The sequence below is a fragment of the Pseudomonas sp. KT_2_4 genome (assembly GCF_041410225.1).
GTDB lineage: Bacteria > Pseudomonadota > Gammaproteobacteria > Pseudomonadales > Pseudomonadaceae > Aquipseudomonas > Aquipseudomonas paracarnis.
The window spans coordinates 1,092,261-1,322,946 of sequence record NZ_CP166962.1; the positions used below are offsets into that span (position 1 = coordinate 1,092,261).

Genomic DNA, 230,686 nt, shown 5'->3' on the forward strand with positions numbered 1-230,686 from the left:
TAAGGGTGACTTGAGCCATGAACGGAATCCTTATGCTGGGTTTGGTTAAACGAATTCGAGAGGCGGAAGTTAACCACAAAGTGCCGAAGCTACCTACCGCCAGACACAAATTGTCATGTCCTGAGGTTGTGGTTTAATTGCGCGCTTTGCGCTTGCCCTTCAAGGAAACCTTCGTCGATGAATCAGCCCGCCACCAAAGTCCTGGTCATTGGCTACGTCTGGCCCGAGCCCCGCTCCTCGGCAGCGGGCGGGCATATGATGCAAATCCTTGAGAGCTTTCTTACGCAAGGTTGGGACATTACCTTCAGCAGCCCGGCCACCATTGGCGAGCACAAGGCCGACTTGCCGGCACTCGGGATCGCCGAACGCGCCATCGAACTGAATAACAGCAGTTTCGACGACTTTATTCGCGAACTGGCCCCGGATATCGTGCTGTTCGACCGTTTCATGATGGAGGAGCAATTCGGCTGGCGCGTAGAACAATGCTGCCCCGACGCCCTGCGCGTGCTGGAAACCTCCGACCTGCAAAGCCTGCGCGACGCCCGCCACCAGCGTTTCAAAGAACAAGTAAAAGCCAACCCCGACAGCGACGACTTCAGCGCCCTGTTCGCGCCGGCGCTGGAGGACGAATTCCAGCGCATGGCCGATACCGACCTGGCCAAGCGCGAAATCGCCGCGATTTACCGCTGCGACATCAGCCTGATGATCTCCGACGTGGAAATCCGCCTGCTCACCGAACAGTTCAAGGTGCCTGCCGCCCTGCTCCACTGGTGCCCCTTGATGCTGCAACCGCCCACTGCAGCCTTTGCGCCCTTTGAAGACCGTGCGCATTTCCTCAGCATCGGCAACTTCCGCCACGCGCCCAATTGGGACGCAGTGCTGTGGATGAAGCACAGCCTGTGGCCGCTGATCCGCCAACAGTTGCCGGGCGCGCAGTTGCACATCTACGGCGCCTACACCCCGCCCAAAGCCACCGCCCTGCACAACCCGGCACAGGGTTTTCATGTGATGAACTGGGCCGAAGATGCCTTGCAAGTCATGACGGCGGCGCGTATTTGCCTGGCGCCACTGCGCTTTGGCGCCGGCATCAAGGGCAAGTTGGTGGACGCCATGCTGTGCGGCACACCCAATGTCACCACCCCGATCGGCGCCGAAGCCATGGGCGATGACCAGCCCTGGCCCGGCGAGATCGCACAGGACGCCCCGGCCCTGGCCGCCGCTGCCGTTACCCTTTACCAAAACCGCGAGCGCTGGACTCAAGCCCAGGAGCATGGGCGCCAACTCCTGGCCCGACGCTATGACCAGGACGTGCACGGGCCCGCCTTGGTGGAATGCCTGGAACGTTGCCGCAGCAACCTCGCCGCCCATCGCCGGGACAACTTCACCGGCAGCATGCTGCGCCATCACGCGCATAAAAGTACCCAGTACATGTCCCAGTGGATCGAGGCCAAAAACCGCACCCTATAAACACTGCTGCTGGCGAGGTCGCGCGCGACGGGGCATTATCCTACGCAGCGACCACAATAAAGCGACGGCAGCATGACCCGAGCAACGCGCATCACCGACCCTTCCTACGAACTGATGGACGACCACAACGGCCTGTCCATCATCTATCGTCAGCATGGCTTCCCCTGCCCGTTGGTGCGCTGGCACTTCCACAAGGAATACGAACTGCACCTGATCGTCGCCAGCTCCGGCAAGGTGTTTATCGGCGACTACATCGGCAACTTCTACCCGGAAAGCCTGTTCCTCACCGGCCCCAACCTGCCCCATAACTGGATCAGCCAGGTGGAGGAAGATGAAGTGGTGCCCAAGCGTGACATGCTGGTGAACTTCACCGATGAGTTGTTCGAACACGGCAGCCACATCTTCACCGAACTCAAGAGCCTGGCGCCGCTACTTGAACGTGCGCAATACGGCATCGAATTTCGCTGCAAAAAAACCATCGCCCACGCCATGACCCTGATGCAACGCATCGAAGACGCCCAAGGCATGGCACGCCTGGGGCACTTCTTTATCTTGCTGGAGGTGTTGAGCGCCTGTGAGGACTACCAGTTACTGTCCGGCGTCACCACGCCACAGCAAGCCGACGAACACAGCATCGACCGCACCAACCGCGCAGTGGACTACATCTTTGCCCACTACGCCCGAGAGCTGCCGTTGGAAGAAGTGGCGGAGTACCTGGGGATGAAGCCGACGTATTTTTCCCGGGTGTTCAAACAGGCGACCGGGCGGACTTTTATTGAATTCGTCAATCGGCTGCGCATCAGCAAGTCCTGTGAATTGCTGGCCGATGGGGACAAGGCCGTGACTGATGTGTGTTTTGAGTCGGGGTTTAATAATATTTCCAACTTTAATCGGCGGTTTCAACAGCTTAAGGGGATGACGCCGTCTCACTATCGGCGGTTGGCGGTGCAGCGGCTGACTGAGCAGAATTTGGCTTGAGGTTGATCGTTCATCTAGGTGGTGGGAAACAGAAACGTCTTACAAGGCTTTGAGGTTGCCCCTAGGACACTCGATCTCTAGTCTCCGTACACCGCTGCACAGGCAGCGTCGGGCGTCGCGGCCCGGTTTAATCAGATGCAAAGTGCCATTTCCGCTTTTAGTCGGCGTTTTTTTATCGTCTACTGTGCGGCTTCATGGTGGCTGTGCGCGGGATACCTTCGGGTATGCCGGTTTCCTGATTCCGGTCCGCGAACCTGCGTACGGCTACCACCCCATAGCGTCGCGGCGAAAGGGTGGCAGCTCCACTTAAATCAGGAGTTTCACCATGATCAAACCCACCCCAAATCCCCCAATCGATCCAGCACCCAGCGTGCTATTCACCGTTAAAGACGGCATCGATCGTTCCCGCGCTCCGCGTGGGCATGCATTCCGTGACGCTCTGCATCACTCGGGGACGCAGAGCGTCCCAAGCGGCGTTACCACGCGGAGCGTGGGAACGATCAGGTGGTCGATGAGTGCAAAAAAGTATCAGTGAGCGTGCGCCCAAGGATTTGTCACCGCCGCTTTTGAAGGCTGTAATCAACGCACACTCTTCCTGACTTCTCGTAGGAAGACACAACAACAATAACCGTCCTTCTGTAGCCCTCTGGGCGCGGAAATGGAGTGCGCGATGAAGTTCACAGCAAAAGCATTGCTTGCCTGTACCTGCATGACCCTCAGCGCCGTCAGCCTTGGCGCGCAAACCCTGACCATTGCCACCGTCAATAACAGCGACATGATCCGCATGCAGAAGCTCTCGAAAACCTTCGAGGCCGAGCATCCGGAGATCAAGTTGAACTGGGTGGTGCTCGAAGAAAACGTGCTGCGCCAACGCCTGACCACCGACATCGCCACCCAGGGCGGGCAGTTCGATGTGTTGACCATCGGCATGTACGAAGCCGCACTCTGGGGCGCCAAGGGGTGGCTGGAGCCGATGAAGGATTTGCCGGCGTCCTACGACCTTGATGACGTGTTCCCTTCAGTGCGCGACGGTTTGTCGGTCAAGGGCTCGTTGTACGCCCTGCCGTTCTATGCCGAAAGCTCGATCACCTATTACCGCACCGACCTGTTCAAGGACGCCGGGCTGAGCATGCCTGAGCACCCGACCTGGGGCCAGATCGGCGAATTCGCCGTTAAACTCACCGACAAATCCAAAGAGCAATACGGCCTGTGCCTGCGCGGCAAAGCCGGTTGGGGTGAGAACATGGCGCTGATCACCACCCTGGCCAACGGCTTCGGCGCGCGCTGGTTCGATGAGAAGTGGCAGCCAGAGTTCAACGGCCCCGAGTGGAAGAACGCGCTGAACTTCTACGTCGACAACATGAAGAAATCCGGCCCGCCGGGCGCCTCCAGCAACGGTTTCAACGAAAACCTGGCGCTGTTCAACAGCGGCAAATGCGCGATCTGGGTGGATGCCAGCGTGGCCGGCTCGTTTGTTACCGACAAGAGCCAGAGCAAGGTCGCAGACCATGTCGGCTTTACCTTCGCGCCCCATGAGAAAACCGACAAGGGCACGTCGTGGCTGTACTCCTGGAGCCTGGCGATCCCCACCAGTTCCAAGGCCAAGGACGCCGCCAAGGTGTTCACCAGTTGGGCCACCTCCAAGGAATACGGCCAGCTCGTGGCCAAGACCGATGGCATCGCCAACGTGCCGCCGGGTACCCGCCAATCCACCTATAGCGACGAGTACATGAAGGCCGCGCCGTTCGCCAAGGTGACGCTGGAATCGCTGAAAGTGGCCGACCCGACCAAGCCGACCGAGAAGCCGGTGCCGTATATCGGTATCCAGTTGGTGACCATTCCTGAATTCCAGGCGATTGGTACCCAGGTGGGCAAGTTCTTCTCGGGTGCGCTGACCGGTCAGCAAACCGTCGATGCTGCGTTGACCTCCGCGCAGAACACCACCGAGCGGGAAATGAAGCGGGCTGGTTACCCCAAGTAAACCAGCCTCACCACCGCAAATACAGGAGCAGAGCTTTTGTGGGAGCTGGCTTGCCTGCGATGCAAACGACTCGGTCTATCCGTAACACCGAGGCGATACCATCGCAGGCAAGCCAGCTCCCACAGCGACCGCGCTCCGACGCAGATTCTGTAGGCATCTGACTGGTTCTGATCACCATGAATACACCCACCAAAAACCGCCTGGCCAACCCCGGCTGGTTTCTCGTCAGCCCCTCGGTGGCCTTGTTGCTGCTGTGGATGATCGTGCCGCTGGGCATGACCCTGTACTTTTCGCTGATCCGCTACAACCTGCTCTACCCCGGCGAAAACCAATTCGTGGGGCTGGAAAACTTCAGCTACTTCATCACCGATTCGGGGTTCCTGCCCGGCGCCACCAATACCCTGTTGCTGGTGGGCAGCGTCTTGCTGATCAGCGTGGTGTTCGGCGTGTTGATCAGTGCGCTGCTGGAGGCCAGTGAGTTCCTGGGGCGCGGCATCGTCAGGGTGATGCTGATTTCGCCGTTCTTCATCATGCCCACGGTGGGCGCGCTGATCTGGAAGAACCTGATTTTTCACCCGGTGTCGGGGATTCTCGCCGCCGTGTGGAAGTTCTTCGGCGCCGAGCCGGTGGACTGGCTGGCGCATTACCCGCTGCTGTCGATCATCATCATTGTGTCGTGGCAATGGCTGCCCTTCGCGATCCTGCTGCTGATGACCGCCATGCAGTCCCTGGACCAGGAGCAGAAGGAAGCCGCACGCCTGGACGGTGCCGGCGCCATTGCGATCTTCTGGCACCTGACCCTGCCCCACCTGGCCCGCCCGATTGCCGTGGTGGTGATGATCGAAACCATCTTCCTGCTCTCGGTGTTCGCCGAAATCTTTACCACCACCAACGGTGGCCCCGGCTATGCGTCCACCAACCTCGCCTACCTGATCTACAACCAGGCACTGGTGCAGTTCGATGTGGGCATGGCCTCGGCCGGCGGCTTGATTGCCGTGGTCATCGCCAATATCGCGGCGATCATCCTGGTGCGGATGATCGGCAAAAACCTGACTGACAAGCCTTGAGGGCCGCGCCATGACGCTTCAACAATCCCGTCGCCTGCAGAGCCTGTTGCTCGGCACATTGGCCTGGGCCATCGCGATCCTGATTTTCTTTCCGATCTTCTGGATGGTGCTGACCAGCTTCAAGACCGAAATCGACGCGTTCGCCACGCCGCCGCAGTTCATCTTCACGCCGACGCTGGAGAACTACCTGCACATCAACGAGCGCAGCAATTACTTCGCCTACGCCTGGAACTCGGTGGTGATTTCGTTCAGCGCCACCGCCCTGTGCCTGCTCATTTCGGTACCGGCCGCCTATTCCATGGCGTTCTACGAAACCCAGCGCACCAAGGGCACGCTGCTGTGGATGCTGTCGACCAAGATGCTGCCGCCGGTGGGCGTGCTGATGCCGATCTACCTGTTGGCCAAGAGCTTTGGCCTGTTGGACACGCGCATTGCGCTGATCATCATCTACACCCTGATCAACCTGCCGATTGTGGTGTGGATGGTGTACACCTACTTCAAGGACATCCCCAAGGACATCCTCGAAGCCGCCCGCCTGGACGGCGCCACCCTGTGGCAGGAAATGGTGCGCGTGCTGCTGCCCATCGCCAAGGGTGGCCTGGCCTCCACGGTACTGCTGTCGTTGATCCTGTGCTGGAACGAGGCCTTCTGGTCGCTGAACCTGACCTCCTCCAGCGCCGCGCCGTTGACCGCCTTGATCGCCTCTTACTCCAGCCCCGAAGGCTTGTTCTGGGCCAAGCTGTCCGCCGTCTCGACCCTCGCCTGCGCGCCGATCCTGATCTTTGGCTGGATCAGCCAGAAGCAGTTGGTACGCGGTTTGTCCTTTGGCGCCGTCAAATAATAATTCCCAGCGGAGGGCCCATCATGGCCAACCTGAAAATCAAGAATCTGCAAAAAGGCTTTGAAGGTTTTTCCATCATCAAGGGCATCGACCTGGAAGTGAACGACAAGGAATTCGTGGTGTTCGTCGGCCCGTCGGGCTGTGGCAAATCCACCCTGCTGCGCCTGATCGCCGGCCTGGAAGAAGTCAGCGACGGCACCATCGAACTCGATGGCCGCAACATTACCGAAGTCACCCCGGCCAAGCGCGACCTGGCCATGGTGTTCCAGACCTACGCGCTGTACCCGCACATGAGCGTGCGCAAGAACATGTCGTTTGCCCTGGACCTGGCGGGCGTCGACAAGAAGCTGGTCGAGAGCAAAGTCAGCGAAGCGGCGCGCATCCTTGAGCTGGGGCCTTTGCTGGAGCGCAAGCCCAAGCAACTTTCGGGTGGCCAGCGCCAGCGCGTGGCGATTGGCCGAGCGATTGTGCGCAACCCGAAGATCTTCCTGTTCGACGAACCGCTGTCCAACCTCGACGCCGCCCTGCGCGTGCAGATGCGCCTGGAGCTGGCGCGCCTGCATAAAGAACTGCAAGCGACCATGATCTACGTGACCCACGACCAGGTCGAAGCCATGACCCTGGCCGACAAGGTGGTGGTGCTCAACAGCGGGCGCATCGAACAGGTCGGTTCGCCGCTGGAGCTGTACCACCAGCCGGCCAACCTGTTTGTGGCAGGCTTTCTCGGCACACCGAAGATGGGCTTCCTCAAGGGCCAGGTCACCCGCGTCGACAGCCAAGGCTGCGAGGTGCAACTGGACGCCGGCACTCTGATCAGCCTGCCGTTGAGCGGCGCCACCCTGAGCGTGGGCAGCGCGGTGACCCTGGGCATTCGTCCCGAGCACCTGGAAATGGCCACACCCGGGCAAACCACCCTGACCGTCACCGCCGACGTCGGCGAGCGCCTGGGCAGCGACACCTTCTGCCACGTCATCACCCGCAACGGCGAACCGCTGACCATGCGTATCCGTGGCGACATGGCCAGCCAGTACGGCGAGACGCTGCAACTGCACCTGGACCCGACGCACTGCCATTTGTTCGACACCGATGGCGTCGCCGTGGCCCGTCCACTGCGCGCTGCCGCCTGATTTCGTGAGTATTTCCCGATGAAATTGAATAAAGCCAACCTGACCCAACTGGCGCCCCAAGTGCAGTTGCCTGCCTATGCGATTGCCGACACCCGCCAGGGCATCGCGCACATCGGCGTCGGCGGTTTCCACCGTGCGCACCAGGCGTTTTACACCGATGCCCTGATGAACACTGGCGAAGGCCTGGACTGGGGCATCTGCGGCGTGGGCCTGCGCAGTGAAGACCGCAAGGCCCGCGACGACCTGGCCGGCCAGGATTACCTGTTCACCCTGTATGAACTGGGCGACACCGACGACACGCAAGTGCGCGTGATCGGCTCGATCAGCGACATGCTGCTGGCCGAAGACGGCGCCCAGGCGCTGATCGATAAGCTCGCCAGCCCACAGATCCGCATCGTCTCGCTGACCATCACCGAGGGCGGCTACTGCATCGACGACAGCAACGGCGAGTTCATGGCCCACCTACCGCAGATCCAGCATGACCTGGCGCACCCGAGAGCGCCGAAAACCGTGTTCGGCTTTATCTGCGCTGCGCTCACCCAGCGCCGCACCGCTGGCACCCCGGCCTTTACGGTGATGTCCTGCGATAACCTGCCTCACAACGGCGCCGTCACCCGCAAGGCCTTGCTGGCCTTCGCCGCCCTGCACGACGCGGGCCTGCATGACTGGATCAAGGCCAACGTGAGCTTCCCGAACGCCATGGTTGACCGCATCACGCCCATGACCAGCACCGCCCACCGCCTGCAACTGCACGACCAGCACGGGATCGACGATGCCTGGCCGGTGGTGTGCGAGCCGTTTGTGCAGTGGGTGCTGGAAGACAAATTTGTCAACGGCCGCCCGGCCTGGGAAAAGGTCGGCGTGCAGTTCACCGATGACGTCACGCCTTACGAAGAAATGAAGATCGGCCTGCTCAACGGCAGCCACCTGGCCCTCACGTACCTGGGGTTCCTCAAGGGCTACCGGTTCGTTCACGAGACCATGAACGACCCTGTGTTCGTGGCGTATATGCGCGCCTACATGGACCTGGACGTCACGCCGAACCTGGCGCCGGTACCCGGTATCGACCTGACCGAATACAAGCAGACCCTGGTGCAACGCTTTTCCAACCAGGCGATTGCCGACCAGTTGGAGCGCGTATGCTCCGACGGTTCATCGAAGTTTCCCAAGTTCACCGTGCCGACCATCAACCGCCTGATTGCCGACGGCCGCGAGACGGACCGTGCCGCCCTTGTGGTGGCGGCCTGGGCGCTGTACTTGAAAGGTGTGGATGAAAACGGCGCGCGCTACAGCATCCCGGACCCGCGGGCAGCGTTCTGCCAGGACCTAGTGAGCGATGACGCGCTGATCAGCCAGCGGTTGCTGGGGGTGGAAGAGATTTTTGGCACGGCTATTCCCAAGTCGGCGGCGTTTGTGGCAGCGTTCGAGCGGTGTTATGCAAGCCTGCGCGACAAAGGCGTCACCACCACACTACAAAACCTGCTGAACAAACCGGATTAAACAGGTGGGAGCTGGCTTGCCTGCGATAGCGGTGGTCCAGTCAACCCTGCGATGACTGCCGGACCGCTATCGCAGGCAAGCCAGCTCCCACATCGACCGTATTTTCAACCCAATAATAATGCTGAGCACTCCATCATGACCCAGCAAAACCTGTTCCTCGGAATCGACTGCGGCACCCAAGGCACCAAGGCCATCGTCCTCGACGCCTCCAGCGGCAAGGTGCTGGGCCTGGGCGCCGCCGCGCACACCTTGATCAGCGGCGCCAACGGCCGCCGTGAACAACACACCCAGGAATGGCTGGACGCCTTCACCGAAGCCACCCACCGCGCCCTGCAACAAGCCGGGGTGGACGGCCAGGACATCCTTGGCATCGGCGTGTCCGGCCAGCAGCACGGCCTGGTGCTGCTGGACGAACAAGGTGAAGTGCTGCGCCCGGCCAAGTTGTGGTGCGACACCGAAACCGCGCCGGAGAACGACCGGCTGCTGCAGCATCTGGGTGGCGAACGCGGGTCCCTGGAGCGCCTGGGCGTGGCCATCGCTCCGGGCTACACCGTGTCCAAGCTGCTCTGGACCCGCGAACAGCACCCCGACGTCTTCGCACGCATTGCCCATATCCTGCTGCCCCACGACTACCTCAACTACTGGCTCACCGGCCGCGCCTGCGCCGAGTACGGCGATGCGTCGGGCACCGGTTACTTCAACGTGCGCCGCCGCGAATGGGATGTGGCGTTGCTCCAGCACATCGACCCCAGCGGCCGCCTGCAAGCCGCGTTGCCGACACTGATCGAAGCCGACCAAGCGGTGGGCACGATCCTGCCGGCCATTGCCGAGCGCCTGGGCATCAACCCCAACGCGGTGGTGTCCAGTGGTGGCGGCGACAATATGATGGGCGCCATTGGCACCGGCAATATCGCCCCCGGCGTGATCACCATGAGCCTGGGTTCATCGGGCACCGTGTATGCCTTTGCCGACCAGCCCAACGTCAGCCCCCAGGCCTCGGTGGCGACCTTCTGCTCCTCTAGCGGCGGCTGGCTGCCGCTGATCTGCACCATGAACCTGACCAACGCCACCGGGGTGATTCGCGAGCTGTTCGACCTGGACCTCGATGCCTTCAACGCGCTGGTCGAACAGGCATCCATCGGGGCCGATGGGGTGAGCATGCTGCCGTTCCTCAACGGCGAACGCGTGCCCGCCCTGCCCCACGCCACCGGCAGCCTGCAGGGCCTGACCATGACCAACCTGACCCGTGCCAACCTGTGCCGCGCGGTGGTCGAAGGCACCACCTTCGGCCTGCGTTATGGCCTCGACCTGCTGCGCCAGACCGGCCTGCAAAGCCAGAGCATCCGTCTGATCGGCGGCGGCTCGAAAAGCCCGCTGTGGCGGCAGATGGTCGCCGATATCATGCACACCGAAGTGGTGTGTACCGAACAGAGCGAGGCGGCCGCCCTGGGCGCGGCGATCCAGGCGGCGTGGTGCCAGAGCGGCGAACCGCTGGCCAGCCTGTGCGACAAATGCGTGAGCATTGACCCGGCCAGCCGCACCTTACCCGTGGCGGCCAATGTCAGTGCCTATCAACAAGCGTATCAGCGTTATCAACAGCACGTGGCAACCCTTTAAGAGCGAGCAACTATGTATCTGGTGTGTGGTGAAGCGCTGTTTGATTTCTTCAGCGAGGAGGATGCCAGCGGGCAGGCCGCCAAGCTCAATTACAAGGCGATTGCCGGTGGCTCGCCGTTCAACGTCGCGGTGGGTTTGCGCCGCCTGGGGATCGAGTCGGGGCTCTTCGCCGGCCTGTCCACCGATTACCTTGGACGGCGCTTGCAGCAGGTCCTGAATGACGAAGGTATCAGCGAACGCTTTCTGGTGGCGTTCGACGCGCCGACCACCCTGGCGATGGTGGCCGTGGGCGCCAATGGCTCGCCGCAGTACAGCTTTCGCGGCGAAGGCTGCGCCGACCGGCAATTGCAACTGACGCACCTGCCGCCCCTGGGCGATGAAATTCGCGGGCTGCATGTGGGCTCGTTTTCGCTGGTGGTGCAACCGATTGGAGACACCCTGCTCAACCTGGTCAAGCGTGAAAGCGGCAAGCGTCTGATCAGCCTCGACCCCAACGTGCGCCTTAACCCGCAGCCCGATATCCACCTGTGGCGCGCCCGCGTCGCAGAGCTGGTGCAACACGCCGACCTGATCAAGGTCAGCGACGAAGACCTGCACCTGCTCCACCCCGACCAGACACCGGAAAGCGTGCTGCAAGGCTGGCTGCAACACCGCTGCCAACTGGTGTTCCTCACCCGTGGTGGCGACGGTGCGTCGGTGTTCAGCCGCCAGCATGGCAGCTGGTCGCAGCCTGCGGTCAAGGTGGTGATGGCCGATACGGTGGGCGCTGGTGATACCTTCCAGGCGGCGTTGATTGCGTGGCTGACGGAACAGCAGTTGGATTCGGTTGACGGGCTGCAACGACTGAGCCGCGAGCAGATCGACGCCATGCTGGGCTTCGCGATTCGGGCTGCCGCCCTGACCTGCGGCAAGACCGGCCCAGACCTGCCCTATCGTCAACAACTGGCTTGAGCTGAGCGGGCAAAAACCCAAAGTGCCATCACGCAGGCCACGTATTCCGTGGCCTGCGCGCCATGCATAAAAAATTGCGCTACTGGAAAACTGTGCTAAACCCAAAAACAGGAGCAGTTATTACAACAAACCTAGGACACACCCATGCAAAAGCCCAGTGGTTTCTCGACCCGGGCCGTTTTAGCTGTCGGCCTCATCTCATTGCAGTACATGAACCCTCAACCCTCCCACGCCGCCTGCGTTCTCACCCCGGGAACCGGCAACGATACCTATACGTGTAACAACGGCAGCAGTGCCGGCCTGACCGATCTTTCCGGGGATAACAGCCTGACGCTCTCCACAGGCGGCGCCATCAATGGCGATGTGACCTTTGGCCCTGGAATAGATACGGTGGAAATCCGCGACGGCCGGGTCACCGGGATCGTGCAGCAAGGCGACGGTGTTGATCGTGTCGTCATGATGGGTGGGCGAATAGGCGGCCTGTTCCAGGGCGACGGCCGCGACGTGCTTGAAATGTATGACGGCATAATCGACGAGGCTTTTGAAGACGGCGATGTGGCCTACCAGCGCGGTGGCAAAATTGGCCGGGTCAATATGAAGTTGGACAAGAACTTCTATGAAATGACCGGGGGGGAAATCCGGGAGAACCTGGTCACCGGTTTCGACACCGACACCATCATCATTTCCGGCGGCACCATCGGCGGCAATATCAGCACCAGCGGCGGCGATGACAGCATCACCGTCAGCGGCGGCGTGATTAACGGTGAGATCCGTGCCAGCGTCGGCAACGATACGTTCAAATGGCTGGGTGAAGGCCGGATCAACTCCCGGGTATTGATGGGTGATGGCGACGACACGGTTCTGCTGCAAGGCTTGAATGAAAGCAAACTGAACCACACGCCCTTTATCGATGGCGGCCTGGGCAACGATCAACTGATCTTCGACGCGACAACATCCAGCACCGCGGCCCGCTATATCGGCTTGGAGCGCGTCAGCCTCACCAAAAACTCGCGCCTGGACCTGGCCGGGAATTTTTTCCTCGGTGACAGTGGCAGCAATACCGGCATGTTCAACATCGACGGCAGCAGTACCCTGGCCGTGGCGCAAGGCGGCATCCGCCCCTACACCGCCGGGCAACTGGCGACGCTCAATAACGCCGGCACTGTCGACATGACCACCGACAACAGCGCTACCAGCGTGTTGACGGTGCATGGTAACTACGTGGGCAACAACGGCCAGCTGCACCTGCAAACCGTACTCGGCGACGAAAACTCTGCCACCGACAAGCTGGTAGTGTCCGACGGCAACATCAGCGGTCACACCCAACTGAGTGTCAGCAACCTCGGCGGTATCGGCGGGCTGACCCAGAACAACGGCATCGAAGTGGTCCAGGCACTCAACGGCGCCGTCAGCAGCAACGATGCGTTTGCCTTGAAGGGCTCGGTCTCCGCCGGGGCGTATGAATACCTGCTGTTCAAGGGCGGCACCCTTGCCAATACGAAAAACAGCTGGTTCCTTCGCTCCTCAGTGGTGGCCGTGCAACCGCCGGCGGTCCCACCCGTACCGCCGACACCGGCCGTGGTGGTGCCGGTGCCGCCGATCCCCGCCACTCCCCCTGTAGTGGACTCGGATGAACCTTCCGTGGAACCGCCCACTGCGCAACCGCAACCCCCAATCGAGCCTGCCGCGCCACCGCCCAGCCAAGTCGCTGCAGCCACGTCGCCGCAATCGGCGGCGAGTAACCCTGTACTGCCCACCGCCGTGGCGGGTGCCGCGCCGATTCCACTGTATCGCCTGGAAGTTCCGGTCTACTCCGTAGACATCCCCGCTGCGCAACTGATGACGTTGCAGGCGCTGGGCACCTTCCATGAACGCCAGGGCGAGCAAAGCCTGCTGACCGAGACCGGTGCAGTGCCGGCAGGTTGGGGCCGCGCCTATGGCAGTGATTTCAACAAAAGCTGGTCGGGCACCGTGGCGCCGAGTTTTGACGGCACGGTCAAGGGCTATCAGGTTGGCCATGACCTTTACGCCGCCGAAACCAGCGGCGGGCAGACGCAACGCCTTGGCCTCTTTATCGGCCAGAGCCGCCTGCGCGGCGACGTGAAGGGCTTTGCAATGGGCTGGCAGAACCATCGCTCTGGGCGGGTCAAACTCGACGGCGACAACTTCGGCGCCTACTGGACACTCACCGATCCGACCGGCTGGTACGTCGACCTGGTGGCCATGGGTACCCGCCTGGATGGCAACAACAAGTCCGACCGAGGGGTGAAGATGGATACCAAGGGCCACGCCCTGGCGTTATCCGCCGAGGCCGGCTACCCGTTCAGGCTGTCCGAGCATTGGGAGATGGAACCTCAGGCCCAGGTCATCGGCCAGAAGATCGATCTGGATAGTCAGCACGATGGCATTTCCAAGGTCTCATTCGACTCCCAGGAGTATTGGACCGGCCGCATCGGCGCACGGCTCAAGGGTCGCTATCTGGTCAGCAACACACCCGTGGAGCCGTACCTACGGGCGAATGTCTGGCACACCTTCGGCGGTAGCGACACGGTGACGTTCGACGGGGTGGACCGGATCAAGAGCGATCACAAGTCCTCCACGGCTGATATGGGCATCGGTGTTGTGGCTCAATTGTCATCCACGGTCAGTGTTTATATGGAGGGTAACTATGGCACCCAACTGGACGACAACAACTTTGAGGGTGTCAGTGGCAATTTCGGCGTAAGAGCGCGCTGGTAAACAGGAAGGACGTCAACATTGGGCCTGGCAATTACCAGGCCCACGGGGTCAACTTGCACTCAAGCATCAGCTAGTGATAACCGCGAGCGCCGGCTCGTTGCAGTACCGGTGCGTGGCTTTGCTTGAGGTCTTCACGCAACCCGGTGATCAGGTTGCAAATCGCTCGGCTGCTGTCGAGCTTGTCAGGGTGGATACCTTTGACTTCCAAATCCACCCGATCCCGGTCGCGATCGTCGTAGACCCTGATCGTCAACGAGGCATCTTCGGCTTTGGTGCATTCGCACCGTTTAGGCAGGAAACTTCCTTCAATAATGCTGCGAAGCTCTAGTTCTGAAAGCATGGCTAACCTCTCCTTTTTTGAGACTGCCAACAGTTATATGTATCCGACAGGCACTTGCCTGCCACGTCTTGCCAACCCTGGAAGACGCTTTCAATCAGTAAGCCTACTCGGCAAAAACCGGGGTGGTTGTAACCTTTCCTCATAAGCAAACCGCTTGTTCATATTAAAGAAAACGGCTTGTTTGGCATCCTCGTCGAACTACATCGATTAAACGTTTAACCCGCAGCGTGGGGACCGGCGTTTAGGTGGGAATCCTTTTTTCGGCAACCTATCGCAGCCCATCAACCCATCACCGTTCAGCCGAAGGAGGTTTGCGATCGACATACGAACCATATACGATTCGTATATCAATTAAACACAGTGAACCTTATGGGCATCGTCAAGATCACCGATCAGCTGCACGAACAACTGCGCCTGGCCAGCGCCGCCATGGACCGCTCCATCAACGCCCAAGCCGAGTTCTGGATCAAGATCGGCCTGCTCGCCGAACTCAACCCGCACCTGCCCTACAACGAGCTGATCAACAAGCTGTTGCTGGACAAAACCGACCTGATCCGGGGGCGCAGTTGATGATCAAGACTCCCGCACAGTTGGCCGTGATGCGTGAAGCCGGGCGTCTGTTGGCGCAAGTCTTCGACATGCTCGACGGCTTCGTCGCCGCCGGCCGCTCTACCCTGGAGCTGGACAGCGCCGTCGAAGCCTTCATCCGCAATGACCTCAAGGCCCGCCCTGCCAGCCTGGGGCAGTACGACTACCCCTTCTGCATCAACACCTCGATCAACGAAGTGGTGTGCCACGGCATGCCCAGCGCCAAGCAAATACTCAAGGACGGCGACATCATCAACATCGACATCACCCTGGAAAAAGGCGGCTTCATCGCCGACGCCAGCAAGATGTACATGATCGGCAACGTGACGCCCAAGGCCAGGCGCCTGGTGGACATGACCTTCGAGGCGATGTGGGCCGGCATCCGCCAGGTCAAGCCGGGCGCGCGCCTGGGCGATATCGGCCATGCCATCCAGAGCCACGCGCAAGCCAACGGCTACAGCGTGGTGCGCGAATACTGCGGCCACGGCATTGGCCGGCAAATGCACGAAGAACCGCAAATCCTGCACTTCGGCCGCCCCGGCACCGGCCTCGAACTGCGCGAAGGCATGGTGTTTACCATCGAACCGATGCTTAACCATGGCAGCGCTAAAACTCGCAGCCTGAAAGACGGCTGGACGGTGGTCACCAAGGACAACAGCCTCTCGGCGCAATGGGAACACACCGTGGCGGTGACGGCGGACGGGTTTGAGGTGTTGACCTTGCAAGCCACTCAAACCTTTTACACCCCGTAGGAGCGAGCTTGCTCGCGAAGAGCGCCTAGCCTGCGCGCTAAACCAGGCTAGCCACTTTTTCGTTAACGTTTTTCGCGAGCAAGCTCGCTCCTGCATCTGCCTTGGCCTCAAGCTCGCGCACCAGCGGCAATACACGTTTGCCGAAATACTGCACTTCTTCCTGGAAGTGCAGAAAGCCTGCCAGCACCAAGTCCACACCCACGGCCTTGAGTGCCACGATGCGCTCGGCGATCTGCTGCGGCGTGCCGATCAGGTTGGTCTTGAAGCCATCGTTGTATTGCACCAGGTCCTCAAAGCTGGACTTGGCCCAGTTCCCCTCGCCCTCCGGCGACGCCTTGCCCGCTTGCCTGGCTGCGTCACCAAAGGCGTTGACCGCCTCCGGGTCGGCTTGGTCGATGATCTGCGCCAGCACCGCCCGAGCCTCCTCTTCCGTGTCGCGGGCGATCACAAAGGCGTTCACGCCCACCTTCACCGAATGGTGGTTGGCAGCGGCCTTGGCACGAATATCATCGACCTGGGCCTTGACGCCTTCAGGCGTGTTGCCATTGGTGAAATACCAATCCGACACCCGCGCCGCCATGTCCCGAGCCGCCCGCGAACTGCCGCCCTGGAAGATCTCCGGCTGGCCCAGGGGCTTGGGCTTGAGGGTGTATTGGTTGAAACGATAGAAATCGCCCTTGAAGGTGAAATCGTCCTGGGTCCAGATGCCTTTGAGGGCGCGGATAAACTCTTCGGAACGCCGATAGCGCTCATCATGCTCCAACCAATGCTCGCCAATGGCCTGGAACTCGCCCTTGAACCAACCACTGACGATATTCACCGCGATACGGCCATTGGTCAGTTGGTCGATGGTCGCCAATTGCTTGGCCGCCAACGCCGGTTGCCACGGCCCGGGCAGGATCGCCGCGATGACCTTGAGGGTGGTAGTCGCCGCGAGTAACGCATGGCTGAACGCCACGGACTCATGCTGGTTCTCGGCACCGTAACCTGCGGTGAAGCGAATCTGGGTCAAGCCATACTCAAAACCCGCCGCCTCCGCCAGTTGCGCCAGCTTGCGGTTGTACTCGATGCCCCAGTGGGTGCGTTGTTCAATCTTGCTGACGACCAACCCACCGCTGACGTTGGGTACCCAATAGGCAAATTTCACGGCTTGCTGACTCATCGGACGGTACCTCGCACAGGGGATGTACCAGTGCTTAGGCAGCAAGCGTGCCAGGGGCAGGCAAATGCCCGTAGCCTGGGGGTTGCGGAAAAAAAGGGGGATTGAAGCGATGGCTTGCCAGTGTCTGGGATAGCAGCAGTTTGTGGATCTGCTGTTGCTGGAGCAACAGTTGCGACCAGCACCAAGCGTACCCACGATGCGAAGCGAGTAGCTCTTGATCTTGATCTGCTTTTGATCTTGATCTGCTTTTGATCTTGATCTGCTTTTGATCTTGATCTTAGGCGCCCCGTTAAACCACGCTGGCCGGAATCGACAGGGATGGATATGTACTCGGTATAACGGTGTCGACTGTGAGGCCGCCTTCGCAGGCAAGCCAGCTCCCACATTTGGAACGTGGGGTGTCAGGCCACGTGCTCAGAACGCCAACTTGTACCCCACCGCCATCAACATCACCGCCAGGCACGGCCGCAGTACCCCGTCGGGAATCCTGCCGGTCATATGGCTGCCCATGTAGATCCCCGGCAGCGACCCCATCAGCAAAAAGCCCAGCAGATGCCAGTCCATGTTCCCCATGCTGGCATGGCCCAGGCCCGCCACCAATGTCAGGGGCACGGCATGGGCGATCTCGGTGCCAACCAGGCGCCGCGTGGCCAGGAACGGGTACAGGATAAACAGCGCCACCGTGCCCAGAGCGCCGGCACCGATCGAGGTCAAGGCCACCATGGTGCCAAGGATCGCACCTGTCACAACAGTGAGCGCATTCAGATTGCGCGGGCGCAGATGGTAGGAATCGCCAGCATGACGCTGGGCAAAGGCCAACAGGCTTTTCTTGAACAGGATCGCCAAGGCCGTCAGCAGCAATACCACGCCAAGGGCCTGCTTGATCACCGCGTTCATCGCACTGGGGTCGGTGTGCAAGCTGGCCAGGAACCATAACGTCAGCAACACTGCCGGCACGCTGCCCAGGGTGAGCCAGCCAGTGATGGTCCAATCGATGTTCTTGTTCTTGCTGTGCACCAGCACGCCACCGGACTTGGTAATGGCAGCGTACAGCAGGTCGGTGCCCACCGCGGTGGCCGGGTTGATGCCAAACCACAGCAGGATCGGGGTCATCAGCGAACCGCCGCCCACCCCCGTCATGCCCACGATAAACCCCACGATCAAGCCGGCAACCACGAAACCAATATTACCTACATCCATTCCAGCTACCCGCGGCCTTATAAATTTCTGGCCGCAGGATAGCGATTTTTCTTATAACCACTTATACCGATGCGATCTGAGTTTATGCCTTTTTGGAAACTCCAATTTTTTTGCACAAAACTGCATCCAATGGTCGGGCCTGGGCCGTAGTCATCAACGTAACCCTGCTGTTCTACCCAATGGAGAAACACCATGAACGCAAAAACACTGCTGTGCCTGTCCAGCTTGCTCCTCGCCGCACCGTCGGCGTTTGCCCAGGCGGGCCTGCCGGACAGCATCAAGGTGCCCGATGGCCACAAGGTAGCGATGCACACCACCGGGGTCGGCGAAATCACCTATGAATGCCGCGACAAGGCCAACGCTGCCGGCCAGACCGAGTGGACCTTCGTCGGCCCTAAAGCCGTGTTGAACGACCGTAATGGCCAGCAGGTCGGCACCTACTTCGGCCCACCCGCCACGTGGCAGGCCAAGGACGGCTCGACCATCACCGGCACGCAATTGGCCGTGGCGCCGTCGAGCCCCGGCAACCTGCCCTATCAACTGGTCAAGGCCAATCCAGCCGAGGGCAAAGGTGCAATGAGTGGCGTGGTGTATATCCAGCGGGTTGCGCTCAAAGGCGGGGTCGCTCCGGCTGCGCCCTGCACCACGGCGAACAAAGGCGCCAAGGAAATGGTGAAATACCAGGCGGACTACCTCTTCTGGGCCGCCAACTGAGCAAACTCAGCTACGCTGGCCAGGTAGGCGCGAGCAACCTCGCGCCTACCACGCGTAGACGTCTCCTCAGTGGCAGGAATTCTGGTTTGGCTGAACTCATCTTTGATTATCAAGTGTGCCTGTTAGCCTGCGCCCGCGGCGATCATCGCGCCCTGCACCAGCTCTATGAGCAGGACAGCAGCCGCTTGCTCGGTGTGGCGCTGCGCATTACCCGCAACAAGGCACTGGCCGAGGACATCGTGCATGACGCCTTTATCAAGATCTGGCACGGCGCACACAGTTTCGACCCCCTGCGAGGCTCCGCACGGGGTTGGGTGTTCAGCGTGACCCGCCACCTGGCCCTGGACGTGGTACGCAGCGCCGGGCGTGACGTGCCATTGGACGATCAGTACGAGCCGCTGGCAGAGCCGGCCCAGTCCATTGAGTTTGCTGCTCGCTCCGGGCAGATCCACCAGTGCCTGGAACGGCTCGACCCGACGCGTCGCACCTGCATTCTGCACGCGTATGTGGACGGTTACTCCCACAGCGAAATCGCGCAAAAACTCAGTACCCCGCTGGGCACGGTCAAAGCCTGGATCAAACGCAGCCTCGCCGCCTTGCGCGAGTGCATGGCATGAACGACAGCCTGGATGAACTGGCCAGTGAATACGTGCTGGGGACCCTGCCCGCCGAACAGCGCGCTGAGGTACAACAACGCCTGGCCCATGATGTGGCACTGCGCGCAGCGGTGGATGCCTGGGAGCAGCGTCTGTTGCCTCTGGTGGCGCTGGCGCAACCGGTGCCGCCTTCGGCACAGCTGTGGCGGCGCATTGAACGCCGCATCAAAATCGCCGAAACGGGCGTGGCGTGGTGGAACCTGCTGGCGTTCTGGCGCGGGCTTTCTGCCGTCGGCCTGATGGCAAGCGTGGTGCTGGCGGCTTTATTACTGGCGCGCCCGCCCATGACCGCACCCAGCTTCGTGGTGGTGCTGATGGCGCCACAAAGCCAGGCACCGGGCTGGGTGGTGCAGGCCAGTGATAATCGGCAGATCCAGTTGATCCCATTGGGGGGGATGGAGATTCCCGCAGACAAAGCCCTGGAGTTCTGGACCAAGGCCGATGGCTGGCAGGGTCCCATATCCCTGGGCCTGGTCAAGCCTGGGCAGACCTTGTCGGTGCCCCTGGACAAACTGCCGCCGCTGGCGCCGAACCAGTTGTTTGAACTGACGCTGGAAGGGCCCAATGGCTCGCCTACCGGCAAACCCACCGGGCCGATTCACGGGATCGGCCGAGCAGTCAAAGTACTTTGATCACGAAAGGTTAGGCAGCCACACACGAAACCGCGCCCCACCCAGGGGCGACGCCAAGGCCGTCAAGGTGCCGCCCTGGGCCTCCAGGGCGCGCCGGCTGATCGCCAGGCCCAGGCCAAAGCCGCCGGTTGCGCGGTCGCGGCTGCGGTCGAGGCGGTAGAACGGCTCGAAGATGCGCTCGCGCTGGTCAGCCGGTATGCCGATGCCATCGTCGTCCACCCAGATTTCACAGCCTTTGGGGCATACGCGCACGCCCACCTGGATGCGCTTGTCGCAGTAGCGCGTCGCATTGCGCAGCAGGTTCTGCAAGGCTCGGGCAGTCAGACGCGGGTCGAGGCTGAAGCGCTCAACGGCACAATCAAGCGCCACATCGATGACGATCTCGGGGTTTTCCAACTCATCGTCGACGCTGCCCAACACGCTGTCGATAAACTCGTCGAGCGCTACCTCTACCCGCTCGGGCAATTGCGCCGGGTTTTGCAGGCGGCTGTAAGACAGCAATTCCAGCACCAATTCATCCAACTCCCGAATATGCGCCACCAGGCTTTGCAGACGCTCGCGGCTGGCCAGGGGCAAGTCTTCGGAAAGCGCCAGGGCCAGCCCGAAATCCAGGCGGGTAAGCGGCGTGCGCAGTTCATGGGAGACAGCATTGAGCAAGTCGCGCTGCTGGTTCAAGAGATGCTCGATATCGTCGGCCATGGTGTCGAACACCGCCGCCAGGCCGCCGATGCTGGAGCTGGGTGCAAGCCCCGTACGGGCCTCCAAGTGGCCCTTACCCAATAGCGCGGCGGTACTTTTCAGACGTTCCAGGTCACGCCAGTGCGGACGTAGCCACACCAGCAGGCACGCCAACAAGGCGGCGCCGACCAGCACGTTCATCGACCAGTACAGCAGGTTCATGTCCAACGGGTCTGGCGGTACGGTCAGCTTGACCGCGAACTGCTGGTTGATCGGCGAACTGATTTCCTCCATCCAGCCCCACTCGCCCAGGCGGATCACCGGTTTGCCTTGCTCCAGTAACTGTTCTTCCTCAGGGGTGTAGCGGGCGTCCTGGCGCAGCAACAGTTGCACTTTCAACGGTGCAAAATCGCGGCTCAACTGGTCGGTCACCTGGGACCAGCGCTCCACCGGTGCGCGCTGGTACTGCTTGACCATGAGTTTTTGCAGGCCGCGGGACTGTTCGATGTTGTAGTTCATGTAGCGGTGTTCGAACAGCTGGATCACCAGCTTGGGAATCAGGTAAATCGCCGCACTGTAGGTGACGATGGTGATCAGGTAGAGGCGCAGCAGTACGCGAAACATGGTTCAGCATTCCCACTCGGAACGGCTGAACAGATACCCCTTGCCCCACACCGTCTTGATCTTGCGCGCCTCGCCCGCATGGTCGTCGAACTTGCGCCGCAGCTTGGAGATGGCCACGTCCACCGAACGGTCGGTACCGTTGAACTCGATACCGCGCAGGCGTTGCAGGATCTGATCGCGGCTGAGCACTTCGCCGGCATGCCGGGCCAGCACCACCAACAGGTTGTATTCTCCGCTGGACAGCTCCACCGCCTGTTCGCGCCAGGTCACGGTGCGCTCGGACAAGTCGATGCACAGGTTGCCCATGACGATCTGGTCGCTGGCCACCTGGGGTTCGGACAGGCTGCTGCGCCGCAGCAATGTGCGCACCCGGGCCAGCAATACGCGCGGCTCGCAGGGTTTGGTCACGTAGTCGTCGGCGCCCATCTCAAGGCCCAGAACCTGGTCGTGGCTGTCATCGCGGGCGGTCAGCATCAGGATCGGCAGGCCCGCAGAATCGGCGCGCAGCAAGCGGCACACCTGCAGGCCGTCGAGGCCCGGCAACATCAGGTCGAGGATCACCAGGTCCGGCGGGTTCAGGCGTGCACGTTCGCGTACATGATCGCCACGGCTGAGCACGCTGACGTGGTAGCCATTGCGTTCCAGGTAGCTGGCAATCAGCTCGGAGAGTGCGGCGTCGTCTTCCACCAGGAGGATGTTGGGCATGGTGTTTCCAAATAATGCTGTTTGTTGGTGTGTTGCAGGATTGTGCAAGGATATACGCCCCCGACGCCACGTGCGCCGTACCTTACACTTCTTCACAGACCCGCTACACAGCTTCACAGCACCACGGCGCAGGTGCCTCTAGGATGCGCCAGTCAATATTGGGATAAGAGCATGTCGAAGAATCTATTTGCGCCGTTTTGCCTGTTGGCCCTCACACTGGCGCTGAGCGCGTGTGGTCAGTCGGCAGACGAGGCGCCACAAATGCCCCTGGCCAAAGTGCGGATCGAAACCCTGCAGGCCAAGCCCCTCTCTATTACCAGCGAACTGAGCGGGCGCATCGCCGCACCGCGTATCGCCGAAGTACGCGCCCGGGTCGCCGGGGTGGTCATGCAGCGGGTGTTTAACGAAGGCCACGACGTCAAGCAAGGCGACGTATTGTTCCGTATTGACCCGGCGCCGTTCAAGGCCGACCTGGACAGTGCCCTGGCCAACCTGAGCAAGGCCGAGGCCAATGCGTTCCAGGCGCGCCTGCAAGAGCAGCGCTACAGCCAATTGGTCGAAGGCAACGCCATCAGCGGCCAGGAGTACGACAACGCCCGCGCCGCCCTGCGCCAGACCAACGCCGAAGTGGCCGCCAACAAGGCCGCCGTCGAGCGTGCCCGGCTGAACCTGGGCTATGCCACCGTGACCGCACCGATTTCCGGGCGCATTGGTCGCGCCCTGGTGACCGAAGGCGCGCTGGTCGGCCAGAACGAAGCCACGCCGCTGGCGATTATCCAGCAACTGGACCCGATCCACGCCGACCTCACTCAGTCCACCCGTGAGCTGAACGACCTGCGCCGCGCCTTTCGTGCCGGCAGCTTGAAGCAGGTCGGCCAGGACCAGGCCAAGGCCACCTTGATCCAGGACGACGGTAGCCTGTACCCCTTGCCGGGTAAATTGCTCTTCGCCGATATCAGCGTCGATCCGGGCACCGGGCAGATCATCCTGCGCAGCGAGTTCCCCAACCCGGACCTCGACCTGTTGCCCGGCAGCTTTGTGCGGGTGCGCGTGGAACAGGCCGTCGACAAGCAAGGCCTCAGTGTGCCGCAACGCGCCATCACCCGTGACAGCGCCGGTATCCCGATGGTGTTGCTGCTGGACGCCGAGCAGACCGTCAGCCAGCAGCCGGTGGAGTTGGGTGCAGTGGTCGACAATCGCTGGATCGTCACCAGTGGCCTCAAACCCGGCGACCGCATCATCGTCGAGGGCGTGCAACACGCACGCCCCGGTGAAAAAGTTGAAGTGGACGACAGCCCGCTCGTAAAGGAATAACCCGTCATGCCGCAGTTCTTTATTGACCGCCCGATCTTCGCCTGGGTGGTGGCCCTGTTTATCCTGCTGGCGGGCTTCCTGGCGATCCCGCAATTGCCGGTGGCGCAGTACCCCAACGTCGCGCCACCCAAGGTGGAAATCTACGCGGTGTACCCCGGCGCCTCGGCCCAGACCCTGGATGAGAGCGTGGTCAGCCTGATCGAGCAAGAGCTCAACGGCGCCGATCACCTGCTGTATTTCGAATCCCAGAGCAGCCTGGGCTCGGCGACCATTACCGCCACGTTCCAGCCGGGCACCGACCCGGAAATGGCCCAGGTGGATGTGCAGAACCGCCTCAAGGTCGTCGAGCCGCGCCTGCCCCAGGCCGTGACTCAGCAAGGCTTGCAAGTGGAAAAAGTCTCCGCTGGCTTCCTGCTGCTGGTCACATTGACCTCCAATGACGGCAAGCTCGATGACGTCGCGCTCAGTGATTACCTGGCGCGCAACGTGATGAACGAGCTCAAGCGCCTGGACGGGGTCGGCAAGGCCCAGTTGTATGGCGCCGAGCGAGCGATGCGTATCTGGATCGACCCGCAGAAGCTGATCGGTTTCAACCTCACGCCGGCCGACGTCAACGCCGCGATCAGCGCCCAGAACGCCCAGGTCTCAGCGGGCAGCATCGGTGACTTGCCGGGCACCCACACCCAGGAGATCACCGCGGCGGTGCTGGTCAAGGGGCAACTGTCCACCCCGGCCGAATTCGCTGACATCGTGCTCAAGGCCAACCCCGACGGCTCCACCGTGCGCATCGGCGATGTGGCACGGGTGGAAGTCGGCAGCCAGGAATACCAGTTCTCCACGCGTCTGAACGGCAAGCCGTCTACCGCCGTCAGCGTGCAACTGTCGCCCGGCGCTAATGCCTTGAGCACCGCAACGCTGGTGCGGGCGAAAATGGACGAGTTGTCACGCTACTTCCCTGCCAATGTGGAATACAAGATTCCCTACGACACCTCGCCCTTTGTCAAAGTCTCGATCACCAAGGTGGTCTACACCTTGCTGGAGGCGATGGCGCTGGTGTTCGCGGTGATGTTTCTGTTCCTGCAGAACGTGCGCTACACCTTGATTCCCACGCTGGTAGTGCCAATTGCGCTGATGGGCACCTTCGCCACCATGTTGCTGCTGGGCTTCTCGATCAACGTATTGACGATGTTCGGCATGGTGCTGGCCATCGGTATCCTGGTGGACGATGCCATCGTGGTGGTGGAAAACGTCGAGCGCATCATGGCCACCGAGGGCCTGTCGCCCAAGGAAGCGACGAAGAAAGCCATGGGCCAAATCACCGGAGCCATCATCGGTATCACCCTGGTGCTGGTGGCGGTGTTTCTGCCGATGGCCTTCATGCCGGGTTCGGTGGGGGTGATCTACCAGCAGTTCTCGCTGTCGATGGCCACCTCGATTCTGTTCTCGGCGTTCCTGGCCCTGACCTTGACCCCGGCGCTGTGCGCCACGCTGCTCAAGCCGATTGCCAAGGGCGAGCATCATGCCAAGGGTGGTTTCTTCGGCTGGTTCAACCAGCGCTTTGAGCACCTCACCAACCGTTATGAAGGTTGGGTGGCCTATGCCCTCAAGCGCAGCGGCCGCTATTTGCTGATCTACCTGGTCTTGCTGGTGGGCATGGGGCTGTTGTTCAGCCGTTTGCCCTCCTCGTTCCTGCCGGTGGAAGACCAGGGCTACACCATCACCGATATCCAGTTGCCACCGGGCGCCAGCAAGAACCGTACGGTGCAGGTGGCCGAACAGATCGAGGCGCATAACGCCGGCGAGCCTGGGGTGGGTGATACCACCATGATCATGGGCTTCAGCTTCTCGGGTTCCGGGCAGAACGCGGCGCTGGCGTTTACCACGCTCAAGGATTGGTCAGAGCGTGGCAGTGATGACTCCGCTTCCTCGATTGCCGATCGCGCCAACATGGCCTTCAGCGAACTCAAGGACGCGATTGCCTACGCGGTTCTGCCGCCGCCGGTAGACGGCCTGGGCACTTCCAGCGGTTTTGAGTTCCGTTTGCAGGACCGTGGTGGCGTTGGCCATGCGGGGTTGATGGCTGCGCGTACTGAACTGCTGGACGCTGCAGCGAAAAGCCCGATCCTGGCCAACGTGCGTGAAAGCGCCCTGGCCGAAGCACCGCAAGTGCAGCTGGAAGTGGACCGCAAGCAGGCCAACGCCTTGGGCGTTTCGTTTGCCGACGTGGGCAACGTGCTGTCCTCCGCGATTGGTTCGGCGTATATCAACGACTTCCCCAACCAGGGCCGCATGCAGCGCGTGGTGGTACAGGCCGAAGGCGACCAGCGCAGCCAGGTGGCCGACCTGATGAAGATCCACGTGCGCAACAACGCCGGGAAAATGGTGCCGCTGTCAGCCTTTGTCGAAGCCAAGTGGACCCAGGGCCCAACGCAGTTGACCCGTTACAACGGCTACCCGGCCATCGCCATCAGCGGCGAAGCGGCGCCGGGGCACAGCACGGGCGAGGCCATGAACGAAATCCAGCGCCTGGTCAGCCAGTTGCCTGCCGGGCTGGGCCAGGAATGGACGGGCTTGTCGTTGCAGGAGCGCTTGTCCGGCTCCCAGGCACCGTTGCTGTTGGGCCTGTCGCTGCTGATCGTGTTCCTGTGCCTGGCCGCGCTGTATGAAAGCTGGTCGATCCCCACCTCGGTGTTGCTGGTGGTGCCGCTTGGGGTGCTGGGCGCGGTGTTAGCCGTGTCGCTACGCGGGATGCCTAACGATGTGTTCTTCAAGGTCGGCCTGATCACCATCATCGGCCTGTCGGCGAAGAACGCGATCCTGATCATCGAGTTCGCCAAGGACCTGTATGACCAGGGCGAGGATTTGATCGACGCCACCTTGAAGGCGGCGCGGTTGCGCCTGCGACCGATCATCATGACCTCGATGGCGTTTATCCTCGGCGTGGTGCCATTGGCAATTGCCACCGGGGCCAGTTCGGCCAGCCAGCAGGCGATTGGTACCGGTGTGATTGGCGGGATGATCACAGCGACATTGGCGGTGGTGTTTGTGCCGGTGTTCTTCGTGGTGGTGATGAAGCTGGTGCGCAAGCGCCATAAAGCAAACTGATCAACGCCGCAGCCAAATGTGGGAGCTGGCTTGCCAACTCCCACAGGGTTATTGATTGCATTCATGATCAGGTACACCCGAATAAGCTATGGTGCTCACACATAGTTCTTTGTGAGGCACCATGCCCTTCCTCGCCCGCACCCACCCTCGCCTCTCATCCGCCGCCTTACTCGGCCTTGCCGTCGGCCTCCTGGTGCCGGCCGACACCCTCGCCAGTAAAATCCTGATCGGCTGGAACGCCGGGGTCTGGACCTACCTGATACTGATGCTGTGGCTGACCATTCGCGCCAAGGCCGAGGACGTCAAGCGCATCGCCGAAATCGAAGACGAGAACGCCGGCCTGGTGCTGTTCATGGTATGTATCGCCGCCATCGCCAGCTTGGCGACCATTACCTTCGAACTGGTCGGCAGCAAGGACCTGGCCACCTCCGAGCGCCTGCTGCACTACGGTTTCACCGGGCTGACGGTGATCGGCTCCTGGCTATTGATCGGGGTGATTTTCAGCGTGCACTACGCCAGGCTCTATTACACCTGGCCAGGCAAGGAGCCCGCCTTGCGTTTTGCCGAAGGCTTGCTCACGCCCAACTACTGGGATTTCCTGTACTTTTCCTTCACCATCGGCGTAGCGGTACAAACCTCGGATGTGGGCGTCGCCACCCGTAGCCTGCGCAAGGTGGTACTGGGGCAGTCGTTGATCGGTTTTTTGTTCAACACCGCCATTCTGGGCTTTTCGATCAACATCGCCGCCGGGTTGTTTGGCTAGACTGCACAAACCTTCTAGACGCCCACTGAGGCGTCGCCGCTAATAACCCTTCACTTTCCGCCTCGGTGTTGTATGCCTGCGCACAATTGGATCGACTTGTCCCAGGACGCCGACACCGGCATCGAGACCCTGCGCGCGCATTTCGAAGGCCATGCGTATGACCCCCATTGGCACGACAGCTACCTGGTGGGCGTCACCGAACAAGGCGTACAGCAATTCAACTGTCGGCGCATGCGCCATGACAGCGTGCCGGGGCAGGTATTCCTGCTGGAGCCAGGGGAGCTCCACGACGGCAATGCTCCGACGGTCGACGGCTTCACTTACCGCATGCTCTACCTCGACCCGCAGTGGCTGGAACGGGAAATCGCCAGTGTCTTCGAGGAAGCACCCGCCCATCATCAGCTGAGTTTCGCCCGCACCTTGGCCAGCGATCCACGCCTGGCCCTGGCCACCAGCCAGGCGTTTGAGAGTTTGCACCACGGCGAACTGCGGATCGTGCGGCAAAGCGCTCTGGATCAGTTATTGGAACGCCTCACAGGCCAGCTTTACTGGCGCATGCGCTACCGCGATGACCCGCGCTTGCCGCAGGTGGCGCACAAGGCGCGGGAATACCTGCACGCCCATCTGCATCAGGACGTCGGCATGGATGAACTCGCCCTGACCTGCGGCGTCGACCGCTTTCGCCTGAGCCGCGCGTTCAAGAGTGCCTTCGGCCTGCCGCCCCACGCTTATCTGGTGCAACTGCGCCTGGCCCGTGCCCGGTATCTATTGGCCAAGGGCGATCAACCGGCAGACGTGGCGATGGCCCTGGGTTTCGCCGATCAAAGTCATTTGGGCCGCTGGTTCATGCGGGCTTATGGGCTGACACCGGCCGCGTACCGCAAGCGCTGCACAAATCTTCCAGACCGGTAACGCCCGGGCTTGTGAAGATGGTCGCTCTAAATGAGCCCGCCGGAGTCACCCGCCATGCTGTCCACCTTCGTGCCTTTCATGCTGTTCGCCTTTGTCGCCTCCATCACCCCCGGCCCGACCAATATCCTGGTGCTCAGCAACAGCGCCCGTTACGGTTTCAAGGCTGCGCTGCCAATCATCATTGGGGCTTGCGTGGGGGCATCGGGGATTGTGCTGCTGGTGGGTTGCGGTGTGGGTCAGTCATTGGTGCAACTGCCCAACGTGCAAACGGCGATGCAGTGGGCCGGTGTGGCTTGGCTGAGTTACCTGGCCTGGCAGATCTTCAGGGCGCCAGCCCAGGCCATCAATGCCGATGACACGCAAAAACCCTTGGGCCTGTTGGGCGCCGCGGCCCTGCAATTGATCAACCCCAAAACCTGGATGATGGCACTGGCGGTGGTCAGTGTGTTCGCTGGCCAGGGTGGGCAGCGCCAGGTGGTGTACCTGTCCCTGATGTTTTTCCTGATCGCCTTGCCCTGCCTCGGCGCCTGGGCTTTATTGGGTGCCGGGTCTAGCCGCCTGTTGCGCTCCCCCAGGACCGTAGGCGCATTCAACCGAGTCATGGCCTTGCTGCTGTTGGGCTCAGCCTGGCTGAGTGTGCTGATCTGAAGGCGAAAAAAAGGGGAAGCCTAAGCCTCCCCTGTTCGGGTGGATGGATGAATTAAAAGTCGTAACGCACGCCGAAGTTGACACCCCATGGCTGGTCGACGGTTTTACCACGTGTATGCTCGAGGTCCGCATGCAGCTTGACGTTCTGAGTCACCGACATCGCCACACCACCGGCCATTTCAATGCGCGAACCGAATACATCGTTGTTGAAGCGCTCGCCGTTTACCGTGACCTTATTGTTGTGGTTGAACTCATGGGCCAACGCAGTACGCAAGTACGGTTGCAACACACCACCGCTGTCCAACTGGATATTCTTGCCCACCGTGACGCCAGCCTTGCCCACGACCGAGGCCGAACGGTCACCTTTGGCGTGCAGGCCATTGTCCAGGTCATAACTCTGGGCCTGGGTGATCGCAGCGTTGAGTTGCCCGTAGGGTTCTACGAAGTAGCCGTCATCCAGTTTGATATGCCGACCCACTTCCACCGAAGCCCCCACCGCGTTCTGGGTGTAGTTGCCCTTGGCTTTTTTGCCGTCGCTCATGCTCACGTTGACTTCGTTGTGCAAGCGGTTGAGCTTGACCACACCGTCGAAATACAGGCCGCTCTCGTCATCGAGCCACGTGGCATAACCGCCCAGGTAGTAGCTGTCGACTGTACCGCCACCGGAGCGGTTGAGGTCGATATCGGAGGTGCTGTGACCGGCCATCACACCGGCCACCCACTGCCCATCGCCGCCGTACAGCGGTGTGTCGATACCCAAGGTAAAGCCGCGCTGGTTCTGCGTGTAGCCGCCACCATCCTGATTGCCGCTGACCTCGTACTTGTTGCCGTAGCCGCGCATCCAGAAACCTTCGTTGTTGCCCTGGCTGAAGCGCAGCTCACCCATGCGGGTACGCAACAAAGTCATCTCGCCGTACAACACTGTGGGCGAGGTGTTGAACAACGCCATCACCGCTTTGGTGCTGTTGCTGGTGCCGCGCCGGTTAGGGTCCAGGTACCAATCGGTGTCTTCCTGCTTGAGCCCGTAACTGTAGGCACCTGCGTCAACCGTTCCGCCGACCAGGGCGAACTGTGCATCACCGCCCTCGGTGCTCACCACGCGAATCGGCTCGGCCGTGGCCAACTCCGACCCCGTGGCCGCCAGCAACAGGCTGTGGTTACCTTCGGCGATGCCATTAACGGCGAGCAAGTCGGTCTGGCCGCTGCCAAAGTCGGTATGCATCACGAACGTGCCTTCGCCCGACAGGCTGTCGACATCCAACCGGTAGAACTCATCAGGCCCACCAAAATGCACGCTGCCGCCCGCCATTTTCAGGTCACCGACTTCGCTGTCACCCACCAGCGCCCAGTGGGAGGCGTTGTTCACGCTTAACTCAGCTACGTTTTTCAACTGGCCGGTCAACCCCGAGCCGTTGTTGAGCTGCAACTTCGCGGTGCTGCCCTCCTCGACCACGACGTCACCGAACAAGGTACTGCCGTCGACATTCATGTTGGCGAAGGAGCCACCGGTGACTTCGAGGATATTGCCGTTGCCGCCCTTGAGGGTCGCACCGTTGCGCACATCTATAGTTGCATTAGCCGGTGTACCCGCCTTCGAGCTTTCGACCAGAATGGCTGCGCCCGCTTTTCCTTCCACGTATGAGCCATCAAGGATCAATGCAGCTGGCACGTCGGGGCTGCGGTCCATATCCAGCCGCACGCCATTGAGCTCACCGGTGATGGAGCTATCGATCGCAATGGCTTGACCGAACAGATACAGACCCACGCCATTTTCGCCAGTGCCTGCAACGTCGGTTTGGTAGAGGGCCAACGCGCTGTTACCACCCACACTGACGCCACGCGTGGTGCCGGTGATGCTGCTGTTGAATACAGAGGCAATTGCCCCCTCGTCACTGCCGATCGGACGAGAAACGACCAGGCCAACGCCATTGCTGTGGGTAAGTGTGCTGTTCTTGAGCGACAGCGTCCCGCCACTCATGAACACTGCTGCCGGCTGTGTCGCCCGCGCAGTGATCTCGGCGCCATCAATATTCACGTTCGAATTGAATGCCGTGATGTCTTGAGTTTTGCTGCCCGGATTAACGGTCAAGTTGGCAGACTGGGCACGGATTTGTTTGGTAGTGGCCCCTTCCACGGTGAGACCCGAGCCGGGCCTGAGCTCGAAACTGTCAGGTGGAGGGCCTGGCCGAACTGTTTCATTCGGGCCCGTAACCACGCGGGCTTCGGCCACACTTGACATAAGAACTGCTAATGAAACCGCGTTGGCCTTCAAGGCAAAACTCAACGGCTTGAGCTTAAAATTAAACATTGACGACATCGAAAAACCCTCTGGGTTTGGCATTCCTATTGAAGAAATTGGCCGGTACCTAAGAGCGTGGAACCCTGCCAATCAAGCGGTGCCAAAGTTATCCAGAGTTGTTCCCTATTTATGTAGGATTAATCTTAATACCCCCGAATCAATCTCGATGCGCACGGTGAGAACAAATAAGTTGTCCCTCTATGAACCCTGGGAGCAGCGTGGCTGCTCCCAGGCTGTTTTCGCAACCACGTCAAATCGCTGCGGGTACCGGCGTGTCGTCGCAGTAGGTGGGGGAGGAGCCGGTTTTGACCGAGCGTGCCCGATGCAAAGCGTCGCTCGATGTTAAAGGCCCTGTTGGCAGTTGGATGGTGTAGTTGATCCTTGCTGCCCCCTGGAGCCGTAGGCCTACGTGTGTATGAATCGTCTTCATGAGGGTGGAGAAAGGCGCGTCTAGGGTCACCAAAAACCCCTGCGCGATCATGGAGGCGGTCAACGGAGGGGAGTCTTTGAACCCTACGGATGCAAGCACTGGGTTCGTGCCATCATTATCACTGTAGCCTTGCCAGTTCACCCGGACCACCATGGTCGGCTCAAACAAGTCCGACGGAGGAATACGAACAGTGATACGTCCGTCCATATTCAAAGGCCTGAAGGTAGTACAGTTGATCACGCCTGGATCACCGCCAATTAAATCCAGGTCCTGGACCTCGGGCATGACAAGGGCCTGGACATTGGCCTGTACGTCCACCGAGGTCACCTCAGACTGCTGCCGATTCGTACCGAGGCCCGCGTCGATTGTGTAATGCACCTGTTTCATAGGCGGTGCATTACCGTGCTTGGCGATCAGCGCCCACGGAATCTGCAGCGGCGGGGTGACCGGGGCGCCGGCAACCCCGCCCGTTATCTGGCGAGTGGCGGCGAGTTCACCCTCGTACCACAGCCGGATGAAAAAATCCTCGGCGTCAGGGGTTGGGGCCTCATCCCACAACGTGATATGGGCATTGGCGGGCCGATTGGCGTGCTCCGGCAATAGCTCGTTGTCAGCGCCCTCCACGCCAGCGGCATTTACCCCCTTGATCACCACCGGATCCAGATCGGTGTTCGTCAGGTCCGGAGGATCGGTAGGAGTCGGTCCGACCACGTGCAGATTCAAATTGATGATCGTCGACGGCGCAGCAGGATACGTGACGGATCGACGGCGGATGACGTAAGTGACCGTCAACAGCTCGTCACCTGTCAACGCGCCATAGAGAATTTGCAAAATATGAAGTGGAACAACAATGGGCACTGGAAAGCTCGTACCGTTGCCCAATGCCGTACCCTCGATGGTTTCGGTACGGACGCTGGTCGACAGTATGACGTCAATGACATCACCGTCATTGCCCCGCTGCGGATGGTCATAAGCGGGAATTCTTACAATCATTCCCAGGTCAATGGAGGCGTCAATCCGGTCGAAGCGGTTATCTCCCGGAAACGCCCTGCCGATCAAGGGCTGCTTCAGATTAGCCGGTGCAGGTTGCAAGGCCACATCCAACCGCAAGGAGGAGGAAAGCTGGCTGGGATTGCCCGCGGCGTCCAGTAACTGATATCGAAGCGTGTTAAACGCGTCCGGTCCAGCCGAAACAACACCCTTGGGCAACGGGAACCTAAGGTCCGTCACCGGCCAATCCACCTCGGTAGAGGGAGGATCAGGAGCATATGGGGTATCGGAACCGCCGTAGAACGCCCTCAGCCTGTCACCCGGCGCACGCCCGTGGAGAACATAATCTGGAATTGAAAAAAACAACCGATCATTGGGAGCAGCTGGAAAATCGGCCTCGTCAATGGGCAGTGTCAAGCCTGCCGGTAGGGTAGGCGCTGGCGGAAGACTCGGAGATGATGCGTACGGTGCATCAGTATCGACAATCAAACGCATCTCGGTCGATTCGCTCAAGTTATCCGCACGTCTGATATACACCTCGTACTTGATATCCCAGTGACCTGGCGGACGCCTGCCTCGGGCGATATTTGCAGTTGCATAGGCTTGTGGCAGTGTTGCATCGAAATTAAAAGTGAACGTTAGGAACGGTTCTCCATACTCCGCATCATCTACCGGCTTTATAAACACTCTCACGATATCCTGATCGCCACCACTGTCGCTGTAGTCTTGCCATCGTGGCATTCGCAGTTCCAAATATTCGGACAACGCCTGTTCCCGAGAAAGCAATCCTGGAAAACCTGGAACAAAATCAACTTCTGGCGGATCCAACTGTGAGAAAACAACTGTCGACGGGCTAACAGCAGAGTTTAATCTGGCAAAATAATCACGCGTTTTTTTATTCATCATCGTTCTCCATTAGTGACAATATGGGCGACGAACAACTGCGAAAAATATTCGTTTAACCCTATTCGTTTAGTACAGCCATTTGCCGGCTAGAAGCACCTGTGCCCGCCGCTCATTTCAGACGCCCTGCACCGATGTCATCAACTTTTCTTTATCAGGGTGGGCACGCCGTCACTTGAACACTGAATAATGTCGCCTGCCTGGCAGTAACCACCTGCGGGATAAGCCAGGTCAACTCTGAAGCGCCGCAGGATGGATTCGCCGATTTTGCGCCCACCACGCCACACCTCATACCACGCGACAGCAGTACTCTCCTGGCGCAGCGAATACACCACTGGATCGAAAGGCGTCACTGTAAAGTCCAACCCATTGACCAAGTCCGCCGGCGTATCAAATGTCTTGCCTTGAGTAAATCGACTGTCCTCTACCACGGGGTCATCCCAGCCGTTATTGTTATAGCCATGGGTAAAAAATCGAACTTCATCGTTCAAATCAAAATCGCCATGAGCGACAACTTTCCAACTCACGCCGGCGAATATCTCTGGGGATGAGCAACAGGTGAGAAACGTACCCGTGCTACCCACCAGCGTGTGCTGAATAATCGGAGTAGGAAAGCTGAGCAGCGGCCCGGTATGAACATCGACTTCAGTATGTCGGGACTGTTGCTGGTTAATCCCATTATCGGTGGTGTAATGCACAGGCAACGAAGCGTTAATAGTGCCCTCCATCACCGCCCATGGAATAACACTGGAGAATACTAATTGGCCGGCGACTTCCCCGACTTGAACTGTCTTGGTAGCCACAGGCCCTATACCATTCCAAAAGAATCTCAATACCTGGCCTGGCTGTGGGTCGTCATAGAGAAACACCCGGGCACGGGCGCCTACATCCTTGTCGCGAAGGTCAACCAGATTGGCCTCATCTGACACCAGGCCACGTACTTCAGCCAACGGTAGATCGGGGTTTAGCAGTGCGGGCGCACCCGCATGGTCTTGCCCGGCAACCGTGAAATCCTGGCTGATACGACGCCGGTATGACGGGTAGATCGTCAGACCGCGGATGATTTCGTAACGTATCCGGATCTCTTCTGCCACCAGGACTGGGGATGGCCCCCGCATAGTGGCCCAGGGAACCGGTACCTGTGTTACGACGCCGTCGAACACCGGCACATCTGCGAGCGGCCGCTCGTCCCAAAAAGCCCGGGCGTGATCTCCGGCGGCCCAATTGATATAGGGGTCAATCAGCAGCACCACCGCGGCCCGGGCGTCGTCGCGCTTGATGATATTGTCATCGTAGGCCGGCGGCATGATAGTGGGTGCAGGCAGCGGTACATCTGGACCTGCTATCAGATCGAGTGAAAACGGTAAACCGGCACTACGCGTACTGAAATTCCCGGCCTCGTCGAACACTTGATAAAAGATATAGGCTGGGCCGTTATTCAGGCGACGAAACGCAGCCGCTGGCAACTCACAGACCAGAGGGTCTGAAACATCTACCAGTACATAGTCGCCGTCCGGCGCAGCAGCAGCTGGGTTCGGACTATTGGATAGCACCATTTCGATACGATCATTTCGCTCACGCCCCCGATAAGGCGGAATATTGAAGCGCACCGGGTCATTGCTCGCCAAATAGGCTTCATCAACACCTGTGACGGGTGGATTCACGAAGCTGAGTTGGTCATCAGGCCGGAGCAATTCCGGGGATTCCAAATCAATGGTCAACGTGACCTTTGGATCAAGCTCGCTGCGTTGTCCCTCGGAATCGATCACGCGATAAAACAGTTTCACAGTGCCTGAACGCTCTCTGAGCATGGCTAATGGCACGTGCATTGGCACAAACGCAGGCAGAGGTGGAGGTGGGGCATCGATAAGCTTCAGATCAGCCTGCCTTTCAATACCGTCTCGCTCCCAGAGAAGTTGCACCCGGTGGGGTGTATCCAATGGTTCAGGCGCCGGGAGCCACATAGGTATCCTGACCAACAGAGGCGCAAGAGTCAGTGAGACCGGTACGAGACCGTTTGGGTCAAGAGGATCGACACCTGGGATGTCCATCGGGTCTAGCGCAAGTACACCGCCACTGGTCGCTTCAGGAAGGTGACTCACTTTTGAGATGGACATGTTCTTTCCTCTTTTAATTTTAACGGCGGGTTCACAGAACCGTCCTCCCCCGTCAAGTTATGGAAAAGTAAACGCCAAACCGTCCTTTCTGGGTACTGTCAGATCTAACAGGTTGCGAGTGCCATTCGTCAGTTGTCTCGAGCTTGCCGCGTCTGAATGTCGAAGATTAACTTGACGGTTTCTTATACTTGGTGTTTTCTGAAACCGGTTTCAGCGTCTCTCCCAACTCCAATAAGAAAGGCTTTAGCGTGACTCCATTCTCCGCCGCCCAGCGCAGCCGCGTGACCATGCAGGACGTCGCCCAGCGCGCCGGAGTATCCAAAGCCAGCGTGTCGCGCTTTATCGGCGATGACCGCGCCCTGCTCTCCGATGCCATCGCCCTGCGCATCGAACAGGCCATCGACGAACTCGGTTATCGCCCCAACCAGATGGCCCGCGGCCTCAAACGTGGACGCACGCGCCTGATCGGTATGCTGGTGGCTGATATCCGCAACCCTTATTCCATCGCGGTGATGCACGGCGTCGAAACCGCCTGCCGCCAGCACGGCTACAGCCTGGTGGTGTGCAACACCGACCGCGATGACGAGCAGGAGCGCCAACATCTGGCCGCGCTGCGCTCGTACAACATCGAAGGCTTGATCGTGAACACCCTGGGCCATCACCTCGACCAACTGCTCGAACTGCAACGGGAAATGCCCCTGGTGCTGGTGGACCGCAAGGTCGAACCGCTGCACAGCGACCTGGTCGGCCTGGATAACCCGGCGGCGGTGCGCATGGCGGTGGAACACCTGGAGCAACAGGGTTACCGCGACGTGCTGCTGGTAAGCGAGACCACCGATGGCACCAGTTCACGTTTGGAGCGTCTGGAGAGTTTCAACACCGAAATTGCCAAGCGCCCGGCGTTGAAAGGTGCCGTGGTGGAACTGGACGGTGAACTGGAAAACCGTCTGCAAGCCTTTCTCGCCAAACCCGGCCCCAAGGCATTGTTTTGCGCCAACGGCGTGGCAGCACTGGCCTGCACCCGTGCACTCAAGGCCCTGGGTTGCGAGCTGTTCGGCGACGTGGGCTTGATCGCCCTGGATGACCTGGACTGGTACCCGCTGGTAGGTAGCGGCATCACCGCCCTCGCCCAACCGACGCAAGCAATTGGCGCCAGCGCCTTTGACTGTTTGCTCAAGCGCCTGCGCGGCGATACCGCCCCCACGCGCACCCTGGATTTTTTACCGGAGCTGATTATCCGTGGCTCGACACACTCCCCTGTGGGAGCGGGCTTGCTCGCGAACGCGATAGATCAGCCACTCTTGCGCTGACTGACACACCGCCTTCGCGAGCAAGCCCGCTCCCACATTTTGTTTTGCGTATAAAAATGAAACCGGTTTCAGAGGTAAACAACAATGCATAAATACCCCGTCTCCATCAGCCTTTCCAGCTACGGCGCCGACCTGGTTCGCCAGCAGGGCCAATTGAGTTTTGTCGCGCTGCTGAGCGCCGCTGGTGCCCAGCGCATTGAATGGCGCGAAGAATTGCTCACCACCGAGCAACCGGCCGAGCTGGCCCTGGCCGCTGCAGAACAAGGCCTGGAATCAGTATTTTCCTCGCCCTTGGAGCTGTGGGTCGCCGGCCGTGCCCAGCCCAATGCCGAGCTGGCCGCCACGCTGGACCGCGCCCAGGCCTTTGGCTCGGGCTGGCTGAAGGTCTCGCTCGGTTACTTCACCGACACAAACGACCTGGAAAGCCTGCACGCCCTGCTCAACCGCCACCCGGTCAAGCTGCTGGTGGAAAACGACCAGACCCTGCACGGTGGGCGCATTGAACCGATGCAACGGTTTTTCACTGAAGTCGAACGTCTCGGCCTGCCGGTGAAAATGACCTTCGACATCGGCAACTGGCAGTGGCAAGACCAATCCGCGCTCACCGCCGCGCGGTTGCTGGGTCGGCATGTGGATTACCTGCACTGCAAGGCCGTGGCCCGCCGCGCCGATGGCAGGCTCGTCGCCTTGCCGCCGGGCGCCACCGACGTGCATCTGTGGGAACAACTGCTCAAACACATGACTCAAGGTATTACCCGCGCGGTGGAATTTCCGTTGCAGGGCGATGACCTGATCGAGGTCACCGCACAACAGGTTGCGACCCTGGCCCGCCTTGGCCAACCCCATGTGGAGAACGCCCATGTCTGAGATCGATATCCTCTCGTTTGGCGAAACCATGGCGATGTTTGTCGCCGAACAGACCGGCGACCTGGCCCAGGTCGGGCAGTTTCACAAACGCATTGCCGGCGCCGACAGCAACGTCGCCATCGGCCTGTCGCGCCTGGGGTTCAACGTGGCCTGGCTGAGCCGCGTGGGCAACGATTCCCTCGGACGTTTTGTGGTCGATACCCTGACCAAAGAGGGGCTCGATTGCCGCCATGTGGCCGTCGACCCGCTGCACCCTACCGGCTTTCAACTCAAATCCCGGGAAGAGGCCGGCGCAGATCCTCAAGTGGAGTACTTTCGCAGAGGCTCGGCGGCCAGCCACTTGTCCATCGAGGCCATCCACCCAACGCTGCTGCAAGCCCGCCATCTACACGCCACCGGCATTCCACCAGCACTGTCCGATGCCACTCGCGCACTGTCGTTCGAGCTGATGGCGCAAATGCGCAAGGCCGGGCGCAGTGTGTCGTTCGACCCGAACCTGCGCCCGTCCCTGTGGGCCAGCCAGGCGCAGATGATCCGCGAGATCAATGCGCTTGCCGCTTTGGCCGACTGGGTCCTGCCGGGCCTGGGCGAAGGTCGCCTGCTCACTGGTTTCGACGACCCGCAAGACATCGCCGCGTTCTATCTCGACCAGGGCGCCGAAGCCGTGGCGATCAAACTCGGCTCGGAGGGCGCCTATTACCGCACTCATATGGACCAGGGTTTTGTCGCCGCCGTACCGGTAGCCAAGGTGGTGGATACCGTGGGTGCCGGCGATGGCTTTGCCGTGGGCATGATCAGCGCCCTGCTGGAAAACTCAAGCTTCCCCGAGGCGGTCCAGCGCGCTAACTGGATCGGCAGCCGCGCTGTGCAGAGCCGTGGCGACATGGAGGGTTTGCCGACCCGCGCCGAATTACCCACTCGATCCGTTGCGTGACCCATTACCTGTTGCCACAACTACAACAAGCTCAGGAGCAACCCCATGGAAACCGTGAAACTCGCCACCCGTCGCTGGTGGTACATCATGCCTATCGTGTTTATCACCTACAGCCTGGCCTATCTGGACCGCGCCAACTACGGCTTCGCCGCCGCCTCCGGGATGGCCGAGGACCTGATGATCACGCCGGGCATGTCCTCCCTGCTCGGCGCGCTGTTTTTCCTCGGCTACTTTTTCTTCCAGGTGCCGGGGGCGATCTATGCGCAAAAGCGCAGCGTCAAGAAACTGATCTTCGTCAGCCTGATTCTGTGGGGCGGCTTGGCGACGCTGACCGGCGTGGTGTCCAACGCCTACATGCTGATCGTCATCCGCTTCATGCTCGGGGTGGTCGAGGCGGCCGTGATGCCGGCCATGCTGGTGTACCTGTGCCACTGGTTCACCCGTGCCGAACGCTCGCGGGCCAACACTTTCTTGATCCTCGGCAACCCGGTGACCATGCTGTGGATGTCGGTGGTGTCGGGCTACCTGGTGCAGCATTTCAGCTGGCGCTGGATGTTCATCATCGAGGGCCTGCCGGCGGTGTTGTGGGCGTTTATCTGGTGGAAGCTGGCCGATGAGCGTCCCAAGGATGCCAAGTGGCTGAGCGATGCCGAAAAGCACAGCCTGGAAACCGCCCTCGCCGCCGAGCAGGTGGGGATCAAGGCCGTGAAGAACTACGCCGAGGCGTTCCGTTCGCCCAAGGTGATCATTCTCGCCCTGCAGTTTTTTTGCTGGAGCATTGGCGTGTATGGCTTCGTACTGTGGCTGCCATCGATCCTCAAGGCCGGTTTGCAGATGGACATGGTCGAAGCCGGCTGGCTCTCGGCCCTGCCCTATCTGGCGGCGGTGATTGGCATGCTCGTGGTGTCCTGGGGTTCGGACAAGCTGCAGAAACGTAAGCGTTTTGTCTGGCCGCCGCTATTGATTGCGTCGATTGCCTTCTACGCGTCCTACGTGCTGGGCGCCGAACACTTCTGGTGGTCCTACACCCTGCTGGTGATCGCCGGGGCCTGCATGTATGCACCCTACGGCCCGTTTTTCGCCATCGTCCCGGAAATCCTGCCGGCCAACGTCGCCGGTGGCGCCATGGCACTGATCAACAGCATGGGCGCCTTGGGCTCGTTCGGTGGCTCGTATCTGGTGGGTTACCTCAACAGCAGCACCGGCTCGCCCGGCGCTTCGTACCTGCTGATGAGCGGCGCGCTGCTGCTTTCGGTGGTGCTGACGATTTTCCTCAAGCCCGGCGCCAGTGACCGCTCGCCGGCGCCAACCCTGGAGTTGAAGGTAAAGACCTCATGAAAAAGTCCGTTGTGTTGTACAAGAAACTGTCCGCGCCGCTGATGGCCCGCCTGCATGAGCAGGCCGAGGTCACGCTGATTGATGCACTGGATGAGACCGGCCTGGCCAAACTGCGCGATGCACTGCCCACTGCCCATGGCCTGTTGGGTGCAAGCCTGCGCCTGGACGCCCGATTGCTCGACCTGGCACCCAAGCTGGAAGCAGTAGCCAGCGTCTCGGTGGGCGTCGACAACTACGATATCGATTACCTGACCCAACGCGGCATCCTGCTCAGCAACACCCCGGATGTGCTCACCGAAACCACCGCCGACACCGGCTTTGCGCTGATCCTGGCTACCGCCCGGCGCGTGGTGGAACTGGCCGACATGGTACGCGCCGGGCAATGGAACAAAAACATCGGCCCGGCGCATTTTGGCAGTGATGTACATGGCAAGACCCTCGGCATCATCGGCATGGGCCGCATCGGCGAAGCCCTGGCCCAGCGCGGGCATTTTGGCTTCGGCATGCCGGTGATCTACCACAGCCATTCGCCCAAGCCGGCGGTTGAAGCGCGCTTTGGCGCGCAGTACCGAAGCCTCAAGGACTTGCTCAAAGAAGCGGATTTTGTCTGCCTGACGTTGCCGTTGACCGCTGAGACCGAGAAGTTGATTGGCGCCGAGGAGTTTGCGCTGATGGGGCCAGAGACGATCTTTATCAATATCTCCCGAGGCAAGGTGGTGGATGAGGCAGCACTGGTGCAAGCATTGCAGCAACGCACTATCCGCGCGGCGGGGTTGGACGTGTTTGAGAAGGAGCCGCTGGATCACGCATCGCCGTTGTTGCGGTTGAACAATGTGGTGGCTACGCCGCATATCGGCTCGGCCACCCATGAGACGCGGGAGGCGATGGCCAAGTGTGCGGTGGATAATCTGTTGGCGGCACTGGCTGGCGAAAAGCCGGTAAACCTGGTGAATCCAGGGGCATGGCGGCACTGACACAACACAAGAGCAAAGGTGGAAGCTGGCTTGCCTGCGATAGCCATAGGTATCTACACAACTCTGAAGCGATCGACGGTAACCACGATGCTAAGCGAGCCGCTCTTGATCTTGATCTGGCTTTTGATCTGAAGCGCCCCGTCAAACCACGCTGGCCGAACGCAGGCTTGAAGTCGTGGGCAACCCGGCAGGACGCCGGGTTAGCCGCCCCGCGCCATGGATGGCGCGTGGCGGCGGCCCACGACTTCAAGCCTGCGTTCGGGCACACCGAGCCTAGGCGAGGTGCCGAGTGGTGGGGCGAAGGCCTTTTGGTTACTTTTGGGCCTTTCCAAAAGTGACCCGCTGTAAGAGCCAGCCCTTTCAAGGTCTTCTGTAAAATCCCCTGAAATTCATTCAGGGGGTACCTAAACGATGTGGGCGGAAGTTCTAGCGCGTTTCGAAAAAAAAGCACCTGCCAGTGTCATGGCCAAACTGGCGCTGCAGCAGGCTATTGCCCCCGAGTGGATTGATCAGGTTTTCGAAGAACACCGGCAACGGCAGTATTCTCGTGAGCTATTGTTCTCGACCATCATCAAGCTAATGTCCCTTGTTTCATTGGGCTTGAAGCCATCTCTGCACGCCGCCGCGCGACAACTGGAGGACCTTCCGGTCAGCCTGGCGGCTCTCTACGACAAGATCAGTCGTACCGAGCCTGCTCTGTTGCGCGCCCTGATTACGGGCTGTGCACAGCTCCTGGCTCCAACCATCCGGGAGCTGGGCTGCACGGCGATGCTGCCGGGTTGGCAGGTTCGGGTAGTGGACGGTAATCACCTGGCATCCACTGAAAAACGTCTGGGAGCTTTACGCAACGAGCGCGGCGCCGCTCGTCCCGGTTTTTCGGTTGTTGCATACGATCCCGATCTGGATCAGGTCGTCGACCTTCAGGCGTGTGAGGATGCCTACGCAAGCGAGCGCGTTTGTGTGCTGCCTTTATTGGCCAATGCCGAGCCAGGCCAAGTGTGGCTGGCTGACCGGCTTTATTGCACGCTCCCGGTTATGGAGGCTTGTGAGCAAGTCCAAACTTGCTTTGTCATTCGTCAGCAAGCCAAGCATCCACGCTTGATTCAAGAGGGTGAGTGGCAAGAGCCAGTACCTGTGGAAACTGGCACTGTGCGTGAGCAGATCATCCAGGTCAAAGGCGGTTACCAATGTCGGCGTGTCGAACTGACGCTTCATTCGCCAACGGACTCCGGCGACAGCAGCTTGATGTTCTGGAGCAACCTGCCTGAGAGCGTCAGTGCGCAACAGATCGCCGAACTGTATCGCCGCCGCTGGAGCATTGAAGGTATGTTCCAGCGACTGGAAGCGATCCTGGAAAGTGAGATCGAAACCCTTGGCAGCCCAAAGGCTGCCTTACTGGGGTTTGCAACGGCGGTATTGGCTTACAACGTCCTGGCTGTTCTCAAACGCAGTGTTGAACAAGCTCATCGGGATACCCAGCCTGAAGGATGGGAAGCCTCGATTTACCATTTAGCGGTTCAGGTCAGGAGTGGATATGAGGGAATGCAGATTGCGCTGCCCTCGGAACATTTTCCTGTCATTCCGTTGGAAAAACTGGCTCAGCACTTATTGGCGCTTGCCAGAAATATCCAACCTAAACAAGTTGCGAAAAGCCCCCGTGGCCCCAAGGTACCCAAGCCCAAAACATGGGTTAAAGGCACCGCGGTGAATGCGCATGTTTCAACGGACCGGATAATCAAGGCTGCCAAGACGAAAAGACCTTGAAAGGGCTGGCTGTAAGAGCGGAACCATAGGTGGCCGTTACCGCAGGAACGGATATGTACGCGGTCAGATCCAACATCCTGGTCGGCTGTAAGGCCGCCATCGCAGGCAAGCCAGCTCCCACATTTGGATTGCGGCGCGTCAGTTAGATCAGCGTCGGCTGTCAGTCCGTCACGGGAGCAAGCGCCCTCGCCACAGGTCAGCACCGGCCCAAGTTGTGTAGATCCCTATGCTGCGTTAGCGGTAAGCCAACCCATGATGTGCTGACTGTAAGATTGCTATCGCAGGCAAGCCAGCTCCCACAGGGTTTTGTGGCGGCTGTTAGACGACGAACCTGGCCACCATCCCATTCAAATCCACCGCCAACCTCGACAGCTCATGGCTGGCCGCGCTGGTCTGGTTGGCGCCCGCCGCCGACTGGGTGGCCAAGTCACGGATGTTGACCAGGTTGCGGTCCACCTCGCGGGAGACCTGGGCCTGTTCTTCCGACGCGCTGGCAATCACCAGGTTGCGTTCGTTGATCAGGCTGATAGACGCCGTGATCTGCTCCAGTGAGGCGCCGGCTGCGCGTGCCATTTCCAGGGTGGTCTGGCTGCGCTGGTTGCTCTGTTGCATGGACTGCACCGCCTCACCGGTACCGTTCTGGATGCCGGCGACCATTTTCTCGATTTCCTGGGTCGACTGCGCGGTGCGATGGGCCAGGGCGCGCACTTCATCGGCGACCACCGCAAAGCCACGTCCGGCCTCGCCGGCACGGGCGGCTTCAATCGCCGCGTTGAGCGCCAGCAGGTTGGTTTGCTCGGCAATCGCACGGATCACATCCAGCACCTTGCCGATATCCCGGCCCTGAGCGGCCAGGCCTTCAATCATCGCGGAGGTATTCTGTACGTCCTGGGTCATGGTCTGGATCGCGCCGACGGTTTCCATTACCCGATCACGGCCTTCCCGCGCGGCCTGGTTGGACTGCCCGGACGCCTCGGAGGTGGAAACCGCGTTACGCGCCACCTCCTCCACTGCCGCCGTCATCTCATTGACGGCCGTGGCGGCCTGGTCAATTTCATTGTTCTGCTGTTGCAGGCCACGGGAGGCTTCCTCGGTGACCGCGCTCAACTCTTCCGCCGCCGAAGCGAGCTGCGTGGCCGAACCGGCGATGTGCTGGATGGTCTGGCGCAGGCTGGCTTGCATGGTCGACAGCGCACTGAGCAACCGTGCCGGTTCGTCCTTGCCATCGTCCTCGATGGTTTTGCTCAGGTTGCCGGCGGCAATGGTTTCAGCCACTTCCACAGCCTTGCGCAACGGGGTCACGATACTGCGGGTCAGCAACCAGGCCAGCAGCACGGTGAGCAATGCCGCCACCACGGAGACTGCCACCACACCGGTGATCGCGCCTTCGTAGCTTTGCCCGGCATCCTCGTCGGCCTGCTTGGCGTCGGCCGCATTGATGGCAATCAGCTTGTTCAGTTGCTCGCCCATCTGGTCAGTGCCGTCCTTGATACGGCTGTTGATCAGGGCGCGCATCTCATCGACCTTGCCCTGTTTGGACAATGCCACCATCTCGGCCTGGGCCTTGAGGTAATTGTCCAGGGTCACGCCAAAGGTCTTGTACAGCGCTGCCTCCTCCGGGCCGGCAGGCAGCGTGGCGTATTTGGCCTGGGCGGTCTTGACCTTGTCAGCCAACACACCGATGCGGGTCTCGGCTTCCTGCAAGGCGGCAGGCTCGCGGTTGACCAGCACACGAAACGACAGAATGCGCATGCGCAGCACGTTTTCGGTGATGGTGCCCAGGTGGGTCATGCTGGGCAGTTGGTTGGCGCTCATGTCCTGGGAGGATTGGCGCATTTGCGTCATGCGGTTGACCGCAAACACGCCCAGCAGCACCACCAGAACCGCAATGAAGGCAAAACCGATAAACGCGCGAGGGGCAATATTCAGGTGACGGAGGGACATAGGGCTGCTCTCAGAAGTAGTGTTTGCGAGCGTCCTTGCCGCGAAACGATCCGTCAGCGTCAACGCGCTGCCCAGACCTTGGTCACCACTGTTGTCGTTGTAGTGTGGGCCTATGCTTGATATCGGCTGGGCCACGGCTTTAGCGCAGGGTTTTTATAAATATTTTTTTACACTTCAGGCGCCTGGCACTTTCTGGCATCCTGCGCCTCCATTTTCTGACCCGAGCCATCATTTTGTCTGACGCTCAAGCCCCCCGCCCGCGCTATAAATCCGACCTCATGTACGGCCTCGAAGATCGCCCGCACTTCACCGCCGCGATTTTTGCCGCGTTGCAGCATGTGTTGGCGAGTTTTGTCGGAATCATCACGCCCACCCTGATCGTCGGCGGCGTACTCGGGCTGGAAAGCGAAGTGCCGTACCTGGTGAGCATGGCGCTGTTTGTCTCGGGGCTCGGCACCTTTGTGCAGGCGCGCACCTTCGGGCCGGTGGGTTCGGGGCTGTTGTGCCTGCAAGGCACCAGTTTTTCTTTTATCAGTGTGATTTTGAGCGCCGGGTTTATGGTCAAGGCCCGGGGCGGCGGCACCGATGAGATCCTCTCGACGATCTTTGGCATCTGCTTTTTCGCGGCGTTTATCGAAGTGGTGCTCAGCCAATTCATCGGCAAACTGCGCAAACTGATCACCCCGGTGGTCACCGGCACCATCATTACCTTGATGGGCTTGTCACTGATCAAGGTGGCAGTCACCGACATGGCTGGCGGCTATGGCGCCAGCGATCTGGGCGCGGCGGGCAACATGGGCCTGGCGGCGTTGGTGCTGCTGACCATCGTGGTACTCAACCGCTTCAACAACCCGTTCCTGCGCCTGGGTTCGATCGTGATCGGTTTGACCCTGGGCTTTGTAGTAGCGTGGCTGCTGGGCCGCGTCGACATGGCCGCCCTGCCCCAAGTACCGCTGATCAGCGTGCCCGTGCCGTTCAAATATGGTTTCTCGTTCGACTGGGTGGCGTTTATCCCGGTGGCGGTGATCTTCCTGATTTCGCCCCTGGAAGCCGCCGGTGACCTGACCGCCAACTCGATGATTTCCCAGCAACCGGTCAAGGGCCCGCTGTACATCAAGCGCATCAAGTCCGGCCTGCTGGCCGACGGCCTCAACTCGGCGATGGCCGCCACGTTCAACAGCCTGCCGATGGTGACCTTTGCCCAGAACAACGGCGTGATCCAATTGACCGGCGTGGCCAGCCGCTACGTGGCGTACTTCATTGCTGGCCTGCTGGTGCTGCTGGGGCTGTTTCCGATGATCGGCGCGGTACTGCAACTGATGCCCAAGCCCGTATTGGGTGGCGCGACTCTGATCATGTTCGGCACCGTGGCCGTGGCCGGCATCAAGATCCTCGCTGAAGCGGGCCTGCATCGACGTAATGTGCTGATCGTGGCGATTTCCCTAGGCATGGGCCTGGGCGTCGCCGCCGTGCCGGAAGTGCTGCGCGAGCTGCCCAAGGCGCTGCACAACATCTTCGAATCGCCGATCACCGTGGGCGCATTCTGTGCAATCCTGCTGAACATTTTCCTGCCCGAAGAGTTCATAGAGCTGGAAGAAGATGAATTCGAGCCGGAGTCCTCTACCCTCAAGGTCATGCAGGACCCGGACGTTACCCAAAAGTAGGAGCATTTCTTTATGCGCAAGCTCATGGTTGTATCGCTGTTGCTGCTGACCTTGAGCGCCTGCGCACTGTTCCCCAACCGCGACCCGGTGAACATCAATGTGGTGGGCATCGAGCCGCTGCAAAGCCAGGACCTGGAAGTGCGCTTTGCGGTGAAGCTGCGGGTGCAAAACCCCAATGAAGCGGCAATCGACTACAACGGCGTGGCGCTGGATCTGGAGGTCAATGGCCGGCCACTCGCTTCTGGCGTCAGCGATCAGGCTGGGAGCATCCCACGCTTTTCTGAAACCGTACTGATGGTGCCGGTCAGCGTTTCGGCGTTTTCGGTGTTGCGCCAGACCCTGGGCCTTAGCCAGACCCAAAGCCTGAACAACCTGCCCTACGTGCTGCGCGGCAAATTGGCGGGTGGCCTGTTTGGCACCATGCGTTTTGTGGAGCGTGGCACCCTGGACTTACCGAACACTGCCACCTGGTAAGTGGCTGAAAACCACATGTGGGAGCTGACTTGCCTGCTCCCACAGGTTGATTGCGTTCAGTCAGTGATATAGCGAACGCCTGGCTTGGCGCGCTCGTCGACCACCAATTCAAAAATATCCGGCCTGGCGTAATGCCCCACTACGTCGTAGTCGTAGCGGGCCCGCACCAACTGATCAGTATCGATCTGCGCCGTCAACAAACCCGCTTCGCCCACCAACGGCCCCGCCAGAATATCGCCCATGGGTCCAACGATCACGCTGCCGCCGGCAATCAACGGACGGTCCACCGGCCAGTTGGCAACCTCCACACCCAAGGCTTCAGGCGATGCCTGCACCTGGCAGGCGCTGACCACAAAGCAACGCCCTTCATGGGCAATATGGCGCATGCTCACCTGCCACATGTCGCGCTCGTCCACGGTGGGTGCACACCACACCTGGACGCCCTTGGCGTACATCGCGGTGCGCAGCAACGGCATCATGTTTTCCCAGCACACCGCGCCGCCGATACGCCCAACCGCGGTGTCAATCACCGGCAGGGTCGAGCCGTCGCCCTTGCCCCAGATCAGCCGCTCGGTGCCGGTCGGCATCAGCTTGCGGTGCTTGGCCACCAGGCCGTGCGAGGGTTCGAAATACAACACCGTGCAGTACAGCGTGCTGCCACTGCGTTCGATCACGCCCAGCACCAGGCTGGCACCGGTACGCGCCGACATCCCGGCCAGCGCCTCGGTCTCTGGCCCCGGCACGTCGATGGCGTTGGCAAAATACCGCGCAAAGGCTTCCCGGCCCTCGGGCAGGCGATAACCCAATTGCGTGCCAAAGCTTTCGCCCTTGGGATAGCCGCCCAGCAACGCCTCGGGCATGACCACCAAGTGCGCGCCACTGCGCTGGATTTGATCCTCATAGGCCAGGATCTGCGCCAGGGTGTCAGCCTTGCCGCCAGGCAAGGCGCCGATTTGCAGGGCTGCGACAGTCGATACGGGCATCAGGCTTACTCCGATAGATAGGGGTTGCCCATTCTCTGGCCAGACTCGATCATGAATAAAGCCCACCTCAGTGCTAAATGATATGAGCCAAATGAATATCGCCCAGGTTGACCTCAACCTGCTCAAAACCTTCGAAGCCCTGCACGACGAGTCCAGTGCCAGCCGTGCGGCGCTGCGACTGGGTGTGACGCAGTCGGCGATCAGCGCGGGCCTACGGCGCTTGCGTGAGCTGTACGGCGACCCTTTGTTCGTGCGCACCGGACGCGGCCTGGCGCCCACATTGCGAGCCAATCAGTTGAAACCGGTGATCAGTGAGGCATTGGATCGCTGCCGCCAGAGCCTGGCGATGATCAGCCCGCAAAACTCGCACTACGAGGGCCGCTCGGTGGTGCTGGGGCTGTCGGATGACTTCGAGATTGCTTATGGCCGAAGCCTGATGGAGGCCATCACACTGCGCCTGCCCAAACTACGGGTGATCTTTCGCCAGACCTACAGCCAGATCGTCGCCGCCGCCCTGCTCGACCGCACGCTGGACCTGGCCATTACCGCCGGCGGTTTTACCGAGCGCAGGCTGAGCCGACAGGTGCTGGGGGAAGGTGACTATCGTTGCCTGGTAGACCCCCATAGCCTGGCGCCGGGCCAGGAGGCTATCGACCTGCAGGGGTTTGTCACACGGGAACATGTATTGGTGTCGTCAGGCGGGTTTATCGGCATTACCGATGAAGGTTTGGCCGCCCACGGGCTGCGCCGCCACGTGTGCGCGTCCACCAGCCACTTTGCCGCGCTGCCGTATCTGCTCCAAGGCAGCACCGCCGTGGCAACCATTCCCGGGCATGCAGCCCACGCCATTGCGCAAATGACCGGCCTGCGCGTGCTGCCCTGCCCGCTGGCGCTACCGCATTACCCGGTGGAGTTGGGCTGGCGCACCCAGGCTCAGTTGGACCCGCTGTTGCTCAAGGTACGCGAAGCGATTGTGGCGTGCTTTACTTCGCCGCCGCCATCAGCTTGTTGACTTCACTGCGCACCATGTTGGAAAACTCCGGCGGCGACATGCCGTCGAGTTCGGCACGCACCCATTCGGCCCACTTGCCCTTGCGCTTGGCGCGCTCACCGAACAAGCGCGCGGCTTCGCCCTTGGCCTTGCCCAGGTTGGTTTGCCACAGGTCGTAGAGGCGCGACTTTTCATCTTCCAGCTCGGCGCGTTCGGCGAGGGTCTTGTTGGCGAGATTGAAGCTCATGTTGAATTACCTGCTGCACAAATAGGTGACATCTTACACTGTAGGCCCAAAGTTCCCGATCCGGATTTTGCCTCGGATGAGCGCATGGGGAAAAAAACTGCAACTTTTGCCTCCCCCCGATACTCCATTGTTCACTGCCACATCCACCTGCAAGGAGTCACTCAATGGCCCGCAAAACCGCCGCCCAAGCTGTCGAAGATCAAATCAAGGACCAAGCGTTCAGCGAACTGAGCGCGTTGATCGAAGAGTCGGACAAACTGCTCAAAAGCAGCGCATCCCTGGTGGGCGAGGAAGGTGAAACCCTGCGCGAGCAGGTTGCCATCAAACTCAAGCAAGCCCTGGAATCGGTGTCCAATGTGCGTGAACGCAGCAAGCCGGTCGTGGATGCCACCGAGACTTACATCGGCGGGCACCCATGGCAGACCGTGGCCATTTCCGCAGGCTTTGGCCTGGTGGTCGGCCTGTTGCTGGGTCGCCGTAACTGATCCATTCAGGCTGCGCCCCCCGCGCAGCCTATTTCACCCCGCCGCCAACGCCCTCAACTCGCGCAACGCCTGCGCGTCCAGTTCGATCCCGGTTTCCTGCGACTTCGCCCGCGTACGATGGCGTCGGTCCCCCGGCAATCGACGCAACCCCGCCGCATGCATCTGCCGCACCAGCTCCTGGCTGCGTTGGGCGAAGCTTTGCCCAGCAGTTTTACTCGGGTCGATCACGATCAGAAGCTGGCCTGTCCACGGCGTGCGCGCGCCTGGGTGGTCCGTCCAATCGAATTCAAAAGAGAAGTTGCCGCCCGTCAACGCTGCCGCCAGCAACTCCACCATCATCGACAGTGCCGAACCCTTGTGCCCGCCAAATGGCAACAGTGCGCCGCCTTCCAGAATGGCTTTAGGGTCCTGGGTCGGCTGCCCGAGGCTATCGACGCCCATGCCCGGTGGCAACCGCTCGCCTTTGCGCGCGGCGATTTGCACGTCGCCATGGGCGATGGCGCTGGTGGCCAGGTCAAACACAATCGGCGCACCGTCGGCCCGGGGCGCCGCAAACGCGATGGGGTTGGTGCCGAACAACGGACGATCCGCGCCGTGGGGCACCACGCAGGTCATGCTGTTGACCACGCTGAGTGCCACCAGCCCCTCCTCGGCAAACGGCTCGACGTCCGGCCACAGGGCAGCAAAGTGATGGGAGTTATGGATTGCCAGCAACGCGATGCCGGCGCTGCGTGCCTTCTCCACCAGCAACGGGCGCGCCGCCGCCAGGGCCGGCTGGGCAAAACCATTGCCCGCATCGACGCGCACAAAGCCTGAGGCCACATCGGTCACGCTGGGGACGGCGGTGCCGTTGACCCATCCACTGGCCAGCGTCGAAAGGTAACCGGGGATGCGAAAAATACCGTGACTGTGGGCACCGTCACGCTCGGCACTTGCGCAGTTGTGCGCAAGAATCGCAGCAACCTGCGCCGATGTGCCGTGCCGAACGAACACCTGATGAAGTAACTCCTCCAGTTCAGCGAAGCGGATCGAGGCACAAGCGGTGGCAACTGTCGGGGACTGCGCAGACATTTGAAGCTCCGTTTTTATGATTGGAAGGGGCAACGAATGGGACATCCAGACCCTCGATTAAACACCACGCACGCTCTGCGTTGTCAACGTGCGCAGCGCTGAATATTTACCGCCTTGCACCACGGACGCCTGCCTACCCTGTGCTTTTCCTGGCATGCCGGAGACAGGCTGTGGTTCGCTTAACGCCCCCGTATTTCTTCCCTGAGTTTCTCAAACCCCAAGGCAAAGCCTCGCCCACCGCTCGTGAACGTACGCTGGGGCTCACCGCCAAAGACCTTGATTGGCTGTACAACCTATACCTGGCTACCGACGAGTCTCGGCAGGACACAAGCCGGCATGATCACCCCATGCGTGTTGAAAAGGTCCTGATCAACATTTCCGGCAAGCCCCCCATTCCCCTTGCCGGCGCGTTCGCGATCAGCCCGACACCCGACGCCGCCAAGGCATTGCTCTACACCCCGGATAACGGCATACAGGTCTATGACAGCCACGCTGCCCTGCTGAGCGAATTGATCGAGCAATTGGAAGACCCACTGCAGAGCGCCCCTTTGCTGAGCTACCTGTCGATGGACCAACGCAATGCGCTGGGCGCTGACACGCCCATGGTGTTGACCACTCAGCTCATCGAAGGTGAAGTCATGCCGGAGCAAGCACGCATGCTCCAGGCCTGCCAGCTGGATAACGTCAAGGCCATGCTCGACCACCTGCAAAAAACCCCGACCTTGCCTGACATGCTCGACACGCTGCTGAGCGTCATGGCCCGCCCCCATTTCAAACACCTGGATCAACGGGACACACGGGTCAATGTCTTAACCCGCGAAGCTGAGCAAGCAACGCCACGTTGGGTCAACTCGCAGACCTTGAGCGAAGCGCTGCTGCAATTTTATGTGCGTCACAGGTGGCCCAAAGGGCAGATACGCGAATACTCGAACCCAAAACATGACACCACTGGTTTCACTGCCTCCGAACGGGAAGAAGATCACCGGCGTTGGGAGGCCTTGATCGAACAAAGCTCCAGTACTTTCTCGAAGCTGTTGGAAAGCCTGTTGCAGACCTACTGGAATGAAGATATCGACAGCGGCACCTCGCGCGTGGATTTTTTTGCTCAAGGCGTGGCGCAGAAGTTTCGCCTCGATGTGTTGCTCAAGCGCCAGGGCGAGATTATTACCGCCGAGGAAAGCCACGCACTTCAGGCCCTGTTCCTCAGCGACCAAAGCGCCCGCAGCGCCCATGCCGAAAACCTCAGCGTGGAAAAGGTGCGCCTTTATGCCCCTCATCAACATTACGTTGAACCAGCGAGCACCTTGATGATCACCGAGCACCACGCGTACCTCTACACCCAATCGCGCGGGTTACAGGTGCTGGAAAACCTCGACGACCTCAAAGACCGGTTACTGAGCATGCTCAAGGCCGAAGGCTACGAGGACGAATGGCTCAACTTCCTCTCATTGGATGAGCGCGACACGCTGCTCGGCCTGGACCCGATCACCATCGCGGCAAGGCCGATACCCGGCAATGTGTTCGTGACCTTGGTACAAGACATTGCGCGCAAGCAAACGGACAACCTTAACCACGCCCTGGAAATCTACCGGCGCAGCGATGGCCAAGTGGACCTCACAGCCCTGCTCGACAGTGCCCTGGACGTACGTGCCTTGCTGGACAATCAACTGGCCACACTAGAGACCAACGGGCGCTGGACCTTGCATCCGGTCACCCGTGGTAATGGCCGCCCTACGACCGTCAAGGCCGAGCGCGCCCGGCTGCAGCTTCAGAACCTGCGGGCGATTGAGCGTGCGCTGGCGATGGAGCGCGCGCACCACCCGACCTTACGTAGCATCGTCGCTGACACGCTCAACGCTGAACTGCAACTGCAGCAACAGTCAGTCAAAGCCGAAGAGGTGTTTATCAATACCTACGCCACGCGTGCCCAGGAGCGTGAAGAGCGTGCGACAGTGCAGTCATTGAGCATGCTTGAGCACTTCATTGAACGCCTGGCCCAAGAGGCGCCTGCGGTGCCCTTCTCGTCCAGGACGAAGTTCTATACGCGGGGCGAAGGCAATGTCTTCGTGCATTTGCCAAGCATGACGCTCAAGACGTTCAACACCGTCATCGAGCGCGTCCTGCTGCTGTTTTCCAAGCACGCCATGCGCCAGCAACCCCATGAGTTTCTGGTCAAGACTCACGCCAAACACGCCCACTCGATGCTGGTGGGGTTACGCAGCGAAGCCGAGCTGAGGTCGCTGGATAAAACCCTGGCGCCCACAAGCCAGGCCATTCTCGACACGCTATTTCAGCCCGACAGTCTGTCGCGCTTGACACGCCATGGCCTTAACGGTTTTTTGCCGGATGCCTATGGGTTGACGTTGGACTTGAACGCCGTCGATACGCCACAACCGCTGGCCAATACGTTCGTGATTACTGAGCGCGGCGGTATCGACCCGCAGCGCTCGGGCCAGGCGCTGCTCTGGACCCCGCGCCTGGGCTACGAAGTCTTTGCCTCGATCAACGCCCTGCGCGATGAAATCACCCAGCGCCTGGCGCACCCGATCAACAGCTTGAGCCTGCTGGAAAATCTGCCGTTCAGCTTGCGCGAGCCCCATCAGGCATTTCGCCAGGGCCCGCTGCAACGTATTGATCAGGACCTGTTGAATGACCGAGTAGACAGCTACAACGACGCGGTCATGGAAGGCGTGGATCACCTGCGATCCATGGGCCTGCGCGCCCGTGCCTTGCAGGATCGGTTGGACGCCGTCATCGAACAGCCTCCGCCCACCAACCTTGGCAGGGCAATCACACTGGCCGATGCCATGGTCAACCAGCAGGCACTGCCGGTGTGGCTGGGTATGGCGCCGGCCCAGGACCAAATCCACCAGGCTGAACTTCTGGAGCAGTACTGCAACAACGCCGACGAGGAACATGACTACCTGCATGACATCCAACCCCTGCGTGCTTATGCCTTCACCACGCTGATGACGCTGCTTGAGGCGCGCTTTCCCGGCCAGGCGCTCAACCCCGATCACATCCTGATCCCCACCGATGCAGTGCTCGATGTGAATGTCGACAACCTGACCGACTTTGCGTTGCGGCACTGGCCAAATCTGACGGTTCAACACATCCGCCCACGTTCACGCACGGCAAAGCCATTACCGCAAGCCCTGGACGCAAGTGCCGTAATACAAATGGTGCGACAGCTGGATCTCAAAAGCGCTTATCAGCAACAGGTGCGAAGCCACCTTGAGGCGCAAACCGATGATGCACGCCAACGCAGGCGTCTGTTTTGCCGTCAGTTGCCGTGGCAAGCGCTGCAACACGCCGACGAGCAACGGTTGCAGGAGCGGCTTTCCACCCGAGCCTTGAGCCTGGTCCAGCAGATTTTCGATATGCCGGACACCGTGGCCCGAGCTTCACTCAGCGGGACCACGGCGATGATTCGACCGCTGGAACTGATCGCCACCGAAGGCGCCAGTACCGCCAAGGTGCTGGGTGTGTACCTGATCGGCCCGCAGTTTCCTGGCGAGGGTCCATGGGTGCTCTACGCGCCGTACAGCGAACAGCATGTGTTCAAGGAATACGCGGATGAAACGGCCTTGCTGGATGAGATACAAAGGCCCGGCATCCTGCAGGACTGGGTGCTTATGCACCTGGAAGATCCGCACCAGGCCACTTACCGCCATTTGCTGAAAAACAACCAGCATAGCCCGTCCGATATCCGCCTGGCCGCTTCGGCAGTGACGGGCAATGTGCTGCATTACCTGTTCAGCGAGAACACATTGATGTTGCTCAAGGTACTGGGCAGCCAATTCGAAGAAGGCACCAAGACCTTGTGGGATCATGCGACCCGCTTGTTCGGCACGCAAATCCCGACGGCGGTGCAGTTCATGGCCGGCAAACTCGCCTACCCGCTGGTGGTATGGCGTAGCTACACCTTGTTCAAGCGCTCGGCCGAAGCCTTGCAGCTACACCAGTGGCAGGCTGCATTCAAGGATTTCGTCAGGGGCGTGGCGCAAATGGCCGCCCTGCGCAGTGCGCTGGACGGCACCGCCCTTGCCCCACCCACTGAAAAGGAGCGCTCGCTGGCCGAGCTGACAGATGAGTCACTGCCCGCAGCCACCACCCTCGCCACCTGGCATGTCACCTGCCCTTCGCGCACCCGGCTGCAACCGTTCGAGGCACAGGACGTGGCGTTGCAAGACCTGAAAAAGAGCACGCTCAGCCAGGTGTATGAAGACCAGAAAAACGCGAAATACTACGTGCCGCTGGCCGGCAAGGTGTATAGCGTCAAGAACGCCGCACAACATTGGCGCCTCGCCAACGACGAGCAGGTGGGGCCGTACATCGGCCGTAATGCGCAGGGCATATGGGTACTGAAGCTGGACGGCCAGGAGCCGCGCTTCGGCAGGGCCCAGTCGTACCTCAAGACGTGGCGCAATGAGGTACGGGACATCAACATTGAAGCGGTCGGTATCCGCGATATTGGCGCGTTGACCTATTGGAAAGCCCAGGCCATCACCGAAGCGTTGAACTTTGCGACTTATTACGCGCTGAACTGCCGCCGCAACGTTGCGCAATTTGCTGTACAACGCGACCCTGACAGCCGGGTTGGGCGATTTTTAGGGGAAATGTTTGGTGTCGTCACACTGACCCCGGACCAAGTCTTGAGAGTCACAAAAATAATCGACGAGATCATCGATGAACTCACCGACCCCAGCTTGACCGGTCCGAACTCCATGCGTTTTGTCGCGGGCACCAGCCGACAGGACCCGGCGTCGGATTATGCATTCATGATTCCCGCTGACACAGAACGCAAGCTGTATCTTCTGAGCCGATTCTTCGACCCTAATCTGGACGTCTACCAGAACCGTCTGCTGGAGAATGTGGCGTTCAACATATCGACGCACGCCAGGGCCAGCACGCTGATTCACGAATTATCGCACTTGAAGCTCGACACCGTGGACATTGCCTACCTGGACAGCATGCGACCCTTCCCAGACTTGATCAATATCGAAAGGCCCGGCGCCGAAGTGCTTAAAACCACCCTGGAGGATCTGCGCAGCACCGCGTTATCGACGATGACGCCTGCAACGATGCTGTTCAAGACTCAAGACACCCTCACCGAACTGTGGGAAGACTTCAAACCAGGTTCTGCAATTGAAAAGAAAATTTTCAAGGCCACCGGTGCCAAGACCTTGCAGGACGCGAGGATCATTTTCATGTCAGTCCCTGATAAACGGATTGACACCATTCTGGCCAACGCCGACTCGGTGACGTACCTGATCACCCATCTTGGCCGCCAGGTGGAGCCGGGCGCCTGAACGGCCCCCGGCGAGTGCATCAGTCTTTCTGGTCACGCAGCACGTTACCGGAAGCGCCATCGATGCGCGCCTCATACACGATGCCATCGGACTTGCGACCTTTGACTTCCCAATAGCCATTGTCATCCGCTTCAGCGGCGTAGACCTCAATGTAGCCGGCCTTGGTTTTCGCCACCTCGATGGCTTTCTCAATGGTGATCCAGCCTGCACCCGGCTTGTCGGCCATGGCGGCGCCAGCGCTCAACAGCGCGGAAGTAGCACACAGGGCGATCAAGGTTTTCTTCAACATTTTCGTACTCCATAGTGGACGACAGGTTAATTCCTGAATTTTTAGGCGCACACAAACAAGAATAAGTTCCAATTGATGTGCAATCGCCATGATGCGGTTCTCGCCGTCCACCTTGGGAGGTTAGAATGTGGGAAATCAGGATGAGTTAATGAGCGAAAAGCCCCTTTCAGAAACCGAATATGACGCCATCACCGACGCCGCCGCGCATTGGTGCATGCGCCTGCATGCTGCAGATTGCACGGCGGGCGAACGTCAGGCTTTTACCCAGTGGCACGATGCCCATCCGCTGCACGCCTTCGAATATGCAGCCATGCTCGAGATCTGGGACGTGGCCGACCACCTGCCCCGCGACAAGCCTGAGGCGGTGGTGGTCCCAATCAAGAAGCCAGCCAGCCGCTTGCGCACCTACGCGGTGGCCGCAGCGGTGTGCCTGGCGGCATTGCCGCTTGCCGCCTTCACCGGCTGGGAAGCGGGCTGGTTGCCCAGCTCCTATGAACGGTTCGAAGCAGCCAATGGCTTGAAAAAAGTCACCCTGGGCGATGGCAGCCAAGTGGAGTTGAACCTGGGCACCGAGTTGGTCTACAGCCATTACAAGGACCAGCGCCGTGTCACCCTGAAAAAGGGCGAAGCGTTCTTCAACGTCACGCACGACAGCCACCACCCGTTTATCGTGCGGGCCGGCGAAGGCCAGGTGCGAGTGACCGGCACGCAATTCAATGTCTGGGAATATGAAAATCAGGTGCGGGTGATGTTACTGGAGGGCTCGGTGCAGATCTCCAGCGACGGCGAGCATGCCAGTGTGCCGCTTAGCCCAGGCATGCAAGCCAGTTTCCATCAGGGTGACGCGACCCCGCAGGTCGCCGCTATCAATCCCGATGACACCGCGCTGGCATGGCGCCAGGGCAAGCTGGTGCTCGACAACCTGACCCTCACGGACGCCTTGCCCCTGATCAACCGCTACCTGAAAAAGCCGGTGATGCTCGCAGACGCCAGTACCGGCGCGATTCGCGTCGGCGGTATCTACAACATCAATGAGGTCAACAACCTCGTGCCCTCCCTGCCCAAGGTGTTGCCGGTGTACCTGACACAAAACCAGGACGGCAACCCCGTGCTCAACTCCATTCCCCGTAAAGCCCCCAAGGGCTGAGCCCGCTCGCACGAAGCGGGACGTTTGGGCCGCAGGTGTCCATTTTTGAAACACCTCCCTCACCTGCATCGCCCGCCGTATGCGGATTCATGGTTCTGTCACAGGCAGTGTTACATGGCTGAGACAGCGTGAGATGAGCATGGGCCTATCTCAGGCTTTTGAGACTGTTTCAACCCTGATACAGGGTTGCCATCACTTTGCCTCGACTTTCTCCCAACCCCTTGAATAACCACATTTAATAAAAAGCGGCACGCCTTCTGCTCTTTCCCTGACAACGCTGTTTAGGGTCAGCGTTAAGAATAAGGACTGCCGCCGTGAACACACTCACACACACCTCGTCGATAAACGTACTGCTGATCAGTTGCGTGCTCAGTGCAGGTGTCAGCCTGACGAGCCAGGCGGGTGACGGTGTGATCGTGACCGGGCGTACGGTGCAGGGCCACATGTACGGGCGCACCTCGCTGCCCGACCCCTACCCCAACACCGCCAATGCCAACCCCAGCAAAGAGATCAACAACGCTTTGACCGGCGAACTCAGCGACAGGGATATCGGCGGCATCAGCAGTGGCTCCAGCCTCGCCCGCTCCCTGCAGCCCAACGGCAGCCTGTCGGGCCTGGGCGCCACCCAAAACAGCATGTCGACACTCGGCGCTGGCGCAGCGGCAGGCCATGGTGCGGGCAGCGGCAGCAGCATGGGCGGGCAGATCAGCGACTCGATCCAGCGTGGCATGGCGCCGCTCAACAACCTCGGCAGCATGATGGGGGGCAAGTGATGAAGCGCGCCCTGTTGGTGCTTGCCCTGCTGGGCAGCGCCTCGGCCATGGCCGACAACACCGCCGTGATCAACCACAGCGGCCAGCAATACGACGGCGTGCTGTCGATCAACCAGGCCGCCGGCACGGGGCAACAAATGTCCAACAGCCGCGCCATCGCGCTCGGTGGCCAGGCCACCAACGTCGACATCCAGCGCGTCGACGGCAAGGTCGACCCGTCCCTGAACGCCAAGGCCGCGATCCAGGGCAACTCATTCAGCAGTGGCAACGGCGTACTGGGCATCAACCAGTCTGCCGGGGCTAATAACCAATCCATCAACGCTGTGCGGATCAGCCTCAACCCTGGCCCGCAGAGCATCGATGACAGCGTCCTGTTGCAACAGAACACGACGACGCTGGCAACCGACTCAGGGCTCACCCGCACCACTGGCAGCCGCCAGGTCGTGACCAGCGACCAGGCCTTCACCGGCAGCCGAGGAGTGACACAGGTGAACCAGAGTGCCGGGGTGGGGAACCGAGTGGCTAACACCCTGGGCATCACTATCAAGTAACCGCTTGGTAGACGTTCGTTAGACCGTACCAACACTTAACCAACTAATTAGAAGCAAGGAGAAACACCATGAAACCTCAAATGGCTCTGAAACCAATGGTTTTCGCTCTCGCCGCACTCATGGCTGCTGCTGCTCAAGCGGGTGGCTGGCATCCAACCCCACAACCCACCGGTACTGTGGCCGCTGTGGTCACTGACGTACAGAAAAGCGAACACAACAAATTCGACGACACCAACACCGAGAACAACGCATCAGCCGACAACTCGGTAAATAGCAACAGCGGTAATGTCGGGGTCAACGCACAATCAGGTTCCGGCAACCAGGCTGACAACGCCGGCGCCATTTCCAGTGCCAAAGGCGACTTCGCCACCGTGTTTGCCGTGATCGATGTCAACCAAGGCAGCTCGCATAACAACTTCGTCAACAAAGGCACGCAAAACAACGCCTCCCTGGACGGTTCCATCACCGGCAACTCCGGCAACGTGGGTTACAACGGCCAGGCCGGCCAGGGGAACCAGGGTAAAAACAACCTGGCCATCACCACCGCTGACGGCAAGAACATCGCAGCAGCGTCCAACACCGAGCAGAACTCGCTCAACAACAGCTACCTGAACACGGCCGCCAGCAGCCATGGTTATGGCAAGCCTCAATACGTGTCCAACAACGCAAGCCTCGACAACTCGGTTAACCGCAACTCCGGCAACGTAGGTGTCAACCTGCAATCGGGTGCGGGCAACCAAGGCAGCAACAGCCTGTCGATCGGCCAAGGTTGCAGCGTCTGCGCCAGCGGCGTGCGCTTCTGATCCAACGGGGCCTTGGCGACAAGGCCCTTTTTTATTCCAGTGTCCAACAGGTCATTCGATCATGCGTATCGCGACCCTCACCCTCCTGATGTTACTCACCGGCACGACCTGGGCAGGCACCATGGCGATTTCCGCCATGCCCGGCGGTGCGGTGATTTTCAAGAAGGTCGAGAGCATTCGCGAGCGCCGGTTCGCCAACCTGGTGGAACAGAAAACCGACTTCAGCTGCGGTGCCGCAGCACTCGCCACCATCCTGCGCCAGGCCTATTGGCTGGACGTCGACGAAGCACACATCATCAAAGGCATGCTGGTCACCGCCGACCAGGACCTGGTGCGAACCCAGGGCTTTTCCATGCTGGACATGAAGCGCTACCTCGAGAGCATCGGCATGCGTGCCCGGGGCTACAAGATCGCGCCTGAGACCCTGCTGACCGTGAAAATCCCCGTGGTGGTGCTGCTGGAAATTCGCGGCTACAAGCACTTCGTGGTGTTGCAACGGGCCGACAAGGACTGGGTGTACATCGGCGACCCCGTATTGGGCCACAAGCGCTATTCCCGTGACGATTTCGTCAAAGGCTGGAATGGCATTGTCTTCGCCGTACTGGGTGAGGGTTACGACAAGGCCAACGTCTTGCTCGACCCGCCCCTGCCGCTGACCGCCAAGAGCCAGATGAATGAGTTCAGGCCTGTGGGCGATGCCGAGCTGATGGATTTCGGTTTTATCCAGAGCGACTTCTTCTAGAAGCGCAATAAGGGGCAGGACGCCCCAGGAGCAGCAGATGAACACTTCCCGTTGGCTGACGGTCTTGTGTCTGGCCGCCTCAATGCCTGCTTATGCGTCCTCGGGGTTCAAGCCCATCGAACTCAAGGACGCCGAAATGGCCGAGCTGCGCGGCCGTTATGTGATGCCGGGACGCATCATCAGCTTTGGCATTGTCATGAGCAGCACCTGGACCAATGCCGAAGGTAGCAACATCACCGGCACGGCCAACATGCAGATCGACAAGACCACCATTACGCCACAGTTCTACGTGCAAACCACCGGCTCGACCGGTACCGGCACGCGCCCCAACACGGGCACCGGAAATGTGGTCGGTGGTGCCGGCCTCGGCAGCGGCCAGGGCGTGACCCAAAGTGTACGCACCGCCGGCGATGGCAACGCCGCCTACAACAATGTGGGCATCAACGTCGAAAATGGGGTCACCCCCGCCAATAACCTGCAGTCCGGCCAGGTGCTGGTGGCGGGCGGTACAGTGACCGGGGACAGCGCCGCGGGCCGTGTCAGCGTATCGGCCAACAGTGGCGGCGTGCAGATGGCCATCCAGGCCAAACACAACCAGGGCAACAGCCTGCAGCAGATCGGCGCGGGGAACGTGCTGCAGGGCACGGTATTGACCGGCGATAGCAACCTTGTCAGAAACATCACCCAGATCAACGTGGTGATGAACAATAACGGGCTGAACAACGCCGCGTTGAACTGCAACCTGGATCAACTCAAAGGCCTACGCACGCTCGGTTATTGAACTACGCTGACCCTCGACACTTACGCATTAGAAAAGGACGGCTTATTTCATGCATCGATCGTTATCGCTACGTGCGGTGGTTTGTTTGAGTACGCTCTTGCCCGCATCCGTGCTGTATGCCGCGCCAGACGCTGACATCGAAACCCTGAAGAAGGAACTGCTGGAACTCAAGCAACGCTACGACGTGCAGCAAAAAGCCTTGGCCGTGCTGGAGCAACGTGTGCGCCAGGTCGAGGACCAACCGGCAACGCCCGCCCCCAGGCGCCTGGCCAAATCACCGGCCGACTTCAAGAACGGCGCTAACACTGTCGCGGCTAGCGGTACCGGCGCAGCCGCGGCATCCGGTGGCGCTGGCGGGGGTGGCAGCTCCTACGGCCAGGCCCTCAAGGACGACTCGGCCCCTGCGCAAAGTGTGAGCAACCTGTACAACGAGGCCAGCGGCTTTTTCGGCAATGGCAAGTTCAGCGTGGAAACCGGCATCACCTATGCCCGTTATGACGCGCGCCAGTTGACGCTCAATGGTTTCCTGGCGCTGGACTCGATTTTCCTGGGCAACATCAACCTGGACCGGATCAAGTCCGACAGCTGGACCCTGGACCTTACCGGGCGCTACAACGTCGACAACCGCTGGCAGTTCGACCTGAACGTGCCGGTGGTGTACCGCGAGTCCACCTACCAGTCGGGCGGCGCCGGCAACGACGCCACGGCCACCTCCGAAGGTTCCGTGACCCGTGACCCGACCATCGGCGATGTCAACTTTGGCGTGGCCTACAAGTTCCTCGACGAAACCCCGACCTTGCCCGATGCGGTGGTGTCGGTGCGCGTCAAGGCCCCGACGGGCAAAGAGCCCTTCGGCATCAAACTGGTCAAGCAACCTAACAACGATAACCTCTACGTGCCCGAAAGCCTGCCCACGGGTAACGGGGTCTGGTCGGTCACGCCGGGCATCTCCCTGGTCAAGACCTTCGACCCGGCCGTGCTGTTCGGTTCGTTGTCGTACACCCACAACTTTGAAGATTCTTTCGATGACATCAGCAGCGAAGTCAATCAGAAGGTAGGAGGCAAGGTACGCCTGGGCGACAGCTTCCAATTCGGGGTCGGCGTCGCCTTTGCCTTGAACGAGAAGATGAGCATGTCGTTCTCGGTTTCCGACCTGGTGCAGCGCAAGAGCAAGCTCAAGCCCGATGGCGGCGACTGGCAATCAGTGGTGTCCAGCGATGCCAACGCCGGCTATTTCAACGTGGGCATGACGATTGCCGCCTCGGATAACCTGACCATCGTGCCGAACCTGGCGATTGGGATGACCGATGATGCGCCGGACTTTACGTTCAGCCTGAAATTCCCGTATTACTTCTGATTGGTTTGCCTGCGGGCGGTGTGTCAGTTACTGCATCTGTGACTGCACTCCCGCTATCGCAGGCAAGCCAGCTCCCACATTGGCCATGCATTGCCCACAAAATCAGCGCCTGACACAAATCCCCTGTGGGAGCGGGCTTGCCCGCGAAGGCGGAGTGTCAGTCACTGAATCTCTAACTGAACCACCGCTATCGCAGGCAAGCCAGCTCCCACATTGGCCCTGTATTGCCCACAGAATCAGCGCCTGACACAAATCCCCTGTGGGAGCGGGCTTGCCCGCGAAGGCGGAGTGTCAGTCACTGAATCTCTAACTGAACCACCGCTATCGCAGGCAAGCCAGCTCCCACATTCGCCCTGTATTGCCCACAGAATCAGCGCCTGACACAAATCCCCTGTGGGAGCGGGCTTGCCCGCGAAGGCGGTGTGTCAGTTGCTGCATCTGTGACTGCACTACCGCTTTCGCAGGCAAGCCAGCTCCCACATTCGCCATGCATTGCCCACAGAATCAGCGCCTGACACAAATCCCATGTGGGAGCGGGCTTGCCCGCGAAGGCGGAGTGTCAGTCACTGAATCTCTAACTGAACCACCGCTATCGCAGGCAAGCCAGCTCCCACATTGGCCATGCATTGCCCACAAAATCAGCGCCTGGCACAAATCCCATGTGGGAGCGGGCTTGCCCGCGAAGGCGGAGTGTCAGTCACTGAATCTCTAACTGAACCACCGCTATCGCAGGCAAGCCAGCTCCCACATTGGCCCTGTATTGCCCACAGAATCAGCGCCTGACACAAATCCCCTGTGGGAGCGGGCTTGCCCGCGATGGCGGTGTGTCAGTTGCTGCATCTGTGACTGCACTACCGCTTTCGCAGGCAAGCCAGCTCCCACATTGGCCATGCATTGCCCACAAAATCAGCGCCTGACACAAATCCCCTGTGGGAGCGAGCTTGCCCGCGAAGGCGGAGTGTCAGTCACTGAATCTGTGACTGCACTACCGCTTTCGCAGGCAAGCCAGCTCCCACATTGGCCCTGTATTGCCCACAGAATCAGCGCCTGACACAAATCCTGTGGGAGCGGGCTTGCCCGCGATGGCGGTGTGTCAGTTGCTGCATCTGTGACTGCACTACCGCTTTCGCAGGCAAGCCAGTTCCCACATTGGCCCTGTATTGCCCACAGAATCAGCGCCTGACACAAATCCCCTGTGGGAGCGGGCTTGCCCGCGATGGCGGTGTGTCAGTTGCTGCATCTGTGACTGCACTACCGCTTTCGCAGGCAAGCCAGCTCCCACATTGGGTTTACCCGCCCTAGCGGATCTGGTGTTTATGCAGCAACCGGTAGAACGTCGGCCGGGAAATCCCCAGTACACGGGCCGCGACACTTAGGTTGTCGCTGTGCCGGTTGAGCACATCGCACAACGCCTGACGTTCGGCACGGTGTTTGTAGTCTTCCAATGTCGCCATCGGCGCCGACATGGCTTGCTGGCCTTGCAGCCCCAGGTCAGCCGCTTCGATCTGCCGCCCTTCGGCCAGTACCAGGCCACGCCGCACGCGGTTGGCCAGTTCACGCACATTGCCCGGCCACGGGTGTTGCCCCATCGCCACCAAGGCCTCTTCGCTGAAACTGCGCGGGCGCCGTCCGGTTTCCTGGCTGTAAAAACGTGAAAAGTGGTTGGCCAGCATCGCCACGTCACCATGGCGTTCGCGCAACGGCGCGGTGACCACTTGCAGCACATTCAGGCGGTAATACAAGTCTTCGCGAAAGGCGCCCTTCTCTACCGCAGCCTCAAGGTTGACGTGAGTGGCGGCCAACACCCGTACATCCACCGGGATCGGCTGGCTGCCGCCAACGCGTTCGATGTGTTTTTCCTGAAGAAAGCGCAACAAGTTGGCTTGCAGCTCCATCGGCAGATCGCCGATTTCATCGAGGAACAGGGTGCCGCCGTTGGCCGCTTCAATACGCCCGATCTTGCGCTGATGGGCGCCGGTAAACGCGCCTTTTTCGTGACCGAACAGCTCGGACTGGATCAGGTGTTCAGGAATAGCGCCACAATTGATCGCGACAAACGGCTTGGCATGCCGCTGGGATTGGCGGTGCAGGGTCTTGGCCACCAACTCTTTGCCCGTGCCACTGTCACCGCGGATCAACACCGGGGATTCAGTCGGCGCCAACTTGGACAACAATTTGCGCAGCTCACGAATGGGGCGGCTCTCGCCCAGCAATTCATGGGGCTCATCCACCGGCGCGTGGCCCTTGCCACGCAGGCGCGCCATGCCGAACGCGCGACCCAGGGTCACCTGTACCCGGGACACATCGAAGGGTAAGGTATGGAAGTCGAAAAACCATTCGCAGACAAAATCGCCGACGTTCTGCAAACGCAGTACATCCTGGCTGAGCACGGCGATCCACTCGGTGCCGCTGCGACCAATCAACTCCTTGACCGCTTCGGGGCGCTCCAGGTGATCCCGCTGCAAGCGCAGCAGGCCCACATCGCAGGAGCGCTCCCCCACCGCCTCCAAGGCACAGCTGTCTACTTCCCAGCCGGCGGTGCGTAAACCGGGTAATAACCCGTGGCAATCGTCACAGGGGTCGACCACCAATAAGCGGCGTTGGGCGGGTGTCGCAATCATGACTATTCCTTGGCGCCAAGATTGTTAAAGTTATTTAGAAACAACAGTTTGTGGCGACCGTTGGTAACCCTAGCAAGATCTTGACGCTTTCCTTGTACCCTTTCGCTATAAGTGCGGGCAAAAAGCCATGCTTGTTTCGTAGCACGCCGAAAGTTGCTCGTCAGTGAAACGCTTATGGCGCTTTCAAAACAGCCGCTTACATGACGTCAATCAGGAAAAGTTAAATTTTCTTGCCCTAGCATGTGACCCGCACGCCACCATCGTGCATCAGTACAAGTAACCCACCGCACGGTCAGCCCAACCGCCGGTACTCACTTGAATGGGCATACAGAGAGAAGACCCAAATGAACGCTCCGCTGCGCATCAACGAAGCTCTTTTGATTGCAGACCGTGCTTTCCAGCCCTTTCAGTGCGTGGCCTGGCACGATGGCGTCGGCGCCCTCAGCCTGAGCGTCATCGACCGTACCAACACCCGCATCGGCAGCAAACAGCTGTCCTGCACTGCGTATACCGACCCGGCCCAACTTGAAAACCTGTTGTTACAGGCCCGCGCCGAGCTCGATAAAGATGGCCACCAGTTGCAGTCCTGGGCAATGCCGAAGTAATGCAATGCGGCAACTTCCAGCCAACGCCAAACATCGGCTGGAAGTTGCGCACTAAAACGTCAGTTACTTAGCGTGCCGCGAGAATAAACCGTTCGAACGCCTCGGCAGCGCCGTCCTCGACATTGCTGCCGGTCACCACATTGGCCTGGCGCTTGACGGTTTCTTCGGCCTGGCCCATGGCAATCGACAATCCCGCCACATGAAACATCGCCGGGTCATTGCCACCGTCACCAATTGCAGCGGTTTGCGCAAGCGGCACGCCCAGGTGCTCGGCCAGGGTTTTCAAGGCTTCGCCTTTGTTGGCCAGCATCGCGGTCACGTCCAGATACACCGGCTGCGAACGCGATACCTGGGCCAACCCCTGCACTTTCGGCTGCAATTGCGCCTCCAGCTCCACCAGCAACTGGGTGTTGTTGCTGGCGGCGACGATCTTGTCGACCCGGTCCAGGTAAGGCTCGAAACTCTCCACCACCACCGGCCCATAGCCCAAGCCGTCGGCTTCGCGCTGCACCATGGGCCCGGGCGGATCACGGCGCAGCCAGTCGCCATCGGCAAACACCCAGACTTCCACGTCCGGCTCGGCCGAAAACAGCGCCAGGGTGATCAGCGCCGCTTCCGCCGGCAGATGGTGAGCAACCAGGATGCTGCCATCCGGGTTGACCAACGTACCGCCATTAAAGCCAGCCACCGGCACATCGATGCCAAAGGTCTCGATCAAATGCCGCATGGCTTTGGGCGGACGCCCGCTGGCCAGGCTGAAAAGCACCCCGGCCTCGCGCATGGCGCGAATGGCATCGGCGGTGCGTTGGCTGAGGCTGTGGTCGGGATGCAATAGCGTCCCGTCCACATCACTGAGGACAAACCGGATGGGTTGAATCGTCGCGTCACTCATCCGAGGCTATGCCAAGCGCGGCCATCGCGGGCCAGCAAGGCATCGGCCGCTGCTGGGCCATCCTCACCAGCCTTGTAAGCCTGGATACCGTCATCTTCCTTCCATGCATCCAGGAACGGCTGCACCGCACGCCAACCGTTCTCGATGTTGTCGGCGCGCTGGAACAAGGTCTGGTCGCCGGTCATGCAGTCGTAGATCAGGGTTTCGTAACCCGTCGACGGTTGCATCTCGAAGAAGTCCTTGTAGTCAAAGCCCAATTCGATATTGGCCATCTCCAGGGTCGGCCCAGGCTGCTTGGCCAACAGGTCGAACCACATGCCTTCGTTCGGCTGGATCTGGATTTTCAGGTAAGTGGGCTTGAGTTCATCGACTTCGGTATCGCGAAATTGCGCATAAGGCGCCTGCTTGAAGCAGATCACGATCTCGGTGTCGCGGATGCTCATGCGCTTGCCGGTGCGCAGGTAAAACGGCACACCGACCCAACGCCAGTTATCAATCATCACTTTGAGCGCGACGAACGTCTCGGTGCTGCTGTCCGGCGCGACGTTGGCTTCTTCGCGATAGCCGGGTAATGGCTTGCCGGCGATTTCGCCGGCGGTGTATTGGCCGCGCACGGAGTTGGCCCGCGCATCCTCCAGCGACCAGGGGCGGATGGCACCGACCACTTTGGCCTTCTCACCCCGCACCGCATCGGCACCAAAGGCGGCCGGCGGTTCCATGGCGACCATCGCCAGCAGCTGGAATAGGTGGTTGGGTACCATGTCCCGCAGTGTGCCGGTCTTCTCGAAGAAGTTGCCCCGGGTTTCAACGCCGACGGTTTCAGCGGCAGTGATTTGCACGTGATCGATGTAGTGGTTGTTCCAGAACGCTTCGAACAGCACGTTGGAGAAACGGCTGACCAGGATGTTCTGCACCGTCTCCTTGCCCAGGTAATGGTCGATGCGGTAGATCTGCTTCTCGCTCATCACCTTGAGCAGGCAGGCGTTGAGCGCCTCGGCGGTGGCCAGGTCGGAGCCGAACGGCTTCTCGATCACCACGCGCCGAAAGCCATCGTCCGTTTCATTCAACAAGCCAGCGCTGCCCAGGCGCTGCACCACTTCACTGAAAAAGCGCGGAGCGGTGGCCAGGTAGAACACCGCATTGGCGGTGCCGCTGTCAGCGATCTTGCTGGCGATATCGGCATAGGTGCTGTCGTCGAGGAAATCGCCCTCGACGTAGCTGATGCCCTTGGCCAATTGTGCCCACAACGCGGGGTCGAGGGCGTTCTCGGCATTGCCCCTGACCTTGCTGGAGGCTTCGGTACGAATGAAGTCCTCAAGTTTCTTGGCAAAGTCCGCGTCGCTGATGGCGTTGTGATCAACGCCGACAATACGCAGGCCATCGCCCAGCAACCCATCGCGGCTCAGGTTGTACAGCGCCGGCATGAGCAGGCGCTTGACCAGGTCGCCATGGGCGCCAAACAGAAACAATGTGGTGGGTGGAGCAGGTTCGGCCTTGGGTTTCTTGCCGTTGGCGGTCATTTTTTGGAAGTCTCCACATGGCCACCAAAGCCGAAGCGCATGGCAGACAGCATTTTGTCACCGTAGGTGCTCTGCTGGCGGGAACGGAAACGCGCGAACAGCGAGGTCGACAACACCGGAACCGGCACCGCCTGCTCCATGGCTGCTTCGATGGTCCAACGACCTTCACCGCTGTCGGCCACGGAGCCCGAGTAGCCGTCAAGTTTGGGGTCGGTGGCCAGGGCATCGGCGGTCAGGTCCAGCAACCAGGACGACACCACGCTGCCACGACGCCAGACTTCGGCGATGTCGCCGACGTTGAGGTCAAAGCGCTGGTCTTCCGGCAGGTTTTCCGAGTTCTTGGTCTTGAGGATGTCAAAACCTTCGGCAAACGCCTGCATCATCCCGTACTCGATGCCGTTGTGGATCATCTTGACGAAGTGCCCCGAACCCGCTGGGCCGGCGTGAATGTAGCCCTGCTCGGCACGTGGGTCGGCAGAGGCCGAACGGTCCTTGGTGCGCGGGATGTTACCCAGGCCCGGCGCCAGGCTTTTGAAGATCGGGTCGAGGCGATTCACGGTCTCGGTGTCACCACCGATCATCATGCAGTAGCCACGTTCCAGGCCCCAGACGCCGCCCGAGGTGCCCACGTCTACATAGTGCAGGCCCTTTTCAGCCAGGGCTTTGCCGCGACGCACGTCGTCCTTGTAGTTGGTGTTGCCGCCGTCGATGATCACATCGCCGTCTTCCAGCAGTTCGCTCAGTGCGTTGATGGTGTCTTCGGTGGGCGCGCCCGCCGGCAACATGACCCAGACAGCACGGGGCTTTTGCAGGCCGGCCACCAGTGCTTTCAAGTCGGCGACGCCGGTGGCGCCCTCCTCGCTCAAGGCTTTGACGAAGGCTTCGTTACGGTCGTATACAACGGTGGTATGCCCATTGAGCATCAGGCGCCGCGCAATGTTACCGCCCATGCGGCCTAGTCCGATAATCCCCAGTTGCATGTGCTGATGCTCCTAACTTCTAAAAAATGTGTGACATAGTTTATAGCGCAATGAGGCTAATGAGGGTTAGTCCAGAGCGGATCCGTGTAGTTTCATGACAAAAAAGTGGCCATCGTTTCACCATCACCCCGGCAAAAGTCACACGACCGCCAAAAATAAAAAAGTTCCCTTGCTGCGAAAAAGAATTCAAACTTGCTTCCGACTGTTGCCAAAAACCTGTTTTGGCACCGCGATCTACCGGCTATTTGCGAGGTAAGCAATGAGCACAGCACAGATGACCCGTCCGCCACAGACCCTCTACGTCACCCTCCGTCGCGATGAACTGCGCCAGTTGAAAGACGAGCGCGATCAGTTGCAACAGGAAGTCCTGCGCCTGCGCTTGCACCTTCAAGCCCAGCTCGATCAACCGTCGGATGCCAAGCCAGCCCTGTGCTGAAAGCCGGGCCGAACGCGTTGTAAGGCAATACCTACAGAAAACTCACAAAGTTTTCACATTCCCCTCTTGATACTCCCGTTCCGCGATGCCGCTCACTTCCTGGGCGGCCCGATGTTGCGCGCCTGTGCGCGACAATCTTTCTCTAATGGGGCGCTGGATGGCGATGTTCAAACGCAGCACGACGACTGCGAAAGGCTTTGATTGGGCCGGCCTTGGCTGGTTATTCCTGTTTTTCTGGTATTTCTCGGGTATTACCCAACTTCTTATCCAACTGACCGGCACCTCCGGCTTCAGTGGCTTCCGCCAGGCCTTCTTCATGAGTGCGCTGTGGCTGGCGCCGATGTTGCTGTTCCCGCGTCGTACACGCCTGCTCGCCGCCTTGATCGGCGTGGTGCTGTGGGCTTGCTCCATGGCGAGCCTGGGTTATTTCTTCATTTATCAGCAGGAATTTTCCCAGAGCGTCATCTTCATCATGTTCGAGTCGAACATCTCTGAAGCCGGCGAATACGCCACCCAATACTTTGCCTGGTGGATCGTGCTGGCGTTCATTGCCCACACCGCCTTCGCCATCTTCCTGTGGACGCGCTTGCGCCCGGTGTACCTGCCGCGCGGTCAGTCAATCGTGGCAGCCATTGCCATCGTCCTGGCGGTGGTGGGCTACCCACTGGTCAAGCAGATCGCCACCAGCGAAACCATGGAATTGGCCATCGACCGTTTCGAAACCCGCATCGAGCCTGCCGTGCCTTGGCAGATGATCGTCGCCTACCGTCGCTACACCGAGCAGCTGGATAACATGCAAGGCATGCTCACCAGTGCAAGCAAGATCCCGCCCTTGAACAACCTCAAGGACAGCATGGCCGGCCAGCCGTCCACACTTGTCTTGGTCATCGGCGAGTCGACCAACCGCCAGCGCATGAGCCTCTACGGCTACCCGCGCAACACCACGCCGGAACTGGACAAGCTGCGCGACCAACTGGCCGTGTTCGATAACGTCATCACCCCGCGCCCCTACACCATTGAAGCGCTGCAACAGGTGCTGACCTTCGCTGACGAAGAAAACCCAGACCTGTACCTCAAGACACCGTCGATTGTCAGCGTGATGAAACAGGCCGGCTACAAGACCTTCTGGATCACCAATCAGCAGACCATGACCAAACGCAACACCATGCTCACGACCTTTTCCGAACAGGCCGACGAGCAGGTGTACCTCAACAACAACCGCAACCAGAACGCCCGTCAGTACGACGGCGATGTACTGGCGCCGTTTTCCAAGGCCCTGGCCGATACCGCCGAACGCAAGTTCATCGTGGTGCACCTGCTGGGCACCCACATGAGCTACCAGTACCGCTACCCGCCGACCTTCGACAAGTTCACCGACCGCCAGGGCGTGCCAGCGGGTGTCAGCGATGCGCAGTTGCCGACCTACAACAGCTATGACAACGCCGTGCTGTACAACGATTTCGTGGTCTCCAGCCTGATCAAGGACTACGCCAAGACCGACCCCAATGGCTTTTTGCTGTACCTGTCGGATCACGGCGAAGACGTGTTCGACTCCGCCGGCCACGACACCTTGGGCCGTAACGAAGGCAAGCCGACTGCACCGATGTACACCATCCCGTTCATGGCCTACGCCTCGCCAAAATGGCGCGAAAGCCACGACTGGAGCTTCGCCGGCGACTTGCAACGGCCTTACAGCAGTTCGCAGTTGATCCACACCTGGGCCGACATGGCAGGCTTGAGTTTCGATGAGCTAGACCACAGCAAGAGCCTGGTAAGCGACAGCTTCAAGCCACGCCCCCTGTTGATCGGCAACCCTTACGAGACCAAGCAGAAGGCGCTGATCGACTTCAGCCTGATCAAGCCCAAGAAGGCCGACGGCGCCGAAGTGGTGGCCAAATAAGCCAGGGGCTTGCAACAGAAAGATAATAATCATTCTCGTTTAACCCTAAAGTTCCGCAGCTCCTTTCGTCTTTGAACCAAGCCCTCCCTGCCTGGGGAGGTATCAAAGACGACAAGGAGTCTGCAGCGATGTTCGCGCCCTTCACCCGTTCCATGACCTTCACCCTCGGCCTGTTCAGCCTGGCGCTGAGCCCGGATTCGCTGGCCGACACCGACCCCGATACAGCCCCCGCCAAAGCCCTGGAACTGGGCGCGACCACCATCAGCGCCGACAGCCTGGGCGCCACCACCGAGCACACCGGCGCCTACACTACTGGCTCGATGAACACCGCCACGCGGCTGAACCTCTCCGTCAAGGAAACCCCGCAATCGATCTCGGTGGTCACACGCCAGCAGATGGACGACTTCAATCTCAACACCCTGACGGATGTGTTGCGCCAGACCACGGGCGTCAACGTTCAGCATTACGACTCCGATCGTGTCTACTACTCCGCCCGAGGCTATGGCATCAGCAACTTCCAGGTTGACGGGATGCTCAACACCTTCGGCTACATGAAGACCGACGCCGACACCATCATCTACGACCGCATCGAAGTAGTGCGCGGCGCGACGGGCCTGACCACGGGCGCAGGCGACCCTTCGGCCACCGTAAACATGGTGCGCAAGCGCCCTACCGCCCACTGGCAGGCCAAGACCGGTATCAGTGGCGCCAGCCATGACAACTACTACAGCTACGTCGACGTCGGCGGCCCGCTGGCGTTCGACGGCAAACTGCGCGGGCGTAGCGTGCTGGCTTACCGTGACAGCCAGTCCTTTCGTGACAACTATGGGCTGCAGCGGGCAGTGGGCTACGGCATTCTCGAGGGCGATCTTTCCGACGATACCGTGCTGGCCGTCGGCTTTGATTACCAGGACAAACAGGTACAAGGCACCTCCTGGGGCACCGTGCCCTACTGGAACAGCCAGGGCGGCAAGGCCAGGCTGCCCCGCTCCACCAACATGGCGGCGCACTGGAGTTCCTGGCCGCTGACCGACAAGACCACCTTCGCCACCCTCGACCATCGGCTCGGCGGCGACTGGCACCTGAAGGCCGCCTATACCCATCGCCAGAGCGACACCGATGGCAAGGTGTATTACGGCGGCGCCGGTTTCCCCAACCCCGACCGCAGCGGCATGACGGCCTGGGCCAGCCATATGCGCGGCACCTCGCGCATGGAGGCCATCGACCTCAACCTGGCCGGCAGCTACACGCTGCTGGGCCGCGAACACGCGCTGATGATGGGCTATGGCGAAGCCGCCCAACGGGATGTCTCGCCCTTCATGCGCAGCGACCTGCCAGCCAGCTACTACCCCATCCAGGACTGGAAGCACATGGGCGGCATCGGCAAGTTCACCGACCAGGTGACCGACCTGAAGGGTGAGCACAGCAAGAAACAACAGAAAGCCGGTTACCTGGCCACAAGGCTGAGCCTCACAGACCGCTTGCACGCCGTACTGGGCAGCCGTTACGGCAGTTGGGAGCTGGAAAGCGCAGAGCCCAAATACGATGCCAACGACCAACTGACCGCTTCGGGCAAAACCAGTCAGACCCACAATGATATGTGGACGCCTTACGCCGGCCTGCTCTACGACATCACGCCGCAGTACACCGTCTACGCCAGCTATACCGACATCTTCAAACCCCAGGACTACCGTGATGCCAACAAGAAGTACCTGGAGCCCGTGGTCGGCAGTAACTACGAAGTGGGCCTCAAGGGCAGCGTGCTGAACGAGCGCTTGAACCTGGCCGCCGCGTACTTCTGGAGTACCCAGGACAACGTCGCCGAGCGGGATGACTCAGTCCCGCCCAACCCGGTCACGGGCGAGGAGTACTACAGATCCGGCGGCAAAGGTAACAAGGTCAACGGCTTCGAGCTGGAAGCCGCCGGTGAAATCACGCCGGACTGGAACCTGACCGCCGGCTACACCTACACCCATTCAGTCAATGGCTCGGACAAACGCAATAACACCAGCCAACCCTTGAACCTGGTGAAGATCTCCAGCGCCTATCGCCTGCCGGGCGCCTGGCGCAACCTGACGGTGGGCGGCGCCGTGAACTGGCAGAGCGAAACCTACGACTTCAGCAACCGCCCGACCGGGCAGCGCAACAGCGAAGGCCGGCCGATAACCACCCGGGCGAAGATCACGCAACAGGGCTATACCGTGGTCAACCTGATGTCGCGCTACCAGTTCGACGAACAGGTTTCGGCGTCGGTCAATGTGAATAACCTCTTTGATAAGAAATACTACGAGCGCGTTGGTTTTTATAACGGCGTGTATTGGGGTGAGCCGCGTTCCGTCACGCTGGCATTGGATTGGAAGTTATAGCCCCGCCCGTTGAAGTTAACAAAACTGTTAACTTCAACGGCATCTCCCGTTAATTCCCACTTAATAAGATAGCGCCATAGTCGCTCCATGATCTGATCACGGAGCGACCGGACACCTATCACTTTTAATGGGAATACCACGATGAAAATGTCGACCTTGATACTGGCCAGCCTGATGACCCTGACCTCCGCCGCCGCCTTTGCAGAGGGCGGCGCAGAGCGCTCCAAGGAGTTCTACAACAACTTCAGCTTCATTCAGGAAAAAACCCACGGCAAGGCTGAGCAACAAGTTGCCAGCGCCGATGGCAAATCGGTTAAGTCTGAGACTGTTGATCAGGCACAACCGAACAGCTGAGTTAATGCTTACTTAATCCGTAGCACCCTGCGCCATTCTGCTCCGTTGGCAAAGGTTTATTGGGCGCCCTTTAATGGCGCCCTTTTTTTGCCGGTTATTTATTACAACGGCTTATGCCAGAACAGCATTCGCCCATGGGCGGGATCAAACACTGAGTCGTCAAACCCGAACTTGCGGTATGCCGACTGCGCCAGGGCATTACCTTCCAGCACTTCGAGGGTGATCTTGCAGCAACCGCGCTGCCGGGCGATTTCCTCGACCTTTTGCAGCATCTTCTGACTCAACCCCAAACCCCGAAATTGCTCCTTCACCATCACGTCGTGGACGTTGACCAAGGGCCGGCAGGCGAAGGTCGAAAAGCCTTCGAAACAATTGACCAACCCCGCTGGCTCCCCCCCGACGAACGCCAGCACACTGAACGCGTGTGGGCGCTTGGCCAGTTCGGCTGGCAGTTGCTGCAAGAGATCGGCTGGCAGGCTGTGGCCGCCGCCCATCGGGTCTTCAGCGTAAGAGTTGAGCAGCAGGCCAATGGCGTCGGCGTGCACGGCGTTGGTATAGCTGGCTTGCAGCACCAGGATGTCTGGGGTGTCCATGTCCTTCCTCGATAGCGACAACCAGGGAATCGGTTCCCTTTGAGAGGTGCGATTGTAAGCGTGGAGTCGGCAGTAGATGAAGGAGATAAGCGACAAATAGCTGACAGAAAGTGCGAAGGTTGCGCGCATCAAAGCGTGCAATGAGCTTTGGTACAGCGATTTTTCCTATGTGGCGAAGCGTTGCAGCTGCATCTCTTGCAGACGGCTCAGGGTGCGGCGGAAAGGAAACTCCAGGTAGCCTTCGGTGTACAGGCTGTGCAACGGCACCGCGGCGTCGATAAAGAGTGGCACTTTGCGGTCGTAGCATTCGTCCACTAACGCGATAAAACGTCGCACGCTGTCATCGTGCACCGACAACTGCGGCAACTCTCGATCCCCGGCCACCACGCGCTCGGCGCCATCTTCGGTGCCACGGGCAATTCGACCCGGGCGTATTTGTGCACTGAGGTTAGGGACGCCTCCCAGCAGAATGGCGTGGAAGCGATCACACACCAGCATGAAATCCATGGCGGCCAGGGGTTGCTCACACAGGTCGGCATAGCGACACCAAAGCACGGTATCACTGGCCTGCACCGTCATGATGGTGCGGTGCCCTACGCTTACCGCCACACTGTTCACGGCTTGGCCTTGGCTCAATTGTCGGAACACCGCCGCCAGTGCCTCGGGTTGATTCACCCAATAACGCTGCATGCCCACGCCGGGATGCAAGCGATGATCCTCGCCACCGTCCACGGCCACCACCTGCATATGCTGCTTGAGCGCATCGATGCCCGGCAGGAAACGCTCACGGTTGAAGCCATCGGCATACAGCTGGTCGGGCGGCTGGTTGGACGTGCACACCATCACCACACCCTCCTCGAACATCACCTGGAACAGGCGACCGAGAATGATCGCGTCCCCGATGTCATTCACAAACAGCTCATCGAAGCACAGCACACGCACCGCCTGGCTCAGCTCCCTGGCCAACGCCTGCAAGGGGGCCTGGGTGCCCGTGAGCTGGAATAAACGCTGGTGGACCCAGGCCATGAAGTGGTGAAAATGCTGACGCCGCGCAGGCACGTGCAGGCTTTGGTAGAACTGGTCCATCAACCAGGTCTTGCCACGCCCCACCGGCCCCCAGAGGTAAACGCCGGCAATCGACGAACGCCCTTGATGCAAGGCCTCGTGACAGACTTGCAAGGCTTGTACCGCCCGGCGCTGGGCATCGTCGGCGACGAAACCTGGTTGGGCGATTGCATGTTGATAAGCGGCGAGAGGCGAGTCGAAAGTCATGCTTGCCAGTATGACGGACGCAGAGCTGTCGAGGCGCGAAATCTTGGCCTGTTTGCCTGAGGCGAGGATGAGTATTTGCACAACGCTGTAACGGTAGACGGTAACCACGATGCGAAGCGAGCCGCTCTTGATCTTGATCTTAGGCGCCCCGTTAAACCACGCTGGCCGTAATTCGACAGGGATTTGGGGGGTAAACCGGCAGGGATGCCGGTTTAGCCGCCCCGCGCCATGGATGGCGCGTGGCGGCGGCCCCCCAAATCACTGGCGGATTACGGGCACACCGAGCCTGGGCGAGGTGCCGAGTGGTGGGGCAAGAGCGTTTTGCTTACTTTTGCGCTTTTCAAAAGTGAGCCGCTGTAAAAGCGGAACCCTAAGTGGCCGTTACCGCAGGAATGGATATGTACTCGGTATAACTGTATCGACTGTCAGGCCGCTATCGCAGGCAAGCCAGCTCCCACAGTTGGATCGTTGGGGTGTCGGGTAGATAGGCGTCGGCTGGCGGGCCGCCTTCGCAGGCAAGCCAGCGCCCACAGGTCCACGTTAGCGCAACACCGTGGCCCCCTGGCACGCCTGCCCCGCCCGCTCACAGACCTCCCACCCACCACCCAGCGCCTTATAGATCCCCACCACCGCCAAGCGCTGTTCCGTGCGCGCCGCCGTCAACGCCCGGCGGCTGGTGAAGTCCGCGCGTTCGGCCTCAAGCACATCCAGGTACACACCCTCACCTTGCGCAAACCGCTCGCGCGCAAAGCTGGCTGCCTCACGGTTGGCGGCCGCCTCCAACAACCGCAAGCCCAGGGCGTTGCCGGCCGTACGGTTGGCCTGGAACGCATCATCGGTTTCCTGCAGGGCCCGCAACACGGTCTGGTCATAAGCGATCAATGCCGCCTGGGTGCGTGCCTCGCTGGCGGCAATCCGCGCTCGTACGCGCCCGGTGTCCAGCAACGACCAGCGAATCACCGGCGCGATAAAGTTCGACTGCATGCCCGCATCGCCCAGGGCGCTGAGACTTCCGGCCAGTAAACCGATGGAGCCCTGCACCTGGATGTCCGGATACAAGCCAGCGGTTTCCACGCCAATCTGCGCGGTCGCAGCCGCCAGCGTGCGTTCGGCCGCGGCAATATCGGCGCGGCGCGCCAGCAAGCCGGCCGGGTCTCCCACCTGCAACGTGCGCAGGTTCAAGGTTTCACGCCCAGGCCGGGCCAGCGGTGGCTTGAACCCCTGGGGCGCTTGCCCCAGCAGCACCGCCAGCGCGTTGGTTGACTTGGCGCGACGTCGCTCCAGGTCAGGCGCTACCGCCTCGACATTGCGCAACAAGGCCTCGGCCCGCAGCCGGTCGAATTCGGTGGCGGCGCCGACGCTGACCATCTGCCCCACCAGGCCCAGGCTGTCGCGCTGGCTCTGACTGATATCCGCGACCACCGCCTGTTCGGCTTCGATCCCTTGTAACTCGAACCAGGTTGCCGCGACCGTCGCCGCGACGCTCGCTTGCACGCTGCGCAGCAATGCCTGACGCGACCCCGCCTGGGCCTGGGCCGCCTCCACCGAGCGACGCACGCGCCCAAACAAGTCGATTTCCCAGGCTGCATCCACCGCCGCGCGGGTGGTTTCAATAGAGCGCTGCTCGCCGAAGGGAGTCTCGACCTCGCTACGCTGGCGGTGCTCGTAGCCCAGGGCAGCGCCGCCGCTGGGCAGGAAGCCTTGGCGGCTTTCGCGCAGCAACGCCTTGGCTTCGTCCAGGCGCGCGGCGGCGATGCCGATGTCGTGGTTGGCCGCCAGTGCCCGTTGGATCAATTGGCTCAGTGCTGGCTCGTCGAACACTTGCCACCACTGCACCTCTACCTCGCCCGGACCAAGCCCGGCGATGGGCGCGCCGAAGCTCGTCGCCCGCTGCGCAGCAGGCAGCACCGGCGCGGAGTAATCAGGCCCAACCGAGCCGCAACCGGCCAGCAGGGTCAACGACAACAGAAAAGCTGGATACGCCTGTTTCATGATGCGCTCTCCTTTAGCTGCACCTTCGGACTCGCCCCCTGGCGCTGCACGCGCAGCGCCAGGCTGCGCATCACCACATAGAACACGGGCGTCAGGAACAGACCGAACAGCGTCACGCCCAACATCCCGGCAAACACCGCAACCCCCATGGCATGGCGCATCTCGGCGCCTGCCCCACTGGCAAATACCAGCGGGACTACGCCGGCGATAAACGCCAGGGACGTCATCAGGATCGGGCGCAGGCGCAATTGACAGGCGTGGATCACCGCTTCCAATGGGCTGGCGCCTTCGGCTTCGAGGCTGCGGGCAAACTCGACGATCAGGATGGCGTTCTTCGCCGCCAAGCCCACCAGCACCACCAACCCGATCTGCACGAACACGTTGTTGTCGCCCTCCACCAGCCACACGCCGAGGATTGCGCTGAGCAGGCACATGGGCACGATCAGCAACACCGCCAACGGCAGCAGCCAACTGTTGTACTGCGCGGCGAGGATCAGATACGCCAGCAACACACACAGCGGGAAAATAAACAGGGCCGATGACCCAGCGAGCTTTTGCTGGTAGGTCAGGTCCGTCCATTCATAGGTCACGCCCTCGGGCAGTACCTCCTGGGCCAGGCGTTCCATGAGCGCAACCGCCTGCCCTGAGCTGACCCCAGGCATCGCGCCGCCAGAGATATCCGCCGAGGGATAGCCGTTGTAGTGGATCACCCGGTCAGGCCCGGAGCTCGGCGTGACCGTGACAAACGCTGATAACGGCAGCATGTCCCCGACGGCATTGCGCACCTGCAGACGGCCGATGGCTTCGGCTTGCATGCGATGGTCCGCATCGGCCTGGGCCGTGACTTTGTAGGTGCGGCCAAACCGGTTGAAGTCATTGACGTACAGCGACCCCAGATAGACCTGCAGCGACTCGAACACATCCGCCAGGCGCACGCCCTGGCTCTTGACCTGGGTGCGGTCGATGTCGACATTCAGTTGCGGCGCATTGACGTCCAGGCTGGTCATCAGCCCGGCCACTTGGCCTGACTCAGTGGCTTTGGTCATCAGGACCTGGGTCTGCTGCACCAGCGCCTCAAGCCCGACGCCGCCACGGTCCTCGACCTGCAGCTTGAAGCCCCCGGTCACCCCGAGCCCCGGCACCGGTGGCGGCGGGAACACGCCGAGGAAGCCGTCGGGGATGCTCGCAAACTTGGCTTGCAGACGCCCGGCGATGGCGACCGCCGCCATATCCGGCGAGGTGCGCTCTTTGAACGGATCAAGCATCACAAACATCACCGCCGCATTCGGGACGTTGACGAAGCCGTTGACCGACAGCCCCGGGAACGCCACGACGCTCTCGACCCCCGGCTCATCCAGGGCGATTTTCGACATTTGCCGCACCACCGCATCGGTACGCTCCAACGAGGCCGCGTTCGGCAGTTGGGCGATGCCGACCAGGTAGTATTTGTCTTGCATCGGCACGAAGCCGGCCGGTACCGCGTTGAAGCCGAACCAGGTCAACGCGAGCAAACCGCCGTAAGCCAACAGCGCCACGCCGCGACGGCCGACGACCTTGCGCACGGTATTGCCATAGGCTTGTGGCGCTCGTTGAAACGGCCGGCCCAGCACCTCAAGCAGCCGCGTGGCGCGACCACGCAGGCTGCGCGGGTCATGCACCAAGGCCGCATCCCGTTGCCGCAGCAACAGGCCGGCCAGCGCCGGGCTGAGGGTCAACGAGTTGACCGCCGAGAGGATGGTGGAAATCGCGATGGTCAGCGCAAATTGCCGATAGAACTCGCCTTGCAGGCCACTGAGAAACGCGGTGGGAATGAACACGGCCGCCAGCACCGAGGTGATCGCAATGATAGGGCCGGTGACCTCGCCCATCGCCCGTCGCGCAGCCTGCATCGGCTCCTCGCCGTTCTCGATATGCCGCTCGACGTTCTCCACCACCACGATGGCATCGTCGACCACGATGCCAATCGACAGCACCAGGCCAAACAGCGATAAGGTATTGAGGGAGAAGCCCATCAGGTGCATGACCGCAAAGGTGCCAATGATCGACACCGGCACGGCCATCAAAGGAATCAGCGACGCACGCCAGTTGCGCAGGAACACCACCACCACGATCACCACCAGCAGGATCGCTTCCATCAGCGTGATGGCCACCGACTCCAGCGAAGCGCGCACAAACACGGTGGGGTCATAGGCAATCCGCGACACCAGCCCCTCGGGGAAGTTGGTTTGCAGACGCTGCATGGTCTCGCGCACCGACTGCGCCACATCGAGGGCATTGGCCCCTGGGCTCTGGATGATCTGCAAGGCCACCGCCGGCTCGCCGTCCAACAGGCTGCGCAGCGCGTAGGCATCGGCGCCCATCTCGATACGGGCCACATCACGCAGGCGCGTGACCTGGCCGTTATCGCCGGTGCGGATGATGATATCGCCGAACTGCTCTTCGTCCGTCAGGCGCCCGAGGGTGTTGACCGTGACTTGGAACGCCGCAGTAGAGTCCGGCGCCTGGCCGACCGAGCCGGCGGCCACTTGCACGTTCTGCTCGCGCACGGCAGCAATCACATCACCGGCGGTCAAGCCACGGGCGGCGATCAGGTCCGGGTCGAGCCACAGGCGCATGCTGTATTCACCCGCGCCCCACACCAGCACATCGTTGATCCCCGGCAGGCGCGACAACTCATCGCGCACCTGCAGGTAGGCATAGTTGGAGATATAGAGCGGATCATAACGTTGGTCGGGGGACAGCAGGTGGACCACCATGAGGATGTCCGGCGAGGTCTTCTGCGTGACCACGCCCAGGCGCTGCACCTCTTCGGGCAAGCGCGGCAAAGCTCGCGAAACACGGTTCTGCACCTGGATCTGCGCCATGTCCGCGTTGGTGCCCTGGGCGAAGGTCGCGGTCAGGATCATGCGGCCATCGGTGGCCGACTGCGAGGTCATGTAAAGCATGCCCTCGACCCCGGTGATCACCTGTTCCAGCGGCGCTGCCACCGTCTCGGCAATCACCTGCGGGTTGGCCCCCGGATACGACGCGGTCACTTGCACCGTGGGCGGCGTGACGGCCGGGTATTCGCTCAACGGCAAATGGAAGAAGGCCACGATGCCGCCGATCATCATCAACACCGAGAGGACAATGGCGAAGATCGGTCGGTCAATGAAAAAGCGTGGGAAGCTCATTGCACGCCCCCCACCGCCAGCGGAGCCTCAAGCGGCTTGCCCTCGATGCTGGCAGCCAGCGGTGTCACCTGCATGCCGGGGCGCACCAGCCCTTTGACGACAATGCGCTCGCCCGGTTGCAGCCCCTGTTCGATGACCCGCAGGCCGTCGACCACTGGGCCCAGTTCCACCGGGCGGTATTCGGTTTTATCACCTTCACCGACTACCAGCACATAGCGACGGCCCTGGTCGGTGCCGATGGAATGGTCGGCAATCAACACCCGGGGTTGCGCCGCGCCGGTGTCCAGCTTGACCTTGGCGAACAGCCCCGGCGTCAAGCGCCCATCCGGGTTTTCCACCACCGCACGCACGCGCACCGTGCCGGTCTTGCGGTCAGCCGAGTTGGCCAGAAAATCCACGCGACCGGCCCGTGCATAGGTGGTGTCGTTGAGCATCGCCACCATGACCTTGGCGGCTTGTTCGCCCTTGGCCCCGGCGTGTTGCCGCGTCGCTGCTAACGAATGCAGGTAGGTGCGTTCATCCACATCGAAATACACATGCAAGGGGTCGATGGAAACAATCGTGGTCAGCGCTGTTTCCCCACGGGTGACATAGTTGCCTTCCGTCACCAGGGCGCGGTCGATACGCCCGCTGATAGGTGCGGTGACGCGGGTGTAACTCAGGTCCAGTTGGGCCGTATCCAGCGCAGCCCTGGCGGCCTCCACCTGCGCTCTGCCGGCGTTCAACGAAGCAACGGCGGTGTCGAGACGATCACGTGCCACCACCTTCTTGGCATATAACTGCTCGGCACGGCCATGCTCGGCCTGGGCGAGCAACGCATTGGCCTCGGCCTCGCGCAGACGTGCCTTGGCTGCGTTCACTGCCGCCTGGAACATACGCGGATCGATCACAAACAATGGACTGCCCTTGGCCACGAACTGCCCTTCAGGCACGCTGACACTTTGCAGATAGCCACTGACTCGCGGGCGCAATTGAACCTGGTCGATCGCGGTCAACGAACCGGTGTACTCCACAAACGGCGTCACCGCACGCGCCACCACCTGGGCTACCGGCACGCCAGGGGGCTTGGCGGCCGCGGCTGGCGGTGAATTGTCTGAGCATCCGCCCAGCGTCAACGCTACGGCCAACACCCCGGTGATCAGGCTGACTGGTTTGGTGTACATCGTTCACCCTCCTTGGAATTTTCAAGACAAACCGACACGTGGGTTTTTATCCGGCTTGCCATACTGGGAAGGTCAAGCGCTATAAAACCGGGGGTGTGTTTTGTCTGGGAAATACTTGGAGGTGAATCAAATGGCGGCCAGCGTGGCTTGGTGGCGCTCGGGGTTACCTGTCGAACGCGGCTGAAGGTGGGAGCTGGCTTGCCTGCGAAGGGATCGACCCGGTTTGGTTGATAGACCGAGGTGCCTGCATCGCAGGCAAGCCAGCTCCCACCTTTGGATTGCGCGGTGTCAGCCTGGTATCTGTGGGCTCAGGCTCAGGTCCAGGCGACTACCAGCAAGCCGGCGCCCAACACCAGGCACAACGGCGAATAGAAGTAGGTGTCCAGACGAGCGAACCGCGACCCGCCGACCTTCTTGAAGAACCCCACCAGCTCCGAATCCCCTATCGCTCGGGCAAACATCAGCACGGCAATCGCGCTGATGCCCCACTGCAACGCCCCATGGGACACCGGCGAGAAATACAGCCCGGCGCGCAGGCACACAAGCAAGGCAATCGCCACCAGCCCCATCGCCACCAGAAAAGTGCCCAGCGCCGACGGTTTGAACGCCGGCCTGGGCCCGCTGGCAAACTCTCCGGGCAGTTGCGGGATCGCGGCCAGGCTGCCGAGCTTGCCACCCGCAGCCCAATACAGATGCACCATGCTGATGAAGGTAAATACCCCGACGATCCACCGCGCAATCACAAAGCTCATGGTCGGCGCTCCACAAAAATGTGCGAATGAGGATAGCCGCCCTGAGTTTTTTTGCAGGCATTTCGTCGGTCGCTGATGATAAAGTGCCGCCCCATGAAACTTGCCCGTGCCGACCGTTCACTCATTGCCTGGATGCTCTACTGCTGCGTCCTGTTCAATGTGTTCGCCTGCAGTATTGGTCATGGGCAAAGGGTGGGGATGCAGCTCAACGGCATCAGCGGCCAGTTCTGTACGGTCGACCCACGTACCCAGGCGCCGCTGCCCAGCAACTCGACGGACGAGAACCTGCCAACGCTGTCGAAGGCGTTTGGTTGCCCGCTGTGTTCTACCGGCGGCATGGGCCCGGCGCTCAACTCCCACCTGAATGTGGCGGTCCTGCCGCAACCCCATGCACCGCCTGCTGCGGTGGTGCTTGCCGCTGACATCCCTGCCCGCTTCACCTGGCCTGCGGCTAATCCGCGCGCGCCACCTGCCCTTGCCTGATCCCTGCGCTTACTGATCTGCATCGCCCCGTTTCCGTCAGGAGTACGGGTAGCAGTGCGTTGTTTTCGAGCCAAGTTTTCAGGATTCCAACCATGAAACATTTACCCCTGCTGGCGGGCCTGTTCGGCTGCCTGCCTGTTTGCGCCTCGGCCCTTGAGTTGGCCCCGACCACCATTGACGGCGAGCAAAGTGCCGAGCCTGGGCTGGCCCTGGACCAATCCAGCGGCATGGCCTCGCGCCTGGGCCTGAGCGTGCGGGAAACCCCGGCGTCAGTGGCCATCGCCAACCGCAACGATATCGAGCGCCACGGCGCCAAGACCTTCCGCGATGCGGCCAATACCCTGCCCGGTGTCAACGCCAGCGCCCCGCCCGGTTTTGGCGGTTTTGTCTCGTACCGAGGGTTTACCAGTAGCCAGATCACCCAGATGTTCAACGGCATCAATGTCGCCACGGGCCTGGCGCGGCCGGTGGATGCGTGGATCTATGACCGCGTCGAACTGGTAGGCGGCCCCTCCTCCTTGATCAACGGCGCAGGCTCAGTGGGTGGCTCGCTGAACTACGTGACCAAGCTGGCAAACCGCGAGGAACAGGCCATCGAAGGCCAACTGAGCTATGGCAGCTACGACACCGCCGGTCTGGCGTTCGGCCTCAACCATGCGCTGACCGAACCCGGTGCCGAGGTGCAGCATTACGCCCGCCTGGATGTGAGCCGCAACACCAACCACAGCTACATCGACCGCGACCAGCGCGATGCCTGGAGCGTGGCGTTTTCCCTGCTCAGCGACCTCACCCCGAATCTGTCCCACACCCTGGCCCTGGAATATCAGGACGAACATGAAGACAGCCCGTATTGGGGCACGCCGGTACTCAACCCCAAGGCCGGTGAGCTGAAGATCGACAAGCACAACCGCTTCAATAACTACAACGTTGCCGACGGCCGTTATGAGCAACGTACGATCTGGGCACGCTCGATCATCGACTACCGGATCAACGACAGCACCACACTGAAAAATACCCTCTACCACCTCGACAGCCAGCGCGACTACCGCAACCTGGAGACCTATCAGTACAACGCCGACAACAGCGCGGTGAACCGCTCGACGGCCTATCAGGTGCGGCATCAGGGCGAGCAGAACGGCAACCAGTTCGAACTGCGCCATGACACGAGGGTGTTCGGCCTTGCTACCACCTGGTCCGGTGGTTTTGAGTACAAGGTCAACAGCACCACCAACAGCCCCTTGAACGTGCCGGGCAAAAGTACCGTGGACCCTAACCACTACGACCCAGGGCACTTCTATGATATTCCCGGTACCCAGCCAGGTTTCGTCAAGGACAAGACCAACCAAGTAACCACCAAGGCACTGTTCGTGGAAAACCGTCTGGGACTGACGGATAAGCTCTCGCTGCTGACCGGCCTGCGCTATGACGCCATCGACCTGGACGTGACCAACCACCGCACCATCACCGCCACCAACCCACGGCACTTCAAGCGCAGTTGGGAGCCGCTAACGGGCCGGGTGGGCCTGACCTATCAGTTCATCCCGTCCGCCAACGTCTATGTGCAATACAGCACCGCCGTCGAACAGCCCAATACCACCACCCAAGTGTTCGACGTGTCCACGGGCAAGCAATGGGAAATCGGCAGCAAGTTCGATTACCTGGAAGGTCGGGGCTCCGCCACGGTCGCCGCCTACAAGATCGAACGCAAGGACTTTGCCGTCACCGACCCGCTGGACCCGACCAACAGCATCCCGGTGGGCGCGCAGTCGTCCAAGGGCATCGAACTGGCCAGCTCGTTGCGCATCACGCCGAAGCTATTGGCCGAAGGCAACTTCGCCTGGGTAGACGCGCAGTACGATGAGTTCAACGAGAAAATCGCCAGCGGCTCGGTGGTGTCGCGTAAGGGCAATACGCCGACCAACGTGCCCAAGCGCGTGGGTAACCTATGGCTGACCTACGATTTTGCCGAGGATTGGCAAGGTGGGGTGGATGCGCGGTATGTCGCCCAGGTGTACGCGGACAATGCCAATACCCAGACCGTACCGGCCTATACGCTGTTCGGCACCTTCCTGCGCTATAAGCTGGATGCGAACACCTCGGTAACCGGGCGCGTGCGTAACCTGACTAACGAGGTGTACGCGGAGTTTGCCCATGTGTCGCCGGCGTATTATCTGGGGTCACCGAGGACCTTTGAGCTGGCCGTACACACCAAGTTCTAACGCTGCAACGACCGCTGACTTGAAATGCAATTGAATGTGGGAGCTGGCTTGCCTGCGATAGCGGTGGGTCAGCATAAAAATATGTTGTCTGACACTCAGTCATCGCAGGCAAGCCAGCTCCCACATCTTGATCTTCGCTCGATACAAAGACCTCCGGTTACTTGAGGCTCGCCTCGACCTTCTGCGCCACATCGTCCGTCAACCAGGCCTTCCACACTTGCGGATGTTCCTTGAGAAACGCCTGGGCGACCTCCCGAGGCGGCGTGTGGTGCTCGCTCATCGTCGCCAAGGCTTTGTTAAGCGGCTCGATGGGAAACTCGACCTTCTCGAAGAACTGGGCAATCTGTGGATGTTCCTGCTGGAACGGCGTCGACACGCCAATGCTCAGCTTGGAAGCCAATGAGCGTGTCGGCTTCGGGTTCGGGTTGTCTGCGTCAGTCAGGGTCTTCCACGCATCTGCATCAAATGGCGGTTCTTCCAGCTGGATCAATTTATAGCGTCCCATCAACGGGGTCGGCGACCAGTAATAGAACAGCACGGGCTTGCCCCGGCGAATCGACGAGGCAATCTCCGCATCCAGCGCCGCCCCCGAACCGCTGCGGAAGTTCACGTAGCTGTCGTCCAGCCCATAAGCCTTGAGCTTCTGTTTGTTGACCACCTCGGAGGTCCAGCCGATGGGGCTGTTGAGAAAGCGCCCCTTGCCTGGGGACTCCGGGTCTTTGAACACGTCCTTGTAGCGCGCCAGGTCCTGTACGCTTTTCAAATCTGGTGCCAGGGGCTTGAGTCCTTTAGAGGGGTCACCCTTGACCACGTATTCCGGCACCCACCAGCCTTCGGTAGCGCCTTTGACGATATCGCCCAGGCCCGCCACCTTGCCTTCGGCTTGCGCCTTGACCCACACAGGGCTGCGGCCTGCCCACTCCTCGCCGATCACCTGGATATCATTCTTGGCCAGGGCGGTTTCCAGGGTGATGGTGGTTCCAGGCAACGTGTCGGTGGGCAGGTCATAGCCCTTCTCGACGATAAAACGCAGTACTTCTGTGATCAGGCTGCCGCTTTCCCAGTTCAGGTCGGCAAAATGCACCGGCGCCTGGGCGGCCGATACCGGCAATGACAGACTCAGGGTCGTCAGGCCCATCGCCAGCAGTGACTTCAATCCTTTCATGCCTTTGCACCTCGCGTTTTCGCAGTCATGGCGAACGGCTTTGCTGCAAATGCGCGAAGCCTCTGAATAGTTAAGTCAACTCAACTGTAGTAGAGGTTCCAAAAGACAAAGAGGCACAACGTGTTCAGCGCCTACTCGCTGGCCTTGAAGGTCACCAGCTCACCCTTGCGCCATTTGGCGGCTTTGCCCGTCACGGCTTTCAGGGTTTTGGTCAACCCTTCCTGCAATTGCTCGTGGGCGGCGAATACCAGCATCACGCTGTGGCCTTCCTTGAACACAATACCCTGGCCTTCGTTCGACGACACAAAGGCATAGTCGCCGATGCCGTACACAGTCAACTTGATATCGCGAAACCTCAATTCGAACTTTCCACCTTCACGGCTGGGCAACACCGCCGCGCGAAAATGGTCACCCACTTTGAGTTCCAGACGTGGCTTGTCATCCACGACCAGCGCCGCTTCGGTATCGATTTCGGCGATATAAATACCTTCCGGCGTCTGTTCAGTGACGTAGACAAACCGGGATTGAAACTGCTTGACCAACTTAGCGCGCAAATCACCCAGCACGAATAACGCGTGCATATCCAGATTACTGACTGCCAAGGAAACGCCCCCACATCAAAAAAAGCACTGTCGACAAAGCGAGCAGCACAAAAAAATGGCCGTTACGACACGATCACAGCGTCATTAAAAAACTGAAGAGAACTCGTAAGGCTAGTACAGACATCTGCGGATGACCTCATACAAGGTTATCCGGTGGTACAGCAAATCACAGGTTCAACGACCCGAGAATACGGGTCTGCCGACTTCAGAGGATAACCCAATTAAAAATGCAGTTTTCCGACATCCCAACACAAAAAAACATCTGGGCATGGAACCAGTCACGAACTACCGACGACAATACTAGAACAGCAACCAGGGTGAAAACCACCCGAAACATCGCAGACAAGCTAACCGGATCGATCGACAGGAGCTGAGCATGCAACGACGTCAACACGACGCTACGTCTTTCCACACTCGTTCACCATGTCCCGACGAACAGCAATACTACTGCCTGCTGAACCTGAATGGGTACTCCAATTCAGTGCTTTACCAAGTTGTACCCGCAGGAAAGAACTTTTTTCATATTCTTGAAGTGCCCAGCGGCAAGATCAAGGGGTTTCGCAGCGATCACATCAAAGCCTGCGAACTGGCCAAGTCCCTTGAAGCCAAGCTATACGCCTCAGGCGGCGGAATCGTTTCGTCGCCTGGATGACTTTACCGCGCCACTGCCCCTCAACAACTGCCATACTGGCCTGTCCATGGAAGTTTGCCCCCCGCGGGTCAGGTTTCATCAACGCAGTTACCTTGAAGGGAAAGCCATACGTGACGGAATTTGATATTGGCGAATTTATTATCCACGGCGATGCGAGAGAAGTAGACGGTGAGTTTCAAGCGGTCATCATCATGCGAGCCAAACCACCGCTGAACAAGGTCACCGCGCACCAAGTGGAAAAAGACCGCTGGTTCAAAACCGCCGACGCAGCAGCCGTCGCTGGCAAAGAGGCGGCCAAGGCACTGAAAGCCGCCGTGGATTGCGGCGCGCTCAATTCCTGACAATCCGATAGAACTCTGGCGTCCCCCGAGCCCTCACATGCATGACGATAAACCCGCATGGAGAACGTTATGGACACCACGACCCCAACCCTTGAAACCCTGTTCGAACAACTGGGCCTGGATTCCAGCCAGGAAGCCATCGAACGTTTCACCGCCGAACATCGCCTGCCCGATGAGGTAAAACTCATCGACGCGCCATTCTGGAGCGAACAGCAGGCGAACTTCCTCAGGGAACAATTGCACGTCGACGCAGAGTGGGCGCCCGCAGTGGATGACCTCAATGCGCTGCTGCATGAACGTCCCCCACGGTTGATTCAGTGCAGGCTGTCTGACTCTTCACTGCGTAACAGCGCTTGCCAGGCAGCCTGGCATTCCTGCGCCTCGTCCCGGCTGGCGAACGCGGTGCCGCGTTGCTCACCGTTGAGCAACACCACCCAGCAGGCGCGCTGGCCCAGGGCACGAAGGGTTTCAGGCACGCCACTGCCGATCATCACGGCCACATCGACTTTGTTTTGCATGGAGCTTCTCCGCAGCATTAGTTAGCTGGCTAACAATGTTGGCCATGCTACGGTTTTATTCCAGTTGGAAAAAGCTATCTGCGGAATAGCTTCATTGCATAAACAGCAACAATGTAGAGACGGGGACGGCCAGCTCGAGTGCCGCCCCATTCATCAGATCAAGCTTGACGCTGGTGCTTGTCGATCTGCTCGTGGCGCTCTTGCGCTTCGATGCAGTACTTGGTGGTGGGGCTGATCAGCAGGCGCTTGAGGCCGATAGGCTCGCCGCTGTCGTCACACCAGCCAAAGGAATCTTCCTTGATGCGTTCCAGGGCACGCTCAAGTTGCGGCAGCATGCGCTGGTCGCGGTCAATGGCGTTCACCAGCCAGGTGCGCTCTTCTTCGACAGAAGCCGCGTCAGCCGGGTCGGCCGGGGTGTCCAGGCTTTCAATGGCGATACGGTTCTGCTCAATGCGCTCGTGGTGTTCCACCTTCATGTCTTGCAGCAACTTCTCGAAAAAAGCGTGCTGTTCGGCATTCATGTAGTCATCCGCCGGCATGGCCAGCAACTTTTCCTTTGTCATTGATTTCTCTATAAAAAATACGTGCATTAAGGCGAATAAGGGAGCGTTCCGCAAGGCCTGTGCAGGTCTCGGAAGGGCGCCGTCCATTTCAAGCGCCACCCGGCACTCAATTTACGAGGGGCGGCAGTCTAAGGCCGACTTGAGGGCGCAGCAACTGAAAAGACAGGCATTTTTTCCCGATTAACCCCCAAAGGCACCAGGACGGGCTTGGCGAATGGTCATCGGAGTGCGTTTATAGCAAGAAATTCAGTGTTGTGGAGCTATATAGAAGACAAACGGTTGAAAGTGCCTCATCCCCTGTAGGAGCGAGCTTGCTCGCAAAGAACTCAAGGACACCGCGTTCAGTCAGAAAGCCCGCGTTATCTTTGCAGCTTTTGCGAACAAGCTCGCTCCTACAGGGCAGGAACTCAGCGCTTGAGCTTGCGCTTGTTGCGGTATTGGTCGATCACCACCGCCACCACAATGATCAGGCCCTTGATGATGTCCTGGATATACGCATCCACCCCGACAAAGGTAAACCCGCTGGCCATCACCCCGAGGATCAACGCGCCGATCACCGTGCCGGTGATGCGCCCTACTCCACCGGCCAGGCTGGTACCGCCGATCACTGCGGCGGCAATCGCGTCCAGCTCGTAGGACATGCCCATGCCGGCTTGCCCCGTCGCTGCACGTGCCGAGGCAACCACACCGGCCAGGCCCGCCAGGAGACCGGCGATGCTATAGACGATGATCAAGTGACGCTTGACGTTGATCCCCGAAGTGCGCGCCGCTTGCATGTTGCCGCCGATGGCATAGGTGTACTTGCCATACTTGGTGTAACGCAGGGCAATGTGGAAGATCACCGCCACCACCAGGAAGATAATCACCGGCATCGCGCCATGGCCGATCGCCGTGTAGGAGTCCGAGAGCATGCTCACCGGCTGACCTTCGGTGTAATAGCGCGCCAGGCCACGGGCCGAGACCATCATGCCCAGGGTTGCGATAAACGGCGGAATGCCGGTGACCGCAATAATGCTGCCGTTGATCGCGCCCGCTAAAAGCCCCACGCCCAAGCCCATCGCCACCGGGATCCACACCGGCAAATCGGTGAGGGACGGAAACACCGCCCGGGAAAAGTCGGAGGTCTGCGCCAGGCTGGCGGCGATCATCGCTGACAAGGCCAGCACCGAGCCGGACGACAAATCGATGCCCGTGGTGATGATCACCTGGGTCACACCGATGGCCAGCAGGCCGATGATCGACACCTGCAGGATCATCAGCACCAGACGCTGGGAGTTCATTAGAAAGCTCTGGTCGCGCACGATCCAGCCAAACAGTTCAAACACCAGGCCGATACCGATCAGCACCAGGAAGATACTCAGCTCGGTGGGCATGCGTCGACGGTTCTTGACCGGTGCGGTTGCCGGCTTGTTGTCTGTTATTGCGTTCATAACCCATCACCTTCTTATTCTGTAGATCAGTGGACTGCGGTCATCCCGGAAGCCAACTGCATGACTTTTTCCTGGGTCGCCTCGGCGCGATCCAGGGTGCCCATCAGTTCACCTTCGTGCATTACCATCACCCGGTCGCTCATGCCGAGCACTTCGGGCAGTTCGGAAGAAATCATGATCACCGCCATGCCCTCGCTGGCGAGGAAGGCGATCAAGCGATAGATCTCAGCCTTGGCGCCCACATCGATACCACGCGTCGGCTCATCGAGGATCAGCAAGCGTGGGTTGGTCATCAGCCAGCGCGCCAGCAAGGCCTTTTGCTGGTTGCCACCGGACAAGGTGTCGATGCATTGCTCCAGGGACGGGGTTTTCACCCGCAGCTTCTTGCACATGTCTTCACACAGGGCACGCAAGGCCTTCTGCTGGATAAAACCGTTACCCGAATAGTGCGGCAACACCGCCATCTCCATGTTCTCCAGCACCGACAGGCACGGGAACAGGCCGCTGAGCTTGCGGTCCTCGGTCAACAGCGCAAAGCCTTTCTCAATGGCCATATGCGGGTCGGTAATGCGCACCGCCTTGCCGTCCAGGGTGATTTGCCCGCTGGAACTTGGAGTGATACCAAAAATGGTTTCCGCCACATTGGTGCGCCCGGAGCCCATCAGCCCGGCGATCCCGAGGATCTCCCCGGCGTGCAGGTCGAACGATACGTCCTTGAATACGCCGTCCAGGCTCAGGTCGCGCACCGACAGTAACAGCTCGCCAATAGGCGTTTCGCGCACCGGGAACAGCTGGCTCAATTCACGCCCGACCATCATCGAGATGAGGCTGTCGCTGTTCATGCTGTCGGCCCGTTGCAAGCCGATGTATTGGCCGTCGCGGAACACCGCCACTTCATCGGCGATGGCGAACACTTCGTTCATCTTGTGGGTGATGTAGACGATGCCTTTGCCCTGGGACTTGAGGTCGGCAATGATCGAAAACAGGTGGGCCACTTCCTTGTCGGTAATGGCCGAGGTGGGTTCATCCATGATCAGGATGTCGGAGTCGTAGGACACTGCCTTGGCAATCTCGACCATCTGCCGTTCGGCAATGCTCAGGTTGCCGACCTGTTCTTCCGGGTCGAGGTTGATGCGCAGGCGCGCCAGCAACTCGGCGGTGCAACGGTGCATTTCGCGGTGGTTGACCATGTGCAGGCTGTTGAGCTGTTCGCGGCCGATCCAGATGTTCTCGGCGATGCTCATATGGGGCATCAGGTTGAGTTCCTGGTGGATCATCGCGATCCCGGCCTTTTGCGCGGCCAGCGGCGTTTCAAAGGTGATCGGCTTGCCACGCAGGCGAATCTCGCCGGCGTCGGGCTGGTAGATGCCGGCAATGATCTTCATCAGCGTCGACTTACCCGCGCCGTTCTCGCCCATCAACGCCAGCACCGTGCCGGGGCGCACCCGCAGTTGCACATCGTCCAGGGCCACGACACCGGGAAAGCCTTTGCTAATGTTGAGGATTTCCAGCAGGTAGGGTTCGTCCAGCGCCAGCGCCGGTTGAGCGGCGGGCTGCGACGTGGCGGCTTGAGCAAGCATAGGGAGGTACTCCATCTGCAGGACGGCCGTAACCGCCCTGCCGGCTTATTGTTGTGGTGTCAGGGCTACTTGAAGTCTTTGACGTTGTCCGGGGTGATCAACTGGAACGGGATCACCACGTTCTGCTCGACCGGCTCGTTCTTGGCCATCTTGCGCGCCGCCTCTACCGAACCCACCGCCTGGCCTTTGGCATCCTGAAACGCCGACACGGTCATGTCGCCTTTGGTGATCGCGTTCAAGCCATCGGGCGTGCCGTCGACACCGGCAATCAACACGCTGCCTTTTTCCTTGCCGGCCGATCTCAGGGCCATGGACGCACCGATCGCCATCTCATCGTTGTTGGCCAGCACCGCATTGAACTCCCGGCCCTGGGTCAGCCAGTCGTTGACCAGGGTCATGCCCCTGTCACGCAACCAAATGCCGGTTTGCTCCTGCTCGATCTTGATGTCCGGGTACTTGGCCAGCACTTCCTTCACGCCCTTGGTGCGATTGGTGGTGGAGTTGTTCGCCAGGTCGCCCAAAAGAATCACGATCTTGCCCTTGCCGCCGAGCTTTTCGGCGATGTACTGCATTTGCAGGCGGCCGGCCTCGACGTCATCGGAGGTCACGGCCACCACGTCCTTGGGCAAGTCTTTCTGGTCAGGACGGCGGTTGACGAACACCAGCGGGATACCCGCCTTGGTGGCGGCACTGATGATGTTCTTGGTCGACGCGGTATCGACCGGGTTGACGATAATCGCGTCGACCTTCTGGCTGATGAAGTTCTCGACCTGGCTCAACTGCTTGACCACATCGGCGCGGGCATCTTCGAACTGCAGTTGCACGCCATCGCCTTTTGGATAGGACTTGGCTTGCTTGTCCATGTCCTCGCGCAGGTAAGTGAGGAAGGTGTCATCGAACGCGGACATCGTCACGCCCACCTTGAGGTCGGCGGCGCCGGCAACGCCACTGGCCAGCAGCATGGACAGGGCCAGGGCGGTAAAACGGATCGGGGTCTTCATGAACGGTCTGTCTCCACTTTCTTGTTGGTTTTTTTCGACGTTGCGTTGATCAGGACTCGGCTGTCAGTCGCACCACCGGCGCGCCAGGAATGCAGCACACCAGCGCGCCCTGGTTTTCGACGCACAGCACATTCAGGAAGGAGAAGTAGAACGGCCGGGCGCGGGGCAGTCCGCGTGGCGCTTGGAGGGGGCGTAAAACTCGCAGTACAGCGTTGAAGATTTTCATCTGACGGTACCTGGTTGTTTTTGATCTTGTTTTTGTTGAGTCGCCCGTAGGTTCCGGGACGTACTTTATGCAACCTGGAAAAGACTGTATTAGAAAATAATTTCCATATCAACTTGTTTTAGAATTTTATTCTATTTTTGTCGAGACCACCTGCTGGCGCTCAGCGCTCAACCGTGCGGCATCCAATATACGGGTGGTTTCCAGGGCGTCATAGGCGTTGACCGGCAGCGGCCCCTGCCCCACCACGGCCGCTTGCAACTGCCGATAGAATTGGGGCCAGCAGCCCTTCTCCGACGGCACCCGCTCACGCTCCGACCCTTGTTCGAACCAGCCCCAGCGTCGGTGCTCCTCAGCGCCCCAGTGGTCACCTTCGGTTTTCGGCGACTTGCCGGCCAGCAGCACTTCTTCTTGGCCGTCCAGGCCGTCGATGGTGTAGCAACCCAGGCTGCCACTGACGCGAAATCGCGGCGCCTGGCTGTTCTGCAACGCGTTGCCCCACAGGTGCGATATCACGCCGTTGGCATGAGTGAGGGAGACAAAGAAGCCGTGGTCCACGGTGGGATGTTCTGGTGTGTAGTGCAATTGGGCGAACACCCGCTCCACCGGTCCGAACAGTTGCAACGCCTGGTCCACCAGATGGCTGCCCAGGTCGCGCAGCCATCCTCCACCGCTGGCATTGCCCACAGCTTGCGGGCTGTAGCGCTCCACGCGGGATTCAAAGCGGGTGATGGTGCCCAAGGCGCCAGCGTCGATCAGTTTGCGCAGGGTCAGGTAATCCGAATCCCAGCGCCGATTCTGATAAACACTGAGCAACGAGCCCTGACGCTCGGCAGCGGTAATCAGGGCCTGGGCTTGTTCGGCGTTGGCGGCAAAGGGCTTGTCGCTGACCACCGCCACCCCGTGCTCGATGGCTTCCAGCACCAAGGCCGGGCGACCTTTGAGGGTGGTGGAAATCACCAGGGCATCGACGCCGGCTTCGACGATCTGGCCGATGGAGTCGAAGGCTTTGACACCTGGAAGATCAGTACTCAATTGCTGGCGACGTTCGGGTGAACGCGTCACCACGCCGACAAAGGTGGCGCCAGGCAGGGTGGCGATCAGCGGCGCATGAAAAAAGCGCCCACCGTGGCCGTAGCCCACTAGTCCGATTCGCATGCTCAACTCCAGAATTGATTTGGGAACCCAAGCAACTGTGGGAGCTGGCTTGCCTGCGATAGCAGTGTGTCAGGCACTGAATCTGCCACTGATAGACCGCTATCGCAGGCAAGCCAGCTCCCACAGTGTTAACCACATTTCTTCAGTGAGTTAGCCGTAGAAGTGTGGGCGATCTGGCAGGCTGACTTTCACAATCTGCCCACTGCCCTGGGCTTCAATACACGCATCTGCCGCCACCGCCGCCGCAAACCCATCCCAGGCCGACGGCCCGCCGACCTGCCCGGCCAGCACGCTGTCGATAAATGCCTGCAACTCCACGTCATAGGCACCGATAAACCTATCCTTCCAATCCATCAGGATCGCGTTGGACAGCTTCGCGTCGCTGCGCAGTTGCACCTGAGATGGCTCCGGCAACTTGGCGATACCGCTCTCCCCCACCACCTCACACTGGATGTCGTAGCCGTATTGGCAGTTCACAAACACTTCCACGTCGATACGCGTGCCTTTGGCAGTTTCCAGCAGCACGATCTGTGGGTCGCGCAGGTGCGCCAACGCCTTGCTGGTCTTGCGCGGGAACACCACCTGCACGGACACGTAGTCGTCGTTGAGCAGCCAACGCAGCACGTCCAGCTCATGGATCAGGGTGTCGGTGATCGCCATGCCGGTGTTGTAGTTCTCGCCCACCGTGGGGTTACGGTGCGCGCAGTGCAGCATTAACGGCTCGCCAATCTGGCCGCTGTCGATCACCGCCTTGAGGGCGCGGTAGCCTTGATCATAAGGGCGCATGAAGCCCACCTGGACCAGACGCTTACCGTGTGCCACTTCGGCCTCGACAATGTTGCGGCAGCCCTCGGCCGTCACCGCCAGGGGTTTCTCACAGAACACCGGTTTGCCGGCGGCGATGGCGGCCAGTACGAACTCTTCGTGGCTGGGGCCCCACGAGGTCACGAGGATCGCTTCGACCTCCGGCGAACTGATCAGCATATGGCCATCCGGATACACCTCGGCATCCAGTTTCAAGTCCGCCACCACCTGGGCCGCCTGATCAAGGTTGATATCAGTGACCGCCACCACCTGGCTGTTGAGCAAGGCCTGGCTGCAACGACGAATATGGTCCCGGCCAATGGCGCCCGTACCAATCACTCCAAGCTTCAAAGACATGCAAACACTCCTCTTGTTGTTAGTACTGCCGGGCCTTGGCCAGGTGTTCATTGAGTTTTTTTGCCGCTGCATTCGTGCGTTCACTGGTGGACACTTGCGCCACACCCACCCGCCACCACGACAGGTAGCCGTGGATCATGGTCTTGGGCAGCACCTTGATATCGATCAGGGTCGAGACGGTTTGCGTGCGCGCATCGGCCAGGGCCGCGTCCAGCTGCTCTACCGTGCTGACCTTGTAGGTCTTGCAGCCATAGGCCGCCGCACTCATGGCGAAATCCACCGGCACTAGGCCGCCGTCGAGCTTGCCGCTCTCGGGGTTACGAAAGCGGAACTCCGTACCGAAGCTGTCCATGCCGTTGCCGATCTGCAGGTTGTTGATGCAACCGAACGCCATGTTGTCCAACAGCACCACGTTGATCTTGCGGCGCTCCTGGATCGAGGTGGCCAGCTCCGAGTGCAGCATCATGTAGGAGCCATCGCCAACCAGGGCGTACACCTCCTTGCTTGGCTCGGCCAGCTTCACGCCCAGGGCAGCGTTGATCTCGTAGCCCATGCATGAATAGCCATATTCGACGTGGTAGGTGTTGACGCCCTTGCTGCGCCAGGCACGCTGCAAATCGCCGGGCAGGCTGCCGGCGGCAGCCACGATGATTGCGTCATCGGCCAGGCGTGCATTGAGCACGCCGAGCACCGCGCTTTGGGTCAGGCACGAACCGGTCAGCTCGATGAATTCCCGCAGGACGGCACGGTCCAGGTGGTCGTCGACTTCGGGGACAAACTCATCGCCCTGGTAGTGCACCTGATGCACGCGGTCCACTTCGGCGTCGAGTTGCGCCTTCGCGTCAGCGACCTGTCCGCCCCAGCCCGAACGGTAATCGCCCAGGGCATCGGCCAGTGCTTCAAGCGCAACTTTCGCATCGGCCAGCACTTGCACACCGTCCAGTTTCAACGCATCGCAGGGGCTGATATTGAGGTTGAGAAACTTCACCTCGGGGTGCTTGAACAGCGATTTTGACGAGGTGGTGAAGTCGGTATAACGAGTGCCGATGCCAATAATCAGGTCGGCCTCAGGCGCCAGCAGGTTAGCCGCCAGGCAGCCGGTTTCGCCGATGCCGCCGACGTTCAACGGATGGCTGGAAACCACGACGCTCTTGCCCGCCTGAGTTTCCGCGAAAGGAATATCGAAACGCTCGGCAAAGGCTTGCAGTGCCTGGTTGGCGCCGGAGTACTTGACCCCGCCGCCGCAAATGATCAGCGGCTTGCGCTTGCCGCGAAACGCAGCCAGCGCGTCACCGATCATGGCGCTGGTGGCCGGGCGTCGGTCGATGCGGTGCACGCGTTTTTGCAGGAAATAGTCGGGGTAGTCCCAGGCTTCGGCTTGTACATCCTGGGGCAAGGCCAGGGTCACCGCGCCGGTTTCAGCCGGGTCGGTCAGCACGCGCATGGCATGGATCGCCGCGGTCATCAGTTGCTCCGGGCGGTTGATGCGGTCCCAGTATTTGCTTACGGAGCGGAAGGCGTCGTTGGTACTGATGCTCAGGTCGTGGAATTGCTCGATCTGCTGCAACACCGGGTCGGGCTGGCGGCTGGCATAGACATCACCGGGCAGCAACAGCAACGGGATGCGGTTAGCGGTGGCGGTGGCTGCGGCGGTGAGCATATTGGCCGCGCCCGGCCCGACCGAGGCCGTGCATGCATAGATCTTGCGGCGCAGGTGCTGCTTGGCAAACCCGATGGCGGCATGGGCCATGCCTTGTTCGTTGCGGCCCTGGTGCACCACCAAGTCGCCGCTGTCCTGCTCCAGGGCCTGGCCGAGGCCCAACACATTGCCATGCCCGAAAATAGTGAATACCCCGGCGACGAACTTGCTCTGTACGCCATCGACCTCGATGTATTGATTATCCAGAAACTTCACCAGGGCCTGGGCCATGGTCAATCTTGTTGTGGTCATCACTTGCACCTTGTGTGACTGCAATTGAAGTGTTCAACACCGATCCACTGTGGGAGCTGGCTTGCCTGCGATAGCGGTCTATCAGTTGCACATGTATTGCCTGACACACCGCTATCGCAGGCAAGCCAGCTCCCATATTTTTGATCGCGTTATGGCAAGGGCTTTTGCAAATACGCCATGCTGCTGCCCAATGCCTGCCGGATATCCGCCAACCCATGCACGCTTTCGGCAAACGGCTCAAACGACAAATAGCCGCTGTAGCCAGTGCTGAGCAAGGTGTCGATCTGCGCCGCATTCCCGAGGATATCGTCCTCGCCCACCAGCACGCGGTGGCCGTCGCGGATCGAGTCGAGCGGCGCCTCGCGGTCTTCCACCCCGGAGATATGCACCAGCCCGGTCAGCTCCGGGAAGAACTCATGCTCGCCGGCCAGGTGATGGTGAAAGGTGTCGTGCACCACACGAAACACATCCAGGCCACCGATGGCCTTGATGGCATCCACTGCCACGCGCTTGCGGCGCAGGGCGGATACGGTGAAGCCCAGAGGCTCGATGAAACCTAGAATCCCGTACTCGCGCAGGATCAACGCCAGCTCGCTCAACGCCGTGCGCAAACCGGCGGCGCGCTGCGCGTCGTTGCGCGTATCACCAGGCTGATTGAACGGGCACATCACCAGGCCCTGGGCCCCGCACTCACGGGCATAGGTGGCCAGTTCGATTGCCTGGGCACGGCGTTCGTCGTTCCACACATCAAAGGGGTACAGCGCGTTGATCGACAACACCTTGATGCCCTGCGCGGCGCACAACTCACGCACGCGGCTGGCGGACATGCCGTATTCGATCTCGCGGTTCTTGAGGTCGTTGCGGATCTCGATGGCATCGCACTGAAGGGCTTTGGCCAACTGGATAAAATCCGCCAGGGGCAAATCAGGCGCGACCATACGGTTAAGGGCAAAACGTAGCGGCGACTTCATTGTTGTTGTTCTCCGTCCAAAACCGTTTAAAGGTCCAGCAGCCAGCTGTGCTGCGGGTCGTTATGGAAATGCCAGGCGCGCTTGGGGCCGGCCATGACGTTGAGGTAATAAGACTCGTAGCCATACGGCACGCTGACCGGGTGATACCCCTTGGGCACCACCACCAGGTCGCTGTTTTCCACGGCCATGGCCTGGTCGATGCTGCGATCATCCGTGTACACACGCTGGAACACGAAGCCCTGGGGCGGGTTGACCTGGTGATAGTAGGTCTCTTCCAGAAAGCTCTGGTGCGGCAGGTCGTCGGTGTCGTGCTTGTGCGGCGGGTAGCTGGAGGAATGCCCGGACGGCGTGCGCACTTCCACCACCAGCAGCGAATGGGCCGGCTCGCTGTCAGGCAAGATGTCGCACACGTAACGGGTATTGGCGCCTTTGCCGCGCACACTGCGCTTGCACTGCTCGGGGCGGATCAAGCGCGGGGCAAAACCCGTAGCACCCGGCGCTGCGCAGACGGCAATCTGCACGTCGCTCAGGGCCGTGACTCGGGCGTCAGTGCCCGGCGGCAAATAGGCGGCGAACGGTGACTTGTCTTCGAACACCGACTGGCGATCCCCCAGGTTCTGCCAATTGAAGACTTCGCCTTCAATATTCACCCGACCGCTGAGCAGCACCAGGCACAGTTCCTGATCGCCCGCACTGACCGGCAGGGTTTCACCCAGACTCAGGCGGTACGCGGCAAAGCCTACGTACTCCAGGCGACCCGCCTCCAGGGCAACCATGGTTTGCCCGCGTTTGCTGCTTTTGACCAACAAGCTCATCACTCAAGTCCTCTGGTTGAGAAGCGCACGCAGGGTGTCGTAACCCTTCTTGGCGTAGATATAGCTGGGCGCCACGGCCGGGTCCTGCTCGGCTTCCACCACCAGCCAGCCCTTGTAGTTCGCCGCGAGCAACACATCCAGCAACGGTGCGAAGTCGATATCACCATCGCCAGGCACGGTAAAAGTGCCGTTGACGATGCAGTCCGGGAAGCTCCACATCTGGTTACGCGCCAGTTGCACCACGGGTTTGCGTACATCCTTGAAATGCACATGGCATACGCGGTCGATATGCTTGCGCAGCACCTCGATGGGTTCGCCGCCGCCCATGTAGCAGTGGCCCGAATCGAACAGCAAGCCGACTTCCGGGCCCGTGCGTTTCATCAACTGGTCGATGTCCTCGGGGGATTCGACGTACGCGCCCATATGGTGGTGATAGGCCAGGCGCACGCCCTGGGACAGGGTGAAACGCGCCAGCTCGGTAAGCTTGTCGGCGTAAGCCTGCCAGGCCTGTTCACTGTGAAAACGCGGGCGCTCGATCAGGCGGATGCGCGAGCCCTGGATCGAGTCAGCCACTTCGCCGTATACCAGTACCGAGGCGCCGTTGTGTTTGAGTAGTTCGACATGGGCGGCAATCGCCTCGATTTCTTCAGCCACCGAACGGTGGGCCAGACGGCTGGAGTACCAACCGGACACCAGCGCCAGGTCATAAGGACGCAGCACGTCAGCGACGCCCTTGGCATCCTTGGGGAATTTGCCGTTGAGTTCAAAACCTTCGTAGCCGATGTCCTTGCCTTCGCTCAGGGCCGTGCTCAGCGGGGTCTCACCGCCGAGGGCCGGGAGGTCGTCGTTGCTCCAGGAGATCGGGTTGATGCCAATTCGGATTGCGGGCATGGCTGCACCTTTTGTTTTTATCTTCAGAATTCACTGGGATCTGCTTTGTGTGGGAGCTGGCTTGCCTGCGATAGCAGTGTGTCAGGCAGTACATTTGCAACGGATAGATTGCTATCGCAGGCAAGCCAGCTCCCACATTTGATCGTATTTACTGTCGGGCGCTGAGCCAGGCATTGATGAGCTGTTCGAAGGTCGCCTGCACGTGCTGGATCAGCGTTTCATCATCAATCTCCCCCGCCATCCACGCCCGGCTCGGCTCGTGGAAGATCGTGCGGCCCACGGCAAACCCACGGCAAGTGCTGCTCTGGCTGGCTTGCTTGAAGCCATCGGCGAGAAACTCGGGGGAAGCATTCAGGCCCAGCAACACCACGCCACGGCAGTAGGGGTCGCGTTCCTGGATCAGTTCGTCGAGCTTTTTCCAGTCTTCGGCCGATTGGGTTTCGATCTTCCACCAGGCCGGGTAAATGCCAAGGTTGTACAGGCGTTTAAGGCTGCGGTAGAGCACGTCCGGGTAGGTGGACGGGTGATCCTTGGGTGGGATGACTTCCAGCAGCAGTTCGTGACCACTGACCAGCGACGCCTCGTACACCGCCTTGAGTTGCGCTTCCTGTTCCAGGCGCAGCATCGGCTCGTCATCGGGGTGAAACTGCACCAGGCACTTGATGATGTGTTCCTGGGGCCAGGCAATCAGGTTGCTGCCGATCGAACGCCCGTGCTCGAACGCCAGGGGCCGCGAGTTCTGCACTTCCACCGGGCGAGCGATCCACCAGCCGCGACCGCTGGCGGCGTTGAGTGCATCCTGGCCAAAGCGTTGGTCGGCTAGCAGGCCCACATCCGCCTCGACGCCCTGCTCGCTGAGTTTGCGCTCCACGCGTTCGATGGCCTGGATAAACAACTGCTTGATGTCGCTGATACGCTCAGGGGCCTGGCCGCCTTTTTGCGCCAACTCCACCAATTGCCAGCGGTGGTCGAAGGCAAAGACGAACAGTTGCTTCCAGACTTTGCGCGGCACCGTGACACGGTGCAGGCGTTGCAGGGTCACGTCCTGGTCCGGCCGGGTGATGGGCACGGGGCTGTTGAACAGGTAATCGAGTTCGGCGGGGGTCGGCATCGCTGGCGCACAGGCGTGGCGCGATACCACCAGGCCGCCACAGGCATTGGCTAACTGGCTGCAACGCTCATCGCTGGCGTCATTGATCCAGCCGCTGAGAAAGCCCGACATAAAAGCATCGCCTGCGCCCAGCACGTTGAGCACTTCAACCCGCACGCCAGGATAGATGGCCCCGTCTTCCAGGCGCGCCGGGATTGCGCCGTGGATCACCGTGCAGCCCTGGGGGCCGAGCTTGACCACCAGGGTGGCCGGGGTCAGTTCACGCACGGTGCGCAGGGCCGTGAGCAGGTCTTCACTGCCGCCGGCAATCAGGAATTCCTCTTCGGTGCCGACGATCAGGTCGAAACGCGGCAGGATCTTCTGCACATGCTGGCTGACATTCTGGTCGGCGACGAAACGGGTTTCGCCATCGGCCTTGCCGGCCAGGCCCCACAACACGGGGCGGTAGTCGATGTCCAGCACGCGCTTGACGTTGTGCCTGGCCGCGTAATCCAGGGCCTGGAGGCTGGCCTTGTACACGCCGTCGGTGGAGAAATGCGTACCGGTGATCAACAACGCTTTGCTGGAGGCGATAAAGGCTTCGCTGATGTCTTCGGCGCGCAGGGCCATGTCGGCGCAGTTTTCGCGGTAGAACACCAGGGGGAAGGTTTCGCGGTCCTTGAGGCCCAGCAGCACCAGGGCGGTGAGGCGCTCAGGGTCGACCTTGATGCCACTGACATCACAGCCTTCGCGGGCCAGGGATTCCACCAGGAAACGGCCCATGTGGTCATCGCCGACCCGGCTCAGCATCGCCGACTTCAGCCCCAGCCTGGCGGTGCCGAAAGCGATGTTGGCGGAAGATCCGCCCAGATACTTGGCGAAGCTGGACACATCCTCAAGCCGCGCACCGACTTGCTGCGCATAGAGATCGACGCCCAGGCGCCCGAGGCAAATCAGATCCAATTGACGCCCACTGGCAAAACGAGTCTGGCCCATGCTGGCTCCTGTTATTTTTATCAGCCTGCGTTGTGCCGCCGTGGCGACGGCAAACGCTCTTGGTGGGAGCAGACTAGAACGTCCGGTGGCAGCAATCAATATTTATTCCATAATTATTTTTAGTGGAATATTTTTTCCAATACCTCAGGATAGCGGCACGCCAGCGCCCATGCATCGTTTCAGCAGGCCACGCGGGCCGTGATGCCGGGGTATTTTTTTGCGCCTACCCTGTAGACTTGCGCCACCTATCAGCGCATCAGACGAACACGCCAGAAGGATTGCCCATGTCCCGCACCGATCCCGAGACCACCCTGGAAGAAACTGTCGCCAGCCCTCCGATCAATGCCGAACGCCTGTTGCAGCTGATCACCGACGAATACGAGAGCCTGCCGCGCCAGCTCAAGCGCATCGCCAGCTACATGAGCCAGCAGAGCGACCGGATCATGGTCGACCGCATCAGCGACATCGCCCGGGAATGCGAAGTGCACCCCTCGGCCATCGTGCGGTTCTCCCAGCGTTTCGGCTTTAGTGGGTTCAGTGAGATGCAGGCGCTGTTTCGTGAGGCGTATACCCACAAGACCACGCCGGTACAGAACTACCAACAGCGCATCCGCAGCATGATCGCCAACAAGTCCCAGAAGGCCAGCGGCGGCGACCTGGCGCGCGAGTGCGTCAACGCCACCCTCTCGGGCATCGAACGCTTGGGGCTGGAGTTGGACGATGCGGCCTTCGAGAAAGCCGTGGACCTGGTGGTCAATGCCGACAACATCTACGTGGTCGGCGTGCGCCGCTCCTTTGCGGTGGCCGACTACCTGGTCTACAACCTGCAGCACACAAACAAGCGCATCCACCTGATCTCGGGGCTAGGCGGCAGTTATCGCGAGCAGATGCGCAGCGTGCGCGCCAATGACCTGGTGATAGCCATCAGCTTCACGCCCTACGGCAAAGAGACCCAGCACTGCCTGCGCATCGCACAGCATCACCAGGCCAAGACCCTGATCATCACCGACAGCAACCTGTCGCCCCTGGCCAAGCGCGCGAATGCGGTGCTGTTGGTCAATGAAGGCTCCTCGTTTGCTTTCCGCTCGCTGAGCGCCACGCTGTGCCTGTGCCAGGCGTTGTTCATTGCGGTGGCGTATCGGTTGGAATTGAAGGTGGATGAGATTCATGAGCAGGTTGGGTTCGACGACTGACGGGGCCTGCCCTACCCCTGCCCTGTAAGAGCGAGCTTGCTCGCGCAAAACGCAAGAACGCCGCGGCCATTTTGAATGAACGCGGCGCCCGGCAGTTCTTCGCGAGCAAGCTCGCTCCTACAATTAGTGCATGAAAATCGCGATCAGAATGATCACCGGAATCGGCACGCCGAGGAACCACAGCAGTAATGAGCGCATCATGTTCTCCTTGAATTAACGAACGTAGTTTTCGGTTTCGACGTACACCACGGCATCCCGGCGGCGACCGCCAAAGGTAGCGGCGAAGCTGGCGAAGAACGCACCGATGAGCAAGGCCACGAAGGTCCACAGGGATGTGTAGGCCGCCACTTTCGCTGCGGTTTCAGCAGCTTGCTTGGCTTTGAGCTTGGCGTCTTCGACGGCTTTGCGCGCATCGCCATACACCTTGTCGATACGGGCTTCGGCATCGGCCTGGCTCAGGTTGGTGCGCTGGCTGATCAGTTGGGCCAGGTAGGCGCGATCTTCCGCTGCCAGTTGGCCGTCGTTGCTCAACGTACGCGTCAGGATACGACCGACCACGGCGTGGGCTGCATCATCGCTGACCGCCGCTGGGCGATCATCGCGAAACAGGCTGTCGACGTAGTAACCGAAGTCACCACTGTCGGCACCCTTTGCCGCGCTGCCCGCAGCTTGGGTGAGGCCGCTGGCGGCACCCGATGCCACGCTGGCGCCAGCTTTCACGCCGCCGCTGACCACACTGCTGACCGAACCGACCACCAACATCGCCGTGATCAATGTGGCCACTGCCCACGCCAGGAAGCCATGGGCGGTGTCGCGAAAGTACACCTCGTCGCCGTGCATATTGGCCCACTTCACCCGCAAACGACCGGCGATATAGCCGCCCAGGCCAGAAGCGACAATCTGGGTGAACGCCAGCCAGACAATCGTGGAAATGCCAAGGCCCTTGGCGCTGATACCGCTGTCAGCCCAAGGCGACACCGCCGAAAAGCCCAGGCCGAAGCCCAGCAACACCAGGATCAATGACAAGGCGGCCGCCGCAGCAGCACCGGCGAAAATCGCCCCCCAGGAAACCCCGGAGAGCGTGCTTGACTCTTGCAGCGTGGATGAGGATGTGATCATTGTTGTTTTGCTCCAGGCACGAAAAATGATGTTACAAGTCTCAAAACGGACAGTGCAGGCAGCGTGCCAGCTGCGATTGAAATTAAATTCCTTTAATTTCAATGATTTATTTAAATTGAACTTAGCCAGATCATGCAGGTTGCAATAAACGGCGATATTAGGCGGGCGTAATGCACTCCCCTGTGGGAGCTGGCTTGCCTGCGATAGCGGCATGGCAGCCAACGAATATGCCAGCAGGTAAGCCGCCATCGCAGGCAAGCCAGCTCCCACAGTGCGATGTCGGCTTGAAGAAGATGAAGTTTTATTTAGGAAACATTCAGCAACTTCTTGGCAAAATGTCGCCACTTCTAGTGTGAACGCTCACCAGGTAATCCTATGACCCGCATTTTGACCATCGAGGATGACGCCGTAACGGCCCGCGAGATTGTCGCCGAGCTGAGTAGCCATGGACTGGACGTAGATTGGGTGGACAACGGCCGCGAGGGCCTGGTCCGTGCCGTGAGTGGTGATTACGACCTGATCACCCTTGACCGCATGCTGCCCGAACTGGATGGCCTGGCCATCGTCACCACGTTACGCACTATTGGGGTGTCTACGCCGATCCTGATGATCAGCGCCCTCTCCGATGTCGACGAGCGCGTGCGCGGCCTGCGTGCCGGCGGCGACGATTACCTGACCAAGCCGTTCGCCTCGGATGAAATGGCCGCCCGTGTCGAAGTGCTGCTGCGGCGTAAAAGCACGGTCCAGGAATTCGAAACCGCCCTGCGCGTGGCCGACCTGGAACTGAACCTGATCAGCCGCGAAGCCAGCCGCGCCGATCAACCGCTGACCCTGCTGCCCACTGAATACAAACTACTGGAATTCCTGATGCGCAACACCGGGCAGATCCTGTCGCGGATGATGATTTTCGAGGAAGTCTGGGGCTATCACTTCGACCCCGGCACCAACCTGATCGACGTGCACATCGGCCGTTTGCGCAAGAAAATCGACCCACCGGGCCTCACGCCGCTGATCCGCACGGTACGAGGCTCGGGTTATGTCATTGCTGAACCCCTCTAAAGGCTGGCGCTCTTCCAGCAGCCGCTTGCTGGCGCTGTACAGTTCGTTGTTCGTGGCGTGGAGTTGCATCCTCATGGGGGTGCTGTACTACGAGGTCTCAGGCTACCTCAGCGACTTGTCGCGCCATTCCCTGTTGCAGCGCCAGCATCTTTTCCAGCGTTTCGACGGCGAAGAGCTGGTGGAAGCGCTGACCACCAGCATGACCTTCGACATGAAGGGCGTGGACGCCTATGGCCTGTTCGATGAGCAATTTCGCCCCTTGAGCGGGCCGATCCGCGCCGTGCCACCCGACTTGCCGCTGGATGGCAAGATCTACGCCCTGACCAATTGCGTGCAATCCGATGATCCCAAGCTGCCCAAGGACAGCTGCGACGCCGTGGCCACCCACACCGAAGACGGCCGCTGGCTGGTGTTGGTGCGCGCCAACGGCTCGTTGTTCGGGGTAACGCGGATTATCTGGCACGCCCTACTGTGGGCGCTGTCCTTGACCATCATCCCCGGCGCTGCCGGCTGGCACCTGCTGCGCCGTCGCCCGCTGCGGCGTATTCGCGGGATCCAGGCCAGCGCCGAGGCCATTGTCGCCGGCGACCTCACGCACCGGTTGCCGCTGTCCAACCGGCGCGACGAGCTGGACATGCTTGCCGCCATCGTCAATGCCATGCTCGACCGCATCGAAAAACTGATGAACGAGGTCAAGGGCGTGTGCGACAACATCGCCCACGACCTGCGCACCCCGCTCACCCGCTTGCGCGCCCAGCTTTACCGCATCAAGCAACAAGCCGAGGAAGACTCGGCCCACGCGGTAAAGCTCGATGACGCCATCGCCGAAACCGACACGCTGATGGCGCGTTTTCGCGGGCTGCTGCGCATCTCGGAACTGGAAGACCACCAGCGCCGCTCGGGCTTCCTGGTGCTGGACCCGCTGCCGTTGCTGCGCGAGCTGCATGACTTCTATCTGCCCCTGGCCGAAGAAGGCGAACTGGAGCTGGTGTTACAAGCGCCTGATTCACTGCCGTGGATTACCGGTGACCGTGCGCTGCTATTCGAAGCCCTGGCCAACCTGCTGAGTAACTCGATCAAGTTCACCCCACCCAAGGGCAAGGTGATCCTGCGAGCAGTCAACGACCTGGGCAGTACGCGCATCGAAGTGCTCGACTCCGGGCCAGGCATTCCGGCTGCCGAGCGCGCGTCGGTGTTCCAGCGTTTCTATCGGGTCGATGAGAGTGATCAGCAAGGCGGCTTTGGGCTGGGCCTGTCGATTGTGGCGGCGATCATCAACTTGCATGGGTTCAAGCTGGAGGTGGGCACCAGTGAGTTGGGCGGCGCCCGCCTGGTGCTGGAATGCCGCCAGCAACTGATGCCGGAATAAGCGCGCCCTAGAGCACGCTGCCCATGGCCTTGATCAACACCGGGTCACGCGCATAGATATCCGGCGCGTACACCAACTCGCCCTGACGATCCACTTCTACCGTCCAATACCCCAACAGCACCGGCACCGGCGTGGCCAGCCTGAATTCATGGGTTTCGCCGGTCGCCAGCAGCTCATCGGTGCGGGTGCGTTCGGCGGGCGTTACCAGCAGGTCGCGCAATAACAACGGTTGCTCGACCCGCACGCATCCCGAACTGAACGCCCGTGGGCCCTTGGTGAACAAGGGTTGGCTGGGGGTGTCATGCAGGTACACCGAATACGGATTGGGAAAGCGCATCACAATCTTGCCCAGCGGGTTACGCGGACCGGCCTGCTGGCGCAGCAGGATATTGCCGGGGCGTGCCCAGTCGACCTGGTCGGGCGTCAAGGGGTGACCTTCGGCGTCGAGCACTTGCAGGTTTTGCTGGCGCAGGTATTCAGGGTTGAGACGGATGGCTGGCAGTTTGTCCTCGCGCATGATGGTCGGTGGGATGGTCCAGGTGGGGTTGAGGGTCAGCCGGGTAATACGCGACTTGAGCAACGGCGTCTGGCGTTCGGCCCGGCCTACTTGCAGGCGGGTTTGCCACACCGGGATGCCGCTCTGGTACACGCTCAGTTGCGCGGCGGCCACATTGACCACGACGCCTTCAGGCTCCAGGTCCTGGGCCAGCCAGCGGAAGCGCTCCAGGTTGATGCGCAGTTGTTCACGACGCATCGCCGGGCTGATATTGAGTTCAGCCACGGTGCCGGCGCCGACCACGCCGTCGGCCTGCAACGAGTGGCTGAGCTGGAAGGCTTTCACCGCCTTGACCAATTCGCCCTGGTATTGCTTGCCGTTGCCGCTGGGCAACTGGGCCAGGTAGCCACCGCTGTGCAGGCGCCGCGCCAACTCCGGCACCCGGGCGTCGTTCATGCCCGGGCGCAGCAACGCGCCCTCGGCGACCGGGTCCCAATGGGGCAGCGGCTGCTGGCGCACGCCGGCATAGGCATTGCGCAGGCTGCGGTACAAATCGGCGCTGGGCCGCGCATGATCGAAGGCTTGGGCCATGTCTTGCAGGCCGGTGGCGGCGAACGCCAGTACCTCAGCATTAGGATCGCCACTGGGCGGCTGTGAATGCCATAGAGGCTCAAAGCGCGATTGCTGTAGACGCCCGTAATGCAAATCCTGCAGGGCTTGCAGGTACTGCTGGCTGTTGGCGATATCGCTGCACAGCACGTTGGCCGTGGCATCCGCCGCGGGCAAGCTATAGTGGGTGGGGTCCAGGCCATCGTCGGCAAGCATCAGCAACTGGCTGTGCAAGGCTTGCCGGCGTTCATCAGCCGACCATAGCGGCGCATCGCCCTGCTGCTGGTAAAAGGCTTGCAGGCGCACCAACGCGGCGGCATCTATGCGCGGCGCAAGGTGCGGGCAGACACTGGTCAACTGCGCCAACGCCTGTTGCAGTGGCGCCAGCGCGACCGGTGCAGGGGTGGTGACGGGTAATGGCTCCACCGGCAGCGTTTCGGCTGTAGCGACCAATGGTGCAACGAGCAGGCAAATGCTCAAGTAACATGCGTGTTTTTTGAACAATTGACTTAGCTCCACTCCACAGCGGGGACTCGACTGTAGATGCTGACTTTTATACGCCTGCTCAGGCTAACCAGCCTGGGCTTGATCACTGGGTGCCTGGCTTTATTGAGCAATGTTGCGCTCGCCGCCAATGGCACCTCTCCTTCCCTGTATAGCAGCCTGGCGCGCTCGGCTCCAGAACTCAATCCCACCGTGCTGAAAAGCGCCCTGAGCGCCGTGCAGTGCGCGGTCAATAACGGCGAGGAGCGTTCCGATCGCCTTGCGGTTATTGACTACTCCCAGCCCTCGACCGCCCGTCGCCTATGGATCTTCGACCTGCGCAAAAAGACCTTGGTTCTACGCGACCTGGTGGCTCACGGTGCCAAGTCCGGGGAAAACTTCGCTACCCAGTTCTCCAATCTCGAGGGCAGCCACCAGTCGAGCCTGGGCTTGTTCCGCACCCAGGAAAGCTACCTGGGCGCCCATGGCTACTCGCTACGCATGGACGGTCTGGAACCCGGCTTCAATGACCAGGCCCGCGACCGCGCCATCGTGATTCATGCTGCCGACTACGTCAGCCCATTGTGGAGCAAGCGCGAAGGCCGTATCGGCCGCAGCCAGGGTTGCCCGGCCGTGCGTCCGCAAGTCGCCCGCCAAGTGGTGGACAAGCTCAAGGACGGGCAGTTCATGTTTTCGTGGTACCCCGACCAGCGCTGGCTGAAGTCATCGACCTACCTCAATTGCAAACCCCAACAGGTGGCGAGTAGTCGTACAATCCGTGGCGGATAGCCTGTCCCCACTGATAAAAGAGAACGTCGCATGCTTCTACACACCTCCACCTGGATCGAAATCGGGCAGTTCCTGGAACGCAGCCGCACGGTGGTGATTCCCATCGGTTCCAACGAGCAACATGGCCCCACCGGCCTGCTGGGCACTGACTGGATGTGCCCGGAGATCATCGCCCACCACGCCCAGAAGCACGCCGACATCCTGGTCGGCCCGACCTTCAATATCGGCATGGCCCAACACCACCTGGGCTTTCCCGGCACCATCTCCCTGCGCCCTTCCACCTTTATCGCCGCGATTGGCGACTGGGTGCGCTCGCTGGCCGGGCATGGTTTCGAAAAGATCCTGTTCCTGAACGGTCACGGCGGCAACATCGCCACGATTGAAGCGGCGTTCTCCGAGCTGTACGCCGAAGCCAGCTTCGCCCGCCGCCCGGCCGGGTTTGCGCTGAAACTGGTGAACTGGTGGGACCTGGAAGGCGTCACTGACCTGGCCCAGCGTCAATTCCCGGTGGGGCATGGCAGCCACGCCACGCCATCGGAAATTGCCGTGACGCAGTGGGCGTATCCGGATGCGATCAAGTCTGCCGAGTACTCACCGCAAATCGCCAACACTGGTCCGATCCGTGAAGCCCTGGACTTCCGTGCGCGCTTCCCTGACGGCCGCATGGGCTCGGACCCGGCGTTGGCTACTGTGGAGAAAGGCGGTGAGTTGGTGGCTTTGGCGGCGCAGGGATTGATCAAGACTGTCGATAGCTTCAGCAACGAAGCCAAACCCTGATCCAAATGGGCGCCAATACCCTGTAGGAGCGAGCTTGCTCGCTCCTACAGGGTGGATTTGCGTTGTGCCCGGGTTTATTTGCAATCCTGGGCGGCCTGCTCGAGCCTAGATGGCTTGATCGCCGAAGCCAACGGCTTGCGCTCATACAGGAACACTTTGGTGCCGTCCTGGGACTTGTAGGCCTCCAGCACATCATCGGCGGCAATCTTGCTGGTCAACAGCACCTTGGCGTGGCGCGAGTTCTGGGTGACGGTCGAGGTGATGCCGTGCTTTTCCAGCTTGGGCAATACGCATTGCACATAGCCATCGGGGGTCTTGTTGGTTTGCAGGGTCAGCGATGGGGCGTTGGGCGCCGTGATACAACCGGTCAGCAGCAACGAAGCACAAGCCAGGGCCGAGGCGAAGAAAGAGCGCATAAACATTCCTGAAAATAACCAAATAGGGTTCACAACCATCGCGGATCAACCTGCGCGAACCAGGGCCTTGAGCGACGCATCGAACTGCTTCAGGGCATCTTGCTGTACATCGCGTTGTTGCTCGATCAGTGCAGCAATCTCCGGCGCCGCCTTGTCGTGCACCCACACTGACGGCACGTGCTTATCCACCGAGCCTTCGGCCTTGGCGATAAATTGCAGGTTCGCGTCGTAGAAGCGTGCGACAAAGCGTGCTTCGACCCGGTCATTACGCTGGGTGAGCAATTGGTTATGGGTATCGAGCACCACCACCACATCCGGGTGCGCCTGCACCAACTCATCCAGGCTGCTATAGACCGTCACCGAGAGAAAAGTGCCCTGCAACGAGTGCATCAACCAGTCGATCGCCAGTTCCGGGTCGGAGCTGTTGACGAACGCCTCGCGAATCCGCCCATCCAGGGCATCCTTGGCGCCGTTCTGCGCCATGGCGTGGTAGCGTTCGAGGTAGCTGAGGTTGTCGCGGGTGTTTTCACTGAACAATACCCCCACCGACTGGGCACGCTGCAGGGAGTCTACGCTACCCACCAGTGGCAGCAAATGGCCTGTACGCACTTCATCGGCCATCGCCGGGGTGGTCATGACCGCGGTGCCCAGCATCAGGGCCATCAAAGCCAATTGGATAATCGTCCTCATCGCGCATTTTCCTTGGGCTGCGTCTCGATGTGCAGATTCTGCGCGTTTGGCGAAAAAACAGAACTTGTGATCCTTGATGGTGACTATCATTTGAACCGATAGTGTCAGGCCGCCCATAAAATCTATAAGGACCCCGCCATGAAGCCCTACCAGAAAATCTTCGATCGTATCCGCGAGGCGGTACTGCCAGAGTTTCGCGAGCGAGTCGCCGACTACCTGGTTGAGTACGAAACCGTGTTGCTGAACTCACACGCCGACGCCGCGAAAAGCAGCGCCAGCGCCGAGCAATTGCGCGGTTATTTGCGCGGTTTGAACACCATGCGTGTGCTGGGCATGGCCGATTGGGAAGACCTCGACCGGCGTGTTGCCCAGCAGGCAGAGCTAGAGCGCGGGCCGTCGCAGCTCGACCCACTCGCGCACTGACGGCCGCTGCCACTGGCGTTGCGCGTAGGCCACCAGTTGCGCTGGCATGGCGTCGCCGTTGAGGATCAGGCGATTGAGCATCACCGCCAGGTCCACATCGGCAATCGACCACTGGCCGCACAGGTACTCGCGGTTATCCGCCAGCAAGGCTTGCGCCGCGCTGATCAACTTGGTCGCGGCGGCTTGAGCCTCTGCTGACAACGGCGGCCTCTTCTGCCCGCAGAACACCACCAGGGTCGAGCGCTCCTGGCGAATCGGCAGCAAGTCGCTGCGCAACCACGCTTGAACCTGTCGCGCCCTCGCCCGCTGCTGCACATCCGCCGGGTACACGCGGGTTTCGGGGTAGGCCTGGTCCAGGTACTCGGTGATGGCCGAAGACTCAGACAATGCAAAATCACCGTCTACCAAGGTCGGCACTCGCTGGGTCAGGGAGCGTTGGGCGTAATCTGCCGCCTGGGTTTGCCCGGCATCGAGGTCCAGGGTGAGGGTCTCGAACGCCAGGCCTTTTTCGCGCAAGGCGACAAACACCGACATGGCATAGGGGCTGGTAAACAGCGAATCAACGTAGAGGTGCAGCGGGCCTTGGCTCATGGGCAATCTCCTGGGGTGAGGCGTCACGCTACGAGATCCCGGCCGATAAAGACAATGCAGGGTTTTTATGGGGGCATTCCTGGCGGGAATAGCGCGGCTAGTGGCAATATTATGGCTACCGCTGATTTTCAAGGAAGGAACAGCACATGAAACAAGCAGTTGTGGTTATCCACGGCATCGGCGAGCAGCGCCCAATGGACACCTTGCGCGGCTTTGTCGAAGCGATGATCCCCACGGACACCCCCGATGGCAAACCTCTGTACTGGAGCAAGCCGGATCGGCTATCGCGCAACTTCGACCTGCGCGTACTGAAGGCCTCGGGCCGTACCTCGACGGATTTCTATGAGTACTACTGGGCCCACAAGATGCAGGGCACCAAGTTCGGCCATCTGCTGGGCTGGCTGTGGGACATCTTCAAGCGCCCGCGTCGCGACATTCCCGAGGCCATCGTGCCGATCTGGCGCAGCACGCGCTGGACGGTGCTGGTGTTATTGCTGCTGGTTGCCAGCGGTACATTGGCCACGGCCTGGGGCCAATTGCCCCCCAGCGACAACCCCTTCGCGCTGATCCCCCTGCTGCTCGTGGCCATGGGACTGGGGCTGCGCTATTCGGCGCTGGCGTACCTGGGAGACGCCGCACGCTACCTCAGCCCCAATCCGCAGAACGTGAGGGTGCGCGAGCAGATCCGTGCCGACGGTGTAGACCTGCTGCGTGCCCTGCACAACCAGGGCGACTACGAGCGCATCATCGTCGTGGGTCACAGCCTGGGCAGCGTGATTGCCTATGACATCGTCGGCTACCTCTGGCATGAATACCACGACCAACTGACCCAACTGACCCCCAGCAACCGTGAGCTGGCGGCCCGTTATGCCAACCGCGAACCGCTGCAACCGGTGGTCAAGGATGCCCTGCCCGCCGCCGGCGCCTTGCTGGACGGCAGCCTGAGCAGCCTGTTGAATTTTCGTCAGCAACAGACCGAAGCTTTTGCCGAACAGCGCGGCCTGGGCAACCCCTGGCGCATCACCGACCTGGTCACGGTCGGCAGCCCAATGGCCCACGCCAGCCTGTTGCTGGGCCGCAGCGTCAGTGACTTCCAGCAGCGTATGGAACGCCGCGAAGCCCCGGCCTGCCCGCCCACCGAAGACACCCAAGGCTACGGCTACAACGCCCGCCAACCGCTGATGCTCGGCCAAAAGCCCTTCACCCCGCACTACCTGCACCACGCCGCAGCCTTTGCCGTCACGCGCTGGACCAACCTGTACTTCCCTGCCCCCTTCGGCCTGTTCGGCGACATCGTCGGCGGCCCGGTCAAGCCCGTGATGGGCGGCGGCGTGCTGGACTTGCCGGTGACCGTGGGCAATGGCAAAGGCTGGCTGGCCAAATCCTGGTTGAGCCACACTCACTATTGGAGCGAACGCGGCGGTACGCAGGGTTACCTCAGCGCACTGGGCAAGGATGAACAGGCGATCAACGAGGGCCCGCGTCCTTCGGCCACTGAAGCGTTGCGATGGGCGATTGACCTCAAGGGTGTGCGGCGGTTTCGCCGTGTTGGCGCCCAGCGAAGCCTGGCGCCAGAGCACGCCTAACCGGCGAAGCCACCGGCCTTGAGGAAGGCGCGTTCTTCGTCGGTGCTCGTCCTGCCCAACACCCCATTACGATGGGGAAACCGCCCGAACCGCTCGATGATGTCGGCATGCTCCTTGGCCCAGTGGTAGGTGCTGGCATCCAACTGCTGGTTCAGGGCCAGGGAGCGTTGCTGGTCCTGGGGGTCTTCCGAATGTTCAAAAGGCAAATAGCAGAACGCACGCAACTGAGGTTCAACCTGTTGATCCAATCCTGCGTCCACCATCTTTCGCGCATACAACCGCGCCAGCGGGTCGGTGGCGAACATATGCGCCGTGCCGCGAAAGGCGTTGCGCGGGTACTGGTCCAGCAGGATCAGTAACGCCAGCGCGCCATCCGCCGTGGTCAACCAGTCTTCGAGTTCACGCCGCGCCGCCTGCATATGAGTGGCGTGGAAGCTGTCGCGAAAGGTCGCATCGAACTCGTCGTACTTGGCGAACCAACGCTTGGGCCCCGCCTGTTTCCAGAACGCGATTACGGCTTCGGCCGAGTGTGGGGTCATGCTTGTCATCAGCGCCTCGCTTAATGTTATAGAATAACGTCAATATTTTGCCTGCGTGTGACCCTTAACTTATGACTGACGCTATGACTTTACGCAAACGCCTGCTGTCCATCGACGCCCTGCGCGGCCTGGTGATCCTGTTTATGTTGCTGGACCACGTGCGTGAAACCTTCTTGCTGCACCGCCAGGTCAGCGACCCCATGAGCATAGACAGCACCGAGCCTGCGTTGTTTTTCAGCCGCACCCTGGCCCACTTGTGCGCGCCGGTGTTTGTGCTGCTCACCGGATTGTCGGCTTGGCTGTACGGCCAGAAATATCAGGGTCGTCGCGACGTGTCGGCATTCTTGTTCAAGCGCGGGCTGTTCCTGGTGGTGCTGGAATTCACCCTGGTCAACTTCGCGTGGACCTTCCAACTGCCACCCAGCGTGATCTATATGCAAGTCATCTGGGCCATCGGCATCAGCATGATCGCCCTCGCCGCTTTGGTTTGGCTACCGCGTGCCTGGCTGATCGGCTTGGCGCTGGTGATTATCGCCGGGCACAACCTGCTCGATGGGTTGCACGTTGCAGCGGGCTCGATGTTGCATGTGCCGTGGACGATCTTGCATGAACGCAACTGGATTGAAGTCTCTGAAAACCTGCGCCTGCGCACCACCTACCCGGTGCTGCCATGGATCGGTGTGATTGCCCTGGGTTACGGCCTCGGGCCATGGTTTGCCGATGCCACGCTTCCGGCTGTGCGCCAGCGTTATTTACGGGTCGCGGGGGTGGGCGCGTTGGTGGGCTTTGGGTTGCTGCGCGCGCTCAACGGCTATGGCGAGCAGCCTTGGCAGGTGTATGACAGCAGCGTGCTGACGCTGATGAGCTTTTTCAACATCACCAAGTATCCGCCTTCGCTGTTGTTTCTGGCGTTGACCCTGGGGATTGGCTTGCTGTTGCTGCTGGCGTTTGAACGCGCGGGGCATAAGCGCTGGATCGGCGTGCTGGCGGTGTTCGGCGCGGCGCCGATGTTCTTTTATCTGTTGCACCTTTATGTACTGAAAATCCTCTATGTGGCCTGCGTTGCGCTGTTTGGCCTCAACCATGGCAATTACTTTGGCTTCGACGGTATCGGTGCGGTGTGGTTGGCAGCGCTGCTGTTGCCGATTGCCCTGTACTTGCCGGTACGTTGGTTCGCCGGCCTGAAAGCACGGCGGCGGGACCTGGCGTGGCTCAAATACCTCTGACCTGATGCAGGCTAATTGTGCGGGGCGGTGTGTCAGCTACTAAATATTCAACTGAACCACCGCTTTCGCAGGCAAGCCAGCTCCCACACTGGTTACGCATCGCCCACATAATCAGCGCCTGCCACAGATCCCCTGTGGGAGCGGGCTTGCTCGCGAATACGGTGTGCCAGCCACTGCTGCTGTGACTGGAAGACCGCATTCGCGAGCAAGCCCGCTCCCACAGTTTTTAACCGCGCCCGGGCTCAGGAATCAGGCCAGTTCAGCACGCAGTTGGCGAGCGGCGGTGACCATATGAATGAGCGCCGCCTCGGTCTCCGGCCAGCCCCGCGTCTTCAAGCCGCAATCGGGGTTCACCCATAAGCGCTCTGCCGGAATCCGCTTGGCGGCCTTGCGCAGCAAGTTGGCCATTTCCGAGGCATCCGGCACCCGCGGCGAGTGGATGTCGTAGACCCCCGGGCCGATCTCATTCGGGTAGGCGAAGGCTTCGAACGCGTCGAGCAGCTCCATGTCCGAGCGGGAGGTTTCGATGGTGATCACGTCGGCATCCATGACGGCGATGGACTCGATCACATCGTTGAACTCGCTGTAGCACATGTGAGTGTGGATCTGGGTTTCATCGCTCACGCCACTCGCACACAAACGAAACACTTCAGTCGCCCAGTCGAGGTAGGGTTGCCACTGCGCCTGGCGCAACGGCAAGCCCTCACGAAAAGCCGCTTCGTCGATCTGCACGATCTTGATGCCGGCGGCTTCCAGATCGACCACTTCGTCACGAATCGCCAGGGCCAGTTGCCGGGCTTGCACTTCTCGGCTCACGTCTTCCCGTGGGAACGACCACATCAACATGGTCACCGGGCCCGTCAGCATGCCCTTCATCACCTTGTCGGTAAGACCTTGGGCATAGCGAATCCACTCCACGGTCATGGCGTTCGGGCGGCTCAGGTCGCCGACAATCACTGCGGGTTTCACGCAACGCGAACCGTAACTCTGCACCCAACCGAACCGGGTAAACACGTAGCCATCCAGTTGTTCGGCGAAGTACTCGACCATGTCGTTACGCTCGGCTTCACCGTGCACCAACACGTCCAGGCCGAGGTTTTCCTGCACCTCGACAGCGTGCTTGATCTCACTGTGCATGGCATCGACGTATTCGGCGTGGCTCAACTTGCCGGCCTTGTACGATTGGCGCGCCAGGCGGATCGACGCGGTCTGTGGGAACGAGCCGATGGTGGTGGTCGGGAACAGCGGCAGGTTAAGGCCGGCCCGTTGCTTTTCGATGCGCTGGGCAAACGGCGACTGGCGCTGGCTGTCCTGCGCCGTGATGGCGGCCACACGAGCTTGAACGGCAGGTTTGTGAATGCGTGACGATGCGGCGCGAGCTGCCTGCACCGCGCGGCTCTCAGCCAGGGCGGTGAGTACGCCAGGGGCTTCGGGCTGATCAACGGCCTTGGCCAGTAGCGCCACTTCCGCACACTTCTGCACGGCGAAGGCCAGCCAGCTTTTCAATTCGGCATCCAACTGGTCTTCCCGTTCCAGGTCCACCGGGCTGTGCAGCAGCGAGCAGGACGGCGCGACCCACAGGCGATCGCCCAACTTCTCATGGGCATGCTGCAAGATGGCCAGGGTTTTTTCCAGGTCGCAACGCCACACGTTTCGGCCGTTGACCACGCCCAGGGACAGCACCTTGTACGCTGGCAGGCGGTCGAGGATGGTCGGGTACTGGTCCGGTGCACGCACCAGGTCGATATGCAGGCCATCCACCGGAAGATTGGCAGCCAGGCCAAGGTTTTCCTCCAGGCCGCCGAAGTAAGTGGCCACCAATTTTTTCAGCGGGTCGCGCTGGATCAGGTTATAGGCGCGCTCAAAAGCGTTCTTCCAGTCCTGGGGCAGATCGAGCGCCAGGATTGGCTCATCGATCTGCACCCATTCCACGCCCAATTCGGCCAGGCGCTGGAATATCTGGCCATACAGCGGCAGCAGTCGCTCGAGCAGGTCGAGCCTGTCGAAGTCAGCGCCCTTGGCCTTGCCCAGCCACAAATAGGTCAGCGGGCCGATCACCACGGGCTTGACGCTGTGCCCCAGGTCGAGGGCTTCCTGGACCTCTTCGAAGAGTTGATCCCACGCCAGGTGGAATTGCTGATCGACGCTGAACTCCGGCACCAGGTAGTGATAGTTGGTGTCGAACCACTTAGTCATCTCCTGGGCATGGGCACCGCCGCAGCAGCTGTCACTGACGCCACGGGCCATGGCGAACAAGGTATGCAACGTGGCCTGGCCATCGACCGGGCGGAACCGCTCAGGGACCACACCGAACATCAACGAATGAGTCAGCACCTGGTCGTACCAGGCGAAATCACCGACCGGCAACAGTTCGATACCGGCTTGCTGTTGCAGCGCCCAGTGGGTGCTGCGCAAGTTACGGCCAACGGCGCGCAGGCCGGCTTCGTCGAGCTCACCCTTCCAGAACGCTTCCTGCGCTTTTTTCAGTTCACGATCGCGTCCAATGCGTGGAAACCCGAGGGAATGAGCGACTGCCATGACTTACAACTCCGATGGTCTAATTGATGGCGGTCATTGTCGGCAGAGGGATGTCTTGAGACAAACTCATTTTGCTCTAGATCATCACAAGATTCACTCATGTTCAGGTGGGCATGATATTAGCGGCGCTACTGTGGGTGTTTGTGGTGCCAGAGCCGGCGTCATCGCGGCCTCGCTGAGGCCCGAGCGCTCACACAGGGGGCGGGGTGATTCTTATGAATGGTCATACTTACGCCCTATGCTTAACGTGGCGCGCAAAATCCGCCGGCTAACCTTTCGATCTGTTCCAAGTGCGGGCACAATGCGTGTCCTTTTTTGGCAGGCACCGCCGCAGGCTCTCAAAAATGATCAAAACGCCGTACTACCTCATCGATAAACAGAAGCTTCTGGTCAACATGCAGAAGATTGCCTACGTGCGCGAACAGTCCGGCGCCAAGGCTCTGCTGGCGCTCAAGTGCTTTGCCACCTGGTCGGTATTCGACTTGATGCAGCAATACATGGACGGCACCACCTCGTCGTCGCTGTATGAGCTCAAGCTCGGCCGCCAGAAGTTCGAAGGTGAAGCGCACGCCTACAGCGTGGCCTGGGCCGACGATGAAATCGAAGAGATGCTGGAGAACTGCGACAAAATCATCTTCAACTCCATCAGCCAACTGCAGCGTTTTGCCGAACGCAGCGAAGGCAAGATCCGCGGCCTGCGTGTGAACCCGCAGGTGAGCAGCTCTGACTACCTGCTGGCCGACCCGGCGCGCCCGTTCAGCCGCCTGGGCGAGTGGGACCCGGTGAAGATCGATGGCGTGATCGATCAGATCTCCGGCTTCATGTTCCACAACAACTGCGAGAACGGCGACTTCAGCCTGTTCGACAAGATGCTCGGCACCATCGAAGAACGCTTCGGTGCGCTGCTGCACAAGGTCAAGTGGGTCAGCCTCGGCGGCGGCATCCATTTCACCGGTGAAGGCTATGCACTGGATGCATTCTGCGCACGGCTCAAAGCGTTCTCCGAGAAGTACGGCGTGCAGGTCTACCTGGAACCCGGCGAAGCGGCGATCACCAACAGCGCCTCCCTGGAAGTCACCGTGCTCGACACCCTCTACAACGGCAAGAATCTCGCCGTGGTCGACAGCTCCATCGAAGCCCACCTGCTGGACCTGCTGATCTATCGCCTCAACGCCAAACTGGCGCCGAGCGAGGGTGAACACACCTACATGGTGTGCGGCAAATCCTGCCTGGCCGGGGACATCTTCGGCGAGTATCAATTTGATCGTCCGCTGGCCATCGGCGATCGGCTGTCGTTCATCGACACCGCAGGCTACACCATGGTCAAGAAAAACTGGTTCAACGGCCTGAAAATGCCGTCCATCGTAGTGAAACAACTCGACGGTACAGTCGAGGTGGTTCGTGAATTTGGTTACGACGACTACCTGTCCAGCCTGTCCTGAGCTGGCGGATAAAGGAGAGATAAAGCAATTGAAAAAGAACGTTCTTATCATTGGTGCAGGAGGTGTCGCCAAGGTGGTGGCCCACAAGTGCGCGCAGCACAACGACGAACTCGGTCGTATTGCTATCGCGTCGCGCAACATCTCCAAATGCCAGGCCATCATCGACAGCGTCAAGGCCAAGGGTAGCCTCAAGGTTCCCGCCGATATCCAGGCCTTCGCGCTGAACGCCCTGGACGTGGAAGCGACCAAGGCCCTGATCCGCGAGACCGATTCGCAGATCGTCATCAACGTCGGCTCCGCCTTCCTCAACATGTCGGTACTGCGTGCCTGCATCGACACGGGCGTGGCTTACCTCGATACCGCCATCCACGAAGAGCCGGGCAAGGTCTGCGAGACCCCGCCGTGGTACGGCAACTACGAGTGGAACCACCTGGAAGAATGCAAACAGAAGAACATCACCGCCATCCTTGGCGTGGGCTTCGACCCAGGTGTCGTCAACGCGTATGCCGCGCTGGCGCAGCAACAGCATTTCGACCGCATTGATTCGATCGACATTCTCGACGTCAATGCCGGCTCCCATGGCAAATACTTCGCCACCAATTTCGATCCGGAAATCAACTTCCGCGAATTTACCGGGCAGGTGTGGAGCTGGCAGAACAGCCAGTGGACCAGCAACACCATGTTCGAAGTCAAACGCACCGACGACCTGCCGGTAGTTGGCTCGCAGAACCTCTACCTCACCGGCCACGATGAAGTGCACTCGCTGTCGAAAAACCTCGACGTGCCCAACGTGCGTTTCTGGATGAGCTTCGGCGAACACTACATCAACGTGTTCACCGTGCTGAAAAACCTCGGCCTGCTCTCCGAACAGCCGGTCAAGACCGCCGAAGGCCTGGAAGTGGTGCCGTTGAAAGTGGTCAAGGCCGTGCTGCCCGACCCGTCTTCGCTCGCCCCGGGCTACACCGGCAAGACCTGCATCGGCGACCTGGTCAAAGGCACCAAGGATGGCCAACCGCGTGAGATGTTCATCTACAACGTGGCTGATCATGAAGAGGCCTATGCCGAGACTGACAGCCAGGGCATCTCCTACACCGCAGGCGTACCACCGGTAGCCGCTGCACTGCTGGTGGCGCGTGGCGAGTGGGATGTGAAGCACATGGCCAACGTCGAGGAACTGCCAGCTGAGCCGTTCCTCAAGGCGCTGGATGTGATGGGCTTGCCGACTCGGATCAAAGACGAGAACGGTGATCGGGCCTGGGATGCGACGGCCTGATAGGCCATAGCTGACCGAGCAAAAAATGCGCCCAAAGGGGCGCATTTTTTGTTTTGGCTCACCTACAATTCGAAGAACAATGAGGATCAAAATGTGGGAGCTGGCTTGCCTGCGATGGCGACCAGTCAGTCAATGATTCTTCAACTGAGCCACCGCTATCGCAGGCAAGCCAGCTCCCACACTGGTTGTGGGTTGCCCACAGAATTGGCGCCAGGCATAGATCCCTGTAGGAGCGGGCTTGCCCGCGATGGCGACCTGTCAGTCAATGATTCTTCAACTGAACCACCGCTTTCGCAGGCAAGCCAGCTCCCACACTGGTTGTGGGTTGCCCACAGAATTGGCGCCAGGCATAGATCCCTGTGGGAGCGGGCTTGCCCACGATGGCGACCAGTCAGTCAATGATTCTTCAACTGAGCCACCGCTATCGCAGGCAAGTCAGCTCCCACACTGGTTGTGGGTTGCCCACAGAATTGGCGCCAGGCATAGATCCCTGTGGGAGCGGGCTTGCCCGCGATGGCGACCTGTCAGTCAATGATTCTTCAACTGAACCACCGCTTTCGCAGGCAAGTCAGCTCCCACACTGGTTGTGGGTTGCCCACAGAATTGGCGCCAGGCATAGATCCCTGTGGGAGCGGGCTTGCCCGCGATGGCGACCTGTCAGTCAATGATTCTTCAACTGAACCACCGCTTTCGCAGGCAAGCCAACTCCCACAGAGAGAACGATCTCAAAACACCGACCACCCAATCCGCTCACTCAACAATTCCAACGCCTTCATCCCCGCCAGCGAGTTGCCCGCTGCGTTCAACTCCGGCGACCATACGCACACCGTAAACTGCCCCGGCACCACCGCGACAATTCCGCCGCCGACCCCGCTCTTGCCCGGCAGGCCCACGCGGTAGGCAAAGTTGCCCGCCTCGTCGTACAAGCCGCTGGTGGCCATGATCGAGTTTACCTGCTTGGTCTGGCGCGCCGTCAGCACCTGCTCGCCACTGTGGGCACTCACGCCTTCATTGGCCAGAAAGCTGAATGCTCGGGCCAGGTCCAGGCAGCTCATCTGCAACGCGCAATAGTTGAAGTAGCTGTGCAGCACCGCGTCCACATCATTGTGGAAGTTGCCAAAAGACTTCATCAGGTAGGCCATGGCCGCATTGCGCGCACCGTGCTGGGCTTCCGACTCGGCCACAACGCTATTGACCAGGATCTGCGGGTTGCCCGACAGGCGCCGTACAAAGTCGCGCATCGACAGAATCGGCACGGCGAAGCGTGACTGGTTGATGTCGCAGATCACCAGCGCGCCAGCGTTGATAAAAGGGTTGCGCGGGCGGCCACGTTCGAATTCCAGCTGCACCATGGAGTTGAACGGCTGCCCCGAGGGCTCGTGGCCCAGGCGTTCCCAGATGGATTCGCCGCCATGGTCGATGGCCTGCACCAGGCTGAAGACCTTGGAAATGCTCTGCACCGAAAACAGCGTGTCTGCATCTCCAGCGCAGTAGGCCGTGCCGTCGTTGCCGTATACCGCGATGCCGAGTTGGTTGGCGGGCACGTCGGCCAGCGCGGGAATGTAATCGGCGACTTTGCCGAGGCCGATCAAGGGGCGCACTTCGTCGAGGATCGACTCCAGCAGCGCCTGCATAGCTTGTCCTGTCATCTTTGTTCGAATCAGTGGTAAACGAGGCGCGGAGGATACGTCAATGGGCGCGCAACACCCACACAATCTCTACCACCCGCTCGGCAATCACCACGTAGATCAGGATCAACAACAGTTGCAACGCCAAGTGATAACGCAATTTGGCCAGGCGGCGAATGCCGTCGCTGACGTTCAACAGCATCAGCACCGTCGACAGCACAATCAAGCCCCAGCCCGCGACGCTGGAGGCGAAGATACCGATCAGCAACTCGCGCGGTCCCACCAGCGCGTTGGTCCCCGCCGCAAACAACAATGCGCAGACCAACAGATTTTTAACATTGTCGAAAATCTGCGTGCTCAGGTCGTTTTCCAGCAACGCCAGGTACCGCGTCCATAAAGTGCGCATGCTTGAATACCGAGTGGGAAGGCTCGTCAATCAAGGTAGTTCAATTGTGGACGCTGTCTAGCTTTGGCCAGGCTCAGAAATGCGCCACATCCGACACTTCTGTATCCAGCACATCCTGGGCCAACGCCCAGGCGCGATCCTTGGACTCCACCACCAGCAGCGGGTAACCCCAGGCCTTGCCGAACGTCACGGCAAAGGGCTTGAGGGCCAGGCGCTTGGCAGCGCTGGGCTCCACTTGGATCATGCCTTTGACGTAGGCGCGCAAGGCAGCCTTGTTTTTCTTCATCCAGATAGAGGCGCGCTTGCGCTCTTCGTGGGCGTGTTCATGACTGTTCTCATCCACGGCTTTTTCGTGCAGCAGCAAGAAGGGCTGCTCACGGGCCAGCAGACGTTCGAAGGTCAGGAAGGCGTCTTCCGGCGCACCTTCGCTAGGCGCGTCGAAAAAGATTTTCACCACCGGGAAAGTTGAACTGTCGAGTCGCATGGCAAAGCTCCTTTGATGAGATTGATTCTCATCATAGGGCGCCTGGCGCTGGACAGCATTGCACAGAATAGCCAGAATATTTCGCAATCCAGCCAAGGCAGTTATCACCATGGTTCATCACCGCCTCGACCAGTACGACCCCTGCCGGGTCCGCGACGCCGCCGCGATCCCTCGCTCGATTGTTGCAGTGGGCGCCTCGAATACGTCCGAACGCTGGGAACATACCCCTCACCACCATCAACACGGGCAATTGATCTACACCTTGCGCGGCGTGGTGCATTGTGTGATCGAGGCGGGTATCTGGATCGTGCCGCCGCAATGCGCGTTGTGGATTCCCGGCGGTGTGACACACGCGGCGCGCGGTGCCGGCGAAGCGGATGTGTACTGCCTGTTGATCAACCCGGACGCCGCCAACGCCCTGCCCCGGCAATGTTGCACGCTGTCGGTGTCTGCTTTGCTGCATGAGTTGATTGGCAGGGCGGTGAGCTTCCCGCAGCTCTACGACGAAGACGGCGCCGAGGGCCGGCTGGTGGCGACGTTACTCGACGAGCTGGCCCAGGCCCCCATCGAGGCCCTGCATTTGCCGATGCCCCAAGACCCCCGCTTGCATCGGCTGGCCTACAGCTTATTGGCCAACCCCGGCGATAAATCCACCCTGGGCGAATGGGCCGTGCGCATCGGCATGAGCGAACGCAGCATGACCCGCCTGTTGTTGGAAGAGATCGGCCTGAGCTTCGGTCGCTGGCGCCGGCAGTTGCATGTAATCCTTTCACTGCAGCGCTTGGCCAACGGCGAAAGTGTGCAGAGCGTGGCGCTGGACCTGGGTTATGAAAATGCCAGCGGGTTTATCACCATGTTCCGCAAGGCCATGGGCCAACCGCCGGCGCGTTACCTGGCGGACCGTGCCAGTACCGTCGGGCCGCACAGCAACGCGTCAACTATCGCCTTGACGTGAGCTGTTTGGATCTAACTTGTCGAGATAACGCGCCAATACTTCGCCAGAGAATTGGGCCTCGCAAATACCACTACCCTCAAGAAACCGCACGGTGTTGCTGCGATCCCAGGAATAATTTTCTTGGTAAAGCTCAAGGATGGACTGATCTGCGTGCATCGGGTCTTTGAACATTCCAAGCAATGGGTAAAGTAATGCTTCGGGGTTGTGTTCCCACAATGCGAGCCAATTTTTATACGGGACAACCGAAAGCGTTCGGCCATAATGCTCGCCCACCCGCTCACAAAATGCTTTGAGGTCCAGATTGGTGGATTCTGGTTGGCACAGGTTAAACTTCAACCCCAGCGCTTGGGGGTCGCGGGAAATATGGGCCACCGCCTCAACCATGAAATCCACAGTGGTCAAGCCTTCCCGCATACGCTCCAGATCGGGTACCGCGCCATACGCCAGGCAGGTGCGGATAAAGCGCCCCCACCATTGGTAGTGAGCACACTCGCCAGTCACGCTATGACAGGTGGCATAACCCAACCGAAAGGTCATTAACGGCAGACCTCGGGACGCGGCCAGATCTGCGAGTTTTTCCATCACCCACTTACTCTGTACATAACCCAGGTCATCGCGAATAGCCGGTAAGTTTTCGTCGATATCATCCTGTTCGTACACATGGCTCTTATGGGTGAAACGATGGCCCCAGCTATAGATTGAGATGGTCGACATCAGCATCAATGCCTTTGTCTTTTGCGCACCGCAAAAATGGAGAATTTGCTTGAGACCCTCTACGTTATCTCGCCTCATATAGCTGTAAGGCATGATGAAATTCACTGCGCTTGCCGAGTGATAGACCACATCCACGCAGCGCGCCAAATGGGTGAACACTTCTTTCCCTAAACCTAATTGCTCATCCGCCAAGTCACTTACGTACACGTGAATGCGCTTCCAATCGCTTTCGCTGATGGGCACTTGGTAACGCTCGCTGACTTGCTGCAGCCTCACCAGCCCAGCCGGCGTATTGTCACAACGAATCGGGCAATGAATATGGGCGATTGAGGTGGCCAATAGTTGGTGCAAGAGATGAATACCGACAAACCCGGTCGCGCCAGTCAGTAAGGTATGCTCGGGACTCTTCAATTGCATCGACTCGAAGCCTGGCGCGAAACACATGTCCAGCGGGAGCGCCCCATCGGCTTCGAAAGCGTGCACACGCTCGGCCCCTTTTTCTCCATGTAAAGACTGAGTGCGTCGGTGTAATGTGGCCGCTAGATCCTCAAATACCAGATGTTCATATATGTCGCGCACCGCCACGTGAATATTGAACTGTACTGACAATTTCTCCGCCAATCCTGCCACGCCCAGGGAGTGCCCACCGACCTTCAGAAAGTTGTCTTGGGGGCCAAAATCAGCGTGACCCAACACCTCAAACCACGCCCTCGCCAACGTAACTTGTGGGCCCGGCGTAAAGCGTTGTATATCCAACGCTACGGTCGGCATCGCCTGCAATAGAGTCAACAGAGCTGGCCTGTCTATCTTGCCATTGGCATTGGCAGGTAGCCTGTCAAGGCGATGGAATAACTCGGGCACCATATAATCAGGCAAATCCATAGCAAGGCTGCGTCGCAGCTCTGCAACCAATCGCCCGCTATGCACCTGCCTGTTGCGCGGTACGACAAAAGCAACCAAGCGTTTTTGCGCTTGTGTACCGGTGTCTTGCACCACCACCGCCGCGCTGTTGATGCTCGGCTCTTTGAGCAGGCGCGTCTCTATTTCACCGGTTTCGATACGGTAGCCACGAATCTTTGTTTGCCCATCCATGCGGCCCAGAAACTGAATCCGTCCATCCGCCAACACTCGGGCCTGGTCTGCGCTGCGGTACAACCGGCATTTGAGCGTGGGTGAATAAATAAAGCGCTGCGCAGTCAATTCAGGCGCACCCAAATAACCCCGAGCAAGGCCCGGCCCGGCAATACAAAGTTCCCCCACTTCGCCAGCTACAAGCTCGTTGAGGTGTTCATCCAGAATATGAATGCGGCAGTGATCTATCGCATAACCAATCGATGCAGGCCTTTGTAAGCGTTTGCTCTGAACCTCATTACGAGTGACGTAAATAGTGGTTTCGGTGGGGCCATAGCAGTCAAAAACACGATAAGGCAGATGGTCGACTTCCACGGGATGGAGTTTTTCACCGCAGGTGTAAAGACAGCTCAAGGCTAATCCTTGCGGCTGCCTGGCGTTCAGCACGTCATAAATTCTCAACGTGGGTACAAAGCCATGGGTGATCTGTTTCGCGACACAGAATGACAAGTAGTCATCGCTATTGAGCAGCGCATCCTGACCCGGAACATACAGACAGGCCCCTGCCGTCAGCGCGGACCAGATCTCAAGTTGGCAAAGATCAAACCCCACTGCGGCCATGAAACTGCAACGACTGGAAGACGTCACACCCAAATCTCGATTGTGCTGCATCATCAATTGCGCGACGCTGTGATGTTCGATCACTACGCCTTTGGGCTCGCCCGTAGTGCCCGAGGTAAAAATCACATAAATCGCATCATCGCCTCGGACACCAACAGGCTGATAACTCAACACTTGACTGGAGTTCAGCAGCTCGCTGACGGTTATGACTTCGGTTGCCGGCAAGGGCTCGACATCATGGCGTTGAGTGGAAAGGATGATTGAGGCCGCGCATTGCCTGGCGATATAGGCTTTACGGTTATAGGGCAGTTGGCGGTCCATCGGAACAAACGCCGCACCGCGCTTGATGACGCCCAGGAATGCAACGATCAACTCAATGGAGCGCTCGCCCTGCACCAGCACGTAGTCACCCCGCCCGATAGTGCGGGACTGCAAAAAGGCCGCAACTTTAGAGCTTCTGTAATCCAGCTCTGCGTAAGTAAGACATTCTGTCTCGGTCACGACTGCCAGAGCAGTAGCGTCCTGAGCGAGACGATCTGCAAATAAATCCAGCACCGTGTCCGTCAGCATCTCAAGCACCTCTTTTACGGGGTACGCCAAAAAATGAGAGGCTATTTTTTCTTTATTGGCCGCGATGAATAACTGTAGGAAAGGACAGTTTTTTATATATTTTTACTATATGAGATGCGCCTCTGATACCAAAGGTGGCCCATCACGACCTTACAGTGATTGCTCCCACGCTCTGGGTGGGAACAATCCACATCCGACTCAGTTCTTGTAGTCGGTATCGGTACGCTCAAGCTGGCGCACCAGCGCATTCCAATGCCGCGCCACGCCCGGGCCTTCGCCATTGCTGAACACCTTGGCCTGCTGCTCGACTTTGGCCACCACCTCTTCGGGTGGGAAGATCAACTCGGCATTCCCCGCTGCCTGTGCCGCAATCTGGATGTTGCAGGCCCGCTCCAGGCTTTGTAGTTGCTGGAAGGCATGCTCGACGCTGACGCCACCCGTCAACAAGCCGTGGTTGCGCAGGATCATCACACTCTTGTCGCCCAAATCCGCTACCAGCCGTTCACGCTCGTCCAGGTCCAGCGCCACGCCTTCGTAACCGTGGTAAGCCACACGCCCCGAGAATGCTATAGCGTGCTGGGAGATCGGCAACAACCCCTGCTTCTGCGCCGACACCGCAATACCGTCGCGGGTGTGGGTGTGCAGCACCGCTTGCAAATCATGGCGTGCGCCGTGGATGGCGCTGTGGATCACATAGCCGGCGTAGTTGATCCCCAGGCCCGTGGGGTCATCGACGATGGTGCCGTCCAGATCGACCTTGACCAGGTTGGAGGCGCTGATTTCGTCGAACAACAGCCCGAAAGCATTGATCAGGAAATGCGCCTCGGGCCCTGGCACCCGCGCTGAGAAATGCGTGTAGATATGATCGGTCCACTTGTACAACGCCGCCAGTCGGTAGGCCGCGGCCAACTTGACCCGCACCTCCCACTCTTGCGGTGTTACCCGCTGGCGCACATTGCTCAAGACACTGGAAATCGGCGTGACGCTACTCATGGCAAATCTTCCTGGATGGCCTAAGGGGACTTCCAGGCAAGGCTAGGGGATGGTCAAAAATAATAAAAATCACATTTTAATCTAAGCTAATTATTATATTTATTTATAAAAAGCAGCAATGGCAGCGTTCAGGCCACCACGGGAGCAAGCTCCTTCGCCGCCAATCAACTCAGCAGGTTCAACGCCCGTTGTTGAGCTTTTCGTTGATTGCATCCGTTTGCCGTTCAATGTCCGTGATCGAGGTCGGCGTCACGACTTTGTCGATGGTGTCAGTCTTGGGGTGTGCAGGTTCAAGCGTCTGCCCTTTGGTGGCCTGGGCATTACCTTTTTGCGCGTCTTCAGAGCTGACGGGGTCGGGGGTTTTATCGGCGGTTTTATGATCAGTCACAGTGCAATCCTCCTGGCAGTGGCAGGCCCCTGAGATGGCGGCCCTATGCAGCAGAACCCTGGGAATCCGAATTGGTTCAAGTCAATTGCCTCGCCTCACCGCTGGGCAAAAAAGCGCAAAAAATTTTAAACCTTTTACCCGCCTCTCGATTCAACAGTCAGGTAACGGCATCCCGCCATTTCCAAGGAGAGACACCATGAAAACTCGACTGATGAAACCGATGGGCCTTACCTTCATGCTGATTGCAGGCTCGATTTCCACCGCGATGGCGGCGACCTCCAACGACTTTGTCGACAACGCCGCCGAGGGCGGTATCACCGAGGTGGAAGCGGGCAAGCTGGCCCTGGAAAAAAGCAGCTCGGCGGACGTAAAGACCTTCGCCCAGCATATGGTCACAGACCACACCAAGGCCAATCAGGAACTGATGGCCCTGGCGAAAAAACTCGATATCGAAGTACCCGATGACGCGGCGCTCACCGACCAGGCGAAGAAAGCCATCCTGGAAATGCGCGATGAATCCTTCGACAAGGCCTATGCCAACAACCAGGTAGCGGCCCATGAAAAAACCGTCGAACTGTTCAAGAAAGAAGCGGCCTCCTCGGACAATCCCGAGCTGAAAGCCTTCGCCACCAAGACCCTGCCCACCCTTGAAGCCCACCTGAAAATGGCCAAGGAACTGCAAACCAAATACGCCCATTAAACCATCCATGACCCAAGGAGACACTCGACCATGAGCTCGCAACTCAACGGCAAGCACATCCTCGTCATCACCTCCAACACCGGCATCGAGCGCGACGAGTTGCTCAAGCCTCTGGAAACGCTGCGTGGCTACGGCGCGACCGTGACGCACGCCTCCAGCAAAGGCGGCACTACCCAGACATTTGTCGGCGACACGGAAAAGGACCAGACCGTGGAATCAGACGTGCAACTGTCGGATGTTGTCAGCGCCTACTTCGATGCGCTGGTCATCCCGGGCGGCACAGTGAATGCCGATACGCTGCGCCAGGATACTGCCGCACTGCGCCTGATCAATGAGTTCGTGCAGGCCGGCAAGACCATCGCGGCGATCTGCCACGGGCCATGGACCCTGATCGACGCTGGCGTGGTCAAGGGCAAAACCCTGACCGCCTATAAAAGCGTGCGCATCGACCTTGAAAACGCCGGCGCGGCCAGCGTAGTGGATGCCGAGGTTAAAGAGTGCCAGGCCAATGGCTGGACCTTGATCACCTCGCGCACGCCGGACGACCTACCGGCGTTCAATCAGGCGATTGCCAAGGCCATCGGCGGCTGATCGGCTTAGCGCAATGAAAACAGGCGCCCCCATGGGCGCCTGTTTTTTATCACTCACCGCTTCAGCTCTTACGCTGCTGCGCCATTTCACGCTTGGGTCCGAACATTGCCCACGCAATCAACCCCAGCAGCGGCACGAACACCAGCACCACGACCCACAACCCCTTGGTCTCCCATCCGCCAGTGCTGCGCAAAACGATATTGATCGCCCAGAGTTCCAAGAGCAGCAGAACCACCGCCAATACGATCCAGATATATTCAATTTGCATGATTCACCTCCTGAAGTCTAAGCGTTAGGTCAAGCAGATGCCCCAAGGGTTCCATTAGAATTTTCCTGGCCCCACTTTATGGCCCCCCGTTGCGCTGGAGTGTCAGCAACCGGCTGTGCGTTGTGCAACCTCAACGCGGCCCGACCATGCAAGCTGCACGACCGACAAGCGCACATGAAAATATAACCATCTGATTTTAAAGATGATTTATAACCATAAAAGTTGGTACGCCTGATGCAACCTTCCTCACCACGAGGCGTGCACTTCGACACGCCCGCACACCCCCCGTGAGGTTACCTATGAATGCCATCGACCTGCTCAAAGCCGACCATGAACGCGTCAAGACCCTGCTGACCCAGTTGAGCGAATCCACTGAACGCGGGGTGAAAAAGCGCACCGAGTTGCTGGCCAAACTTGAAATGGAAGTCACCCTGCACACCCAACTTGAAGAAGAAATCCTCTACCCCGCGTTCAGGAAAGCGGGTGGCAAGGAACAGGACATCATGTACCACGAAGCCAAGGAAGAGCACCGTACCGTCGACTCGCTGGTCCTGCCGGACTTGAAAAAGACCGACCCATCTTCCACCGAGTTTTCCGGTCGCGTCAAAGTGGTCAAGGAGCTGCTTGAGCACCATATCGAAGAAGAAGAAACCGAGATGTTCCCCCAGGCCAAGAAACTGCTGGGTAAAGCGCTGCTCGAAGAGCTGGGGGCCGAGATGGAAGCGATGAAGGCCGCGCACAAAAAAGCCATGGTGAAAAAAACGCTGGCCGCGTAACGGCTACCTCCTCGCAGCAAAGTTCGCGCGACAGTGACCCACAGGCCCTGTCGCGCTATCGATTTGCACCGATGATTTCTCCTCGCTCACTCAGCGATCCGGCCGACCGAGCCAGCCTGGCGCCCCATGCTAGCGTGCCATTGCCCTTGGCAGTGGCCGGGGGCTTTCAGGAGATTCATCACAATGGACACGCACTCCCCCACCTATACCCACCTGTTCAAAGAGGACTGGCACCTGCTGTGTTCGGCCTCTTCCATGGCGGCAATCGACTCCCCGATCGCCTACCTGAAGGCGTTATACCTGTTTGCCCAAGCGCTGGAAAAAAGCGGTAAAGGCAAACAGCCCAAGGTCACCCTCGACCAGCGACGCCCCGAACTCAAGACGCTGCCCCTGGACGAACGCAGCCTCAGCGCTGTGATTCCTCAACTCTCGATGATCAACGAAACCCTGTCCCGCCAGATTGACGCTCACCTCAAAAAAACCCCTCGTGAATACCGCGGTCGCTCACTTGATGAGGTGCTCGGCAAGCAACGTTTCCCCTTCGTGCTGCCGTTCGAACGTGCGCATCGCCAGTGCTGGCTCGGTTTGTCCGGCAACAAGCCACAATTGGGCGAACTCAGTTACCGCATCAGCCTCAAGCTGCCCACCAGCCAGCGCGCGCAAAACACTTACGGCGTGGTCAGGCACGAGGCCTATGAAGCGCAACGTTTGCTGTCCGGGCTGAGCCCTGCTCAGCAGGTGTTATTGACCGAGCCTTTTTTAAAAAGATCAGGAGACGTACAGGCAGAGGATTTTTTTACCCAGCACTATGGCACCCAGCAGCAGCCCCTTGAGGAGTTGCCCCACTGGTTGCAAAAAACCGGACTCACCGCCGATCAGACCGAAGCGCTACTGGCCTGCGGCAAGTATGTGCCGGTGCTGTCGAGCAATGTTCTGGCAAGCGCCCTGCCAACGCCGCCGGCCAAGCTGCGCCTGCACGACGGTGCCGCGTACGTGAACGGGCCGATCACCGAGGCTGGCGCGACCCAGTCGCCCCTGTCGATCACTACACAGGACAAGGGTGCTGCGCGCCTGCGCAATACCTCATGGGAACGTTACCAGCGCCTGCACCGAATGATCCGCCTGCAACGCTGGACGCAATTGCCCTTCGACGCACTCGACGCCCTGTCAACGAGCGTCGTGCGGCGTGAACACGAGGGCGACCCGGCGCGGCCCGCCAACGACAATACCCTGCGCGCACTGGGCGTCTATCGCTATCTGGAGCGCCGCTACAGCCTGTCATTGCAAGCCTTTGCGGCCGTGCTGGATGAGATACCGGTGTGGGCACCCGGTACTCGCCTGTCGCTGTACGACCAGTTGTTCAACCCCGGCCCGTTGCCAGGCCAGGCATTGACGCTGGACAGGCCGACCCTGGCGCTGAGGGAGGAAATCCCGACAACCCTGCGCCACCAGCTCTGCACCGGCCTGCACCTGAGCGATACCCCGGATTCGTTGCACTGGCTGATCAAGCAGGCCCGCCAGCATCTACCCGCTGCTTGCCCGACGATGACGTTTTATAGCGCGCTGTATCGCCAAGCTCGGATCGCGCAGTTGTTCGGGCTGTCAGTGCTCGATAGCTACCATGTGGCGGCGCTGCTGGGCGGTAAGGATTACACCGGCCAACTGGTCAACCCGAGCCTGCGTCGCTCGGGCGTGAATGCACCTGCCGACCTGCTCGATGTGCTGATGCAAATGGACTGGCTGGTCCGCTGGCTCAACGACACGGGTCAAACGGTCGATCAACTTCGCCGTCAATTGCTATTGGATGCCCAATCTCCACCGCCCCACGTGCAGACGTACATCACCCAACTCGATGAGGTGGTCGAACTGACTCGGCATGGCCTGTTGGCGCAAGAAGACCTCGCTGACCTGTCATTGCCCCAGCCCGAGCCTGACACCAAAGCGGCGCCCATTGCCTGGCATGCCCTCATCGTACAAGGGCTGCTGCACAGCCAACCGCTGCTCAAGCCCGCGCCGCCCAAAGAACTGCCCAATGGGCTGGTGCAGCTTATCGAAGCCCAGACGCTGAGCCTCAACCCAGAACGCAACACGGCTCTGCACAGCGATGCCAAACAGGCAGTGACCAAGAAGCTCGGCGCGTTCTACCAACAAATGCAGCCGCTTAAAGCAAACATCGACACGCTGCTCAACGCCCCCTCACACCTTGCCGGTGACGCCTCCGCGTACCTGCAATGGCGCAAACTCGTGGTTCGACAAATTGCCCGAACCGCCACTGCCGAATCCACCACGGAGCTGCACAAAAATGTACTGCTGAGCCTGCCGGATGCCGAAGTGTCCTTGGGTCTGGCAGTGAGCCGTGAGGCCTTGCAGGCCTTTGTGCTCCATCCGCACTGGCTGAGCCCTGACCACACCGCGGCCTCGCTGCTCAAGCTGACGCTGAGCACGCTGTACCTGCTGCAACGCTTTGCCCATTGCCTCAGCACCTACGGACTGGCCCAGGACCGCGTGCTCGCTTATTTGCAGCGCGCCAATTCATCCTCCGTTGAAGGCTCCGCCGTATCTCACGATGGGGCTTGCACTTCGCAACTGGCCGCATTGCTCAAGTGGGATGTCGATGAAATCAACCTGCTCGTTGAATCCCTGCCTGCCAAACAGGTGAAGACCCTGGCCGACCTGGACTGGCTCCTGCGTTGCCATGAAGCCGTCAGGCTCACCGGCCTCTCCGCCAACGCCTTGCTCAAGGCTGCCGACCTGCATGCCACCTTGATGAATGAAGACTGGCAACACGTTGGCTCGGCATTGATCGCCACAGCCCCCTAACCCCGTTGTATTTCGCCTGGTTCAAGGAATGACCATGTCTGACACCCTCACCCACCACCTCAACGAACACCTGCGCGACGCGATGCTGGGGTTCTACCTCAACAGCGTGCTGCCTGAAGACACGGCAGTGGCCGATACCGTCAAGACCGTCGACGATGTCTATACCTATTGGCTGCTCGACCCCCAGGTCCGCCATACGGTGCCCACCACCCGTGTCGCCAGCGCCATTGCCAGCCTGCAGCAGTACATCACTGGCATTTACCTGGGCCTGGAGCCCGGCTACGACGAACAGGGCATGAGCGCTGTCGAGCAGATCGAGTGGCGAGACCAGTTGCTGTCCTATTCACTGTGGCGTGCCCACCAGCAACTTCAGCACTACCCGGCCACCTACCTGAGCCCTACATTGCGCCATGGCAAAAGCGACAACTTCAGGCAACTGGAGAACCAGCTCAACCAATTTCGTATCGAGCCTGCGCCGCTGCAGACAGCCGTCCACAGTTACCTCAGCCGCTTCGAAGCACTTGCCAACATCAAGACCCTCAATGGTTATATCGATGGTGATAAAGACAGCTTTGCCAGCAGCACTTATTACTTCACCGGCAAGTCCAGTCCGGAAAACACCTATTACTGGCGCACGCTGAAAATGGCCTCGGGCGACGCGACCACTCCGCCAGCCTGGTCCTCCTGGCAAAAGATCCCGCTGTCGATTGACGATAACGTCCCCGAACAGACGATTCGCCCGGTGGTGTTCAACGGGCGCCTCTTCGTGGTGTGGGCCCAATGCATCAACCCGACGTCGTCGTCGAGGGACATCACCCGGATCGGGCGCGGTGATGTTGAATCGGAGAAGGAATACCAGCAACGGCTGGAAACCCGGATAAAGACCACCTATCTACAGTTGCGCTTGTACTTTTCCTATAAAAAACTGGATGACAGTTGGAGCGTGCCGCAGGCCTGCATTCAGGAATACAGCCTGGCACAGGGCCTGGATGACTTGAGCTCGGAAGACCTGATGAGCGCCACTGCGTCCATCGCCGTACTCGATTCAAAAAGCCAACCGCCGTCACTGTTCCTGGGCCTGAGCGCACAGCCGAACCATCAAACGGCTTCCCCGCACAACGGCGTGCATCGGCATTTCTTTCAAGCCGTACGGCTGGATCAGCACTTCAACGTCCATTGGCTTGAAACCCAGGGCAGCACTCGGCGGATGTTCTCCTGGCATAAAGAGTCGGAACTGGCGGGGCGGTACCTGGCCCTGTTCGGGCACCACAACAGGGCCAGATTTCAATTCAGGGCGCCCGACACGGTCCAGGTCAAAGTCCACTCCCTGACCAACGACGCGCCCCATGGCACCACCCATGGCTGGAACTACGAAGACAATCAACAGCATATCCGCAGTCTTTCGGCTGAGAGCGATATTCGGTTCAACCGAACAACGTCAGTACTGGAGGTCACCACCCGCCTGGCGAAACGCTTCGAACCGCACCGCACTGTCAGGTTCAGCAAGGCAGACGCACTGGTCAATTTGACCATCACCCTCAGCAGCAGCGGTCCTGCCCAGAACGAGACGCTGGCGTTAGGCCCCACCGCCGAGATTTTCCTGGAGGGCGCCAAGCTGGCAACCTTCTCCAACGTGCGCATCGACTTGACCCTCAAGTGCAATGAGACCGGCGTCAGCTATGCCCAACTTATAAAAAATGCTGCGAATCAGCCGACGACCTTTACCCTGCCGCAAATTGAAAAAGATGAAGAAAACCCGAAAAGCACGACATTCAATCTGCGCGACCAACGCATTAGCCAAGAAGCCTTCGACTATTTTTTCAATACGCCAGACGCCACCTATACCGTCACCCTGTCGTTCTACAACAATCAGGCGCAGACCAGCAGCCATGCCTACGACTTAGTACTGGACAAGGTCCAGGTCCAGCAGAAACAACGCCTGTACAAACCCGTGTTGATGTATCCCAAACAAGGACACAGCGCTTTACCGGAAAGCCCTCACCGCAATAACACGGTACTCGTCGGCCTGGCAGACGCTTCTCGGCGCACCCTGCGCGACACGTTCACTGAACTCTCCGAAACGCACACGCTTGAGGCGCAGATCGAACTCTCCCCCACGACCTTGCACCCCTACGACGAGAACTCCACTGACACGACGGCTTCCACATTGACGCTGATTCACGGCGTGTTGCTGCTGGAAAGCGATGTGCATTACCCCGACCCCATCATCCTGGGCTACGCGCTGAAAACCGCGACCTTCACCCTGCCGCCCGATAACAGCACCCCCATCATTCCACTGGCTCCGTTTATCCGGCGACTCGCAACCCCGCCCTATGGCGCGGCAGAATTCATTGACTTCGACGGGTCCACGATCGAGTCGATCGATAAGCCTGAAAACAAACGAGCGCCCATACGCACCAACACCTGCGTGGCCGGGCTGCTGGCAAAAACCGCGGGCGCAGGTTTGCATGAGCTGTTTGCCTTGGCCCCGGATGCCTGGCGCGAGCCGCCATTGCCAGGCGAGGAAAAGCCCAGCCCACTGGACTTCCACGGCCCCCATGGCACCTATTACTGGGAGTTGTTTCTTTACCTGCCCTGGCTGTTGGCACAACGCCTGAACCAGGAGCAGCAATACGCCGAGGCCGAAACGTGGATACGCTACGTGTTCGATCCCGTCCACCCATCTGACGTTTGGCGCCTGCCCGCGCTGCTTGCCAGTGCGCCACAACGCCACAACGCCTCTGCCCTGCCCCACCCATTGGCGACAAGCAGCGCGGTACATTTTCGTCAGGCGCTGTACCTGTTGTACGTCGACATCCTGCTCAATCGCGGGGATGCGGCGTACCGGCAAATGACCCGTGACGGCCTGGCCGACGCCAAGTTGTGGTACATCCGCGCCAAGGGCTTGCTCGGGCCAAGACCGCCGCTCAACCCGGTCGATCCCTGGGCAGCCACGACCCTGGACAAACTGCAAAACCCTTCCACGCTCGACAGCACGACAGTACCTGCGGGCACCTCGCGGCTGTGTCGATCCCTGAGCCCTGATCTGCTGCTGCGCTGGGACAAAATCGAATCTCGCCTGCACAACCTGCGCCATCACCTGGACCTGACCGGCAAACCCTTGAGCCTGCCGCTGTACGCCGCGACCCTGACGCCTCAAACGCTGCTTGCCGCGTACCAGCAAGGTTCGGTCGGTGCCAGCCTGCGCCCGTCGCTGCGCACCGCCCAGGCCGCGCACTACCGCTTCCAGGTATTGCTGGGACACGCCTTGCAAGCGGTCGACAACCTGATCCAGTTGGGGGCGACCTTACTGTCGTTGTTCGAACGCAAAGAGCAGGCCCAGTACCTGGAAACCCAGCAGCAGCAAGCCTGGGACTTGGCGAGGCTGGCCGTCGAGCAACAGGCCCAGGCCGTACAGTTCGATGCGAGGAACCAGCAAGCGCTGCTGGCAGGACGCCGCATGGTCGAAGCGCGGGTGACGTTCTTCGAACAGCAGCTCAAGCGAGGCATCAGCCCGGCCGAGGCCCAGGCCACCCAGGAGTACCAGGACAGTGCGCGCTGGGACACCGCCGCCGCCGTGGCACAAGCCGGCGCGGGGCTGGCGATGCTGATACCGAATATTTTTGGCACCTCCAACGGCGGCGTGCGCTACGAGGGCGCTTTTCACGCCCTGCACGCGACGGCCCAAGGCATTGCCAATGACAAGCGCGCCAACGCTGCCCACCTGGACCGCACCGACCTGTTTGCCCGACGCGCCGCCGAGTGGGCCCATTCGTTGGAACAGGCACGCCTTGAGCTGGCCCAGGTCGACGCCCAGCTGCAGGCTTACACCGAACAGCAAGCCCATACCCGCTTGCAACTGGGCCTGGCCCAGACCAGCCTGGCCCAAGCACGAAGCCTGTACGACCAGCTCGGCAAACGCTTTACCAACGCCCAACTGTATCAATGGCTCAATGGCCAACTTTCCACTTTCTACTACCAAGCCTATGACTCGAGCCTGTCGCTGTGCCTGGCGGCCGAGGCCTGTTGGCAGGAAGAACGGGCTCAGTGGGACAAGCACTTCATTCAAACCCAGCATTGGACCCATCAATATCGCGGCTTCAGCGCCGGCGAAGCGCTCAAGCAAAATCTACTGAGCATGAGTAACGCCTACGTCACCCACAACGAACGTTTGCTGGAGATCACTAAAACCGTGTCGTTGCGCCATCTGCACAGCCAAGACCCTGTGGCCACGCGCGACATGCCCTGGGCCGCGCTTAAAGCCGACCTGCTAAAAACCGGCGCCTTGACCTTTGAACTGACCCTCAAGCTATTTGACGACGACTACCCAGGCCATTACCTGCGGCGTATCAAGCACGTCAGTGTGTCCCTGCCCGCCACGCTGGGCCCCTATGAAGACATCAAGGCCATCCTGACCCAAACCGCCAATACCACGTACCTCACCCCCGCGGCCAGACACACCGACGCTGCGGTAAAAAAAGACCTGCGCGCCAAACAGCAAATCGCCCTGTCCAGCGGGCTCAACGACAGCGGCCTGTTTACCTTGAACTTCGACAGCGACGAGCGTTACCTGCCGTTCGAATACACAGGAGCGATCTCCACCTGGCAACTGACCTTTCCCAACCATGCCCGGCAAAACGCCCTGCTCGAATCCCTCACCGATATCATCGTGCACCTGCGCTACACCGCTAAAAACACCGGAGGTCAACGATGAGCGTGCGGCCGCCCGAACTCTTGGAACCGAAGCTTCCTGCGCTGCCCAAGGGCGGTGGCGCCATCCAGGGCCCCGGGGCGCAATGGGGCGCCGTGGGCACACGGGGTGAGGCGTGCCTGGAGGTGCCCTTGCCCATTTCGCCGGGCCGTGGCTTCACGCCGGCCCTGAGCCTGGGTTATCGCAGCGCCCTAGGCAACGGGCCCTTCGGCCTCGGCTGGGCGATGTCGGCAGGCGCCATCAGCCGTGATACCCGCAAAGGCGTACCGGCCTACGGTGATGACGACCGTTTCATCAGCCCCCAAGGCATCGACATGATCCCTGAGCGTGATGCCGATGGCGCAATTCAGGCCACCACCTGGGACCACTATAACGGCCTGGCCCTGGATGAACCCCACCAAGTGGTGCGCTATTTTCCGGTGATAGAAGCGCGCTTCGACCGTATCGAGCATTGGTCTTGCGACAGCGACAAGGCCGGGTTCTGGCTGGTTCAGGGGGCCGACGGCTGCGTGCACCTGTTCGGCAAGACTCTGATCGCGCGCTGTGCAGCCCCAAACGACGGCCTACGTGTTGCCCAATGGCTGTTGCAGGAAAGCCTCAACCCTTTGGGTGAGCAGATCTATTACCACTACAAACCAGACGACCAGCCGCCAAGCGCCGCCAGGGACTATCGCGCCCAGCGTTATCTGGCGCGGGTGTGCTACGGCAACCTCAAGCCCCTTGAGCATCTGGCGCTGTGGCGTGCGGACGCCCTCGCTGACAAGCAATGGCACTTCGAACTGCTGCTGGATTATGGCGAACGCCACACCGGCCTGAGCCAAGTGCCGACCTATGCCGAACAACATGCCTGGCCGATCCGCAACGACCCGATCAGCAGCTATGCCTATGGCTTTGAGCTCGGCACCCTGCGGCGGTGTCAGCAAGTGCTGATGTTTCATTACTTCCCCGACGAGCCGAGCCTGGGCGTCGAGCCGGTGCTGACGCGGCGTCTGTTGCTGGAGTACACCCATCGCCACGCCATCGGCAGTTGCCTGAACGCTGTGCACAACCAGGCCTTTGACGCCCAAGGGGACGCCAGTGCCTGGCCGCCTCTGGAGCTGGCCTACAGCGCCTTCGTGCCGACGCTGGACGCCGCGCGCTACCAAGCGTTCGACGCCATGGCGGGCATCAACGACGGGCAGCATTATCAACTGGTCGACCTGTACCGCGACGGTTTGCCGGGCATCCTGCACCGCACCGATAAAAGCTGGTACTACCGCGAGCCGCTCAGGGCCCCCGGCCGGGCCAGCAGCAATGCGCTGATCTATGGTCCATGGCAGGCCCTGCCACGCATCCCCCTCGCCGATACCGCCCAAGCCACGCGCCAGGCACTGGCGGATCTTGACGGCGATGGGCATCTGGAATGGGTGGTGGCGCAACCAGGGCTGAGCGGTTTTTTCAGCCTCGACTCGCAGCGGCAATGGTCGGGTTTCGTGCCTTTTGCGGCGATGCCCCAGGAGTTTTTCCATCCCCACGGGCAACTGGCCGACCTGATGGGCAGCGGAAGGCTGGACCTGGTTCTGATCGGCAGCCGCAGCGTGCGCCTGTACGCTCAGCGCCAGGACGGCGGGTTTGATCCTGGCCAGCAGGTGCGCCATGCGCCCGACGATGAGGGACTGCCAACCCTCAGCCATTCGCCGGCCGAATTGATCGCCTTTTGCGACCCCCTGGGCAGCGGCCAACAACACCTGGTGCGCATCCGCCATAACGAAATCAAGTGCTGGCCCAACCTCGGCCGTGGACGCTTCGGCAAAGGGTTTGTCTTCGCCACGCTGGCGTTCGACCACGCCAGCTTCGATGCCGAGCATATTCGCCTCGCCGACCTGGACGGCTCAGGCGCGGTGGACCTGATTTACCTGGCGCCTGAACACATACAGATCTATATGAACCGCGCCGGCAGCGGGCTGGCATCGGAGCCACTGACACTGCGTTGGCCCGAGGGCGTGCGCCATGACGCGACATGCCAGGTCAGCTTTGCCGACCTTCAAGGCCTGGGCTGTTCCAGCCTGATCCTGAGCGTGCCGCACATGACACCCCAGCACTGGCGGTATGACTTCGTCAGTCTCAAACCGTATTTGTTAACCGCCACGCTCAACAACCGGGGGGCCTCCACCCAACTGAGCTACCGCAGCAGCGCCCAGGAATGGCTCGACGAAAAACAGCACGGGCAAACCCTGGGAGTGCCTCGAGGCAGTAGCCTTGCGTTCCCGGTACAGGTGGTCAAGCGGCAACAGCAAAAGGATCTGGTCAGCCGTAACCGCTCCACCCAGTATTTTCGTTACCGGCAAGCCTGCTACGACCGTGAGGAACGCCAGTTCATCGGCTTTGGCCTGGTGTTGCACACCGAACAACCTCCTACGGCCGGTGCGCCGCCTGGGGTGTTGACCAAACGCTGGTTCCACACCTTTGAGCCCCCGCAGGAGGCTTTTTACCCGGGCGACTCGCAGGCGCCCGCGCTGGGGCCAACCCTGCTGGGCCAGTTGGAGGCCGGGCGCACAGGAGATACGCTGATCGCTACGCCCGGCGCAACCACCCGCCGCGCGATGCAGCGTGCATTGGCGGGTAGCCTGCTGCGTGAAGAGGTGTATGCCGCCGCCGATGCGCCACCACAGGCAGTGCCGTATTCGGTGCAGCAACAGCGCTATTTCATACGCCAATTAAGCCCGTCGGCCAAGGCCGGCGAGCCGGCGGTGCTGCTGCCACTGTTGCTGGAGTCGCTGACCTGTCGCTACGAGCGCCAACCGGGCGACCCATGCTGTCGGCATATCCTCAATCTGCGCTGGGACTGCTACGCCGGCAATCTGCACAGCGTGGTGGTCGACTACGCTCGTCGCAAGACAGCCAGCGACGCCCCACCGCCGGGGCCGGCCCACGAGCAGCAGTGGTGGCGTGACGCGCATGATTCGGCGCAGCAGGCGTATTACCTCAACGAAACCCGCGCCCGATTCATTCACCTTGACGCCGCGCAGCGCTGGCGCTTGCACTTGCCGTACCAGCAACGACGCAACGTGCTGGTCCTGAGCAAAGAGGCGTTAGCAATTGAAAAAATAAGCTATGAACACTTCATTGCGCAGGGCCCGTCCGCTCCACTGGGAACAGCGGCCGAACGCAAGCTGGGGGGGCTGTCGGTGCAGCATTACTGCGTGGCGGAGCACACCGCCCCCTTGCCGGCCGGCACCGCAAGTTTTCAGGCGCTGCCCGCCTATATCGAGACAGCCGAACTCGATCAGCAAGCGCTGGAGGTGTATGAGGGCCGCCCTGTCGCTGCCACGCTGAGTGCACAGCACTATCGGGCCATGGCCGCGTTCCTGTCACCGGCCCCCGGGCAGGACGAGGCTATCACCCTGTGGTCGCTCGGCCAGGGGTACACCCGTTACGGCCAGGCTGAAATGTTCTATCGGCCTCGTCGGCATCAGGCGAGCCTGAGCCATGGGTTCACGCAGTCCGAGTACGACCGCTATGGGCTGTACATCATCAAGGTGCAATTGGCGGACGGCTGCACGACCCAGGCGCAGTACGACTACCGTCTTGGCCTGCCGGTGACGGTGACTGACGCACAGCGTACGCAACGCTACGCGCACTACGACGCCCACGGGCAGCTGCTGGCGACCGGCCTCAAGGGAGAGGAGCAAGGAAAGCCCGTCGGCCATGACGCCCAAACGCCCTTCATCCGCACGCCCGATACGGGCCCGGCGCAGGCCCTGGCTGATCCGAAAGCGGCGTTGTTCAACGCTCAAAGCGCGTGTTTCTACGACGTGTTCAGTTGGATGGGGCACATTCCACCCGCCAGCATCCAGGCGCAATGGGTAAGCAACGGTTACCTGCTGCCCAGCGGGCACATTCGTGCCTCGGCGTTGGCACGCCTGAACAGCCTGAGCGCTGCGCTCCCCCATCATCAAACCCTCAAGCGCCTGATTCAGGCGGCCAGGCAAGTGCCGGTGCACGTCGTGGTACTGCACGCCGACCGTTGGCAAGGCACGTCGCCAACCCCGCAGATTCAGGTCGCTCTCGCCTTCAGCGACGGCTTTGGCCGCGTGCGGCAAACCCAGGAAAAGGCGCAACCAGGCCCGGCCTTTGCAGTCGATGACGCCGGTATGTTGAGCGCGGGTGCCGAGCCAATCGACGCCACTCGCCGTTGGCGGATCAGCGGCCGTGTGGAGTATGACAATCAAGGTTGCCTGGCGCGCACCTGGCGACCTTACTTTGCCGACCGTGCTGGCTATATCGACGATGCGGCCTTCAACACCTTGCGCCCCAGCGAGCAACATTTTCATGACGCGTTGGGACGCCCGGTACGCGTGGTCAATGCCAACGGCGACACACGGCGCCAGACCTACTGCGCCTGGTACAGCATCGCTGAGGACGAAAACGACACGTACGCGCCGGACTGACAACAGAGCCGGGCCGTTACACGGTCCGTGCTCTTTGGCCTGACGTTAAGCGTATTAACGGCGGTGAGGGTTCATCACCCTGACCGCCCGATAATTGAGCCCGCTGATGTGCTGAATCATCACTCGATAGGCGCCACGACCGCGCTGCCCGCGATAGCCCGGCAAGTCAAAACTACGGACATTCTGCCCGCCCGCCATGGCATGCCCGGTATGAAAGTCCAGGGTGCGGGCTTCCAGGCGGTTGATCACATTCCTGATAATCCCTCCCCCTACGCCACGCAGCTCATTGAGAACAGGCTCAACGTCAATCACGAGTCGCTCAGGTTCCAGCCCGGAGGAAGGTCCTGAGCTTACCGGTGGCGCGGCGGGCTCTTCAGAAGCGGAGCCTCGGCGACCCACGCTCGTGACCCTGGTTTGCGGTTGTACTTCGGTGTGGGTCAGCCCAGCCGCAGGAAGCGGGCCGGCGCCCACCTTGCGTGCCGGGGCACGAAGTTCTATCCCGACAAACCCCAACCTCGCAAGCGTAAAACTAGGGTTACGCTCCGTTTGTGAGGCTATTTCAGCCTGCTCCCGGTGCTCGGTGGGCCCAATGTACCCATAGAGCCCGCCCCGCGCTGCCGGCGTCAGTCCGTAGGACAGGCGCTTAGTGTCTGCGGTGGCCAGTCGGTGTTCCAGAAAAAAGTCCGCCAACTCGCTGACTTCATGTTCGGTAGCGCCATGCCGATGGCCCAGCTCTTGCGCACCGGCCAATGCGGACTGCGCATAGAACGCTCTGCGCCGAACTTCAGTAGTGCTGAGCCGTTGATGCGCGTAAAAGGCGACACCCACCACTCCTGAAATCAGCCCAAAGTAAGCCAGCTCAACCCTGTATCCAACCTCTATACCAATCCCATGCCCGATCAACAACACCAGGAGCAGAACCGTCACCACCTCAAGCATCGAGCGGCGCTGCAAACCGTCTTCGTCTACATAACCCATGGGGTTGTTCCCCACCATCGTATACAGGTTCAACCCATCCACATCCCCCGCCGGGTCAGCGCTGATCCACCGCAACAACCACGGCGCGTAGTACCTGAAGCCGTAGTAATACAACCCGCTGGCGTCGCGCTCCTTGCCCGAATAACGTCGGGTTTTATAGTTCGCCTCCAAGGCGCTTTTTGCCGCCCACCAGGCGGTTGCGCCGAAAGGGTAATAACTTTCCTGGCTCAACAGGCCGGCTGCCTCGTCCAGCTCCAGGGTGCCGCTGCCCAAATGGTCGTCGAGGCTGAACCGCAGTTGCTCGTCCTGCATCTCCTCGGGGCGTTGCTGCTCCCACTGCAGCGCTCTGACCGAATGGCGCCCGCCCGGAGCGAGCATCACGTTCAACCACTCGCCATCCGGCCCGTGGCGATGCAGCTCCAGCCCTGGCAGATAAAGCACTTCATGGGTGTGAGTCTGCGTCTTGCCATGTGCCACGCGACGCTTGATGACTCGCTGGCCGGCGCCGTCGTACAGATACACCTCATCGTCATGTTCGCCATTGTCACGCAGCACCTGCGCGACGCGAACCAACTGGTTGCGCCCATTCCAGGTCAATGCCTGACCAGGCGCCAGAGCCTGAAGATTGCCACGTTGGTCAAAGCCGTTACCCAGGCCCGGCGCCTTTGCGCCCTCGCGGGCAATCACGCTGTGATTACTGTGTTCGCCCACCTGCATCCGTTGGGTATAACCGCTGCCGGTGCTGGGCACATGGCGCATCTGCGTCAGATTACCGGCCGAGTCGTAGGCATAGTGGCGGGTGTAGCTGCCCCAGAGACTGTCGTCTGTGGCGCCGAACGTGATTCGGCCCGGCAGTGCGGATGCGCCAGTATTGCGCGCGTTTTCACGGCCAGTGGCCTTGATCAATCGCGACAGGCTGTCGTATTCGAATGTGCTTACTGCCTCCACCTGCACGTTGCTGGCCCAGCGGGTCGGCTGCGCCGCATCGCGGATGCGCAACACATTGCCGACCCGGTCGTAGCTATAGAAGAGGTCTTGCAGGCGCTTGCCTGCCGAATCCTTGAGGTGGGCGCTCAAGCGTGTCAAACGTCCATCGGTGTCCGAATACTCGGCAACGCTGACCACGCCATTACCCAGGCGTTCGCTCAACACCTGGCCCGAGGCGTTGACGCTGCGTTGATCCACCAGGGTCTTGCGCGCTCCGCTTTTGAACAGGATCTCGCTTTTCGTCAATTGGCCGTCGACACCGTATTGAGATTGCTGGCGATTGCCGCGCGCGTCGACCTGCTCCAGACGTTGCCCCAGCGCATCGTGCTGCCAAGTGGTGGTGAAGGTCTGGGCTTGCAACTGTGCATCCCGCTCACTCATGGGCAGCGGCCAGTCGGGCGCGGTTTGCGACGTGCAAAGGCGCCGGGTTTGCTCGGTGATGTTGCCTTGCACGTCGTAGCGCTCAACGAGCAACGTGCCTGCCGGGTCATCGTGACGAATCATGCGCCCACAACGATTGCGCGCCGCCTCCGTAGACGTCATGCCCGCGTAGGTCATGCGCTCGACACAGCGTTCAACCGCCACCTCCTCCGTGCGCTCGAATACCGCCACGGGGCGCAGCAACGGGTCGTATTCGAACCGCTGGCGCGTGCCTCGACTGTCCCACTGTTGCACGACCTGGCCGCCACTGCCGAGCAAGCGCGTCTGACGGCCCGCATCCACGCTGTCGGTGCTCAGCACTTGCCCGCCCAAACTATAACGATGAGACAGATTGGGCGGCACTTCGGGGTCGGCAGCGTGCAACTCAAACAACCTGGGGTCCCACTGTTGCTGCAACAGGCCGCGAGCGTCGAACACCTGCCGCGTGACCTGCGCGCTGGGTGATTGCTGCGCGGTATTGCGAGGGTACGCCACGCTGCGCACGGTCAACCCTCGCGGGTCGACCACCGTCAGCGTGGGCGTGTTGTGATGCAAAGAAGACATAACCTGATGACCTGAAAACCAAAGAAGCCTAGAGCCTAGTCATCAAGTCGGTGCCAGCCTGCGGGCCCCGCACGCTGCGCCGTGTGCGGCGCTTCCGAGGGTGTCGTGAGGCTTACCGGACGCGGCGCTTCATGGCACCGGCAGCCAACCGCTGAAAGCGCCTTGGGCATCCAACGGGCACCAGGCAAAGTCCCAGGCGGGCGGCGGCAATGCCGGTCGCGGCGCGGCTATCGAAGGGTGATGCTTCCAGTCGAACAGCGTGCAATCGCGCCAGCTCAGGACAATGCCTGCCGACGGGCTGTCGTCCGTCAGCACCCAGCGCGCAGCAGCGGCGGCCATGAAGGCTTCGATCGGTTCCTCATCAATCTGTGTGCGGTACGCCGAACTCAGCAACCAGCGGCATACGTTCAGATGGTAGGTCCAGTCCAGCGGCGGCTGGTTGCGATAGGCCCAGGTCATGAAGGCGCGAAACAGGTTCAAGCCCTCCGGTGGGTCGAGCTTGAGCAACGCCGGACAGATGTCGAACAAGGTATGCCAGTGAGGCAGCAGGCGTGCATCCAGGTGCACGAAGCAGCGCGAATTACTCGGGTAATCAGGCAGCGCCGGTTGCGCACGCAGGCGCCGCGACGCCTTACTGACCAGGCGGCTGGCGCCGGCAGGCAATTGAGGGTTCATAGAGTGTTCTCACAATCGTGACGAGAGAATGCCTCCTGGTCACAGGAAGCCCAAGGCACACGTCAGGATGCGGGAGAAGCGCGGGGGTTGGCCGAGGGCCAGGAATAGCGCGGCGGCGCCTTGTTGCGCCGCTCATGGGCGACACGTGGGGTTTGCGTAAAACCGAGCAGCCAGGCCAGGCCGATCAGGAACACCAGGGCGACGGTAACCGCGTTGCACACCGGGCAGGCAAAGTAGTTCGAGATGTTGCTGGAAGACGGGTTTGCCAACCCTTTGTCGGAAATGGGCGACTGCCCGCCGTCCACAGAACAGAACAGCCCGCCGATGCCGTTGAGCTGCTGCCCCATCATCTGGCCATGCCCCAAACCGCAGGCGAACAGGTTCATCAGCACGCAGAAGTACAGGGCCCAGGCGATCAGTGAGCGGTCAGAGTGGCGCAATTTCATGGCGGCGACTCTACCACCGAAGCCATAAAAGGACGAAATGCGCCGCGCCCCTGTGGCAGAACGTCGCAGATTACGCGCACCGGCCAGGGTTGCTAGACTCTGCACCCTTCTCGTTACTCCTTTTCAAAGCCTGGCGGAGCAGCTCCACGGCCCTACAGGCGTTTCACAGGATGCACAGTTGATGAGTACGTTATTCACCCGCCGCAAAGTGCTGACCGGCATGGGCCTATTGGGCCTGGGCAGCCTGCTGGGCGGCTGTGACTACAGCCCCAAGCTGAACTTCAAGTACGGCAAGGACCTCAGTGACAAGATCATGGGCCGTACCTTCAAGCTCAAGAACACCGACGGCGAAACCGTCACCCTGAGCTCGTACCGCGGCCTGATGCCGGTGGTGTTCTTCGGCTTCACCCAGTGCCCGGCCGTCTGCCCGACCGCCCTGGCCCGCGCCGCCCAAGCCAAGAAACTGATGGGCCGCGATGGCAAGATCATGCAGGTGGTGTTTATCACCCTGGACCCCGAGCGCGACACCCCCGAGATTCTCAACAATTACGTCAAGGCCTTCGACCCCAGCTTCGAAGCGCTCTACGGCACCCCGGAAGAAATCGCCGTGGCCGCCAAGGAGTTCGGGATCTTTTATGAAAAGATCCCCGCCGGCGACACCTATACCCTCTCCCACACCGCCACCAGTTTCGTGTTCGACACCCGTGGCAACCTGCGCCTTGGCTTGCAGGCATCCCTTACCGCTCAAGAGTGCGCAGAAGACCTGCTCACCGTCATGGAGGTCTGCTAATGACTGCCGTTCAACACCTCAAGCGTCTCACCCTCGGCCTCACCCTGCTGGGCCTCGCCGCCCACGCCAGCGCCCAAGTCCAAGTAACCGACGCCTGGGTACGCGCTTCCGTACCCGGCCAGCCTTCCAGCGGCGCCTTCATGACCCTCACCGCCGACAGCGACAGCAAACTGCTGAGCGTCGCCTCGCCGGTCGCCAAAGACGTACAGATTCATGAGATGAGCATGAAGGACGACGTGATGCGCATGGGCCCAGTGGACTCGGTGGCCCTGCCTGCCGGCAAAACCGTCAAGCTCGACCCGAACGGCTACCACGTGATGCTGATGGGCCTGACCGGCCAGATCAAGGAAGGCGACCAGGTACCGCTGACCCTGACGGTGCAAGATGCCAAGGGGGAAAAGCAGGCTGTCGAAGTGAAAGCGACAGCCCGTGGGTTGGATGGCATGGACCATAGCAAAATGGACCATAGCAAGATGCATTGAGTAGGCGATTAAACCTACGGCCTTTTCTCCCGCGTAAGCGAGCTGCTTTTGAGCTTGATCTCAGGCGCCCCGTTAAACCACGCTGGCCGAACGCAGGCGGGGTGCCGAGTGGTGGGGGCATGTACTCGGTATAACTGTGTCGACCACCAGGCCGCCTTCGCGGGCAAGCCCGCTCCCACAAGGACTTCGTCTGGCGCTGATTCTGCGGGCAGTACATAGCCCTGTGAGGTGTCAGGTGGAGAGGAGTCAGCTCCATCACACGTCCCGCGCCATATGCTCCGCAATCCTGCCCCTCAACCAACGCTCCGCCGGGTCGTTGTCATGCACCCCGCTCCACACCATCGACAGCTCCGCCGCATCAATCGCAAACGGCGGGTCCTCGGCGCGCAGGCGTGTGCCTTCGGTCAATGCGCACGCGGCGTAATCGGGCACGGTCGCGATAATCTGCGTCCCCGCCAGCAACGCCCGCAACCCACTGAACTGCGGCACCGCCAGCACCACCCGACGCGAGCGGCCGATGCGGGCCAGGTCCAGGTCGATATTGCCGCTCAGGTCGCCAGAGAACGACACCATCGCATGGGGCCTTGCGCAGTAATCATCCAAGGTCAGCGGCGCCTCGCCGTCATCCCCGCGCAGGACCTTGCAGGGGATATCGCGCAGCTTCTTGCGCTTGGCATTGGCCGGCAGGTCGGTGGTGTAGCTGACCCCCACGGAAATTTCTCCGCTGGCCAGCAGCGAAGGCATCAACAGGTAATTGGCCCGGCGCACCACCACAATGATACCTGGCGCTTCTTCGCGCAGGCGGCTGAGTAACGACGGAAACAGCCCGAACTCCGCATCATCGGACAAACCGATGCGAAACACCGCGCAGCTGGTGGAGGGGTCGAAATCCTTGGCACGGCTGACGGCGCCCGAGATGGTGTCCATGGCCGGTTGCAGCTCCTTGAGTATCGCCAGTGCACGCGCCGTGGGTTCCATGGCACGGCCGTTGCGCAGCAGCAACGGGTCATCGAACAAATCGCGCAAGCGGCCCAATGCAGCGCTCACTGCCGGTTGGCCGATAAACAGTTTTTCGGCGACCCGGGTCAGGTTTTTCTCGAACATCAAGGCTTCGAAAATCACCAGCAGGTTCATATCGACGCGGCGCAGATCGTTGCGGTTCATGGGTGCTATCCAAACGTTTTCCAGAGGGCCAGGGAAGCATGCACTGCACGCCTGGGATTGCATAGCTGTGCTGTCTTTTCCAGCGCCGCACCTGGCGAAATTAACAACGATTAACTCGTCAGCCAGGCACTCGGGCAACAAGATAAAGCGCGTCTACACTGCACCCATCCACCGGGAACGTTCCCATCGACTGCGGATATTTGTCATGGCCCGACTCGAGCAATATGCCCCCCGGTTATCTCCCACCGGCGGCCTGTGCCCCCGGCGTGAGCGTATCGCCAAGCAACTGATCCTCGCCAACCTCGGCGAAAGCCTGGCGATTGCCGACCTGGCCCAGGCCTGCGCCTTGTCGCGCAGCCATTTTTCCCGCGCCTTCAAGTGCACCACCGGGCTGTCGCCCCAGGAATGGATTCGCCAGCAACGCATCCAGCGCGCCAAGGAATTGATTACCGGCTCGTCCCTGAGCCTCACGCAGATCAGCCTGGAATGTGGCTTTTGCGACCAGGCGCACTTTTGCCATATGTTCACCCGCAGCGAAGGCGTCAACCCGATGACCTGGCGAAACCACCACTCGCGTAGCAAACCTGATGTGATCGCTGCCTAGTGGTCTGCACGTACCTGGAATATGCTGGCCGCTTCCTTCCTCCAGAACCTGGGCAGCCATGAATGACTTGAGCGACCAGGCCGTGCATTTCGGCCCCTACCGCATCCACCCGCGCCAGCGCCTGGTGCTTGAGGCCGGCCGGCCGCTGCGCCTGGGGCGGCGGGCGGTGGACATTCTGCTGATCCTGCTGGAACACGCCGGCAATGTGGTGAGCAAACAGGAGTTGATCGCGCGGGTCTGGCCCAAAAGCGTGGTGGAAGACGGCAACCTGCGGGTGCACATGGCGGCGTTGCGCAAGGCACTGGGGGACGGCCAGGCCGGGCAGCGTTATATCGTCACGGTCGCCCAGCGCGGCTACAGTTTTGTTGCGCCACTGAGCATCGAACCCATGACGCTGCCCACCGACGGCGCGCCCCAACGCCCCAGCCATAACCTGCCCTTGCGCCGCACACGCATGATCGGCCGCCAAGCGCTGATCGACGCCCTGGTACAACAACTGCCGCAGCAACGCTTCATCACGCTGACCGGCGCCGGTGGCATCGGCAAGACCACCGTCGCCCTGCGCGTCGCGGAATTGCTGATTGGGCATTACCGCGACGGTATTCACCTGCTGGACCTGGCGCCGCTCAGTGCAGCGTCCATGATCCTGCCCAACCTGGCCGCCCTGCTCGGCCTGACGCCGGGCGAGAATGCGTCCCTGGCAAGCCTCGCCCGCAGCCTGCAGGCACGCCAGATGCTGCTGGTGATCGACAACTGCGAGCACCTGCTCGACGACATTGCCCTCATCAGTGAAACCCTGTTGCGCCATGCACCGCACCTGCACATCCTCACCACCAGCCGCGAAGCCCTGCGCGCCGAAGGTGAGCATGTGCAGCGCCTTGAACCGCTGGCCTGCCCGCCCGCCACCGGCAACCGCGCCCAGGCCCTGGGTTACCCGGCCATGCAATTGCTGATCGAGCGCGCCATGTCCCACCAGGAAAGCTTTGCCCTCAGCGACGCTGAACTGCCCCTGGCGATTGATATCTGCCAGCGCCTGGACGGCATTCCCCTGGCGATAGAACTGGTGGCCGCGCAAATCGAACGGTTTGGCTTGCCGGGCCTGCTGGTGCAGATGGAAGACAACTTTCGCCTGCTGACCCGTGGGCGACGCAGTGCCCTGCCTCGCCAGCAGACCCTGCGCGCCACGCTCGATTGGAGCTTTGACCTGCTCACCGCGTGCGAACAAATCTGCCTGCGCCGCCTGGCGGTCTTTCGTGGCGGCTTCAGCCTGGCCAGCGCAGCGGCGGTAATCGCCGGAGAGCAGGTGGCCCCCGCCGAAGTGCTGGGCTCGATTACGCAACTGGTGGCCAAGTCGTTGTTGAATGTGGAGGCCAGCGATGACGAGATGGTCTATCGCCTGCTGGACATCACCCGCACCTATGCCCTGGAAAAGCTCAGCCAGGCCTGCGAGCTGCATGCCACGCGAGAGCGCCACGCCGCCCGCTGCCTGGCACTGATGGAACAGGCCCAGGGCGATTGGGATTTGATCGCCACACAGCCGTGGATCGACCGTTACGCACCGCTGCGCGAAGACGTGCGTGCCGCCCTCGACTGGGGCTTTGCCGAGGGCGGTGCGCAGTTGCTGGCTATCCGCCTGACGGTCAGCGCGATGCCGCTGTGGCAAGAGTTGTCGTTGCTGCGTGAGCACGGCGGCTATGTGGACCAGGCGCTGGCGCTGATCGGCCAGGTCAGCGCGCCCTGCACGCAATTGACCCTGCAACTGCAATTGGCGCTGGGCAGCCTGTCCTATCACGCCATGGGCGCTGCGCCTCGGACCATCGCGGCGTTTGAGGGGGCTGCGCGCCTGGCCGAGATGCGCCAGGACCGTGCAGGCCAGTTGCGCGCGGTCTCCGGGCTGATGGCGGTGAACCTGTGCGCCGGGCGCTATGGCCCTGCGCAGGAGCTGAGCCTGCAGTTCGATCGCCTGGACCCACGCACCGAGCCGTTGCTGGACCTGAGCGCCCAGCGGCTGCGTGCGCTGGGCCAGCATTACACCGGGAACCAGGCTCTTGCCAGGCACCACGCCGAGCAGGTGCTGCAGCGTATGTCCCAAAGTGGTCACGTGAACCGCTTTGCCCTCGGGGTTGGCGTGCAATACGACCAGAGCGTCGCCTCCTTGACCGTGCTGGCGCGAATCCTGTGGTTACAGGGTTTTCCCGAGCGCGCCTGGCGCACCGCCAGCCAGGCGCTGGAGCTTGCGCTACAGATCAACCACGGCACCTCGATCTGCTACACCCTGGCCCTGGCTGGAGTGGTGATCGCCCGCTACAACGGCGCCGAAGACGACGCCCAAGCCCTGCAAAGGCTGCTGCTGGAGCAGTCGCACAAGCATTCTGTGCAGTTGTTCCAGACCTGGGCCGGGCATTACGCCGGTATTCTTGGCCAACCGGATTGGCAGGGCCTGGGCCTGATCCAAGACACCTTGATCACCTTCGGCACCCATGCTGTGGATGTGCCAACCCTGGAACGCGCGCGCAGTGGCGCTGCGGGCTGGTGCGCCCCGGAGATTCTGCGGGTGTACGCCTTGCAGCTAGAGGATGAGCACGCCGCGCAAACCCTGCTGCTGGAGGCGCTGGGCCTGGCGCACCAGCAAGGCGCCCTGGCCTGGGAGCTACGCTGCGGCGCATCCCTGGCGCTACTGTGGCAACAGCAAGGGCGCATTCAGCTCGCCAGGGACTTGCTCAGTTCAATCCATGCACGCTTTAGCGAAGGCTTCGCCACCCGGGATCTACTGCGCGTGCGCTGCCTGCTCGACGAGTTGCAGGACAAGCGGCCGGCCTGAGAACGCGCCCAGGCAAGGCGCATAGCCTTGTTGCAAACGCTCGACCTGGCGCGGGTCCCGCAGTTGCCCCAAGGCGTAGCTGCGCACGCAGTTGAGCAGGCGATAGCGCGGCGGGCCCAGGCCGGGCTCGACATTCAGCAGCGAGACGTTGACCAGGCGCGCCAGCAGGTAAGACAGGTCGGCATGTTCGAGCTCGGTACCGGCCACCAGGTCACTCAGGGTGGGTAAGGTGACTGCCATCTTGAACAGACTCAATTGCAGAAACAGCCAGCACTGCGGCAGGCTCAAGCGCTCGTAGCTCCAATCCAGGGCCGCGGTCAGTGATCGATGGCGCGCCACCGCCGTGCGGCGCCCACGGGCCAGCACTTGCAAGCCCGTGCGTACTTGCATCTGCACACCGCCGATGCCCAACGCATCCACCTGGGCCGCCGCCAATTCCAGGGCCAACGGCAGGCCATCCAGGCGCCGACACAGGTCGCGCAGCGGCGCCACATCCTGAGGCCGCAAATCAAACCCCTGCTGATTGGCACGCGCGCGCGCCACGAACAGTTGCACCGCAGGACAGGCCATCGCCTGTTCGACATTGGCCGACGGCGCCGGCATCGCCAGCCGAGGCACGCGCACCACCCACTCGCCAGGGGCCAACAAGGCTTCACGACTGGTGATCAGCACGCTGATGCCAGGCGCCATCTCACGCAGCGCACGCAGTAGCTGTCGACACGCGCCCAGCAGCAGGTCGGCGCCATCGAGTATCAGCAGTAACTGACGCGATGCCAGACGCCGGCCCAGTTCGTTGAGGCTGGCGGGCGCCGAATGCAACAGCAAGACCCTGGCCAGGTTATCGAGCAGCTCGCTTGACGCTTGCACAGCGGCCATATCGACCCACCATACGCCGTCGCGATAACGCGGCAATACCCGCTCGGCCAGGGCCAGGGCCAGCGTGCTCTTGCCAATGCCGGCCACACCGGTGAGGGTCAGCAACCGCTGCGCGGCCAACCGTCGCGCCAGCACGCCCACCAGTTCATCACGCCCCCACACCGGGCTGAGCCGTGCAGCCAGGTTGTGCTGAGGCAGCAGCGTCGGCAGCGCGTCCTGCGCAGGCGCAGCGAAGCAGTAACCGCGCTGGGGGTGATTGAGGATCCAGCGTTGGCCGTCCAGCGCACGACGCAGCGCGGCGATGTGCACGCGCAGGTTGCTGTCCTCGACGACGCTGTTGGGCCACACCCGTTCGATCAAGGTCGCCTTGCTGATGAAGTGCCCGGGCGCTTCAAGCAGTACCGCGAGAATATCCAAGGCTCGCCCGCCCAGCGGCACCGGCCAACCCGCCTTGCTGACCAGGCGCTGCTGCCGATGAAAGGTGTAGGGGCCAAAGCTCACCGCCGTACCATTTTGCATGTCCGTCACAGCGCTGAAACACCCGTGCTTGAGTGCCTGCGCATCCTTTTCCATGGGCTCGACGCTATCTTGCCAGTTGGCGATGACAGGACAATGCTGGCACGGGGAGCAATACGGACAATCGGGTGCCTGAGACGGACAGGGTGTCGTTAACTGAACTGTTGTCGGTATTGGGTAGGGTTCAGCCCGAGCTTTTCGCTGAACAGAAAGCGCATATGCCGCACGCTGCCAAAGCCGGCGTGGAAGGCCACGGTCTTGAGCGGCAGGTCGGTGGTTTCCAGCAGGTGCCGGGCCCGGTCGATACGCGCGCCCTGCAGGAACGCCATGGGCGTCATCTGCACGTCCTTGGCGAACAGCCGCGCAAAGTGGCGCGCGCTCATCCCGGCCAACTCAGCCATGGACTCGATGGTAAAGGGTTGATCCAGATGCGCCAGGACGTGGTTCTGCACACGGGTGATCGGGGTTTCCTGGGGCGCCACGGCGGCAGTCATCGGGCTGAACTGGGCCTGGCCGCCCTGGCGTTTCATCACCACCAGCAGCACCTTGGCTACGTCCACCGCCACTTGCTTGCCATGGTCCTGGGCAACGACCGACAGGGCCAGGTCGATACCCGCAGTGACGCCCCCAGAGGTGATCAGGCGCCCGTCCTGCAAATAGATGCGGTCGGTTTCGACGATGGCGTTGGGAAACGCCTTGATCAACCGCTCGGTGTAGTGCCAATGGGTGGTCACGCGGTGCCCGTCGAGCAAGCCTGCGTGGCCAAGCACAAAAGCGCCGGTGCAGATCGAGCCAAAACGCCGAGCCCGTGGCGCCGCAGCTTTGAGCCACGGCAACAGCGCGGGGTGGCATTCGTTATAGGCGCCGGGGCCGCCCGGCACCAACAGCAAGTCATAAGCCGCCTGGGCCTGTTCCAACAGCAGGTCGGTCTGCACGCTCACGCCATTGGAGGCCTGCAACGGGCCGGGCTCAGTGCCGATGGTCAGGATCTGGTAGTGATCGGCCGCTGGCAGGTAGCGGTTGGCAATCGAAAACACTTCCAGCGGCCCGGCCATGTCGAGCAGCAGGAAGTCCGGGAACAGCGCCATGGCCACGGTTTTCATAAGCGGGAAATGTCCATCGAGAAGGAGTGCGGCGAGCATTATGGCACGACTTTAACTGTCAACCTGAAAGCGACAGTTATTCTATTTTCATCTTCTTAATCAATCATTCGTTAACCATTAACCTTCTTCTCAACGCAAGCGCCCTGCATCTCGCAGCCCGCGCTCACTTGAGGACTGGACCATGCTGACCCTTCGCAAAGCTTCCGAACGCGGCGCCGCCAATCACGGTTGGTTGAAGTCGTTTCATACCTTCTCATTCGCCAACTACTGGAACCCCAAGGAACAGGGTTTTTCCGACCTGCTGGTGATCAATGATGACCGCGTCGCCGCAGGCAAAGGCTTCGGCCAGCACCCGCACCGCGACATGGAGATCTTCTCCTACGTGCTCGAAGGTGCGCTGGAGCACAAAGACACCCTGGGCACCGGCTCGGTGATCCGCCCCGGCGATGTGCAACTGATGAGCGCGGGCAGCGGCGTGGCCCACAGCGAGTTCAACCACAGCCAGCGTCACGGCGTGCACTTCCTGCAAATCTGGATCGTGCCCAACGAAGCCGGCGCCAAACCGCGCTATCAGCAAGAGCATTTCACTGAAGCGCAAAAACGTGGGCGCTTGCAGTTGATCATCTCGCCAGAGGGTGCCAACGGTTCGCTGAAAGTGCGCCAGGACGCACGGGTGTATGCCGGCCTGTTCGACGCTGACGAAAGTGCCCGCCTGGAACTGGCACCGGATCGCTACGCCTACATCCATGTGGCGCGCGGCAGCATTGAGCTTAACGGCCAGCGCTTGCAGGAAGGCGACGGTGTACGCGTACGGGACGAACGCCAGATCCGCTTGAGCCATGGCGAAGACGCCGAAGTGCTGGTGTTTGACCTGCGCCCCAACGAACTGCCGCAAATGCCATGACGGTCGCAGTGATGGTCCCGCCAGCGGGACCATCGTTGGCATCGATAGTCACCATCAGCGCAATGAAGTTCTCTTAAAAAATGCAACGCGTAACATCAAACCCATGCCAAACGGCACCCAACTTAAATACTCGGAGCACACCATCATGAAACGCCAAATCCTGCTTAGCCTCGCTTTCTCGGTACTCGCTGCAAACGCTTTTGCCCACCCGGTTGTCGCTGAAGGCGGCGCGGATCGCCTGATAGAAACCCGTGTTGCCGAAGGTGGCGCGGATCGCCTGCAAGAACGTGGTCTGGCTGAAGGCGGCGCTGATCGCTTGCAGGAACGTGGCCTGGCTGAAGGCGGTGCTGATCGCTTGCAGGAACGTGGTCTGGCTGAAGGCGGTGCTGATCGCTTGCAGGAACGTGGTCTGGCTGAAGGCGGTGCTGATCGCTTGCAGGAACGTGGTCTCGTTGAAGGGGGTGCCGAGCGTCTGCTGAGCACCCACGTATAACCCCGCACTGTTGGCGGGACACCCCAAACCGGCCTGATCAGCCGGTTTTTTTTCGTCTTCGATTGGCAAAGTCTCTACATCACACGCTGTCAGGCCGCCATCGCAGGCAAGCCAACGCCCACATTGGGATCGTGGGTGTATCAGGTCGTCTTCACACCCTGGGCGATCAGGAACTTCTTGCGATACGCCGCCGGCAGCATCCCCACCCGCTGCTGAAACAACCGCCTAAACGAATTACTGTCTTCATAACCCACCGCATACGTGATGCTATCGAGCGTCATACGTGTCGACTCAAGCATCTGCTTGGCTCGCTCCAGACGCAGGCTCTGCAGATAACCAATCGGTGTAGAGCCCGTGGCGTCCTTGAAGCGCCGCTTGAAATTACGCACGCCAAAGCCAAAGCGCTGGGCAACCTCGTCGATCACCAACGACTGCGCAAAGTGCTGCTCCAACCAATGTTGCACACGCAGGATCTGCGCATCACCGTGGCTCTTGGGCAACGACCACATCGCATAGGCCGACTGTTCGGTGCGCCCGGCATCGATCAGCAAGTACTTGCCGCAGGTATGAGCCAGCTCCGGCGAGCCGAAACGGCGGATCAGGTGCAGCATCAAATCCATCGCCGCCGTGGCGCCACCGCACGTGACCAGCCGATTCTCTTCGCAGAGGATCTGCCGCTCATCCAGGCTGACCTGGGCATATCGACGCCGGAAGAACCCGGCAAATGCCCAGTGGGTCGTCGCACGCAAGCCGTGTAATAACCCCGTCTCGGCCAGCATGAACGCCGCCGTGCACATCGAAGCCAACACAGCGCCTTGCCCATGCTGCTCACGCAACCAGGGGCCGTAGGTGGCGAACGTCGGCATGGCTTCTTTGAGGGTAAAGAGAAAACCGGGAATCAGCACCAGGTCGGTATGCGCGATCTGCGCCAGTGAACCCTGCACTTGCAGGCATTGCCCGCCCCACGCCGTCACCGGCAGGCCGTCCAGGGACGCCAGCGTCACCTCGAAGGGCGGGCTGTCGGCGAAGAGATTGGCCGCGCTGAGCATTTCCATGGCCAGGGTGGCACTGGCAGCGGAGCATTGGTCCGCCAGGAGCAAGGTGACGTGCATGTAAAAACTCCAGCTTGCACTTTTCGCATGTAATAAGTCATTTACGCATCTACCTTAGCCGATTCCGGCTCCGTACAGTGCAGCCATTGATCAACTGCCTGGCGTCTTTATGAATCTCTGGTTTCGATTACTGCATATGCTGTTGCGCCGCCCCTGGCGCAAACCGGTCCATGGCCTGGCCACCACAGTGGTGCGCATGCGGGTCTGGCCCCTGGATCTGGACCTGAACCGGCATGTCACCAATGGCCGATATTTCACCCTGGCCGACGTGGCGCGCATGGATTTTGTGCTGCGCACCGGCGCCTTTCGCGTGGCCCTGCGCCACAAGGCCATGCCGATAGTCGGCGATACCTGGGGCAAGTTTCGCCGGGAATTGAAGCTGTTCGAAGCATTCGAAGTGCACACTCGCATTCTCGGCTGGGACCACAAGTGGAACCTGATGGAGCACCGTTTCGTCAGCAATGGGCGAGTGGTCGGCGTGGTGGTGATGCGTGGGTTGTTTCGCTCCGCCAAGGGCACCCTGCCCCCTTCCGAGTTCGTCCGCGAGCTGGGGTTGGACGACACCTCGCCGCCGATGCCGCAATGGCTCAGCGACTGGTCATGCAGTTGCGATGAGATGAGTGCGCAATTACGGGAACAAGAGCGAGCCTGAAGGGTGTCCAGACCACCGAAACGCGACTAACCGCATGTCGCTATTGGTCACACTCCATCCTTTGCCCGAGCGGAACTCTCGCAGCTTTTTCCTTCACCCAACAATGCGTCTGAAATTCAGACGCACTCCTCAGGAAACTTGCCTATTGGATATTCGCCTTACAGGTCCCCGCCCATGCTCAGTACGACCAAGCAAGCCAACCCCCACTGGTATGACGTCCCTTTCCACTCTAACAAGCCCGATGGGCCACCTCGCCAGCCACCGCTGATCGAGCCGCTAACCACTCCCCCTGCCTTGGCTGGCGCGACGCACGCGCCTGCACCGAAAACCTACAAGGAAGGGTTCGGCGACAGACACGACCTGCAAACGCTGACCACGAAACTCGGAGACATCGCGAAGCAATTGGATGTGAACACCACGCCTCAAGCGATACTGGCTGCCTTGAGAGCCCCCCTGGATATTCATCCTGACTCATCGTTCCCTGTGCGCCCCAGTGAAGGCGCGACACTGGAGAGCTTTATCAGGGCCAAGGGCTGGCCGATACCTACCACCCAACTTTCGCTGACCGAGCTGATAAAGACGGTGAAACAGGAAGCCCTGACGCAGCCGATGGGTAATTTTGGTGGCGCGTTGTCGTGGTCAATACCCCTGAACCAGGCTGAGCAGAGCCGACTACGCATTATCTCCATGAGGTCTGACTACCTGAACGCCCTGGATGCCTTGCTGGCCCAGCACCCGCTAACCCCCGAGGTACAAAGTGACCCCGCGCAAGCACTGGAGGCCCTGCTCAGTTCCTCCGCAGGCCAAACGCTGGGTAAACACCTGCAGGAGCAATCCGGCGGTATCGCCACTGCCAACAGCGCCACCGACTACCTGATGGCTGCCATTCAGTTGCAACTGGACCCCGAATCCATTACCGCCCCTCAACGTAATAACGTGGCGGGGTTTGACCTGGCGCACGCGCGCCACTGGGGCAAACCCGCGTCTACAGTGCTGGATACGTTGAGCAAGCATTTGGTCGACAGTGGCAGGATCAGCCCTGTGCTGTCCAAAGTGGCTGCGTATGTGTTGCTGGCCAAGAAGGCCCCTGTTTACCTGATCAAAGACATACCGCCCTCCGTGAGGCACGGCAGCCCAGCCTGGCTGAACCTGGTCATTACCGTGGCGAGCATTGAAGCGAGTACGCCGGGGAAAGTCCCGAACATGACGTTTGCCCAAGTGATGCAGGAAGGCGAACATGCAAGGGTGGCGCAACCCGAGGCGGCTGCGCAAGCTCGTACAGCAGCGCTGGTAGATTGGGGGGTTTGCCATAACGTAATTGCCCGCAAGGACGACACGCAATACACCGTGCAAGAGCTGGAAACCCTGAAAACCACCTTCACAGCCCGACAGCAGGACATGCTAGGCGCCTCTGCCGCCTTGGATCTGGAATTGCCCACCCGAGAAAAGATGGCCATGGCCGTACTGGTGGAACGGTATGGCGACCTGGGTGATCTGTTCAAACAAAAACTGATCAAGACCAGCAACATTCCGCGCAGAGGGCAGAACAAGGCACACACATGGCTACCCGGCCTGCATTCGATGCTCGACATCGCAATGATGGATCTGAGATTGCCCTATCTCTTTGAAGCCGCGAACAAACGTGTACCGATCAACGACTTGAACGCCCGCTACCGATTTGGTGTGAGCGATAACTTCGAAAAGCGCTTTGAGGAAACAATCAAGAAGAAAAAGATCGCCCTCGCCACGACGGTCAAACACCTGATCGCGCAGCTCCCCCTGGAAGACCGTAGAAACTTTGAGTACGGCAAAGTTACGTATTATCGAAACTCATCCACTGAGTTGGGTTTCTGGAGCAAGTCCGACCCGGTGTATGAAAAAAACCTGCTGGTGAAAATTGAACGCGACGGGCAATCCAGCGGCTACCGTATCGACCCGACCAAAGGCGAAATCGTGCCCATTGAAATGTGGGCGCTGAAAGAACGTGAATCCAGGGAGGCGAATGTAGCGTTCAACACCAGCGTGTTCGTCCCCAAAAGCGTCAGTGCCGACCACGCAAACGAACGCGCCGGCGCAACTGACGCAGCTATTGATAGTTTTGCTACCGACCGCACGCAAGACATTGCTGATGCCTTCGTTGAGCATTTCAATCTCGATGACCCGGATATCAAGAAATACGCCAGAGGGCAGACGACCCAGGACCTGGCGAACGAGAAAATCAATCAGGTAAACGATTTCTTCATGAACTTGATTCCTTTCCGCTCGGCAATTGAAAACTTTAAAAAAGGCAACAACGTCGAGGGCGGGTTTGACTTGGCCCTGGATGTGTTTGGCTTTCTCACAGCGGGCGCGGCCAATATCGGCAAACTCACCAAGGTCGCCGGCAGTGCCGCATCCCTTGCCACCAAGGTCGCGCGAACGGGCAAAGTCATCGGCATGGTCACCTTGAGCAACTTCAACCCTCTGGACGGGTTGGCTGACCTGGCCATTGGCGGCGCAAACCTGCTGAGCAAAGGGTTGACCAAAAGCACCGCGTGGCTGGCCAACATACGAAACACGGATAAAGCCCATGATTGGTTGAAGGCTATCAGCCAGGAGCATGGCAATGCATTGCTCGGTTCGATCACCTCCGGCGGGCGCACAGTTGATAGTGTTGTGGTATTCAAAAACGATCAGTGGCACCACTACGACCCCATCACCCGTCAACCCTACGGCACGCCGGTGAATGGCTTCACGCCCAAAGTCCTGGCAACCCAGGGTGAAATCAACGGCACCCTCAGCGAGTGGGTCGCCAACTGGTTCAACCCGGCAAAACCCGGCATACCCATACCGGAGGCCTTCAACGACGCAGTTGACGCAGCAAAAGCAACCACCACAGGCCACGCGGCATTCAATCAGGGGTACAACACGCTCGCCCCGGCCAGCATTTCTGGCTATTCAGCAGAGCTGGGCATCACTCAGTTGAAAAAACTGGCCACGGACGCCACCGCGTCACCCGAGGTACTGGGTAGCCTGTCCAGGCGTATCGACGAGCTGGAGGCGCTGCCAGGCAAAGTCAAAACACTCTACGAAAAGCTCATTCCGCCCACAAAGCCATTGCCCGGCAAGCCCGCGACGCCAGAACAATTGCAGTTTGAAGAGGCGCTCGCAAGGGGGGCTCCGGACGGGATCAACGGCTTCTCACCGACAATGAAAATGCATCAATTGCGCGAACTGATACTGGACCCGAAGCTGACGTCTGCCGAAGTCGGGGCTCTGTTCAAGCATTTGCAAAAACGAGCAATGGAAACCAGCTTAGAGCTAAGCAGAAAATTCGCTGATGACATGACCGCCGCCCATGGCACTTTGATCGCCATGCCGCAAGGGTATTACCTGAGCCAGGTCAACGTTGCATCCGAGGGCGGCTGCGCCGCGTTGGCGAATACCATGGCTATGGCCATGCTCGATGGCTCGGAAAACACCTTGATCAGCAACTTCTTCCTCAGTCTGGCGCACCCCAAACACCCTAATACTGAAAGGTTCCGCGACAGCCTGGAGAGATTTCAAAACACCCTCAGAGATGATTTTCACTCTGGGCAGCTCACCCGCAGTGCGACCTGCGACAGGATCATCTCGGATTTGGCAACGGCCACCACCTCCAAAGCCTTTCTTATCAGCAATTCAAAGCACGGTGTTACCGCTGGCGTCAAAATCACGAAGGACCAAAAGATCTGGTTTTACTATGACCCCAACTTCGGGCTCGTCAAATTCTCCAAGGAGGCGGACATGCGCAGCGGTATGGAGCGTGCACTCAATAGTGGCCAGACCAGCCATTTGTTCCAGCCGCTCAAAAAGGCCGATGGGTACACGGTGTCTGAATTCAACGAGTTATACCTGATCAACAAGATAGGGGATCCTCGAAGTGTCAGCGGGCTGTATTCGGCAGCGATATCGGTGACCTAGAGCGCCTGCAACACGTTTTAAAGCGTGTGCGTGACCTTCAAATGTCGGGCATACCACGGCCGCCGCGGCACGCGCTTGAACAACCCCTTGAGCACGTCCTCATCGTCGCCGAAGGTAATGCGCAGGGCCAGCTTCATGACTTCCGGATCCATTTCCATCGAACGCCCTCGTTGCAGCCCCGGTGTGGTACTGCAGCCATGGGTGTCCGGTCCCAGCCAAGGGTCGCCTACTTCAACCCAGCGGCCCTGTGCAAACCAGGCTACGCCGTTGACTTCCAGGCGGCTCACCTCGCCTGGGTTGAAGCGTTCGTGGGCGCGAAACCAGTCTTCGATGCGGTCATCGATCCAGCCGTGGAAATGCCAGAACACCGGGTTTACATGGGATGAAAACGGGTCGCCCAGAAAGTCGTTCTCCGGCGCATACCAACGTGGGGCAAAGTCCGCGGGGTCACGGGCGAAGGGTACCGGGGCGCCGTTGGACGGGTCGCGGGGCACCGAGGCCCAACGCATATGCAGCCAGTCGTGCAGGCCCAGTTCCATTTCCGAGCCCAACTGGCCCAGGGTCAACTTGGCCAGGTAACGCGGGTCGCGGTATTGGGATTCCCACACCTGGAAATTGCTGTGGTAGGTCTGGGCGGCCTTGATATCGCTGACCCACTGGGTGTAGTCGGCATCATCCGGCGCTGACCAACAGGGCGGCAGCGCGAAACCGTCGTGGTTGTCGAAGTAGCGCACAAAGCCCAGGCGATCACGCTCCAACGGCGGTTGCGGCTCGGGAAATTGCGGCCAGGACGGCAAGTCCTGCATGGAGCGTGCGGTGCCAAGCATATGGCGGTGCATGAAGAAGAAGTCGATGCCCGACCCATTGCGGTCCTTGCGCTTGCCGCGGGCGTCGCGCTCCTGGCCACGGGGCCCGGGTTGCCAGCCGATACCACGCAGGGCCTCGCGTTTTTCTTCGGAGAGCTTGTGCCACTGATCGCGGGTGGCGTGCCACAGTTGGTGAAACAGCCGATGCTCGGGGGAAACCAGCCAGGCCAGCAAGGTCGGGTTGAGACCGATGCGCTGGCGGGCTTCGGGGAACAGTTGTTTGTGGGCGATAAAACGGTTGTCGCGTTCGGTCAGCGCCAAGGGCCGCTCAAGATCGAGGATGTGCCCGCTGAGGGTGGCGCTGCCGGCATTGCTGAAATCGGCCCAGACTTCATCTAGGGTCATTTTGAATTCATAGGCCGGCACACCGCCGGCTGAATCGCGGTCGATCAAGCGCCAATAGAGCACGGCGCCCTCGCCCGTCAGCACATCACCCAAGACGCGGTAGCGCGGCTCGCCGTCCGCACGCAGCTGCTCGGCGGTGTCCAGGTAACCGCGCAGGCCACGCCCACGGGGAGCGATGTCCAGCAGCAACTCCAGGCCTTGCAGCGGCAGGTGCGCAAGGCCCGCATCGCGGCCTTCCAGGCGCAGGCTCCAGACGCCCCGCAGGGTGTTCGCCAGGTGCTGGCCCTGGGTGTCAGCGAGGTCGACCGTAGCTTCGCCGGGGGTGATGGGAAACTCGTCTTCCCGCGTCAACTCGCGATGGGCATAAAAGGCCGCAGGCACCGCTGCACCGGTCAGCGCCAGGCCTGCGATGAACCCACGTCGAGAGATTGTCATTGGCTACCTTAGGAAACGGCTTGATCAGAGCTAGAACGTTTGCAACCCGATGAAATTTACCGCCCTGCCCCCGCCACCTAAATTTCCCCCGTCATCGCTCGTCCTTCCCTGATAGCAAAGGCCTCAACTGACTGAGATGGCAATGACAAAATCACGTTCGAAAAAGGCGCTGTATATCGGCCTGCCGCTGGCCCTGGCTATCGGCGCCGGGGCTGGCTTGCTGGTCTGGGATCAGTGGATCAAGGGCAACGCCGGCTACCCGCTGGAGGTGATCAAGCAGGCCAATGAAATGCAGGATCGCCTGTTGTCATTTGACAGCCACATCACCCTGCCCCTGGATTTCGGCACGGCGGGCAATGAGGCCGACAAGGATGGCAGCGGCCAGTTCGACCTGGCCAAGGCCGCCCGCGGCCGATTGTCGGGCGCCGCGCTGACGATCTTCGGCTGGCCGGAAATCTGGAACGGCGATAACGCTCCGCACAAACCCACCGATGGTTTTGTCGAAGAGGCCCGCCACGAGCAGGAGGTGCGCTATAAGATCATCTCCGGCATGGTGCGCGACTTTCCCAACCAGGTGGGCATCGCCTACACCCCGGACGATATGCGCCGCTTGCACGGCGAAGGCAAGTTCGCGATTTTTATCAGCATGCTCAACGCCTACCCCCTGGGCAATGACCTGAACCAGCTGGACCTGTGGGCCGCACGCGGCATGCGCATGTTCGGGTTCAGCTACATCGGCAATAACGCCTGGTCCGACTCGTCGCGCCCGCTGCCGTTTTTCAATGACTCCCCCGACGCCCTTGAAGGCCTGTCGCCGATCGGCCAGCAAGCGGTGCATCGCCTCAATGACCTGGGGGTGATCATCGACGTGTCGCAGATGTCGACCAAGGCCCTGGAGCAGGTCGCGCAGTTGAGCCGCACGCCGATGGTGGCGTCCCATTCGGCGCCTCGGGCGTCAGTGGATATCCCGCGCAACCTCAGCGACAAGGAACTGCAACTGATCAAGAACAGTGGCGGCGTGGTGCAGGTGGTGGGCTTCCCTGCCTACCTGCGCCCCTTGAGCCAGCCGACCCAGGACAAGCTCAATACCTTGCGCGCACGGTTCGACCTGCCGCCACTGCCGAATCTGGCCATGGCCCTGATGCCCGGCGATGCAATCATTGCCGCCTGGCCCGAGCAACGCTTCGGCCAATACGCCAGCGCGCTGTACGGCATTCTCGAGGAAGAGCCCAAGGCCACCCTCAAGGACCTCGGCGACGCCATCGACTACACCGTGCGCAAGATCGGCATCGATCATGTCGGCATTGCCTCGGACTTCAACGACGGCGGCGGCCTCCAGGGCTGGGAGAACGTCGGCGAAGTGCGCAACGTCACCGCCGAACTGATCCAGCGCGGCTACTCCGAAGCCGATATCGCCAAGCTGTGGGGAGGCAACTTCCTGCGGGTGTGGGACCAGGTCCAAAAAGCCGCCAAACCCTTGGCCAACCGCTAACCACCACGAAGTAAGTCCATGACCGACCGCCGTACATTTCTCAAGCAGGCCGGCGTCTTTGCCGCGAGCCTGCCGCTGGGCACCGCGTTGCTGCCTCAGGCAGTCGCCGCCGCCACGAACGACCCATGGACGGGATTGAAACAACTGTTCAACCAGGACCCCAATTACCTGCATTTTTCCAACTTCCTGGTGGCCTCGCACCCCAGGCCCGTGCGCGAGGCCATCGAACGCTACCGCCAACAGATCGACCGCAACCCTGGCCTGGCCATGGACTGGGACCTGCAGGAAACCTGGAAGCGTGAGGGCCAGGTACGCGAGTGGGCCGGCCGCTACCTGAACGCCACGCCAGCGCAGATCGCCCTCACCGGCAGCACGTCCGAAGGGCTGGCGATGATCTATGGCGGGATCAAGGTGCGCGCCGACCAGGAAATCCTCACCACGGTGCATGAGCATTACGCTACCGAGTTCAGCCTGGACTTCCGGGTACGCAAGGAGCAGACCCAGGTTCGCAAGATACGCCTGTTCAAAAACCCCAATCAGGTCTCGGCCGATGAAGTGCTGGGCAATATCCAGCGCAACATTCGCCCCAACACCCGTGTACTGGGCATGACCTGGGTGCAATCCGGCAGCGGCGTAAAACTGCCCATCGGTGAGATCGGCAAGCTGGTGGACGAACACAACCGCAACCGCGACGAGCCGGACCGACTGCTTTATATCGTCGATGGTGTGCACGGCTTCGGCGTGGAAGACCTCGACTTCCCCGCTATGCACTGCGACTTCTTCATCGCTGGCACCCACAAGTGGATGTTCGGCCCGCGGGGCACCGGCCTGGTGTGCGCCCGCGAGACCGAAAACCAATACGTCACGCCGATGATTCCGACCTTCTCCGAAGACAAAAACTTCGCCACGACCATGACGCCAGGCGGCTACCACGCCTTCGAACATCGCTGGGCCGCCGACGAAGCCTTCAAGTTGCACCTGCAACTGGGCAAGGCAGCGGTGCAGGCACGCATCCATGCCCTCAACACCGAACTCAAGGACCAACTGCTGGCCCACCCGCAGATCGAACTGGTCACGCCGCGCAGCCCCGAGCTGTCAGCAGGTTTCACCTTCTTTCGGGTCAAGAACCAGGACAGCGATGCCGTCGCGGCCTACCTGATGAAAAACCGCGTGGTGGTGGACGCGGTGGAGCGTGACGTTGGCCCGGTGATTCGCACCTCGCCGGGCCTGCTTAACAACTCCGATGAGATCCAGCGCTTCATGACCCTGCTGAGCCAGCGGTTATGACCCCTTTTCCCTTTGAACGAGACGCCTCCATGACGCCATCCCGACTCAAACCGCTCACCGCACTGGCACTCACCGCCCTGTGCGGCGCCCTGCTGCCCGGCCTGGCCCATGCCGCCGCCCCACAACCGGGCAAGGTCTTCAAAGACTGCAAGGACTGCCCGGAAATGGTGGTGCTGCCCGCCGGCACCTTCACCATGGGTACCCCGGAAGACGAAGTGGGCCGCGAGCCCGACGAAGGCCCCATGCATGCCGTGACCTTCGCCAAGCCGTTCGCCATGAGCCGCTTCCACATCACCGCCGGCGAATGGGACAGCTACGTGCGCCAGACCGGAGTCAAGATCGCCAATGGCGACGACCGCCCCGGCCGCGAATGCATCGCCAGCAAGCCGCGCTACCCCCAGGGGCCACGTCAGCCGGCGGTGTGCATGGACATGGACGACATCAAGCAGTACGTGAGCTGGCTGTCGAAGAAGACCGGGCACACGTACCAGATGGTCAGCGAAGCCCAACGCGAATACGCCGCCCGCGCCGGCACCACCGGCCCGTTCCCCTTCCCGTTCGACGAAGGCAAGGGCTACAGCATCGCCCAGCACGCCAACACCTACGGCCCGGCGGACGGCTACAGCTATTCGTCGCCCGTGGGCAGCTACCCACCGAATGCCTTTGGCATGTATGACATGCACGGCAATGTGTATGAGCGGGTGGCTGATTGCGAGCATCCGAACTACGTCGGCGCGCCAACTGATGGCAGTGCCTGGGTGGAGCCCAACTGCGAGGCCTACCAGATTCGCGGCAATGACTGGGGCGAGGCGCCGGTGTTTTCACGCTCGGGCAATCGCAACAACATCTACCCGCAAACACGGGGGGATTGGATTGGGTTCCGGGTAGTACGCGAACTCTAATACCTTGTAGGAGCGAGGGGGACGCCTAGTTCTTGCTCGCTCCTACAGGGTTCAGCCTTGTTTGGCCAACAGCTCCAAGCCTTCATGCAACGCCGGGAACAGGCTGTTGTTGAAGTTGTTCCAGCGCAACTCAAGGATGGTGTCCTCCGGCGAAATCTCGGTCTTGAGCACGTCGTGGAACACCTCTCCCGAGTCGATGCCGTTATCCACGTAGTGGAATGACGCACCGGTCCAATACAACGGCTCGCACGCCTGAGTCGCCTTGGTTGCCCAGTCGGTAATCGCCTGCCCACGTGCGCCGTACAGCGCATTCCAGGTGGCGTACGCCCCACGGCGTTCGTAAGGCGACTCGAGGCGGGTGATGCCCGGATGAATGTTCATGATGCGCCGTGCAAACGGCGCACCCGGGCGCACCAGTTCGTCGAGGATCACCAGCAAACCATCCAGCACCACGATGTCAGCCTTCAACTCCACCAGGGTGTCATGCAGCCGACGCTCGAAATCCTGCTTGCCGGCGACATGTTCGGCGCTGCCCCGTGGCAGGCGACGATAGGTCGACGGCACGCTGAGCAGCAGGTCATTGACCAACGTGCCTTGCACACGCAAATCCGCCGGGTACAACCACTGGCGACCCGGCTGGTAAGCAAAGCCATAGTCCGCCACCAACTGCTGGTCCCGCGGATTGTGCTCATCGTCGTCATACACCACGCCTACGAGGTTGTAAGCCTCGCCCAGCGACGTGTCGTTGAGCGAGCCCACCAGAAACTCCAGCACCGATTTCATATAGCGCTCGTGGTCTTTATAGGCCACCGGTTGCCCCGCCTTGTCGGCGGCGGCGTTTCTCAGGGACCAGACATACACCAGGTTCTTTTTCGTCATGTGTTTCGCTCTCGCTCAAAGGGCCACGCACGGCATTGATACACGTGCGCCTACAGAACAAGAACGAACCAGGCCCCGGGCAATTTATCGCCCACTGCCACCGCCCGGCACGCCGCGCTAAATAGTCACGCCACAGCTTCGTTTGTCATGGGTAAGGGTCTGTGTGCCCAGCCCCCTCTTTTTCACTTTCCGGGAAGTATTTATGACCGACCCCAAGCGCGGCGCCTTCAAAGGTTTGCTCGCATTGCTCAGGCCCTTTCGCACCATCGTGACGGTGTCCGTCGCCCTTGGCATGGCGGGCGGCCTGGCCATTACCTTGCTGTTGGCGACGATTAACAATGCCCTGCATTCGGCGGGGGGCATGACCCAGGGTGTGGTGTTGACCTTCGCCGCATTGTGCGTGGTGGCGCTGGTCAGCTCGATTATTTCCGACATCGGCACCAACTACGTCGGGCAACGGATCATTGCCGCCCTGCGCAAGGACCTGGGTGAAAAAGTGCTGTCAGCGCCCATCGGGCAGATCGAGCAATATCGCTCTCACCGCCTGATCCCGGTGCTGACCCACGACGTGGACACCATCAGCGATTTTTCCTTTGCCTTCACGCCCCTGGCCATCGCCGCCACCGTTACCCTGGGATGCCTGGGTTACCTGGCTTACCTGTCCGTGCCGATGTTCCTGATGATGGTGGTCGCAATCATCATCGGCAGCGCCGTGCAATTCATCGCCGGTGGCAAAGGCATTCAGGGCTTCGATCTGGCCCGCAGCCACGAAGATGAATTGCAGCGTTACTACAATGCGATTGCTTCGGGAGCCAAGGAACTGCGCATGCACCGTCCGCGGCGGTTTCGCATGAACACCCACCGCATCCAGGAAACCGCAGACCGCATCAGCGATATCCAGGTGCGTTCAGTCAACATCTATATCCTGGCCAAGACCTTTGGCTCGATGCTGTTCTTCGTGGTCATCGGCCTGGCCCTGGCGATGCAGGCCTACAACCCCAACCCCGACCCCACGGTGATTACCGGCTTCGTGCTGGTACTGCTGTATATGAAAGGCCCGTTGGAGCACCTGCTGGGTTACTTGCCCGTGGTTGGCAAGGCGAAGATTGCCTTCGGGCGCATCAGCGAACTGTCGGAACGTTTTTCTTCGCCCGAGCCCCACTTGTTGATGGACGACAGTGAAGCGCCGAAGCCTGTGGTCAACAGCCTTGAACTGCGCGGCGTCAGCTACAGCCCGCCAGCGGTTGAAGGCAGCCAACCGTTCCACCTGGGGCCGATCAACCTGAGCATCAAGCAAGGCGATATCGTGTTTGTCGTGGGCGAGAATGGTAGCGGCAAGACCACCCTGATCAAGCTGCTGCTGGGCCTGTATCCGCCTCAGGCGGGTGAGATCCTGCTCAACGGTACAGCGGTGACCGACCCAGAGCGCGACGATTATCGCCAGTTGTTCACCACGGTGTTTTCTGACTATTACTTGTTCGATGACCTGGTACAAGGCAGCGCCACCCAGTCCCTGGACAGCGCCACCCAATACCTTGAGCGCCTGGAAATCGCGCACAAGGTCAGCGTCAAGGACGGCGTGTTCAGCACCACTGACCTGTCCACCGGCCAACGCAAGCGCCTGGCCCTGGTCAATGCCTGGCTGGAAGAGCGCCCGGTACTGGTGTTCGACGAGTGGGCCGCCGACCAGGACCCGGCCTTCCGCCGCATCTTCTACACCGAGCTGCTGCCGGACCTCAAACGCCTGGGCAAGACCATCATCGTGATCAGCCACGATGATCGTTATTTCGACATCGCCGATCATCTGGTGCGCCTGCGCGCCGGTCAGGTGGTGCATGAGATGGAGCCTGCATGAAGTACCGGAATAATTTTTTCCGGTTTTGCGAAGTAGGAACGTCTCACTAGTGGTAATGAGAACTAACCTCAATAAACACTTAGAATTGCCCACTTAAAACATAGAAGAGAAAGCATCCATGCCAGCACGACTCGGTCTCAGCCCCCTGAGCAAAGCGCTATCCATGCGCCGGGCCCTGAACATCAACCTTTTGCCGAGTGCCCTGGCGTTGGCTGTGTCGATGCCGATTGCAAGCTATGTGCAAGCCCAGGAGATCGAGTTGAATATTCCTGCGCAGTCGCTGGGGAGCGCACTGCAGGAATTTGGCCGCCAGACCAATGTGCAAGTGCTCTACAGCCCGGGCGATGTGCAGGGCAAGAACAGCCCCGCCGTCAAGGGCAAGATGCAGCCACAGCAGGCCATCAATGCATTGCTGGCCGGTAGCCAGACCACCTATAACCTCAACGGCAACACCTTGACTGTCACTGCTGCTGGTAGTGGTGGTGGGCTGGAGCTGAGCCCGACGCAAGTCACTGGCAACATGCTGGGTAACGTCACCGAGAATACCGGCTCCTATACGCCAGGCTCGATTGCCACCGCAACGCGCCTGGTCCTGACACCCAAGGAAACCCCGCAATCGGTGACCGTGGTCACGCGTCAGCACATGGACGACTTTGGCCTGAACAGTGTCGACGACGTGATGCGCCACACGCCGGGCATTACCGTTTCAGCCTTCGATACTGAGCGCAGCAACTACTACGCTCGTGGTTTCTCTATCAACAACTTCCAATATGACGGGATCCCTTCCACCGCACGCAACGTGGCTTACTCGGCGGGGAACACGCTGAGCGACATGGCGATCTACGACCGTGTTGAAGTACTCAAGGGCGCGACTGGCCTGCTGACCGGTGCTGGTTCACTGGGGGCCACTATCAACCTGGTACGCAAAAAGCCGACCTCTGAGTTCCAAGGTCATGCCACGCTGGGTGCCGGTTCGTGGGACAACTACCGCAGCGAGTTGGATGTGAGTGGCCCGCTGACCGAGACCGGCAATATCCGTGGCCGGGCCGTCGCCGCCTATCAGGACAAACACTCGTTCATGGACCGCTACGAGCGCAAAAGCCCGACTTACTACGGCATCATGGAGTTCGACCTGTCTCCCGATACCCTGCTGACAGTCGGCGGCGATTATCAGGACAGCCTGCCGAAAGGCTCATCCTGGTCGGGCAGTTTCCCATTGATCGACGCCCAGGGTAATCGCAACGACGTCAAGCGCTCGTTCAACAACGCGGCCGACTGGAGCAGTTGGGAGCAATACACCCGCACCGTCTTCGCCATGTTGGAGCACGACCTGGGGGATGGCTGGATAACCAAACTGCAACTGGATCACAAGATCAACGGCTACCACGCACTCATGGGTTCCATTCAGGGTGACACCCCGGGATTGGATGGTAAGTCACAGCTGACTTCGGGCAAATACACCGGTGAAACCGTCAGTGACTCCGCCGATCTGTATGTAAGCGGCCCCTTCAGCCTGGGAGGCAGGGAGCATGAACTGGTATTCGGCGGTTCCATCAGCGCTTCGGAATGGAATGGCAATGGCTACTGGAACCTCGCCCCCAACCTGGTGGACTTCAATAACTGGCACGGCAACGCACCGCAACCTGATTGGGGCAAACCACAATCGAAAATCGACGACACCGTCCGCCAGACCGGCATGTACATGACAACACGGCTGAACCTTGCTGACGACCTGAAGCTGCTGCTCGGTGGCCGGGTAGTCAACTACACGGTGACCGGCTACAACCCTACCTATCGCGAGTCAGGACGCTTCGTACCTTATGTCGGTGCGGTGTACGACCTGAATGACACCTACTCGGTTTACGCCAGCTACACCGATATTTTCATGCCCCAGGAAAGCTATAACCGCGACAGGGACAACAAGCTGCTTGAGCCGGACGAAGGCCAGAATTGGGAGCTGGGTGTAAAGGCCGACTTCCTGGATGGTCGTGTAAACGCCAGTGCGGCCTACTTCGAGATCCATGAAGACAACCGTTCCGTTTCGGACGATGACTACAACAACTTGAAACCTACCCCCTCGAACTACGCGTTCAAAGGCACCCAGGCCGTGACGAAGGGGTACGAGCTGGAGATGTCCGGCGAACTGGCTCCGGGCTGGCAGCTCCAGGCTGGCTATACGCACAAGATTGTGCGTGACGACAAAGACGTCAAGATTTCCACTTTCGAACCCGAAGACCAGGTCAGCCTGTACACCACTTACAAGCTCAAGGGTAATCTTGACAAGTTGACCGTTGGCGGTGGCGCTCGCTGGCAGAGCGTTGGCTGGCAGAATATCTATAACTCTCCCCGTGGTGGCTACGAGGAGTTCTCTCAAGAAGCGTACTGGTTGGTGGACCTGATGACCCGTTATCAATTCACTAAAAACGTGTCGGCGACGCTGAACATCAACAACGTTTTCGACAAGTCCTATTACACCAACATCGGCTTCTACAATTCTGCCGCTTATGGTGAACCCCGTAACTTCATGCTCAGCACTCGCTGGGACTTCTAAAGCAGGATCAGACGCCCCGAGGCAATGACTGCCCGGGGCGGTTTGTTTGTCCGAATTATAGATAGGGCCATAAAAAAGCCCCCAGTCGCTCAAGGTGACTGGGGGCTTTTCATATTGGCCTCTGGTCAGCTCATCGCGGCAGCGAAGCTATGGACGAACTCTGCGTTATCGATTAATCGGTCATGGCTGGTCTCGATCAACACTGAGCGCTCGATCGTTGATTGCACTGCAACTTCCAGCATGCTCGCCTCAATCAATTGATGATGTACCCCAGTACGACTCAAGGTCGCCCACCAGCAACTTATCGGTGCCTTGATCGCCTTGAAGTCGGCATCGTGCAGGCGCTGCCCGAGAATGCGGTCAACCTCCCAGGAAATCTGCGCTTCGTGGCCACTGAGCAACTCATCCTTGAGCTCGCCAAAACGCGAGCCCAGGGTTTCCTCGGCCCAGTGGCTGAATGCAGTCCATTGCTCGCCTTCTGCAGCCTCTAAGCATTGCAGCTCGGACCAGTGGGCATGAATCTGCTGGGAGAACTCAGGGAACATCACCTCCAACAGTTCCACACGCCGTTCATTGGCAGAAATATCTCTTTCGTCAACCATCACCGCCGTATCCCAAAACGGCTTGACCCACTGCGGCGGGGATGCGTCGATCCAGCCAACACACTCGACCTGTCGGCCCGCCTGCTCCAGGCCATAGGCGACTTCCATCGCCAGGTTGCCCCCCAGCGACCAACCGGCCAAACGGAACGGACCCTCGGGCTGAGCCTTCAACAATTGCGTCGTGTAGTCCTCGACCATTGCAGCCCAGGCTGGCACCTCGCTGCCCTCCTCGGCCAAGGCGCGACACATCACCCCCATCACCGGCCTGTGCTCACGCAACGCAAGGGCAATCGCCTTGTAACAATGCACCGAGCCATAGCTGGGATGGAACAGGTACAACGGTGTTCCACGGCTTTGACTGTTGAGCCTCACGATCAACGAACTGCCAGCGCTTCCCTCAAGGCAAGCCGCCTGCCCTGCGACGCTCGGATTGAGCATCAACTGACTCACCGACAGCTCCACGCCAACAGCTTTGCGGATGCGCTCCTTGAGCATCAAGACCAGCAACGAATGCCCGCCCAACTCGAAGAAGTTATCTTCGACACTCACCTGCTCAAGCTCCAGGACTTCGCGCCAAATGGCTACAAGTGTTTGCTCCAGCGTATTGCGCGCTGCGACGAAGTGCCGTTCGTGCAAGTTTGAATCCGGCGCAGGCAACGCCTTGCGATCCAGTTTGCCGTTGGGGCTCAGTGGCATATGGTCCAGCAGTACCCACTGCGCAGGCACCATGTAGTCCGGCACATGTGCCAATAAATGAGTGCTCAGTGCATCACGCCAGGCGAGTGTCGAATCCTGCAGCACCACATACCCAACGAGATACTTGCCTTCATGCACTTGCACCGAGGCGTCGCGCACCAGTGGATGCTCCAGCAAGCGCGCCTCGATCTCACCCAGCTCTATGCGCAAACCGCGTAGTTTTACTTGATGATCCAGGCGCCCAATGTATTCGATCACGCCATCCCTGCGCTGTCGCACCCGGTCGCCGGTACGATACAACCGCGTGCCAGGCTGGAACGGGCACGGTACAAACCGCTCTGCGGTCAGGCTGGGACGTCGATGGTAACTGCGTGCCAGCCCGACGCCCCCCAGGTACAACTCGCCCGCAACGCCCACCGCGACTGGCTGCAACTGCGCATCCAGCACGTAAGTGCGCAGATTGGAAATGGGTCTGCCAATCGGCACGCTGTCACGATGCTCATCGACGCACGTCCAGTGAGTCACATCAATCGCAGCCTCAGTCGGTCCATACAGGTTGAACAAGCCCGTATTCGGCAGCTCGGCGAATACGTGTTGCTGCACCCCCACCGGCAAGGCTTCGCCACTACAGATGATACGGCGCAACCCCTGACAGCTGGCCACCTGTGAATCCTGCAGGAATGCGTGCAGCATGGAAGGCACGAAATGCAGGGTGGTCACTTGGTGCCGATTGATCAACTCCACCAACTTCGATGGATCTCGATGATCTCCAGGAGCCGCTACCACCAGCCGTGCACCGGTCATCAAGGGCCAGAAAAACTCCCATACCGATACGTCAAAACTGAACGGTGTCTTTTGCAACACCGTATCTTCGGCGCCGAGCGTATAAGCCTGTTGCATCCATAGCAGCCGATTGGTCAACGCACAGTGGCGGTTACCCGCCCCTTTCGGCTGGCCGGTGGAACCGGAGGTGTAAATGACGTAAGCGAGATTTTCCGCGTCTACGGCCACATCAGGATCGGTATCGGCATACTCGCTCAGCCAGTGATCGTCGGGCTCGACCACCAGACAGTGCGAGGGCGCGCTGACCGGTAAGGCCTGTAACAAATGCGCCTGCGTCAGCAGCAGCGGTACGTTGCTGTCTTGCAGCATGTAGGCCAGGCGTTCGCGCGGGTAGTCCGGGTCCAGCGGCACATAGGCGCCACCTGCCTTAAGCACAGCCAGAAGTGCTACCACCATTTCAATGGAGCGTTCCATCGCCACACCTACCAACACATCAGGCGCGACACCGGCCTGGATCAAGCGGTGCGCCAATCGATTGGCTCGTGCATTCAACTGCGTATAACTCAGTGTCTGAGCGCCAAACACCAAAGCCTGGGCATTCGGTGTGCGCCGCACTTGCGCTTCGATCTGCCTCTGCACGCTGTCTTCCAACCGATAATCCTGCGCCGTGTCGTTCCACTGTTCGACTATCACCTGATGCTCAAGAGGTTCCAATAGCGGTAGCTGAGCGACACGTTGGTGAGGGTCATCCAACATGGCCTGCAACAGGTTCTGCCAATGGCGCGCCATGCGATTGGGCGTGGCGGCATCGAACAGGTCGGTCGCATAAGTCAGGGTTGCCCATAGCCCATCGACGGTTTCCTGTGTGTCCAGGCTCAAATCGAACTGAGCGGTTTGCGTGCCCCACTCCAAGCTTTCAATCCTCAGGTCGGGTAGTTGCTGGCTCGTACTGGCTAGACGCGCTTGACTCTGATGATTGAAAAGCACCTGAAACAACGGATTGCGGCTCAAGCTGCGTTCAGGTTGCAGGGCTTCGACCAATTGCTCGAACGGCAAGTCCTGATGGCTTTGGGCGTCCAACGCCCGGTGCTTGGCCTGCTGCAACAGCTGGGTGACCGTCAGCTGCGCATCGAAATCGCCCTTTAGCACTTGGGTGTTGACGAAAAAACCTACCAGGCGCTCGGTTTCGACCCGGTTACGATTGGCAATAGGCACACCCACGCGAATATCCTGCTGCCCGCTGTAGCGGTGCAGTAGAGCCTGGAACGACGCCAACAAAACAATGAACAGCGTGACATCCTCACGCTGCGCCAGGGCCTTGAGCCCCGCCACTAATGCCGGTGCAAGCTTGATCTCCAGGCTTGCACCACGAAAGCTCTGCACCGAAGGTCGCGGCCGATCAAGGGGTAGCTCCAACACTGACGGCTCACCGCCAAGCAGAGCCTGCCAGTAACCCATTTGCCGATCGCGTTCACCACCCGTCATCCAGTCACGCTGCCACTGGGCATAGTCAGCATATTGAATCGGCAACGCCGGCAGTTGCAGGTCCTGGCCCTGGCTGTAGGCGGCATAAAGTTGCACCAACTCATCCACCATCACCTGCATTGACCAGCCATCGGAAACGATATGGTGCTGCACGAGCACCAACACATGGTCGTCTTCGGCCAGGCGCAACAAGGTTACGCGCAGCAACGGCCCTTGATGCAGATCGAAAGGTTGCGCGATCTCGGTCTCTACCCGACGTTGCAGGTCCGCCTCATTGACCTGCTCATGAAGGATGTCCACAGTGCCGTTTTCACGGATTATCTGGAAGGCCTGCCCTTCGTCCTGATGTACCTGCGTTCGCAGGCTTTCATGACGGGCTACCAGACTGTCGAAACTGCGTTGCAAAGCCGCATGATCCAGCCAGCCACGCAAGCGCAAGGTGCTGGGTACATGGTAGGCCGCACTGTGCGGATCCAATTGCCAGAGAAACCACTGGCGCTCCTGGGCATAAGACAGCGCCAACGGCTGTTGACGGCTGACCGGCAGGATCTGAAGCACACTTGCCTGTGATTCATGGGAGTTGCACAGGGTCTCGACAAACCCCTGCAGTCGCGGTTGCTCAAACATTGTTCTGAGGGGTACTTCCCGACCCAACAGTTGACGCAGGCGCGAAATTACCTGCATCGCCAATAATGAATGCCCCCCCGATTCAAAAAAGTGATCGGCCAGACCGACACGCTCCACGCCCAGGATCTGGGCCCAGATGGCCGCCACCTGTTGCTCCAACTCGCTCTCGGGCGCCACATACACCTGCTGCATCTGACTCACATCCGGCAGCGGCAAGCCCTTGCGGTCGAGCTTGCCGTTGGGGGTCAGCGGCATACGCTCAAGGAACATCAAATGCGTCGGCACCATGTAGTCCGGCAAGCGGGTTTTCAAGGCGCGCCGCAAGGTTTCGCGACCGGTGGATTGAGCGACAGCATCATCCAGGAGCGTCCGGTCCAGTGGTACGACATAGGCCACCAGTTGCTTACCGGTCGGCCCCTCTTGGGCGACCACCACGGTTTCACCGACACTGGCTTGCTCACGCAAGCGCGCTTCGATTTCCCCCAGTTCGATACGGAAACCGCGGATCTTCACCTGATGGTCCACACGCCCCAGGTAATCCACTACGCCATCCGGACGCCCGCGGGTAAGGTCGCCGCTGCGATATACGCGACTGCCGGGCTTGCCGAACGGGTCCGGCACGAAGCGTTCGGCGGTTAACGCCGGACGCTCCAGATAACCCCGGGCCACGCCCTCGCCGCCCAGGTACAACTCGCCGGCCACGCCGATGGGTTGCAGGTTCAGTTGCGCATCCAACACGTAGCCACTGCGGTTACCCAACAAAGTGCCGATGGGCGCGTAGACGGCGCCGCAAGGGTCGCCCTTGCGTGCCTTCCACAACAGCGGTGTGACCACGGTTTCGGTCGGGCCATAGCCGTTGAACAGGTACTTGGGTTTCAGCGCGCGCCACGCCAGGTCGTAGCTGGCTTGAGCCACGGCATCACCGCCAAAGCAGTACACCCGCACCGCCGGCGGGTTGCCGTCGCGCTCGGCATGTTCGGCCAACTGTTGCAGGTACACCGGTGGGAACACCGCCATGGTCACGTTATGGCGATGCATCTGCTCGTAGGTGTATTCCGGCAGCCACAGGCTGTCGTCACGGATCAACACGCTGGCGCCGTTGATCAGCGGGTGCATCCAGCCTTCGTGGGAGCCGTCGAAAGCGAACGACATGAAGTGCAGCTCGCAATCGGCCGGCGAGGTTTCATAGCGCTCGCCGGTAGCGATGATATGCGCCACCAGCGGGCCGTGTGACACCGCCACGCCCTTGGGCAAACCGGTGGAGCCGGAGGTGTAGATCACGTAGGCAAGGTTGTCGCCGTCCAGCGCCACAGTCGGGGCCGTATCGCTGTAATCCGACCAGGCTTGCACCTGATCCACCGCCAAGACGTCGAGGCCGTCCGGGATCGGCAACCGGTGTTGCACGGCCGAATGGGTCAACAGCATTTTCGAGCGGCTGTCTTGCATCATGTACAGCAGGCGATCACGTGGGTATTCGATATCCAGCGGCACATACACACCGCCGGCTTTCATCACCGCCAGGAACGCCACCATGATCTCGGCACTGCGCGGCATGGCGATAGCCACCCGCACTTCCGGGCCGACGCCACGGGCGATCAAGGCATGGGCCAGGCGGTTGGCCTGGCGATCCAGTTCACCGTAAGTCAGGGTTTGCGCGTCGAATTTAACCGCCACCGCGTCCGGAGTTTCGCGGGCGCGATCGCCGACCAATTCGTGCACCAGGCGCTCGGCCGAAAAGCCAGACTCCGTGCGGTTCCACAGTTGCAGGATCTGTTGTTGTTCGGTCGCGTCCAGCAGGCTTAACTGGCTGAGCTGCTGTCGTGGGTTGGCGACCATACCTTGCAGCAGGTTCTGCCAGTGACGCGCCATGCGTTGCACGGTGCTGGCTTCGAACAGGTCCTGGGCATAACCCAAGGTGGCCCATATACCTTCGGTGGACTCCTGAATATCCAGGTCCAGGTCGAAATGTGCGGTCTTGCTGTCCCAGTCCAGCCCTTCTACCCGCAGCCCTGGCAATTGGTGCTGAACCTGAGCCTGGCCGACGTCAGTCTGATGATTGAACATGACCTGGAACAGCGGGTTGTGGCTCAGGCTACGCTCAGGTTGCAGGGCTTCGACCAGTTGTTCGAACGGTAAATCCTGGTGGGCCTGGGCTTCCAGGGCGCGTTGCCGAACGTGCTGCAGCAACTGCTCGACACTCATCTGCCCATGCACATCGGCCTTGAGCACCTGGGTGTTGACGAAGAAACCAATCAAGCGCTCGGTCTCGCTGCGATTGCGGTTGGCAATCGGCACGCCGACACGTATTTCTTCCTGGCCGCTGTAGCGGTGCAACAAGGTCTGGAACGATGCCAGCAACAACATGAACAGGGTCACGCCCTGCTGTTGGGCCAAAGCCTTGAGCCCCTGAGTGAGTTCCGGCGTCAGCTCGAATGCCAGGCGTGCGCCGCGGTGGCTCTGCACAGCCGGGCGCTGGTGATCGAACGGTAACTCCAGCACGCTCTGCTCACCGCCCAACAGCTCACGCCAGTAGGCCAGTTGACGTTGCTTCTCACCGGCGTCCATCCAGCTGCGCTGCCATACGGCATAGTCGGCATACTGGATCGGCAGCGCCGGCAACTGCACGTCCTGGCCCTGGCTGTAACCGGCATACAACTGCACCAGTTCCTCGACCACCAACTGCATCGACCAACCATCAGAGACGATGTGATGCTGCACCAACACCAACACATGCTCGTCGGCGGCCAGGCGCAACAGCGTGACACGCAGCAACGGGCCTTCTTGCAGGTCGAACGGCTGGGCGATCAGCGCTTGCACCCTGGCGTTGAGCTGGGCTTCATCGGCATCGGCCTGGGTGATCGGCAAGGACATTGGCGGCTCAATCACTTGCACCGCGCCGTCGTGATCCTGGCGGATATGGGTGCGTAGGCTTTCATGACGCGCCAGCAAGCTATCGAAACTGCGTTGCAACGCAGCCAGGTCCAATTGCCCTTTCAGGCGCAGCGCGCTGGGAATGTGATACGCCGCGCTGTGGGGTTCCAGTTGCCAGAGAAACCATTGTCGCTCCTGGGCGTAAGACAGCGGCAACGGCTGCACGCGCCCGGCCGACAGCAGGGCCGGCGCCGTTGGCGATGGGCTCTCCTGGGCTTGCATGGCCGCGACAAACGCCTCCAGCCGCGGGTGTTCGAACACGGCTTTGAGCGGCACTTCCAGGCTCAGCGTCTGGCGGATGCGTGACACCACCTGCATCGCCAGCAAGGAATGCCCGCCCAGTTCGAAGAAGTGCTGGTTCAAGCCCACCCGTTCGGCCCCCAGAATAGCCGCCCAGATCGCCGCCACCTGTTGTTGCAACGGGGTGACCGGCACCCGCCAATCCTGTTGTTCCACGCTGGCATCTGGCTTGGGCAGGGCCTGGCGATCCAGCTTGCCGTTGGGGTTGAGCGGCATGCGCTCGAGGAAGATCAGGTGCGCCGGCACCATGTAGTCCGGCAGGTGGTCGCGCAAGGTGGCCATCAGCTGTTCGCCCACCTCGGCGCGCTCGGTTTCAGACAGCGTCTGCGCAGGTACCAGATAGGCCAGCAGTTGGTTGTCGGCAGCCAGCAACAGCGCTTCACGCACGCTGTCCTGGGCCAGCAGCACAGTTTCGATCTCACCCAGTTCTATGCGAAAACCACGGACCTTGACCTGATGATCGACCCGCCCGACATACTCCACCACACCATCGGCGCGATAGCGCGCCAGGTCGCCGGTGCGGTACAGGCGCTCGCCGGATGGGCTGAACGGGTCAGCGACAAAGCGCTCGGCGGTCAGGCCCGGCCGCTGCAAATACGCACGGGCCAAGCCATTGGCGCTGGCGATATAGAGTTCACCCACGGCGCCCAGCGGTAGCAGGTTCAGGTCACGGTCCAGCACATACAGGCCACGCCCTGGTAGCGCCCGGCCAATGGGGCTGGCACCCCCGGCGCTGACGGCGCTCGGGTCAGTGCAGTCCAGCACGCTGGAAACCACGGTGGCCTCGGTAGGCCCGTAGGTATTGAGCAAGCGCACATGGCCGAGCCCGGCGCGCTGCCACAACAGCGGGCCGTCCAACGGCATGGCTTCGCCGCCGATATGGATCTGGCGCAAGGCACCATAGGTCCTTGGGCCTGCTGCGAGGCAATCTTGCAGGAACAGCTTCCAGTAGGCCGTGGGCAAGTCGGCCAGGGTAATGCCCTGGGCAATGATCTGCCGATACAGCTCGGCACCGTCCCACAACTGCGGGCCACGCAGTACCACGGTGGCACCAAGGGTCAGCGCCGGGTACAGCTGCTCGACGAAACCGTCGAAGTTCAAGGTGGCAAACTGCAACACTCGGTCCTGGGCAACCAGCTGCGAGTAATCCGCCGCGATGCCAGCGAACTCACTCAGTGCTGCATGGCTGATGGCAACCCCCTTGGGCTTGCCTGTGGAGCCGGAGGTATAGATCACATACGCCAGGCTCTGGGGCTCGACCTCAACCGGCAAATTATCGTCGGCACGCAACGCCAACTGCGCCTGGACCCGGTCGATGTCCACCGCCAGCACCTGGGCCGGTAACGGCAGGCGCCCATGCAGGTGCGATTGGGTCAACACCAGGCCCACACCACTGTCCTCAAGCATATGCGCCAGGCGTTCGCGGGGGTACTCAGGGTCCAGCGGCACATAGGCCGCTCCTGTCTTGAGCACCGCGAGCAAGCTGACCACCATGGCAAAGGAGCGCTCCACGGCGATCCCCACCAGCCCTTGAGGGCCGACGCCCTGAGCCAGCAGATAATGCGCCAGGCGGTTGGCCTGACGGTTCAGTTCCCCATAGCTGAGGGTCTGCTCATCCAGGGCCAGGGCTTGACGTTCCGGCTGCTGATCAGCCTGGGCTTCAAACAGCCGGTGTACAGCCTCAAAGGGGGTGACACCGGCGGGGGTGTTCCAGTCCTGGAGCATCCTGTGTTGCTCAGCGGCACCCACTATTGGCAGTTCACAGAGGCGGCTGCGGGGTGCGCTCACCACCGCCTGCAGCAGGTGTTGCCAATGTTGCGCCAAGCGCTCGATGGTGGCGGCGTCGAACAGGTCGGTGGCGTAGGTCAGCGCGGCCCAAAGCCCGTCGGCGGATTCATGGGTGTCCAGGCTCAGGTCAAAATGGGTGGTCTGGCTGTCCCAGTCCAGTTCCACCACACGCAGGCCCGGTAACTGCTGGCCTTCGCGGCCGCCTTGGGCATCGGTCTGGTGGTTGAACATCACCTGGAACAATGGGTTGTGGCTCAAGCTGCGCTCGGGCTGCAACGCCACCACCAGTTGTTCGAACGGCAGGTCCTGATGGGCCTGGGCCTCCAGGGCGCGGCGTTTGGTTTGTTGCAGCAGCTCGGCAAAGCGCATCTGCCCGTCAAGGTCAGCCTTGAGTACCTGGGTGTTGACGAAGAAGCCGATCAGCCGCTCGGTTTCGACACGGTTACGGTTGGCGTTCGGCACGCCAATGCGGATATCCGACTGCCCGCTGTAGCGATACAACAGGGCTTGGAACGACGCCAGCAGTAGCATGAACGCGGTCACGCCCTCTTGCTGCGCCAGGCGCTTGAGCCCCGCCACCAGCGTCGGTTGCAGATGCACCTGCAGGCTTGCACCGCGATGGCTTTGCTGCGCCGGGCGCGGGCGGTCAAGCGGCAATTCCAGCACCGGTTGCTCGCCGCCCAGCAGGGCCTGCCAATACGCGAGTTGGCGCGCCTGTTCCCCGGCTTCCATCCAGCCGCGTTGCCACAGCGCGTAGTCGGCGTACTGGATCGGCAGCTCCGGAAGTTGCAGGTCATGGCCCTGGCTATGGGCGGCGTAGAGCTGCACCAGTTCCTCCACCATCACCTGCATCGACCAGCCATCGGAGACGATGTGGTGCTGCACCATCACCAGCACATGCTCATCCTCGGCCAGTTGCAACAGCGTCACACGCAACAACGGGGCCTGGTGCAAATCGAACGGCCGCGCCACCTCCTCTTCCACCCGCGCCATCAACTGCGCTTGGTCGACGTGCGCCTGCTGGATCTGCACCCGTGCCTGCGGCATCACTGCCTGCCACAGGCGTTGACCGTCATCGACCAATTGCGTGCGCAAGCTTTCATGCCGGGCTAGCAGGCTGTCGAAACTGCGTTGCAACGCTGCCAGGTCCAAGTGCCCCTGCAAACGCAGGGCGCCTGGGATGTGATAGGCGGTGCTGTCCTTGTCCAGTTGCCAAAGGAACCACTGGCGTTCCTGGGCGTAAGACAACGTCGGTGTGTCGCTGTCGTGGCGGGTGGGAGCAATCGGCAGTTGAGCGAAACTCATGCCCCGGCTTTGCAGGCGCTGGTAAAACTGCTGGCGCTGCTCCAGAGGCAAGCGAAGAAAGCGCGACACCAGGTCGATATTAGGGTTGGAAAGCATGGTTCAAATCGCCTCTAGTTCGCTCAAAAAGTCACGAAGGTCATCAAAATCTTCCACGCTGCCGGCGCGGAAAGTGGCTGCGGCCTGCACGTAGGCGCGCAGCGATTCAGTCTGGAACAGTTCCATCAACGGTACGTCCAGGCCGAGCTCGGCCTGCACCCGCGAGGTAATCTGGATCGCCAGCAAGGAGTGGCCACCGACATCAAAGAAGTTGTCGTTCAGGCCCACTTGCGGCAGGTGCAGGATGTCGGCCCAGATCGTGGCGATCTGCTGCTCAAGCTCGGTTTGCGGGGCCAGGTACTGCTGCTGCATCTGGCTCGCATCCGGCAGCGGCAAGCCCTTGCGGTCGAGCTTGCCGTTGGGGGTCAGCGGCATCTGCGCCAGGAATACGAAGTGGCTGGGCACCATATAGTCCGGTAGGTCGGCTTTCAGGGCACGACGCAGGGTGTCACGGAACTCAACCTGGTCGGCCAGGCTGGCGTCGGCCGGTACCACATAGGCCACCAGTTGTTTGCCGGTCGGCCCCTCCTGGGCCACCACCACGGTTTCACCGACACTGGTTTGCTCACGCAAGCGCGCTTCGATTTCCCCCAGTTCGATACGGAAACCGCGGATCTTCACCTGATGGTCCACACGCCCCAGGTAATCCACCACGCCATCCGGACGCCCACGGGTCAGGTCGCCGCTGCGATACACGCGACTGCCAGGCTTGCCGAACGGGTCCGGCACGAAGCGTTCGGCGGTTAACGCCGGACGCTCCAGATAACCCCGGGCCACGCCCTCGCCGCCCAGGTACAACTCGCCGGCCACGCCGATGGGTTGCAGGTTCAGTTGCGCATCCAACACGTAGCCACTGCGGTTACCCAACAAAGTGCCGATGGGCGCGTAGACGGCGCCACAGGGGTCGCCCTTGCGTGCCTTCCACAGCAGCGGCGTGACCACGGTTTCCGTCGGGCCGTAGCCGTTGAACAGGTATTTGGGTTTCAGCGCGCGCCACGCCAGGTCGTAGCTGGCTTGAGCCACGGCATCACCGCCAAAGCAGTACACCCGCACCGCCGGCGGGTTGCCGTCGCGCTCGGCATGTTCGGCCAACTGTTGCAGGTACACCGGTGGGAACACCGCCATGGTCACGTTATGGCGATGCATCTGCTCGTAGGTGTATTCCGGCAGCCACAGGCTGTCGTCACGGATCAACACGCTGGCGCCGTTGATCAGCGGGTGCATCCAGCCTTCGTGGGAGCCGTCGAAAGCAAACGACATGAAGTGCAGTTCGCAATCGGCCGGTGAGGTTTCATAACGCTCGCCAGTGGCGATGATATGCGCCACCAACGGCCCATGAGCCACCGCCACGCCCTTGGGCAAACCGGTGGAACCGGAGGTGTAGATCACGTAGGCGAGGTTGTCGCCGTCCAGCGCCACATCCGGTGCCGTATCGCTGTAACCGGCCCACTCTTCGGTGCGATCAATCGCCAGGGTATCCAGACCCTCGGGAACTGGCAGTTGCTGCAACGCCCGGCTGTGAGTCAGCAGCAGTTGCGCACGGCTGTCTTGCATCATGTACAGCAGGCGATCACGTGGGTATTCGATATCCAGCGGCACATACACACCGCCGGCTTTCATCACCGCCAGGAACGCCACCATGATCTCGGCACTGCGCGGCATGGCGATAGCCACCCGCACTTCCGGGCCGACGCCACGGGCGATCAAGGCATGGGCCAGGCGGTTGGCCTGGCGATCCAGTTCACCGTAAGTCAGGGTTTGCGCGTCGAATTTAACCGCCACTGCGTCCGGGGTTTGCCGGGCGCGATCGCCGACCAATTCGTGCACCAGGCGCTCGGCTGAAAAACCGGCGTCGGTCTGGTCCCACAGCTCAAGAATCTGCTGCTGCTCATCCTCGCCCAGCAGGCTCAATTGGCTGATGGGCTGCTGTGGGTCGACCACCATCGCCCGCAACAGGTTCTGCCAATGCCCGGCCATGCGCTCGATGGTCGCCACGGCGAACAAGTCGGTGGCATAACTCAGGGAGGCACGCAGGGCCGTCGGGCTTTCTTCCACATCCAGCGCCAGGTCGAACTGGGCCACGCCTTCGTCCAGATCCAGGACTTCGACGTGCAAGTCGGCCAGGCGATGCAGATGGCTGTCGGCAGCGCTCACACGGTGGTTGAACAACACTTGGAATAACGGGCTCAGGCTAAGGCTGCGCTCCGGTTGCAATGCCTGCACCAACTGTTCGAACGGCAGGTCCTGGTGAGCCTGGGCCTCCAGGGAACGCTGGCGCACCTGGTGCAGCAATTGCTCGCTGCTCATTTGCCCGTGGATATCGGCCTTGAGCACTTGGGTGTTGACGAAGAAGCCGATCAACCCCTCGGTTTCCAGGCGATTGCGGTTGGCAATCGGCACGCCCACGCGCACATCTTCCTGGCCGCTGTAGCGATGCAGCAACGCTTGGTAAGACGCCAACAGCAGCATCGGCAGCGTGACGCCAGCGTGCTGCGCCAATGCGCGCAAACTGCCCAACAACTCCGGATGCAACTCGATACCCAAGCGTGCGCCGCGATGGCTTGGCTGTGCCGGGCGCGGATGGTCGAACGGCAACTCCAGCACCGGTTGCTCGCCGCTCAACTGCTCGCGCCAGTAGGCCAGTTGACGCGCCTGCTCCCCCGCCTCCATCCAACCGCGCTGCCACACGGCATAATCGCCGTACTGGATCGGCAGCGCCGGCAATTGCACGTCCTGGCCTTGGCTGTTAGCGGCATACGCCTGCACCAACTCCTCGACCATCAACTGCATCGACCAGCCGTCAGAGACGATGTGATGCTGCACCAGCACCAGCACATGGTCGTCCTCGGCCAGGCGCAGCAAGGTGACCCGCAGCAGCGGCCCATGCAGCAGGTCGAAAGGCTGGGCGACCACCTGCGCGACCCGCGCCTTGAGGCCGGCATAGTCGCTGTCGACCTGCTCGATATCGACCCGGCCCTGGGCGTCAATGACTTGAACCGCGCCGGTGGCGTCCTGACGGAAATACGTGCGCAGGCTTTCATGGCGAGCCAGCAAGCTATCAAAGCTCTCTTGCAGCGCGGTCAGGTCCAACGGCCCGTGCAACCGCAAGGCGCTGGGGATGTGATACGCGGCGCCGGCCGGGTCCAGTTGCCAGAGGAACCACTGGCGCTCCTGGGCATAAGACAGCGGCAGAGGCTGCGTGCGATCGGCCTTGATCAGCGCCGGCGCGGTGACGCCCTCCTCGCCCAAGGCCTGCACGAAATCACCCAGTAGCGGCTGTTCGAACAAGGCCTTGAGTGGGACCTCCAGCGCCAGGGCCTGACGCACCCGTGACACCACCCGCGTGGCCAGCAATGAATGCCCGCCCAACTCGAAGAAATGATCGTCGAGGCCCACACGGGGCAATTCCAGTACCTCGGCCCAGATCGCCGCCACCTGCTGCTCGCGCGGGGTGACGGGCGCTACATGGCCTTTGAGCGACAGGCTGGCATCCGGTTTGGGCAGTGCCTTGCGGTCGAGCTTACCGTTGGGGGTCAGCGGCAGGCTGTCGAGGAACAGCCACTGCGCTGGCACCATGTAGTCCGGCAAGCGCTCGCGCAGCGCGGCTTTATACACCTGCAGTGCCTGCGGCGCGGTGCTGACCAGGTAAGCGATCAGCCGGTCGTTATCGGCCAGCACCACGGCTTCGCGTACGCCGTCGAACTCACGCAGGCAGGCTTCGATTTCACCCAGCTCGATACGGAAACCCCGGACCTTGACCTGATGGTCGACACGGCCGATGTATTCCACCACGCCGTTTGCCTGATAGCGTGCCAGGTCGCCGGTACGGTACAGGCGTTCGCCCGGAGCCCCAAACGGGTTGGGCACGAAGCGTTCGGCGGTCAGCGCCGGCTGCCCGTGGTAACCGCGCGCCAGGCCGACACCACCGATCAGCAGCTCACCGGACACACCTTGGGGGCATGGCGTGAGACCGGCATTGAGAATGAACAAGCCGGTATTGGCGATGGGCCGTCCAACGAACGGCAATGCCTGGTGCAAACGATGAGCCGCCGACCAGATGGTGGTTTCCGTAGGGCCATAGAGGTTCCACAGCGGGCCTTGCAGGTCGAGCATGCGCTGGGCCAAATCGACGGGCAGCGCTTCGCCACCGCACAGGCAGGCGATGCCACGCAGTGAATGAGCCCGTGGGCTGTCGAGCAACATGCGCCAGGTCGAGGGCGTGGCTTGCAGCACATTCGCCGCCTGGCGCTGGGCCAGATCGAGGATCGCCTCCGGGTCGAGGGCCATTGCCTGGGCGCTCAGCAACACGGTACCGCCGACACTCAGCGGCACATACAGCTCCAGGGCGAAGATGTCGAACGAGAAGGTGGTCAGCGACAACAGCCGCGCATCCTGGCCGATACTCAACGTGCCGGCCATGGCGCTGGTGAAGCTGCACAGCGCCTTGTGACGAACCATCACCCCTTTGGGCTTGCCAGTGGAGCCAGAGGTGTAGATCACGTAGGCCAGATGCTCCGGTGTCACGGCAACCTGGGGATTGTGCTGCGCTGTGCCGGCCTCCTCCACCATCAGCACCTGCACGCCGTGCGGCTGCGCCAGGTGCCCCAGCAGGTGCGGTTGCGTCAGCAATACCCGGGCGCGGCTGTCTTCAAGCATGTAGCCCAGGCGCTCTGCCGGGAATTGTGGGTCGAGCGGCACATAGGCGCCACCGGCCTTGAGGGTCGCGAGCAAGCCAACCACCATGTCCAGGGAACGCTCCACGTGCACCGCCACCAGCACGTCCGGGCCGACGCCCCTGTCGATCAGACGATGGGCCAGCCGATTGGCGCGACGGTTGAGTTCGCCGTAGCTCAGGTGCTCGTCATTGAAGTGCAGCGCGATGGCGTCGGGTTGCGCCGCGGCCTGGGCCTCAAACAACTGGTGTACGCAGCGTTCGCGTGGGTAGTCGGTGTCGCTGCGGTTCCAGTCGTGCACCATTTGCTGCGATTGCGACGGGCTGAGCATCGCCAGGTCGTCCAAGGCCATCGAGGCATCCTGCAGGACCGCGCGCAGCAGGTTTTGCCAATGCTCGGCCAGGCGTTCCGCGGTCGCCGCGTCAAACAGGTCCGTGGCGTAAGTCAGCGAGGCCCAGAGACCGTCCACCGATTCCTCGGTTTCCAGGTTCAGGTCGAATTGCGTGCTGTGACCGGCCCAATCCACGGGCTGCAAAGCCAGGCCGGGCAATTGCACCGGGGCTGAACGCAGGCTGTCCTGATGGTTGAACATCACCTGGAACAGCGGGTTATGGCTCAGGCTGCGCTCGGGCTGCAACACTTGCACGAGCTGCTCGAACGGCAGGTCCTGATGGGCCTGCGCCTCCAGGGCACGCTGCTTGACCTGGGCCAGCAACTGGTCGAACGGCATCTGCCCGTGCACGTCAGCTTGCAGCACCTGGGTGTTGACGAAAAAGCCCAGCAGTCGCTCGGTTTCGAAGCGATTACGGTTGGCGACCGGTACGCCGACACGCACCTGTGCCTGGCCGCTGTAGCGGTGCAGCAAGGTCTGGAACGACGCCAGCAACAGCATGAACAGCGTCACGTCCTGACGCTGGGCCAGGGCCTTGAGTTCAGTCAGCAGCGCACGCTCCAGATGAATCTGGCGGCGCGCGCCACGATGGCTCTGCACTGCGGGGCGTGGATAGTCCAGCGGCAGGTCCAGCAACGAATGCTCGCGCCCCAGACGAGCGCACCAGTAATCGAGCTGGCGTTGTTGTTCCCCAGCCGCCATCCAGTCGCGCTGCCACTGGGCGTAGTCGGCGTACTGGATCGGCAAGGCCGGCAACCCTGCGTCGCCTTGGTACAGCGCCACCCACTCGTCGATCATCACTTGCATCGACCAGCCGTCAGAGATGATGTGGTGCTGGGTGATGACCAGCACATGGTGATCAGGCGCGACGATCAGCAACTTGACGCGCATCAGCGGGCCGTTGCGCAGGTCAAACGGGCGCTGGATCTCTTCGGTGACAGCCTGCTCGATAGCGCCGGCGTCGACCTCTTGTTGTTCAACCGGCACTGCCAGGCCTGGGTGGATGACTTGCACGGTGTGCTCGCCCGCCTCCACAAAGGTGGTGCGCAGCGGTTCATGGCGCTGCACCAGGGCCTCGACGGCGCGCTCCAGCGCCGCGATGTCGAGTTCACCGCACAGGTGCAAGGCGGTGGGCACATGATAGGCCGCGCTGGTGGGGTCCAATTGCCAGAGAAACCACTGCCGCTCCTGGGCAAAGGACAACGCCAGCGGCTGCTCACGGCCAACCGCCTGCATCACGGGCGCGGTATCGGCCTGCACGCCTGCGCACGCCGCTGCGAAAGCGGCCAGCGTCGGCTGTTCGAACAGGGCCCGCAACGGCACTTCCAGCTTGAGATCGTGGCGCACCCGGGAGATCACTTGGGTGGCCAGCAAGGAGTGGCCGCCGCGTTCGAAGAAGTGATCTTCCAGGCCAACCTGCTCGACCTGCAACACTGCTTGCCAGATCGCCGCCAACTGGATTTGCAATGGACTCTGCGGCGCCACGTAGGCGGCGCTGGCCTGGTTCAGGTCGGGTGTGGGCAGCGCACGGCGGTCGAGCTTGCCGTTGTGGTTCAACGGCAAGGCATCGAGGACCACCCAATGGCCCGGCACCATGTAGTCCGGCAACGTCTGGCGCAAGCGCGCCGCCAGTGCCTGGGTCTCCAGCGCTTGGCCTTCGGCTGGCACCACGTACGCCACCAACTGCACGCCGGTCACGCTCGGCTGCGCAAGCACGGCGGCTTCCCGCACGTTGGGCAAGGCTTGCAGGCTGGCTTCGATTTCGCCCATTTCGATACGCAGGCCACGAATCTTCACTTGATGGTCGATACGCCCGACGTACTCCAGCGCACCCGCCGGGTTATACCGGGCCAGGTCGCCACTGCGATAAAGCCGCGCACCGGGCATGGCGGAAAACGGGTCCGGCAAGAAGCGCTCGGCGGTCAGCGCCGGGCGGTCGAAATAGCGTTGCGCCAAGCCAACCTCGGCACCAATGCACAGCTCGCCCACGCCATCGGTGGCCAACAGTTCGAAACCGCTGTCGAGTACATACAGGCCGCGCCCGGCAATCGCCTGCCCGATTGGCACGCCGTAGGCGTCGTTGGCATCGGCCAATTGGCACTCATGCACGCTGGAGACCACCGTGGCTTCGGTCGGCCCGTAGGTGTTGACCAGGCGCACATTGCCCAAGCCCGCGGCGTACCACGCACGCACGCCCTCCACTGACATGGCTTCACCGCCCACATGCACCTGGCGCAGCTTGCCCAGGGAGCGACGGTGCTCGGCGCACTCTTGCGCCAACAGGTACCAGTAGGCGGCGGACAAATCGGCCAGGGTCACGCCCTGCTCGACAATCTCTTGCGCCAGTTGCCCGGCATCCCAGAGTTCATCGCCACGCATGATCAACGCCGCGCCCGCACACAGGGGCGGGAAGCACTGTTCGACAAAACCATCGAAACTGAAGGTCGCAAACTGCAACACGCGGTCTTCGGCGCTCAGTCGGCTGTACAGCGTGGCGCTGTCACAAAACTGGCCGAGGGCGGCATGGTCGATGGCCACGCCCTTGGGCTGGCCGGTGGAGCCAGAGGTGTAGATCACATAGGCCAGGTCAGCCGCCGCCGCGTGATTAGGCGGATTGGTCGTCGGGTAGCCGGTCAGTTCGTCGCCACTGGTGCTGAAATCCACGCGGGTCAGGCCGCGAGGCAAAGGCAAGTCGGCGAGCAAGCCGGTTTCGCTGAGCAACACGTCCAGGCGGCTGTCGGCGAGCATGTAGGCCAAACGTTCCGCTGGGTATTCAGGGTCCAGCGGTACGTAGGCCGCCCCGCTTTTGAGCACTGCCAGCAGGCTGACGATCAATTGCGGGCCACGCCGCGAAGCCAGGCCCACCCGTTGGCCGGGGCCGACGCCAAGCGCCAACAGGCGATGGGCCAGGCGGTTGGCGCGCTGGTTCAACTGGGCGTAGCTCAAGCTGGCGTCACCGGCCTGTACAGCCAGGGCGTCTGGCGTCGCCTCGGCCTGGGCTGCAATACGCTGGTGCACGCGTTCGTTGGTCTGGGGCGCTGCGGCTGAGCGGCTCAGAGCGAGCATCTGCCGTTGCGCAGGGGCGTCGAGAAGACGCAGGTTGCCCAGCGGCATGTGAGCGTCTGCGAGCAATTGCGCCAGCAGGTGTTGCAGGTTGGCGCTCAACTGCGCCACGTGCGCCTCGCTGAACTGGGCACGGTCATAACTGAATTCCAGGCGCAGGCTGGCGCCCAGTTCGATGCCCAGGGTTAATGGGTAGTGCGTGCGCTCATGGTTGTGCAGGCGACCGAAAGTCAGGCCGGCCGGCGCGCCTTGCTTGAGCGCCTCGGCGACCGGGAAGTTCTCGAACACCAGCAAGGTGTCGAACAGCGCGCCTTGCTGGCCGGCCCAGCCCTGGATGTCGTAGAGCGGCACATGTTCATGGTCGCGCAGGCTGAGGTTGAGCGCTTGCAGTTCGCTGAGCCACGTCGCGGCCGACTGGGCTGGCGAGGCTGCGCTGATGATCGGCAAGGTGTTGATGAACAGGCCTAGTTGCTGCTCGATCCCCGGCAGCGGTGCGGAACGCCCGGCCACGGTGGCACCGAAGGCGACGCAGTCTTGGCCGGTGTAGCGTTGCAGCAACAGGCTCCAAGCCCCTTGCAGCAGGGTATTGAGGGTGACTTTGTGCTGGCGTGCGAACTCGCCGAGGCGGCGGGTAAAGTCGCTCTCCAGTGCTACGTGATGGTCAGCCATGCCCACCCCGACTACCGGCGTGCGCAGCGCTTGCGCCAGCAGAGTCGGCGCCGGCAATGCCGCCAGGGCGGATTTCCAGAACGCTTCGCCCGAGGACTGTTGTTGCAGCCAGGCGAGGTAATCGCGGAACTGCCCGAGCGGCGCCAGCACTGCCTGCCCCGCATAGTGAGCGATGACTTCACCGAGCAACTGCGCGTTACTCCAGCCGTCCATGAGGATGTGGTGGCTGGTGAAGATAAAGTGCCAGGCCGCACCAGCACCGCGCACCAGCGTCAGGCGAAACAGCGGCGCGGCATTCAGGGCAAAACCGCGTTCGCGTTCGGCCTGGGCCAGGGTGTCGAAATCGGCGTCGGGGTCTTCGATCACTTGCAGTTGCAGGTCGACCTGACGCTGGATCAACTGATGAGCACTGTCCAGGCCCAGCCAATGGAAGCTGCTGCGCAGGATGTCGTGACGATCCAGTGCGGCCTGCCAGGCACGTCCGAAGGCGAGCAAATCAAGGCCCTCGATGTCGAGGCGCAACTGGTTGATATAGGCCTGTGCCTCGGGTTCCAACAGGGTATGGAACAGCATGCCTTGCTGCATCGGCGACAGCGGATAAAGGTCGGCAATCGCCGGCCCGGCTACGGGCAAGGCATCCAGTTGCTGCTGGGTGAGGCGTGCCAGCGGGAAATCCGAGGGGCTCACCTGGCCTGCCGGCGTGGCACAGCAATGCTCGATCAACGCCTTGAGTTCGGCTGCGTACTCATCCGCCAACCGCTGCACAGTCGCCGCCTCGAACATCTCCCGACTGAACCCCCATTGCAACGACAGCTCGCCGCCATACACCTGACCTTCCAGCGTCAGCCAGTTGGCCAGCGGCGCCTCTGGATCCTGGGCCTGGCCACTGCCCTGACTGGCCGGCACGAACAGTGCCGACTCGTTGAACTGACGGTCGAACTGGCCCAGGTAGTTGAACGTGATGCGCGGCGCGGTAAGGTTCGCCAGGCTTTCCTGCGCGTGTGGCGCGCCCAGGTAGCGCAACAGGCCGTAACCCAGGCCTTTGTCGGGCACGGCGCGCAGTTGTTCCTTGACCGCTTTGATCGCCTCGGGCAACTCGCCTTTGGCATGCAGGCGCACCGGGTACAGGCTGGTGAACCAGCCGACGGTGCGGCTCAGGTCGATGTCGTCGAAGAGGTCTTCCCGACCATGGCCTTCCAATTGAATGAGCGCAGCAGGTTGCTCGCTCCAACGGCTGATCACCCGCGCCAGGGCGGTCAACAGCAGGTCGTTGACCTGGGTGCGATAGGCCGCTGGCGCGTCTTGCAGCAGTCGGCGGGTGTGCTCGACGTCGAGGCGTGTTTCCAGCTTGGCACCCAGGCGGTTTTGCAGGCCGCCTTCGGGGTGATCACACGGCAGTTCGGCGTCGATGGATTGGGCTTGCCAGTACGACAGTTGCTCCTCGACGGTCTGCGCGTGGCGGTGCAGCTGTTGCGCCCAGCGCTGGTAGGCACTGGTTTTTGCCGGCAGCACCTGTTCTCGGTAAGCCTGTTGCAAGTCTTCAAGCAGGATGCGCCAAGACACGCCATCCACCACCAAGTGATGGATCACCAGCAGCAGACGTTGGCTGCCATCGGCCCAATTCACCAACGCGGCGCGCAGCAGCGGGCCTTGGGCAAGGTCAAGGCTGCGCTGGGCTTCATCACACAACACCGCCAGTTCAGCGTCGGTGCTGGCCTGGCATTGCCACAACAGCGATTCGCTGACATCGGCGGCATGGCTCTGCTGCCAGCCGTCAGCCTGCTGCACAAAGCGCAGGCGCAGAGCGTCGTGATGCTGGATCAACCGCGCCAGCGCGGCCTCCAACCGTGCAGGCTCAAGCACCTCACCGGGCACCAGCAACAAAGATTGATTCCAGTGATGCCGCGCCGGGATCGGTTGGGCGAAAAAACTGTGTTGCACGGGCGTCAGCATCACCTCGCCACTGACCGGGCCCTGGTCGATCAGGCTGACCTGCTCGAAGCGCGCCACCAGGGCCAGGCTGCGGATGCTCTGGTACTGGAACAGGTCACGCGGGCTCAGGCGAATGCCGGCCTGACGGGCGCGGCTGACCACCTGGATGGAGATGATCGAATCGCCGCCCAGCTCGAAAAAGTTATCATCCTGGCCGACCTGCTCAACGCCCAGCACGTCGCTCCAGATGGCAGCCAGGGCTGTTTGCAGGTCGCCTTGGGGGGCGACAAATGCCTGCGGCTGAGCCGCATCCGGCGCTGGCAACGCCTTGCGGTCGAGCTTGCCGTTGGCGGTCACCGGCAGCTTGGGCAGCGCAATGAAATGCGTCGGCACCATGTATTCCGGCAAGCTGCCGAGCAACCAGGCCTTGAGGTCCGTTGGCGCCTCGCCTGCATGCACCAGATAGGCGATCAACTGCTTGCCGCCCTGTACCAGTACCACGGCTTCGCGCACGTGTGGATGCTGCATCAGGCGTGCTTCGATTTCGCCCAGCTCGATACGCAAGCCGCGCAATTTGACCTGATGATCGAGGCGGCCGAGGTATTCGATCACCCCATCGGCGCGTTGGCGCACGCGGTCACCGGTGCGATACAGGCGCTCGCCCGTCACGAACGGGCTGGGCACGAAACGTTCGGCAGTCAACGCCGGGCGTCGGTGGTAACTGCGCGCCAGGCCAACGCCGCCCAGGTAGAGTTCGCCACTGACACCGGCCGGCACCGGGTTGAGTTGCGCGTCCAGCACGTAGGTGCCGAGGTTGGCGATGGGGCGGCCGATGGGCACGCTGTCGGCGCCTTCGTCGATGCAGGTCCAGTGCGTGACGTCGATAGCCGCCTCGGTCGGGCCATAGAGGTTGTACAGCGCCGCAGCGGGCAACTTGGCGAACACTTGCTGTTGCGCATCCAGGGGCAAGGCTTCGCCGCTGCAGACGATGCGCGTAAGGCTTGCGCACGCCTGTACGCCCGGCTCATGGATAAACGCCTGCAACATCGACGGCACGAAGTGCAAGGTGGTAATGGCGTGCCGACCAATGGTGTCGATCAGGCGCGCCGGTTCACGGTGCTCCCCAGGCGCCGCGACCACCAGGCGGGCGCCGGTCATCAGTGGCCAGAAGAACTCCCACACCGACACGTCGAAGCTGAACGGGGTTTTCTGCAACACCGCGTCGTTGGCACCCAGGCCATACGCCTGTTGCATCCAGCTCAAGCGGTTGACCAAGGCGCGATGGCTATTGCCGGCGCCTTTGGGCTTGCCGGTGGAGCCCGAGGTGTAGATCACGTAGGCCAGGTTCAGGGCATGCAAGGCCACGTTCGGCGATTCGCTGCTGTAGCCGTCGAGCCATAGCGCCGGCTGGTCCAGGGCAATCAACTGGATACCGGCGACGGGCAGCGACGCCAGCAGGCTCTGCTGGCTGAGCAGCAGTTGTATGCCGCTGTCTTCGATCATGTAGGCCAGGCGTTCCTGGGGATACTCAGGGTCGAGAGGCACGTAGGCGCCACCGGCCTTGAGAATCGCCAGCAGGCCAACCACCATTTCGATGGAGCGCTCGATGCAGATACCCACCAGCACGTCGGGCCCCACGCCCTGCTCGCCCAGGGCATGGGCCAACTGGTTGGCGCGCGCATCCAGTTGGGCGTAGGTCAAGGTGGTGGTACCGAACACCAGTGCCGGAGCATCGGGGCTGCGCCGCGCCTGGTCTTCGATCAGGTGATGAATCCCGCGCTCGGTCGGGTACGCCTCGGTGGTCTGGTTCCAGCTGTGGACCAGCCGTTGCTGTTCAGCCGCGTCAAGCATGGGCAATTCGCCAATGCGCTGTTCGCCATCGAGCACCATGGCTTGCAACAGGCTGATCCAATGCCGGGCCATGCGCTCGATGGTGGGCGTATCGAACAAGTCATTGGCGTAGGTCAGCGCGGCATGCAGGGTGCCGGACTTTTCATAGGTGTCCAGGGTCAGGTCGAACTGGGTGGTGCGGCCTTGCCATTCCACCAGGGCCAATTCCAGCCCCGATGCGGTGCTGACCGAGGCGATGTCGGCGACGACCGGCTGATGGTTATACATCACCTGGAACAGCGGCGTGTGGCTCAGGCTGCGCTCGATTTTCAGCGCTTCCACCAGCCGTTCGAAGGGCAACTCCTGATGGGCCTGGGCGCCCAGAGCATGCTCCTTGATACCTTGCAGCAACTCGGCAACCCGCGTTTGCCCGGTCAGTTCGGTGCGCAACACCTGGGTGTTGACGAAGAACCCGATCAGCCCCTCGACTTCGGTGCGATTGCGATTGGCAATCGGCACACCGACGCGGATGTCGCCCTGGCCGGTATAGCGGTGCAGCAGCACATTGAAGGCGCCGAGCAGCAGCATGAACAGAGTGACGTTATGTTTTTGCGCGCAACTGCGCAGTTGCGCGGCCAGCGCCGGCTCAATCGCGAAGTTATGCCGTGTGCCCTGGTAGCTGGGCATGGCCGGGCGCGGGTGGTCGGTGGGCAGCTCCAGAACCGGATGTTCATCGCCCAGGCGAGCCTGCCAATATTCCAGCTGGCGTGCCTGCTCGCCCGCCTCCAGCCAGCGGCGCTGCCACAGGGCGTAGTCACTGTACTGGATGGGCAGCGCCGGCAGTTGGGGCGCTTCGTTGCGCTCATGGGCGTCATAGCAGCGGATGAACTCGTCGATCAGCACATTCATCGACCAACCGTCGGAGACGATGTGGTGCAGGGTCAGCAGCAGCACGTGTTCCTGCTCGGCAAGCTTGAGCAGTTGCACGCGCAGCAGCGGCCCATGCTCCAGGTCGAACGGCAACAGCGATTGCCGGGTGGCGGCGGCGTTGACGGCCTGCTCCCGCGCATCGACGGCCAAGGCCGTGAAGTCCAGGTGCTCGACGGTTACCGACGGCTCCACCGCCACCTGCACCAGCTTCTCATCAGCCTGACGCTGGAACACCGTGCGCAGGGTTTCGTGACGCGCCACCAGGCTGGCGAACGCTTGCTGCAGCGCTGGCAGGCTCAGCGCGCCGCTCAAACGCACCGCGCCGGGCAAATTGTAGGCGCCGCTGGCCGGGTCCAACTGCCATAGAAACCACATGCGCTGCTGCGCGTAGGACAGCGCCTGGCGGTCCTCCACCTCCACCCCTGCCGGAATCGGAAACCTTGAAAAATCCACGCCCTCTTTCTGCAAGGCTTGCAGGAACAGTTGGCGCTTTTCCAGGGGCAGCCCGATAAACCGGCGAGCAAGTTTCAAGGAGTCTTCAGCATTCATTTCTTGGAATCCGGGGCAATAGGCGGGAAGCACAAAGGCACGTCGTCCCTATAAAACGAACCGGGCGGGGAAAAATTAGCGGGGGAATGGGGGGCGCCGCACAGGCTGTCATCGGGGGTTACATCAATCCCCGCGAAGCCGCACGAAGCTGAGCTAGCATTGACGAACACCACTTTTTGCAACTAAATTTAGTTACACGCAGGGAACGCCGTGTCCAAGAATGAAAAGCTGCTCGCCAAACTGCTCAATGAGCACATGGCATTTACCTAGTCTGAGCTCGTCACGTTATTACGCCGATTGGGATACACACAGATTGAAGGGGCCGGAAGCCGGGTCAAGTTCGACATGGGCGACCCCAGTGCAATGATCACCCTGCACAAGCCTCACCACGGCAACGAACTGAAACACTACATTCGGCGCCAGATCATCGAACAATTGAAATCAGGAGAACTGATTCAGTGAACAACCAACTGAAACACAAAGGCTACATCGGCTCCATCGAAGCCAGCCTCGAGGACAACTGCCTGTTTGGTAAAATCCTGTTCATCAAGGCATTGGTGAGCTATGAAGGCAAAACTGTGGCTGAACTGGACGCAGCCTTCCGTGGCGCGGTGGATGATTATCTCGCTACCTGCCAGAGCCTGGGGCACACGCCGGAGAAACCGTGCAAAGGTTCATTCAACGTACGCGTCGGGCATGACTTGCATTTGGCCGCTGCCCTGGCGGCAAACCGTAAGAAAGTGACATTGAATGATCTCACGCGTCAGGCGCTGAACGAATTTCTGCAGCATCACTACCCAGAGCCATGCCCGACGATTGGCTGACTATCCCAACCGCCGGTAACCCACTACCGCCGAGCCCGCTACCACCGCCCCCGCCGCCAGCGCCACCCAAAACCCGCTGGTGGCGCCAAAGTGGTCGATCATCCACCCCGAACTCGCGGCGCCAATGGCCACGCCGATGCTCAGGCCGGTGATCAGCCAGGTCATGCCTTCGGTAAGGCGGCTGGCCGGGACGATCTGCTCCACCATGGCCATCGACACAATCAAGGTGGGCGCAAAGAACAGCCCGGAGATAAAGATTGCAGCGGCCAAGCCGGGAATATTGCTCACCAGCAGCAAGGGCAAGGTGGTCAACGCCGTGGCTACGCCGCAGTACAGGAACTGGCGTGGCAACGGTGCCTTGAGTTTGAGGGCACCGAAGGCCAACCCCGCCAGGCACGAACCAATGGCATACACCGACAGCACGATACTCGCCGCCGCCGGCTGGCCCTGATGCTGGGCGAAGGCCACGCTGACCACATCCACCACGCCGACGATCACGCCCATGGCCAGCAGCAAAATCATCAGGATCAATACCGACGGCGAAGCAATCAGCCAACGACCGTGCGCGCCCTGATGCGCGTGTACCGGTGGCTCGGTTTGCCGTTGCAGCACAAAGGTGGTGACGCCCACCCCCAGCAACAGCGCCGCCACCAGGGGCCCGGCTTCTGGGAACACCGCCACGCTCAACCCCACCGAAATGGGCGGGCCGATGATGAAGCACACCTCATCGAGTACCGACTCCAGGGCAAACGCGGTTTGCAGCCTGGGCTGGCCACGGTACAACTCGGTCCAGCGCGCCCGCACCATGGCCGACATATTGGGCATGCAGCCCGCCAGCGCGGCGAACAGAAACAGCGTCCAATTCGGCGCCTGCAACCGCGTACACAGCAGCAACATCAATAGCGCCCCGCCGCCGATCAGCGCGGCAATCGGCAGCACCCTGCCCTGGCCGTAGCGGTCCACCCAACGTGACACTTGCGGCGCGCAAATCGCCGTGGCCAGGGCAAACACCGCCGCCACCGAACCGGCCAGGCCATAGCCGCCATGTACCTGGGACAGCATGGTGATCAGGCCGATGCCGGTCATGGATATCGGCATGCGCGCCAGCATGCCCGCGAGCACAAAGGCCCGGGCACCGGGGACCTGGAATAACTCAGCGTAGGGGTTTGCCATCCTGCTTGACCTCTTGCTCGACGCCCTGGGCTTGCTATCTGAATCCATCAGGGCAAAATACATACGACGCGTATGTGGCAGATCATGCTTCGCATACGCAGCGTATGTCAATCACTTAACCAAGAGACGCCCATGAGCCGAGCCCGAGCTGAAATGATCGAAGACACCCGCGCCCGCCTCATAGCGAGCGCGCGCCGGGCCTTCGCCACCCAAGGCTATGCCAATACCTCGATGGATGACTTTACTGCCCGTGCCGGCCTGACGCGCGGTGCGCTGTATCACCACTTTGGTGACAAGAAAGGGCTGCTGGCGGCGGTGGTCGCTCAACTCGACAGCGAGATGGACGCGCGCTTGCAACGCATCTCGGAGCAGGCCGTAGAGCCTTGGAGTGGTTTTTGCGAGCGCTGTCGCGCCAATCTGCGCATGGCCCAGGACCCGGAAATCCAGCGCATTGTATTGCAGGATGCCCCGGCGGTACTGGGCGACACCGGCTCCCAGCAAAACTGCGTGGAGTCCTTGCGCCAATTGCTGGAGACCCTGATGCAAGCGGGCCTGATGCCTACGGCCCCCAGCCACGCACTGGCGCAGTTGATCAACGGCAGCCTGGTCAATACCGCATTGTGGATTGCCCGCGATGAGCACCCGAGTACACGGCTGGAGGAAGGCTTGCAAGGCCTGGAGCTGCTCCTGCAGGGGCTGAGCCTCACACCAACCGTTTGATCTGCTTATGCCGCCACACCAGGCGGTAATAGGCGATCTGCAATACCAGCATCGCCAGGTAGGTCACCGGAAATGCCATCCACACTCCTTCCAATCCGAAGTGGGCGTTGAACAGATAGGCCATTGGCAGTTCCACGCCAAGCACGCAGAAGATCGAGATCGCCACCGGCATCAGCACCACCCCGCTGGCGCGCATGATGCCGCCGATCACCGCCTGGAAGCCGAATACCAGAATGCTCCAGAGCATGATGTGCAGCAGGTGTTCGGCCCGTACCCGTGCGCTGTCGTCGGTGATGAACAGGCCCAGCAACCAGTGGGACAGCCCATAGCCGAGCACGATCAAGCCACCGGTGAGGCACAGGTTGATCACAAGCCCCGTGCGCAGGATCGGCCCGATACGCTCCAGGCGCCCGGCGCCGATCGCCTGGGCGCCGAGGATCGAGGCGGTGATGGCAATCGACAGCGCCGGGAACTGTACATAGTTGACGATCTGCGTCACCGCGCCATAGGCCGCCGTGGCCTGGGAACCGTGGCCGTTGACCAAAGCCAGGATGACCAACTCCGACAGCGATAGCACCACCATCTGCAAGCCCGTCGGCAGGCCGATGCGCAGGACTTTGCCGAGGATAACGCGGTCCAGGCGCAAGGCGGCAAGCAGCTCGCGGTCTGGCGCCATCACGTGGTTTTTGTGGCGCAGGCGCAGGATCAGAAACAGCATCGCCAAGGCGTTACCCACCAGCCCGGCATACACCGCACTCTGGATGCCCATGGGTGGCAGGCCGATCCAGCCGCGAATCAGCGCAGGCGTGAGCAGCAAGCCCACCAGGGTGGAGACCATCAATGCCAGCAACGGCGAAATCGTGTCGCTGACGCCACGCAGCAGTTGGGTATAGAGGATAAACACCAGCAGCAACGGCATGATCAACATCATCATCTGGGCGTAGCCCACCGCATCGTCGAGCACATCCACCGGCGTGCCCAACGCCTGCAATGCCGGGCGCGCAAACAGGCTGCCCAGCACGGCGGCCACCAGGCCCACCAACGCGCCCAGGGTCAGGGTGGCACCGGTAATCGCCTTGACCATTCCGGTCTCTTGGGCGCCCCATGCCTGGCCGATCAACACCGAGGCGCCCGCCCCCAGGCCGATCACCAGGGCGATAAAGAAAAACACGATGGGAAACATCCCCGACACCGCGGCCAAGGCCTGGGTGCCCAGCATCTGGCCGACGTAAATGCCGTTGAGGGTGCCGGAAAAGCTCTGCAGGAAATTGGACAGCACCATCGGTGCCAGGAACAACAGATAGATTTGCCACAGCGGACGTTGCAAAGGGTTTTGCATGAAAAATGGGGCCTCGAATCACGAAAGCGTCTCAGGGTTATACCGTAACTGGATCCAATATGCTGTTGTGAAGGCCCGGGTTAACCCCCAAAGGTCTGCGACGGCCTGCGCAACGTCGGGTCAAACGGATTGAGCCGCGGCCCGATGGCCGCCGCCTCGCGCTTCAACAACTCCACCACCATCGGCAAGCGGCTCGGCCCCAGGCGGTCGCTGATGGTCGCCACGCTCAACGCCGCGACCGCGTACCCGTCGCGGTTGAGGATGGGCACCGCCAGCCCTGCCATACCTTCCAGCACACCGGTGTTGCGTGCTGCATAACCCAGCTTGCGCACGTTCTCCACTTCGGAGCGCAGCAGCACTTCGTCGTACAGGTGGAAGTCCTTGAGCCGTGGCAGGTTGTAGCGGATCACCGTCTCGCGCTCTTCTTCCGGCAGAAACGCCAGGATCGCCAGGCTGCCCTGCCCCACACCCAAGGCCACGCGCCCACCGATATCGCCGGTGAAGGTACGAATCGGGTACGGACCCTCGCTGCGGTCCAGGCAAATGGCGTCGAAGCCGCTGCGCGCCAGCAGGAACAGCGAGTCCCCCAGCGACGCGCTCAGGCGCAACAGGCTGGGGCGCACCAGGTCGCGCAGGTTGCCGGTCTTGCCCGCGTTGGCCGCCAACGCGAAGAACTCCAGACTCAAGCGATAGCGTTTGCTGCGTGCATCCTGCTCAACCATGCCTTCGTCCATCAGGCTGCGCAGCAGACGATGGGTGGTGGGTTGGGACAAGCCCACCTGTTGGGCGAGCTGGGTGACCCGCTCGCCGCCCTCGGGTACCTCCCCCAGGGCTCGCAGCACAGCAAACAACCGGGAGACGCTGCCCGCACCGACTTCTTTGCCGCCATCAATTCGCTCAGTGGAATCCATAACACCTAATCTCGTTAGTAATTCTGCTCAATGAATAAATCGCAAAATAGTAGTCCGTTGAGTGAAATTCTACCTTCCACCCATCCTAGTCTTCGTCCTAATCTGCGTCCACAGGGGCGAATTGAACAACAACCGGCAGCCGACTTGAGATCGAGCGCCAACGCACCGGCACCGCACTTTTCGCATCTGCCCAAAACAAGAAAGCGCGTTTAGACGCGACTGAATAAAGGTGGAACGCAAACATGGCATTTCTCCAACTCAAGGCCTTGAGCAAACGCTATGGCGCCGTCGATGCGGTGGTCGCCACTGACCTGGCGGTGGAACAAGGCGAGTTCGTTTCCCTGCTCGGCCCTTCAGGCTGTGGCAAGACCACCACCCTGCAAATGATCGCCGGTTTCGTCGACGTCAGCGGAGGCCAGATCCTGCTCGACGGTCGCGACATTACCCACGCGAAACCCGCCAGCCGTGGCCTGGGCGTGGTGTTCCAGAGCTACGCGCTGTTCCCGCATATGAGCGTGCGCGACAACGTGGCCTTCGGCCTGAAGATGCGCAAGGTGCCTGCGGCCGATATCGCCACCCGCGTCAATACCGTGCTGGAGCTGGTGCGCCTGGCCCAGCATGCGCAGCGCTACCCTCGTGAGCTGTCCGGCGGCCAGCGCCAGCGCGTGGCCCTGGCCCGTGCGCTAGTGATCGAACCGCCGGTGTTGTTGCTCGATGAGCCGCTGTCCAACCTCGACGCCAACCTGCGCGAAGAGATGCAATTTGAAATCCGTCGTATCCAGTGCGCGGTGGGCATCACCACCCTGATGGTCACCCATGACCAGGCCGAAGCCCTGTCCATCAGCGACCGTGTGGTGGTGATGCAGGCCGGGCGTGTGACCCAGATCGACGCGCCGTACAAGCTCTATGAGCACCCGCGCACGCGGTTTATCTCGGACTTCGTCGGCAAGGCCAACCTGCTGGCCGGCGACTACGATGCGCTCGGCGCACCCCAAGTGCGTCACGACGGCGGCGCAGGCGAACTGACCCTGAGCCTGCGCCCGGAAAAAATCCAACTGGTGGAGCCTGGAACCGGGCGCATGCAAGGCAAAGTGCTGGACCGCTACTTTTTCGGCAGCCAATGGCTGTACCGCGTCCACACCGCCCTGGGCGAAATCACTGTGGTGCGCAGTAACGACGGCAGCGCACCGTTGGCTGGCGGCGCGGCAGTGGGCCTGCAATGGCAGGCCGATTTGCTGCGGGTACTGGCCGCCGATGAGGTGCACCCATGAGTCGCGGTTACCTGCTCTCGCTGCCAGCGCTGGTGCTGTTTGCCGGGCTGCTGATCGTGCCACTGGGCTTGACCCTGGTGCTGTCGTTCAATGTGTTCGACTACCAAGTGGGCGTGAAGGTCGATGAGTGGACCTTGGCCCATTACTGGGCGCTGTTGAGCGACGCCTACTTCTACGAGATTTTCTGGCGCACGTTCTGGATCAGTGCCCTGGTAACGCTGCTGTGCGTGGTGATCGGCGTGCCGGAGGCTTACATCCTCAGCCGCATGGGCACGCCGTGGCGCTCGATTTTCCTGATAGTGATCCTCACACCGCTGCTGATTTCGGTGGTGGTACGCGCGTTTGGCTGGAGCCTGCTGCTGGGTGCCGACGGGCTGATTAACCAAATGATCCAGGCTCTCGGCGGCAGTCCGATGAAGCTGCTGTATACGCCCTTCGCCGTGATCATCGCGTTGGTGCACGTGATGCTGCCGTTCATGATCATCCCGGTGTGGACCTCCCTGCAAAAGCTCGATCCGTCAGCCGAACAGGCGGCGTTGTCCCTGGGCGCCAGCCAAGCGACGGTGATGCGCAAGATCGTATTGCCCCAAGTGATGCCCGGTGTGCTGTCCGGCACATTGATCGTGTTCGGCCTGGCCGCCAGCTCCTTTGCGATCCCCGGTCTGCTGGGCGGGCGACGCCTGAAGATGGTCGCCACCGTGGTGTACGACCAGTACCTCTCGGAACTCAACTGGCCCATGGGCGCGACCCTCGCGGTAGCGCTGCTGTTGGTCAATCTGCTGATCATGCTGAGCTGGAATCGCATGGTCGAAGGCCGCTACAAAAAGTCCCTGGGGGTTTAAGCGCATGTCCAGAAACGGTCCTTTGGCCCTCGGCTTTCATGCGGTGGTGGTGCTGTTCATGATGGCGCCGCTGGTGGTGGTGTGCCTGGTGGCATTCACGCCAGAGAACACCTTGAGCCTGCCCACGTCGGGCTTCTCCCTGCGCTGGTTTCGCGCAGTGTTCGAACGCGCTGACTTTATCCAGGCGTTCTACAACAGCCTTATCCTGGCCTTCACCGCCGCCACGCTGGCGACCCTGATTGCGGTGCCGGCGGCCCTGGCGATCAGTCGCTATGCGTTCCCGGGGCGCAATTTCTTCAGCGCGCTGTTCCTGTCGCCCATCATCATTCCGCACCTGGTGCTAGGGGTGGCCATGCTGCGCCTGTTTGCGCTGATGGGCGTAAACGGCAGCTTTACCTGGCTGATGCTCGCGCACGTGGTGATCATCACCCCATATGTGTTGCGCCTGGTATTGGCGGCGGCCATCGGCATTGATCGCAGTGCCGAGCAGGCCGCCGAATCCCTCGGCGCCGGGCGCTTTACGCTGTTCCGGCAGATCACCCTGCCAATGATTTTGCCTGGCGTGGCCGGTGGGTGGTTGCTGGCGTTCATCAACAGTTTCGATGAAGTGACCCTGTCGATTTTCGTCAGCTCGCCGGCCACGCAAACCCTGCCGGTGCGCATGTACGTGTACGCCACCGAGTCCATCGACCCGATGATGGCGGCCGTTTCGGCGCTGGTCATCGCACTGACGGCAGCGACCATGATTGTGCTCGACCGGGTCTACGGCCTGGACCGCGTACTGGTGGGGAAACACTGATGGCCTTGTTCAAGCGACTGAGCGAAACCCAACGCCCTGCCCTGGCATTTACCCTCGACGGCCAACCCGCCACGGGGCTGCTCGGCGACACCCTGCTGACCGCCATGTTGACCTGTGCCGAGCACCTGCGCGGCAGCGATTTCAGTGCCGAGCGCCGCGCCGGGTTTTGCCTGATGGGCGCGTGCCAGGATTGTTGGGTGCGGCTGGCCGATGGGCGGCGGGTGCGCGCCTGTTCGACCCTGCTTGAAGACGGCCAGGCGATCAGCCGTGACCCGGGGCGCCAGCCATGAAGCCGGTGGTGATTGTGGGTGCAGGCCCGGCGGGGATCAGCGCGGCGCGCACGTTGCTCGACCACGGCATCACACCTTGCCTGGTGGATGAGAGCCCGCGCGGTGGCGGGCAGATTTATCGGCGCCAACCTCCAGGGTTTCAACGCACCGCCAGGCAGGTCTACGGGTTTGAAGCGCGCAAGGCCCAAGCCGTGCACCGCACCATGGATGAACTGGCAGCCTTGATCGACTATCGGCCCGATACCTTGGTGTGGAACGCCGAGGACGGTCGCCTGGACATGCTCAATAACGGGCGCGCCGACAGCCTCGAATACGCGCAGGTGATAGTCGCCACCGGCGCCACCGACCGCATCCTGCCTGTGCCGGGCTGGACATTGCCCGGTGTCTACAGCCTGGGCGCGGCACAAATCGCCTTGAAGTACCAAGGTTGCGCTATTGGCGAACGCGTGGTGTTTTGTGGCTCCGGGCCGTTGCTCTATTTAGTCGCGTACCAATACGCAAAGGCCGGTGCCAAGGTGCTGGCGGTGCTTGACAGTGCGCCGCTGAGCGCCCAATGCCGGGCCTTGCCAGCGCTGCTCAGGCAACCGGCGACCCTGGCCAAAGGCATGTATTACCGCGCCTGGCTGACCGCCCACGGGATTGCCGTGCATCAGGGCGCAATGCTCAAGCAGATCGACGGCGACCAACGGGTGCGTGGCATTCGCTTCGGCGAACAGACCCTGCCATGCGATGCGGTGGCCTTCGCCCACGCCCTGCGCAGCGAAACGCAATTGGCCGATCTGCTCGGCTGTGAGTTTGCCTGGAACCCGCTCAATCGCGCCTGGCTGCCGCAACGTGACAGCGCCGGGCGCAGCAGTGTCGAAGGGGTGTACCTGGCGGGCGACGGCGCCGGGATCATGGGCGCCGATGCCGCGCAAATGGCCGGCGAATGTGCCGCGCTGGCGTTGCTGGAAGATACCGGCGTCGCGGTCGACCCGCACCGCCGGGCCACACTGGAGCGGCAGTTGGCGCGTATCCAGCGCTTTCGCCAGGGCCTGGAAACCGCGTTCCCCTTCCCCGAGCACTGGGCCGCGCAGGCGCCGGACGAACTGGTCCTGTGCCGCTGCGAAGAGGTCAGCGTCGGCGAGGTGCGCGCCGTGGTGGATGAAGGCCACTGGGAAATTAACCGGGTCAAAGCCCATTGCCGCGTCGGCATGGGCCGCTGCCAAGGGCGGATGTGCGGGTTGGCGGCGGCGGAAATCGTAGCAGAGCGCAGCGGCCGCGACCTCCCACAGATCGGGCGTTTGCGTGGCCAGGCGCCGATCAAGCCGCTGCCGTTTGGCGTGCAGGTGCAGCCATGATCGACGTCATCGTCTTGGGGGGTGGCATCGTCGGGGCTTCGGCGGCCTTGGTGCTCGCGCAAAAAGGCCAGCGGGTGGCACTGGTAGAACGGGATTTTTGTGGCTCGCACTCAAGCGGCGTCAATTACGGCGGCGTGCGGCGCCAGGGGCGGCCCTTGCATCAGTTACCGCTGTCCCAGCGCGCTCACCAACTGTGGGCCGACCTGCCTGGGTTGATTGGTATTGAGGGTGAATACGTGCGCTGCGGGCATTTGAAGCTGGCACGCAGCCCCGGGGATTTTGCCGCACTGCAAGCCTACGCCGATCAGACCCGTGGCTTTGGCCTGGGCTTGCAGCTGTTGGACCGCAGCGAGTTGCGCAAGCGTTTTCCCTGGGTGGGCGACGTGGCAGTGGGCGCCTCGTTGTGCCCGGATGATGGGCATGCCAACCCGCGACTGGTGTCCCCAGCCTTTGCCCGTGCCGCCCAACGCCATGGCGCTGCGGTGTACGAGCAAGCCGAGGTGATCCGCATCGCGCACGACAGCCGACTGTTCCAGGTGCACTGCGCCAACGGCCTGCACTTGCAAGCGCCCTGGCTGCTCAACTGCGCCGGCGCCTGGGCTGGCAAGGTCGCCGCGCAATTGGGCGAGCCGGTGCCGATTATCTCGGCGCACCCGGCAATGCTGGTCACCGAGCCGCTGCGGGGAGTGATGACCGTCAGCACCGGCGTCGAGGGCGGCGGCATCTATGCCCGGCAAGTCGCCCGTGGCAATTGCATCCTCGGCGGCGGGCGCGGCTTTGCCCTCGGCCCACAGCAAGCCCGGCCGGGCCAGGCGGCGGTGCTGGAGATCCTGCGCAATGCCGGCGAACTCTACCCGTTTCTCCAGGGAGCCCAGGCCATTCGCACCTGGAGCGGCACCGAAGGCTACCTGCCCGACCACGAACCGGTGATCGGCCCCAGCAGTACCCAACCCGGCCTGCTCCACGGCTTCGGCTTTGCCGGCGCCGGGTTCCAGCTCGGCCCCGCGGTTGGTGAAGCCCTGGCAGAGATCGTCTGCGACGGCGCCAGCCGCCAACCCATCGAAGCGTTTTCCATCCGTCGTTTCCAAGCCTGAGAGGAAAAACCCCATGCAATCACGTCTCGCGTTGTCCTGCTTGTCCCTCGCCTTGCTCACCAGCACGGCCCATGCCGCCCCCACGCTGTACCTGGGCATGAACGGCGGCACCATGGAACGGGTGTACGCCGACAAGGTGCTGCCCGCCTTCGAAAAGGCCAATAACGCCAAGGTCGTGATCGTACCCGGCACCTCCTCGGACATTCTTGCCAAGGTCCAGGCCAACCAGGCCAACCCGCAGATGCATGTGATGTTCCTCGACGACGGCATCATGTACCGCGCCATCTCCATGGGCCTGTGCGACAAGCTCGCGCCGAGCCCGCCACTGGAACAGATCCCGGCCAAGGCCCGAATCAAGGACGAAGCCGTGGCCGTGACCCTGGGCGTCACCGGCCTTGGCTACAACGCCAAGATGTTCAAGGACAAAGGCTGGGCCGCGCCCACCTCATGGATGGACCTGGCCGACCCGCGTTTCAAGGACAAAGTGGTGTTCCAGTCCCTGGCCTCCTCCACCTTCGGCCTGCATGGTTTCCTGATGTTCAACCGCATCCAGGGTGGCGATGAAAGCAATGTGGAACCGGGTTTCAAGGCCTGGCCTACGACCGTGGGCCCCAACGTGCTGGAATACATCGCCAGCTCCGCAAAGATCTCCGAGATGGTGCAAACCGACGAGGCCGCGATCTTCCCCCTGACCCCGACCCAGGTCGCCACGCAAAAGCTGCTTGGCATACCGATGGAGTACGCGCAGCCCAAAGAAGGTGCGGTGGTGCTCAACGTGGCCGAATGCGTGATCGCCCGCAATGACCAGCCGGAACTGGCGCAGAAGCTCGCAGCGTTCTTGCTGACTGCCGAGGCCCAGGCGCCGGCGTTGGAAGAAGGTGACCAGATCCCGTCGAACCCGACCACCCCCACCACCGACAAAACCCGCGCGCGGGTGGAGGCCATGCAGAGTTATCTGCAGACCGCCATTTCGATTGATTGGGACCAGGTCAACCAGGCACGGCCGCAGTGGAATGCGCGGTGGAGTCGGTCGATTGAGCGTTGAGGCTCAGCCCTGCGCAATCAGGGCCAGTTCTTCGCGGGTGCGACTGATATATGCACCGGCCTTGAGCAATTCGTCGACAGCCTGTACACCGCCCTCCTCGCTGATGCCTCGGCATGCCGGCAAATGCAGGATCACTTGCAAGCCGGCCTTGAGCAATTGCAACGCGGTAGTCTTGACGCAATAGTCCAGCGCCAGGCCGCCGACGATCACGCGGGCCACGCCGTGGGCCTTGAGGTACTCGATGACGCCGGTGGACAGTTTGTCGTGCAGGTCGTGGTAACAGGCGCCGTAGGGGTGCAGGTCGGGCTCGACCCCTTTCCAGATGAAGTAGTCGTAGTCATAGGGGGTGGGCAACTCATCGAGCAGGGTGAACCCTTCGGTGCCGGGCACGCAGTGGCTGACCCAGGTCACATCGGCATGGGCCAGGCCGGTGGGTTGCAGCATCTCGCTGTGCTGCCCGACCACCCAGGGTGCGTGGGGGGTGTGGGCGTCCTTGCTGCCGATGCGGTGGCCGGCGAGACTGGCCATGTAATTGAGTTCGGCACCAATGCCGTCGCCACCGGCCACTGGCAACTCGTTGGGACACAAAGGCGTGAAGCTCTTCTGGGCGTCGACGTCGAATGAAGCGATGGCAGCTTTCGAAAGGCTCATGGTCGTTCTCGGGTGGTCTGCACGTACGACCGCCTCCGGGCGAGCGTAGAAATCTTGAAGTATGGGACAGTTTACTGCGGGGATCGATGCGTTGCTGACTTACCCTATTCTCAATAACGCTGAAGTTCAAAGGTGGGGCTTGCCTACGATGACGGGAGTGAATCCACCAACGCTATCGCAGGCAAGCCAGCTCCCACAGTTGGGTCAGCGTCAACCGCTAGTTCATCCAATTGCCGCCATCGACGTTATAGGTCTGGGCCACCACATAATCGGCGTCCGTCGACGCCAGGAAGATCGCCATGCCGGTCAGGTCTTCAGCCGTGCCCATCCGCCCAAACGGCACCTCATCCCCTACGCGCTTTTTCTTCTCGCCAGGCGCCAGCCCTTCATGCCTGGCGAACAACGCATCCACTGCGTCCCAATGCTCGCCGTCCACCACACCGGGGGCGATGGCATTGACATTGATGCCCTGCTTGATCAGGTTCAACCCCGCCGATTGCGTCAGGCTGATCACCGCCGCCTTGCTCGCACAATAAACTGCCACCAACGGCTCGCCTCGCCGCCCGGCCTGGCTGGCCATGTTGATGATCTTGCCGCCATGCCCTTGGCTGATCATCTGTCGGGCTGCGGCCTGCAGGGTGAACAGGGTGCCGGCGACGTTGATCGAGAACAGCCGTTCAAAGCTGTCGCGGGTGATGTCGACGATGGGGGCCAGGTCGAACAGGGCGGCGTTGTTGATCAGGATATCGAGCTTGCCAGCGTGGCTCACCACTGTGGCGATCGCCGCGTCGATGGAGGCCTGGTCGGTGACGTCCATCGCCACGGCGTAAGCCTGGGGCCCCAGTTCGGCGGCGGTGGCCTGGGCCTGTTGCAGGTTAATGTCGGCGATGGCCACGGTGGCGCCTTCAGCGATGTAGGCTTGGGCGAACGCACGGCCAATGCCTCGCGCCGATCCGGTGATCAGCGCGCTTTTACTTTCGAGTCGTTTCATGGGGGCTCCTGTGAAGGTTATTGCCGGTAGCCGGTGAACACCGCCGAGAACAGCTTGCCGACCTTTGTTGTTGAGCCTCGATTACAGCAGCTTGGCCTGCCGCCTCACAAACGGCTGGCGAATGCGCGGCTGATACTTTTTTAACCTGAGGCACAGGATCAAAAAAGTATCAGCCTCAGGCGAAACCAGGGCTAGCGCACCGATTGCCAGTGCGGGTATTTTGGGAAAATTGCACCACCACAAGAGGCAGCATCATGCCCGTCAGCCCCGCCACCCTGTTCGAGCATCGCCCTGCGGAGCTTGAGGTGATCCTGACCGAACCGGAACATGGTTTTCGCTGGTTCGAACATGACTATCCCTATGAACTGGCACGCTGGAACCACCACCCTGAATTCGAAATCCACCTGATCCGCCAAGGCAGCGGCAAGCTGGTGGCGGGCGACTATATCGGTGCGTTCAGCGCCGGGCATGTCGCACTGATCGGCCCTGACCTGCCTCACGACTGGATCGGCGACCTGGCCCCCGGCGAATACCTGCACGGGCGTGATGTGGTGCTCCAATTCGACGGCGCCGCCCTGCTCGCTCTGCGCACCACCCTGCCGGAACTGGGCGAGTTACAGGCGTTGTTTGAACAGGCGCGACGCGGCCTCGAACTCACCGGAGCAACCGCCACACACGCCGCCAGGCTGATGGAGGCCATCGGCAATGCCCATGGTCTGCAACGCCTGACCCTATTTCTGCAACTGCTCGATACGCTGAAGAACGCCCCGCCCTCACAGGCCAAGACCCTGGCCAGCCCGTGCTACGCACCGACCCTGGATGCGCGCAGCGCCGAACGTATCAACAAGGCGCTTGACTACCTGATGCGGGAACTGACCGGCGATGTACGCCTGTCGGACATCGCCCGGCAGCTGGACATGAGCGAACCTGGCTTTTCGCGGTTTTTCAAACGCAACACCGGCCACGGCTTTATCGACCTGATGCGCAAGTTCCGCGTGCAGCGTGCCTGCCGCTTGCTGTTGCACAGCCAGATGTCAGTGGCGGACATCTGCTTTGAGGTGGGTTACGCCAACCTGTCGAATTTCAATCGCCACTTTCGTATCGAAATGCACCAGACGCCGAGTGAGTACCGGCGACAGGCCGCACTTCAATTATTCACCCCGGTTGCCCATCACCCGCCGCCCTACTCGTCCGCCCCTTGAGCCAGTGCCTGCTGTGCCAGACGGGCAACCTGCAACTCAATCATGGCACGCTCGCGCTCCTGGTCTTCCAGAAACCAGGCGGCAGACAACCCGGCATGAGCCACCACCCATTGCAACAAACGCGGACGTGAGAGGCCGGCCGCCAGGGCGATAACCCCAACCTGGCGGCTGAAACGCAGTGGATCGCTACTGGTCGGCAAGTCCGGATTGCAGATCAAATTGGCGTAATCGTAACCGCGCTCGCCCATCACCCGCTTTGGATCAATCGCCAGCCAGACACGAGAGCCAAAGTCGAGGATATTGTCGTGATGGCAATCACCGTGCAGTACCACAACCTCCTGTTGCGCAGCCAGCAATGTCCGGGCCGTCGCCGCGCAGTCGCGTAAGACACCGCCCTCCTGTTCGGCGGCGTGCCACAAGGATCGGAACCACTCATCCAGCCCAACCAACCCTTCGGGCGGCGACACACGAGGCGCATGCAGCCGGGCCAGAGTTGCGCAGGCGATCTGGCTGGCTTCGTCGTCCTGACCATTGAGGGCCATGCGCATCAAGGAACCTGAGCCCGTTGCGCGTTCCATTAACACTGCAGTGTGGTCATGGGCGAACACCCGTGCCGCGCCGTCACCTGCCCACCAGCTCAGCAGGCGGCCGCCGAGTTTTTCCTCAGGGGTATGAGCAATTTTCAACATCGCCGGCACGCCTTTCCAGCGGACCGGCAACAGGTCGCTGCCGGGTGTGACGATAGGCTGTCCATCAGCACACAGCTCCCAGGCACGCAGGTAGTGTTCGAACATCAAGGTTCCTCCACAGGGTGACGCATCAGGATGACAGAAATCCCAGTGTTTTCCTGACCAAAGCGTCGGCTAATTGCTCTTTTTTCTAAACAGTTCAAGCCATTGACCCAAGTTGGTACAACCTGTGCAAACGTTTGCGGAACGAACTTGACCGCCAAGTTCACTCCTCCCCGTCGAATCGGGTTTAAACCGCGTAAGAATAAGGACTTTCAATGCACCCCACCTCAAAGCCTCGTGCTGGTCTTGGCGTTTCGTTGCTACTGGCCGCCGTTACGGGAGTACTCAGTGCACCCATTTTGGCGCAGGAAAAGCCCGTGGATGACTCAGCACAGGGCGAAACCCTCAGCCCTGAAGCCAACCCCCCGGCGAAAAAAGGCGTGTATCTGTCCGAGTGGTTCAACCAGGACCTCACGCTGATCGGCAGCAAAGACATCAGTTTCGGCCCCAAGCCTCAAGATGACGTCTACCTGGAATACGAGTACTTCGGGCGCAAGGGCCCCTTTGAGTTGTACGGCTATATCGATGTACCGAAGATCCTCACCATCGGTAACAGTAATGACAAAGGTGTGTGGGACCATGGCTCGCCGGTGTTCATGGAGCATGAACCGCGGATCTCCATCGACTACCTCGCAGGACGCAGCCTGGCAATTGGCCCATTCAAGGAATGGTATGTGGCCTTTGACTGGATCTACGACCACGGCAGCCGCAAGGAAAACCGCGCCAACACCCTGTACAGCGGCCTGGGTACCGATATCAACACCCATTCGAGGGTCAACCTGTCGGCCAATTTCTACGGGCGCTACCAGTGGGAAAACTACGGCGCCAGCAATGAGTATTCCTGGGACGGCTACCGAGCGCAGATGAAGTACATCGTGCCCATCGGCAAGTTCGACAACGGCGCCTCGCTGACCTACATCGGTTTCACCAACTACGATTTCGGCTCGGACCTGCACAAGGACAACCCGGCGCGCACCGCCAATTCCCTGGTGGCCACCAACGTGTTGCTGTACTCGTTTACCCATCTGCGCTTTACCCTGGTCGGCCGTTACTTTCACAACGGCGGCAACTGGGAGGACGGCAGCGAGTTGAATTTCGGCGAAGGCAACTTCCGCGCACGCTCAGACGGCTGGGGTTACTACGCCGGCGTGGGCTATCAATTCTGATCAAGGAGCTGTAGATGAACGCATTGACCCGTGTCTCGCTGGCCTTCGGCCTGGCCCTATTGCCCCACATGGTGCTGGCGGATAGCCCAGCACCGATCAAACCCAAGGTGATGCTGATCACCATGTTTGCCCCCGAGGCGCAAACCTGGATCGACCGCCTCGAACTTAAACAAGAAGTACGCGTTCCAGGCTTGTCCGCCGAATATCCAGTGATTCGCTGCAACAACCAGGACGTGTGCCTGCTGGTGACCGGCATGGGCCAGACCAACGCTGCCGCATCTACCCTGGCCCTGGCCTTGTCGCCCAAGTTCGACCTGCGCCAGAGCTACTTCCTGATCGCCGGGATCGCCGGCATCAACCCCAAGCACGGCACCATCGGTACCGCCGCCTGGGCCCATTACCTGGTGGAGTTCGGCACGCAGTGGGAGCTGGATTCACGGGATGCGCCCAAGGACTGGCCGACGGGCTATATAGGGATCAACACCAAGGGGCCCAACGAAAAACCTCCGCTGGACTACAAGACCGAAGTGTTTGAGCTCAACCAAAAGCTGCAAGCCAAGGCGTTTGCCTTGTCGCACAAGGTGGAGCTGACAGAAAGCACAGAGTCCGCCGCCTGGCGCAAACACTACCCCGCCGCCCCGGCCAACCAGCCGCCGCAAGTCACCCGCTGCGACACCCTGGCGGGCAACACTTGGTTTTCCGGCACGCGGTTGAGCGAACGTGCCGAAGTCTGGACCCAGTTGCTCACCGACAACAAAGGCGAATACTGCACCACCCAACAGGAGGACAACTCCACCTACGAAGCGCTGCTGCGCGCCAGCCGCGAAGGCTTGGTGGATATCCAGCGTCTGGCCGTGGTGCGCGCAGGCTCTGACTTTGACCGGCCTTACCCTGGCTACAGCGAAGTGGACAACCTGCTCAAGTATGCCGATCAGGGTGGGTTTGTACCGGCGCTGGAAAACCTGTACCGCACGGGCAACCCGTTGGTCCAAGCGATTGTTAAGAACTGGTCGGCGTGGGAAAAAGGCGTTCCCGAAACCGAATAAAGGTCAACATTGTGGGAGCGGGCTTGCTCGCGAATGCAGAGTGTCAGTCGATATATAGGTGACTGATACACCGCATTCGCGAGCAAGCCCGCTCCCACATTTCTATCCCATCAGGGCAGGAAAATGATTTTGTCTGGGCTGCCGTTGTTCACTTCTGCATAGCACTGAACACCCTCCACCAACGCCACTTCACGCAACCCCGTAGGCAGCGGCAACAGGCCTTCATCAAAGAAGCGCCCAAACGCCTCCAGCATCACCGCGCATTGTTCGCAGCTATAGAGCAAAGAGTTGATCCCCACCACCGACCCGCCCTTACGGTACAGCGCCAGGGCCGGTAACTGCACGTGGCCGTCAACCGGGGCGGCGATGATGGCGATGCGGCCGAACGGTGCCAGCCCCGCCACCGCGGCGGGCAGCCAGAAACCGGTAGTGTCAAAGATCACGTCGGCGCCGCCATTGAACACGGCCTGCACTTGCGCGCCCAGTTCCTCCGGCTTGCCCAAGGCAATCGCCTCCAGCCCTTGGGCCTGTAACAACTCGAGCTGATCGGCCTTGCGCACGGCCGCCAATACCTGCGCACCGCGTATCTTCGCCAGCGCCAACGCCGCACTGCCGACCGCGCCGTTGGCGCCGATCACCAGCAAGCGCGTGCCCTTGCCAACGCCGCTGCGCTCCAGGGCGTCCCAGGCGGTGGTAAACGGCACACCGAGGCTGGCCGCCTGGGCAAAGCTCAAGTGCGTGGGTTTGTGCGCTACGCCCTTGGCTGACACGCGCAGGTATTGGGCATGGGAACCGTCAGCGAAAAACCCCAGGTCACGACCGGTGCCCCAAACCTCCTGGCCGAGCAATGCCTGCGGGCCTTCCACCACCACGCCTGCGAAGTCACGCCCAGGGATGCGTGGCAGCGTGGTGTAGGGGAAACGGCCAAGCACGTTTTTGACGTCGCTGGGGTTCAGGCCCGCCGCGTTGACCTTGACCAACACTTCGTCGGCAGACGGTACCGGCATGGGCACCTCCACCAGGCGCAGGTGGGCGAGGTCGCCGGTGTCGGTAAATTGCAGTGCGTTCATAGAGGGCATCCGTGGAAGGGAAAAGGGATCAGGACAACCAACCACTGACCAACTGCCGCGCCATGGGCCAGAGCTTTTCGCCGAGCAGCATGCCCATCAGGCCGACCAGTGCGATAGCGGGCGGTGCAGGCGAGCGGAAGTCCAGCGCGCCGTAGATCACGCCGACAAACAGGCCGATGGCCAAGGAAATCAAATAGCTCATGAAGGCTGCGCCCGGTGGATTGATGGGCTCAGTCTAGGGCGCACCTACCGTGGGTATCGGCCAAGTGCTTCAGGATTTCGGCCAACTCCGGTACAGCGACGGCGACACGCCCAATTCGCGTCGGAACATGTCGCTGAAGCTGCTGGGCGAGTAACCCAGGGTGCGCGCTATGCCGCTCACCGACTGGCCTTGGATCAACTCCGCAGCCGCCGTGGCCAACTGCACCTGACGGCGCCACTGGGCAAACCCCATGCCCAGGTGCTGCTGGAACAGCCGCGCCAGGGTGCGCACGCTGGCGCCCGCGGCCTCGGCGTGCTGTTCGAACGGGATGTCCAGGGAAGGCGCAGCCATGACCGCCTGGCACGCATTGATCAGCCGACGATCCGCCGCCACCGGCATGGCGATGCGAATAGGCGAGCGCCGTGCGCGTTGCAACTCCAACAGAGCCAGGCCCACCACAGCGTCATAGTAAACCGCATCACCGTGATCACCCTGCTCGACCAAGGTCACGATCAACTCCCGCAACAAGCGGCCCACTTCGATGACCTGCACCTGGCTGTCCAGCGTCGCCGCCAACGCCGGGCGCAGGTAGATATTGCGCATCTGCAAATCGGAGACCACACGGATCCCGTGCTCCACCCCCGGCGGCAACCACACTGCACGCTGGGGCGGCACTACCAGGGCTTCGCGGGGCGTCTCGACCCACATCACACCGCTCATGGCGTAGAGCAACTGGCCCCAATCGTGGCTGTGCGGTTCTACGTACAACCCACGCGGGTAGGTACGCGCCAACGGCTGCACGGGAACGGCGTGATCACTAAGGTCGGGGGGCGCGGCCAGGGCCATGGCGGTACACATCAAACAAGGACGGGCGACCATGGTAAAGACTGGTCGCCGGCAAGCGAACTGTTTTTACTCATCCTGCAGGCACCGGGTGCCCGGGCCTGCAGGTCAATCCTGTCAACCGTGGGCCGACTTGGCGCATTCGCATCCCGTCGCCGCCGCGCAGGGTTCACCGTGAGCATGGTGCTCGGCACAGCCCTGGCAGCAATAGCCCTTGCCGTCTTTGATTATTGCGTCAGCGCCCAGGACACATTTGCAGTGAGGGCAAGCACAGGTTTGATCTGGCATGGTCAGACTCCTTGTTCATGGTCGTCCGATGCGGCGAGCGCCGCACCTTAAGCAGTGACCCTGGGCAAGCAAGCATGGTTCAGCGCCGTCAGTCGGCCCGGCGGCTATTACTGCGGTACATGAACACCAACGCCAGGGCGAGCAACAGCATCGCGAGGATACGACTGCCCGACAGCTCGATCGCCGGGTTGCCCAGCCAGCCAAAGTTGTCGATCAACATGCCCATGCCCAGTTGCCCGACAATCACGGCCACCGTGGCGACGGCCGTACCGACCACCGGCACCGCGCCGACCATCACCATCATGTACACCACGCCAAACAGGGCACCGGTCAATTGCCACTTTGGCACCTCCAGCAGGCTGACGGCCTGGGCCGGCTCGAAGAAAAATATCAACAACGCCGTGGTCAGCGCGCCCACCGCGAAAGTCAACAGACTGCTGCGCAACACTCCCACAGTCTGGCCCAGACGCCCATTGATAGCGGCCTGCACACTCAGCACCGCCCCCGCCGCAATCACCATCACCAACAACATAAACAGATTCATCGCCTTAGCCTCGTGCAATCAGAACCAGTGCCGCCACAATCAACGCCAACGCGATCCAGCGCTCGCCATTGACCCGTTTGCGCGCGGTGCCGAACCAGCCGAAGTGGTCGATCAACACACTCTTGCCCACCTGGCCCGAGAGAATCGCGATCATGGTCATCGCGATGCCGATGTGCGGTGTAGCCAGGGTCAACACCACTACATACATCGGCCCCAGAAACCCGCCGATCAACTGCCAGCGCGGCAGCTGCGTGAATGCCGGGCCCTTTTGCGGGCCGCTGAACAGCAGCAGTAAAAACAGAATCGCCGTGCCAACGCCAAAGATGCTCAACGTCGCCCACAAATGCCCGACCTGCGCGCCCAATGGCCCGAGCAATCCGGCCTCCACCGACAGGCCCATGCCCGCCAGAATTACCAACGGCAACAGCAGCAGCCGTAGAAGGTTATTGCTCGGCCTGGCCTGCGCCAAGCCTTCGGTGGAACGTGCCTGCATACATCACCTGTGTATCAAGAATGGAAAAACATGGCGCGCATTATCCGGTGGCCGTGCTGTGCGATAAATGGGAGTATGCGGACAACACCTTTGCGTAAAACGCACAGCCTGGAGAGATGATGCAGGGCTTGAATGAACTGAGTTTCAAGGCGCTACGCCTGTTTGTGGCCGTGCTGGACCAAGGCAGCTTTTCCGAAGTGGCCCGCCGCGAAAGCCTGGCGCCCTCCTCCATTTCGCGGCAGATTCAACTGATGGAACAGGCCGTCGGCCAGCAATTGCTCTACCGCCATACGCGTGCCGTCAGCCCCACCGAAGCCGGCCGCCTGCTGGGCCGCCACGCACGCTTGCTACTGGAGCAGTTGGAGACGGCGAACCAGGCCCTGCAGGAGCAAGACAGCGAGCCCAGCGGCCTGGTGCGCATCAACGCGCCCATGGTGTTCGGCCAGCGCCACCTTGCACCCTGGCTGGGAGCGCTGTGCCGGCGCTACCCGAAGTTGCAGCTGGATATCCAGCAAACCGACACCTTCGTCGACCCGCTGCAAGATGGCACCGACCTGCTGTTTCGTATCGGCGTGCTCAATGACTCGGGCATGCAGGCGCGCATCTTCGCGCCGCAACGCTTTCGCATCGCGGCCAGCCCTGCTTACCTGGCCCAACATGGCACGCCGCGCCACCCTGACGAACTGGCCCACCACCATTGCCTGGCCTACAAAGGCATCACCGGTCAGCAGCGCTGGTTCTTCCGCCGCGGCCAAGGCGACTGGACTGCGTACAGCGTCAGCGGCCCCATCACCGGCAACCACGCCGACACCCTCACCCACGCCGCCGAACAAGGCCTGGGCCTGGTGGTGTTTCCGTCCTGGCTGATTGGCGAAAGCCTGCGCGCCGGTACCTTGCAGGCGGTGCTGAGTGAGTACGAGGTCGCGACAACCCTGGAGCCCCAACAGATCGCTGCGTTGTGGCCGGGCAGCCGCAGGCTGTCGCTGAAGGTGCGCACGGTGATCGACTATTTCGTGGAGTGTTTTGGGACGGTGCCGTATTGGGATCGGTGAGTGTGACCGCCCCCTGACGGAGCGCAAACTGTTCGAAGGCCGGGTTGAGAAAAAGAGCACATGACTCAACCCTGGCTCAGAACAACCACTGCCCGATCAACCACGCATTCGCCCCACTGATCACCGCGAACAGAAACCACGCCAGCAGCCGCGTGGGCAACCGGTTGACGAACGGCCCCATCAATTGCTTGTCGCCGGTCATGCGGATCAACGGGTACAACGCAAAGGGCAATTGCAGGCTCAGTACCACCTGGCTGAGAATCAGCAGCTTGCCGATAGCATCGTCACCCATCAGCCATACCCCGAGAAACGCCGGGATCAGCGCCAGCCCACGGGTAATCAGGCGGCGCTGCCAGCAGGGTATGCGCAGGTTGAGGTAACCCTCCATAATCACTTGCCCGGCGATGGTGCCGGTAAAGGTCGAACTCTGGCCCGAAGCCAGCAAGGCGATACCGAACAGGATGCTGGCGAAAGCACCGCCGACCAAGGGGTCGAGCAGGTGATAGGCGTCCTGGATTTCCACCACATCGGTATGGCCGGTCTTGTAGAAGGCCGCTGCGGCTAGCACCAGGATCGCGGCGTTGACCAACAGCGCCAAGGCCAGGGAGCCGATGGTATCGATACGCGCCAGCTTGACTGCATCCTGCTTGCTCGCCAGGTCCTTGCCGATCAGGCGGGTCTGCACGATAGAGGTGTGCAGGTAGAGGTTATGGGGCATGACCGTGGCGCCGAGGATGCCGATGGCCAGGTACAACGGCGCCGCATCGCTGATGGCCGACAGTGACGGGGTGAACCCGCTGAGCACGTCGGGCCAGTAGGGTTTGATCAGCACCAGTTCGATGAAAAAGCACACGCCGATGGTGGCGACCAGCGCTAGCATGATCGCTTCCAGGCGCCGAAAACCGCGATTTTGCAGGGCCAGGATCAACAGCGTGTCGAATGCAGTGATGACAATGCCGGTGGTCAGCGACACGCCCAGCAACAGGTGAAACGCCAGGGCGCAGCCGAGCACTTCGGCAAGGTCTGTGGCGATGATGGAGATTTCCGCCAACACCCACTGGGTACGAGCAGAGCGCTGGCTGTAGCGCTCACGACACAGTTGCGCCAGGTCCTTGCCAGTGGCGATGCCCAGCCGCGAACACAGGCATTGCACCGCCATCCCCGCCAGGCTGGCCAGCAGCACCACAAACAACAGGCTATAGCCGTAGCGTGAACCGGCCTCAATGGCCGTTGCCCAGTTGCCGGGGTCCATATAGCCGATGGAGATCAACAGGCCGGGGCCAGCGAACATCAGCACCCGTTTAAAAAACGAGGCCTTGGGATCAACAGCGACAGAGCCGGCCACTTCCGGCGGGCAGAACGGGGCGGTGGCGATTTTCGGCAGGCTGAATTTCACGCGGTATTCCAGGCAAATACACAAGACTTGGGCAGCAGCTTATCAGTCGGACGCGACCGTGCGCATCACCGTGTCTCGCGGCAGGTCAAACGCTTCCACCACTTGCACCACCAGCTCCAGTTCCTGGTTGAGCGCCTCGCGCTCCATGCGTTGGCGGATCACGCCGACCACCAGTACCGCCAAAGTGGTGATCGAATACGCCGGGCCGGAAAACGCCCGAACGCCGCTGACCAGCAACATCGCCGCAGCCAGCGCCTGGCCCACCACCGGAATCGCCGTGGCCGCACCGCGCCGCAGGATAAACCCGGTCAGCCCGGCCAACGCCGTGCCGCTCAAGGCTGCGGTAGCCGAACGGCCCACATCCAAGCGGTTGAACAACCCCTGCTCTTTTTGTGCCGCCGCCTTGAGCTCGGCCTCGAACGCCTGACGATCAGCGCGGCTGAGTTTGTCCTTGTACTGCTCGATCAGTGTTTCTGCGACCTGCCCTTCGATCTCGGCAAGCGCCACATGCTCAAGTGGTTGGTCGAACTTGATGCCCAGGCGTTGCGCCACATCTTCGGCAATCTGGCGATAGCCCACGCCATGGCCACGGGCCAGGTTCATAAAGCTATCACCGCCCATGCGCTGCAATTCAATGGCCAGTTTCAACGGCTCACGCACACTGGCATCAATCGCGGCACTGCGCTTTTGCGCCATCAGTTCGGCAAGAAACTTCAGCTCCTCCGGCCGCGCTTGCACCAACGCCGGGTACAGGTCCACGTCTGCTTCGGCAAACCGCACGTCACTGCTGCGCGAGTCCACACGGATCATGCCGCGCCGTTCCTGCAGCAAATCGGTGTACTGCACCACCGTCTTCAACTGCGGCCAATAGGCGGCATGATCGAAACTGGCCAGGTGCACATTGGTGACCTTGGCCTTGAGCGCGGGCGTCACGTCAATCGCATAGCGGCCGATGCAACGCTCGGTATCGGGCTTCATGGCCAGCGCCCAGTCCTTGCTGGAATGGCAGTTGATCAACCGCCCCTTCAGCGGCGCCGACACCTCGTCCCAGGGGCTCGAGGTACAGATCGCCCCACCCATCAACAACAGGTTATTCAACGGCAATTCGCGAGCGATCTCGGGGCTGGCCAGCAGGCTCTTGACCAGAATGCGTGCGCCCAGGGAATGGCCGATCAGGTTGATGCGCCGCACCGGCAGCGCCTGGTTGTGCAGGTAGCCGGCCAGTTCGGGCAACAAGGTCTTGGCCACTTCATCCACCCGTGCCTCGACACTTTTGTAATGGTCGAGAAAATAGGCAATAGCCTTGCCCACGCCCACCGTCGCCGCGCCCAGGCCGCCACCGCCGAGCAGCGAGGCGAGCACGTCCTTGAACGGTGCAAACAGGTTTTCCAGAAAATGCCCCGCCGGCCAGAACAGCATCAAGTTGGTCGAACCTTCGATACCCGCCAACTGCTGCTTGAAGTTGCCCAGTTGCTGGCGGTTGAAGAACGCCGAGTAACCGTGAACATAGAGATTGAGCACATCCCCCTGGGGCTCGCCACACAGGACGAACGTGGGCTTGCGGGTGCGGTGCATTTCATCCCACTGTTGTTGCATAGGGCGGCGACTCCGGTTGACGGGATGGCGATAGTAACAAACAGAGGCGATCAGAACGGTGAATCCTGACCGACGTTTGCAGAAGGGCCTGGCCAAAACAGTATTCAACCAAGACCAAACGCTGCGCGACTGCTTAAACTGTCTGGGGGGCATGGTAAAACAGCGCCCTGCCCCTTTACCGGAGACCACTGTCATGACGTCCAAAGTTGAACAACTCAAGCCATTTACCAGGGGCATGGGTGCACACTTGCGCACCTTGAGTCAGATCGAGCAACTGGCCAGCGTATGACCCTACTCTCCCCATTGGCCCAACCGCGCACCTTGGTGTTCCTGACGTATCCGCAGATGGGTTTGCTCGACCTGACCGGCGCGCAAACGGTGTTCTGGGCCGCCACCAAGGCCATGGCCGAACGCGGTTTGCAAGGTTATGTGCTGCACAATGCCAGCCTGGCGGGCGGGCTGATGCCAACCGCCGAAGGCTTGAGCGTCGACACTGTGGCTTTAGCGCAGTTGGACCCAGCCACCATCGACACCCTGGTGGTACCCGGCGCGCCCGCCATTGAGCAAGCCATGCTGGACAATACTGCGCTGGTGGACTGGCTGCGCAACGCCTCCGGTCAGGCGCGACGTACCGCGTCGGTGTGCAGCGGCACGTTTTTGCTGGCGTTGGCGGGCTTGCTGGAGGGTCGCCGCGCGGCGACGCATTGGGCCATGTGCGAGCTGCTCAAGCAACGCTTCCCGAGCATCGAGGTGGACGTGGACGCGATCTTCGTGCAGCAGGGCCAGGTGTGGACCTCGGCGGGCGTCAGTGCCGGGATCGACCTGGCGCTCGCGCTGGTGGAGGCCGACTGCGGGCGCGAAGTGGCGCTGCAAGTGGCACGCGAACTGGTGGTGTTCCTCAAGCGCCCCGGTGGCCAGGCGCAGTTCAGCCAGGTGCTGCAAGCGCAAACCGCCGACAGCGCCGGCTTTGATGCGCTGCATGCCTGGATCAGCGACAACCTGCGCGACAGTGACCTCAGCGTCGAACGCTTGGCCGCGCAGAGCCATATGAGCCCACGCAATTTTGCCCGGGTGTATAAGCAAAAAACCGGTCGCACCCCGGCCAAGGCCATTGAGCTGTTTCGCATGGAAGCGGCGCGCCGCATGCTTGAAGACTCACAGCGCAGCATCGAGCAGATCGCCGGGCTGTGCGGGTTTGGCGACGAAGAACGCATGCGCTGCACCTTCCACCGCCACCTGGCCATCTCACCGCGCGACTACCGCGAGCGCTTTTCCCGCTAGGCCGGCAGAGGTGGCAGTCATCCAGGGTTATATGTCCTTTCGGACAGGCCCTGCTGCTTTTACAGTGATCCGGCAATGCCTTGCGGCTTATCTGGTCTCTGGAGCAACCCCATGAAACAACACATTCTGATCATTGGCGCCGGGTTCGGTGGCGTGTGGAGCGCCTTGAGCGCGGCTCGGCTACTGGATAAACACGACCGCAACGATGTGCGCATCAGCCTGCTCGCCCCCCAAGCGGAGCTGCGTATCCGCCCGCGGTTCTACGAGCCCGATGTACATACCATGCTGGCCCCGCTTGATGCGCTGTTCGACGCCGTAGGCGTGACCTTTGTGCAAGGCGCCGCCGACAGCATCGACGCCACTAATAAGCAAGTGACCTACCGCAACGCGGCCGGCATCCCGGCCACCCTCAGCTACGACCGCCTGGTAGTGGCTGCCGGCAGCCGCTTGAACCGCCCAGACATGGACGGCATCGCGCATGTGTTCGATGTGGATCAGATCGAAGACGCCGCGCGCCTTGAGGCCCATATCAAGGCCCTCAAAAATCTGCCCGACAGTCCGGCCCGCAATACCGTGGTGGTGGCCGGCGGCGGCTTTACCGGTATCGAGACCGCCACCGAAATGCCGGCGCGCCTGCGTGCGGCACTGGGTGAGACGGCCAACATCCGTGTGATCGTGGTCGACCGCGGGCCGCAGATTGCCGCGTCGATGGGCGATGGCATACGCCCCTCGATCATCGAAGCCAGCCGCGAGCTGGGGATTGAATGGGTACTGAACACCTCGGTCGCCTCGGTGGATGCCGGTGGCGTGACCCTGGCGGATGGGCAGCGGATTGAATCAAGCACCGTGATCTGGACCATCGGCTTTCGCGCCAACCCGCTGACCGAACAGGTTGAGGGCACCCGCGATCCCCAGGGCCGCCTGCACGTGGACGCCCACCTCAAAGTCAAGGGCCAGGCTGCCATCTTCGCCGCTGGCGACGTGGCCTACGCCGCCACAGACGCGCTGGGCAACTTCGCTGCCATGTCCTGCCAGCACGCCATCGCCCTGGGCCGCTACGCCGGCAACAACGTCGCCGCCGATCTGATCGGCGTGGCCCCCATGGCCTACAGCCAACCCAAATACGTGACCTGCCTCGACCTCGGCGCTTGGGGCGCGGTGTACACCGAAGGCTGGGACCGTCAGCTCAAGCTGGTGGGCCAGGAAGCCAAGGAACTCAAACAGCAGATCAATAGCGTGTGGATCTACCCACCGGCGGCGGATAGAGCAGTGGCACTGGCGGCGGCGGATCCGTTGATTCCGGTGGCGTAGGACAGTCAGTTAAGCGAACGCATTGCTCAAGGCAGTGAAGATCAAATGTGGGAGCTGGCTTGCCTGCGAAAGCGATAGTGCAGAAACAGATGCAATGACTGACACACCGCCATCGCAGGCAAGCCAGCTCCCACATTAAGTCTGCAGTTATCCGGTGGATACGGGGCGATCAGCTTGGCATCGGGGCACCACCCTGCCCAAACCGCCGAATCGCCAGGCAATACCCCACCAACGCCAACCCCGCCAGCAAACCGCCCGCCGCGCCGATCCAGGCGAAGCCGAAGTGGCTGCCGACCCAACTGCCCATCAACGCACCACCGCCGATGCCGATGTTGTAGATCCCGGAAAACATCGCCATGGCCACATCGGTGGCATCCGGTGCCAGCACCAGCACCTTGGACTGCATGGCCAGGCCAAAGCCCATGATCGCCATGCCCCAGAAAATACTCAGCCCCACCAGGTAAGACTCGGCGCCGCTCAACGGCAGCATCAGCGCCAGGCACGCGGCGAGGATAGACACTGCGCCGATCACGAACAGGTGGGGGTTGAGGCGATGCACCAGGCTGAACAACAACGAGCCGATGATGCCAGCACCACCGAACACCAGCAGGATCAGGGTCACGGCACTGCCGCCCAGGCCGGCGACGCCTTCGACGAAGGGTTCGATGTAGCTGTAGGCGGTGAATTGCGCGGTAACGGTCATTGCGGTCAGCACATAGAGCGCCACCAGCGCAGGACGCTTGAACAGCAGCGGCAGACTGCGCAGGGAGCCGGAGTTCTGGCTGGGCAGCAGCGGCAAGGTGCGCCCTAGCCAGAACACCAGGGCGGCGGCGAACGCGGCGATCACCAGGAAGGTAGTGCGCCAGCCCATGGCCTCGCCCAACAGGCGGCCCAAGGGAATGCCCAACACCATCGCCAGGGATGTGCCGGTGGCCAGCAAGCCAAGGGCCTGCACCTGCTTGCCCTCTGGCGCCAGGCGTACAGCCAGCGAAGCCGTGATCGACCAGAACAACGCATGGGCCAGGGCGATGCCGACCCGACTGACCATCAGCAAGCCGAAGCTGGTGGCGACGCTGGAGAGGATATGGCTGGCGATAAACAGACCGAACAGCACAATCAACAATTTGCGCCGTTCGACGTTGCGGGTCAGCAGCATCACCGGCAGCGAGGTCAGCGACACGATCCACGCATAAATGGTGAGCATCAGGCCGACGCTGGCCACGGGCATGTCAAAGCTGGCGCCGATGGCGCTGAGCAGCCCGACGGGGACAAATTCGGTGGTATTGAACACAAACGCGGCCAGCGCAAGGGCGATGACCGGTTGCCAATTGGCTTGTGGGGTTGCGGCTGAAAGGCTCATTGACGGGCGCGGTACTCTGACGGTGATCAAGCGGCCACCCAGGACAAGCGCCGCCGCCGACCATTCTATAGGTTTCTCGCACCGCTGTTGCTGCGGATCGTCGCCCGGCGGCCTACGGCGAAGTCATGGTAATGATGTAGTTGCCTGACTGGATGAGCTTGCCGGCGCTGTCTACCAACACATAGCGCTGATCGTAATAGCGCCCCTTGCCGCTGTCCGCCACCAGCCGCACATGGGGTGCATCGACACTGACAACCGGCGCCACACTGCGCACCTCGATTCGGCTGCCACGACTGGATTGGGCACAGCCGCGCAGTTCCATCACCGAACCGCTGCGCGCATTTGTCGCACACCCTGACTCGACAATGGCGCCGCTGAACCTGATGGTGCCCTGCCCCACGGTTTGTGCGGCGCCGCAGGTACTTGCCCACAGCCCCAGAAGGCCAGTCATTACCGCTACACGACGAACGTTCATGCCGACACTCCTTCTTGGGTTAGTTAAGAAGTAAGTCGTCGTCACGCCGGTTAACTTGAGCTTATTTACCCGCGTATGAGAGGTGCATCACGGATCCACCTGCCCCATTAACTCGGGGATGCCCTCCGGCCGCTGGGCATAGCGTTGGGCCAACGCCGCGCAGACCATCAACTGGATCTGGTGAAACAGCATCAACGGCAAAATCAACACGCCCATGCTCGCCCCGGCAAACAGCACCTGCGCCATCGGCACGCCGGTCGCCAGGCTTTTCTTCGAGCCGCAGAAAAGGATGGTGATGCGGTCTTCCTGGTTAAAACCAAACGCCTTGCCCAGCAGCGTAGACGCCGCCAACACCAGGGCCAGCAACACGCAGCAGGCCACCACTAACCCGCCCAATTCCCACAGCGGGATCTGGTGCCAGATGCCTTCGTTGACCGCCTCGCTGAAAGCCCCGTAGACCACGAGCAGAATCGAGCCCTGGTCGACGAACTTGAGCCAGGCTTTGTTACGCCCGACCCAGCCCCCAATCCAGCGGCTGGCGACTTGCCCGGCAATGAACGGCAGCAACAACTGCACGCTGATTTTGACAATCGCATCGACTGTGGAGCCGCCATCCCCATGCACGTTGAGCAGCAGCGCTACCAGCAGCGGCGTCAGGAAGATGCCGAACAGGCTGGACGCCGCCGCGCTGCAGATGGCCGCCGGGATGTTGCCGCGGGCCAGGGAGGTAAAGGCAATCGCCGATTGCACAGTGGCCGGCAAGGCGCAGAGGTAGAGCATGCCCATGTACAGCTCGTTGCCGATCAACGGCGACAGCACTGGCTTGAGCGCCAGGCCCAACAACGGAAATAGTACGAAGGTCAGGCTGAACACCAGCAAATGCAAACGCCAGTGGCCGGCACCGGCGACGATAGCCTTGCGCGACAGCTTGGCGCCGTGCAGGAAAAACAGCAGCGCGATGGCCAGGTTGGTGACCCAGCCGAACGCCACGGCGGTCTGGCCGCTGGCGGGCAGCAGTGAGGCGAGGATCACCGTGGCGATCAGAGTGAGGGTGAAGTTGTCGGGGAGAAACCGGGGCCGGGTCATAAGCAATTCTTCCAGGGGTTGCCAAGAGCGTCGCGACGACTCTAACGTAACCACCTGTTACCGACTAACGCCAATGAGCCAGTAAATGCCGCCTAAAGGACATGAAAAAGCCGTTCGCCGCAGTGTCCCAGGGCTTTCCAGCCTGCCGAGGCCGGTGTACGGGCGTACTGAATCCTTGCCCAACCGTGCGCTGACGCGACGCCACAGCCACCCGTGGGTGCAGCTGTCCTACGCGATTTCCGGAGTGCTGGAGATCCAGACCAGCGTTGGCCGTTTCGTCGCACCACCGCAGCGCGCGGTGTGGATTCCGGCCGGCATGCCCCATCGGGTGTTCAGTTCACCCCATACGGAAATGCGCAGCTTATACCTCGATTGCAGCGTCACCGCCTGGGCCGCCGAGCGTTGCCAGGTGCTGGAGGTGAGCAGTTTGCTACGCGAGCTGATCCGCAACTTCAGCCAATTGCCGGTGGAATATACCGAGGACGGGCCGGACGGGCGCCTGGCTCAGGTACTGCTCGATCAACTCGCCGCCGCACCCCAGGTGGATTTGATGTTGCCACTGCCTCACGACCCACGGCTGCGACAGATCTACCGCAGCCTCAACCTGCATCCCGAGCAGCAGACGACGTTGGGCGAGTGGAGCCGAAAGCTGGAGGTGAGTGAAAAGACCCTGAGTCGGGTGTTCCTGAGTGACACCGGGCTGACGTTTCGCGCATGGCGCCAGCGCCTGCGCCTGTTGAGCGCTCTGCCCGCCCTGGAACAAGGCGAGCGGGTGACGGATGTGGCATTGGGGTGTGGCTATGAATCGACCTCAGCCTTTATCAATGCATTTCGTCAGCAGTTCGATTCCACCCCCGGTGAATTCTTCCGCTGACCCTCCCTCACGACGCAAATAATCCCCAAACCGACGCTCGGCTGGTATTGTGCCGCGCTTTGAAACACAGCAACCGACTGCGAGGAAATGGACGTTGAACACTGACGAAAAAATGACCGGGGACCTGTTCGAGGTTGATAAGCGCCTGTCACTCAAGCCCGTGGTGGACTTCAACGCCTACCTGCGCAGCGCCTTCGGTGACGGCCCTTGCACCTGCGTGCGCTGCACGGCCAGCGGTGGTGATGAAAGTAGTTATGAGTTCCAACATACCTTCGCCTTCGAAGGTAAGCCCGTGCACCGCCGCTTCGCTTCGACGGCAGGCAGTGATGTATTGATGGCGCTGAAAAAGGCATGGTTGTCGTACACCAAAGCCGAGCTGCCGCTCAGTGGCGTGTTGGCGCTGGATACGGTGAAAGAGTTTGTCGAGCCGCAGTTGCACAAACGCCTGGCGCCGTTGTTTGTGGCCAGTGGGCTGGTCAAGGATGTCGACGGCGAACTGCGCATCCAGCCGCAAGCCACGGCCTGACACAGGCTAATGTGGGAAATACCACTTTTGAAGCAAAGAAGATCCATGTGGGAGCTGGCTTGCCTGCGAAAGCGGTAGTGCAGTAACAGTGGCCGTTACCGCAGCAATGGATATGTACACATTCCAACTGTGTTGACTGTCAGGCCGCCTTCGCGAGCAAGCCCGCTTGTATGCTAGGACTTGAAGGGAGGAGAAGGGACAAAGCCCGATTCTGACTGTTGACGCAGTA

Annotated in this window: 175 protein-coding genes and 2 pseudogenes (1 of these 177 running past the window's edge); 95 read left to right on the forward strand and 82 right to left on the reverse strand. The window is 60.9% G+C overall.

Annotated features, from left to right (window positions below; translation table 11 throughout):
* Positions 1–19: the start of a thiol peroxidase gene (gene tpx / locus AB9N64_RS04915; protein WP_014718696.1), read on the reverse strand. 482 nt of this gene lie to the left of the window's left edge; 19 of the gene's 501 nt are visible here — the first part of the coding sequence; its start codon is at positions 17–19; its stop codon lies off the left edge, out of view.
* Between the two features lie 158 nt (positions 20–177).
* On the opposite strand from tpx, the gene AB9N64_RS04920 reads away from it, so the two are divergent.
* The 10 genes from AB9N64_RS04920 (at position 178) to AB9N64_RS04965 (ending at position 14,268) form a co-directional block, all read left to right on the forward strand.
* Complete coding sequence (locus tag AB9N64_RS04920; RefSeq protein ID WP_032901625.1) at positions 178–1,467, forward strand: glycosyltransferase; 1,290 nt, start codon at positions 178–180, stop codon at positions 1,465–1,467.
* Positions 1,468–1,539: 72 nt separating this feature from the next.
* On the forward strand, positions 1,540–2,445 hold the full coding sequence (locus AB9N64_RS04925; RefSeq protein ID WP_003190965.1) for an AraC family transcriptional regulator: 906 nt from the start codon (positions 1,540–1,542) through the stop codon (positions 2,443–2,445).
* Between the two features lie 670 nt (positions 2,446–3,115).
* Positions 3,116–4,426: a sugar ABC transporter substrate-binding protein gene (locus AB9N64_RS04930; protein ID WP_058410659.1), complete on the forward strand. Its 1,311-nt coding sequence runs from the start codon at positions 3,116–3,118 to the stop codon at positions 4,424–4,426.
* Between the two features lie 176 nt (positions 4,427–4,602).
* The gene (locus AB9N64_RS04935) at positions 4,603–5,493 is read left to right on the forward strand and encodes a carbohydrate ABC transporter permease (RefSeq protein ID WP_014718700.1); all 891 of its coding nucleotides are present in this window, start codon (positions 4,603–4,605) and stop codon (positions 5,491–5,493) included.
* Between the two features lie 10 nt (positions 5,494–5,503).
* Positions 5,504–6,334 (forward strand): carbohydrate ABC transporter permease, encoded by an 831-nt coding sequence (locus tag AB9N64_RS04940; protein ID WP_005788583.1) that lies wholly within the window; start codon positions 5,504–5,506, stop codon positions 6,332–6,334.
* Positions 6,335–6,357: 23 nt separating this feature from the next.
* Positions 6,358–7,461: an ABC transporter ATP-binding protein gene (locus tag AB9N64_RS04945; protein ID WP_038450357.1), complete on the forward strand. Its 1,104-nt coding sequence runs from the start codon at positions 6,358–6,360 to the stop codon at positions 7,459–7,461.
* A gap of 18 nt (positions 7,462–7,479) precedes the next feature.
* Entirely contained in the window at positions 7,480–8,961 is a 1,482-nt protein-coding gene (locus AB9N64_RS04950) for a mannitol dehydrogenase family protein (protein WP_371360013.1), read from the forward strand.
* A gap of 135 nt (positions 8,962–9,096) precedes the next feature.
* Positions 9,097–10,578 (forward strand): xylulokinase, encoded by a 1,482-nt coding sequence (gene xylB / locus AB9N64_RS04955; protein ID WP_032901628.1) that lies wholly within the window; start codon positions 9,097–9,099, stop codon positions 10,576–10,578.
* A 12-nt stretch (positions 10,579–10,590) separates the two neighbouring features.
* A complete protein-coding gene (locus AB9N64_RS04960; RefSeq protein ID WP_371360014.1) occupies positions 10,591–11,529 on the forward strand; it encodes a carbohydrate kinase in 939 nt (312 codons plus the stop codon).
* A 144-nt stretch (positions 11,530–11,673) separates the two neighbouring features.
* Positions 11,674–14,268 (forward strand): autotransporter outer membrane beta-barrel domain-containing protein, encoded by a 2,595-nt coding sequence (locus tag AB9N64_RS04965; RefSeq protein ID WP_371360015.1) that lies wholly within the window; start codon positions 11,674–11,676, stop codon positions 14,266–14,268.
* A gap of 70 nt (positions 14,269–14,338) precedes the next feature.
* Here the strand turns inward: AB9N64_RS04965 and AB9N64_RS04970 are convergent, their stop codons facing one another.
* Positions 14,339–14,608 (reverse strand): DUF1652 domain-containing protein, encoded by a 270-nt coding sequence (locus AB9N64_RS04970; protein ID WP_014718706.1) that lies wholly within the window; start codon positions 14,606–14,608, stop codon positions 14,339–14,341.
* A gap of 369 nt (positions 14,609–14,977) precedes the next feature.
* On the opposite strand from AB9N64_RS04970, the gene AB9N64_RS04975 reads away from it, so the two are divergent.
* Both AB9N64_RS04975 and map read left to right on the forward strand, forming a co-directional pair.
* Entirely contained in the window at positions 14,978–15,178 is a 201-nt protein-coding gene (locus AB9N64_RS04975; RefSeq protein ID WP_371360016.1) for a ParD-like family protein, read from the forward strand.
* On the forward strand, positions 15,178–15,948 hold the full coding sequence (gene map, locus AB9N64_RS04980; protein ID WP_019816859.1) for a type I methionyl aminopeptidase: 771 nt from the start codon (positions 15,178–15,180) through the stop codon (positions 15,946–15,948). Before AB9N64_RS04975 ends, map begins: the two co-directional genes overlap by 1 nt.
* Before the next feature lie 37 nt (positions 15,949–15,985).
* Here map and sfnG read toward each other — a convergent pair whose 3' ends face one another.
* Positions 15,986–17,110 (reverse strand): dimethylsulfone monooxygenase SfnG, encoded by a 1,125-nt coding sequence (gene sfnG / locus AB9N64_RS04985; protein ID WP_014718708.1) that lies wholly within the window; start codon positions 17,108–17,110, stop codon positions 15,986–15,988.
* A gap of 414 nt (positions 17,111–17,524) precedes the next feature.
* A complete protein-coding gene (locus AB9N64_RS04990) occupies positions 17,525–18,310 on the reverse strand; it encodes a sulfite exporter TauE/SafE family protein (RefSeq protein ID WP_014718709.1) in 786 nt (261 codons plus the stop codon).
* A 192-nt stretch (positions 18,311–18,502) separates the two neighbouring features.
* Between AB9N64_RS04990 and AB9N64_RS04995 the strand changes: the two genes are divergently transcribed.
* From AB9N64_RS04995 to AB9N64_RS05005, 3 genes are all read left to right on the forward strand, one after another.
* Positions 18,503–19,024 (forward strand): DUF3455 domain-containing protein, encoded by a 522-nt coding sequence (locus AB9N64_RS04995; RefSeq protein WP_014718710.1) that lies wholly within the window; start codon positions 18,503–18,505, stop codon positions 19,022–19,024.
* Between the two features lie 86 nt (positions 19,025–19,110).
* Positions 19,111–19,641 carry a sigma-70 family RNA polymerase sigma factor gene (locus AB9N64_RS05000; protein ID WP_014718711.1) on the forward strand — a complete coding sequence of 177 codons (531 nt, stop codon included), beginning with the start codon at positions 19,111–19,113 and terminating at the stop codon, positions 19,639–19,641.
* The gene (locus tag AB9N64_RS05005) at positions 19,638–20,312 is read left to right on the forward strand and encodes an anti-sigma factor domain-containing protein (protein WP_019816857.1); all 675 of its coding nucleotides are present in this window, start codon (positions 19,638–19,640) and stop codon (positions 20,310–20,312) included. The genes AB9N64_RS05000 and AB9N64_RS05005 overlap by 4 nt, the downstream gene beginning before the upstream one ends.
* On the opposite strand, the gene AB9N64_RS05010 is transcribed toward AB9N64_RS05005, so the two are convergent.
* A complete protein-coding gene (locus tag AB9N64_RS05010) occupies positions 20,313–21,614 on the reverse strand; it encodes an ATP-binding protein (RefSeq protein ID WP_019816856.1) in 1,302 nt (433 codons plus the stop codon). It lies immediately after the preceding gene.
* A 3-nt stretch (positions 21,615–21,617) separates the two neighbouring features.
* Entirely contained in the window at positions 21,618–22,319 is a 702-nt protein-coding gene (locus tag AB9N64_RS05015; RefSeq protein ID WP_003190934.1) for a response regulator transcription factor, read from the reverse strand.
* Positions 22,320–22,490: 171 nt separating this feature from the next.
* Between AB9N64_RS05015 and AB9N64_RS05020 the strand changes: the two genes are divergently transcribed.
* From AB9N64_RS05020 to AB9N64_RS05040, 5 genes are all read left to right on the forward strand, one after another.
* Positions 22,491–23,633, forward strand: a complete 1,143-nt coding sequence (locus tag AB9N64_RS05020) for an efflux RND transporter periplasmic adaptor subunit (RefSeq protein WP_019816855.1) — start codon at positions 22,491–22,493, stop codon at positions 23,631–23,633.
* Positions 23,634–23,639: 6 nt separating this feature from the next.
* Positions 23,640–26,738, forward strand: coding sequence for an efflux RND transporter permease subunit (locus AB9N64_RS05025; protein WP_060767815.1), 3,099 nt, complete (start codon positions 23,640–23,642; stop codon positions 26,736–26,738).
* A gap of 121 nt (positions 26,739–26,859) precedes the next feature.
* Entirely contained in the window at positions 26,860–27,501 is a 642-nt protein-coding gene (locus AB9N64_RS05030; protein ID WP_060767814.1) for a DUF1345 domain-containing protein, read from the forward strand.
* Between the two features lie 72 nt (positions 27,502–27,573).
* Positions 27,574–28,413, forward strand: coding sequence for an AraC family transcriptional regulator (locus AB9N64_RS05035; RefSeq protein ID WP_014718717.1), 840 nt, complete (start codon positions 27,574–27,576; stop codon positions 28,411–28,413).
* A 54-nt stretch (positions 28,414–28,467) separates the two neighbouring features.
* A complete protein-coding gene (locus AB9N64_RS05040) occupies positions 28,468–29,061 on the forward strand; it encodes a LysE family translocator (RefSeq protein ID WP_014718718.1) in 594 nt (197 codons plus the stop codon).
* 52 nt (positions 29,062–29,113) lie between these two features.
* Here the strand turns inward: AB9N64_RS05040 and AB9N64_RS05045 are convergent, their stop codons facing one another.
* The 3 genes from AB9N64_RS05045 to AB9N64_RS05055 form a co-directional block, all read right to left on the reverse strand.
* Positions 29,114–31,378: an autotransporter outer membrane beta-barrel domain-containing protein gene (locus AB9N64_RS05045; RefSeq protein ID WP_032872146.1), complete on the reverse strand. Its 2,265-nt coding sequence runs from the start codon at positions 31,376–31,378 to the stop codon at positions 29,114–29,116.
* Between the two features lie 232 nt (positions 31,379–31,610).
* Complete coding sequence (locus AB9N64_RS05050) at positions 31,611–33,683, reverse strand: hypothetical protein (protein WP_259639091.1); 2,073 nt, start codon at positions 33,681–33,683, stop codon at positions 31,611–31,613.
* Between the two features lie 140 nt (positions 33,684–33,823).
* Complete coding sequence (locus tag AB9N64_RS05055; protein WP_073453618.1) at positions 33,824–35,800, reverse strand: hypothetical protein; 1,977 nt, start codon at positions 35,798–35,800, stop codon at positions 33,824–33,826.
* A gap of 248 nt (positions 35,801–36,048) precedes the next feature.
* Here AB9N64_RS05055 and AB9N64_RS05060 point away from each other — a divergent pair, with 248 nt between their 5' ends.
* The 6 genes from AB9N64_RS05060 to AB9N64_RS05085 all read left to right on the forward strand — a co-directional run bounded on the left by AB9N64_RS05060 (position 36,049) and on the right by AB9N64_RS05085 (position 42,987).
* Positions 36,049–37,110 carry a LacI family DNA-binding transcriptional regulator gene (locus AB9N64_RS05060; protein ID WP_019816850.1) on the forward strand — a complete coding sequence of 354 codons (1,062 nt, stop codon included), beginning with the start codon at positions 36,049–36,051 and terminating at the stop codon, positions 37,108–37,110.
* A gap of 84 nt (positions 37,111–37,194) precedes the next feature.
* Entirely contained in the window at positions 37,195–37,977 is a 783-nt protein-coding gene (locus AB9N64_RS05065; RefSeq protein ID WP_072434070.1) for a sugar phosphate isomerase/epimerase, read from the forward strand.
* Positions 37,970–38,911 carry a sugar kinase gene (locus AB9N64_RS05070; RefSeq protein ID WP_014718724.1) on the forward strand — a complete coding sequence of 314 codons (942 nt, stop codon included), beginning with the start codon at positions 37,970–37,972 and terminating at the stop codon, positions 38,909–38,911. Before AB9N64_RS05065 ends, AB9N64_RS05070 begins: the two co-directional genes overlap by 8 nt.
* A 45-nt stretch (positions 38,912–38,956) precedes the next feature.
* The gene (locus AB9N64_RS05075) at positions 38,957–40,249 is read left to right on the forward strand and encodes an MFS transporter (RefSeq protein ID WP_014718725.1); all 1,293 of its coding nucleotides are present in this window, start codon (positions 38,957–38,959) and stop codon (positions 40,247–40,249) included.
* On the forward strand, positions 40,246–41,223 hold the full coding sequence (locus AB9N64_RS05080) for an NAD(P)-dependent oxidoreductase (protein ID WP_072434067.1): 978 nt from the start codon (positions 40,246–40,248) through the stop codon (positions 41,221–41,223). Before AB9N64_RS05075 ends, AB9N64_RS05080 begins: the two co-directional genes overlap by 4 nt.
* Before the next feature lie 462 nt (positions 41,224–41,685).
* Positions 41,686–42,987: an IS4 family transposase gene (locus AB9N64_RS05085; protein WP_317147087.1), complete on the forward strand. Its 1,302-nt coding sequence runs from the start codon at positions 41,686–41,688 to the stop codon at positions 42,985–42,987.
* 318 nt (positions 42,988–43,305) lie between these two features.
* On the opposite strand, the gene AB9N64_RS05090 is transcribed toward AB9N64_RS05085, so the two are convergent.
* Complete coding sequence (locus AB9N64_RS05090) at positions 43,306–44,931, reverse strand: methyl-accepting chemotaxis protein (RefSeq protein WP_014718728.1); 1,626 nt, start codon at positions 44,929–44,931, stop codon at positions 43,306–43,308.
* Positions 44,932–45,164: 233 nt separating this feature from the next.
* On the opposite strand from AB9N64_RS05090, the gene AB9N64_RS05095 reads away from it, so the two are divergent.
* Together AB9N64_RS05095 and AB9N64_RS05100 are read left to right on the forward strand one after the other, a co-directional pair.
* Positions 45,165–46,595, forward strand: a complete 1,431-nt coding sequence (locus tag AB9N64_RS05095; protein ID WP_032901653.1) for a nucleobase:cation symporter-2 family protein — start codon at positions 45,165–45,167, stop codon at positions 46,593–46,595.
* A 12-nt stretch (positions 46,596–46,607) separates the two neighbouring features.
* A complete protein-coding gene (locus AB9N64_RS05100) occupies positions 46,608–47,069 on the forward strand; it encodes an LEA type 2 family protein (RefSeq protein WP_014718730.1) in 462 nt (153 codons plus the stop codon).
* 56 nt (positions 47,070–47,125) lie between these two features.
* On the opposite strand, the gene AB9N64_RS05105 is transcribed toward AB9N64_RS05100, so the two are convergent.
* Entirely contained in the window at positions 47,126–48,052 is a 927-nt protein-coding gene (locus AB9N64_RS05105; protein WP_133632797.1) for a carbon-nitrogen hydrolase family protein, read from the reverse strand.
* 91 nt (positions 48,053–48,143) lie between these two features.
* Between AB9N64_RS05105 and AB9N64_RS05110 the strand changes: the two genes are divergently transcribed.
* Positions 48,144–49,064 (forward strand): LysR family transcriptional regulator, encoded by a 921-nt coding sequence (locus tag AB9N64_RS05110; protein ID WP_371360017.1) that lies wholly within the window; start codon positions 48,144–48,146, stop codon positions 49,062–49,064.
* Here the strand turns inward: AB9N64_RS05110 and AB9N64_RS05115 are convergent.
* Positions 49,036–49,290, reverse strand: a complete 255-nt coding sequence (locus tag AB9N64_RS05115; RefSeq protein ID WP_003190904.1) for a hypothetical protein — start codon at positions 49,288–49,290, stop codon at positions 49,036–49,038. The genes AB9N64_RS05110 and AB9N64_RS05115 overlap by 29 nt on opposite strands.
* 164 nt (positions 49,291–49,454) lie before the next feature.
* Between AB9N64_RS05115 and AB9N64_RS05120 the strand changes: the two genes are divergently transcribed.
* Complete coding sequence (locus AB9N64_RS05120; protein ID WP_019817806.1) at positions 49,455–49,775, forward strand: YqjD family protein; 321 nt, start codon at positions 49,455–49,457, stop codon at positions 49,773–49,775.
* Positions 49,776–49,808: 33 nt separating this feature from the next.
* On the opposite strand, the gene AB9N64_RS05125 is transcribed toward AB9N64_RS05120, so the two are convergent.
* A complete protein-coding gene (locus AB9N64_RS05125) occupies positions 49,809–50,846 on the reverse strand; it encodes an Ldh family oxidoreductase (RefSeq protein ID WP_020301093.1) in 1,038 nt (345 codons plus the stop codon).
* 170 nt (positions 50,847–51,016) lie between these two features.
* On the opposite strand from AB9N64_RS05125, the gene AB9N64_RS05130 reads away from it, so the two are divergent.
* Positions 51,017–56,158 carry a dermonecrotic toxin domain-containing protein gene (locus tag AB9N64_RS05130; protein ID WP_371360018.1) on the forward strand — a complete coding sequence of 1,714 codons (5,142 nt, stop codon included), beginning with the start codon at positions 51,017–51,019 and terminating at the stop codon, positions 56,156–56,158.
* A gap of 19 nt (positions 56,159–56,177) precedes the next feature.
* Here the strand turns inward: AB9N64_RS05130 and AB9N64_RS05135 are convergent, their stop codons facing one another.
* The gene (locus tag AB9N64_RS05135) at positions 56,178–56,447 is read right to left on the reverse strand and encodes a PepSY domain-containing protein (RefSeq protein WP_014718736.1); all 270 of its coding nucleotides are present in this window, start codon (positions 56,445–56,447) and stop codon (positions 56,178–56,180) included.
* 148 nt (positions 56,448–56,595) lie between these two features.
* On the opposite strand from AB9N64_RS05135, the gene AB9N64_RS05140 reads away from it, so the two are divergent.
* The 7 genes from AB9N64_RS05140 to AB9N64_RS05170 all read left to right on the forward strand — a co-directional run bounded on the left by AB9N64_RS05140 (position 56,596) and on the right by AB9N64_RS05170 (position 62,601).
* On the forward strand, positions 56,596–57,594 hold the full coding sequence (locus AB9N64_RS05140) for a FecR family protein (protein WP_014718737.1): 999 nt from the start codon (positions 56,596–56,598) through the stop codon (positions 57,592–57,594).
* A 314-nt stretch (positions 57,595–57,908) separates the two neighbouring features.
* Complete coding sequence (locus AB9N64_RS05145; RefSeq protein ID WP_014718738.1) at positions 57,909–58,367, forward strand: hypothetical protein; 459 nt, start codon at positions 57,909–57,911, stop codon at positions 58,365–58,367.
* Complete coding sequence (locus AB9N64_RS05150; protein ID WP_032901655.1) at positions 58,367–58,918, forward strand: hypothetical protein; 552 nt, start codon at positions 58,367–58,369, stop codon at positions 58,916–58,918. Before AB9N64_RS05145 ends, AB9N64_RS05150 begins: the two co-directional genes overlap by 1 nt.
* A gap of 68 nt (positions 58,919–58,986) precedes the next feature.
* Positions 58,987–59,721, forward strand: coding sequence for a hypothetical protein (locus tag AB9N64_RS05155; protein ID WP_371360019.1), 735 nt, complete (start codon positions 58,987–58,989; stop codon positions 59,719–59,721).
* A gap of 61 nt (positions 59,722–59,782) precedes the next feature.
* Positions 59,783–60,463, forward strand: coding sequence for a C39 family peptidase (locus AB9N64_RS05160; protein ID WP_020301091.1), 681 nt, complete (start codon positions 59,783–59,785; stop codon positions 60,461–60,463).
* 37 nt (positions 60,464–60,500) lie between these two features.
* Positions 60,501–61,244, forward strand: a complete 744-nt coding sequence (locus AB9N64_RS05165; RefSeq protein ID WP_371360020.1) for a hypothetical protein — start codon at positions 60,501–60,503, stop codon at positions 61,242–61,244.
* 49 nt (positions 61,245–61,293) lie between these two features.
* Positions 61,294–62,601, forward strand: a complete 1,308-nt coding sequence (locus AB9N64_RS05170) for a hypothetical protein (RefSeq protein ID WP_014718742.1) — start codon at positions 61,294–61,296, stop codon at positions 62,599–62,601.
* 1,298 nt (positions 62,602–63,899) lie between these two features.
* On the opposite strand, the gene AB9N64_RS05175 is transcribed toward AB9N64_RS05170, so the two are convergent.
* The gene (locus AB9N64_RS05175; protein ID WP_102666935.1) at positions 63,900–65,222 is read right to left on the reverse strand and encodes a sigma-54 dependent transcriptional regulator; all 1,323 of its coding nucleotides are present in this window, start codon (positions 65,220–65,222) and stop codon (positions 63,900–63,902) included.
* A 344-nt stretch (positions 65,223–65,566) separates the two neighbouring features.
* Here AB9N64_RS05175 and AB9N64_RS05180 point away from each other — a divergent pair, with 344 nt between their 5' ends.
* Complete coding sequence (locus AB9N64_RS05180; RefSeq protein WP_014718744.1) at positions 65,567–65,827, forward strand: hypothetical protein; 261 nt, start codon at positions 65,567–65,569, stop codon at positions 65,825–65,827.
* A 67-nt stretch (positions 65,828–65,894) separates the two neighbouring features.
* Here the strand turns inward: AB9N64_RS05180 and AB9N64_RS05185 are convergent, their stop codons facing one another.
* Genes AB9N64_RS05185 through gnd form a run of 3 tightly spaced genes read right to left on the reverse strand, consistent with a single transcriptional unit; the run spans position 65,895 to position 69,219 of the window.
* A complete protein-coding gene (locus AB9N64_RS05185; RefSeq protein WP_014718745.1) occupies positions 65,895–66,719 on the reverse strand; it encodes a Cof-type HAD-IIB family hydrolase in 825 nt (274 codons plus the stop codon).
* Positions 66,716–68,239, reverse strand: coding sequence for a glucose-6-phosphate dehydrogenase (gene zwf / locus AB9N64_RS05190; RefSeq protein WP_014718746.1), 1,524 nt, complete (start codon positions 68,237–68,239; stop codon positions 66,716–66,718). Before zwf ends, AB9N64_RS05185 begins: the two co-directional genes overlap by 4 nt.
* A complete protein-coding gene (gene gnd / locus AB9N64_RS05195) occupies positions 68,236–69,219 on the reverse strand; it encodes a phosphogluconate dehydrogenase (NAD(+)-dependent, decarboxylating) (RefSeq protein ID WP_019817573.1) in 984 nt (327 codons plus the stop codon). Before gnd ends, zwf begins: the two co-directional genes overlap by 4 nt.
* 274 nt (positions 69,220–69,493) lie before the next feature.
* On the opposite strand from gnd, the gene AB9N64_RS05200 reads away from it, so the two are divergent.
* The 4 genes from AB9N64_RS05200 to AB9N64_RS05215 all read left to right on the forward strand — a co-directional run bounded on the left by AB9N64_RS05200 (position 69,494) and on the right by AB9N64_RS05215 (position 74,275).
* A complete protein-coding gene (locus AB9N64_RS05200) occupies positions 69,494–69,655 on the forward strand; it encodes a DUF6026 family protein (RefSeq protein WP_014718748.1) in 162 nt (53 codons plus the stop codon).
* A 157-nt stretch (positions 69,656–69,812) separates the two neighbouring features.
* Positions 69,813–71,555 carry a phosphoethanolamine transferase CptA gene (locus AB9N64_RS05205; protein WP_003190879.1) on the forward strand — a complete coding sequence of 581 codons (1,743 nt, stop codon included), beginning with the start codon at positions 69,813–69,815 and terminating at the stop codon, positions 71,553–71,555.
* A 128-nt stretch (positions 71,556–71,683) separates the two neighbouring features.
* A complete protein-coding gene (locus tag AB9N64_RS05210; protein ID WP_103452367.1) occupies positions 71,684–73,921 on the forward strand; it encodes a TonB-dependent siderophore receptor in 2,238 nt (745 codons plus the stop codon).
* A 141-nt stretch (positions 73,922–74,062) separates the two neighbouring features.
* Positions 74,063–74,275 (forward strand): hypothetical protein, encoded by a 213-nt coding sequence (locus AB9N64_RS05215; protein WP_014718750.1) that lies wholly within the window; start codon positions 74,063–74,065, stop codon positions 74,273–74,275.
* A gap of 101 nt (positions 74,276–74,376) precedes the next feature.
* Here the strand turns inward: AB9N64_RS05215 and AB9N64_RS05220 are convergent, their stop codons facing one another.
* The 6 genes from AB9N64_RS05220 to AB9N64_RS05245 form a co-directional block, all read right to left on the reverse strand.
* Positions 74,377–74,868 carry a GNAT family N-acetyltransferase gene (locus AB9N64_RS05220; RefSeq protein WP_014718751.1) on the reverse strand — a complete coding sequence of 164 codons (492 nt, stop codon included), beginning with the start codon at positions 74,866–74,868 and terminating at the stop codon, positions 74,377–74,379.
* A 165-nt stretch (positions 74,869–75,033) separates the two neighbouring features.
* Positions 75,034–76,140, reverse strand: a complete 1,107-nt coding sequence (zapE, locus tag AB9N64_RS05225) for a cell division protein ZapE (protein WP_371360021.1) — start codon at positions 76,138–76,140, stop codon at positions 75,034–75,036.
* A gap of 540 nt (positions 76,141–76,680) precedes the next feature.
* Positions 76,681–78,132 carry an efflux transporter outer membrane subunit gene (locus tag AB9N64_RS05230; RefSeq protein ID WP_133632806.1) on the reverse strand — a complete coding sequence of 484 codons (1,452 nt, stop codon included), beginning with the start codon at positions 78,130–78,132 and terminating at the stop codon, positions 76,681–76,683.
* Positions 78,129–81,305 carry an efflux RND transporter permease subunit gene (locus AB9N64_RS05235; RefSeq protein ID WP_073454314.1) on the reverse strand — a complete coding sequence of 1,059 codons (3,177 nt, stop codon included), beginning with the start codon at positions 81,303–81,305 and terminating at the stop codon, positions 78,129–78,131. The genes AB9N64_RS05230 and AB9N64_RS05235 overlap by 4 nt, the downstream gene beginning before the upstream one ends.
* Complete coding sequence (locus tag AB9N64_RS05240; protein WP_014718755.1) at positions 81,302–82,468, reverse strand: efflux RND transporter periplasmic adaptor subunit; 1,167 nt, start codon at positions 82,466–82,468, stop codon at positions 81,302–81,304. Before AB9N64_RS05240 ends, AB9N64_RS05235 begins: the two co-directional genes overlap by 4 nt.
* Positions 82,469–82,782: 314 nt before the next feature.
* Positions 82,783–83,220, reverse strand: coding sequence for a DUF3995 domain-containing protein (locus tag AB9N64_RS05245; protein ID WP_014718756.1), 438 nt, complete (start codon positions 83,218–83,220; stop codon positions 82,783–82,785).
* A 93-nt stretch (positions 83,221–83,313) separates the two neighbouring features.
* On the opposite strand from AB9N64_RS05245, the gene AB9N64_RS05250 reads away from it, so the two are divergent.
* Positions 83,314–83,703 (forward strand): DUF2946 domain-containing protein, encoded by a 390-nt coding sequence (locus AB9N64_RS05250; protein ID WP_014718757.1) that lies wholly within the window; start codon positions 83,314–83,316, stop codon positions 83,701–83,703.
* A 92-nt stretch (positions 83,704–83,795) separates the two neighbouring features.
* Positions 83,796–85,922 carry a TonB-dependent siderophore receptor gene (locus tag AB9N64_RS05255; protein ID WP_106111304.1) on the forward strand — a complete coding sequence of 709 codons (2,127 nt, stop codon included), beginning with the start codon at positions 83,796–83,798 and terminating at the stop codon, positions 85,920–85,922.
* Positions 85,923–86,079: 157 nt separating this feature from the next.
* On the opposite strand, the gene AB9N64_RS05260 is transcribed toward AB9N64_RS05255, so the two are convergent.
* Both AB9N64_RS05260 and AB9N64_RS05265 read right to left on the reverse strand, forming a co-directional pair.
* Positions 86,080–87,087 (reverse strand): ABC transporter substrate-binding protein, encoded by a 1,008-nt coding sequence (locus tag AB9N64_RS05260; protein ID WP_106111303.1) that lies wholly within the window; start codon positions 87,085–87,087, stop codon positions 86,080–86,082.
* Between the two features lie 131 nt (positions 87,088–87,218).
* Positions 87,219–87,668, reverse strand: a complete 450-nt coding sequence (locus tag AB9N64_RS05265) for a hypothetical protein (RefSeq protein WP_177336922.1) — start codon at positions 87,666–87,668, stop codon at positions 87,219–87,221.
* A 397-nt stretch (positions 87,669–88,065) separates the two neighbouring features.
* On the opposite strand from AB9N64_RS05265, the gene AB9N64_RS05270 reads away from it, so the two are divergent.
* The 3 genes and pseudogenes from AB9N64_RS05270 to AB9N64_RS05280 all read left to right on the forward strand — a co-directional run.
* Positions 88,066–88,341: a hypothetical protein gene (locus AB9N64_RS05270; RefSeq protein ID WP_032872432.1), complete on the forward strand. Its 276-nt coding sequence runs from the start codon at positions 88,066–88,068 to the stop codon at positions 88,339–88,341.
* Between the two features lie 110 nt (positions 88,342–88,451).
* Positions 88,452–88,682: a hypothetical protein gene (locus AB9N64_RS05275; RefSeq protein ID WP_014718762.1), complete on the forward strand. Its 231-nt coding sequence runs from the start codon at positions 88,452–88,454 to the stop codon at positions 88,680–88,682.
* A 69-nt stretch (positions 88,683–88,751) separates the two neighbouring features.
* Positions 88,752–88,985: pseudogene (locus AB9N64_RS05280) on the forward strand (DUF2789 domain-containing protein); the annotation flags it as partial.
* A gap of 11 nt (positions 88,986–88,996) precedes the next feature.
* Here AB9N64_RS05280 and AB9N64_RS05285 read toward each other — a convergent pair.
* The 13 genes from AB9N64_RS05285 to iolC all read right to left on the reverse strand — a co-directional run bounded on the left by AB9N64_RS05285 (position 88,997) and on the right by iolC (position 103,030).
* Positions 88,997–89,200 (reverse strand): hypothetical protein, encoded by a 204-nt coding sequence (locus AB9N64_RS05285; protein WP_014718764.1) that lies wholly within the window; start codon positions 89,198–89,200, stop codon positions 88,997–88,999.
* A 158-nt stretch (positions 89,201–89,358) separates the two neighbouring features.
* Positions 89,359–89,763: a TraR/DksA C4-type zinc finger protein gene (locus AB9N64_RS05290; RefSeq protein ID WP_003191666.1), complete on the reverse strand. Its 405-nt coding sequence runs from the start codon at positions 89,761–89,763 to the stop codon at positions 89,359–89,361.
* Between the two features lie 407 nt (positions 89,764–90,170).
* Entirely contained in the window at positions 90,171–91,193 is a 1,023-nt protein-coding gene (locus tag AB9N64_RS05295) for an ABC transporter permease (RefSeq protein WP_003191668.1), read from the reverse strand.
* A 26-nt stretch (positions 91,194–91,219) separates the two neighbouring features.
* Entirely contained in the window at positions 91,220–92,773 is a 1,554-nt protein-coding gene (locus tag AB9N64_RS05300) for a sugar ABC transporter ATP-binding protein (protein ID WP_014718765.1), read from the reverse strand.
* Positions 92,774–92,838: 65 nt separating this feature from the next.
* The gene (locus tag AB9N64_RS05305; protein ID WP_014718766.1) at positions 92,839–93,774 is read right to left on the reverse strand and encodes a sugar ABC transporter substrate-binding protein; all 936 of its coding nucleotides are present in this window, start codon (positions 93,772–93,774) and stop codon (positions 92,839–92,841) included.
* Between the two features lie 49 nt (positions 93,775–93,823).
* Positions 93,824–94,000 carry a hypothetical protein gene (locus AB9N64_RS05310; RefSeq protein ID WP_003191673.1) on the reverse strand — a complete coding sequence of 59 codons (177 nt, stop codon included), beginning with the start codon at positions 93,998–94,000 and terminating at the stop codon, positions 93,824–93,826.
* Between the two features lie 126 nt (positions 94,001–94,126).
* Complete coding sequence (locus AB9N64_RS05315; RefSeq protein ID WP_032901667.1) at positions 94,127–95,155, reverse strand: Gfo/Idh/MocA family oxidoreductase; 1,029 nt, start codon at positions 95,153–95,155, stop codon at positions 94,127–94,129.
* Positions 95,156–95,305: 150 nt separating this feature from the next.
* Positions 95,306–96,316: a Gfo/Idh/MocA family protein gene (locus tag AB9N64_RS05320; RefSeq protein WP_106111302.1), complete on the reverse strand. Its 1,011-nt coding sequence runs from the start codon at positions 96,314–96,316 to the stop codon at positions 95,306–95,308.
* Positions 96,317–96,335: 19 nt separating this feature from the next.
* The gene (gene iolD, locus AB9N64_RS05325) at positions 96,336–98,267 is read right to left on the reverse strand and encodes a 3D-(3,5/4)-trihydroxycyclohexane-1,2-dione acylhydrolase (decyclizing) (RefSeq protein ID WP_371360022.1); all 1,932 of its coding nucleotides are present in this window, start codon (positions 98,265–98,267) and stop codon (positions 96,336–96,338) included.
* A gap of 149 nt (positions 98,268–98,416) precedes the next feature.
* Positions 98,417–99,238: a TIM barrel protein gene (locus tag AB9N64_RS05330; RefSeq protein WP_014718770.1), complete on the reverse strand. Its 822-nt coding sequence runs from the start codon at positions 99,236–99,238 to the stop codon at positions 98,417–98,419.
* Positions 99,239–99,264: 26 nt separating this feature from the next.
* On the reverse strand, positions 99,265–100,053 hold the full coding sequence (gene iolB, locus AB9N64_RS05335) for a 5-deoxy-glucuronate isomerase (RefSeq protein WP_371360023.1): 789 nt from the start codon (positions 100,051–100,053) through the stop codon (positions 99,265–99,267).
* 3 nt (positions 100,054–100,056) lie between these two features.
* A complete protein-coding gene (gene iolE / locus AB9N64_RS05340; protein ID WP_019817189.1) occupies positions 100,057–100,944 on the reverse strand; it encodes a myo-inosose-2 dehydratase in 888 nt (295 codons plus the stop codon).
* Between the two features lie 148 nt (positions 100,945–101,092).
* Positions 101,093–103,030: a 5-dehydro-2-deoxygluconokinase gene (gene iolC / locus AB9N64_RS05345; protein ID WP_371360024.1), complete on the reverse strand. Its 1,938-nt coding sequence runs from the start codon at positions 103,028–103,030 to the stop codon at positions 101,093–101,095.
* Between the two features lie 284 nt (positions 103,031–103,314).
* On the opposite strand from iolC, the gene AB9N64_RS05350 reads away from it, so the two are divergent.
* Complete coding sequence (locus AB9N64_RS05350) at positions 103,315–104,223, forward strand: MurR/RpiR family transcriptional regulator (protein WP_005787722.1); 909 nt, start codon at positions 103,315–103,317, stop codon at positions 104,221–104,223.
* 213 nt (positions 104,224–104,436) lie between these two features.
* On the opposite strand, the gene AB9N64_RS05355 is transcribed toward AB9N64_RS05350, so the two are convergent.
* The gene (locus AB9N64_RS05355; protein ID WP_014718774.1) at positions 104,437–105,342 is read right to left on the reverse strand and encodes a hypothetical protein; all 906 of its coding nucleotides are present in this window, start codon (positions 105,340–105,342) and stop codon (positions 104,437–104,439) included.
* 375 nt (positions 105,343–105,717) lie between these two features.
* Between AB9N64_RS05355 and AB9N64_RS05360 the strand changes: the two genes are divergently transcribed.
* Together AB9N64_RS05360 and AB9N64_RS05365 are read left to right on the forward strand one after the other, a co-directional pair.
* On the forward strand, positions 105,718–106,401 hold the full coding sequence (locus AB9N64_RS05360) for a response regulator transcription factor (RefSeq protein ID WP_003191687.1): 684 nt from the start codon (positions 105,718–105,720) through the stop codon (positions 106,399–106,401).
* Positions 106,379–107,770, forward strand: a complete 1,392-nt coding sequence (locus AB9N64_RS05365; protein WP_014718775.1) for a HAMP domain-containing sensor histidine kinase — start codon at positions 106,379–106,381, stop codon at positions 107,768–107,770. Before AB9N64_RS05360 ends, AB9N64_RS05365 begins: the two co-directional genes overlap by 23 nt.
* Positions 107,771–107,777: 7 nt before the next feature.
* Here AB9N64_RS05365 and AB9N64_RS05370 read toward each other — a convergent pair whose 3' ends face one another.
* Positions 107,778–109,379 carry a murein L,D-transpeptidase gene (locus AB9N64_RS05370; RefSeq protein ID WP_371360025.1) on the reverse strand — a complete coding sequence of 534 codons (1,602 nt, stop codon included), beginning with the start codon at positions 109,377–109,379 and terminating at the stop codon, positions 107,778–107,780.
* Between the two features lie 39 nt (positions 109,380–109,418).
* Between AB9N64_RS05370 and AB9N64_RS05375 the strand changes: the two genes are divergently transcribed.
* Together AB9N64_RS05375 and AB9N64_RS05380 are read left to right on the forward strand one after the other, a co-directional pair.
* Positions 109,419–110,147 carry a murein L,D-transpeptidase catalytic domain family protein gene (locus AB9N64_RS05375; RefSeq protein WP_019817186.1) on the forward strand — a complete coding sequence of 243 codons (729 nt, stop codon included), beginning with the start codon at positions 109,419–109,421 and terminating at the stop codon, positions 110,145–110,147.
* Between the two features lie 30 nt (positions 110,148–110,177).
* On the forward strand, positions 110,178–110,924 hold the full coding sequence (locus AB9N64_RS05380; protein ID WP_236265724.1) for a creatininase family protein: 747 nt from the start codon (positions 110,178–110,180) through the stop codon (positions 110,922–110,924).
* 74 nt (positions 110,925–110,998) lie between these two features.
* On the opposite strand, the gene AB9N64_RS05385 is transcribed toward AB9N64_RS05380, so the two are convergent.
* Both AB9N64_RS05385 and AB9N64_RS05390 read right to left on the reverse strand, forming a co-directional pair.
* Positions 110,999–111,340, reverse strand: coding sequence for a hypothetical protein (locus AB9N64_RS05385; RefSeq protein ID WP_014718779.1), 342 nt, complete (start codon positions 111,338–111,340; stop codon positions 110,999–111,001).
* 45 nt (positions 111,341–111,385) lie between these two features.
* The gene (locus tag AB9N64_RS05390) at positions 111,386–112,030 is read right to left on the reverse strand and encodes a hypothetical protein (protein WP_014718780.1); all 645 of its coding nucleotides are present in this window, start codon (positions 112,028–112,030) and stop codon (positions 111,386–111,388) included.
* 138 nt (positions 112,031–112,168) lie between these two features.
* Here AB9N64_RS05390 and AB9N64_RS05395 point away from each other — a divergent pair, with 138 nt between their 5' ends.
* The gene (locus AB9N64_RS05395; protein ID WP_122301679.1) at positions 112,169–112,453 is read left to right on the forward strand and encodes a hypothetical protein; all 285 of its coding nucleotides are present in this window, start codon (positions 112,169–112,171) and stop codon (positions 112,451–112,453) included.
* Here AB9N64_RS05395 and yfcF read toward each other — a convergent pair.
* Entirely contained in the window at positions 112,412–113,044 is a 633-nt protein-coding gene (gene yfcF, locus AB9N64_RS05400; protein ID WP_058410523.1) for a glutathione transferase, read from the reverse strand. The two genes, AB9N64_RS05395 and yfcF, sit on opposite strands and share 42 nt — an antisense overlap.
* Positions 113,045–113,190: 146 nt before the next feature.
* Here yfcF and AB9N64_RS05405 point away from each other — a divergent pair, with 146 nt between their 5' ends.
* Positions 113,191–114,630 (forward strand): hypothetical protein, encoded by a 1,440-nt coding sequence (locus tag AB9N64_RS05405; protein WP_371360026.1) that lies wholly within the window; start codon positions 113,191–113,193, stop codon positions 114,628–114,630.
* Here the strand turns inward: AB9N64_RS05405 and AB9N64_RS05410 are convergent.
* Positions 114,627–115,169 (reverse strand): DUF924 family protein, encoded by a 543-nt coding sequence (locus AB9N64_RS05410; protein WP_371360027.1) that lies wholly within the window; start codon positions 115,167–115,169, stop codon positions 114,627–114,629. The two genes, AB9N64_RS05405 and AB9N64_RS05410, sit on opposite strands and share 4 nt — an antisense overlap.
* A gap of 71 nt (positions 115,170–115,240) precedes the next feature.
* On the opposite strand from AB9N64_RS05410, the gene AB9N64_RS05415 reads away from it, so the two are divergent.
* Complete coding sequence (locus AB9N64_RS05415; RefSeq protein WP_038450415.1) at positions 115,241–116,395, forward strand: DUF1624 domain-containing protein; 1,155 nt, start codon at positions 115,241–115,243, stop codon at positions 116,393–116,395.
* 249 nt (positions 116,396–116,644) lie between these two features.
* On the opposite strand, the gene metE is transcribed toward AB9N64_RS05415, so the two are convergent.
* Positions 116,645–118,933, reverse strand: a complete 2,289-nt coding sequence (metE, locus tag AB9N64_RS05420; RefSeq protein WP_371360028.1) for a 5-methyltetrahydropteroyltriglutamate--homocysteine S-methyltransferase — start codon at positions 118,931–118,933, stop codon at positions 116,645–116,647.
* A gap of 344 nt (positions 118,934–119,277) precedes the next feature.
* Between metE and AB9N64_RS05425 the strand changes: the two genes are divergently transcribed.
* Positions 119,278–120,375 carry a carboxynorspermidine decarboxylase gene (locus AB9N64_RS05425; protein ID WP_019817180.1) on the forward strand — a complete coding sequence of 366 codons (1,098 nt, stop codon included), beginning with the start codon at positions 119,278–119,280 and terminating at the stop codon, positions 120,373–120,375.
* A gap of 28 nt (positions 120,376–120,403) precedes the next feature.
* Positions 120,404–121,648 carry a saccharopine dehydrogenase family protein gene (locus AB9N64_RS05430; RefSeq protein ID WP_019817179.1) on the forward strand — a complete coding sequence of 415 codons (1,245 nt, stop codon included), beginning with the start codon at positions 120,404–120,406 and terminating at the stop codon, positions 121,646–121,648.
* Between the two features lie 725 nt (positions 121,649–122,373).
* Here AB9N64_RS05430 and glsB read toward each other — a convergent pair.
* From glsB to AB9N64_RS05445, 3 genes are all read right to left on the reverse strand, one after another.
* Positions 122,374–123,282, reverse strand: coding sequence for a glutaminase B (glsB, locus tag AB9N64_RS05435; protein WP_014718789.1), 909 nt, complete (start codon positions 123,280–123,282; stop codon positions 122,374–122,376).
* A gap of 55 nt (positions 123,283–123,337) precedes the next feature.
* Positions 123,338–123,682 carry a hypothetical protein gene (locus AB9N64_RS05440; protein WP_014718790.1) on the reverse strand — a complete coding sequence of 115 codons (345 nt, stop codon included), beginning with the start codon at positions 123,680–123,682 and terminating at the stop codon, positions 123,338–123,340.
* 73 nt (positions 123,683–123,755) lie between these two features.
* Complete coding sequence (locus AB9N64_RS05445; RefSeq protein ID WP_014718791.1) at positions 123,756–124,166, reverse strand: hypothetical protein; 411 nt, start codon at positions 124,164–124,166, stop codon at positions 123,756–123,758.
* Between the two features lie 109 nt (positions 124,167–124,275).
* Between AB9N64_RS05445 and AB9N64_RS05450 the strand changes: the two genes are divergently transcribed.
* The gene (locus tag AB9N64_RS05450) at positions 124,276–125,121 is read left to right on the forward strand and encodes a helix-turn-helix domain-containing protein (RefSeq protein WP_236466936.1); all 846 of its coding nucleotides are present in this window, start codon (positions 124,276–124,278) and stop codon (positions 125,119–125,121) included.
* Here AB9N64_RS05450 and AB9N64_RS05455 read toward each other — a convergent pair.
* The 3 genes from AB9N64_RS05455 to AB9N64_RS05465 all read right to left on the reverse strand — a co-directional run bounded on the left by AB9N64_RS05455 (position 125,101) and on the right by AB9N64_RS05465 (position 129,478).
* Positions 125,101–128,097 carry an amino acid adenylation domain-containing protein gene (locus AB9N64_RS05455; protein WP_371360029.1) on the reverse strand — a complete coding sequence of 999 codons (2,997 nt, stop codon included), beginning with the start codon at positions 128,095–128,097 and terminating at the stop codon, positions 125,101–125,103. The genes AB9N64_RS05450 and AB9N64_RS05455 overlap by 21 nt on opposite strands.
* Before the next feature lie 198 nt (positions 128,098–128,295).
* A complete protein-coding gene (locus tag AB9N64_RS05460; RefSeq protein ID WP_371360030.1) occupies positions 128,296–129,090 on the reverse strand; it encodes a class II aldolase/adducin family protein in 795 nt (264 codons plus the stop codon).
* A 178-nt stretch (positions 129,091–129,268) separates the two neighbouring features.
* Positions 129,269–129,478 carry a hypothetical protein gene (locus tag AB9N64_RS05465; RefSeq protein ID WP_371360031.1) on the reverse strand — a complete coding sequence of 70 codons (210 nt, stop codon included), beginning with the start codon at positions 129,476–129,478 and terminating at the stop codon, positions 129,269–129,271.
* A 196-nt stretch (positions 129,479–129,674) separates the two neighbouring features.
* On the opposite strand from AB9N64_RS05465, the gene AB9N64_RS05470 reads away from it, so the two are divergent.
* Together AB9N64_RS05470 and AB9N64_RS05475 are read left to right on the forward strand one after the other, a co-directional pair.
* Complete coding sequence (locus AB9N64_RS05470; RefSeq protein ID WP_020303039.1) at positions 129,675–130,178, forward strand: DUF4142 domain-containing protein; 504 nt, start codon at positions 129,675–129,677, stop codon at positions 130,176–130,178.
* A gap of 30 nt (positions 130,179–130,208) precedes the next feature.
* Positions 130,209–130,769 (forward strand): type 1 glutamine amidotransferase domain-containing protein, encoded by a 561-nt coding sequence (locus AB9N64_RS05475; RefSeq protein ID WP_371360032.1) that lies wholly within the window; start codon positions 130,209–130,211, stop codon positions 130,767–130,769.
* A 61-nt stretch (positions 130,770–130,830) separates the two neighbouring features.
* Here AB9N64_RS05475 and AB9N64_RS05480 read toward each other — a convergent pair whose 3' ends face one another.
* On the reverse strand, positions 130,831–131,037 hold the full coding sequence (locus tag AB9N64_RS05480) for a hypothetical protein (RefSeq protein WP_003191730.1): 207 nt from the start codon (positions 131,035–131,037) through the stop codon (positions 130,831–130,833).
* A 299-nt stretch (positions 131,038–131,336) separates the two neighbouring features.
* On the opposite strand from AB9N64_RS05480, the gene AB9N64_RS05485 reads away from it, so the two are divergent.
* The 4 genes from AB9N64_RS05485 to AB9N64_RS05500 all read left to right on the forward strand — a co-directional run bounded on the left by AB9N64_RS05485 (position 131,337) and on the right by AB9N64_RS05500 (position 143,774).
* On the forward strand, positions 131,337–131,813 hold the full coding sequence (locus AB9N64_RS05485) for a hemerythrin domain-containing protein (RefSeq protein WP_371360033.1): 477 nt from the start codon (positions 131,337–131,339) through the stop codon (positions 131,811–131,813).
* 183 nt (positions 131,814–131,996) lie between these two features.
* Positions 131,997–134,633 (forward strand): Tc toxin subunit A, encoded by a 2,637-nt coding sequence (locus AB9N64_RS05490; RefSeq protein WP_371360034.1) that lies wholly within the window; start codon positions 131,997–131,999, stop codon positions 134,631–134,633.
* Between the two features lie 34 nt (positions 134,634–134,667).
* Positions 134,668–139,347 (forward strand): neuraminidase-like domain-containing protein, encoded by a 4,680-nt coding sequence (locus AB9N64_RS05495; protein WP_371360035.1) that lies wholly within the window; start codon positions 134,668–134,670, stop codon positions 139,345–139,347.
* Positions 139,344–143,774: a SpvB/TcaC N-terminal domain-containing protein gene (locus AB9N64_RS05500; RefSeq protein WP_371360036.1), complete on the forward strand. Its 4,431-nt coding sequence runs from the start codon at positions 139,344–139,346 to the stop codon at positions 143,772–143,774. Before AB9N64_RS05495 ends, AB9N64_RS05500 begins: the two co-directional genes overlap by 4 nt.
* 54 nt (positions 143,775–143,828) lie before the next feature.
* Here AB9N64_RS05500 and AB9N64_RS05505 read toward each other — a convergent pair whose 3' ends face one another.
* The 3 genes from AB9N64_RS05505 to AB9N64_RS05515 form a co-directional block, all read right to left on the reverse strand.
* Complete coding sequence (locus AB9N64_RS05505) at positions 143,829–146,723, reverse strand: RHS repeat-associated core domain-containing protein (protein WP_371360037.1); 2,895 nt, start codon at positions 146,721–146,723, stop codon at positions 143,829–143,831.
* Positions 146,724–146,852: 129 nt separating this feature from the next.
* Positions 146,853–147,398 (reverse strand): putative natural product biosynthesis protein, encoded by a 546-nt coding sequence (locus tag AB9N64_RS05510; RefSeq protein ID WP_014718802.1) that lies wholly within the window; start codon positions 147,396–147,398, stop codon positions 146,853–146,855.
* A gap of 62 nt (positions 147,399–147,460) precedes the next feature.
* Positions 147,461–147,844 (reverse strand): DUF2946 domain-containing protein, encoded by a 384-nt coding sequence (locus tag AB9N64_RS05515; RefSeq protein ID WP_371360038.1) that lies wholly within the window; start codon positions 147,842–147,844, stop codon positions 147,461–147,463.
* Positions 147,845–148,025: 181 nt separating this feature from the next.
* On the opposite strand from AB9N64_RS05515, the gene AB9N64_RS05520 reads away from it, so the two are divergent.
* Positions 148,026–148,634 carry an SCO family protein gene (locus AB9N64_RS05520; RefSeq protein WP_003191741.1) on the forward strand — a complete coding sequence of 203 codons (609 nt, stop codon included), beginning with the start codon at positions 148,026–148,028 and terminating at the stop codon, positions 148,632–148,634.
* Positions 148,634–149,116 (forward strand): copper chaperone PCu(A)C, encoded by a 483-nt coding sequence (locus AB9N64_RS05525; RefSeq protein ID WP_014718803.1) that lies wholly within the window; start codon positions 148,634–148,636, stop codon positions 149,114–149,116. Before AB9N64_RS05520 ends, AB9N64_RS05525 begins: the two co-directional genes overlap by 1 nt.
* 255 nt (positions 149,117–149,371) lie before the next feature.
* Here AB9N64_RS05525 and AB9N64_RS05530 read toward each other — a convergent pair whose 3' ends face one another.
* Positions 149,372–150,280 carry a LysR family transcriptional regulator gene (locus AB9N64_RS05530; RefSeq protein ID WP_014718804.1) on the reverse strand — a complete coding sequence of 303 codons (909 nt, stop codon included), beginning with the start codon at positions 150,278–150,280 and terminating at the stop codon, positions 149,372–149,374.
* Between the two features lie 205 nt (positions 150,281–150,485).
* Here AB9N64_RS05530 and AB9N64_RS05535 point away from each other — a divergent pair, with 205 nt between their 5' ends.
* On the forward strand, positions 150,486–150,884 hold the full coding sequence (locus tag AB9N64_RS05535) for a helix-turn-helix domain-containing protein (protein ID WP_014718805.1): 399 nt from the start codon (positions 150,486–150,488) through the stop codon (positions 150,882–150,884).
* A gap of 58 nt (positions 150,885–150,942) precedes the next feature.
* Positions 150,943–153,705 carry a winged helix-turn-helix domain-containing protein gene (locus AB9N64_RS05540; RefSeq protein WP_073454235.1) on the forward strand — a complete coding sequence of 921 codons (2,763 nt, stop codon included), beginning with the start codon at positions 150,943–150,945 and terminating at the stop codon, positions 153,703–153,705.
* Here the strand turns inward: AB9N64_RS05540 and AB9N64_RS05545 are convergent.
* Positions 153,652–155,154 carry a winged helix-turn-helix domain-containing protein gene (locus AB9N64_RS05545; protein ID WP_275968420.1) on the reverse strand — a complete coding sequence of 501 codons (1,503 nt, stop codon included), beginning with the start codon at positions 155,152–155,154 and terminating at the stop codon, positions 153,652–153,654. The two genes, AB9N64_RS05540 and AB9N64_RS05545, sit on opposite strands and share 54 nt — an antisense overlap.
* A gap of 95 nt (positions 155,155–155,249) precedes the next feature.
* Positions 155,250–156,200 carry a GlxA family transcriptional regulator gene (locus AB9N64_RS05550; protein ID WP_038450439.1) on the reverse strand — a complete coding sequence of 317 codons (951 nt, stop codon included), beginning with the start codon at positions 156,198–156,200 and terminating at the stop codon, positions 155,250–155,252.
* Between the two features lie 181 nt (positions 156,201–156,381).
* Between AB9N64_RS05550 and AB9N64_RS05555 the strand changes: the two genes are divergently transcribed.
* A complete protein-coding gene (locus tag AB9N64_RS05555; protein ID WP_014718809.1) occupies positions 156,382–157,104 on the forward strand; it encodes a pirin family protein in 723 nt (240 codons plus the stop codon).
* A gap of 73 nt (positions 157,105–157,177) precedes the next feature.
* Here AB9N64_RS05555 and AB9N64_RS05560 read toward each other — a convergent pair whose 3' ends face one another.
* Together AB9N64_RS05560 and AB9N64_RS05565 are read right to left on the reverse strand one after the other, a co-directional pair.
* Positions 157,178–157,591 (reverse strand): hypothetical protein, encoded by a 414-nt coding sequence (locus AB9N64_RS05560; RefSeq protein WP_371360039.1) that lies wholly within the window; start codon positions 157,589–157,591, stop codon positions 157,178–157,180.
* Positions 157,592–157,737: 146 nt separating this feature from the next.
* The gene (locus AB9N64_RS05565) at positions 157,738–158,709 is read right to left on the reverse strand and encodes a GlxA family transcriptional regulator (protein WP_014718811.1); all 972 of its coding nucleotides are present in this window, start codon (positions 158,707–158,709) and stop codon (positions 157,738–157,740) included.
* Between the two features lie 109 nt (positions 158,710–158,818).
* On the opposite strand from AB9N64_RS05565, the gene AB9N64_RS05570 reads away from it, so the two are divergent.
* Entirely contained in the window at positions 158,819–159,361 is a 543-nt protein-coding gene (locus AB9N64_RS05570; protein ID WP_014718812.1) for a thioesterase family protein, read from the forward strand.
* Positions 159,362–159,535: 174 nt separating this feature from the next.
* Positions 159,536–163,303, forward strand: coding sequence for a hypothetical protein (locus AB9N64_RS05575; RefSeq protein ID WP_275968418.1), 3,768 nt, complete (start codon positions 159,536–159,538; stop codon positions 163,301–163,303).
* A gap of 17 nt (positions 163,304–163,320) precedes the next feature.
* On the opposite strand, the gene AB9N64_RS05580 is transcribed toward AB9N64_RS05575, so the two are convergent.
* Positions 163,321–164,949, reverse strand: coding sequence for a PvdJ/PvdD/PvdP-like protein (locus AB9N64_RS05580; RefSeq protein ID WP_275968417.1), 1,629 nt, complete (start codon positions 164,947–164,949; stop codon positions 163,321–163,323).
* Positions 164,950–165,091: 142 nt separating this feature from the next.
* Here AB9N64_RS05580 and pvdM point away from each other — a divergent pair, with 142 nt between their 5' ends.
* The 3 genes from pvdM to AB9N64_RS05595 are packed head-to-tail and all read left to right on the forward strand — an operon-like array spanning position 165,092 to position 168,630.
* The gene (gene pvdM, locus AB9N64_RS05585) at positions 165,092–166,441 is read left to right on the forward strand and encodes a pyoverdine-tailoring dipeptidase-like protein PvdM (protein WP_137271265.1); all 1,350 of its coding nucleotides are present in this window, start codon (positions 165,092–165,094) and stop codon (positions 166,439–166,441) included.
* An 18-nt stretch (positions 166,442–166,459) separates the two neighbouring features.
* A complete protein-coding gene (locus AB9N64_RS05590) occupies positions 166,460–167,728 on the forward strand; it encodes an aminotransferase class V-fold PLP-dependent enzyme (RefSeq protein ID WP_058410535.1) in 1,269 nt (422 codons plus the stop codon).
* 29 nt (positions 167,729–167,757) lie between these two features.
* Positions 167,758–168,630: a formylglycine-generating enzyme family protein gene (locus AB9N64_RS05595; protein ID WP_014718817.1), complete on the forward strand. Its 873-nt coding sequence runs from the start codon at positions 167,758–167,760 to the stop codon at positions 168,628–168,630.
* Between the two features lie 51 nt (positions 168,631–168,681).
* Here the strand turns inward: AB9N64_RS05595 and AB9N64_RS05600 are convergent, their stop codons facing one another.
* Positions 168,682–169,509 (reverse strand): N(5)-hydroxyornithine transformylase PvdF, encoded by an 828-nt coding sequence (locus AB9N64_RS05600; protein ID WP_014718818.1) that lies wholly within the window; start codon positions 169,507–169,509, stop codon positions 168,682–168,684.
* 202 nt (positions 169,510–169,711) lie between these two features.
* On the opposite strand from AB9N64_RS05600, the gene AB9N64_RS05605 reads away from it, so the two are divergent.
* Together AB9N64_RS05605 and AB9N64_RS05610 are read left to right on the forward strand one after the other, a co-directional pair.
* Complete coding sequence (locus AB9N64_RS05605; RefSeq protein WP_019816834.1) at positions 169,712–171,364, forward strand: cyclic peptide export ABC transporter; 1,653 nt, start codon at positions 169,712–169,714, stop codon at positions 171,362–171,364.
* 118 nt (positions 171,365–171,482) lie between these two features.
* Positions 171,483–173,915: a TonB-dependent siderophore receptor gene (locus tag AB9N64_RS05610; RefSeq protein ID WP_371360040.1), complete on the forward strand. Its 2,433-nt coding sequence runs from the start codon at positions 171,483–171,485 to the stop codon at positions 173,913–173,915.
* 125 nt (positions 173,916–174,040) lie between these two features.
* On the opposite strand, the gene AB9N64_RS05615 is transcribed toward AB9N64_RS05610, so the two are convergent.
* Positions 174,041–184,528: an amino acid adenylation domain-containing protein gene (locus AB9N64_RS05615; protein WP_371360041.1), complete on the reverse strand. Its 10,488-nt coding sequence runs from the start codon at positions 184,526–184,528 to the stop codon at positions 174,041–174,043.
* Between the two features lie 3 nt (positions 184,529–184,531).
* On the reverse strand, positions 184,532–198,565 hold the full coding sequence (locus AB9N64_RS05620; RefSeq protein WP_371360042.1) for a non-ribosomal peptide synthase/polyketide synthase: 14,034 nt from the start codon (positions 198,563–198,565) through the stop codon (positions 184,532–184,534).
* Between the two features lie 210 nt (positions 198,566–198,775).
* Here AB9N64_RS05620 and AB9N64_RS05625 point away from each other — a divergent pair.
* Both AB9N64_RS05625 and AB9N64_RS05630 read left to right on the forward strand, forming a co-directional pair.
* Positions 198,776–199,027, forward strand: a pseudogene (locus AB9N64_RS05625) (type II toxin-antitoxin system HicA family toxin).
* Entirely contained in the window at positions 199,024–199,389 is a 366-nt protein-coding gene (locus AB9N64_RS05630; protein ID WP_014718824.1) for a type II toxin-antitoxin system HicB family antitoxin, read from the forward strand. Before AB9N64_RS05625 ends, AB9N64_RS05630 begins: the two are co-directional and overlap by 4 nt.
* On the opposite strand, the gene AB9N64_RS05635 is transcribed toward AB9N64_RS05630, so the two are convergent.
* On the reverse strand, positions 199,390–200,562 hold the full coding sequence (locus AB9N64_RS05635) for an MFS transporter (protein WP_014718825.1): 1,173 nt from the start codon (positions 200,560–200,562) through the stop codon (positions 199,390–199,392).
* Between the two features lie 132 nt (positions 200,563–200,694).
* Between AB9N64_RS05635 and AB9N64_RS05640 the strand changes: the two genes are divergently transcribed.
* A complete protein-coding gene (locus AB9N64_RS05640) occupies positions 200,695–201,282 on the forward strand; it encodes a TetR/AcrR family transcriptional regulator (protein WP_371360043.1) in 588 nt (195 codons plus the stop codon).
* Here the strand turns inward: AB9N64_RS05640 and AB9N64_RS05645 are convergent.
* Together AB9N64_RS05645 and AB9N64_RS05650 are read right to left on the reverse strand one after the other, a co-directional pair.
* Positions 201,266–202,621: an MATE family efflux transporter gene (locus AB9N64_RS05645; protein ID WP_371360044.1), complete on the reverse strand. Its 1,356-nt coding sequence runs from the start codon at positions 202,619–202,621 to the stop codon at positions 201,266–201,268. The two genes, AB9N64_RS05640 and AB9N64_RS05645, sit on opposite strands and share 17 nt — an antisense overlap.
* A gap of 80 nt (positions 202,622–202,701) precedes the next feature.
* Positions 202,702–203,532 (reverse strand): IclR family transcriptional regulator, encoded by an 831-nt coding sequence (locus tag AB9N64_RS05650; protein ID WP_019816829.1) that lies wholly within the window; start codon positions 203,530–203,532, stop codon positions 202,702–202,704.
* Between the two features lie 242 nt (positions 203,533–203,774).
* Here AB9N64_RS05650 and AB9N64_RS05655 point away from each other — a divergent pair, with 242 nt between their 5' ends.
* Genes AB9N64_RS05655 through AB9N64_RS05685 form a run of 7 tightly spaced genes read left to right on the forward strand, consistent with a single transcriptional unit; the run spans position 203,775 to position 210,213 of the window.
* Positions 203,775–204,803: an ABC transporter ATP-binding protein gene (locus tag AB9N64_RS05655; protein ID WP_014718829.1), complete on the forward strand. Its 1,029-nt coding sequence runs from the start codon at positions 203,775–203,777 to the stop codon at positions 204,801–204,803.
* Entirely contained in the window at positions 204,800–205,645 is an 846-nt protein-coding gene (locus tag AB9N64_RS05660; RefSeq protein WP_014718830.1) for an ABC transporter permease, read from the forward strand. Before AB9N64_RS05655 ends, AB9N64_RS05660 begins: the two co-directional genes overlap by 4 nt.
* 4 nt (positions 205,646–205,649) lie before the next feature.
* Positions 205,650–206,444 (forward strand): ABC transporter permease, encoded by a 795-nt coding sequence (locus tag AB9N64_RS05665; RefSeq protein ID WP_014718831.1) that lies wholly within the window; start codon positions 205,650–205,652, stop codon positions 206,442–206,444.
* A complete protein-coding gene (locus tag AB9N64_RS05670; protein ID WP_014718832.1) occupies positions 206,444–206,734 on the forward strand; it encodes a (2Fe-2S)-binding protein in 291 nt (96 codons plus the stop codon). Before AB9N64_RS05665 ends, AB9N64_RS05670 begins: the two co-directional genes overlap by 1 nt.
* Positions 206,731–208,074, forward strand: a complete 1,344-nt coding sequence (locus AB9N64_RS05675; protein WP_014718833.1) for an FAD-dependent oxidoreductase — start codon at positions 206,731–206,733, stop codon at positions 208,072–208,074. Before AB9N64_RS05670 ends, AB9N64_RS05675 begins: the two co-directional genes overlap by 4 nt.
* Positions 208,071–209,168: an FAD-binding oxidoreductase gene (locus AB9N64_RS05680; protein ID WP_014718834.1), complete on the forward strand. Its 1,098-nt coding sequence runs from the start codon at positions 208,071–208,073 to the stop codon at positions 209,166–209,168. Before AB9N64_RS05675 ends, AB9N64_RS05680 begins: the two co-directional genes overlap by 4 nt.
* A 13-nt stretch (positions 209,169–209,181) precedes the next feature.
* Positions 209,182–210,213, forward strand: a complete 1,032-nt coding sequence (locus AB9N64_RS05685) for an ABC transporter substrate-binding protein (protein WP_014718835.1) — start codon at positions 209,182–209,184, stop codon at positions 210,211–210,213.
* Positions 210,214–210,216: 3 nt separating this feature from the next.
* Here the strand turns inward: AB9N64_RS05685 and AB9N64_RS05690 are convergent, their stop codons facing one another.
* Together AB9N64_RS05690 and AB9N64_RS05695 are read right to left on the reverse strand one after the other, a co-directional pair.
* Positions 210,217–210,864: a nicotinamidase gene (locus AB9N64_RS05690; RefSeq protein ID WP_014718836.1), complete on the reverse strand. Its 648-nt coding sequence runs from the start codon at positions 210,862–210,864 to the stop codon at positions 210,217–210,219.
* A gap of 217 nt (positions 210,865–211,081) precedes the next feature.
* Positions 211,082–211,855 (reverse strand): L-iditol 2-dehydrogenase, encoded by a 774-nt coding sequence (locus AB9N64_RS05695; protein WP_014718837.1) that lies wholly within the window; start codon positions 211,853–211,855, stop codon positions 211,082–211,084.
* A 254-nt stretch (positions 211,856–212,109) separates the two neighbouring features.
* On the opposite strand from AB9N64_RS05695, the gene AB9N64_RS05700 reads away from it, so the two are divergent.
* Positions 212,110–213,057, forward strand: coding sequence for an AraC family transcriptional regulator (locus AB9N64_RS05700; protein WP_058410390.1), 948 nt, complete (start codon positions 212,110–212,112; stop codon positions 213,055–213,057).
* On the opposite strand, the gene AB9N64_RS05705 is transcribed toward AB9N64_RS05700, so the two are convergent.
* On the reverse strand, positions 213,039–213,851 hold the full coding sequence (locus tag AB9N64_RS05705) for an aminoglycoside phosphotransferase family protein (RefSeq protein ID WP_371360045.1): 813 nt from the start codon (positions 213,849–213,851) through the stop codon (positions 213,039–213,041). The genes AB9N64_RS05700 and AB9N64_RS05705 overlap by 19 nt on opposite strands.
* Before the next feature lie 212 nt (positions 213,852–214,063).
* On the opposite strand from AB9N64_RS05705, the gene AB9N64_RS05710 reads away from it, so the two are divergent.
* Both AB9N64_RS05710 and AB9N64_RS05715 read left to right on the forward strand, forming a co-directional pair.
* A complete protein-coding gene (locus AB9N64_RS05710) occupies positions 214,064–215,014 on the forward strand; it encodes a nucleoside-specific channel-forming protein Tsx (protein WP_014718840.1) in 951 nt (316 codons plus the stop codon).
* 14 nt (positions 215,015–215,028) lie between these two features.
* On the forward strand, positions 215,029–216,060 hold the full coding sequence (locus AB9N64_RS05715) for a purine nucleoside permease (RefSeq protein ID WP_014718841.1): 1,032 nt from the start codon (positions 215,029–215,031) through the stop codon (positions 216,058–216,060).
* 110 nt (positions 216,061–216,170) lie between these two features.
* Here AB9N64_RS05715 and AB9N64_RS05720 read toward each other — a convergent pair whose 3' ends face one another.
* The 6 genes from AB9N64_RS05720 to AB9N64_RS05745 all read right to left on the reverse strand — a co-directional run bounded on the left by AB9N64_RS05720 (position 216,171) and on the right by AB9N64_RS05745 (position 219,500).
* A complete protein-coding gene (locus AB9N64_RS05720; protein ID WP_014718842.1) occupies positions 216,171–217,130 on the reverse strand; it encodes a zinc-binding alcohol dehydrogenase family protein in 960 nt (319 codons plus the stop codon).
* Between the two features lie 28 nt (positions 217,131–217,158).
* Positions 217,159–217,332: a DUF1427 family protein gene (locus tag AB9N64_RS05725; protein WP_014718843.1), complete on the reverse strand. Its 174-nt coding sequence runs from the start codon at positions 217,330–217,332 to the stop codon at positions 217,159–217,161.
* 69 nt (positions 217,333–217,401) lie between these two features.
* Positions 217,402–218,178 carry a helix-turn-helix transcriptional regulator gene (locus AB9N64_RS05730; protein ID WP_014718844.1) on the reverse strand — a complete coding sequence of 259 codons (777 nt, stop codon included), beginning with the start codon at positions 218,176–218,178 and terminating at the stop codon, positions 217,402–217,404.
* A 114-nt stretch (positions 218,179–218,292) separates the two neighbouring features.
* Positions 218,293–218,463, reverse strand: a complete 171-nt coding sequence (locus AB9N64_RS05735; protein WP_080643490.1) for a metallothionein — start codon at positions 218,461–218,463, stop codon at positions 218,293–218,295.
* A gap of 88 nt (positions 218,464–218,551) precedes the next feature.
* Positions 218,552–219,007, reverse strand: a complete 456-nt coding sequence (locus AB9N64_RS05740) for a DMT family transporter (protein WP_014718845.1) — start codon at positions 219,005–219,007, stop codon at positions 218,552–218,554.
* 4 nt (positions 219,008–219,011) lie between these two features.
* The gene (locus AB9N64_RS05745; protein WP_014718846.1) at positions 219,012–219,500 is read right to left on the reverse strand and encodes a DMT family transporter; all 489 of its coding nucleotides are present in this window, start codon (positions 219,498–219,500) and stop codon (positions 219,012–219,014) included.
* A 119-nt stretch (positions 219,501–219,619) separates the two neighbouring features.
* Between AB9N64_RS05745 and AB9N64_RS05750 the strand changes: the two genes are divergently transcribed.
* The gene (locus tag AB9N64_RS05750; RefSeq protein ID WP_014718847.1) at positions 219,620–220,552 is read left to right on the forward strand and encodes a LysR family transcriptional regulator; all 933 of its coding nucleotides are present in this window, start codon (positions 219,620–219,622) and stop codon (positions 220,550–220,552) included.
* A gap of 76 nt (positions 220,553–220,628) precedes the next feature.
* Here the strand turns inward: AB9N64_RS05750 and AB9N64_RS05755 are convergent, their stop codons facing one another.
* Complete coding sequence (locus AB9N64_RS05755) at positions 220,629–221,948, reverse strand: Nramp family divalent metal transporter (protein WP_003191984.1); 1,320 nt, start codon at positions 221,946–221,948, stop codon at positions 220,629–220,631.
* Positions 221,949–221,990: 42 nt separating this feature from the next.
* Positions 221,991–223,544 carry a DUF726 domain-containing protein gene (locus AB9N64_RS05760; RefSeq protein WP_019816814.1) on the reverse strand — a complete coding sequence of 518 codons (1,554 nt, stop codon included), beginning with the start codon at positions 223,542–223,544 and terminating at the stop codon, positions 221,991–221,993.
* Between the two features lie 285 nt (positions 223,545–223,829).
* Between AB9N64_RS05760 and AB9N64_RS05765 the strand changes: the two genes are divergently transcribed.
* Positions 223,830–224,825 carry a GlxA family transcriptional regulator gene (locus AB9N64_RS05765; RefSeq protein ID WP_019816812.1) on the forward strand — a complete coding sequence of 332 codons (996 nt, stop codon included), beginning with the start codon at positions 223,830–223,832 and terminating at the stop codon, positions 224,823–224,825.
* Between the two features lie 111 nt (positions 224,826–224,936).
* Positions 224,937–226,136: an NAD(P)/FAD-dependent oxidoreductase gene (locus tag AB9N64_RS05770; RefSeq protein WP_130175103.1), complete on the forward strand. Its 1,200-nt coding sequence runs from the start codon at positions 224,937–224,939 to the stop codon at positions 226,134–226,136.
* 169 nt (positions 226,137–226,305) lie between these two features.
* Here the strand turns inward: AB9N64_RS05770 and AB9N64_RS05775 are convergent, their stop codons facing one another.
* From AB9N64_RS05775 to AB9N64_RS05785, 3 genes are all read right to left on the reverse strand, one after another.
* Entirely contained in the window at positions 226,306–227,496 is a 1,191-nt protein-coding gene (locus AB9N64_RS05775) for a sugar transporter (protein ID WP_014718852.1), read from the reverse strand.
* Positions 227,497–227,608: 112 nt separating this feature from the next.
* Positions 227,609–227,971 carry a type 1 fimbrial protein gene (locus AB9N64_RS05780; protein WP_014718853.1) on the reverse strand — a complete coding sequence of 121 codons (363 nt, stop codon included), beginning with the start codon at positions 227,969–227,971 and terminating at the stop codon, positions 227,609–227,611.
* An 87-nt stretch (positions 227,972–228,058) separates the two neighbouring features.
* The gene (locus AB9N64_RS05785; protein WP_058410387.1) at positions 228,059–229,057 is read right to left on the reverse strand and encodes a bile acid:sodium symporter family protein; all 999 of its coding nucleotides are present in this window, start codon (positions 229,055–229,057) and stop codon (positions 228,059–228,061) included.
* A gap of 85 nt (positions 229,058–229,142) precedes the next feature.
* Here AB9N64_RS05785 and AB9N64_RS05790 point away from each other — a divergent pair, with 85 nt between their 5' ends.
* Both AB9N64_RS05790 and AB9N64_RS05795 read left to right on the forward strand, forming a co-directional pair.
* Positions 229,143–229,931, forward strand: a complete 789-nt coding sequence (locus AB9N64_RS05790) for a helix-turn-helix domain-containing protein (RefSeq protein ID WP_014718855.1) — start codon at positions 229,143–229,145, stop codon at positions 229,929–229,931.
* A 94-nt stretch (positions 229,932–230,025) separates the two neighbouring features.
* Positions 230,026–230,457: a hypothetical protein gene (locus AB9N64_RS05795; RefSeq protein ID WP_371360046.1), complete on the forward strand. Its 432-nt coding sequence runs from the start codon at positions 230,026–230,028 to the stop codon at positions 230,455–230,457.
* Positions 230,458–230,686: the final 229 nt, after the last annotated feature.

Excerpts from the sequence above, each read along its gene's own strand:
- AB9N64_RS04920 (WP_032901625.1), top strand. The coding sequence starts at position 178 with ATGAATCAGCCCGCCACCAAAGTCCTGGTCATTGGCTACGTCTGGCCC.
- AB9N64_RS04925 (WP_003190965.1), top strand. The coding sequence starts at position 1,540 with ATGACCCGAGCAACGCGCATCACCGACCCTTCCTACGAACTGATGGAC.
- AB9N64_RS04930 (WP_058410659.1), top strand. The coding sequence starts at position 3,116 with ATGAAGTTCACAGCAAAAGCATTGCTTGCCTGTACCTGCATGACCCTC.
- AB9N64_RS04935 (WP_014718700.1), top strand. The coding sequence starts at position 4,603 with ATGAATACACCCACCAAAAACCGCCTGGCCAACCCCGGCTGGTTTCTC.
- AB9N64_RS04940 (WP_005788583.1), top strand. The coding sequence starts at position 5,504 with ATGACGCTTCAACAATCCCGTCGCCTGCAGAGCCTGTTGCTCGGCACA.
- AB9N64_RS04945 (WP_038450357.1), top strand. The coding sequence starts at position 6,358 with ATGGCCAACCTGAAAATCAAGAATCTGCAAAAAGGCTTTGAAGGTTTT.
- AB9N64_RS04950 (WP_371360013.1), top strand. The coding sequence starts at position 7,480 with ATGAAATTGAATAAAGCCAACCTGACCCAACTGGCGCCCCAAGTGCAG.
- xylB (WP_032901628.1), top strand. The coding sequence starts at position 9,097 with ATGACCCAGCAAAACCTGTTCCTCGGAATCGACTGCGGCACCCAAGGC.
- AB9N64_RS04960 (WP_371360014.1), top strand. The coding sequence starts at position 10,591 with ATGTATCTGGTGTGTGGTGAAGCGCTGTTTGATTTCTTCAGCGAGGAG.
- AB9N64_RS04965 (WP_371360015.1), top strand. The coding sequence starts at position 11,674 with ATGCAAAAGCCCAGTGGTTTCTCGACCCGGGCCGTTTTAGCTGTCGGC.
- AB9N64_RS04970 (WP_014718706.1), bottom strand. The coding sequence starts at position 14,608 with ATGCTTTCAGAACTAGAGCTTCGCAGCATTATTGAAGGAAGTTTCCTG.
- AB9N64_RS04975 (WP_371360016.1), top strand. The coding sequence starts at position 14,978 with ATGGGCATCGTCAAGATCACCGATCAGCTGCACGAACAACTGCGCCTG.
- map (WP_019816859.1), top strand. The coding sequence starts at position 15,178 with ATGATCAAGACTCCCGCACAGTTGGCCGTGATGCGTGAAGCCGGGCGT.
- sfnG (WP_014718708.1), bottom strand. The coding sequence starts at position 17,110 with ATGAGTCAGCAAGCCGTGAAATTTGCCTATTGGGTACCCAACGTCAGC.
- AB9N64_RS04990 (WP_014718709.1), bottom strand. The coding sequence starts at position 18,310 with ATGGATGTAGGTAATATTGGTTTCGTGGTTGCCGGCTTGATCGTGGGG.
- AB9N64_RS04995 (WP_014718710.1), top strand. The coding sequence starts at position 18,503 with ATGAACGCAAAAACACTGCTGTGCCTGTCCAGCTTGCTCCTCGCCGCA.
- AB9N64_RS05005 (WP_019816857.1), top strand. The coding sequence starts at position 19,638 with ATGAACGACAGCCTGGATGAACTGGCCAGTGAATACGTGCTGGGGACC.
- AB9N64_RS05010 (WP_019816856.1), bottom strand. The coding sequence starts at position 21,614 with ATGTTTCGCGTACTGCTGCGCCTCTACCTGATCACCATCGTCACCTAC.
- AB9N64_RS05015 (WP_003190934.1), bottom strand. The coding sequence starts at position 22,319 with ATGCCCAACATCCTCCTGGTGGAAGACGACGCCGCACTCTCCGAGCTG.
- AB9N64_RS05020 (WP_019816855.1), top strand. The coding sequence starts at position 22,491 with ATGTCGAAGAATCTATTTGCGCCGTTTTGCCTGTTGGCCCTCACACTG.
- AB9N64_RS05025 (WP_060767815.1), top strand. The coding sequence starts at position 23,640 with ATGCCGCAGTTCTTTATTGACCGCCCGATCTTCGCCTGGGTGGTGGCC.
- AB9N64_RS05030 (WP_060767814.1), top strand. The coding sequence starts at position 26,860 with ATGCCCTTCCTCGCCCGCACCCACCCTCGCCTCTCATCCGCCGCCTTA.
- AB9N64_RS05035 (WP_014718717.1), top strand. The coding sequence starts at position 27,574 with ATGCCTGCGCACAATTGGATCGACTTGTCCCAGGACGCCGACACCGGC.
- AB9N64_RS05040 (WP_014718718.1), top strand. The coding sequence starts at position 28,468 with ATGCTGTCCACCTTCGTGCCTTTCATGCTGTTCGCCTTTGTCGCCTCC.
- AB9N64_RS05045 (WP_032872146.1), bottom strand. The coding sequence starts at position 31,378 with ATGTCGTCAATGTTTAATTTTAAGCTCAAGCCGTTGAGTTTTGCCTTG.
- AB9N64_RS05050 (WP_259639091.1), bottom strand. The coding sequence starts at position 33,683 with ATGAATAAAAAAACGCGTGATTATTTTGCCAGATTAAACTCTGCTGTT.
- AB9N64_RS05055 (WP_073453618.1), bottom strand. The coding sequence starts at position 35,800 with ATGTCCATCTCAAAAGTGAGTCACCTTCCTGAAGCGACCAGTGGCGGT.
- AB9N64_RS05065 (WP_072434070.1), top strand. The coding sequence starts at position 37,195 with ATGCATAAATACCCCGTCTCCATCAGCCTTTCCAGCTACGGCGCCGAC.
- AB9N64_RS05070 (WP_014718724.1), top strand. The coding sequence starts at position 37,970 with ATGTCTGAGATCGATATCCTCTCGTTTGGCGAAACCATGGCGATGTTT.
- AB9N64_RS05075 (WP_014718725.1), top strand. The coding sequence starts at position 38,957 with ATGGAAACCGTGAAACTCGCCACCCGTCGCTGGTGGTACATCATGCCT.
- AB9N64_RS05080 (WP_072434067.1), top strand. The coding sequence starts at position 40,246 with ATGAAAAAGTCCGTTGTGTTGTACAAGAAACTGTCCGCGCCGCTGATG.
- AB9N64_RS05085 (WP_317147087.1), top strand. The coding sequence starts at position 41,686 with ATGGCCAAACTGGCGCTGCAGCAGGCTATTGCCCCCGAGTGGATTGAT.
- AB9N64_RS05090 (WP_014718728.1), bottom strand. The coding sequence starts at position 44,931 with ATGTCCCTCCGTCACCTGAATATTGCCCCTCGCGCGTTTATCGGTTTT.
- AB9N64_RS05100 (WP_014718730.1), top strand. The coding sequence starts at position 46,608 with ATGCGCAAGCTCATGGTTGTATCGCTGTTGCTGCTGACCTTGAGCGCC.
- AB9N64_RS05105 (WP_133632797.1), bottom strand. The coding sequence starts at position 48,052 with ATGCCCGTATCGACTGTCGCAGCCCTGCAAATCGGCGCCTTGCCTGGC.
- AB9N64_RS05110 (WP_371360017.1), top strand. The coding sequence starts at position 48,144 with ATGAATATCGCCCAGGTTGACCTCAACCTGCTCAAAACCTTCGAAGCC.
- AB9N64_RS05115 (WP_003190904.1), bottom strand. The coding sequence starts at position 49,290 with ATGAGCTTCAATCTCGCCAACAAGACCCTCGCCGAACGCGCCGAGCTG.
- AB9N64_RS05120 (WP_019817806.1), top strand. The coding sequence starts at position 49,455 with ATGGCCCGCAAAACCGCCGCCCAAGCTGTCGAAGATCAAATCAAGGAC.
- AB9N64_RS05125 (WP_020301093.1), bottom strand. The coding sequence starts at position 50,846 with ATGTCTGCGCAGTCCCCGACAGTTGCCACCGCTTGTGCCTCGATCCGC.
- AB9N64_RS05135 (WP_014718736.1), bottom strand. The coding sequence starts at position 56,447 with ATGTTGAAGAAAACCTTGATCGCCCTGTGTGCTACTTCCGCGCTGTTG.
- AB9N64_RS05140 (WP_014718737.1), top strand. The coding sequence starts at position 56,596 with ATGAGCGAAAAGCCCCTTTCAGAAACCGAATATGACGCCATCACCGAC.
- AB9N64_RS05150 (WP_032901655.1), top strand. The coding sequence starts at position 58,367 with ATGAAGCGCGCCCTGTTGGTGCTTGCCCTGCTGGGCAGCGCCTCGGCC.
- AB9N64_RS05155 (WP_371360019.1), top strand. The coding sequence starts at position 58,987 with ATGAAACCTCAAATGGCTCTGAAACCAATGGTTTTCGCTCTCGCCGCA.
- AB9N64_RS05160 (WP_020301091.1), top strand. The coding sequence starts at position 59,783 with ATGCGTATCGCGACCCTCACCCTCCTGATGTTACTCACCGGCACGACC.
- AB9N64_RS05165 (WP_371360020.1), top strand. The coding sequence starts at position 60,501 with ATGAACACTTCCCGTTGGCTGACGGTCTTGTGTCTGGCCGCCTCAATG.
- AB9N64_RS05170 (WP_014718742.1), top strand. The coding sequence starts at position 61,294 with ATGCATCGATCGTTATCGCTACGTGCGGTGGTTTGTTTGAGTACGCTC.
- AB9N64_RS05175 (WP_102666935.1), bottom strand. The coding sequence starts at position 65,222 with ATGATTGCGACACCCGCCCAACGCCGCTTATTGGTGGTCGACCCCTGT.
- AB9N64_RS05180 (WP_014718744.1), top strand. The coding sequence starts at position 65,567 with ATGAACGCTCCGCTGCGCATCAACGAAGCTCTTTTGATTGCAGACCGT.
- AB9N64_RS05185 (WP_014718745.1), bottom strand. The coding sequence starts at position 66,719 with ATGAGTGACGCGACGATTCAACCCATCCGGTTTGTCCTCAGTGATGTG.
- zwf (WP_014718746.1), bottom strand. The coding sequence starts at position 68,239 with ATGACCGCCAACGGCAAGAAACCCAAGGCCGAACCTGCTCCACCCACC.
- gnd (WP_019817573.1), bottom strand. The coding sequence starts at position 69,219 with ATGCAACTGGGGATTATCGGACTAGGCCGCATGGGCGGTAACATTGCG.
- AB9N64_RS05200 (WP_014718748.1), top strand. The coding sequence starts at position 69,494 with ATGACCCGTCCGCCACAGACCCTCTACGTCACCCTCCGTCGCGATGAA.
- AB9N64_RS05205 (WP_003190879.1), top strand. The coding sequence starts at position 69,813 with ATGGCGATGTTCAAACGCAGCACGACGACTGCGAAAGGCTTTGATTGG.
- AB9N64_RS05210 (WP_103452367.1), top strand. The coding sequence starts at position 71,684 with ATGTTCGCGCCCTTCACCCGTTCCATGACCTTCACCCTCGGCCTGTTC.
- AB9N64_RS05215 (WP_014718750.1), top strand. The coding sequence starts at position 74,063 with ATGAAAATGTCGACCTTGATACTGGCCAGCCTGATGACCCTGACCTCC.
- AB9N64_RS05220 (WP_014718751.1), bottom strand. The coding sequence starts at position 74,868 with ATGGACACCCCAGACATCCTGGTGCTGCAAGCCAGCTATACCAACGCC.
- zapE (WP_371360021.1), bottom strand. The coding sequence starts at position 76,140 with ATGACTTTCGACTCGCCTCTCGCCGCTTATCAACATGCAATCGCCCAA.
- AB9N64_RS05230 (WP_133632806.1), bottom strand. The coding sequence starts at position 78,132 with ATGAAACAGGCGTATCCAGCTTTTCTGTTGTCGTTGACCCTGCTGGCC.
- AB9N64_RS05235 (WP_073454314.1), bottom strand. The coding sequence starts at position 81,305 with ATGAGCTTCCCACGCTTTTTCATTGACCGACCGATCTTCGCCATTGTC.
- AB9N64_RS05240 (WP_014718755.1), bottom strand. The coding sequence starts at position 82,468 with ATGTACACCAAACCAGTCAGCCTGATCACCGGGGTGTTGGCCGTAGCG.
- AB9N64_RS05245 (WP_014718756.1), bottom strand. The coding sequence starts at position 83,220 with ATGAGCTTTGTGATTGCGCGGTGGATCGTCGGGGTATTTACCTTCATC.
- AB9N64_RS05250 (WP_014718757.1), top strand. The coding sequence starts at position 83,314 with ATGAAACTTGCCCGTGCCGACCGTTCACTCATTGCCTGGATGCTCTAC.
- AB9N64_RS05255 (WP_106111304.1), top strand. The coding sequence starts at position 83,796 with ATGAAACATTTACCCCTGCTGGCGGGCCTGTTCGGCTGCCTGCCTGTT.
- AB9N64_RS05260 (WP_106111303.1), bottom strand. The coding sequence starts at position 87,087 with ATGAAAGGATTGAAGTCACTGCTGGCGATGGGCCTGACGACCCTGAGT.
- AB9N64_RS05265 (WP_177336922.1), bottom strand. The coding sequence starts at position 87,668 with ATGCACGCGTTATTCGTGCTGGGTGATTTGCGCGCTAAGTTGGTCAAG.
- AB9N64_RS05270 (WP_032872432.1), top strand. The coding sequence starts at position 88,066 with ATGCAACGACGTCAACACGACGCTACGTCTTTCCACACTCGTTCACCA.
- AB9N64_RS05285 (WP_014718764.1), bottom strand. The coding sequence starts at position 89,200 with ATGCAAAACAAAGTCGATGTGGCCGTGATGATCGGCAGTGGCGTGCCT.
- AB9N64_RS05290 (WP_003191666.1), bottom strand. The coding sequence starts at position 89,763 with ATGACAAAGGAAAAGTTGCTGGCCATGCCGGCGGATGACTACATGAAT.
- AB9N64_RS05295 (WP_003191668.1), bottom strand. The coding sequence starts at position 91,193 with ATGAACGCAATAACAGACAACAAGCCGGCAACCGCACCGGTCAAGAAC.
- AB9N64_RS05300 (WP_014718765.1), bottom strand. The coding sequence starts at position 92,773 with ATGCTTGCTCAAGCCGCCACGTCGCAGCCCGCCGCTCAACCGGCGCTG.
- AB9N64_RS05305 (WP_014718766.1), bottom strand. The coding sequence starts at position 93,774 with ATGAAGACCCCGATCCGTTTTACCGCCCTGGCCCTGTCCATGCTGCTG.
- AB9N64_RS05310 (WP_003191673.1), bottom strand. The coding sequence starts at position 94,000 with ATGAAAATCTTCAACGCTGTACTGCGAGTTTTACGCCCCCTCCAAGCG.
- AB9N64_RS05315 (WP_032901667.1), bottom strand. The coding sequence starts at position 95,155 with ATGCGAATCGGACTAGTGGGCTACGGCCACGGTGGGCGCTTTTTTCAT.
- AB9N64_RS05320 (WP_106111302.1), bottom strand. The coding sequence starts at position 96,316 with ATGTCTTTGAAGCTTGGAGTGATTGGTACGGGCGCCATTGGCCGGGAC.
- iolD (WP_371360022.1), bottom strand. The coding sequence starts at position 98,267 with ATGACCACAACAAGATTGACCATGGCCCAGGCCCTGGTGAAGTTTCTG.
- AB9N64_RS05330 (WP_014718770.1), bottom strand. The coding sequence starts at position 99,238 with ATGAAGTCGCCGCTACGTTTTGCCCTTAACCGTATGGTCGCGCCTGAT.
- iolB (WP_371360023.1), bottom strand. The coding sequence starts at position 100,053 with ATGAGCTTGTTGGTCAAAAGCAGCAAACGCGGGCAAACCATGGTTGCC.
- iolE (WP_019817189.1), bottom strand. The coding sequence starts at position 100,944 with ATGCCCGCAATCCGAATTGGCATCAACCCGATCTCCTGGAGCAACGAC.
- iolC (WP_371360024.1), bottom strand. The coding sequence starts at position 103,030 with ATGGGCCAGACTCGTTTTGCCAGTGGGCGTCAATTGGATCTGATTTGC.
- AB9N64_RS05350 (WP_005787722.1), top strand. The coding sequence starts at position 103,315 with ATGTCCCGCACCGATCCCGAGACCACCCTGGAAGAAACTGTCGCCAGC.
- AB9N64_RS05355 (WP_014718774.1), bottom strand. The coding sequence starts at position 105,342 with ATGATCACATCCTCATCCACGCTGCAAGAGTCAAGCACGCTCTCCGGG.
- AB9N64_RS05360 (WP_003191687.1), top strand. The coding sequence starts at position 105,718 with ATGACCCGCATTTTGACCATCGAGGATGACGCCGTAACGGCCCGCGAG.
- AB9N64_RS05365 (WP_014718775.1), top strand. The coding sequence starts at position 106,379 with ATGTCATTGCTGAACCCCTCTAAAGGCTGGCGCTCTTCCAGCAGCCGC.
- AB9N64_RS05375 (WP_019817186.1), top strand. The coding sequence starts at position 109,419 with ATGCTGACTTTTATACGCCTGCTCAGGCTAACCAGCCTGGGCTTGATC.
- AB9N64_RS05380 (WP_236265724.1), top strand. The coding sequence starts at position 110,178 with ATGCTTCTACACACCTCCACCTGGATCGAAATCGGGCAGTTCCTGGAA.
- AB9N64_RS05385 (WP_014718779.1), bottom strand. The coding sequence starts at position 111,340 with ATGCGCTCTTTCTTCGCCTCGGCCCTGGCTTGTGCTTCGTTGCTGCTG.
- AB9N64_RS05390 (WP_014718780.1), bottom strand. The coding sequence starts at position 112,030 with ATGAGGACGATTATCCAATTGGCTTTGATGGCCCTGATGCTGGGCACC.
- AB9N64_RS05395 (WP_122301679.1), top strand. The coding sequence starts at position 112,169 with ATGAAGCCCTACCAGAAAATCTTCGATCGTATCCGCGAGGCGGTACTG.
- yfcF (WP_058410523.1), bottom strand. The coding sequence starts at position 113,044 with ATGAGCCAAGGCCCGCTGCACCTCTACGTTGATTCGCTGTTTACCAGC.
- AB9N64_RS05405 (WP_371360026.1), top strand. The coding sequence starts at position 113,191 with ATGAAACAAGCAGTTGTGGTTATCCACGGCATCGGCGAGCAGCGCCCA.
- AB9N64_RS05410 (WP_371360027.1), bottom strand. The coding sequence starts at position 115,169 with ATGACCCCACACTCGGCCGAAGCCGTAATCGCGTTCTGGAAACAGGCG.
- AB9N64_RS05415 (WP_038450415.1), top strand. The coding sequence starts at position 115,241 with ATGACTGACGCTATGACTTTACGCAAACGCCTGCTGTCCATCGACGCC.
- metE (WP_371360028.1), bottom strand. The coding sequence starts at position 118,933 with ATGGCAGTCGCTCATTCCCTCGGGTTTCCACGCATTGGACGCGATCGT.
- AB9N64_RS05425 (WP_019817180.1), top strand. The coding sequence starts at position 119,278 with ATGATCAAAACGCCGTACTACCTCATCGATAAACAGAAGCTTCTGGTC.
- glsB (WP_014718789.1), bottom strand. The coding sequence starts at position 123,282 with ATGCAGGCGCTGCTGGAGTCGATCCTCGACGAAGTGCGCCCCTTGATC.
- AB9N64_RS05440 (WP_014718790.1), bottom strand. The coding sequence starts at position 123,682 with ATGCGCACTTTATGGACGCGGTACCTGGCGTTGCTGGAAAACGACCTG.
- AB9N64_RS05445 (WP_014718791.1), bottom strand. The coding sequence starts at position 124,166 with ATGCGACTCGACAGTTCAACTTTCCCGGTGGTGAAAATCTTTTTCGAC.
- AB9N64_RS05450 (WP_236466936.1), top strand. The coding sequence starts at position 124,276 with ATGGTTCATCACCGCCTCGACCAGTACGACCCCTGCCGGGTCCGCGAC.
- AB9N64_RS05455 (WP_371360029.1), bottom strand. The coding sequence starts at position 128,097 with ATGCTGACGGACACGGTGCTGGATTTATTTGCAGATCGTCTCGCTCAG.
- AB9N64_RS05460 (WP_371360030.1), bottom strand. The coding sequence starts at position 129,090 with ATGAGTAGCGTCACGCCGATTTCCAGTGTCTTGAGCAATGTGCGCCAG.
- AB9N64_RS05470 (WP_020303039.1), top strand. The coding sequence starts at position 129,675 with ATGAAAACTCGACTGATGAAACCGATGGGCCTTACCTTCATGCTGATT.
- AB9N64_RS05475 (WP_371360032.1), top strand. The coding sequence starts at position 130,209 with ATGAGCTCGCAACTCAACGGCAAGCACATCCTCGTCATCACCTCCAAC.
- AB9N64_RS05480 (WP_003191730.1), bottom strand. The coding sequence starts at position 131,037 with ATGCAAATTGAATATATCTGGATCGTATTGGCGGTGGTTCTGCTGCTC.
- AB9N64_RS05485 (WP_371360033.1), top strand. The coding sequence starts at position 131,337 with ATGAATGCCATCGACCTGCTCAAAGCCGACCATGAACGCGTCAAGACC.
- AB9N64_RS05490 (WP_371360034.1), top strand. The coding sequence starts at position 131,997 with ATGGACACGCACTCCCCCACCTATACCCACCTGTTCAAAGAGGACTGG.
- AB9N64_RS05495 (WP_371360035.1), top strand. The coding sequence starts at position 134,668 with ATGTCTGACACCCTCACCCACCACCTCAACGAACACCTGCGCGACGCG.
- AB9N64_RS05500 (WP_371360036.1), top strand. The coding sequence starts at position 139,344 with ATGAGCGTGCGGCCGCCCGAACTCTTGGAACCGAAGCTTCCTGCGCTG.
- AB9N64_RS05505 (WP_371360037.1), bottom strand. The coding sequence starts at position 146,723 with ATGTCTTCTTTGCATCACAACACGCCCACGCTGACGGTGGTCGACCCG.
- AB9N64_RS05510 (WP_014718802.1), bottom strand. The coding sequence starts at position 147,398 with ATGAACCCTCAATTGCCTGCCGGCGCCAGCCGCCTGGTCAGTAAGGCG.
- AB9N64_RS05515 (WP_371360038.1), bottom strand. The coding sequence starts at position 147,844 with ATGAAATTGCGCCACTCTGACCGCTCACTGATCGCCTGGGCCCTGTAC.
- AB9N64_RS05520 (WP_003191741.1), top strand. The coding sequence starts at position 148,026 with ATGAGTACGTTATTCACCCGCCGCAAAGTGCTGACCGGCATGGGCCTA.
- AB9N64_RS05525 (WP_014718803.1), top strand. The coding sequence starts at position 148,634 with ATGACTGCCGTTCAACACCTCAAGCGTCTCACCCTCGGCCTCACCCTG.
- AB9N64_RS05530 (WP_014718804.1), bottom strand. The coding sequence starts at position 150,280 with ATGAACCGCAACGATCTGCGCCGCGTCGATATGAACCTGCTGGTGATT.
- AB9N64_RS05535 (WP_014718805.1), top strand. The coding sequence starts at position 150,486 with ATGGCCCGACTCGAGCAATATGCCCCCCGGTTATCTCCCACCGGCGGC.
- AB9N64_RS05540 (WP_073454235.1), top strand. The coding sequence starts at position 150,943 with ATGAATGACTTGAGCGACCAGGCCGTGCATTTCGGCCCCTACCGCATC.
- AB9N64_RS05545 (WP_275968420.1), bottom strand. The coding sequence starts at position 155,154 with ATGGAAAAGGATGCGCAGGCACTCAAGCACGGGTGTTTCAGCGCTGTG.
- AB9N64_RS05550 (WP_038450439.1), bottom strand. The coding sequence starts at position 156,200 with ATGAAAACCGTGGCCATGGCGCTGTTCCCGGACTTCCTGCTGCTCGAC.
- AB9N64_RS05555 (WP_014718809.1), top strand. The coding sequence starts at position 156,382 with ATGCTGACCCTTCGCAAAGCTTCCGAACGCGGCGCCGCCAATCACGGT.
- AB9N64_RS05565 (WP_014718811.1), bottom strand. The coding sequence starts at position 158,709 with ATGCACGTCACCTTGCTCCTGGCGGACCAATGCTCCGCTGCCAGTGCC.
- AB9N64_RS05570 (WP_014718812.1), top strand. The coding sequence starts at position 158,819 with ATGAATCTCTGGTTTCGATTACTGCATATGCTGTTGCGCCGCCCCTGG.
- AB9N64_RS05575 (WP_275968418.1), top strand. The coding sequence starts at position 159,536 with ATGCTCAGTACGACCAAGCAAGCCAACCCCCACTGGTATGACGTCCCT.
- AB9N64_RS05580 (WP_275968417.1), bottom strand. The coding sequence starts at position 164,949 with ATGACAATCTCTCGACGTGGGTTCATCGCAGGCCTGGCGCTGACCGGT.
- pvdM (WP_137271265.1), top strand. The coding sequence starts at position 165,092 with ATGACAAAATCACGTTCGAAAAAGGCGCTGTATATCGGCCTGCCGCTG.
- AB9N64_RS05590 (WP_058410535.1), top strand. The coding sequence starts at position 166,460 with ATGACCGACCGCCGTACATTTCTCAAGCAGGCCGGCGTCTTTGCCGCG.
- AB9N64_RS05595 (WP_014718817.1), top strand. The coding sequence starts at position 167,758 with ATGACGCCATCCCGACTCAAACCGCTCACCGCACTGGCACTCACCGCC.
- AB9N64_RS05600 (WP_014718818.1), bottom strand. The coding sequence starts at position 169,509 with ATGACGAAAAAGAACCTGGTGTATGTCTGGTCCCTGAGAAACGCCGCC.
- AB9N64_RS05605 (WP_019816834.1), top strand. The coding sequence starts at position 169,712 with ATGACCGACCCCAAGCGCGGCGCCTTCAAAGGTTTGCTCGCATTGCTC.
- AB9N64_RS05610 (WP_371360040.1), top strand. The coding sequence starts at position 171,483 with ATGCCAGCACGACTCGGTCTCAGCCCCCTGAGCAAAGCGCTATCCATG.
- AB9N64_RS05615 (WP_371360041.1), bottom strand. The coding sequence starts at position 184,528 with ATGCTTTCCAACCCTAATATCGACCTGGTGTCGCGCTTTCTTCGCTTG.
- AB9N64_RS05620 (WP_371360042.1), bottom strand. The coding sequence starts at position 198,565 with ATGAATGCTGAAGACTCCTTGAAACTTGCTCGCCGGTTTATCGGGCTG.
- AB9N64_RS05635 (WP_014718825.1), bottom strand. The coding sequence starts at position 200,562 with ATGGCAAACCCCTACGCTGAGTTATTCCAGGTCCCCGGTGCCCGGGCC.
- AB9N64_RS05640 (WP_371360043.1), top strand. The coding sequence starts at position 200,695 with ATGAGCCGAGCCCGAGCTGAAATGATCGAAGACACCCGCGCCCGCCTC.
- AB9N64_RS05645 (WP_371360044.1), bottom strand. The coding sequence starts at position 202,621 with ATGCAAAACCCTTTGCAACGTCCGCTGTGGCAAATCTATCTGTTGTTC.
- AB9N64_RS05650 (WP_019816829.1), bottom strand. The coding sequence starts at position 203,532 with ATGGATTCCACTGAGCGAATTGATGGCGGCAAAGAAGTCGGTGCGGGC.
- AB9N64_RS05655 (WP_014718829.1), top strand. The coding sequence starts at position 203,775 with ATGGCATTTCTCCAACTCAAGGCCTTGAGCAAACGCTATGGCGCCGTC.
- AB9N64_RS05660 (WP_014718830.1), top strand. The coding sequence starts at position 204,800 with ATGAGTCGCGGTTACCTGCTCTCGCTGCCAGCGCTGGTGCTGTTTGCC.
- AB9N64_RS05665 (WP_014718831.1), top strand. The coding sequence starts at position 205,650 with ATGTCCAGAAACGGTCCTTTGGCCCTCGGCTTTCATGCGGTGGTGGTG.
- AB9N64_RS05670 (WP_014718832.1), top strand. The coding sequence starts at position 206,444 with ATGGCCTTGTTCAAGCGACTGAGCGAAACCCAACGCCCTGCCCTGGCA.
- AB9N64_RS05675 (WP_014718833.1), top strand. The coding sequence starts at position 206,731 with ATGAAGCCGGTGGTGATTGTGGGTGCAGGCCCGGCGGGGATCAGCGCG.
- AB9N64_RS05680 (WP_014718834.1), top strand. The coding sequence starts at position 208,071 with ATGATCGACGTCATCGTCTTGGGGGGTGGCATCGTCGGGGCTTCGGCG.
- AB9N64_RS05685 (WP_014718835.1), top strand. The coding sequence starts at position 209,182 with ATGCAATCACGTCTCGCGTTGTCCTGCTTGTCCCTCGCCTTGCTCACC.
- AB9N64_RS05690 (WP_014718836.1), bottom strand. The coding sequence starts at position 210,864 with ATGAGCCTTTCGAAAGCTGCCATCGCTTCATTCGACGTCGACGCCCAG.
- AB9N64_RS05695 (WP_014718837.1), bottom strand. The coding sequence starts at position 211,855 with ATGAAACGACTCGAAAGTAAAAGCGCGCTGATCACCGGATCGGCGCGA.
- AB9N64_RS05700 (WP_058410390.1), top strand. The coding sequence starts at position 212,110 with ATGCCCGTCAGCCCCGCCACCCTGTTCGAGCATCGCCCTGCGGAGCTT.
- AB9N64_RS05705 (WP_371360045.1), bottom strand. The coding sequence starts at position 213,851 with ATGTTCGAACACTACCTGCGTGCCTGGGAGCTGTGTGCTGATGGACAG.
- AB9N64_RS05710 (WP_014718840.1), top strand. The coding sequence starts at position 214,064 with ATGCACCCCACCTCAAAGCCTCGTGCTGGTCTTGGCGTTTCGTTGCTA.
- AB9N64_RS05715 (WP_014718841.1), top strand. The coding sequence starts at position 215,029 with ATGAACGCATTGACCCGTGTCTCGCTGGCCTTCGGCCTGGCCCTATTG.
- AB9N64_RS05720 (WP_014718842.1), bottom strand. The coding sequence starts at position 217,130 with ATGAACGCACTGCAATTTACCGACACCGGCGACCTCGCCCACCTGCGC.
- AB9N64_RS05725 (WP_014718843.1), bottom strand. The coding sequence starts at position 217,332 with ATGAGCTATTTGATTTCCTTGGCCATCGGCCTGTTTGTCGGCGTGATC.
- AB9N64_RS05730 (WP_014718844.1), bottom strand. The coding sequence starts at position 218,178 with ATGGCCCTGGCCGCGCCCCCCGACCTTAGTGATCACGCCGTTCCCGTG.
- AB9N64_RS05735 (WP_080643490.1), bottom strand. The coding sequence starts at position 218,463 with ATGCCAGATCAAACCTGTGCTTGCCCTCACTGCAAATGTGTCCTGGGC.
- AB9N64_RS05740 (WP_014718845.1), bottom strand. The coding sequence starts at position 219,007 with ATGAATCTGTTTATGTTGTTGGTGATGGTGATTGCGGCGGGGGCGGTG.
- AB9N64_RS05745 (WP_014718846.1), bottom strand. The coding sequence starts at position 219,500 with ATGCAGGCACGTTCCACCGAAGGCTTGGCGCAGGCCAGGCCGAGCAAT.
- AB9N64_RS05750 (WP_014718847.1), top strand. The coding sequence starts at position 219,620 with ATGCAGGGCTTGAATGAACTGAGTTTCAAGGCGCTACGCCTGTTTGTG.
- AB9N64_RS05760 (WP_019816814.1), bottom strand. The coding sequence starts at position 223,544 with ATGCAACAACAGTGGGATGAAATGCACCGCACCCGCAAGCCCACGTTC.
- AB9N64_RS05765 (WP_019816812.1), top strand. The coding sequence starts at position 223,830 with ATGACCCTACTCTCCCCATTGGCCCAACCGCGCACCTTGGTGTTCCTG.
- AB9N64_RS05770 (WP_130175103.1), top strand. The coding sequence starts at position 224,937 with ATGAAACAACACATTCTGATCATTGGCGCCGGGTTCGGTGGCGTGTGG.
- AB9N64_RS05775 (WP_014718852.1), bottom strand. The coding sequence starts at position 227,496 with ATGAGCCTTTCAGCCGCAACCCCACAAGCCAATTGGCAACCGGTCATC.
- AB9N64_RS05780 (WP_014718853.1), bottom strand. The coding sequence starts at position 227,971 with ATGAACGTTCGTCGTGTAGCGGTAATGACTGGCCTTCTGGGGCTGTGG.
- AB9N64_RS05785 (WP_058410387.1), bottom strand. The coding sequence starts at position 229,057 with ATGACCCGGCCCCGGTTTCTCCCCGACAACTTCACCCTCACTCTGATC.
- AB9N64_RS05790 (WP_014718855.1), top strand. The coding sequence starts at position 229,143 with ATGCCGCCTAAAGGACATGAAAAAGCCGTTCGCCGCAGTGTCCCAGGG.